Source organism: Bacillus sp. FSL M8-0350 (assembly GCF_038593345.1).
Classification (GTDB): Bacteria; Bacillota; Bacilli; order Bacillales; family Bacillaceae; genus Bacillus; species Bacillus safensis.
In genome coordinates, this window is record NZ_CP151985.1 from 2,185,789 (window position 1) to 2,413,455 (window position 227,667).

258 protein-coding genes, 1 tRNA gene, 1 pseudogene and 3 riboswitches (1 of these 263 only partly in view) are annotated in these 227,667 nt (G+C 41.4%); of the genes and pseudogenes, 41 read left to right on the top strand and 219 right to left on the bottom strand.

From position 1 onward, the window contains the following. Positions 1-63: 63 nt before the first annotated feature. From NSS80_RS11335 to NSS80_RS11485, 31 genes are all read right to left on the bottom strand, one after another. Positions 64-510 carry a YpiF family protein gene (locus NSS80_RS11335; protein ID WP_056767126.1) on the bottom strand — a complete coding sequence of 149 codons (447 nt, stop codon included), beginning with the start codon at positions 508-510 and terminating at the stop codon, positions 64-66. Between the two features lie 61 nt (positions 511-571). Further along, complete coding sequence (locus NSS80_RS11340) at positions 572-1,111, bottom strand: ReoY family proteolytic degradation factor (protein WP_008344562.1); 540 nt, start codon at positions 1,109-1,111, stop codon at positions 572-574. Between the two features lie 75 nt (positions 1,112-1,186). Continuing rightward, positions 1,187-2,458, bottom strand: a complete 1,272-nt coding sequence (locus tag NSS80_RS11345) for a tetratricopeptide repeat protein (RefSeq protein WP_024428100.1) — start codon at positions 2,456-2,458, stop codon at positions 1,187-1,189. Between the two features lie 280 nt (positions 2,459-2,738). Then, positions 2,739-4,025: a 3-phosphoshikimate 1-carboxyvinyltransferase gene (gene aroA / locus NSS80_RS11350; protein ID WP_025093063.1), complete on the bottom strand. Its 1,287-nt coding sequence runs from the start codon at positions 4,023-4,025 to the stop codon at positions 2,739-2,741. A 10-nt stretch (positions 4,026-4,035) separates the two neighbouring features. Beyond that, positions 4,036-5,151 (bottom strand): prephenate dehydrogenase, encoded by a 1,116-nt coding sequence (locus tag NSS80_RS11355; protein WP_024422796.1) that lies wholly within the window; start codon positions 5,149-5,151, stop codon positions 4,036-4,038. A gap of 114 nt (positions 5,152-5,265) precedes the next feature. Then, entirely contained in the window at positions 5,266-6,363 is a 1,098-nt protein-coding gene (hisC, locus tag NSS80_RS11360; RefSeq protein WP_034623462.1) for a histidinol-phosphate transaminase, read from the bottom strand. An 11-nt stretch (positions 6,364-6,374) separates the two neighbouring features. Further along, positions 6,375-7,178: a tryptophan synthase subunit alpha gene (trpA, locus tag NSS80_RS11365; RefSeq protein WP_041117822.1), complete on the bottom strand. Its 804-nt coding sequence runs from the start codon at positions 7,176-7,178 to the stop codon at positions 6,375-6,377. Next, positions 7,175-8,374 carry a tryptophan synthase subunit beta gene (gene trpB / locus NSS80_RS11370; protein ID WP_041117824.1) on the bottom strand — a complete coding sequence of 400 codons (1,200 nt, stop codon included), beginning with the start codon at positions 8,372-8,374 and terminating at the stop codon, positions 7,175-7,177. The genes trpA and trpB overlap by 4 nt, the downstream gene beginning before the upstream one ends. Then, positions 8,355-9,023: a phosphoribosylanthranilate isomerase gene (locus tag NSS80_RS11375; protein ID WP_041117825.1), complete on the bottom strand. Its 669-nt coding sequence runs from the start codon at positions 9,021-9,023 to the stop codon at positions 8,355-8,357. The genes trpB and NSS80_RS11375 overlap by 20 nt, the downstream gene beginning before the upstream one ends. Beyond that, entirely contained in the window at positions 9,020-9,772 is a 753-nt protein-coding gene (gene trpC / locus NSS80_RS11380; protein ID WP_025093058.1) for an indole-3-glycerol phosphate synthase TrpC, read from the bottom strand. Before trpC ends, NSS80_RS11375 begins: the two co-directional genes overlap by 4 nt. Then, positions 9,765-10,787: an anthranilate phosphoribosyltransferase gene (trpD, locus tag NSS80_RS11385; protein ID WP_342498315.1), complete on the bottom strand. Its 1,023-nt coding sequence runs from the start codon at positions 10,785-10,787 to the stop codon at positions 9,765-9,767. Before trpD ends, trpC begins: the two co-directional genes overlap by 8 nt. Next, the gene (gene trpE, locus NSS80_RS11390) at positions 10,759-12,306 is read right to left on the bottom strand and encodes an anthranilate synthase component I (protein WP_046311614.1); all 1,548 of its coding nucleotides are present in this window, start codon (positions 12,304-12,306) and stop codon (positions 10,759-10,761) included. The genes trpD and trpE overlap by 29 nt, the downstream gene beginning before the upstream one ends. Before the next feature lie 231 nt (positions 12,307-12,537). Beyond that, the gene (gene aroH / locus NSS80_RS11395) at positions 12,538-12,921 is read right to left on the bottom strand and encodes a chorismate mutase (protein WP_024422804.1); all 384 of its coding nucleotides are present in this window, start codon (positions 12,919-12,921) and stop codon (positions 12,538-12,540) included. Then, positions 12,918-14,009: a 3-dehydroquinate synthase gene (gene aroB, locus NSS80_RS11400; protein WP_342498316.1), complete on the bottom strand. Its 1,092-nt coding sequence runs from the start codon at positions 14,007-14,009 to the stop codon at positions 12,918-12,920. The genes aroH and aroB overlap by 4 nt, the downstream gene beginning before the upstream one ends. Then, entirely contained in the window at positions 14,009-15,181 is a 1,173-nt protein-coding gene (gene aroC / locus NSS80_RS11405; protein WP_024422806.1) for a chorismate synthase, read from the bottom strand. Before aroC ends, aroB begins: the two co-directional genes overlap by 1 nt. A 73-nt stretch (positions 15,182-15,254) precedes the next feature. Further along, the gene (locus NSS80_RS11410; RefSeq protein ID WP_034280426.1) at positions 15,255-16,034 is read right to left on the bottom strand and encodes a protein-glutamate O-methyltransferase CheR; all 780 of its coding nucleotides are present in this window, start codon (positions 16,032-16,034) and stop codon (positions 15,255-15,257) included. Between the two features lie 146 nt (positions 16,035-16,180). Then, positions 16,181-16,627: a nucleoside-diphosphate kinase gene (gene ndk, locus NSS80_RS11415; RefSeq protein ID WP_024422808.1), complete on the bottom strand. Its 447-nt coding sequence runs from the start codon at positions 16,625-16,627 to the stop codon at positions 16,181-16,183. Between the two features lie 129 nt (positions 16,628-16,756). Beyond that, complete coding sequence (gene hepT / locus NSS80_RS11420; protein ID WP_061109294.1) at positions 16,757-17,719, bottom strand: heptaprenyl diphosphate synthase component II; 963 nt, start codon at positions 17,717-17,719, stop codon at positions 16,757-16,759. A 24-nt stretch (positions 17,720-17,743) separates the two neighbouring features. After that, entirely contained in the window at positions 17,744-18,448 is a 705-nt protein-coding gene (locus NSS80_RS11425) for a demethylmenaquinone methyltransferase (RefSeq protein WP_024422810.1), read from the bottom strand. A gap of 3 nt (positions 18,449-18,451) precedes the next feature. Next, on the bottom strand, positions 18,452-19,219 hold the full coding sequence (locus NSS80_RS11430) for a heptaprenyl diphosphate synthase component 1 (protein ID WP_061109295.1): 768 nt from the start codon (positions 19,217-19,219) through the stop codon (positions 18,452-18,454). Between the two features lie 114 nt (positions 19,220-19,333). Further along, the gene (gene mtrB / locus NSS80_RS11435) at positions 19,334-19,564 is read right to left on the bottom strand and encodes a trp RNA-binding attenuation protein MtrB (protein WP_008344541.1); all 231 of its coding nucleotides are present in this window, start codon (positions 19,562-19,564) and stop codon (positions 19,334-19,336) included. 24 nt (positions 19,565-19,588) lie between these two features. Further along, positions 19,589-20,158, bottom strand: coding sequence for a GTP cyclohydrolase I FolE (folE, locus tag NSS80_RS11440; protein ID WP_003215789.1), 570 nt, complete (start codon positions 20,156-20,158; stop codon positions 19,589-19,591). 190 nt (positions 20,159-20,348) lie between these two features. Then, positions 20,349-20,627, bottom strand: a complete 279-nt coding sequence (gene hbs / locus NSS80_RS11445) for a non-specific DNA-binding protein Hbs (protein WP_003215863.1) — start codon at positions 20,625-20,627, stop codon at positions 20,349-20,351. A 374-nt stretch (positions 20,628-21,001) separates the two neighbouring features. Continuing rightward, the gene (gene spoIVA / locus NSS80_RS11450; protein ID WP_008344534.1) at positions 21,002-22,480 is read right to left on the bottom strand and encodes a stage IV sporulation protein A; all 1,479 of its coding nucleotides are present in this window, start codon (positions 22,478-22,480) and stop codon (positions 21,002-21,004) included. A 204-nt stretch (positions 22,481-22,684) separates the two neighbouring features. Then, the gene (locus NSS80_RS11455) at positions 22,685-23,410 is read right to left on the bottom strand and encodes a hypothetical protein (protein ID WP_024428087.1); all 726 of its coding nucleotides are present in this window, start codon (positions 23,408-23,410) and stop codon (positions 22,685-22,687) included. 18 nt (positions 23,411-23,428) lie between these two features. Further along, on the bottom strand, positions 23,429-23,632 hold the full coding sequence (locus tag NSS80_RS11460; protein WP_024422813.1) for a DUF2768 domain-containing protein: 204 nt from the start codon (positions 23,630-23,632) through the stop codon (positions 23,429-23,431). 266 nt (positions 23,633-23,898) lie between these two features. Continuing rightward, positions 23,899-24,936, bottom strand: a complete 1,038-nt coding sequence (locus NSS80_RS11465) for an NAD(P)H-dependent glycerol-3-phosphate dehydrogenase (protein WP_024428086.1) — start codon at positions 24,934-24,936, stop codon at positions 23,899-23,901. Between the two features lie 14 nt (positions 24,937-24,950). Then, positions 24,951-26,261 (bottom strand): ribosome biogenesis GTPase Der, encoded by a 1,311-nt coding sequence (der, locus tag NSS80_RS11470; protein ID WP_024422815.1) that lies wholly within the window; start codon positions 26,259-26,261, stop codon positions 24,951-24,953. A gap of 159 nt (positions 26,262-26,420) precedes the next feature. Further along, positions 26,421-26,615: a hypothetical protein gene (locus NSS80_RS11475; RefSeq protein ID WP_008344527.1), complete on the bottom strand. Its 195-nt coding sequence runs from the start codon at positions 26,613-26,615 to the stop codon at positions 26,421-26,423. A gap of 6 nt (positions 26,616-26,621) precedes the next feature. After that, complete coding sequence (locus NSS80_RS11480; protein ID WP_024422816.1) at positions 26,622-27,506, bottom strand: YIEGIA family protein; 885 nt, start codon at positions 27,504-27,506, stop codon at positions 26,622-26,624. Continuing rightward, positions 27,503-28,045 (bottom strand): hypothetical protein, encoded by a 543-nt coding sequence (locus NSS80_RS11485; RefSeq protein WP_024428085.1) that lies wholly within the window; start codon positions 28,043-28,045, stop codon positions 27,503-27,505. Before NSS80_RS11485 ends, NSS80_RS11480 begins: the two co-directional genes overlap by 4 nt. Positions 28,046-28,225: 180 nt before the next feature. Between NSS80_RS11485 and NSS80_RS11490 the strand changes: the two genes are divergently transcribed. Then, entirely contained in the window at positions 28,226-28,357 is a 132-nt protein-coding gene (locus NSS80_RS11490; protein WP_073206119.1) for a YpzI family protein, read from the top strand. A 17-nt stretch (positions 28,358-28,374) separates the two neighbouring features. On the opposite strand, the gene fni is transcribed toward NSS80_RS11490, so the two are convergent. From fni to NSS80_RS11575, 17 genes are all read right to left on the bottom strand, one after another. Beyond that, positions 28,375-29,430 carry a type 2 isopentenyl-diphosphate Delta-isomerase gene (fni, locus tag NSS80_RS11495; RefSeq protein ID WP_208946474.1) on the bottom strand — a complete coding sequence of 352 codons (1,056 nt, stop codon included), beginning with the start codon at positions 29,428-29,430 and terminating at the stop codon, positions 28,375-28,377. Positions 29,431-29,444: 14 nt separating this feature from the next. Further along, positions 29,445-30,596, bottom strand: coding sequence for a 30S ribosomal protein S1 (gene rpsA, locus NSS80_RS11500; RefSeq protein WP_024422818.1), 1,152 nt, complete (start codon positions 30,594-30,596; stop codon positions 29,445-29,447). Between the two features lie 223 nt (positions 30,597-30,819). After that, positions 30,820-31,497, bottom strand: coding sequence for a (d)CMP kinase (gene cmk, locus NSS80_RS11505; RefSeq protein ID WP_024422819.1), 678 nt, complete (start codon positions 31,495-31,497; stop codon positions 30,820-30,822). A 71-nt stretch (positions 31,498-31,568) separates the two neighbouring features. After that, positions 31,569-31,751 carry a DUF5359 family protein gene (locus NSS80_RS11510; RefSeq protein ID WP_024422820.1) on the bottom strand — a complete coding sequence of 61 codons (183 nt, stop codon included), beginning with the start codon at positions 31,749-31,751 and terminating at the stop codon, positions 31,569-31,571. A gap of 63 nt (positions 31,752-31,814) precedes the next feature. Continuing rightward, positions 31,815-32,462: a flagellar brake domain-containing protein gene (locus tag NSS80_RS11515; RefSeq protein WP_041117839.1), complete on the bottom strand. Its 648-nt coding sequence runs from the start codon at positions 32,460-32,462 to the stop codon at positions 31,815-31,817. Between the two features lie 102 nt (positions 32,463-32,564). Beyond that, on the bottom strand, positions 32,565-33,914 hold the full coding sequence (gene ypeB / locus NSS80_RS11520) for a germination protein YpeB (protein WP_024422822.1): 1,350 nt from the start codon (positions 33,912-33,914) through the stop codon (positions 32,565-32,567). 16 nt (positions 33,915-33,930) lie between these two features. After that, positions 33,931-34,842 (bottom strand): spore cortex-lytic enzyme, encoded by a 912-nt coding sequence (sleB, locus tag NSS80_RS11525; RefSeq protein ID WP_024422823.1) that lies wholly within the window; start codon positions 34,840-34,842, stop codon positions 33,931-33,933. A gap of 134 nt (positions 34,843-34,976) precedes the next feature. Next, complete coding sequence (gene prsW, locus NSS80_RS11530; RefSeq protein ID WP_024422824.1) at positions 34,977-35,633, bottom strand: glutamic-type intramembrane protease PrsW; 657 nt, start codon at positions 35,631-35,633, stop codon at positions 34,977-34,979. Between the two features lie 154 nt (positions 35,634-35,787). Next, complete coding sequence (locus NSS80_RS11535; RefSeq protein ID WP_024422825.1) at positions 35,788-36,759, bottom strand: YpdA family putative bacillithiol disulfide reductase; 972 nt, start codon at positions 36,757-36,759, stop codon at positions 35,788-35,790. 124 nt (positions 36,760-36,883) lie between these two features. Further along, positions 36,884-38,158: a Glu/Leu/Phe/Val dehydrogenase gene (locus NSS80_RS11540; RefSeq protein ID WP_007500982.1), complete on the bottom strand. Its 1,275-nt coding sequence runs from the start codon at positions 38,156-38,158 to the stop codon at positions 36,884-36,886. A 196-nt stretch (positions 38,159-38,354) separates the two neighbouring features. Next, entirely contained in the window at positions 38,355-38,933 is a 579-nt protein-coding gene (locus tag NSS80_RS11545) for a genetic competence negative regulator (protein WP_024422826.1), read from the bottom strand. A gap of 165 nt (positions 38,934-39,098) precedes the next feature. Next, positions 39,099-39,887, bottom strand: coding sequence for a metallophosphoesterase (locus NSS80_RS11550; RefSeq protein WP_025093049.1), 789 nt, complete (start codon positions 39,885-39,887; stop codon positions 39,099-39,101). Positions 39,888-39,973: 86 nt separating this feature from the next. Continuing rightward, positions 39,974-40,429, bottom strand: a complete 456-nt coding sequence (locus tag NSS80_RS11555; RefSeq protein ID WP_025093048.1) for a DUF2663 family protein — start codon at positions 40,427-40,429, stop codon at positions 39,974-39,976. Between the two features lie 64 nt (positions 40,430-40,493). Further along, the gene (locus tag NSS80_RS11560; RefSeq protein WP_041117841.1) at positions 40,494-41,276 is read right to left on the bottom strand and encodes a LysM peptidoglycan-binding domain-containing protein; all 783 of its coding nucleotides are present in this window, start codon (positions 41,274-41,276) and stop codon (positions 40,494-40,496) included. Beyond that, on the bottom strand, positions 41,221-41,862 hold the full coding sequence (locus tag NSS80_RS11565) for a CPBP family intramembrane glutamic endopeptidase (RefSeq protein ID WP_024422830.1): 642 nt from the start codon (positions 41,860-41,862) through the stop codon (positions 41,221-41,223). Before NSS80_RS11565 ends, NSS80_RS11560 begins: the two co-directional genes overlap by 56 nt. Next, positions 41,859-43,367 carry an ATP-dependent DNA helicase RecQ gene (locus NSS80_RS11570; protein ID WP_041117845.1) on the bottom strand — a complete coding sequence of 503 codons (1,509 nt, stop codon included), beginning with the start codon at positions 43,365-43,367 and terminating at the stop codon, positions 41,859-41,861. Before NSS80_RS11570 ends, NSS80_RS11565 begins: the two co-directional genes overlap by 4 nt. Beyond that, positions 43,360-44,412 (bottom strand): helix-turn-helix domain-containing protein, encoded by a 1,053-nt coding sequence (locus tag NSS80_RS11575; protein WP_041117847.1) that lies wholly within the window; start codon positions 44,410-44,412, stop codon positions 43,360-43,362. The genes NSS80_RS11570 and NSS80_RS11575 overlap by 8 nt, the downstream gene beginning before the upstream one ends. A gap of 267 nt (positions 44,413-44,679) precedes the next feature. Between NSS80_RS11575 and NSS80_RS11580 the strand changes: the two genes are divergently transcribed. Then, entirely contained in the window at positions 44,680-44,928 is a 249-nt protein-coding gene (locus NSS80_RS11580; protein WP_008361239.1) for a ferredoxin, read from the top strand. Between the two features lie 219 nt (positions 44,929-45,147). On the opposite strand, the gene NSS80_RS11585 is transcribed toward NSS80_RS11580, so the two are convergent. Continuing rightward, positions 45,148-45,729 (bottom strand): ECF transporter S component, encoded by a 582-nt coding sequence (locus tag NSS80_RS11585; protein ID WP_024428075.1) that lies wholly within the window; start codon positions 45,727-45,729, stop codon positions 45,148-45,150. A gap of 144 nt (positions 45,730-45,873) precedes the next feature. Beyond that, a riboswitch (FMN riboswitch) is annotated at positions 45,874-46,004 on the bottom strand. 287 nt (positions 46,005-46,291) lie between these two features. Here NSS80_RS11585 and serA point away from each other — a divergent pair. Continuing rightward, a complete protein-coding gene (gene serA / locus NSS80_RS11590) occupies positions 46,292-47,866 on the top strand; it encodes a phosphoglycerate dehydrogenase (RefSeq protein WP_024422834.1) in 1,575 nt (524 codons plus the stop codon). Positions 47,867-47,900: 34 nt separating this feature from the next. On the opposite strand, the gene NSS80_RS11595 is transcribed toward serA, so the two are convergent. The 15 genes from NSS80_RS11595 to NSS80_RS11665 all read right to left on the bottom strand — a co-directional run bounded on the left by NSS80_RS11595 (position 47,901) and on the right by NSS80_RS11665 (position 61,718). Next, positions 47,901-48,548 carry a M23 family metallopeptidase gene (locus NSS80_RS11595; protein ID WP_041117849.1) on the bottom strand — a complete coding sequence of 216 codons (648 nt, stop codon included), beginning with the start codon at positions 48,546-48,548 and terminating at the stop codon, positions 47,901-47,903. A 104-nt stretch (positions 48,549-48,652) separates the two neighbouring features. Beyond that, positions 48,653-49,759 (bottom strand): sigma X negative regulator, encoded by a 1,107-nt coding sequence (locus tag NSS80_RS11600; protein WP_317221963.1) that lies wholly within the window; start codon positions 49,757-49,759, stop codon positions 48,653-48,655. Further along, positions 49,671-50,279, bottom strand: a complete 609-nt coding sequence (sigX, locus tag NSS80_RS11605) for an RNA polymerase sigma factor SigX (protein WP_024422837.1) — start codon at positions 50,277-50,279, stop codon at positions 49,671-49,673. The genes NSS80_RS11600 and sigX overlap by 89 nt, the downstream gene beginning before the upstream one ends. A 203-nt stretch (positions 50,280-50,482) precedes the next feature. Further along, the gene (locus NSS80_RS11610; protein ID WP_034623436.1) at positions 50,483-52,264 is read right to left on the bottom strand and encodes an ATP-binding protein; all 1,782 of its coding nucleotides are present in this window, start codon (positions 52,262-52,264) and stop codon (positions 50,483-50,485) included. Continuing rightward, complete coding sequence (locus tag NSS80_RS11615; protein ID WP_003215596.1) at positions 52,261-52,983, bottom strand: response regulator transcription factor; 723 nt, start codon at positions 52,981-52,983, stop codon at positions 52,261-52,263. The genes NSS80_RS11610 and NSS80_RS11615 overlap by 4 nt, the downstream gene beginning before the upstream one ends. Before the next feature lie 85 nt (positions 52,984-53,068). Next, positions 53,069-54,247: a c-type cytochrome biogenesis protein CcsB gene (gene ccsB, locus NSS80_RS11620; RefSeq protein WP_024428071.1), complete on the bottom strand. Its 1,179-nt coding sequence runs from the start codon at positions 54,245-54,247 to the stop codon at positions 53,069-53,071. Continuing rightward, a complete protein-coding gene (locus NSS80_RS11625) occupies positions 54,231-55,910 on the bottom strand; it encodes a cytochrome c biogenesis protein ResB (protein WP_317221962.1) in 1,680 nt (559 codons plus the stop codon). The genes ccsB and NSS80_RS11625 overlap by 17 nt, the downstream gene beginning before the upstream one ends. A gap of 1 nt (position 55,911) precedes the next feature. Beyond that, positions 55,912-56,442: a thiol-disulfide oxidoreductase ResA gene (locus tag NSS80_RS11630; protein WP_095408914.1), complete on the bottom strand. Its 531-nt coding sequence runs from the start codon at positions 56,440-56,442 to the stop codon at positions 55,912-55,914. A 90-nt stretch (positions 56,443-56,532) separates the two neighbouring features. Next, a complete protein-coding gene (gene rluB / locus NSS80_RS11635; RefSeq protein ID WP_024422842.1) occupies positions 56,533-57,267 on the bottom strand; it encodes a 23S rRNA pseudouridine(2605) synthase RluB in 735 nt (244 codons plus the stop codon). 135 nt (positions 57,268-57,402) lie between these two features. After that, a complete protein-coding gene (locus NSS80_RS11640; RefSeq protein ID WP_024422843.1) occupies positions 57,403-57,939 on the bottom strand; it encodes a spore maturation protein in 537 nt (178 codons plus the stop codon). A 4-nt stretch (positions 57,940-57,943) separates the two neighbouring features. Beyond that, positions 57,944-58,531, bottom strand: a complete 588-nt coding sequence (locus tag NSS80_RS11645) for a nucleoside recognition domain-containing protein (RefSeq protein WP_024422844.1) — start codon at positions 58,529-58,531, stop codon at positions 57,944-57,946. Beyond that, on the bottom strand, positions 58,519-59,670 hold the full coding sequence (locus NSS80_RS11650; RefSeq protein WP_024428069.1) for a D-alanyl-D-alanine carboxypeptidase family protein: 1,152 nt from the start codon (positions 59,668-59,670) through the stop codon (positions 58,519-58,521). The genes NSS80_RS11645 and NSS80_RS11650 overlap by 13 nt, the downstream gene beginning before the upstream one ends. A gap of 113 nt (positions 59,671-59,783) precedes the next feature. Then, positions 59,784-60,263: a YpuI family protein gene (locus NSS80_RS11655; RefSeq protein ID WP_024422846.1), complete on the bottom strand. Its 480-nt coding sequence runs from the start codon at positions 60,261-60,263 to the stop codon at positions 59,784-59,786. Between the two features lie 113 nt (positions 60,264-60,376). After that, positions 60,377-60,970, bottom strand: coding sequence for an SMC-Scp complex subunit ScpB (gene scpB, locus NSS80_RS11660; RefSeq protein WP_024422847.1), 594 nt, complete (start codon positions 60,968-60,970; stop codon positions 60,377-60,379). Beyond that, positions 60,960-61,718: a segregation/condensation protein A gene (locus NSS80_RS11665; RefSeq protein WP_024422848.1), complete on the bottom strand. Its 759-nt coding sequence runs from the start codon at positions 61,716-61,718 to the stop codon at positions 60,960-60,962. Before NSS80_RS11665 ends, scpB begins: the two co-directional genes overlap by 11 nt. A gap of 209 nt (positions 61,719-61,927) precedes the next feature. Between NSS80_RS11665 and NSS80_RS11670 the strand changes: the two genes are divergently transcribed. Both NSS80_RS11670 and NSS80_RS11675 read left to right on the top strand, forming a co-directional pair. Next, positions 61,928-62,020 (top strand): YjcZ family sporulation protein, encoded by a 93-nt coding sequence (locus NSS80_RS11670; RefSeq protein WP_012010430.1) that lies wholly within the window; start codon positions 61,928-61,930, stop codon positions 62,018-62,020. A gap of 90 nt (positions 62,021-62,110) precedes the next feature. Further along, positions 62,111-62,635, top strand: coding sequence for a DUF309 domain-containing protein (locus NSS80_RS11675; protein ID WP_024422849.1), 525 nt, complete (start codon positions 62,111-62,113; stop codon positions 62,633-62,635). A gap of 24 nt (positions 62,636-62,659) precedes the next feature. On the opposite strand, the gene NSS80_RS11680 is transcribed toward NSS80_RS11675, so the two are convergent. From NSS80_RS11680 to NSS80_RS11710, 7 genes are all read right to left on the bottom strand, one after another. Beyond that, a complete protein-coding gene (locus NSS80_RS11680; protein WP_024422850.1) occupies positions 62,660-63,013 on the bottom strand; it encodes a GNAT family N-acetyltransferase in 354 nt (117 codons plus the stop codon). Positions 63,014-63,126: 113 nt separating this feature from the next. Next, positions 63,127-63,591 carry a 6,7-dimethyl-8-ribityllumazine synthase gene (gene ribE, locus NSS80_RS11685; RefSeq protein ID WP_029706184.1) on the bottom strand — a complete coding sequence of 155 codons (465 nt, stop codon included), beginning with the start codon at positions 63,589-63,591 and terminating at the stop codon, positions 63,127-63,129. A 26-nt stretch (positions 63,592-63,617) separates the two neighbouring features. Continuing rightward, on the bottom strand, positions 63,618-64,244 hold the full coding sequence (ribB, locus tag NSS80_RS11690) for a 3,4-dihydroxy-2-butanone-4-phosphate synthase (protein WP_328699568.1): 627 nt from the start codon (positions 64,242-64,244) through the stop codon (positions 63,618-63,620). An 11-nt stretch (positions 64,245-64,255) separates the two neighbouring features. Then, positions 64,256-64,906 carry a riboflavin synthase gene (gene ribE, locus NSS80_RS11695; RefSeq protein WP_317221959.1) on the bottom strand — a complete coding sequence of 217 codons (651 nt, stop codon included), beginning with the start codon at positions 64,904-64,906 and terminating at the stop codon, positions 64,256-64,258. Between the two features lie 253 nt (positions 64,907-65,159). Next, a riboswitch (FMN riboswitch) is annotated at positions 65,160-65,301 on the bottom strand. A gap of 108 nt (positions 65,302-65,409) precedes the next feature. Then, the gene (locus NSS80_RS11700) at positions 65,410-65,754 is read right to left on the bottom strand and encodes a hypothetical protein (protein ID WP_008344451.1); all 345 of its coding nucleotides are present in this window, start codon (positions 65,752-65,754) and stop codon (positions 65,410-65,412) included. 229 nt (positions 65,755-65,983) lie between these two features. Continuing rightward, positions 65,984-66,220 carry a DUF2164 domain-containing protein gene (locus NSS80_RS11705; protein ID WP_024422853.1) on the bottom strand — a complete coding sequence of 79 codons (237 nt, stop codon included), beginning with the start codon at positions 66,218-66,220 and terminating at the stop codon, positions 65,984-65,986. Positions 66,221-66,432: 212 nt separating this feature from the next. After that, entirely contained in the window at positions 66,433-67,014 is a 582-nt protein-coding gene (locus tag NSS80_RS11710) for a TetR/AcrR family transcriptional regulator (RefSeq protein WP_247721550.1), read from the bottom strand. 272 nt (positions 67,015-67,286) lie between these two features. Here NSS80_RS11710 and NSS80_RS11715 point away from each other — a divergent pair, with 272 nt between their 5' ends. Beyond that, the gene (locus NSS80_RS11715) at positions 67,287-68,540 is read left to right on the top strand and encodes an MFS transporter (RefSeq protein WP_317221958.1); all 1,254 of its coding nucleotides are present in this window, start codon (positions 67,287-67,289) and stop codon (positions 68,538-68,540) included. 228 nt (positions 68,541-68,768) lie between these two features. Here the strand turns inward: NSS80_RS11715 and NSS80_RS11720 are convergent, their stop codons facing one another. Then, positions 68,769-69,206 (bottom strand): peptidylprolyl isomerase, encoded by a 438-nt coding sequence (locus NSS80_RS11720; protein ID WP_008359679.1) that lies wholly within the window; start codon positions 69,204-69,206, stop codon positions 68,769-68,771. Positions 69,207-69,528: 322 nt separating this feature from the next. Between NSS80_RS11720 and NSS80_RS11725 the strand changes: the two genes are divergently transcribed. Continuing rightward, positions 69,529-70,413 (top strand): DUF1002 domain-containing protein, encoded by an 885-nt coding sequence (locus tag NSS80_RS11725; RefSeq protein WP_024422856.1) that lies wholly within the window; start codon positions 69,529-69,531, stop codon positions 70,411-70,413. 39 nt (positions 70,414-70,452) lie between these two features. Here the strand turns inward: NSS80_RS11725 and lysA are convergent, their stop codons facing one another. The 23 genes from lysA to NSS80_RS11840 form a co-directional block, all read right to left on the bottom strand. Then, the gene (gene lysA / locus NSS80_RS11730; RefSeq protein ID WP_034280367.1) at positions 70,453-71,778 is read right to left on the bottom strand and encodes a diaminopimelate decarboxylase; all 1,326 of its coding nucleotides are present in this window, start codon (positions 71,776-71,778) and stop codon (positions 70,453-70,455) included. A 115-nt stretch (positions 71,779-71,893) separates the two neighbouring features. Then, entirely contained in the window at positions 71,894-73,375 is a 1,482-nt protein-coding gene (locus tag NSS80_RS11735; protein ID WP_024428063.1) for a spore germination protein, read from the bottom strand. Beyond that, the gene (locus NSS80_RS11740; protein ID WP_024422859.1) at positions 73,320-73,928 is read right to left on the bottom strand and encodes a stage V sporulation protein AE; all 609 of its coding nucleotides are present in this window, start codon (positions 73,926-73,928) and stop codon (positions 73,320-73,322) included. Before NSS80_RS11740 ends, NSS80_RS11735 begins: the two co-directional genes overlap by 56 nt. Positions 73,929-73,934: 6 nt before the next feature. Further along, positions 73,935-74,285, bottom strand: a complete 351-nt coding sequence (gene spoVAE / locus NSS80_RS11745; RefSeq protein WP_007501045.1) for a stage V sporulation protein AE — start codon at positions 74,283-74,285, stop codon at positions 73,935-73,937. Further along, positions 74,285-75,301, bottom strand: a complete 1,017-nt coding sequence (gene spoVAD, locus NSS80_RS11750) for a stage V sporulation protein AD (protein WP_024428061.1) — start codon at positions 75,299-75,301, stop codon at positions 74,285-74,287. Before spoVAD ends, spoVAE begins: the two co-directional genes overlap by 1 nt. A gap of 12 nt (positions 75,302-75,313) precedes the next feature. Further along, complete coding sequence (gene spoVAC, locus NSS80_RS11755; RefSeq protein WP_024422861.1) at positions 75,314-75,766, bottom strand: stage V sporulation protein AC; 453 nt, start codon at positions 75,764-75,766, stop codon at positions 75,314-75,316. 21 nt (positions 75,767-75,787) lie between these two features. Next, the gene (locus NSS80_RS11760) at positions 75,788-76,204 is read right to left on the bottom strand and encodes a stage V sporulation protein AB (RefSeq protein WP_024422862.1); all 417 of its coding nucleotides are present in this window, start codon (positions 76,202-76,204) and stop codon (positions 75,788-75,790) included. Next, positions 76,194-76,814 (bottom strand): stage V sporulation protein AA, encoded by a 621-nt coding sequence (locus tag NSS80_RS11765; RefSeq protein WP_024422863.1) that lies wholly within the window; start codon positions 76,812-76,814, stop codon positions 76,194-76,196. Before NSS80_RS11765 ends, NSS80_RS11760 begins: the two co-directional genes overlap by 11 nt. 114 nt (positions 76,815-76,928) lie before the next feature. Beyond that, positions 76,929-77,696, bottom strand: a complete 768-nt coding sequence (gene sigF, locus NSS80_RS11770; protein ID WP_024422864.1) for an RNA polymerase sporulation sigma factor SigF — start codon at positions 77,694-77,696, stop codon at positions 76,929-76,931. A gap of 13 nt (positions 77,697-77,709) precedes the next feature. Next, complete coding sequence (gene spoIIAB / locus NSS80_RS11775) at positions 77,710-78,150, bottom strand: anti-sigma F factor (RefSeq protein WP_024422865.1); 441 nt, start codon at positions 78,148-78,150, stop codon at positions 77,710-77,712. After that, positions 78,147-78,500: an anti-sigma F factor antagonist gene (gene spoIIAA, locus NSS80_RS11780; RefSeq protein WP_024422866.1), complete on the bottom strand. Its 354-nt coding sequence runs from the start codon at positions 78,498-78,500 to the stop codon at positions 78,147-78,149. Before spoIIAA ends, spoIIAB begins: the two co-directional genes overlap by 4 nt. A gap of 160 nt (positions 78,501-78,660) precedes the next feature. Further along, the gene (locus NSS80_RS11785; protein WP_317221957.1) at positions 78,661-79,848 is read right to left on the bottom strand and encodes a D-alanyl-D-alanine carboxypeptidase family protein; all 1,188 of its coding nucleotides are present in this window, start codon (positions 79,846-79,848) and stop codon (positions 78,661-78,663) included. Between the two features lie 125 nt (positions 79,849-79,973). Beyond that, positions 79,974-80,786 (bottom strand): purine-nucleoside phosphorylase, encoded by an 813-nt coding sequence (locus tag NSS80_RS11790; RefSeq protein ID WP_056767204.1) that lies wholly within the window; start codon positions 80,784-80,786, stop codon positions 79,974-79,976. An 11-nt stretch (positions 80,787-80,797) separates the two neighbouring features. Next, on the bottom strand, positions 80,798-81,982 hold the full coding sequence (gene deoB, locus NSS80_RS11795; RefSeq protein ID WP_041086009.1) for a phosphopentomutase: 1,185 nt from the start codon (positions 81,980-81,982) through the stop codon (positions 80,798-80,800). 153 nt (positions 81,983-82,135) lie between these two features. Further along, positions 82,136-83,026 (bottom strand): site-specific tyrosine recombinase XerD, encoded by an 891-nt coding sequence (gene xerD / locus NSS80_RS11800; RefSeq protein WP_024422870.1) that lies wholly within the window; start codon positions 83,024-83,026, stop codon positions 82,136-82,138. 6 nt (positions 83,027-83,032) lie between these two features. Beyond that, on the bottom strand, positions 83,033-83,260 hold the full coding sequence (locus NSS80_RS11805; protein ID WP_024428058.1) for a YqzK family protein: 228 nt from the start codon (positions 83,258-83,260) through the stop codon (positions 83,033-83,035). 117 nt (positions 83,261-83,377) lie between these two features. Further along, positions 83,378-83,830: a ferric iron uptake transcriptional regulator gene (gene fur / locus NSS80_RS11810; protein WP_003215577.1), complete on the bottom strand. Its 453-nt coding sequence runs from the start codon at positions 83,828-83,830 to the stop codon at positions 83,378-83,380. A gap of 110 nt (positions 83,831-83,940) precedes the next feature. Beyond that, positions 83,941-84,585, bottom strand: coding sequence for a stage II sporulation protein M (gene spoIIM, locus NSS80_RS11815; RefSeq protein WP_317221956.1), 645 nt, complete (start codon positions 84,583-84,585; stop codon positions 83,941-83,943). Between the two features lie 116 nt (positions 84,586-84,701). Beyond that, entirely contained in the window at positions 84,702-85,832 is a 1,131-nt protein-coding gene (locus NSS80_RS11820) for a S8 family peptidase (RefSeq protein WP_080708052.1), read from the bottom strand. 111 nt (positions 85,833-85,943) lie between these two features. Further along, on the bottom strand, positions 85,944-86,165 hold the full coding sequence (locus NSS80_RS11825; protein WP_041117875.1) for a hypothetical protein: 222 nt from the start codon (positions 86,163-86,165) through the stop codon (positions 85,944-85,946). A gap of 41 nt (positions 86,166-86,206) precedes the next feature. After that, a complete protein-coding gene (locus NSS80_RS11830) occupies positions 86,207-86,686 on the bottom strand; it encodes a GNAT family N-acetyltransferase (RefSeq protein ID WP_041117877.1) in 480 nt (159 codons plus the stop codon). After that, positions 86,673-87,854, bottom strand: coding sequence for a TIGR00375 family protein (locus tag NSS80_RS11835; protein ID WP_041117879.1), 1,182 nt, complete (start codon positions 87,852-87,854; stop codon positions 86,673-86,675). The genes NSS80_RS11830 and NSS80_RS11835 overlap by 14 nt, the downstream gene beginning before the upstream one ends. Continuing rightward, positions 87,851-88,408, bottom strand: coding sequence for an NUDIX hydrolase (locus tag NSS80_RS11840; RefSeq protein WP_024422878.1), 558 nt, complete (start codon positions 88,406-88,408; stop codon positions 87,851-87,853). The genes NSS80_RS11835 and NSS80_RS11840 overlap by 4 nt, the downstream gene beginning before the upstream one ends. A gap of 168 nt (positions 88,409-88,576) precedes the next feature. Here NSS80_RS11840 and NSS80_RS11845 point away from each other — a divergent pair, with 168 nt between their 5' ends. Continuing rightward, positions 88,577-89,500, top strand: coding sequence for an aldo/keto reductase (locus tag NSS80_RS11845; RefSeq protein ID WP_024422879.1), 924 nt, complete (start codon positions 88,577-88,579; stop codon positions 89,498-89,500). A gap of 225 nt (positions 89,501-89,725) precedes the next feature. Here NSS80_RS11845 and NSS80_RS11850 read toward each other — a convergent pair whose 3' ends face one another. Together NSS80_RS11850 and NSS80_RS11855 are read right to left on the bottom strand one after the other, a co-directional pair. Continuing rightward, the gene (locus NSS80_RS11850; protein WP_317221955.1) at positions 89,726-90,136 is read right to left on the bottom strand and encodes an antimicrobial peptide LCI; all 411 of its coding nucleotides are present in this window, start codon (positions 90,134-90,136) and stop codon (positions 89,726-89,728) included. 184 nt (positions 90,137-90,320) lie between these two features. Then, entirely contained in the window at positions 90,321-90,545 is a 225-nt protein-coding gene (locus NSS80_RS11855) for a YqkE family protein (protein WP_024422881.1), read from the bottom strand. 123 nt (positions 90,546-90,668) lie between these two features. Between NSS80_RS11855 and NSS80_RS11860 the strand changes: the two genes are divergently transcribed. Beyond that, the gene (locus NSS80_RS11860) at positions 90,669-91,595 is read left to right on the top strand and encodes an alpha/beta hydrolase (protein WP_034280338.1); all 927 of its coding nucleotides are present in this window, start codon (positions 90,669-90,671) and stop codon (positions 91,593-91,595) included. A gap of 26 nt (positions 91,596-91,621) precedes the next feature. Here the strand turns inward: NSS80_RS11860 and NSS80_RS11865 are convergent, their stop codons facing one another. From NSS80_RS11865 to NSS80_RS11885, 5 genes are all read right to left on the bottom strand, one after another. Then, positions 91,622-92,884, bottom strand: coding sequence for a tetratricopeptide repeat protein (locus NSS80_RS11865; RefSeq protein WP_046311682.1), 1,263 nt, complete (start codon positions 92,882-92,884; stop codon positions 91,622-91,624). A 302-nt stretch (positions 92,885-93,186) separates the two neighbouring features. Next, positions 93,187-93,426 carry a YqkC family protein gene (locus tag NSS80_RS11870; RefSeq protein ID WP_061109315.1) on the bottom strand — a complete coding sequence of 80 codons (240 nt, stop codon included), beginning with the start codon at positions 93,424-93,426 and terminating at the stop codon, positions 93,187-93,189. Positions 93,427-93,438: 12 nt separating this feature from the next. Beyond that, entirely contained in the window at positions 93,439-93,765 is a 327-nt protein-coding gene (locus NSS80_RS11875; RefSeq protein WP_024428050.1) for an iron-sulfur cluster biosynthesis family protein, read from the bottom strand. 79 nt (positions 93,766-93,844) lie between these two features. After that, entirely contained in the window at positions 93,845-94,819 is a 975-nt protein-coding gene (locus NSS80_RS11880) for a GNAT family N-acetyltransferase (protein ID WP_034280332.1), read from the bottom strand. Further along, on the bottom strand, positions 94,816-95,295 hold the full coding sequence (locus NSS80_RS11885) for a GNAT family N-acetyltransferase (protein ID WP_024428048.1): 480 nt from the start codon (positions 95,293-95,295) through the stop codon (positions 94,816-94,818). The genes NSS80_RS11880 and NSS80_RS11885 overlap by 4 nt, the downstream gene beginning before the upstream one ends. Positions 95,296-95,575: 280 nt before the next feature. Between NSS80_RS11885 and NSS80_RS11890 the strand changes: the two genes are divergently transcribed. From NSS80_RS11890 to NSS80_RS11905, 4 genes are all read left to right on the top strand, one after another. Beyond that, positions 95,576-96,025, top strand: coding sequence for a YfmQ family protein (locus NSS80_RS11890; protein WP_101676898.1), 450 nt, complete (start codon positions 95,576-95,578; stop codon positions 96,023-96,025). Positions 96,026-96,177: 152 nt separating this feature from the next. Beyond that, entirely contained in the window at positions 96,178-97,410 is a 1,233-nt protein-coding gene (locus tag NSS80_RS11895) for a DNA polymerase IV (RefSeq protein WP_317221954.1), read from the top strand. Between the two features lie 15 nt (positions 97,411-97,425). Then, entirely contained in the window at positions 97,426-97,770 is a 345-nt protein-coding gene (locus NSS80_RS11900; RefSeq protein ID WP_317221953.1) for a YolD-like family protein, read from the top strand. Between the two features lie 173 nt (positions 97,771-97,943). After that, entirely contained in the window at positions 97,944-99,179 is a 1,236-nt protein-coding gene (locus tag NSS80_RS11905) for an MFS transporter (protein ID WP_024428045.1), read from the top strand. Positions 99,180-99,212: 33 nt separating this feature from the next. Here the strand turns inward: NSS80_RS11905 and coaA are convergent, their stop codons facing one another. Next, positions 99,213-100,172 (bottom strand): type I pantothenate kinase, encoded by a 960-nt coding sequence (gene coaA / locus NSS80_RS11910; RefSeq protein WP_024428044.1) that lies wholly within the window; start codon positions 100,170-100,172, stop codon positions 99,213-99,215. Positions 100,173-100,360: 188 nt separating this feature from the next. Between coaA and NSS80_RS11915 the strand changes: the two genes are divergently transcribed. Beyond that, positions 100,361-101,689, top strand: a complete 1,329-nt coding sequence (locus NSS80_RS11915; RefSeq protein WP_317221952.1) for a CoA-disulfide reductase — start codon at positions 100,361-100,363, stop codon at positions 101,687-101,689. 63 nt (positions 101,690-101,752) lie between these two features. Here the strand turns inward: NSS80_RS11915 and NSS80_RS11920 are convergent, their stop codons facing one another. Both NSS80_RS11920 and NSS80_RS11925 read right to left on the bottom strand, forming a co-directional pair. Next, positions 101,753-102,529: an SDR family oxidoreductase gene (locus tag NSS80_RS11920; protein WP_317221951.1), complete on the bottom strand. Its 777-nt coding sequence runs from the start codon at positions 102,527-102,529 to the stop codon at positions 101,753-101,755. A 12-nt stretch (positions 102,530-102,541) separates the two neighbouring features. Continuing rightward, positions 102,542-103,492: an MBL fold metallo-hydrolase gene (locus tag NSS80_RS11925; RefSeq protein ID WP_317221950.1), complete on the bottom strand. Its 951-nt coding sequence runs from the start codon at positions 103,490-103,492 to the stop codon at positions 102,542-102,544. A gap of 422 nt (positions 103,493-103,914) precedes the next feature. On the opposite strand from NSS80_RS11925, the gene proC reads away from it, so the two are divergent. Continuing rightward, positions 103,915-104,742, top strand: coding sequence for a pyrroline-5-carboxylate reductase (proC, locus tag NSS80_RS11930; RefSeq protein ID WP_317221949.1), 828 nt, complete (start codon positions 103,915-103,917; stop codon positions 104,740-104,742). Between the two features lie 50 nt (positions 104,743-104,792). Here the strand turns inward: proC and NSS80_RS11935 are convergent, their stop codons facing one another. From NSS80_RS11935 to NSS80_RS11955, 5 genes are all read right to left on the bottom strand, one after another. Next, positions 104,793-104,936, bottom strand: coding sequence for a hypothetical protein (locus NSS80_RS11935; RefSeq protein ID WP_155267113.1), 144 nt, complete (start codon positions 104,934-104,936; stop codon positions 104,793-104,795). A 12-nt stretch (positions 104,937-104,948) separates the two neighbouring features. Next, a complete protein-coding gene (locus NSS80_RS11940) occupies positions 104,949-105,437 on the bottom strand; it encodes a DinB family protein (RefSeq protein WP_317221948.1) in 489 nt (162 codons plus the stop codon). A 19-nt stretch (positions 105,438-105,456) separates the two neighbouring features. After that, the gene (locus tag NSS80_RS11945) at positions 105,457-106,713 is read right to left on the bottom strand and encodes an MFS transporter (RefSeq protein ID WP_041109711.1); all 1,257 of its coding nucleotides are present in this window, start codon (positions 106,711-106,713) and stop codon (positions 105,457-105,459) included. Then, entirely contained in the window at positions 106,713-108,062 is a 1,350-nt protein-coding gene (locus NSS80_RS11950) for a radical SAM protein (RefSeq protein ID WP_211043266.1), read from the bottom strand. Before NSS80_RS11950 ends, NSS80_RS11945 begins: the two co-directional genes overlap by 1 nt. A 364-nt stretch (positions 108,063-108,426) precedes the next feature. Beyond that, entirely contained in the window at positions 108,427-110,043 is a 1,617-nt protein-coding gene (locus NSS80_RS11955; protein WP_317221947.1) for a M20/M25/M40 family metallo-hydrolase, read from the bottom strand. 140 nt (positions 110,044-110,183) lie between these two features. Here NSS80_RS11955 and namA point away from each other — a divergent pair, with 140 nt between their 5' ends. Together namA and NSS80_RS11965 are read left to right on the top strand one after the other, a co-directional pair. After that, on the top strand, positions 110,184-111,200 hold the full coding sequence (gene namA, locus NSS80_RS11960) for an NADPH dehydrogenase NamA (RefSeq protein ID WP_317221946.1): 1,017 nt from the start codon (positions 110,184-110,186) through the stop codon (positions 111,198-111,200). Positions 111,201-111,320: 120 nt separating this feature from the next. After that, positions 111,321-112,085, top strand: a complete 765-nt coding sequence (locus tag NSS80_RS11965) for an alpha/beta hydrolase (RefSeq protein ID WP_342498317.1) — start codon at positions 111,321-111,323, stop codon at positions 112,083-112,085. Between the two features lie 46 nt (positions 112,086-112,131). Here the strand turns inward: NSS80_RS11965 and NSS80_RS11970 are convergent, their stop codons facing one another. Continuing rightward, complete coding sequence (locus NSS80_RS11970) at positions 112,132-113,439, bottom strand: aminotransferase class I/II-fold pyridoxal phosphate-dependent enzyme (RefSeq protein WP_034280307.1); 1,308 nt, start codon at positions 113,437-113,439, stop codon at positions 112,132-112,134. 139 nt (positions 113,440-113,578) lie between these two features. After that, on the bottom strand, positions 113,579-114,508 hold the full coding sequence (rnz, locus tag NSS80_RS11975) for a ribonuclease Z (RefSeq protein ID WP_342498318.1): 930 nt from the start codon (positions 114,506-114,508) through the stop codon (positions 113,579-113,581). 221 nt (positions 114,509-114,729) lie between these two features. Here rnz and zwf point away from each other — a divergent pair, with 221 nt between their 5' ends. Continuing rightward, complete coding sequence (gene zwf, locus NSS80_RS11980) at positions 114,730-116,205, top strand: glucose-6-phosphate dehydrogenase (RefSeq protein WP_024428033.1); 1,476 nt, start codon at positions 114,730-114,732, stop codon at positions 116,203-116,205. A gap of 47 nt (positions 116,206-116,252) precedes the next feature. Here the strand turns inward: zwf and NSS80_RS11985 are convergent, their stop codons facing one another. The 10 genes from NSS80_RS11985 to NSS80_RS12030 all read right to left on the bottom strand — a co-directional run bounded on the left by NSS80_RS11985 (position 116,253) and on the right by NSS80_RS12030 (position 126,697). Next, positions 116,253-116,975: a GntR family transcriptional regulator gene (locus NSS80_RS11985; RefSeq protein WP_024422902.1), complete on the bottom strand. Its 723-nt coding sequence runs from the start codon at positions 116,973-116,975 to the stop codon at positions 116,253-116,255. Between the two features lie 189 nt (positions 116,976-117,164). After that, complete coding sequence (locus NSS80_RS11990; RefSeq protein ID WP_034280300.1) at positions 117,165-118,571, bottom strand: glycoside hydrolase family 1 protein; 1,407 nt, start codon at positions 118,569-118,571, stop codon at positions 117,165-117,167. Beyond that, on the bottom strand, positions 118,555-119,901 hold the full coding sequence (gene celB / locus NSS80_RS11995) for a PTS cellobiose transporter subunit IIC (protein ID WP_342498319.1): 1,347 nt from the start codon (positions 119,899-119,901) through the stop codon (positions 118,555-118,557). The genes NSS80_RS11990 and celB overlap by 17 nt, the downstream gene beginning before the upstream one ends. Positions 119,902-119,926: 25 nt before the next feature. Then, positions 119,927-120,259, bottom strand: a complete 333-nt coding sequence (locus NSS80_RS12000; protein ID WP_041109730.1) for a PTS lactose/cellobiose transporter subunit IIA — start codon at positions 120,257-120,259, stop codon at positions 119,927-119,929. Between the two features lie 3 nt (positions 120,260-120,262). Continuing rightward, positions 120,263-120,574, bottom strand: coding sequence for a PTS sugar transporter subunit IIB (locus tag NSS80_RS12005; protein ID WP_024422905.1), 312 nt, complete (start codon positions 120,572-120,574; stop codon positions 120,263-120,265). Positions 120,575-120,892: 318 nt separating this feature from the next. Further along, on the bottom strand, positions 120,893-121,678 hold the full coding sequence (locus tag NSS80_RS12010; protein WP_034280292.1) for an SDR family oxidoreductase: 786 nt from the start codon (positions 121,676-121,678) through the stop codon (positions 120,893-120,895). Between the two features lie 12 nt (positions 121,679-121,690). After that, the gene (locus NSS80_RS12015) at positions 121,691-122,539 is read right to left on the bottom strand and encodes a GRP family sugar transporter (protein WP_034280777.1); all 849 of its coding nucleotides are present in this window, start codon (positions 122,537-122,539) and stop codon (positions 121,691-121,693) included. 116 nt (positions 122,540-122,655) lie between these two features. After that, entirely contained in the window at positions 122,656-124,065 is a 1,410-nt protein-coding gene (gene gndA / locus NSS80_RS12020; RefSeq protein ID WP_034280291.1) for an NADP-dependent phosphogluconate dehydrogenase, read from the bottom strand. Between the two features lie 98 nt (positions 124,066-124,163). Next, a complete protein-coding gene (locus NSS80_RS12025) occupies positions 124,164-125,408 on the bottom strand; it encodes a DNA polymerase IV (protein ID WP_034280775.1) in 1,245 nt (414 codons plus the stop codon). Positions 125,409-125,704: 296 nt separating this feature from the next. Then, positions 125,705-126,697 (bottom strand): carbon-nitrogen hydrolase family protein, encoded by a 993-nt coding sequence (locus tag NSS80_RS12030; protein WP_034280773.1) that lies wholly within the window; start codon positions 126,695-126,697, stop codon positions 125,705-125,707. 180 nt (positions 126,698-126,877) lie between these two features. Here NSS80_RS12030 and NSS80_RS12035 point away from each other — a divergent pair, with 180 nt between their 5' ends. Further along, positions 126,878-127,159, top strand: coding sequence for a hypothetical protein (locus NSS80_RS12035; protein WP_024422910.1), 282 nt, complete (start codon positions 126,878-126,880; stop codon positions 127,157-127,159). Positions 127,160-127,225: 66 nt separating this feature from the next. Next, positions 127,226-128,005, top strand: coding sequence for a membrane protein insertase YidC (locus NSS80_RS12040; protein ID WP_229137119.1), 780 nt, complete (start codon positions 127,226-127,228; stop codon positions 128,003-128,005). A 241-nt stretch (positions 128,006-128,246) separates the two neighbouring features. Here the strand turns inward: NSS80_RS12040 and NSS80_RS12045 are convergent, their stop codons facing one another. From NSS80_RS12045 to mce, 4 genes are read right to left on the bottom strand one after another with little or no spacing between them, the layout of a single operon-like run. After that, complete coding sequence (locus NSS80_RS12045; RefSeq protein ID WP_024422912.1) at positions 128,247-128,711, bottom strand: chemotaxis protein CheW; 465 nt, start codon at positions 128,709-128,711, stop codon at positions 128,247-128,249. A 14-nt stretch (positions 128,712-128,725) separates the two neighbouring features. Continuing rightward, positions 128,726-129,847 carry a tripeptidase T gene (locus NSS80_RS12050; RefSeq protein WP_041117918.1) on the bottom strand — a complete coding sequence of 374 codons (1,122 nt, stop codon included), beginning with the start codon at positions 129,845-129,847 and terminating at the stop codon, positions 128,726-128,728. A gap of 16 nt (positions 129,848-129,863) precedes the next feature. Continuing rightward, positions 129,864-131,327 (bottom strand): acyl-CoA carboxylase subunit beta, encoded by a 1,464-nt coding sequence (locus NSS80_RS12055; protein ID WP_317221944.1) that lies wholly within the window; start codon positions 131,325-131,327, stop codon positions 129,864-129,866. Then, a complete protein-coding gene (gene mce / locus NSS80_RS12060) occupies positions 131,320-131,742 on the bottom strand; it encodes a methylmalonyl-CoA epimerase (RefSeq protein WP_197172679.1) in 423 nt (140 codons plus the stop codon). The genes NSS80_RS12055 and mce overlap by 8 nt, the downstream gene beginning before the upstream one ends. A 101-nt stretch (positions 131,743-131,843) precedes the next feature. On the opposite strand from mce, the gene prli42 reads away from it, so the two are divergent. Continuing rightward, positions 131,844-131,936, top strand: a complete 93-nt coding sequence (gene prli42 / locus NSS80_RS12065; RefSeq protein WP_149126490.1) for a stressosome-associated protein Prli42 — start codon at positions 131,844-131,846, stop codon at positions 131,934-131,936. Between the two features lie 38 nt (positions 131,937-131,974). Here the strand turns inward: prli42 and NSS80_RS12070 are convergent, their stop codons facing one another. The 6 genes from NSS80_RS12070 to NSS80_RS12095 all read right to left on the bottom strand — a co-directional run bounded on the left by NSS80_RS12070 (position 131,975) and on the right by NSS80_RS12095 (position 136,494). After that, a complete protein-coding gene (locus NSS80_RS12070) occupies positions 131,975-132,484 on the bottom strand; it encodes a L,D-transpeptidase (RefSeq protein WP_224426715.1) in 510 nt (169 codons plus the stop codon). A 52-nt stretch (positions 132,485-132,536) separates the two neighbouring features. After that, positions 132,537-133,490: an aromatic acid exporter family protein gene (locus NSS80_RS12075; RefSeq protein WP_075623462.1), complete on the bottom strand. Its 954-nt coding sequence runs from the start codon at positions 133,488-133,490 to the stop codon at positions 132,537-132,539. A gap of 120 nt (positions 133,491-133,610) precedes the next feature. Next, on the bottom strand, positions 133,611-134,333 hold the full coding sequence (locus tag NSS80_RS12080) for an amino acid ABC transporter ATP-binding protein (RefSeq protein WP_224426716.1): 723 nt from the start codon (positions 134,331-134,333) through the stop codon (positions 133,611-133,613). Continuing rightward, positions 134,326-134,982 carry an amino acid ABC transporter permease gene (locus NSS80_RS12085; RefSeq protein ID WP_024422919.1) on the bottom strand — a complete coding sequence of 219 codons (657 nt, stop codon included), beginning with the start codon at positions 134,980-134,982 and terminating at the stop codon, positions 134,326-134,328. Before NSS80_RS12085 ends, NSS80_RS12080 begins: the two co-directional genes overlap by 8 nt. Positions 134,983-135,096: 114 nt before the next feature. Next, positions 135,097-135,861, bottom strand: a complete 765-nt coding sequence (locus tag NSS80_RS12090; protein ID WP_024422920.1) for a transporter substrate-binding domain-containing protein — start codon at positions 135,859-135,861, stop codon at positions 135,097-135,099. A gap of 195 nt (positions 135,862-136,056) precedes the next feature. Then, the gene (locus NSS80_RS12095) at positions 136,057-136,494 is read right to left on the bottom strand and encodes a BrxA/BrxB family bacilliredoxin (protein WP_024428021.1); all 438 of its coding nucleotides are present in this window, start codon (positions 136,492-136,494) and stop codon (positions 136,057-136,059) included. Between the two features lie 169 nt (positions 136,495-136,663). Here NSS80_RS12095 and NSS80_RS12100 point away from each other — a divergent pair, with 169 nt between their 5' ends. Beyond that, positions 136,664-137,557: a YegS/Rv2252/BmrU family lipid kinase gene (locus NSS80_RS12100; RefSeq protein ID WP_217008808.1), complete on the top strand. Its 894-nt coding sequence runs from the start codon at positions 136,664-136,666 to the stop codon at positions 137,555-137,557. Positions 137,558-137,571: 14 nt separating this feature from the next. Here NSS80_RS12100 and NSS80_RS12105 read toward each other — a convergent pair whose 3' ends face one another. The 9 genes from NSS80_RS12105 to NSS80_RS12145 all read right to left on the bottom strand — a co-directional run bounded on the left by NSS80_RS12105 (position 137,572) and on the right by NSS80_RS12145 (position 147,993). After that, positions 137,572-137,865 (bottom strand): YesK-like family protein, encoded by a 294-nt coding sequence (locus NSS80_RS12105; RefSeq protein WP_024428019.1) that lies wholly within the window; start codon positions 137,863-137,865, stop codon positions 137,572-137,574. A 65-nt stretch (positions 137,866-137,930) separates the two neighbouring features. Continuing rightward, the gene (locus NSS80_RS12110) at positions 137,931-139,187 is read right to left on the bottom strand and encodes a dihydrolipoamide acetyltransferase family protein (protein WP_217008807.1); all 1,257 of its coding nucleotides are present in this window, start codon (positions 139,185-139,187) and stop codon (positions 137,931-137,933) included. Positions 139,188-139,206: 19 nt separating this feature from the next. Beyond that, positions 139,207-140,190 carry an alpha-ketoacid dehydrogenase subunit beta gene (locus tag NSS80_RS12115; RefSeq protein WP_024422925.1) on the bottom strand — a complete coding sequence of 328 codons (984 nt, stop codon included), beginning with the start codon at positions 140,188-140,190 and terminating at the stop codon, positions 139,207-139,209. Between the two features lie 12 nt (positions 140,191-140,202). Next, entirely contained in the window at positions 140,203-141,195 is a 993-nt protein-coding gene (locus NSS80_RS12120) for a thiamine pyrophosphate-dependent dehydrogenase E1 component subunit alpha (RefSeq protein WP_034280276.1), read from the bottom strand. 17 nt (positions 141,196-141,212) lie between these two features. Beyond that, positions 141,213-142,637 (bottom strand): dihydrolipoyl dehydrogenase, encoded by a 1,425-nt coding sequence (lpdA, locus tag NSS80_RS12125; RefSeq protein ID WP_317221943.1) that lies wholly within the window; start codon positions 142,635-142,637, stop codon positions 141,213-141,215. After that, complete coding sequence (gene buk, locus NSS80_RS12130; RefSeq protein WP_252049568.1) at positions 142,627-143,754, bottom strand: butyrate kinase; 1,128 nt, start codon at positions 143,752-143,754, stop codon at positions 142,627-142,629. The genes lpdA and buk overlap by 11 nt, the downstream gene beginning before the upstream one ends. A 27-nt stretch (positions 143,755-143,781) precedes the next feature. Then, the gene (gene bcd, locus NSS80_RS12135; protein WP_252049569.1) at positions 143,782-144,876 is read right to left on the bottom strand and encodes a branched-chain amino acid dehydrogenase; all 1,095 of its coding nucleotides are present in this window, start codon (positions 144,874-144,876) and stop codon (positions 143,782-143,784) included. Positions 144,877-144,902: 26 nt separating this feature from the next. Further along, positions 144,903-145,796, bottom strand: a complete 894-nt coding sequence (gene yqiS / locus NSS80_RS12140; RefSeq protein WP_268428075.1) for a phosphate butyryltransferase — start codon at positions 145,794-145,796, stop codon at positions 144,903-144,905. A 124-nt stretch (positions 145,797-145,920) separates the two neighbouring features. Further along, positions 145,921-147,993: a sigma-54-dependent Fis family transcriptional regulator gene (locus NSS80_RS12145; protein WP_284385764.1), complete on the bottom strand. Its 2,073-nt coding sequence runs from the start codon at positions 147,991-147,993 to the stop codon at positions 145,921-145,923. A 149-nt stretch (positions 147,994-148,142) separates the two neighbouring features. On the opposite strand from NSS80_RS12145, the gene NSS80_RS12150 reads away from it, so the two are divergent. Next, positions 148,143-148,379 (top strand): DUF2627 domain-containing protein, encoded by a 237-nt coding sequence (locus NSS80_RS12150; protein ID WP_024422931.1) that lies wholly within the window; start codon positions 148,143-148,145, stop codon positions 148,377-148,379. 36 nt (positions 148,380-148,415) lie between these two features. On the opposite strand, the gene NSS80_RS12155 is transcribed toward NSS80_RS12150, so the two are convergent. From NSS80_RS12155 to NSS80_RS12295, 29 genes are all read right to left on the bottom strand, one after another. After that, on the bottom strand, positions 148,416-149,153 hold the full coding sequence (locus NSS80_RS12155; RefSeq protein WP_041117937.1) for a glycerophosphodiester phosphodiesterase: 738 nt from the start codon (positions 149,151-149,153) through the stop codon (positions 148,416-148,418). 227 nt (positions 149,154-149,380) lie between these two features. Then, on the bottom strand, positions 149,381-150,481 hold the full coding sequence (locus NSS80_RS12160) for a Rap family tetratricopeptide repeat protein (RefSeq protein WP_252056267.1): 1,101 nt from the start codon (positions 150,479-150,481) through the stop codon (positions 149,381-149,383). A gap of 457 nt (positions 150,482-150,938) precedes the next feature. Next, entirely contained in the window at positions 150,939-151,742 is an 804-nt protein-coding gene (gene spo0A, locus NSS80_RS12165) for a sporulation transcription factor Spo0A (protein ID WP_024422935.1), read from the bottom strand. A gap of 285 nt (positions 151,743-152,027) precedes the next feature. Beyond that, positions 152,028-153,305, bottom strand: coding sequence for a SpoIVB peptidase (spoIVB, locus tag NSS80_RS12170; protein WP_046311727.1), 1,278 nt, complete (start codon positions 153,303-153,305; stop codon positions 152,028-152,030). Positions 153,306-153,504: 199 nt separating this feature from the next. Then, positions 153,505-155,238 (bottom strand): DNA repair protein RecN, encoded by a 1,734-nt coding sequence (recN, locus tag NSS80_RS12175; protein ID WP_041117941.1) that lies wholly within the window; start codon positions 155,236-155,238, stop codon positions 153,505-153,507. A gap of 33 nt (positions 155,239-155,271) precedes the next feature. Then, positions 155,272-155,721 (bottom strand): transcriptional regulator ArgR, encoded by a 450-nt coding sequence (gene argR, locus NSS80_RS12180; protein ID WP_024422938.1) that lies wholly within the window; start codon positions 155,719-155,721, stop codon positions 155,272-155,274. A 163-nt stretch (positions 155,722-155,884) separates the two neighbouring features. Continuing rightward, entirely contained in the window at positions 155,885-156,739 is an 855-nt protein-coding gene (locus tag NSS80_RS12185; RefSeq protein ID WP_041117943.1) for a TlyA family RNA methyltransferase, read from the bottom strand. Continuing rightward, complete coding sequence (dxs, locus tag NSS80_RS12190) at positions 156,736-158,637, bottom strand: 1-deoxy-D-xylulose-5-phosphate synthase (protein WP_342498320.1); 1,902 nt, start codon at positions 158,635-158,637, stop codon at positions 156,736-156,738. Before dxs ends, NSS80_RS12185 begins: the two co-directional genes overlap by 4 nt. A gap of 150 nt (positions 158,638-158,787) precedes the next feature. Further along, positions 158,788-159,678, bottom strand: coding sequence for a polyprenyl synthetase family protein (locus tag NSS80_RS12195; protein WP_342498321.1), 891 nt, complete (start codon positions 159,676-159,678; stop codon positions 158,788-158,790). Further along, on the bottom strand, positions 159,668-159,928 hold the full coding sequence (locus tag NSS80_RS12200; RefSeq protein ID WP_003215880.1) for an exodeoxyribonuclease VII small subunit: 261 nt from the start codon (positions 159,926-159,928) through the stop codon (positions 159,668-159,670). The genes NSS80_RS12195 and NSS80_RS12200 overlap by 11 nt, the downstream gene beginning before the upstream one ends. After that, complete coding sequence (xseA, locus tag NSS80_RS12205; protein WP_061109342.1) at positions 159,925-161,271, bottom strand: exodeoxyribonuclease VII large subunit; 1,347 nt, start codon at positions 161,269-161,271, stop codon at positions 159,925-159,927. Before xseA ends, NSS80_RS12200 begins: the two co-directional genes overlap by 4 nt. Before the next feature lie 70 nt (positions 161,272-161,341). Then, on the bottom strand, positions 161,342-162,193 hold the full coding sequence (gene folD / locus NSS80_RS12210) for a bifunctional methylenetetrahydrofolate dehydrogenase/methenyltetrahydrofolate cyclohydrolase FolD (RefSeq protein WP_024422943.1): 852 nt from the start codon (positions 162,191-162,193) through the stop codon (positions 161,342-161,344). An 11-nt stretch (positions 162,194-162,204) separates the two neighbouring features. Continuing rightward, positions 162,205-162,600 (bottom strand): transcription antitermination factor NusB, encoded by a 396-nt coding sequence (nusB, locus tag NSS80_RS12215; protein ID WP_012010530.1) that lies wholly within the window; start codon positions 162,598-162,600, stop codon positions 162,205-162,207. Between the two features lie 210 nt (positions 162,601-162,810). Beyond that, complete coding sequence (locus NSS80_RS12220) at positions 162,811-163,218, bottom strand: Asp23/Gls24 family envelope stress response protein (RefSeq protein WP_024422944.1); 408 nt, start codon at positions 163,216-163,218, stop codon at positions 162,811-162,813. A gap of 25 nt (positions 163,219-163,243) precedes the next feature. Beyond that, positions 163,244-164,593, bottom strand: a complete 1,350-nt coding sequence (gene accC, locus NSS80_RS12225; RefSeq protein ID WP_317221942.1) for an acetyl-CoA carboxylase biotin carboxylase subunit — start codon at positions 164,591-164,593, stop codon at positions 163,244-163,246. Between the two features lie 11 nt (positions 164,594-164,604). Next, on the bottom strand, positions 164,605-165,087 hold the full coding sequence (accB, locus tag NSS80_RS12230; protein WP_034280261.1) for an acetyl-CoA carboxylase biotin carboxyl carrier protein: 483 nt from the start codon (positions 165,085-165,087) through the stop codon (positions 164,605-164,607). A gap of 194 nt (positions 165,088-165,281) precedes the next feature. Then, positions 165,282-165,914 carry a SpoIIIAH-like family protein gene (locus tag NSS80_RS12235; protein WP_034280770.1) on the bottom strand — a complete coding sequence of 211 codons (633 nt, stop codon included), beginning with the start codon at positions 165,912-165,914 and terminating at the stop codon, positions 165,282-165,284. Continuing rightward, positions 165,914-166,585 (bottom strand): stage III sporulation protein AG, encoded by a 672-nt coding sequence (gene spoIIIAG / locus NSS80_RS12240; RefSeq protein ID WP_034280258.1) that lies wholly within the window; start codon positions 166,583-166,585, stop codon positions 165,914-165,916. The genes NSS80_RS12235 and spoIIIAG overlap by 1 nt, the downstream gene beginning before the upstream one ends. Continuing rightward, positions 166,578-167,210 carry a stage III sporulation protein AF gene (gene spoIIIAF, locus NSS80_RS12245; protein ID WP_034280256.1) on the bottom strand — a complete coding sequence of 211 codons (633 nt, stop codon included), beginning with the start codon at positions 167,208-167,210 and terminating at the stop codon, positions 166,578-166,580. The genes spoIIIAG and spoIIIAF overlap by 8 nt, the downstream gene beginning before the upstream one ends. 14 nt (positions 167,211-167,224) lie before the next feature. Next, complete coding sequence (gene spoIIIAE, locus NSS80_RS12250; protein ID WP_041117953.1) at positions 167,225-168,418, bottom strand: stage III sporulation protein AE; 1,194 nt, start codon at positions 168,416-168,418, stop codon at positions 167,225-167,227. Positions 168,419-168,437: 19 nt separating this feature from the next. Then, entirely contained in the window at positions 168,438-168,851 is a 414-nt protein-coding gene (spoIIIAD, locus tag NSS80_RS12255) for a stage III sporulation protein AD (RefSeq protein ID WP_087978339.1), read from the bottom strand. Continuing rightward, positions 168,848-169,054, bottom strand: a complete 207-nt coding sequence (gene spoIIIAC, locus NSS80_RS12260) for a stage III sporulation protein AC (RefSeq protein ID WP_003153142.1) — start codon at positions 169,052-169,054, stop codon at positions 168,848-168,850. Before spoIIIAC ends, spoIIIAD begins: the two co-directional genes overlap by 4 nt. A 19-nt stretch (positions 169,055-169,073) precedes the next feature. Next, positions 169,074-169,589: a stage III sporulation protein SpoIIIAB gene (gene spoIIIAB / locus NSS80_RS12265; protein WP_024428003.1), complete on the bottom strand. Its 516-nt coding sequence runs from the start codon at positions 169,587-169,589 to the stop codon at positions 169,074-169,076. After that, positions 169,583-170,506 carry a stage III sporulation protein AA gene (gene spoIIIAA / locus NSS80_RS12270; RefSeq protein WP_034280251.1) on the bottom strand — a complete coding sequence of 308 codons (924 nt, stop codon included), beginning with the start codon at positions 170,504-170,506 and terminating at the stop codon, positions 169,583-169,585. The genes spoIIIAB and spoIIIAA overlap by 7 nt, the downstream gene beginning before the upstream one ends. Positions 170,507-170,572: 66 nt before the next feature. Then, positions 170,573-170,854, bottom strand: coding sequence for a YqhV family protein (locus NSS80_RS12275; RefSeq protein ID WP_024422953.1), 282 nt, complete (start codon positions 170,852-170,854; stop codon positions 170,573-170,575). Positions 170,855-171,024: 170 nt separating this feature from the next. Continuing rightward, positions 171,025-171,582: an elongation factor P gene (efp, locus tag NSS80_RS12280; RefSeq protein ID WP_024422954.1), complete on the bottom strand. Its 558-nt coding sequence runs from the start codon at positions 171,580-171,582 to the stop codon at positions 171,025-171,027. Positions 171,583-171,607: 25 nt separating this feature from the next. Continuing rightward, positions 171,608-172,669: a Xaa-Pro peptidase family protein gene (locus NSS80_RS12285; protein WP_041117955.1), complete on the bottom strand. Its 1,062-nt coding sequence runs from the start codon at positions 172,667-172,669 to the stop codon at positions 171,608-171,610. Continuing rightward, entirely contained in the window at positions 172,666-173,109 is a 444-nt protein-coding gene (gene aroQ, locus NSS80_RS12290) for a type II 3-dehydroquinate dehydratase (protein ID WP_024422956.1), read from the bottom strand. The genes NSS80_RS12285 and aroQ overlap by 4 nt, the downstream gene beginning before the upstream one ends. 108 nt (positions 173,110-173,217) lie before the next feature. Beyond that, on the bottom strand, positions 173,218-173,745 hold the full coding sequence (locus NSS80_RS12295; RefSeq protein WP_248350790.1) for a YqhR family membrane protein: 528 nt from the start codon (positions 173,743-173,745) through the stop codon (positions 173,218-173,220). A gap of 223 nt (positions 173,746-173,968) precedes the next feature. On the opposite strand from NSS80_RS12295, the gene NSS80_RS12300 reads away from it, so the two are divergent. Next, positions 173,969-174,925 (top strand): DUF1385 domain-containing protein, encoded by a 957-nt coding sequence (locus tag NSS80_RS12300; protein ID WP_317221941.1) that lies wholly within the window; start codon positions 173,969-173,971, stop codon positions 174,923-174,925. Positions 174,926-174,963: 38 nt separating this feature from the next. After that, entirely contained in the window at positions 174,964-175,359 is a 396-nt protein-coding gene (locus NSS80_RS12305; protein ID WP_024422959.1) for an SA1362 family protein, read from the top strand. Here the strand turns inward: NSS80_RS12305 and NSS80_RS12310 are convergent. The 3 genes from NSS80_RS12310 to NSS80_RS12320 form a co-directional block, all read right to left on the bottom strand. Then, positions 175,356-176,231: a patatin-like phospholipase family protein gene (locus tag NSS80_RS12310; RefSeq protein ID WP_144496217.1), complete on the bottom strand. Its 876-nt coding sequence runs from the start codon at positions 176,229-176,231 to the stop codon at positions 175,356-175,358. The two genes, NSS80_RS12305 and NSS80_RS12310, sit on opposite strands and share 4 nt — an antisense overlap. A gap of 104 nt (positions 176,232-176,335) precedes the next feature. Further along, positions 176,336-176,770: a transcriptional regulator MntR gene (gene mntR / locus NSS80_RS12315; RefSeq protein ID WP_024422961.1), complete on the bottom strand. Its 435-nt coding sequence runs from the start codon at positions 176,768-176,770 to the stop codon at positions 176,336-176,338. 85 nt (positions 176,771-176,855) lie between these two features. Then, complete coding sequence (locus NSS80_RS12320) at positions 176,856-177,692, bottom strand: biotin/lipoate A/B protein ligase family protein (protein WP_024422962.1); 837 nt, start codon at positions 177,690-177,692, stop codon at positions 176,856-176,858. 219 nt (positions 177,693-177,911) lie between these two features. Here NSS80_RS12320 and NSS80_RS12325 point away from each other — a divergent pair, with 219 nt between their 5' ends. Then, entirely contained in the window at positions 177,912-178,292 is a 381-nt protein-coding gene (locus tag NSS80_RS12325; RefSeq protein WP_087978357.1) for a rhodanese-like domain-containing protein, read from the top strand. A 44-nt stretch (positions 178,293-178,336) separates the two neighbouring features. Here NSS80_RS12325 and gcvPB read toward each other — a convergent pair whose 3' ends face one another. Genes gcvPB through gcvT form a run of 3 tightly spaced genes read right to left on the bottom strand, consistent with a single transcriptional unit; the run spans position 178,337 to position 182,250 of the window. Next, on the bottom strand, positions 178,337-179,797 hold the full coding sequence (gene gcvPB, locus NSS80_RS12330; RefSeq protein WP_135032088.1) for an aminomethyl-transferring glycine dehydrogenase subunit GcvPB: 1,461 nt from the start codon (positions 179,795-179,797) through the stop codon (positions 178,337-178,339). Next, positions 179,790-181,136, bottom strand: coding sequence for an aminomethyl-transferring glycine dehydrogenase subunit GcvPA (gene gcvPA, locus NSS80_RS12335; RefSeq protein ID WP_317221940.1), 1,347 nt, complete (start codon positions 181,134-181,136; stop codon positions 179,790-179,792). Before gcvPA ends, gcvPB begins: the two co-directional genes overlap by 8 nt. A gap of 16 nt (positions 181,137-181,152) precedes the next feature. Further along, positions 181,153-182,250 (bottom strand): glycine cleavage system aminomethyltransferase GcvT, encoded by a 1,098-nt coding sequence (gene gcvT, locus NSS80_RS12340; protein WP_024427995.1) that lies wholly within the window; start codon positions 182,248-182,250, stop codon positions 181,153-181,155. Positions 182,251-182,451: 201 nt separating this feature from the next. Further along, positions 182,452-182,558: riboswitch (glycine riboswitch) on the bottom strand. A gap of 253 nt (positions 182,559-182,811) precedes the next feature. Here gcvT and NSS80_RS12345 point away from each other — a divergent pair. From NSS80_RS12345 to sinR, 4 genes are all read left to right on the top strand, one after another. After that, positions 182,812-184,482: an SNF2-related protein gene (locus NSS80_RS12345; protein WP_317221939.1), complete on the top strand. Its 1,671-nt coding sequence runs from the start codon at positions 182,812-182,814 to the stop codon at positions 184,480-184,482. Positions 184,483-184,496: 14 nt separating this feature from the next. Beyond that, on the top strand, positions 184,497-185,294 hold the full coding sequence (locus NSS80_RS12350) for a YqhG family protein (RefSeq protein WP_024427993.1): 798 nt from the start codon (positions 184,497-184,499) through the stop codon (positions 185,292-185,294). 181 nt (positions 185,295-185,475) lie between these two features. Continuing rightward, positions 185,476-185,640, top strand: a complete 165-nt coding sequence (locus NSS80_RS12355; RefSeq protein WP_317221938.1) for an anti-repressor SinI family protein — start codon at positions 185,476-185,478, stop codon at positions 185,638-185,640. A 33-nt stretch (positions 185,641-185,673) separates the two neighbouring features. After that, positions 185,674-186,009: a transcriptional regulator SinR gene (gene sinR / locus NSS80_RS12360; RefSeq protein ID WP_024422969.1), complete on the top strand. Its 336-nt coding sequence runs from the start codon at positions 185,674-185,676 to the stop codon at positions 186,007-186,009. Positions 186,010-186,076: 67 nt separating this feature from the next. On the opposite strand, the gene NSS80_RS12365 is transcribed toward sinR, so the two are convergent. From NSS80_RS12365 to tapA, 3 genes are read right to left on the bottom strand one after another with little or no spacing between them, the layout of a single operon-like run. After that, a complete protein-coding gene (locus tag NSS80_RS12365) occupies positions 186,077-186,877 on the bottom strand; it encodes a TasA family protein (RefSeq protein WP_024422970.1) in 801 nt (266 codons plus the stop codon). A gap of 54 nt (positions 186,878-186,931) precedes the next feature. After that, entirely contained in the window at positions 186,932-187,504 is a 573-nt protein-coding gene (locus tag NSS80_RS12370) for a signal peptidase I (RefSeq protein WP_024422971.1), read from the bottom strand. Positions 187,505-187,556: 52 nt separating this feature from the next. Further along, the gene (tapA, locus tag NSS80_RS12375) at positions 187,557-188,084 is read right to left on the bottom strand and encodes an amyloid fiber anchoring/assembly protein TapA (protein ID WP_234107214.1); all 528 of its coding nucleotides are present in this window, start codon (positions 188,082-188,084) and stop codon (positions 187,557-187,559) included. Between the two features lie 299 nt (positions 188,085-188,383). On the opposite strand from tapA, the gene NSS80_RS12380 reads away from it, so the two are divergent. Next, positions 188,384-188,662, top strand: a complete 279-nt coding sequence (locus NSS80_RS12380; protein ID WP_171464609.1) for a DUF3889 domain-containing protein — start codon at positions 188,384-188,386, stop codon at positions 188,660-188,662. A 34-nt stretch (positions 188,663-188,696) separates the two neighbouring features. Here the strand turns inward: NSS80_RS12380 and NSS80_RS12385 are convergent, their stop codons facing one another. The 9 genes from NSS80_RS12385 to NSS80_RS12425 all read right to left on the bottom strand — a co-directional run bounded on the left by NSS80_RS12385 (position 188,697) and on the right by NSS80_RS12425 (position 193,961). After that, complete coding sequence (locus NSS80_RS12385) at positions 188,697-188,891, bottom strand: YqzE family protein (protein ID WP_056767455.1); 195 nt, start codon at positions 188,889-188,891, stop codon at positions 188,697-188,699. 59 nt (positions 188,892-188,950) lie between these two features. Beyond that, positions 188,951-189,334, bottom strand: a complete 384-nt coding sequence (gene comGG, locus NSS80_RS12390; RefSeq protein WP_268415633.1) for a competence type IV pilus minor pilin ComGG — start codon at positions 189,332-189,334, stop codon at positions 188,951-188,953. After that, positions 189,331-189,783, bottom strand: a complete 453-nt coding sequence (comGF, locus tag NSS80_RS12395) for a competence type IV pilus minor pilin ComGF (protein ID WP_025092975.1) — start codon at positions 189,781-189,783, stop codon at positions 189,331-189,333. Before comGF ends, comGG begins: the two co-directional genes overlap by 4 nt. Next, positions 189,770-190,084, bottom strand: coding sequence for a competence type IV pilus minor pilin ComGE (comGE, locus tag NSS80_RS12400; protein ID WP_087978326.1), 315 nt, complete (start codon positions 190,082-190,084; stop codon positions 189,770-189,772). The genes comGF and comGE overlap by 14 nt, the downstream gene beginning before the upstream one ends. Continuing rightward, positions 190,068-190,514 carry a competence type IV pilus minor pilin ComGD gene (gene comGD / locus NSS80_RS12405; protein WP_268437366.1) on the bottom strand — a complete coding sequence of 149 codons (447 nt, stop codon included), beginning with the start codon at positions 190,512-190,514 and terminating at the stop codon, positions 190,068-190,070. The genes comGE and comGD overlap by 17 nt, the downstream gene beginning before the upstream one ends. Then, positions 190,507-190,800, bottom strand: coding sequence for a competence type IV pilus major pilin ComGC (gene comGC / locus NSS80_RS12410; protein ID WP_024422977.1), 294 nt, complete (start codon positions 190,798-190,800; stop codon positions 190,507-190,509). Before comGC ends, comGD begins: the two co-directional genes overlap by 8 nt. 16 nt (positions 190,801-190,816) lie before the next feature. Then, entirely contained in the window at positions 190,817-191,857 is a 1,041-nt protein-coding gene (gene comGB, locus NSS80_RS12415; protein WP_024427986.1) for a competence type IV pilus assembly protein ComGB, read from the bottom strand. Beyond that, on the bottom strand, positions 191,838-192,908 hold the full coding sequence (gene comGA / locus NSS80_RS12420; protein ID WP_025092972.1) for a competence type IV pilus ATPase ComGA: 1,071 nt from the start codon (positions 192,906-192,908) through the stop codon (positions 191,838-191,840). The genes comGB and comGA overlap by 20 nt, the downstream gene beginning before the upstream one ends. 177 nt (positions 192,909-193,085) lie before the next feature. Next, complete coding sequence (locus tag NSS80_RS12425) at positions 193,086-193,961, bottom strand: STAS domain-containing protein (RefSeq protein ID WP_317221936.1); 876 nt, start codon at positions 193,959-193,961, stop codon at positions 193,086-193,088. Positions 193,962-194,059: 98 nt separating this feature from the next. Between NSS80_RS12425 and NSS80_RS12430 the strand changes: the two genes are divergently transcribed. Next, positions 194,060-194,130 (top strand) — tRNA-Gln (locus NSS80_RS12430). A gap of 55 nt (positions 194,131-194,185) precedes the next feature. Here the strand turns inward: NSS80_RS12430 and NSS80_RS12435 are convergent. After that, entirely contained in the window at positions 194,186-194,566 is a 381-nt protein-coding gene (locus tag NSS80_RS12435) for a Spx/MgsR family RNA polymerase-binding regulatory protein (protein ID WP_007501232.1), read from the bottom strand. Positions 194,567-194,779: 213 nt separating this feature from the next. Here NSS80_RS12435 and NSS80_RS12440 point away from each other — a divergent pair, with 213 nt between their 5' ends. After that, the gene (locus NSS80_RS12440; RefSeq protein ID WP_003217440.1) at positions 194,780-195,022 is read left to right on the top strand and encodes a DUF2626 domain-containing protein; all 243 of its coding nucleotides are present in this window, start codon (positions 194,780-194,782) and stop codon (positions 195,020-195,022) included. 47 nt (positions 195,023-195,069) lie between these two features. On the opposite strand, the gene NSS80_RS12445 is transcribed toward NSS80_RS12440, so the two are convergent. Continuing rightward, entirely contained in the window at positions 195,070-195,708 is a 639-nt protein-coding gene (locus NSS80_RS12445) for an MBL fold metallo-hydrolase (RefSeq protein WP_024422981.1), read from the bottom strand. Between the two features lie 157 nt (positions 195,709-195,865). On the opposite strand from NSS80_RS12445, the gene NSS80_RS12450 reads away from it, so the two are divergent. Then, positions 195,866-196,039 carry a DUF2759 domain-containing protein gene (locus tag NSS80_RS12450; RefSeq protein WP_003217333.1) on the top strand — a complete coding sequence of 58 codons (174 nt, stop codon included), beginning with the start codon at positions 195,866-195,868 and terminating at the stop codon, positions 196,037-196,039. 224 nt (positions 196,040-196,263) lie between these two features. Here NSS80_RS12450 and NSS80_RS12455 read toward each other — a convergent pair whose 3' ends face one another. The 11 genes from NSS80_RS12455 to rpmG all read right to left on the bottom strand — a co-directional run bounded on the left by NSS80_RS12455 (position 196,264) and on the right by rpmG (position 205,844). After that, the gene (locus NSS80_RS12455) at positions 196,264-196,578 is read right to left on the bottom strand and encodes an MTH1187 family thiamine-binding protein (protein ID WP_024427984.1); all 315 of its coding nucleotides are present in this window, start codon (positions 196,576-196,578) and stop codon (positions 196,264-196,266) included. Positions 196,579-196,654: 76 nt separating this feature from the next. Then, positions 196,655-197,908: an MFS transporter gene (locus NSS80_RS12460; RefSeq protein WP_041117981.1), complete on the bottom strand. Its 1,254-nt coding sequence runs from the start codon at positions 197,906-197,908 to the stop codon at positions 196,655-196,657. Between the two features lie 154 nt (positions 197,909-198,062). After that, complete coding sequence (locus tag NSS80_RS12465; protein ID WP_034621596.1) at positions 198,063-199,187, bottom strand: M14 family metallocarboxypeptidase; 1,125 nt, start codon at positions 199,185-199,187, stop codon at positions 198,063-198,065. Between the two features lie 85 nt (positions 199,188-199,272). Then, complete coding sequence (locus tag NSS80_RS12470) at positions 199,273-201,192, bottom strand: LTA synthase family protein (protein WP_041117983.1); 1,920 nt, start codon at positions 201,190-201,192, stop codon at positions 199,273-199,275. 213 nt (positions 201,193-201,405) lie between these two features. Next, on the bottom strand, positions 201,406-202,359 hold the full coding sequence (locus NSS80_RS12475; RefSeq protein ID WP_025092968.1) for an ROK family glucokinase: 954 nt from the start codon (positions 202,357-202,359) through the stop codon (positions 201,406-201,408). 13 nt (positions 202,360-202,372) lie between these two features. Then, positions 202,373-202,576, bottom strand: coding sequence for a YqgQ family protein (locus NSS80_RS12480; RefSeq protein ID WP_008342322.1), 204 nt, complete (start codon positions 202,574-202,576; stop codon positions 202,373-202,375). Positions 202,577-202,646: 70 nt separating this feature from the next. Next, positions 202,647-204,185 carry a rhomboid family intramembrane serine protease gene (locus tag NSS80_RS12485; RefSeq protein WP_342498322.1) on the bottom strand — a complete coding sequence of 513 codons (1,539 nt, stop codon included), beginning with the start codon at positions 204,183-204,185 and terminating at the stop codon, positions 202,647-202,649. A gap of 86 nt (positions 204,186-204,271) precedes the next feature. Then, positions 204,272-204,445 (bottom strand): hypothetical protein, encoded by a 174-nt coding sequence (locus NSS80_RS12490; RefSeq protein ID WP_162176177.1) that lies wholly within the window; start codon positions 204,443-204,445, stop codon positions 204,272-204,274. 71 nt (positions 204,446-204,516) lie between these two features. Continuing rightward, positions 204,517-204,954: a hypothetical protein gene (locus NSS80_RS12495; RefSeq protein ID WP_317221934.1), complete on the bottom strand. Its 438-nt coding sequence runs from the start codon at positions 204,952-204,954 to the stop codon at positions 204,517-204,519. Positions 204,955-205,085: 131 nt separating this feature from the next. Continuing rightward, the gene (locus tag NSS80_RS12500; protein WP_041117989.1) at positions 205,086-205,646 is read right to left on the bottom strand and encodes a 5-formyltetrahydrofolate cyclo-ligase; all 561 of its coding nucleotides are present in this window, start codon (positions 205,644-205,646) and stop codon (positions 205,086-205,088) included. A 48-nt stretch (positions 205,647-205,694) separates the two neighbouring features. After that, positions 205,695-205,844: a 50S ribosomal protein L33 gene (gene rpmG, locus NSS80_RS12505; protein WP_008360061.1), complete on the bottom strand. Its 150-nt coding sequence runs from the start codon at positions 205,842-205,844 to the stop codon at positions 205,695-205,697. A gap of 413 nt (positions 205,845-206,257) precedes the next feature. Here rpmG and NSS80_RS12510 point away from each other — a divergent pair, with 413 nt between their 5' ends. Both NSS80_RS12510 and NSS80_RS12515 read left to right on the top strand, forming a co-directional pair. Then, a complete protein-coding gene (locus tag NSS80_RS12510) occupies positions 206,258-206,605 on the top strand; it encodes a hypothetical protein (RefSeq protein ID WP_024422989.1) in 348 nt (115 codons plus the stop codon). Further along, a complete protein-coding gene (locus NSS80_RS12515) occupies positions 206,602-207,102 on the top strand; it encodes an endolytic transglycosylase MltG (protein WP_024422990.1) in 501 nt (166 codons plus the stop codon). Before NSS80_RS12510 ends, NSS80_RS12515 begins: the two co-directional genes overlap by 4 nt. A 41-nt stretch (positions 207,103-207,143) precedes the next feature. Here NSS80_RS12515 and pstB (NSS80_RS12520) read toward each other — a convergent pair whose 3' ends face one another. The 9 genes from pstB (NSS80_RS12520) to NSS80_RS12560 all read right to left on the bottom strand — a co-directional run bounded on the left by pstB (NSS80_RS12520) (position 207,144) and on the right by NSS80_RS12560 (position 216,743). Next, on the bottom strand, positions 207,144-207,926 hold the full coding sequence (gene pstB, locus NSS80_RS12520) for a phosphate ABC transporter ATP-binding protein PstB (RefSeq protein WP_024422991.1): 783 nt from the start codon (positions 207,924-207,926) through the stop codon (positions 207,144-207,146). Positions 207,927-207,941: 15 nt separating this feature from the next. After that, positions 207,942-208,745: a phosphate ABC transporter ATP-binding protein PstB gene (pstB, locus tag NSS80_RS12525; protein ID WP_169510668.1), complete on the bottom strand. Its 804-nt coding sequence runs from the start codon at positions 208,743-208,745 to the stop codon at positions 207,942-207,944. A gap of 32 nt (positions 208,746-208,777) precedes the next feature. Next, positions 208,778-209,662, bottom strand: a complete 885-nt coding sequence (gene pstA / locus NSS80_RS12530) for a phosphate ABC transporter permease PstA (RefSeq protein ID WP_025092964.1) — start codon at positions 209,660-209,662, stop codon at positions 208,778-208,780. Beyond that, the gene (gene pstC / locus NSS80_RS12535; RefSeq protein ID WP_024422994.1) at positions 209,662-210,588 is read right to left on the bottom strand and encodes a phosphate ABC transporter permease subunit PstC; all 927 of its coding nucleotides are present in this window, start codon (positions 210,586-210,588) and stop codon (positions 209,662-209,664) included. Before pstC ends, pstA begins: the two co-directional genes overlap by 1 nt. Before the next feature lie 79 nt (positions 210,589-210,667). Beyond that, the gene (locus NSS80_RS12540) at positions 210,668-211,585 is read right to left on the bottom strand and encodes a phosphate ABC transporter substrate-binding protein (protein WP_046311780.1); all 918 of its coding nucleotides are present in this window, start codon (positions 211,583-211,585) and stop codon (positions 210,668-210,670) included. 214 nt (positions 211,586-211,799) lie between these two features. Then, positions 211,800-213,935 carry a penicillin-binding protein 2 gene (locus NSS80_RS12545; protein WP_046311781.1) on the bottom strand — a complete coding sequence of 712 codons (2,136 nt, stop codon included), beginning with the start codon at positions 213,933-213,935 and terminating at the stop codon, positions 211,800-211,802. A 122-nt stretch (positions 213,936-214,057) separates the two neighbouring features. Next, positions 214,058-215,344 carry an MFS transporter gene (locus tag NSS80_RS12550; protein WP_034280166.1) on the bottom strand — a complete coding sequence of 429 codons (1,287 nt, stop codon included), beginning with the start codon at positions 215,342-215,344 and terminating at the stop codon, positions 214,058-214,060. Between the two features lie 122 nt (positions 215,345-215,466). Beyond that, on the bottom strand, positions 215,467-216,075 hold the full coding sequence (gene sodA, locus NSS80_RS12555) for a superoxide dismutase SodA (RefSeq protein ID WP_007501264.1): 609 nt from the start codon (positions 216,073-216,075) through the stop codon (positions 215,467-215,469). Positions 216,076-216,257: 182 nt separating this feature from the next. Beyond that, entirely contained in the window at positions 216,258-216,743 is a 486-nt protein-coding gene (locus NSS80_RS12560) for a DUF456 domain-containing protein (RefSeq protein ID WP_041117991.1), read from the bottom strand. Positions 216,744-216,887: 144 nt separating this feature from the next. Here NSS80_RS12560 and NSS80_RS12565 point away from each other — a divergent pair, with 144 nt between their 5' ends. After that, positions 216,888-217,646 (top strand): DUF1189 domain-containing protein, encoded by a 759-nt coding sequence (locus NSS80_RS12565; RefSeq protein WP_025092961.1) that lies wholly within the window; start codon positions 216,888-216,890, stop codon positions 217,644-217,646. A 74-nt stretch (positions 217,647-217,720) separates the two neighbouring features. Here NSS80_RS12565 and NSS80_RS12570 read toward each other — a convergent pair. After that, positions 217,721-218,265 (bottom strand): annotated as a pseudogene (locus NSS80_RS12570) (GNAT family protein). A 197-nt stretch (positions 218,266-218,462) separates the two neighbouring features. Between NSS80_RS12570 and NSS80_RS12575 the strand changes: the two are divergent. Further along, positions 218,463-218,765, top strand: coding sequence for a hypothetical protein (locus NSS80_RS12575; protein WP_317221933.1), 303 nt, complete (start codon positions 218,463-218,465; stop codon positions 218,763-218,765). Positions 218,766-218,870: 105 nt separating this feature from the next. Then, entirely contained in the window at positions 218,871-219,986 is a 1,116-nt protein-coding gene (ispG, locus tag NSS80_RS12580) for a flavodoxin-dependent (E)-4-hydroxy-3-methylbut-2-enyl-diphosphate synthase (RefSeq protein WP_024423001.1), read from the top strand. Positions 219,987-220,029: 43 nt separating this feature from the next. Here the strand turns inward: ispG and NSS80_RS12585 are convergent, their stop codons facing one another. Beyond that, positions 220,030-220,392 carry a DUF308 domain-containing protein gene (locus tag NSS80_RS12585; RefSeq protein ID WP_024423002.1) on the bottom strand — a complete coding sequence of 121 codons (363 nt, stop codon included), beginning with the start codon at positions 220,390-220,392 and terminating at the stop codon, positions 220,030-220,032. Positions 220,393-220,531: 139 nt separating this feature from the next. On the opposite strand from NSS80_RS12585, the gene NSS80_RS12590 reads away from it, so the two are divergent. Next, positions 220,532-221,110: a hypothetical protein gene (locus tag NSS80_RS12590; RefSeq protein ID WP_342498323.1), complete on the top strand. Its 579-nt coding sequence runs from the start codon at positions 220,532-220,534 to the stop codon at positions 221,108-221,110. A 66-nt stretch (positions 221,111-221,176) separates the two neighbouring features. Here the strand turns inward: NSS80_RS12590 and NSS80_RS12595 are convergent, their stop codons facing one another. The 5 genes from NSS80_RS12595 to NSS80_RS12615 all read right to left on the bottom strand — a co-directional run bounded on the left by NSS80_RS12595 (position 221,177) and on the right by NSS80_RS12615 (position 225,273). Further along, a complete protein-coding gene (locus tag NSS80_RS12595) occupies positions 221,177-222,094 on the bottom strand; it encodes an ROK family protein (protein ID WP_024427969.1) in 918 nt (305 codons plus the stop codon). A gap of 119 nt (positions 222,095-222,213) precedes the next feature. Beyond that, the gene (locus NSS80_RS12600) at positions 222,214-222,642 is read right to left on the bottom strand and encodes a Fur family transcriptional regulator (RefSeq protein WP_003217433.1); all 429 of its coding nucleotides are present in this window, start codon (positions 222,640-222,642) and stop codon (positions 222,214-222,216) included. Continuing rightward, positions 222,620-223,480, bottom strand: a complete 861-nt coding sequence (locus tag NSS80_RS12605) for a metal ABC transporter permease (protein WP_024427968.1) — start codon at positions 223,478-223,480, stop codon at positions 222,620-222,622. The genes NSS80_RS12600 and NSS80_RS12605 overlap by 23 nt, the downstream gene beginning before the upstream one ends. Beyond that, entirely contained in the window at positions 223,480-224,256 is a 777-nt protein-coding gene (locus NSS80_RS12610; protein WP_025092955.1) for a metal ABC transporter ATP-binding protein, read from the bottom strand. The genes NSS80_RS12605 and NSS80_RS12610 overlap by 1 nt, the downstream gene beginning before the upstream one ends. Positions 224,257-224,391: 135 nt before the next feature. Further along, positions 224,392-225,273 carry a YitT family protein gene (locus NSS80_RS12615; protein WP_024427967.1) on the bottom strand — a complete coding sequence of 294 codons (882 nt, stop codon included), beginning with the start codon at positions 225,271-225,273 and terminating at the stop codon, positions 224,392-224,394. 140 nt (positions 225,274-225,413) lie between these two features. Here NSS80_RS12615 and NSS80_RS12620 point away from each other — a divergent pair, with 140 nt between their 5' ends. Then, complete coding sequence (locus NSS80_RS12620; protein WP_034621575.1) at positions 225,414-225,668, top strand: DUF2624 domain-containing protein; 255 nt, start codon at positions 225,414-225,416, stop codon at positions 225,666-225,668. Positions 225,669-225,716: 48 nt separating this feature from the next. Here the strand turns inward: NSS80_RS12620 and NSS80_RS12625 are convergent, their stop codons facing one another. After that, complete coding sequence (locus NSS80_RS12625; RefSeq protein WP_024427965.1) at positions 225,717-226,610, bottom strand: deoxyribonuclease IV; 894 nt, start codon at positions 226,608-226,610, stop codon at positions 225,717-225,719. 9 nt (positions 226,611-226,619) lie between these two features. Then, a protein-coding gene (locus tag NSS80_RS12630; RefSeq protein WP_024423009.1) for a DEAD/DEAH box helicase crosses the window boundary here: on the bottom strand, positions 226,620-227,667 show its 3' portion. The gene runs 272 nt beyond the window's last position; the window shows 1,048 of its 1,320 coding nt (coding positions 273-1,320); its start codon lies beyond the right edge, outside the window; its stop codon occupies positions 226,620-226,622.

Consider the following 227,667-nt stretch of genomic DNA (forward strand, 5'->3'; position numbering starts at 1 on the left):
ATATCAATCTATTCACAAGGTCAACATCCTAAAAAGCTATGTACAATGCAAATGTAAGGGTTTTTATGAAGGGTTCCATTTTTGTAACAAAAAGTTCAAAATTTGTTCTACACTGTCTTGAATGACTTTTTGCTTTAATTCAACCTTCAAATGCTCCAGCGGAACCGGCTTGAGCAAAAATAGCGATTCACTGATCTCAGTATGCTCTTTCCACTGGTGATCAGATGTGATCAATACGACATGCTGAAAATGATCCTTGAGCGACTGCTTCATTATGAGTATATCTTCTTGTTTCCGGTCACTCACTTCCAAATATGTATGTGGCGGAAAAAGAAAAACCCGCCCTTTTAACTGTCTTTCAAGTTCATCTGCTACAAGAATAGTAAACTCTCCTAAAGACACGGTTTGTTTCATTTGATCCGCATCAATCCCAACTAATGGAATGATAGCGGTATCAATGTAAGCTTTAGATTGCAAAAAGCGATCCGCGTCCTCTGATTGAAACCTCATCAATTTCCCCTCTTTCATGACATAAGCCCTGCCTGTGTAGGGCAAGGCTTATTCGTTCAGTTTATGACAATAGGCTTAATTCTTTTGCCAGCTTATTAAATGTTTCTTGATCATGACGGTCAAGTGCTTCATCTATCTCTTTCATGAGCCGTTCTTTTTGGAAAGTTGCGATTGAATGCTCAAGCACTTTCTCAGCAAGATCCTTATCTTTTTCGTTCTCATAAAGATCCTTTGGAATATGAGGATTTGTTTCAAGAACAGCTGCATATTCCGGCGAACGATAAGCAGAACGGAAATTCAATTGAATAAACAAATCCTGCTGTTTATTCAAACGAATATCATGAAATGACTTTTCAGCATCTGTCGTCATGATGTTTTCTTTATAAAATCTAAAGGGAACTTCATCCACACAGTGTGTTGACATGATGATTCCCCTTGGGCAAAATTCTGCTTGCTCTACAAAATGAACCTTTTCCATCAAAGAGTCGTGACTCATTAAATAATTTAATATCCAAACACACTCTCTTCGCTTTAGCTGATAATGGTTTAAGAACCACCGGATAAATTCCTTTTTTTCATTGACAGAAACAGGGGTCTGCATGTTATTCCCTCCTCTATCGTAAATTAAATTGCTATACATGAATTATTCAACAAACCAGTTCTTCATTCCTGCAAACTATAAGGAAATTTCGTCTTCAATTCTTAAAATCGTTTCTTCAATTTCTTCATTCGTGCCATCTTTCTCTAGAACTTTGCGTAATAACGGCAATGCTTCTTTTTGTCTGCCCTCTTCTAAAAGGAACGAAGCGTATTCATATAAAAAGTCACGCTCCTCATCAAAATCAGGCAGGGCAAGCTTGAAATACTCGGCAGCTTCTTTGTATTCTTCTCGCCCGACAGAAGCAGATGCAGCATACCAATTCCATTTTGGATCATCTTCCCCAAAGCTTTTAACCTCTTTAATAACATCCAGAATTTCATCAAACAACTCTTCATTTAAATAGATCGCCAGCAATGTTTGAACTGCTTCAATATAACCCGGATCGAGAGCAAGTGCTTCTTGAAGCAGTTTTTTCGCATCTTCTGAATCCCCATTTTTCAAATCAATCTTGGCACCATATAAATATAATTCTTTGTTATACTCATCAACTTTAATACCCTCTTTTACTACTTCTAAAGCCTCGTGATATAGTCCTTCTTCCTCATAACTTTTCGCTAAAGGCATATAAAGTGACGAATAGGACGGATCAATATCTTTCAGTTCTGTAAGCTGCTGAATGGCTGTTTTCGTTCTGCCAGCCCTCATTGCTGTAAATCCGTAGCCAAAAAGAGTATTTGGGTCTGCTTGATCTTTTACTGCCTTTTCGTACCATTCAAGTGCATCCTCAAATTCTCCAGCTGTGCTGAGCGATTCAGCGAGCCGCTGATACACATTGACACCGCCAACCTCATGCTGCTGATCTGCCACTTTGTAGAAATAATCGGCCGCTTTTTTTGAAAGGCCTTGAGAAAAATACAACTCACCTAATGCAAAATCGATGATGGCTTCATTCGGAAGTAGTTCTTTCGCTTTTAAAAGCTTTTGTTCACTGACTTCAAATAGTCCTTGCATTTGATACAAATCTGCCATTAACAATAAACTCTCTGGGTACGCATCATCATCTTCAGGAATCGTTTCTAATACTGAAATCGCCTTCTCTTCTTCATCAGAGTCAATCAACAGCTCTGCATAAAAACACGTTAAACCTGTTTCCTCTGGATATAAATCATGTAAATCACTGATGAGATTCCGTGCTTTATCGATATCTCCCCAATCATAATATAATTGAGCCGCTTGCGCCTTTTCTTCATCATGCAAATGCTTCTCTGCTTGAGCAAGTGTTTGGAGTCCTTTTTCAGTCTCACCCGCCTCAACTAATTTTATGGCTTCTTGTAATGAACTATTCAAATCAAACCGTTCCTTTCTGTTTCCAAAAACCTAAACTATTGTTACTTCATATCATAATCGACAGGTACACATCCAGCAAATATGTTGCTCTTTTAAAATGAACCCATTTTTGTGTTTTAAAGACTGTTTTTCATTTCATCCTATACGAAACTGATGATTTGTAAACTGCAGACACTATTTTTATCGGACAAAATGTTTTTTTTCAAGGTTTCACCTTGAGACAAGCTATGCTATATTTCTGACAAATATGCCAAAGGAAAGAAAAAGCCTGAGGACCTCCTCAGACTGTTTTCGTTAAATATTCAATGTGTTCAAAGAAATTCGGGTATGAGACACGAACAGCATCTGTATCTTCAATCTCAATTGCTTGCTTTGTCACACATGCGGCAATTCCCAGCATCATACCGATACGGTGATCTCCGTAGCTTGAGACGACTGCGCCGCCTTGAAGCGTAGTTTTACCATGAATCTTCATACCATCATCTGTTGCTTCAATATCAGCACCGAGTTTTTTAAGTTCTGATACGACTGTATCAATTCGATTGGTTTCTTTAACTTTTAACTCAGCAGCATCTTTAATGATCGTTGTTCCTTCTGCTTGGGTCGCAAGAAGCGCAATAATCGGGATTTCATCGATGAGTCTTGAAATCATGTCACCAGAAATTTCAATCCCTTTTAATGATGAAGTAGAAATCGTTAAATCACCATACGGTTCTCCGCCTTTGGCATCTACTTCATTGATCTCAAGGTTTGCACCCATAAGTTTCAGCACATCAATAATACCTGTTCTTGTTTTGTTTAGCCCGACATTTTTTAAGACAATCCGGCTGTTAGGAACGATTGATCCAGCTACAAGGAAAAATGCAGCTGAAGAGATGTCTCCAGGAACAAATATATCTGTTGCTGTTAATGTCTGGCCGCCTTCAATGGAAACACTTTGTTCATCTTCATCTAGTTTTACACCAAACATAGAGAGCATTCTTTCTGTATGATCTCTTGATTTATGTGGTTCAGTTAATGTTGTTGTACCCTCTGCTTGCAGCCCAGCTAAAAGGACAGCCGACTTAATTTGTGCACTTGCCACCGGAGACTCATAAGAGATGCCTTTTAAATGTCCGCCACGAATAGACAGTGGTGTATACTCGCCATTTGCTCTGCCGTCTATTTTGGCTCCTAGTTGTTTCAGCGGACCCGTCACACGTTTCATTGGTCTTTTGGCAATACTCTCATCACCAATTAGTGTACTGTGAAACTCACAACCAGCTAATATTCCCATCATTAATCGAATGGTTGTACCAGAATTGCCAACATCAAGAATGTCAGACGGCTCCTTGAGCTCTTTCAGTCCTTTACCATGAATGACAACATCTGTCCCTTGTTGTTCAATTTCAACGCCCATCTTTCTAAAGCAATCAATCGTACTTAAACAGTCAGCTCCAGGAAGAAAGTTTTTCACTACTGTGGTCCCTTCAGCAATTGCACCAAACATCACTGATCTATGTGAAATAGATTTATCACCTGGGATATGAATTTCTCCATTCATAGGAGCATTTTTATGAATTTTCATGTTTGTCACCTCAGTCAGCATAAAATGTATCGTAATTCGCTCTATTTTTTATACAGATTTCTGCACGCTTGCGGTCGTCGTCTGTTTGAAAACTAATGCGTAAAATCCCATTAATGTCTTCCCGCGTCTCAATAATACGGATATTAGTAATACTAATGTTTTCACTTGCTAGATGCCCTGTAATCTCCGAAATGACCCCAGGGTGATCCGGAACATCGACATACAGATCATAAAAAGCAGGAATGGCTCCTTTTTTCCTTAGAGGCAGTCCATCACGATATTCCTTTGCATCTTGAAAATAAGAGAACAATCCTTCAGCATCTTCTTGCTCTACGAAGGTTTCAATGCGGTTAATCTCTTTTTTCCATTCATGAAAACGGTCTAAAATCTTGTGTTTATTGTGCAGCAGGATATCCCTCCACATTGCAGGATTGCTTGAAGCAATTCGTGTGATATCACGAAAGCCTCCAGCAGCAAACCGTTTAACAAGTGGGAATTGTTCTTCAAAATGATGTGCTTGATGCACAAGACTGGCTGCAACAATATGAGGAAAATGGCTAATTACACTTGTCACAGCATCATGTTCTTCTGGTGTCATCTCGATGAAATGAGCATTTGTCCCCTTTAACAAATCCATCAACCGATCAACAGCTTGGCGGTTTGTTTCCTTTGCAGGCGTTAAAATGTAGAACGCATTTTCAAATAAGAAGTCTTTTGCTGCAATAACACCTGACTTATGAGAGCCTGCCATTGGATGTCCACCAATAAATTGGTACTGCTCAGGCAGCGCTTTTTCAGCAAAATGGACGACCTTTTGCTTTGTGCTGCCGACATCAGTGATTGTGAGCTCTCTTTCAATTCCAGAGTCTGCAATATCACTAAGCATCTTTACTGTTTGCTGGACAGGTGTTGCCAAAATAATGGTCGAAGATTCTTCTAAACCAGCCAGAAACGAATCAGCTGTTGCATCAATAATTCCCAGCTTTGTTGCAGCAACCATTTGCTCTTTGGAAACATCAAATCCTACAATTTTTTTATGAGGATACTCTTTTTTAATCGAGAGTGCAATGGATCCCCCAATTAAACCGAGTCCAGCGATTAATATTGTTTCGTTTGCATCATTCATATTCATCACCTGATTTTTCGCGAAAATTAAACAACCTATTTCAACAGCTTATATGTATTGAGGTTGGTACAATGAAAGCCATATCCTGCCTTAGGATATGACTTTATGGTTATGCTACGCACGAATGCCTTGCAGTAAATCGGCAAGTGTACTTAGAATGTCTTCATTTTGCTCTTCTGTTCCGACGGTAATACGTAAAGAAGTCGGAAAACCAAGTGCTTTTCCGGAACGAACAATGTAACCTTTTTTCAATAATGCATTGAACAATTCATCTGCATCTCTTTTAAAATCAATCAGCACAAAGTTTGTTTGAGATGGATAGATATATAGTCCAAAACGGTCTGCAAAATCTTGATATTGCTTGAGACCTGCTTCGTTTTTTTGTCTGCATGATTGTATGAAATCTTGATCTTTGATCGCTGCACGAGCAGCTGCCTGAGCGATACGGCTGGTATTAAACGGCTCTCTCGCTGGTTCAATGGCAGTAATCAGCTCTTCTGATGCAATTCCGTAGCCTACTCGAAGCGCTGCAAGTCCATATGCTTTAGAAAACGTTCGAAGGACAATGACATTTTGATAATTGTGTAATAAAGATAAACTGTTTGGAAAATCTTCCGCACGAACGTATTCAAAATACGCTTCATCTAGAACAACAAGCACGTGAGCTGGCACTTCATCTAAAAACGCCACAATCTCAGATTCTGACAAATGATTTCCTGTCGGGTTATTTGGATTACATACCCAGACAACCTTCGTGTTTTCATCGATCGCATCCAGCATGCCCTTCAGATCGTGAGCTCCTCCTTCTAAAAGAGGCACTTCTCGAATTTCAGCATGTTCAATCACTGCATTGTGACGGTATTGCGGAAAAGATGGAGATGGGATGACGGTATTTGTATGTTGGTCAAGGAAAGCTCTCGCAATAATTTGCACAAGTTCATCTGAGCCGTTCCCGAAAATTAATTGTTTTTCACTTACTTGAAGAAACTCAGCAAGCTCCGTTCTTAAACTTGCGCTGTACCCATCAGGATAAATCGCTAAATGTTCGAGTTCAGCTTGTATTGCCTCTCTTGCATGTACAGAACATCCAAAAGGGTTTTCATTTGAAGCCAATTTCACAATTTTGTCTAATTGATATTCTTTTTTGACCTCTTCAATTGGTTTCCCAGGTTGATACGGTTTTAGCTGTTTTAATTGATCTTTGATTTGCAAAATGTTTCACCTCATTTGAATGAATAGAGGGGACTAAATGTTTTTGCATATGTTTCAAATTCTCTTAAAGCCTCTTGACGTGTATCACTTGCCAGCAATTGTTCATGAAGCTCTTCAATTTTTTTCACAAGTGCACTTCCGACAACAACACCGTCACTCAGTTTATTCATTGAGTCTACCTGCTCTCTTGTTGAGATGCCAAAACCGACCGCAACCGGTATGTGACTCAGCTGTTTCACTTGTTGAATAAAATCTGTAATTGACGCGTCAAAGTATTGTCTGACACCTGTTACACCAAGAGATGAAACACAATACACAAAACCTTCTGCCTGCTCTACAATGTTTACTAATCGTTCCTTGCTTGTTGGTGCAACGAGTGAAATATATGAAATGTCATGTGTTTGACAGTTCTTTTGCAGCTCGCTGCTCTCTTCAAACGGCAAGTCGGGTGTTAAGAGTCCCGAAATATGATTTTTGCGCAGTAAAGCGAAAAAGTATTCTGTGTCTAATTGTAACACAGGATTATAATACGTAAATAGAATTACAGGAATTTTTACACCGTTTTTTTTCATCTTCCCTGCTAATTCTATCGCTTTTACGATATTCATGCCATGATTTAGAGCTCTTTTGGAGGCTCTTTGAATGACAGGACCGTCTGCTAATGGATCGGAATAAGGAACACCGAGTTCAATCGCATGTGCACCGGCAGCTTGAAGGGAGATAGCTAAATCAATCGTGATGTCTTCTGACGGATCTCCAGCTGTGATAAATGGGATAAATAATTTTTCGCCTTGCTCTAATTGAAATCTAATCATTTTGTTTTCCCCTCACTTTCGAGCACGTTCATTAATGTATGCACATCCTTATCGCCTCTTCCTGACAGGCAGACAAGGACGATTTCGTCTTCATTCATCGTCTTGCTTACCTCAAACGCTTTGGCTAGCGCATGTGCAGATTCAATTGCTGGCAGAATTCCTTCTTTTTCAGTCAGCAGCTTTAGTGCATCTAGTGCTTCTTGATCTGTCGCACTCACATATTCAACCCGTCCGCTCGCATGTAAATATGCGTGTTCTGGTCCAATTCCCGGATAATCTAAACCAGCAGAAATAGAATATGGCTCAATAATTTGGCCAAATTCATCTTGAATTAAATATGTCAAAGACCCGTGGATCACACCTTTGGTTCCTTTCGTGATGGTTGCAGCATGGAGCGGCGTATCGATTCCTTTTCCAGCTGCCTCTACACCAATGATATCTACCTCTTCATCTAAAAATGCCCGGTACATTCCAATGGCATTACTTCCGCCGCCAACACAGGCAATGACTTTATGAGGAAGCCTTCCTTCTTTTTCAAGCAGCTGCTCTTTTGCTTCATCACCAATCATCCGCTGGAACTCGCTGACGATTTGAGGATACGGATGAGGGCCTACAACGGAGCCAATCATATAAAAATGATCACTGCAGTGCTGAACCCAATAGCGGATGGCTTCGTTGGTTGCATCTTTTAGTGTGCCATTTCCGCTTGTGACAGGTATGACTTCAGCGCCCAGCAGTTTCATTCGGAAGACATTGAGTGATTGTCTTTCCACATCTTCTTTTCCCATAAATACCGTGCAGGATAACCCGAACTTTGCGGCCACCGTTGCAGCAGCTACTCCGTGCTGGCCCGCGCCTGTTTCTGCGATGATGTTTGATTTCCCCATTTTTTTCGCAAGCAGGGCTTGACCAAGCGCATTGTTAATTTTATGAGCACCCGTGTGGTTTAAATCTTCTCTTTTTAAATAGATTTTTGCGCCGCCGAGGTATGCTGATAATTGGTCAGCATATGTAAGCGCAGTTGGTCTGCCTGAATAGTTTCGAAGTAGTGATACATATTCTGCTTGAAAAGCAGGGTCTTCTTTTAATTCACGAAATGCCTGCTCGATTTCTGCAAGTGGCTGCATGAGCGTTTCCGGGACAAATTTCCCTCCGAATTCTCCGTATCTGCCAATCTCATTTGGATATGCGTACATCATTTAACATCCTTTCTTCGAGCGCTTCGATCTTAGCGCTGCTTTTCTTTCCGTTTTCTTCTATTCCGCTTGAAAGATCGATCGCTTCTGAACCATAGGCAAGGAGCTCTGCTATCGTTTCTGGTGTGATGCCGCCTGCAATTATGCAAGTTTTCTCCAGCCGTTTTGCATGCTGAACGTATGCAGGCACCGCCTCCCAAGCAAAAGCTGTTCCAGAGCCGCCTCTCATCCCTTTTACTTTCGCATCAATAAGGAAGCCATCGACAACAGGCGCAAATGCCGTCATTTTTTCAAGCGTGTTTGTGATATTGGATTCGTGGTGGAACACTTTCCAAACGTCAGCCCCTGTTTGTTGTTTGATTTCTTTAGCGTCATCCTGCGTTTCATCTCCATGAAGCTGTACGATATCTAAAGGTATATGTTTTGTGATCTCACACACTTTTTCGATCTTTTCATTTACAAATACACCGGCAATTTTTTTCTCACACTTTGTTTGGATGAGCCATTGTTTCACTTGATCTGGCTGGACTTGTCTTTTACTTGGAGCAAAAATAAATCCAATGGCATCTGCGTGAGATTGCGCAATACATTCCACATCATCTTGTGATACTGCCCCGCAATATTTTACATAAGGCTTCACCCTGTTCATTCTCCAAACAATGTCTGAACAGCTTTTTCTTGTGATTGTTCTCTCATTAATGATTCTCCTACAAGAACTGCACCCGCTCCATGTTTCTTCACAAAGGCCAGATCATCAAATGTTTGAATACCGCTCTCACTCACTAGTAAAACATCTTTTGGAACAAGGGGTGCGATCTCTTTTGTTTGTTCGACTGTTGTTGTAAATGTATTTAAATTCCGGTTGTTCACTCCAATGATTTCAGGAGTGAACAACTTTAAAATATTTTCCAGTGTATCTGCTGCATGTACTTCGACAAGGACATCAAGGCCTTTCTCTTTCGCTTCAGCATAGAGCTCTTGCAGCTTTTGCGGCTCAAGTACTTCTCCAATTAATAAAATGGCATCTGCCCCTATACGTCTTGACTCTTCTACCTGTATGGAGTCAATGATGAAATCTTTTCTTAAAATTGGACGATCTACGTGTTTTTTAATGAGGGATAAGTATTCGTTTTTCCCTTGAAAGAACGGTTCATCCGTTAAAACAGATAAGCAATCAGCGTTTGATTTTTCGTAAGCTTTTGCTGTTTGTAAAGGATCAAAATTCGGTTGAATGATTCCTTTGGAAGGAGACGCTTTTTTCACCTCCGCAATGAGACCAATTGAGCGATGAGGATTCATGAGTGCTTCTTTAAATGATCGTCTTTCAAAGTGTCCATCTACTGGTAACTGCAATGTTTGGATATGTTCTTTTTTGCGGGCAATGATTTGATTAAGCATAGATCTCTTCCTCTCTCGTTTTTTGTTTTAATCGAGCCAATTGTTCTTTGGCTGCGCCGTTTTTAATCGTTTCAATCGCTTTTAATGTCCCGGCCATGAGGCTTTCTGACTTCCCTGCGACATATAAAGCGGCGCCAGCATTCAGGGCTGTAATATGAAGCGGCGCCCCTTCTGTTTGATGATTCAATATATTCTGAATCAATTTAGCACTCTCTTCCGGTGATTGGACCTGAATTTCTGATAAATATCCTTTTTGCAGCCCAAAGTCTTCTGGGTTTAGTGTATATTCTGTCATGACATCTTTTTTGAGTTCAATCACATATGAATTTGCTGTAATCGTTAATTCATCCAGTCCATCTTCTCCGCAAACAAACAGCACATGTTCTGGCTCTAACGGTGCAAGGGCTTCTGCCATTAATTTTGCCTTTTCCTTTGAGTAGACACCGATGATTTGCTTTTTGGCTTGCATTGGGTGGCAAAGCGGGCCTAAGAGATTAAATACCGTCCGGAAGCCGAGCTGCTTGCGGACTGCGGCTACTTGTTTCATAGATGAATGATACAATGGTGCAAATAAAAAGCCCATGTTTTTCTCTTGTATTTGTCTTCTTGTTTCTTCTGGTGTGGATTGAATATGAATCCCAAGACACTCTAGTACGTCGGCACTCCCGCTTTTAGAAGAAACTGATCGATTTCCGTGTTTGGCGATTTTGGCTCCAGCAGCGGAAGCGACAATGGCAGCGGCAGTTGATATATTAAAGGTGGAGAGTCCATCGCCTCCTGTGCCGCAAGTATCTACTACATCAAGCGCTCGTTCCATTGGTGCTGCATTTTGCCGCATAGCTTTCACAAAACCCGTCATTTCTTCAGCGGTTTCTCCTCTATGCGCTAAAATCGAGAGACTCGCAGCGACTTCAGCATCTGTTAAAAAGCCGCTCATCATATCATGCATGAGTTTAATTGCTTCATTTTCTGATAGAAAGCCTCCATTAACAAGAGCTGATAGTCGGTGATTCATCCTGCACACTCTCCTTTTCTGAGAAAATATGTTCCGCAAGCTGAATGGCTTTCAAAAGTGCTCCTGCCTTGTTACAAGTCTCTTCCCATTCATTTTCTGGGACAGAATCAGCCACAATGCCGGCGCCTGCTTGTATAGAAGCGGTCTGATTTTTGACGCTCATCGTACGAATGGTAATACAGGAGTCGATATTGCCGTCGAATCCAATATAGGCAATACAGCCGCCATACGTTTCTCTTGGCTCAGGCTCCATTTCATTTAATAATTGCATCGCTCTTATTTTCGGGGCACCTGTTAATGTGCCTGCAGGGAATGCGGACATGAGCGCATCGACTGGATGTGTATCCCGCTTTAGCTTTCCTGTCACAATGGAGATGATGTGCATGACATGTGAAAAATTCACTACTTTTGTAAAGGTAGGTACGGATACACTGCCGTATTCTGCCACACGGCCCACATCGTTTCTGGCAAGATCCACTAGCATGTAATGCTCGGCTTTTTCCTTTTCATCTTCAAGCAGCTCTTTTGCTAGCTCAGCATCCTCTTCTATCGTTCTTCCTCGTTTTCTTGTGCCAGCAATAGGATGAATTTCTAAATGCCCATTTTTGGCATGGATTAATCGTTCTGGCGAGCTGCCGACTAAATCACGATCTTTTAATTTCATAAAATACATATAAGGAGATGGATTCACAATCCGAAGCACGCGGTATAATTCAAATGAACTCACTGACACAGGGATATCAAAGCGCTGCGAGAGTACGCCTTGAAAAATGTCACCCGCTCGAATGTATTCTTTTATTTTTTCAACATCTTTTAGAAATTGCGCTTTTTCATAGGTTGACGTCACATGTTCAAAGGACGGCGGCTCATTCATATTCCCTGATAAAATCAGTTCTTTCATATCAACCTTTGAATGAAGCTTGTGAATCATCTGTTCAAGCTGTTTTTGATTTTCTTTGTAAGCGCGTATTTTTTCGTCTTCTGTTTCATGTCCGGTTAGCTGGGTGTACTGGATAAAATGAACATGATTTGTTTCATGATCAAAAGCAATCATCGTTTGGCAGACAAATAATGTGCAATTTTCTGCCAGCGATGCGCTGCGGTGAGGCCTGACAGAAGGTTCAATGTTTGGGATTAGATCGTAGCTTAAGTACCCAACAGCCCCGCCTGTAAATGGGATATCAATATCTGGCGTTTTGATTTGATATTGCTCTTTCATCCAATCCAGCAGTTTTTTCAGCTCTTGCTTTTGCATGACTTCCTGCCCCGCAGCATCACGTGCAACGTATTTGTTTTGGTCATCATGTAAGGTTAAAAACGGATGCAATCCAATGAAGGAATATCTCGACCAGCTGGAAGACTCATCTTTGCTTTCTAGCAAATACACAATATCTTGTTTGAGCTTTTCAACAATTTGAATCGGTGAGAGCGTATCGACTGTAATGGTTTCAACAATTGGGATCGTTTTGTAGGACTCACTATCCTTTAAAAATTGGGTCAGGTTTGATTGGGAATTCATAAGCACACTCCTTAAATGGGATTAAGGAGAATGAGGGGACATATAGAGGGTTTGTATGAGTATACAAAATAAGCCTAAAAGAGGGTTACTCTTTTAGGCAGTATGATTAAATAGAAGTATCGTATCTCTGCTCAACTCTACTCATCTCAACTACCCTAGTCTCATTCTCATCTTCTCTAAGCTTGCAATGCCGTTTACACCTGTGTGTAAACTTCGGCTGTTCATATCGTATTACAATTCCTTGTTTTTTGTCAACTGTAAATCAGGGCGAAGCGTCACAGCTTCTTCCAAGTATACATGCTGTATGTCTTCCTGCTTTGTATCTGTCTGGACAGTCATTAAGACACGAATACATTGCTTTAAACCGCCATCAATGTCCAGTTCCTGCATACAAGTAACCGGTACATATGTCCATCCTTCAAATTGACGAAGTGCTTTTGCCGGAAAAACGGAGTGAATATCTTGTGTAGCTGAAATCAAGATCTGCACGACACGTTCTGGATCTACTTGGTTTCTTGAAATGATCGCTTCTAGCAGCTGTTTCGTTTTATTTAACACTTCTGTTTCTGTATCTTCTATCACAGTTGTAGCCCCACGTATCCCGCGAAACATCATAGACATCCCTCCTCCCGTTTCCATTCTTCGAGCCAGTAGTGCAGCTCATCTTTTGTGAAAGACTGTAAGGTGACGTCTCCAACCTGTTTTAATAAAACAAATTGAACACTGCCGCCTCTTGCTTTTTTATCACCAATCATCCGGTCAACAAATGTTTTCGTGGAAATATCTTTTGTGACTTTGACCGGGAAACCGAGCTCTTTCATCCACTCTTTTAGTTCCAAACGATTAAGGCTGAGCCCCAGCTGCTTTTCGCTCACATACAGCGCAAACTGCATGCCGATTGCAATGGCATCTCCGTGCGTGATGACGCCATATCCATACTCTGCTTCAATGGCATGCCCTAGTGTATGGCCTAAATTCAAAAATGCACGCACACCTTGTTCTTTTTCATCTTCTTGAACGATTGACGCTTTGACTTGAATGCCTTGATACAGCATATGTGCCAGCTCGCTTTTTGATAAATCCGTCAAAGAACGAATGGACATGAGTTCTGATAAAAATTCTTCACTTGAAATCAGTGCATGTTTGATGACTTCTGCAAAGCCTGATCTTCGTTCAATTTGAGAGAGAGTCTCAAGCATACTAGTATCATAGATCACAGCTTTCGGCTGATGAAACGCACCGATTAAATTTTTACCGAGCGGATGGTTGATCCCTGTTTTCCCGCCAACTGCACTATCATGTGCCAGCAGCGTCGTCGGCACTTGGATAAAATCAATGCCTCTCATATAAGTGGCAGCAGCAAAGCCAGCCAAATCTCCAATCACGCCTCCTCCCAGCGCAATGATGCAGGAGGAACGATCAAGCTGAAATTGAATGGCTTTCGTATGAATATGCTCAAATTCGGCAAAGGATTTTGACTGCTCTCCGCTTGGCACAACCACTTTGTTCACAGGCCACTTCTGCTGAAGTAAGCGAACCATCTCATCCCCATAAATGGCATCAACAGCTGCATCTGTGACGATTAAGAGCTTCGTATAGGAATGCCCAGTGGAAGTTATCAAGTCGACGATATTGCGTTTAATCCCATCACCGATAAATACAGGATAAGTGGCTGAAGACGTCTTAACTTCCAGTGTTTTCATTAAAATTCCCTCTGAAGCTGGCGCATTTTCTCAACATTTTCTTTAATGCGGTCGATTTGGTCAAGGCCAAACTGCTCCACAACTGCATTGGCAATTTCCCATGCAACGACTGCTTCTGCAACAACACTTGCAGCAGGAACAGCACAGCTGTCAGATCGTTCAATACTTGCAGAGAAAGGTTCTTTTGTTTCAATGTCAACGCTTTGAAGCGGCTTATAAAGCGTTGGGATTGGTTTCATAACCCCTCTTACGACAATTGGCATACCGGTTGACATTCCGCCTTCAAGACCACCTAGGCGATTTGTTTTTCTCGTATAGCCCTTTTCTTCATCCCAGATGATTTCATCATGGACCTCACTGCCGTTTTTAGAGGCTGCCTCGAAGCCAATACCGAATTCAACCCCTTTAAAAGCGTTGATACTAAGTACAGCGCCCGCAAGCTTGCTGTCCAATTTACGATCGTAATGAACATAGCTGCCAACCCCAACCGGCATCCCTTCAACGATGACTTCAACAATTCCGCCAATTGAATCGCCGTTTTTCTTCGCTTCATCAATTGCATCCATCATTTTCTGACCTGCTTCACTGTCATAGCAGCGAACAGGTGATTCTTCTGTTACCTTCTGTAAATCTTCAATAGACTCATATGCTGTATGAGCTGCTTTCACTCCGCCAATTTCAAGAACGTGGCCAGCTACTTTAATCCCTAGATGCGCCAAGATTTGTTTGGCAACTGCGCCTGCTGCTACTCGAACAGTTGTTTCGCGGGCTGATGAGCGCTCTAATACGTTTCTCATATCACGGTGTCCATATTTGATCGCCCCATTTAAATCCGCATGTCCTGGTCTTGGACGGGAGATTTGACGCTTCATTTCACTTTCTTCTTCTTCCGTGATCGGCTCTGCCCCCATCACCTTTGTCCAATGCTTCCAGTCGTTGTTTTCAACAACAAGTGCGATTGGTGAACCTAATGTTCTCCCGTGGCGAACACCACTTAACACTTTCGCCTGGTCTTTTTCAATCTGCATTCTTCTTCCGCGGCCATGACCTTTTTGTCTTCTAGCCAATTCATAATTGATGTCATCCTGCTCTATGTAAAGTCCCGCTGGAACTCCTTCAATAATTGTGGTCAGTTGTGGACCATGTGATTCACCTGCTGTTAAGTACCTCATGACTCAATCTCCCTTCATCGCATTAACGCTTTTAAGTAAAAATATAATAACACACTTGCTACTAAAAAGTCAGCTACATACCCTTCTTTTGATAAAAGAAAGTATCAGCAGATGTCAGTCCAAACTTTTCTGGGTGAAAAATTTGCTCTGTAGAACCAACAAATAATACGCCATTTTGTTTTAAACTGCTGCTCATTTTTAAGTAAATTTCTTCTTTTGCCTCTTCAGTAAAGTAAATCAGTACATTTCGGCAGACGATGAGGTCAAGCTGTTTTTCATATGGATCTGCTAAAAGGTTGTGCTTCTTAAATTGAATATGCTTTCGAACCTCATCCTTCACAGTGTAAAATGAAGAATCTTCTTTTGTGAAATATTTTTGCTTGATATGATCTGGCACCTCTTGCAGAGAGCGTTCATGATATCTGCCTTTTTGAGCTGACTGCAGAACTTTATCATCAATATCAGTTGCAATAATTTGGAAGTCTTTCACAAGAGGATGGCTTGACAGCAGCATGGAGAGTGTATATGGCTCCTCTCCTGTCGAACATGCTGCACTCCAAATCTTTAAGGTGCCGCCATTTTTCGAAAGCAGCGGCAGAATTTTTTGATCAAGTACTTCCCAGCGCTGATAGTTTCGGTAAAATTCTGACACATTTATCGTCATGCGGTCCATCGTCTCATCTAATAATGCTCTGTCCTTTTCAAGCGCGGCCGCGAATGCTTCAAAATTTTTATATCCTTTTTTATCATAAAGTGAGGTTAATCTCCGTTTCATTTGTGCTTCTTTATATAAATTTAGATCAACCCCGGTTAGTTTTTTCCATTTTCCAACAAAAACTTGATATGGATCCATCAATGTCCTCTCCTGTCTCATCTATCTTTGTCCTAGTATAGCTGTTTTTATCGAAAATTTGTATCTTCTCATGCGAAATTTCGTGCAGAAAGTTCAATATAAAAAAAAGCCAAAGTGCCCATTAGATGAACACCTTGGCTTGAATCTTAATAAATCCAGCTTGAGATGGTTTGATCCCAGCTTGTGAGTTCTTCTTGTTTGAAGAATAAGTTAATTTCTCTTTCAGCACTTTCTGGTGAGTCAGACCCATGGATAATGTTTTTCCCAACAGTCAATCCATAATCTCCTCTTATTGTTCCTGGAAGCGCTTCCTTTGGATTTGTTTTGCCGATAATCTGTCTTGTTACGTCTACTACCTGTTCACCTTGCCATACCATTGCAAATACAGGTCCTGACGTAATAAAGTCAACCAATTCCCCGAAAAATGGTTTTTCTTTATGCTCTCCGTAATGTGTTTCTGCTACTTCCTTTGGTATACTCATTAGTTTTGCACCAACAAGCTGAAGCCCCTTTTTTTCGAATCTTGACACAATGTCACCGATTAATTGTCTTTCCACACCATCAGGTTTGACCATAAGAAATGTTTTGTCCATATACGTTTTCCACCCCGTCGTTATGTATGTATAGGCTTACATTGTTACAAAGTGATCGTATCATTTTTTTTTATAATAATCAATTTTTGACAAAAAATTTCACAAAAAAACCAATCAACATCACGTTGATTAGAATTTTCGTTTCCCAATATATTTTGCAATGGAGGCGAGGGACGTTCTCGCTCGTCCTCGAGGAAGTTTGTCGAGCTGTTCAAAAGCTTTTTTCAAATACATTTCACTCACTCGAATCGAGCGGTCAATCGCATCTGTTTGTTTGAGGCTTTCAATGACAGGCTTCAGCTGCTTCTCCGTCGTTTCACTATTGATCAGCTTCAATTGGCCTTCTAGTGTCGGATTTTTCAGTGCATATAAGACTGGGAGTGTGACATTCCCTTGTAAAAGGTCTCCTCCGACAGGCTTGCCCAGCTCTTCTTCAGTTGATGTGAAATCAAGGACATCATCAATGATTTGATAGGACATGCCGACATAGTATCCAAACCAATAGAGGGCTTTATGTGTTTTTTCATCTGTTCCTGCTGCAATGGCGCCTAATTGACAGCTGCCTGCAATAAGCAAGGCTGTTTTTCGTTTGATTCTTCTTAAATATGTACGCAGGTTTTGATCCATATTATATTTATCTTTCACTTGCTCTATCTCACCAAGACAAAGCTCAACAACCATTTTTGACAAAATTTCATGTGCCATTGGGTGATTGATTTTTGTCATGTATTCAAGTGATCTCGCAAACATATAATCCCCTGTGTACATGGCAATTCTGTTATCCCATTTTGCCTTTATGGTTGGTTTGCCTCTTCTCAGCTCTGCATCATCAATGACATCATCGTGAACAAGTGATGCCATATGAATCAGCTCAAGGGCAACGGCAACATATTTAATTTTATTAATGTCATAGTCACCAAACATGCCTGAAAGGAGAACAAAAACGGGGCGGATTCGTTTTCCGCCCGCTTGCAGCAAATGAAGACCTGCTTCACTTAATAATGCATAATCAGAGCGAACGGTTTGTTCAAGCTCTTTTTCAATTATATCGATATCATGATTTAAAAAAGAGATCATTGCTTTTAGTTTCATTATCTTCACCCAAATATCGTTTATTCAAAGCTTCTTTCCGATATGTGTTGCTGCTACACCGCCTGTAAATGGATGATACGAGACATCAGACAACCCGGCCTCTTCGAACAGAGCCGCCAGCTCTTTCATGCCAGGGAACGTTTTGGCTGATTCTTGAAGCCATGAATACTCCTGATAACTTTTGGCAAACAGTTTACCAAAGAGCGGCATAATGTATTTGAAATAGATGTAGTAGCCCTGTTTAAAACCGATCATCTCAGGCTGTGATGTCTCAAGACAGACAACCATTCCGCCAGGCTTCACTACTCTTGTCATTTCCTTTAGCACCGTTAAATAATCAGGAACGTTTCTAAGTCCAAAACCGATGGTGACATAATCAAATGAGTTGTCCTCAAAAGGAAGCTCCATCGCATTGCCATGAAGCAATTCAATTTGTTTGTAGCCCCCAGTCTTCACCTTCGTTTCTCCAACACTCAGCATATTTTTGCTAAAATCAAGGCCTTTGACCTCACCTTTTTCTCCAACAGCATCTGCAAGCGCAATTGTCCAATCGGCTGTTCCGCAGCATACATCTAATGCTTTAGAGCCTTTTTGCACATTCATAAGTTTCATTGTTTTATCGCGCCATTTCTTATGCTGTTTAAAGCTGATGACAGAGTTCATTTGATCGTAGTTTTTATAAATTTTTTCAAATACACCGTGTACTCGCTGTTCTTTTGATTGCTGCATGACTTACCCTTCTTCCACTTTCTGATGGTACGCAGGCTCATTTTTCATATGATCCAAGCGATTTAATAGCTCTTTTTGAACGACCGGAGATGACACAAGATGCTCCTTGATCGGTCGTTTGGCCTTTTCATAGCCTTCATTCTCAAAATTGTCAAAACACGAATAGGCGTCCGTATAACGATCGTTCAAAAAAAGTTTTAAATGTTTGTCATTTTCTGCTTGTTTCATAAAGCGTTTATAAACAAGAAAACGACTTGCAATCTCATTCCAATGCGTTAATTGAAAGTGCTCAGAAATCCTTTGGAAAAGCGCAGATTCAACTGTAGCTACACTTTTGTAAAAGTGCGCTGCATCTTGAATGGACCGGTCATACAGTCTAATTTTATGTTCATTGATCTCTTTGATCGCCGTAGCGAGCGTGCGGATCATATAAATGTCTTTCATGTCAGAGAGAAGAGAATAATAGAGACCGCTGAAATAGTCTCCTGCCAGGATGGTCAGCTGACGATTTTTGAATTCGTCTTGCTTGATGGCTGCAGCAGTTGTGACTTCGTCATGGGTATCAAGGGCAATTTGCACAAGCATCGCCGTTAAAATATAATTTTCTTTTTTCTCTGCATCAATTTGAGCTTCTTCAAACATTGCATGAAAAAGAAGGAGCTTATCTTCATCGATGAGTGGTGCGCGTAAATGCTTCGCCAAATAAGGATGAGAAAGCTTTTTATTTAATTTTATATTTAGATTAGATAAAATTCCGTAGATGTCTTGCAAAGATATCACCCTTGTCCCAAAAATTACAGTTTCATATGTAGACCTGCACATTGTATAGAGATTTATTATACCATATCAGCTCTCACTTTTATGCTATCAAGTGCTACAAGTTCTTTATTTCTTTGCTTCGCTTTGAATTTCGCCAAAGCTTGTTTGAATGACAGCATCGCCTCTTACTTTGATCGCTGACGTATGCTCAGTAAATTGTGCAATGATCACTTCACCTTTATCGAGTTTCTCGGAATGGTGAAATCTTGTATCAGAGCCTCTTGTTAGGCCGATGACGTTTACACCATTATCAATGGCTTTAATCACCACAAAATCAGATGCTTTATTTTCACTCATTTTGTTCACCTTCCATCTATTGAATTAGTCGTTTTTAATAAAGGAAAGCACTTCTGCTCTTGCGGCTGCATCATTTGCAAATGTGCCGCGGACTGCTGATGTGACTGTTTTAGCGCCTGGCTTTTTCACTCCGCGCATCGTCATACACATATGCTCTGCTTCAACGACAATCATCACGCCATGCGGATTAAGTGTTTCCACCATACTATCTGCAATGGTTGATGTAATGCGTTCCTGAAGCTGCGGGCGTTTAGCCACGGCTTCTACAGCTCTTGCCAGCTTACTAAGTCCCGTTACTTTTCCTCCGCGCGGAATATAAGCGACATGGGCTTTCCCGTAGAAAGGCACAAGGTGGTGTTCACACATTGAATGGAAAGCAATATCTTTTACAAGGACGAGTTCTTCGTGGTCTTCGCCAAAAATGGTTTTAAAATGTTCTTTTGGATCTTCATTTAATCCCGAGAACACTTCTTCATACATTTTTGCGACTCGTTTTGGGGTATCAAGAAGTCCTTCACGATCCGGATCTTCTCCGATTGCTTTTAATATATCGCGTACTGCGTGTTCGATTAATTCTTTATTTATTTCACTCATGTATTATATCCTCCAAAGGCGATTACATTTCATTCAGATTCTAGCACACTTCAGATCCTAAAAGCAAAGGAGAGCGTTCTAAACGAACCTTTTGATTCAAAAGGAAAAGCCCCTTATGAAAGGGGCTTTTCTAGACCAGTGTGAAACTGTATATGTATAACTCCTTCAACAGGATCATTACACATAACGATTATTTACCTGCCACCGCGTCTTTAAGTGCTTTACCTGGTTTGAAAGCAGGTACTTTGCTTGCAGGGATTTCGATCTCTGCACCAGTTTGTGGGTTACGTCCTTTACGAGCTGAACGCTCACGTACTTCAAAGTTACCAAAACCAATAAGTTGGATTTTGTCACCATTTTTAAGTGCATCTAAAATTGTATCAAAAACAGAATCAACTGCTTTTGTCGCGTCTTTTTTAGATAACTCGCTTGCTTCAGCAACCGCGTTAATAAGTTCTGTCTTGTTCATGCCTTTCACCTCCTCCCAAAAATATGCATTCAGTAGATTGTTATCATTTCTTCACAATTCATCTTCTTTCTATACCCTTTTTCAGAAAAAAAGAGCGTCTAGAAAGCGTTATACATGGCTTTTCATTAGAAAACATCTCTTTGAAGGAATGTTTGTCCAACAAAGTGAAGATTTTCTGTAAGTAGATTAACACATATGAAATACCATATCAAGCATTTTAAAGGGAAGAATCCTTATTCGTCAAGGATTAAGGGCACTTTTGCGAACGAATATTCCTAATTTCAGCCTGAATCTGACTAATCTTTATACAATTGTCTTTTTATGACTCATTCTACACGCAAAAAAAAGACCCCATCAATGAGAGGTCTCACTTGCTATAAAATAATCGCGATCAAACCGCCTGATCCTTCGTTAATGATTCTTTCAAGCGTTTCCTTCAGCTTATATCTTGCGTTTTCCGGCATGAGAGACAGCTTTGCTTGAATGCCTTCTCTGACAAGGGAGCTGAGGGAACGGCCAAATATATCTGAATTCCAGATCGAAAGCGGATCATCTTCAAAGTCTTGCATTAAGTAGCGGACGAGCTCTTCACTTTGTTTTTCTGTTCCGATAATCGGTGCAAATTCGCTCTCTACATCTACTTTGATCATATGAATAGATGGAGCGACCGCTTTTAATCTCACGCCGAATCTTGATCCCTGCCTAATGATTTCTGGCTCATCTAAACTCATATCTGATAACGCTGGCGCTGCAATCCCGTAACCAGTCTGCTTCACCATTTTTAATGCGTCTGATACTTGATCATATTCTGTCTTAGCATGAGCAAAGTCTTGCATGAGCTCTAGAAGATGGTCTTTTCCTCTAATTTCTACACCAACCACTTCTTTTAAAATATGATCATATAGATCATCTGGCGCATACAGGTCAATCTCCGCAATCCCCTGACCCATTTCAATTCCTGCTAAACCCGCTCTTTCGATAAAATCAAATTCACTGAATTGACCAACGACACGGTCGACATCTCTTAATCTTTTAATATCCTTTACAGTTTCCTTTACTGAATCCTGATAGCTCTCTCTCAGCCAGTGATCTTCTTTTAGCACCATCACCCAGCTTGGCAGGTTCACATTCACCTCTAGAACTGGGAATTCATATAATGCTTCACGAAGAACGCTGAGTACGTCTTGCTCTCTCATACTTTCTACGCTCATGGCGAGTACTGGAATATCATACTTTTGGCTAAGTTCCTGCCGGAGCGCTTCTGTTTCAGGATGATATGGCCTCACAGAGTTAATGACCATAATAAACGGCTTTCCAACCTCTTTGAGTTCATCAATTACACGTTCTTCAGATTCAATATAATCATGTCTTGGAATTTCTCCTATGGAACCATCTGTTGTAATGACTACACCTATTGTTGAATGCTCTTGAATGACCTTGCGTGTACCAATTTCCGCTGCTTCATGAAACGGGATTGGCTCTTCATACCACGGCGTATTGATCATTCTTGGGCCATTTTCATCTTCATACCCGCGCGCACCAGGGACAGTGTATCCCACACAATCGACAAGTCTGATGTTGACATCAAGGCCGTCACTCACGTGAATTGATGCTGCTTGATTCGGTACAAATTTTGGCTCTGTGGTCATAATGGTTTTTCCTGCTGCGCTTTGCGGCAATTCATCCTGTGCTCTTGCACGATCTGCCTCATTATTGATATTCGGGAGCACCACGAGCTCCATAAACTTTTTAATAAACGTAGATTTCCCTGTACGAACAGCGCCAACGACTCCTAAATATATATCGCCTCCTGTTCGTTCAGCGATATCCTTGAAAATATCGACTTTTTCCAAGTGATCCCCTCCCGGACTTGCTATCCTCGTTTTCAAATTAAATACTCTATTCTTCAATCAAACTGTGCTTGAAAGGTGTCTGGACAATATATGTGTATGACGTTGTCCTATTTGAATATGACACCTTTTTGTTTTGAGAGTAAGTTTAGCCATAAAAAAACCTTTCTCCTCATTTATATGCAGAGGAAAAAGGTTCATTCTTGTTTATGACGTCTTTTTTTCTAAAAAGGCAGGCTCACCTTTTTTGTTGATGGTATATGGGACAGAAAACGCGGGTACAAACGGGGTTTCCTGCCAATATACATCTTGAATGTTTTCACCTGGTTTCAGCTTTTGCTTCGTATTCTTCAAAATGTGAGCAAAATCACTGCGGTAGTCCACATAGATGTCACCGTTTGATGAAATCAGTAGTGGGAGGGAATTCCCTGTCACAGGACTTATCACCGCAGGCGGCGATTTTAATCCTAGTTTTTTTTCATTTAACGTATATAAATTGGCTGATACGACTTTGCCGTATGGCGGATATGTATGTTCATCTTGATACATCTTGATTCTAAGCCGTAATTCATTGATGGTCTGTGTCATTTTGACATCAAGCAGTTTCACAGTGGGTTTCTTTTCGACGTCTGTGAGGACATAAATATATTCGCCCCCGCCTTCATAAGATGTAGACGGTACATCGTGTAAATATCTTGGTGACAAGCGCTTAAAGTCGATGACATATTTCTGATAAACCGGCGTGTCTGCTTCTTTCGTTTCTATAGGCAAAAGACCATTTGTTGCTTTTTGAAATTCCTCAATCGCTGTCTGTACACTTTGCAGCTGCTCTTCGTATGGCACCCGGTTCTCAGCTTTGCGATTTTCTGGATACAGACATCCTGTTAATAAAATAAGTGCTAACAGTGTGACACTGACTTTTGCTTTGATCATCACATTCTTCCTTTTTCTTTATTCATTGACCGGTCCGCTAAAGACAACTAAAAACACAATGATACCTGATATCAGCATCAAGCTGTATGCAACGGTCGAGGCCGTTATTTTAAGAAATTTGCTTTTCAGCTTAAACCTGCTGAGATAAATGGTTACTACGGCTAAAAACATGAGCCCCATTGAACCAAGCGCAAACCACATCTTGATTAAAGCAAAACTCATCGTGCCTGTCCCCCTTCAAAACGAACGAATTGTAAGCGTTTATATTTCATTTTAAACCAAAAATAAGGTAAATATCAATCATTTTTCCAATCATTCAGAAAAAAGCGCATAAAAAAACTGAAGCAAAGAGGGGGACTCTGCTTCAGTCATTGGATCGACTATTTTCCTCATTCTGTAGAGGCAAAGCTCTATTCAAACTTCATTGCTATGTTATGCAAGTCTTCCCCTTCTTGCATCCTCTACATGCCTAAGTTCAGTCTTTCCTTTTATTTTGTTTGGTTTTCAAACATGTTCACAAGGTCTTCCATCTCATGTGTTTTCACACGTGCCATCAATGATTCTACAGCATCGTCCACCTTTTTCCCTTCAAACAGGACGCCGTAAAGAGCCTCTGTGATCGGCATGCTGACCTTGTATTCTTTGGAGAGCTGATAAGCGCCTTTTGTTGTGCGGACGCCTTCGACAACCATGCCCATTTTTTCAAGCACTTCTTCGAGCTTATATCCTTTACCGAGTAAATTCCCGCAGCGCCAGTTACGCGAATGAACACTTGTACATGTCACGATCAAATCGCCAACGCCTGTTAATCCAGCAAATGTAAGGGGATTCCCTCCCATTTTTGTGCCAAGACGTGCGATTTCAGCAAGTCCTCTTGTGATAAGCGCCGCTTTTGCATTGTCACCATATCCAAGTCCGTCTGTGATACCAGCGGCTAGAGCAATGATATTTTTCAATGCGCCGCCAATTTCCACCCCAATCACATCAGGGTTGGTGTACACTCTAAAATGATTGTTCATGAACAAATCTTGAACAAATTGAGCTGCTTCAATGTTTTCTGACGAGACAGTGACAGTTGTCGGATGACGCAGACCTACTTCTTCTGCATGACTCGGTCCTGATAGGACAACGACAGCCTCTCTTTTCTCAGATGGGACTTCTTGTTCAATCATTTGAGAAATTCTAAGAAGTGTATCTGGTTCAATTCCCTTACTGACATGGACAAATGGCACCTTCGATGAGATCAGCTCATTTGCCTGCTTCAATACCTCACGAATGGCCTTTGTTGGCACAGCGACAATAACCGCCTCTGTCCCCTCTAAAGCCTGCTTCATATCGGTTGTCGCCTGAATAGACGCTGGCAGTTCGACATTTGGCAAGTAATCATGATTTTCATGTTTCTCATTGATTTGATCAATGAGCTCTTGTCTATGTCCCCACATGTGTACATCATGATGATTATCAGCTAATACAAGCGCAAGTGCTGTTCCCCAGCTGCCTGCTCCAAGTACTGAAATTTTCTTCATCCTGCTCACCCTTTTTATTTTCTCGCTCTCGCAAATATTTTAATTGGTGTTCCTTCAAAACCAAATGCATCTCGAATGCGGTTTTCTAGGAAACGCTCATAAGAAAAGTGCATAAGCTCTGGATCGTTGACAAACACAACGAAGGAAGGAGGCTTAATGGCCACCTGTGTTGCATAGTAAATCTTTAGGCGCTGTCCGTTATGGGTCGGCGTTGGATTCATCGCCACCGCATCCATGATGATATCATTTAAAATATTGGTTTGAACGCGCATTGCATGGTTTTCGCTTGCTGTGATAATGGACGGCATTAATGTATGAATTCTCTTTTTCGTAAGAGCAGACATAAACAAGACAGGTGCATAATCAAGGAATTGAAAATGCTCGCGGATGTTTTGCTCAAATTCCTTCATCGTGCGCTCATCTTTTTCAACAGCATCCCATTTGTTCACAATGATGACAACAGCTTTACCAGCTTCGTGTGCATATCCAGCAATTCGTTTATCCTGCTCAATAATGCCTTCCTCGCCGTCAAGTACAACTGCGACAACATCAGAGCGGTCAATGGCTTTTAATGCACGAAGTACACTGTATTTCTCTGTTGTTTCATATACTTTCCCTTTTTTCCTCATACCTGCTGTATCAACAATGACAAAGTCACGCTGATTGTACGTAAACATCGTATCGACAGCATCTCTTGTTGTACCAGCGATGTTGCTGACAATAACGCGGTCTTCTCCGAGCATCGCATTCACTAAAGAAGATTTCCCTACATTCGGACGGCCAATTAAGCAGAACTGGACAACTTCTTCATCATATTGCGTATCCGGTAAATTCTTAAAATGTTCTGCCACTGCATCAAGCAGATCACCAAGACCTAATCCGTGTGTTCCAGAAATCGGATACGGCTCGCCAAATCCGAGTGCATAAAAGTCATACACGTCGCTTCTCATTTCAGGGTTGTCCAGTTTATTGACAGCAAGTACAACTGGCTTTTTCGTGCGATATAAAATTTTTGCGACTTCTTCATCCGCAGATGTCACACCATCTCGGCCATTCACCATAAAGATAATGACATCCGCTTCGTCCATTGCGATTTCTGCCTGATGGCGAATTTGCGCCAAGAATGGCTCATCTCCAATATCAATTCCACCAGTATCTATTAAATTAAAGTCATAATTTAACCATTCAGCAGAGCTATAGATTCGATCTCTTGTTACACCAGGTGTGTCTTCTACAATCGATATTCTTTCGCCTGCGATTCGATTAAAAATTGTAGATTTTCCAACGTTGGGCCTTCCAACAATGGCTACGACAGGTTTACCCATAGTACCCTTCCTTTCAATCCAGCCGCGATTCAATATGTTCATCATCATGTTTCAACCGGGATTTATAATTTTCATTCAGTTTTATGAAATAAACCCTTCAAACATGAAGGGTTCAACTTATATATTATATCAATTTTTAATCAGACCACAATGAATAACTTAAAAATGTTTGACAATCAAGTAAAGATCTTCTCCAATGCCGTGTGCAATTCCATCTAAAATGGCCTCTAAATTCATGGCATACATGTCGAGCTCTTCTTTATTTTCACAGAAAAAAACCGCTGTTCCGCCAATGACCCGCTCTTTATTAGTTGTTGCCACAGCCAATATAAATTGTTCAATGGTGTTCGCCATGCCCTATTACCTCACTTTCTTTTTAATGAAATCTGTCGGCATTCTTATGGCATTTTCTAAAATAGGCACCTCTTCTAATACACGGACAGCCAAATCTTCACGCTGCCATTGCGGTAAAATGAACACACCAAGTGTACCGGTATTCAGATCACGTTTTGCGAGTGGACAGAGCGATGGTTCACCAGAATCGCGGTACACGCCAAGCACGTTCGATAAATCAAATAAAATGGCTTGCCGCTGTCCAAGGTTAGCAATCGTTGTAGCAGAGTTGAAATTTTTCGGCGTCAAAATAAAACCCATCCCATGCTCTAAAATGAGCTTTTGCTTTTCAGGCAGTCCGATATTCATAATGTATATATCATTCACATAAAGCCCTGCCCCATCAAAGCGAAGTTCCCCTTTTTGAATGCTGACGATATCCTTTAATTGACTGCCTGACATTAATAGCTTTGCCATGAAAAAACAAAGAATACCGACTACTGTTCCAACAACAAGCGAGAAGAAAATACAGGCTGTCGTTGTAATAAGTGCAGTGAGAATCGCAATATAATTTCGACTTTCAAAGGCAATGGCAATGCCTTCTATATATGTACTGCCTCGTGAGACAAGCTCATACGAATCCATTTGGGTTAACGTATTTCTTTCCATATTTCGGACATCTCGAAATTGCGTGGCTGCCAAAGTGAGAAAGGTAATCGCTGTAAATTCCTCCTGAATTAGTGCAGGCATAATGATCGCACCTAATCCTGACGCAATAAAACCAAGTGCAATGTGAATCACTTGTCCATGAATATACGTAGGGTATTGCCGGTAATCCGTTCTTAACATGTAAAGTCTGGCCGCCATCCCAAAGATGACACCAATAATCACAGGAAACGTATAATCTGTCATGTTGATTTTGCAGCCCCTTTTACTGATTTTCTTGATGAACGGGCGTTCAAGAGCTTTTCAAACTGATCGACACCTAATAGGAAGACGGCTCCTTGTACCACGAAGGAAAGAAAAGAGAGATCCCCTATGACAATTGATGATGTGAGGCGGTGAATCGTCAGCGCATAAAGGGCTTCGCCAAGACATACTGACATCATCCATAAGGTGATTCTTTCCGTTAACGGCTGTCCATATGTCATACACATTAAGATCAGCAGGGCAAATACGACCCAATCCACCTTTATTATCGTGAACCAAACAGGGTCATATAATGCAAATATCATAAAAAAGGCATACGCACTCACCATCGAGCCCAATTGCATGATTCTCATCATTCGGTAACTAGGCCTGAATATGACGAAAGCAGCACATGCATATAAAAAAGTCATCAAGAAACCCGCATTGATGCTTATATCTAAAACGGATATCATGACATGACTGAATATAATATGGACAAGTACACAGAAGCCCAGCACGGTGCGCCACAAACTTTTTTCCATGATAAATGTCACCATAATCCAAACGAACCATATAGACCAATAATAGTACAAAGCCTCCAACGCCTCATCACCTCAATTACATTATGGGAAAATCTCCAATTTTTAAACATGCGGATCGTTACCGGCTTTGTATGAAATAAGCAAGAGGTGACACCCTAATAACCTGAGGAGGGATACATGATGGGAAAAGATAGACAGGAAAAGCGTTTAAAGGCGTCAAGAAGAGTGGAATCTGACCGCGATCAATCCATTCATCATAAGGGTGCAACAGCATTAGAAGGTCCAGAAAGCGCTCGAAAAAGAAATCAATAAAAAAAGGCATGTGATCATCACATGCCTCTCTTACTATAGTACGTTGTGTCAACGCCTCTTTCTTTGAGCCAATGACTTGTTTCCCCCGAGATCACAACTTGAGCCTGTCTCAGTTCTTCAATCGTCTTCACGCCAAGCACTGTCATCATCATCTTGATATCTTCTTGAAGTTCCATGATATCTGCGATGAGGCCGCTTTCTCCTCCACTGGTCAATGATTTTAAGAAAAATCCAGCTAGACCAGCAGCAGATGCGCCAAGAGCCATTGATTTGGTTACATCAAGAGCATCTTGAATACCTCCGGAGGCTAAAATCGTTTGATTCGGAAAGGCTGTATGTACTTCAGCAAGACTCGCTGCAGTTGGAATTCCCCATTGATCAAAATAACGAAGTGCTTTTTGGCGGCGGAGATTTTCAATCTTAGAAAAGTTCGTTCCACCAAATCCGCCTACATCAACGGCTGCAACCCCAGCATGGAATAACTTTTCTGCCGTCTCCTTACTCATGCCAAATCCGACTTCTTTTACAACAACAGGCACACCAACAGATTCAACGATAGCTGCAATCCGCTCAAGCGCCCCCCTGAAATCGCGATCGCCTTCAGGCATGACAATCTCTTGGATGACATTCAGATGAATTTGGAGCATATTTGCCTCGAGCATGTTGACTGCTTCTTGAGCTTGCTTCATTGTCGCTTCACTGCCTAAATTCGCAAATACAATTCCATCCGGATTGACTTTACGAACGACTTCATATGTTCGTCTTTCTTCTTTATCTTTCAGTGCAGCCATTTGTGATCCAACTGCTACTGGGATATTGGTCTCCTTCGCTGCGATCGATAAAGAGCGGTTGATCTCATAGGTGGATTCCCCGCCTCCGCCAGTCATTGCATTGATAAAAATTGGCGAACCGAAAGTCAGTCCGCCAATTGTCGTATGTGTATCAATTTGTGATGTCGCAAGATCTGGTAAACTGGCGTGAACGAAGGAAACATCATCTAAACCTGTTGCTGCATGCTGGCCAGTGGACAGCGCATGCTCAATATGCTGCTTCTTTCTTTCTGCTCGCGTCAATTTTGATCACCAAATTATTTTAGTTTATTGAGTTTATCGCCGATCAGGTCACCAAGCTGGAATCCGCTTGTGTTTTCTTCTTTCGCCTGATATTGACGATAATCCTCTTCGATTTGTTTTTCAGGATTTTCTTCTAAATCACGGATGCTTAGTGAAATGCGCTCTTCGTCTTCATTCACATCAAGCACTTTCACTTTCACAGTCTGCCCTTCTTCAAGGACTTCTTGCGGCGTGCCGATATGTTTATGAGAGATTTGGGAAATATGCACAAGCCCTTCTACACCTGGCAGAATTTCAACAAATGCACCAAAGCTCACAAGACGTTGAACGGTTCCTTCAAGCACATCACCTTGTTTTACCTTTTCACCAATTTGGCTCCAAGGTCCTGGTAATGTTTCTTTAATAGATAGTGAGATACGTTCGTTATCACGATCAACAGCAAGTACTTTGACCTTGACTTCCTGTCCTTCTTCTACTACGTCAGATGGCTTTTCAACATGCGCATGGGATAGTTGAGAAATGTGAACTAATCCATCAATGCCGCCAATGTCAACAAATGCACCAAAATCAGTAAGCCTCTGCACTTTACCATCAATCACACTGCCTACTTCAAGCTTTTGCAGGAAGTCTTGCTTTTTGTCTAATTGCTCTTGCTCAACGACTGCACGGTGCGAGAGAATCACGCGATTTTTTTCGCGGTCAAGTTCTACCACGACAAGTGAGAGTGTTTTCCCTTTGTAATCTGTGAAGTCTTCTACATAGTGTGCTTCTACAAGAGATGCAGGAATAAATCCGCGCACACCAATGTCAACGACAAGACCACCTTTTACAACGTCTTTTACTTCAGCTTCAAATACCTCTTTTGTTTCAAACTTTTTCTCTAGGTCTTCCCAAGCGCGGTCTGCATCAACAGCACGTTTAGATAAAATCAAAGCATCGTCTTCGACCTTTGTTACTTTAAGCTCTAACTCGTCGCCATCTTTCACGACATCTGATGCTTTTTCAACGTGAAGACTTGATAATTCACTGATTGGGATGATACCAGGTTGTTTCACATTGACGATATCTACATTGACATGCTTGTCCTCAACTTTAGAAACAATCCCTTTCACTACATCTCCAACCTCTGGTACCTGAACATCGATTTGATTCATTTCCTCTGTCATTTCGATAACCTCCTTGGTCCAAACCTACACAGCTTAGTTAAAACGACTGGGCGAATATGTGTCTTAAGCATGATGATTGCCAGCCGAATATGTATTATAGAAACATTCAAATCAATATAATTGCTTGAATGATCAATAAAAATAGTATTAGTATAAACTTCTAATAAAAGACCTTGTTTGTCAAGAGATAAACCTCTAACTTATAAAAGTTTTCTAAAATTTCTTACTGTTTCTCCACGCGGTCTGCTGCATCTAAAATTTTCCCTGCCACCTCTTGAATAGAAAGGGAAGTGGTGTCAATCTCAATGGCGCCATCTGCTTTCTTCAAAGGTGAAACTTCGCGCTCAGAATCAAGCTTATCGCGTCTTGCAATCTCTTCGATCAGCTGATCGTAATTGACATCGTAGCCTTTTTTCTGATTCTCTTCAAAGCGGCGTTTTGCTCTTTCTTCTACTGATGCAAGCAAGAAAATTTTCACTTCAGCATCTGGAAGTACATGAGTGCCTATGTCTCTTCCGTCCATAACGACGCCGCCTCGTTTGCCAAGCTCTTGCTGCCTGCGGACCATTTCTTCCCGAACAGCTCTGTGCTTTGCAACAACCGATACTTGGTTGCTTACGCGGTCTGTGCGAATATCCTCTGTGACATCCGTATTGTTTAGATGGACTTTTTGACCCTCGTCTGTTGTGACTAGTTCAATGACCGTTTTTTTCAGTAATGAATCAAGTGCCTGTTCGTCTTCAAGATCTACACCTTGATTGAGTGCCGCAAGTGTAATCGCGCGGTACATAGCACCTGTATCAATATAAATATATGATTTTTTGGCTGCGACAATTTTTGCCACAGTGCTTTTGCCTGCTGCTGCAGGACCGTCAATTGCAATAGATAATTTCTTTTTCATAATACCTCTCCTTGATTGAATCTCCCTTATGAATTGTAACACGATCACCGCTCAAACGGGGGAATTTTCTATCAATCCTTCTGCTTAAACGTTTCAATCCATTCTTCAATGCTCATGTTGTTCACACCCTCATACTGCACGACTTTTGACAAAAAAAGTTCTCCTTTCGTCAAATGAAGTGTGATCTGAACAGTGAGCAATAAAACAAGCTGAATGAGCACCACTTTCAATAACCATCTTTCCATTGTCTTCATACAAAAAGCCTCCACGCTAGATTCTTTCCTCTCTAGTATGGAAGCTTTTTACACCCTTTATTCTTATGCTTTTTTCACACGTGTTAAAAGCTGCTGCTGGAAGCAGTATTTCATGATGTGCTGCTGGTGGTCATTTGTGATCTCTGAAAACTCCATGATCGCTCTTTTTTTGCCAGACTGTTCATCTTCATATACTCGATTCATCTCTGCAACCGCTTTTATTTTCACGGGCTCTTTTAGGGGAAGTTCAAACTCTGTGACCACTTCTCCATATTCTTTCAATGACACGCCCTCAGGAACAGAGATTGCTACGCCGCCAGCACTCATATTTACAATAAACGTCTCAAAGGCCTCTTCGTCCGTTTGCATGATAGTAGCTTTGACCATCGTATCCACTCTCAGATATTCTCTACGCTGAAGGCGAATCATTTCTTCTTTTGGCGGAATGGAAATGACAATCATCGGAATATCTTCTTTTCTTTTTCCGATGACTTCGCTTGTACATTTGTATGGAATTTGGTTTTCGTCAAAAAAGAAGACGGTGATTTCTGTTTGCTGGTTTAAGTAGATGGTGCGTCCCGTTTCTTTATCAGCTGGATAATTAATGCAAATATCATCGTTATTATTTTCCAAAACCTTCGATTTTGCTGTTTTCACTTCTTTGTTCTCATTGACATATTCAATTGTGATTGCATCCCCTATTTGTAACATTCCTCATCACTCTTTTCATCTGTGAAATCGTATCCTCTCCTATATTAAACCATGTCTAAAACAAAAGGAAAAGACTTATTAGCCTTTTCCTCGTTTCCTTTTTTATAGGTCTTTATATATAGGTTCTGCGTTTTTTAGTTTATCTACTCGCTCTTCTTTTCCAGTATCTGCATTAATGAACATGCGATACGTATCGTTTTTTATCGTTCCGAGGAACTCATAGCACAGAACTTCCTCTGACATATCATTTTGCACAATCGCTAAATGAGTATCTTCGATCTTTACATGCTGATTTAATGTTTTCTTCGCTTCTTTTTGCGAGATTTTAGGTGCTTTAATGTCTCGTGTTTTATGATTCGTTAAGTAATCCTTCGCTGAAAACCCAACAACCTCACCATCGTCCAATGCGACTTTCATGCGTATACTATCTGGATAAAGCAGAACATTTTTCTGAAGAGGAACATAGGTAAATACACCGATATTATCAAATTGTGCACTTTCATCTAAATGGAACGATTCTGTGTCAAACCCTTGCTTCTTTAGGAAGCTGAGTGCTTTTTCTGATGCCTCATTCAAACTGATTTTCTGTTTTTTCACGTCACGATTCTGAAGTAGGTAGACTGGGTGTCCTCCTTTTTCAGTTAAATCTAGATAAAAGTTTGCATGGCTGTCTGGATCAGACATCGATAAGCTGTACACGTCGCGATTGGTTTTGCTGCCGCTTTTTCTCACTTTAAAATGTTGATTATGGTCTGGTGTGAATTGCTGTGCAATGCGGATCGCTTCTTTTTTTGAAATCTTATCGCCTTTTAAATGATTGTAGCCTTGTGTTTCTTTTTCTGTGGACACATTTGTAGGCCCAAGATCGACATCTGCAAATGCATCTGCATTTCTCTCGACTGTTTTCAGCCCGTCAATGATGGTGTTGTCGTTCTTTCGATCGCCGTCAGCGAGCGCCATTTCAACATCCATCCATTTTAAGTTTTTATTAAGTACGAGGTGCTGCACTTGTCTAAGTTCGTTTTGGATATCTGACGCTTGATTATATAGAGCTGTAATGGTTTTGTGCGTATCTTTATTTAATGGTTCATCTGATAAAGATTTGACTGATGATTTGTAGCTAAAATCTCCGACATTCGCCAGGAATTCTTCCGTTTTATTAAAAGGCATCAATGTAAGCGGGAGCTGGCTGACATTGTTATGCGCTTCTGATGACATTCTCCATACATCAGCAAGTGCTGGTGAGATGGATGTTTGGCTGTTCATCGCAAGTGTTGCGCCCAGTTTGTCATGCAGCTGATCCACCTGATACGTTAAATCATGGAATGCTCTTTGGTAGTTGTTCTCAGCATGAAGCAGTACGGCGTCTTTTTCTTGATGTTCTTTATAGCCCCAATAACCTGTTGAGATGACAGCAATTCCTAAAATAGCAATCAATATTCCTCTGATCATTTATTTACACCTCTTTTTATTCGCAGAATATATGTTTCCCGATTCGTTTAATTTGTGGTCTTCCCCAAATCCATGGACTTGTTGCTGTATCAGGATTAAAGTAATAGATGGCGCTCTCAGATGGATCCCAGCCATTGATTGCATCAAATACAGCTTTTTTTGCCGTTTCATCTGGCGTCATATAAAATTGCCCATCTGCTACAGCAGTAAACGCAAGCGGTTCAAAAATGACTCCTGCGATCGTATTTGGAAAGGTCGGATTGTTCAAACGGTTTAAGATAACGGCCGCGATGGCCACCTGTCCTTCATACGGCTCACCTCTTGCTTCACTGTACACAGCTTGCGACAAGAGCTGAATGTCATTACTAGAAAAACCACCAGGCATGTTGGCTGCTGTTTGTTTTGGTGTTTGATTTCCCTGCTGGCTGCCTGACTGATTGCCAGACTTCCCAGATGATCCACTTTGACTTTTTTGATTTTCGTTTGTACCTTGGGCTGTCTTTTTTTGCGAACTTCTTTGCGCAGGAGCCTTTGTTTGCTGATCAAGAGGCTTCCCGCCATAATGGGTAAACTGGTTCCCTTCCTGCAGCTGCTTTTGAACAAACTCTTTGTAGTATTTCGTCTTTTGAACTAATAAGCTTTTTGTTTTCTCACCTACAAGTCCATCGACCTTCTTCATGCCAAATTGGCTTTGAAAGTTGCGAACGGCCCAGTACGTTCCCCAGCCATAGACGCCATCGATTTTGCCATTGTAAAAACCATTGTATTGGAGCCGCGCTTGCAGCTCGACTACATCTTCTCCTGTTGCCCCGCGCTGGATGACTTGGGCGGTGAAGGCTTCACTTTTACTGGCTGTCAAAAGTGAAGACGCAAGAAGAACGATTGAGAAGATAAGAACAATTTGTTTCATGAAACGAGCTTTATCCATATTTGATCCTCCTGTACTTTTGATGTTTGAATATATGTTTCTTCCGATCCCTATTTTTATACATTCAACACAGGAGAGAATTGGATGGAAAAGACAAAAAAACGCCCTATAAACAAATAGGACGTTTTCCAAAATTAAATTTGCACCATTTTTACCGCACGGGCTTTTTTTGCTTTCCTTAAACCAAACCACCATAAAAAAATCATGAACGGCACCATGATATATCCCCAGTTTTTCATCCCTAATAGAATGAAATCATACAGGCCGTGAAACAACACAGGGAGCGTTAAAGAAAGGATCAGCCATTTGCGCTGCTCTTTTTTATCAGAGAAGCGGGCTTTTCCGATATAAAAACCCATCACAACACCAAATAATGCGTGACTTGATACAGGTAATAAAGCACGGGTAAACGCATATTCGACCCCGTGACCGACTAAGTAAAGGATATTTTCAAGTGTTGCAAAACCAAGTGAGACACTCGTTCCATACACAATTCCGTCATAGTGTTCGTCAAACTGGGCATGTGCATAAACGCTGACCATTAAAATAAACCATTTTAATGATTCCTCTAAAAAGCCCGACGTCACAAATGAAATCAAGATAGGGTTTGTTGCGATATTTTCCTCTTGAAGGACATATTGAATAAACATGGTTGGAAACACAAGTATGACACCTAGCATAAAAGATCTGATGACCATGTGAACCGGCTCATTGTCGTACTGATCTTTCAAATAAAAATAACTTAAAAGTGCGATGCCGGGAGCTAAACCTGCTGAGATGATTGCGATCATAACCAGACCTCTTTCCCTACATTATCCTTCATTATCGTACCATGATTTACCCTTTTTTTATATGACTCGAGCCCATTTTTCTAAAATATCTTTCTATATAATCCCAATTTATATAAAAAAGAACCGAACCCCTTTGAAGGATTCAGTTCTTTTTTTATCCGTTGATTCTTTTGTTGATTTCTTCTGCAATGAGGCCGCCATGAAATCTTCCATTTTCAATGAAAATTTCATTGGCATTATTTCCAGCAGCAATGACTCCCGCAATGAAAATACCTTCAACATTCGTTTCCATCGTCTGTTCATCAAATGCTGGACGGCCTGATTCTGGATCAATCGTGACACCCATTTTTTCTAAGAAAGAATGATCTGGGTGATAGCCAGTCATAGCAAATACATAGTCACTTTTCACTCGATCCGTTTGATTTTGCTGGTTTGTAAAGATCACATCTTCTTCTGTGATTTCTTTCACCTGCGCACCAAACTCCATTCGAATGGTTCCATTACGGACAAGCGCTTCAAACTCTGGTAGTATCCAAGGCTTGATGCTGGATGAATATTCGGTTCCTCTATACAGCACAGTGACTCTGCTTCCGCATTTCACAAGTTCTAGCGCAGCATCCACACTGGAGTTCTTTCCGCCGATCACCGTCACATCTTTATCAAAATATGGATGTCCTTCTTTAAAATAGTGATATACGTGAGGAAGGTCTTCTCCTTTGACGTTCATATAGTTTGGATGATCATAGTAGCCAGTCGCAATGACGACGTAATCACATGAATAGTTGTCTTTTGATGTATTTACCGTAAAACGGCCATCTTGTTTCGTCACGGCGTTTACTTTTTCAAAAGCATGTACACGCAGTTTTTTTCGTCTGACGACCTCTCGGTAATAAGAAAGTGCCTGAATACGAACGGGCTTACGGTTCTCAGTAATAAAAGCGACATCACCGATTTCAAGCTTTTCACTTGTACTAAAAAAGGTTTGATGTGTTGGGTAATGATAAATACTGTTCACGACATTCCCCTTTTCAATCACAAGTGCATCAATCCCAATTTGCTTGAATGCGATGGCAGCTGATAACCCGCATGGGCCGCCTCCTATTATGATCGCTTTTTCTTGTTTCATTTGTTCCACTCCTGTCATTTCACTGCAATAACAATTGCTGGGCTGTTTGATTCTTTGTTCCATTCCATAAAAAAATCTCCTATTTAAGGATAGGAGATTTTAAGGCGCGATGCAAATCAGCCGCTTAAATCCAGCCTCTGAATCGAGAAGCTTCAGCCATTTTACGTACACCGACCATATATGCAGCAAGACGCATATCAATTCGGCGGTTTTGCGCCATTTCATAAATATTATTAAATGATTTCACCATCATATCTTCTAAACGAGTTTCAACTTCTTCTTCTGTCCAGTAAAACCCTTGGTTATTCTGAACCCATTCAAAGTAAGAAACAGTTACACCACCCGCGCTCGCAAGCACGTCTGGAACAAGCAGTACACCACGATCTGAAAGAATTTTGGTTCCTTCCAGTGTCGTTGGACCGTTTGCTGCTTCTACGACAATTTTGGCTTTAATGTTTGCCGCATTATCTTCTGTGATTTGGTTTTCAATGGCTGCAGGTACTAAGATATCACAATCCAGCTCAAGCAGCTCTTGGTTTGTAATTGTATCGTTAAATAGTTTAGTGACGGTTCCAAAGCTGTCACGTCGGTCAAGCAAGTAGTCAATGTCTAGACCATCTTCATCGTATAATCCGCCGTATGCATCTGAAATCCCTACGATTTTTGCTCCAGCATCATACATGAATTTAGCTAAGTAGCTTCCTGCATTTCCGAATCCCTGTACGACAACACGAGCTCCGTTAATGTCAATTCCTTTTTTCTTCGCCGCTTCTTTGATGCAGATCGTCACACCTTTTGCTGTTGCAGTATCACGTCCGTGTGATCCTCCAAGAACAATTGGCTTCCCTGTAATAAATCCTGGCGAGTTAAATTCATCAATTCTAGAATATTCATCCATCATCCATGCCATAATTTGAGAGTTCGTAAACACGTCTGGTGCTGGAACATCTTTTGTTGGTCCAACAATTTGACTGATGGCGCGAACATAGCCGCGGCTTAGTTTTTCAAGCTCTCTGAATGACATTTCTCTTGGATCACAGATAATACCGCCTTTTCCTCCGCCATAAGGAAGATCCACAATTCCACATTTTAAACTCATCCAAATTGAAAGCGCTTTTACTTCTTTTTCCGTAACGTTCGGGTGGAAACGGATTCCGCCTTTTGTTGGACCGACAGCATCATTGTGCTGTGCACGGTAACCAGTGAAAATTTTCACCGATCCATCGTCCATACGTACTGGAATTTTGACCGTTAATAGACGAATTGGCTCCTTCAGCAATTCATACACTTCCTGCGGATACCCTAATTTGTCTAGCGCTTTATGTATGACGGTTTGAGTTGACTTTAAAACATCTAGCTTATCTTCTGCGTTATGAGCGGCGTTTTGATCGGCTGCCATTAAAATAAACCCCCTAGAAATCTTTCATGATCTACTGCTCCCTTTCAAGCAATAGTATACACCTTCGTACTGGTAAAGCAAAGGTAAAAAGCGTTTTTTATTAAAATAAAATATCAGCGTTTATAAATATAAAAAAGGATATAAAAAAATACTGTTGTTTCATCACAACAGTATTAAATATAATAGATAAAAGTGATTAAAAATACATTTGAATCGTTTTCACAGCATCGTCTTGCATGATCACTTTTCCATATTCTTTTAGCCGGTGGATGGTGAGTGTCGTAGGTGAACCAAACTCTGCTAAAATCGAAATGACTGTATCAGCAGATAATTCTCCAACATCATCCAAGCTGAGGTAATATTGACCTTCATAATGGTAAACTGTACCCCCTAAAAGTCCAATACGACTTAAACTATGGGACAGTTGAATCACATCTTCAAACGAGGCAAATTGATAGAGCACATGCTTACTCTCGTCGAGCTTGACTTGCATCTCAATGTAATCTTCATCAAACTCATCATCAGCATCTTCCTGCTGACTCTTTGTGACAATGACGACCATCCCCTGCGCCTGAAGAGAAAATACTTCAACAGCAATCGGTCCATTCGCTTCAAAACCGAGCTCCTGATTCGCCTCGTTCATCATGTCTTTAAACAGCTGATGGACTTTGAACGAATCTTTCCAAAGGTCTTCTTTCGTAAGACCTCGGTCTGTCAGGTCATCTAGTGTGAGAAAAATTTTGATTTTATTATAATTCAGACGCTCCAGTCGCATAACGTTCCCTCCTGCCTCTTCTAAACACACATCATACTGTAGTATATGAGATGATGAGTCATAGGTTCTTAATTTTGTATTCAGTTTACACTGTGTCAAGACGGAAGACAAGCATGAAGCTATGCTTACGGTGACTTTTATGGAAAATATTGAGGGTGCCGCAAGTTAACGCGTTTTTAGAGGCATTAAATAGATCAGATGGGTTTCTGGTTCTGCTCCGAGACGCATAGGAATTTTTGTGGTCCCGTAGCCATTACTAATGAGAAAGAACGCACCTTTGACCTGGCCTGTTCTTCCTTTTTCATACGGACCAAATTTCCCAATTCGGATCTGTCCCCCATGCGTATGACCGCTCAGGACAAGGTCGATTCCCTCTTCTTCACTCATCAAATGATGCACATCTGGATTGTGTGATAAGAGAATATTGACATCATCTTTCACAAACTCAGGCCGTATGGCTTCATAATCTGCTTTTTCAAGCCGAATATCATCAATTCCTCCGATTTTGATTCGCTGGCCTTCGAAATTCCATACAGCCGTTTCATTTTGCAAAGTCGTGACATCGTATGCATGAAGAATTTCTTTAAACCTTTGCTGGTGCAGCTCATGATCATTATTTCCCCAAACAAAATAAACCGGCGCAATTCTTGATAAACGTTTCACATTTTCTTCAATCCTTGCGTAGGGCACACCTTTTTCTGCTAAATCTCCACCAATCATAATCACATCTGGCTCTTCCTGTCTGATTTCTGCTAATAAAGTGTCACTGATGAGACGTCTGTGTGTATCAGAAATAAAGAAAATGACAGCAGGCCGGTCTGATTGAAGTGCTTCTATTGTAAAATAATGCTTTTTGATGTTGTTTTGTTTTGCCGTTTTCACCATTTTTGCCGTTACACACACACCTGTTGTAACAGCCGCAATGGCGGCAGTAAATCCGATGGCATATTTCATCACAAATGGCTCCCTTACGTATCTTTCTTTCATAAGACGCTTGAAAGAAAAAAGACGTTTCAACTGTTAAACGTCTTTTTTCTCATTTATTTACTTTCATAATAGAGATTAATGTCATACTGCTTCTGCATATAGTGAAAAACCGTCTCGCGCTCTTTCCACTGATTTGACTGCGGCCATAAATCTGTGCTTTTTTGTATAATTTCACATCGAAGCCGATGATATTCATCCTCAGCCTTTTCTTCTTTTTTCTTATAGTAATAAGATGCGTAAAAAGCAAAGACCTCGGCCATGATCCAAAACAGAAATACTTCATGCCCAAGCAGTGTGGCAATCATGGCTTCCGGCTGAAGCGAGCCGCCTCCCGCATTTGCCGTGATCACAAAATAAAACAAAAGAATGGCCAGCGATAGAAGGGCTGTCCATTGCCATCTTTTGCACTGCTTGGCAAAACCCTCATATTTATGCTTTCTTTTGATCAATGTTTCCATCATCTTCTGCGTCGGCTGATCCATATATCGGCTGATTGCGTGTAATGTCATCACATACACCCTGTCCCTTTTTTCTACATATGTATGTGCGTGCTTCTTCATTCATGTCAGGTGATTAGTTTTCTAGTGGAATATTCAGCACTTGACCACTATACACGCTGTTACCTTTTAAGTGATTATAGGCTCTAATTTTCTCTTCACCCGAACGGTTTTTGTAATACTTCATTGAAATTCGATACAGGTTTTCCTCTGGACCAACAGTGTGCTGCACGACACGGACTGGCTTTTCTTCCTGCTTCTTTTTCTCTTCGGCTTCTTTTCTTTTTTTCTCTTCCTGCTGCTTTTGCAAGGCTAGTTGCTGCTGTTCACGCTTTTTGGCAGCTTCAGCTCTCGCGCGTTCTTTTTCTTTCGCTGCTTGTTCACGCTCTTCTTTCTCTTTAGCAGCTTTTTCTTTTTTCTTCTGTTCAGCTTTTTCTTTCGATCGCTGTTTTTCTTCCTCTTTCTTTTGCTTCTCATCATCAGACGCATCCGCTTTATCAGCGCTTGAGTCATTTTTTGTTTCGGCAAGTGCTGACGGGACTGGGTCTGTGTCAGCACTTGATGTAGAATCAATATTATATACATCTTGATTATTATTATGGTTGATTTCCTTTGATGTGTAGTAGATCAAAAGGAAGAACACCGTGACGACAATAATAGGAAAGATAATAGCCAGTGTTGTAAACAATGGATTGCGCACCTTTTTCGTGCGCTGCTTTTTATATTCATGGAAATCTTCTCGTGTAGGAAAGTGAGAGTCATCTGAAGGCTCTACTTCTTCTTCAAAAATTTCCTCTACATCGTCATGGATGTTTGTCAGCTGCTCCTTCTTTCTCTTCATTCTCGACATTTCTTCCATGTTCATCCCTCCCCCTATATTTCAAACGAATTTGACAAGCAAAGACTAAGTCAATGACAAAATGGGTCATGACAGGAACAAATAAATTCCCCGTCCACTCGTATAAAAGTCCTAAAAAAATACTAATAGAAACCACAAGGATAAACAAGAGTATTTTTGATAAGTAGCGAAAGTGAAGGAGCGCAAACACAATACTGGCAATTTCCAGTCCAAATTGCTGCTGGACGATCCCTCGGAATAGAATTTCCTCTGAAAAGGCGATGAGCAGTGTTAACCAAACAATATGCGGGATGCTGCGGTTTTTGAACATTTTTTCATTTAATCCGCCATCATCATACATATGAGCAGGAAACACCTTCATGACAATCGCATCCACAATAATCACAACCGCAGCGCCGCCAATTCCATAGGTCAGTATCCGCGCATCTTGGATCTCCCAAAGAGATGTGAAATCTGTCCAATGATCGAACATAAATATACCTAGTAAAAAGGAAATGACCAGCATCAGCAGCTGCGTGAAATACAGCTGTTCTACCACTTGTCGATCGGTTAATTTTTCGATGATCCGGCGATGTTGTTCAATCAATGCTGCGCCTCTTTTGTCAGATGAAACATACGATCCAGCACGGTCTTCCAGTGTTTCATTTCATTCAGCTCCAATGGTTGATCTTTTTTTTCATAATCAGACAGGTCAAGTCCGCAAGAAGAGCAGCAGCTGCCAGAGAATGCGCTCTCTGGTTGATCAAGCTGTTCGTAAAAGTATGATAACAGAGATTGTCTAAAGCAGCCATGATCTGTGATCCGCTCCTTAAATTGCCACACTTTTCTCAGTTTTTCTGTTTGTCTGTCCTGCAATTTCTCTTTCAGTTTCATCAGCAGCACACGCGGCTCGTCAGACTGATACATCCTGTAATAATGAATCAGCATTCTTGCACGTGTCTCCTGAAGCCCTGATTCCATCAATTGTTCACGTAATTTCTTTTCATCATTTGTCTGCATTTGTGTCAGCCTGGCTAAGAAGAAATCAATTTCTGGCTCATCAAAGCCCTCTGCTTGTATTAAATGCTGTTGAATGTCCGCATCCTCTTCTGTATATAAAAGAATGCTGACACTCTTTTTCCCGTCCCGTCCTGCTCTTCCAATTTCCTGCATAAATGCTTCAATTGACTGCGGCGGGCTCATATGAATAACAAATCGTATATTTGCTTTATCAATTCCCATTCCAAAAGCACTTGTACAACAAATAAGATCAAGCTGTCCGCTGATAAATTGCTGCTGAATAAGCATACGGTCTCCTGCATCCATCCCGCCATGGTAATACTCTACACGCTGATGGGTTTTTTGTTTCATAATGAGCGCCATATCTTCTGTCATTTGCCGGGTTGGACAATAAATCAGACCGGGGCCTTGCAGATATTCAACAAGCTCAATAGCCCGTTTTTCTTTTGCTTCTTTCGTTTCGTGCGCTTCTTTGACCAATGCGATGTTTGGCCGGTTGACAGAATGGATATGAAAGTCTGGATGCTGCAATCTTAACGTTTGTACGGTATCTTTTAGCGTTTGTTTTGTTGCAGTTGCCGTCAGTGCTAAGGCGACAGGATGACCTAACGCTTCTCTCCATTCTCCCAGCTTGGAATATTCCGGACGGAAATCATGCCCCCATTCGGATATACAATGGGCTTCATCGACGACGAACAGACCAATATGCATCGATTTGAGCTGTTCTAGCAGCACCTCTGACATTAATGCCTCAGGGGCGACGAATAAAAATTTATATGATGGCAAATGCCGAATGATATGTCGTCTCTCCTGAAAAGATAATGTGCTGTTCAGTGCCGCCACTCGTTTTTCTCCGCGCATTTTCATTCGTTCGACTTGATCCTCCATAAGCGATAACAGCGGCGAAATAATGAGAACTAATCCATCTGTCATATAGCCGGGAATTTGATAGCAGATGGATTTCCCGCCGCCAGTAGGCAGCATGGCCACCGTATCCTTTTGATTCAGTACACTTTGAATAATGTCCTTTTGACCCGTTTTAAATGAGTCGTAACCAAAATATCGCATGAGCGTCTGATGAAGCTTATCCATTTGCTTTCACCATCCTTGTCAGAGCCAATCGTATTTGAAAATAAGTAAATGGATGTTCGAGTTTTTCTTTAATCAGCTTCATCTTATTTGTTTGAAGCTCTCTAGCTACTGCATGAATGGCCTGCTGCTGTTCTTCGCTCACATACGGCTCTATTGAGAAGCTCGGTTCATGTATGGAAAGCTCGACAATATGGTCTTCGATCGTTGCCTTTTTTAAAGAGCGAATGTGAGCAATTTGATCAATATCAAAGCCTTTTTGCACAAGCTCGAGCGTTTTGTGAGTAGAGGTTGTCAGCACGCGTTTGAATTCAAGGTCACCTACGAGCTTTTGCATGAGCTGCGCCTCACCTTTTTGGGCAGCATGAATAAAATAATGGAGGACATTCCAAAAAAGCAGGTACACATACCACACATCTTCTTTTAGCCACTCTGCCATTTGCTGATACGTACGCCCAATTCTTTCATTTGAGGTCAATGAATAAACAAATATCAACGCCTCTTGATCACTTATACGGCTAAGGAGCTTTTCGAGTTCATGATGCAGCTCTTCCGAAAGCATATTCTTCTCGTGATGCTGTTTTAAGAAGGATTTCGTCCAGCTTTGTACAGATACATCTCTTTGTATTGGGACATATTGATGCGATCCAGCCAGATGGTGAGACAGCACTTGTACAAGTAACGAGAGCCTCATCCATAACACCTTTGCTTTATCATGATATTTGGCACCATGAAAATAAGCGGGCATCGGTTTTTCTGAGAAATGCTGGTTTAGCATTTGTTGTCCTGCATCTGTAACAATGAATGTCTCCCCTGTTTTTTTGATGTAGTGCTTTTCGTCAAGCTTTATAGTAGAGCGATTCAGCTGATCCCTCGTAAACCCCGGGTAACAGCCGAAATACTTTGAAAGCTGAAACAAACTGGCATCCTGTATGGTTTGTGATGATTTTTTTCCTTTAAAAAGATGGTAGACAGCACTTATGGAGCGTTCGCCGTTCAATTTATATACGCTGTCCATTAACATGACATCCAAGTAATGAAGAGTCATTCGCCAAAGCACCTGTCTTCCTGACAAAATTCGAATATTTTCTCCCTTTATTTTAACAGATTTCATAGAAGAAGAAATGTTTAAACTCAATTTGTGGGGGAAAGTTATGAACAAACCCTTATGTGATAAGCATTCTCAATCACTTTACAGTTGAAATGTGAAATTAAAATCATTACAATAAGGTTTGAGGAAATTGTTTTTTATCGGTGAAACTAAAAAGGTTAGACCATTTGTTCCATCGAACAATCTGGGAGGTATTTTTTTAACATGGCAAAATATACAATTGTAGACAAAGACACATGTATTGCTTGCGGCGCATGCGGTGCAGCTGCTCCAGACATTTATGATTATGATGATGAAGGCATTGCATTTGTTACGCTTGATGACAACCAAGGGACTGTAGAAGTTCCAGAAGTACTTGAAGAAGATATGCTTGATGCATTTGAAGGATGTCCAACAGATTCAATCAAAGTTGCGGACGAATCTTTCGATGGTGACCCGCTTAAGCATGAATAGTATAAAAGCCCCTTATGCAGGGGCTTTCAGCATGTAAACAAACCCTCGCATTCGGTGTCAGGTCTGCGCTCCAGTGCTCAGCTCCGCTCCGGTACTCGTCCTTCCTAGGGCTGCAAAGGTTTTCTATCACGCTGAAAAGAAGACAAAGAGCTAAAATAAAGATCATTTTAGCTCTTTGTCAACAGTCTAAAAGCCCCTTATACAGGGGCTTTTTTTATATTAACTATTTTGAAGTCGGCGTTTATTTTCAAACCATGGACGCATTTTCACAAAAATGAGGCTAAACACGATGGTAATGATGATGCCTTTAATAAGATTAAAAGGCAATATACCTGCTGTTATCGTCGCCTTGAGCATATTATCCGAAAGTTGAGGTGCATTTAAAAACCATGTGTAAGCCGGCAGAAACAGGAAGTAATTTAAAATACTCATCATCACAGTCATAAGCACTGTGCCCAAGAACATAGACCATACAATTCCCTTTGCCGATTTGATTTTTTTGAAAATGAAGGCCACTGGTAAAATGAACAATACGCCTGCTGTAAAGTTCGCTACTTGATCAACAGGAACACCAGACATACTGCCATGAATGAGGTAATGCAGTACATTTTTTAACGCCTCAACAGCAATACCTGCACCCGGCCCATAAATTAAAATCGCAATAATCGCTGGAATATCGCTGAAATCAATTTTCAAATATCCTGGAAGCCCAGGGAACGGGAAGTTTAATAACATTAAAACAAATGAAATACTGCTAAGCATACTGATTACGACTAAACGCTTTACTTTACTTTGATTCAATATTCTCTCTCCTTTTCGATCAAATCTTTCGAAAAGAGGATTGTTCCATTTTAGCCACAAAAAAACCGCCCTTGAAAACAGGAGCGGGGAAATTGGGCTAGACAAATAAACGTGTGAACATCAATGTTTTCAACGTTTATGAACCTCCATCTTCTCCCATCCAGACTATACTGTCGGCTTCGGAATCACACCGAATCCTGCCAAAAAGGCTCGCGGGCTTAGAGACTATGCTCATCACCGCCGGTAGGGAATTGCACCCTGCCCCGAAGATTGATCATTATTCAATTCGACATCATTATATATGATATATGAGCATTTGTACAGATAAAAATCCTGAGCAAATTCATCAGTTTTAAGAAATCGTAAAAAACACAAAAATTCTAATGACAAATGCGCAAAAATTGGTTATCTTTTGTTTAAAGGTGTTCATTCTTTATAAAGACACAAAGAAATGTTCGTGTTTTCTTTTTCACTTTACTGCTTTAATTTGATTGACACAGTGAAAAGGAATATGGTAAATTATCAGATATTTATGACGTTTATTTTAGGAGGAAATCTTACGATGTTTCGAGTATTAGTCTCAGATAAGATGAGCAATGATGGTCTTCTACCACTTTTAGAATCAGATTTTGTTGAAATTGTCCAAAAAAATGTAGCAGAAGCAGAAGATGAATTACACACGTTTGATGCCTTACTTGTCAGAAGTGCCACAAAAGTAACGAAAGAGCTTTATGAAAAAATGACTTCATTAAAAATTGTCGGCCGTGCCGGTGTGGGAGTAGACAATATTGACATTGATGAAGCGACCAAGCATGGCGTCATTGTAATCAATGCACCAAACGGTAATACGATCTCGACAGCTGAGCATACGTTTGCTATGATTTCATCACTTATGCGTCATATTCCGCAGGCCAATATTTCTGTCAAATCAAAAGAATGGAACAGAGGTGCATATGTTGGTGCTGAGCTTTACGGAAAATCTCTTGGGATTGTCGGTTTAGGCAGAATCGGAAGTGAAATCGCCCAGCGTGCAAGAGCATTTGGCATGACAGTCAACGTGTTTGACCCATTTCTCACAAAAGAACGTGCAGAAAAAATTGGCGTCAATGCGAAATCACTTGATGAAGTACTCGAAGTATCAGATATTATTACTGTACATACGCCATTAACAAAAGAAACAAGAGGACTTCTCAATAAAGAAACGATTGCAAAAACGAAAAAAGGTGTTCGCCTTGTAAACTGTGCGCGCGGCGGCATTATTGACGAAGCTGACCTTCTTGAGGCACTTGAAAGCGGCCATGTCGCAGGAGCTGCACTCGATGTATTCGAGGTAGAACCTCCAACTGATAATCCGCTTGTGGATCATCCACACGTCATTGCAACTCCGCATCTTGGTGCCTCTACAAAAGAAGCACAATTAAATGTAGCGGCGCAAGTATCTGAAGAAGTCCTTCAATTTGCAAAAGGCCTTCCTGTCATGTCATCTATTAATCTACCAGCGATGACAAAAGACGAGTTCAAAAAGATTCAGCCTTATCATCAATTTGCAGGGAAACTTGGACGTCTTGTCTCTCAATCCATGAGAGAACCTGTAAAAGAAGTAGGCATTTCTTATGAAGGCTCTATTTCAAAACTCGAAACATCATTTATCACAAAGAGTCTCCTGTCAGGCTTTTTAAAAGAGCGTGTTGATTCGACTGTGAATGAAGTAAATGCTGGAATGGTCGCAAAAGAACGAGGCATTAGCTTTAGTGAAAAAATTTCTTCCAGCGAATCTGGTTACGAGAACAGTATTTCTATTGAAGTCAAAGGTGATCTTTCAACCTTTACTCTTAAAGCGACTTACATTCCGCATTTAGGGGAACGCGTCGTTTCTATTAATGGCTTTAATATTGATTTTTACCCAGATGGACACCTTGTCTACATCCAGCATACAGATGCACCTGGTGTGATTGGAAAGGTTGGACAGATTTTAGGCGACCATGATGTCAACATCGCAACAATGCAGGTGGGACGTAAAGAAAAAGGCGGCGAAGCCATTATGATGCTTTCTTTCGACAAGCATCTAGAGGACGAAATTGTGAAAAAATTAACTGAAGTGCAGGATATTCTTTCTGTCCGCCTGATTGACCTATAAAAAACAGTGATAAACCTCATGCTTTGCATGAGGTTTATTTAGTTGAAACCATTAAACGGTCCCCTGTTCGAATGAGGTGAGTGGTCAGCTCATTAATCTTTTTCAATTGTTCTACAGTCATTTCATGCGCCTTTGCTATCGACCAAAGGGTATCCCCTTGTTTAATGACATATGTATTTTTTTCATGTCCATTTACATGAAGAGCCGGCTCTTGGAAACGTTCCACAGCAATCATTTTGAGCGGATCTACCGCATCCTTTTTGCTGACTGACCAATTGCCACGATGTACTTCAAAATGCAAATGAGTGCCTCTGGAGGCTCCTGTGTTGCCAATTATGCCAATAGGCTGTCCCGCTTGTACATGGTCACCCTTTTTCACAAAACGCTCGTGTAAATGAGCATAGACGGTTTCGTATCCATTTGGATGCTGAATAAATATAACTTCTCCATATGTAGCCGATACATACGAACGCGTGACCACACCTTCACTTGCAGCAAAAATGGATTCTCCTTCTGGCGCAGCTATATCTAATCCCTTATGCGAGCCGCCCCTTTTCCCAAACAAGTCAGTGACTTCTCCTTTCACTGGTTCCACCCATTCGTTTGTCTTCTGCGCATGGGCAGATGGCGCTAAGATCAAGAGCAAAAAACAGCTGGCACCTATGAAGCAATACCTTTTCATCAGTGACTCCCCTTTTTTGAGGTTCTTTTCATGACAGCTTAGTATACAGCAAGAAGACCCTTTTCTATACATCAAAAAAGAACGCAATGAAATGCTTGCGTCCTTTAACGTTCTTTGATGACAACTGGATTCGGCAGAGCCGGCACCTCTATTGGTTCATTTAATTCATATGGTCCTACTTGATCTGTTCCTGCATATTGAATGGTGACATCTGTAAAACCAAAATCTTTCGCTGTGAGCAGCAGACCTTCAATGAGTAGAGTATGATCAATTGAGTCCGATAATTGCGCTGATGCTCCAAACGTGATGGTTACATGCTTCCCTTTTGATGTCACTTCTTTAATGGGTTCTTCTTTAATTAATGGTTCAAGTCCAGAATCACTCGTGCGTTTCATGGCCTCTACCGCATCTTCATAAGTAGAATAATGTGTTTTTGAGGGCACCAAAAAAGTCCCGCTCTTATTTTCTAACACGTAATAAGCTTTCTTCGTTTGTTTATCAATTGATATCGTGCCAAAGCTGCTAGTCCCTAATTGAAGATGAGAACCTTTAACTGACCTGACCTCCACTTGTTTATACCTGCTCCATTTGAGCGTTTCTTTTACCATATCTTTAAATCGATTGGCTTCCTTTATCGTATCAAGGGACAAATCATTTTTTAACTGAAAAACAAGTGTATTCCCATTTTCACGAAGGTCCACCATCTCAAGATAAGATTGAAGTGGCTTTGTCATTTCAGGCAGCTGCACCTGTTCATATGTGTTCATCATTTCCTGCAAATGGTCATGTTCATTCTCTTTTTCAATACTAATGGGAACCACTTGAGATGTTGATTCATCTATGTATGCAACCGTCATATACTTTTGCTTGTCTTCATGAGAAACAACGTGTGTGGTACCATTTGCCTGTTTGACCGGCTCTAATGTGGCATTTGCCTGTCCTTTGTCAGCACTTGAGTCCATTTTTATCTGTTTATGCTGTTCTTGAGCAGCCGGCTGAAATAAATGAGGAGAAATTAAAAACGCCATAAATAAAACCACAACGGTTGCCACCGCTGGACCGATCCATTTGACACTTTTCTTTTTCTTCCCGCTTGCCATCAGCACCTGCTGGTATATCTGCTTAGATGAACGGTTGTCCTCCACCTTTGGAAGCTGACTTAGTAACACCTTGATTCGTTCTTCGCTCCAATCGGACCTGTTCGTTTTCATTCACTAGCTCCTCCTTCAAAAGCTCCATATGTTTTCGGAGCACTTTCAGGCCTCGGTGCTGCGTTGTTTTGACTTTGCTTTCCGAGAACTTTAGCGCCTTTGCCGTCTCCATGATTGAGTAGCCCTGGATAAACCTTAAAATGATGACAGCTCTTTGATCAATCGTGCAGTGATCAAGCGCGGCATAAATTTCTTTAGTATTTTCATCCTGTACAGCCAGTTCGTCTGGGAGCAAGTCTGGGTCTTTTACATCCTGCTTATCCCAATCAAACGTGCCGAGTACCCGTTGTCTAATGGTTTGCTGCTTGCGAAACCAGTCAATCGCTACATGCCTTGCAATTGAAAACAGCCATGTTTTCTCGCTGCTTCTTCCTTCAAAAGTTTTATATGAGTGAAGTACCCGAATGTAAACCTCCTGTACGAGATCCTCTGCCTGATTTTTATCTTTAACCATGTAAAATAAAAACTGGTACAAATCTTGATGGTACGAATCATATATTTTTTGAAAGGTTTCATGCATAGGAAACCCCTCCGTTCACTTATTTTTGTCGAGTGACTCTTATAAAACGTTACATTACAACTTTATGACAAATATATTACAAGTTCGACAGTTTGGAAAGGGCTTTTTGTTTAACTTCTCCTTAAAAATTTGAAAATAGAAAAAACACTTCATTTTCTTTACGAAAAGAAGTGTTTCTCATGTAACAAGATTCTTCGTCAAGATTAGACGAGTTCCTGCTTTTTTCTCGGAATATAGAATGTGAAGTGTGTACCTGCACCCGCTTTGCTGTGAGCATGTATAGAGCCTTGATGTGCCTCGACAATGTTCTTCACAATCGCAAGGCCAAGTCCAGTACCAGAACGTCCTCTTGTCCTTGCTTTATCGGCTTTATAGAAGCGTTCGAAAATAAAGGGCAGATCCTCTTCCGGAATTCCGCTCCCCGAATCTTTCACATCCATTTTCAGCCCGTTCTCCACCGATTGAACCGAGAAGTGAACCTCGCCGCCCTCTGGTGTATGACGAATGGCATTATCAATGAGATTCGTAAACACTTGCTCAATCTTATCTGGATCGAATACAAAGTTCGGTTCATCCACTTGAATATCATACGTAAGGTCGATTTGTTTTTCTTTCGCAATCCCGAGAAACTTGCGGTAGATCTTCTCAGTCAGCTCTTCCGTATCTGTTGATTCAAGATTCAGTGTAATGTGACCTGCTTCCATTCTCGCTAGATCTAGAAGATCATTCACGAGACGTCCCATTCGAAGTGATTCATCATAGATAATTTGCGCAATCTCTTTCTTTTCTTCTTCTGATCCTGCAATATCATCTACAATTGCCTCGCTGTACCCTTGCAGCATGGCAATTGGCGTACGAAGCTCATGACTGACATTGGCAATGAAGTCTTTTCTCAGTTTATCAAGTCTTCGTTCCTCCGTCATATCACGAAGGACTGCAACTGCTCCCCTGACATCCTGCTGATTATACAGCGGAGACATGAGAAGAACCCAGGTACGCCCTTGCAGCGTAACTTCGATCATTTGCTCTTTTTCTGTGCTGACAGCTGTATGAAATAGCTCGCGCGCTTCTGGCGGCAGTTCATCTCCATCTTTGATCTTCATATTTTGCTCGTAATACCATGCCTGTAAAAATCGTTCTGCTGGAGGATTTGTCATCAAGATCGTTCCATCAATATTGATGGTGATGACGCCATCAGCCATACTGCTTAAAATATTAGATAAATGTTCTTTTTCTTGATTTAAGGCTGTGATATGGAATTTAAGCTGCTTCCCCATTTGATTAAAGGCGATCGCCAGTTCTCCAATTTCATCTTGCGTTAAAATAGGAATCTTTGTATCAAATTTCCCTTTCGCCAAATCTTGTGCACCCTCTCTCATCTTTCTGAGAGGATAGGTGACACGTGTTGACAAGAAGAAAGCGAATATAGTGGTCAGTACAATCGCAATTCCGGCTGCTAAAAAGATGTAGCGTGTCGTATGTTTCGTTGTTTGTTCTACAGCGAGGAGTGACTGAGAAAGAAAGACCATACCTTTTTTTCCGTTCGCCTCATATGGAACACCGACTACAATCCGTTCATCTTTTTGATTGCCTGCATCAGGTTCTGCACGTTTACTGATTTTTTTACGATCTTTCAGCGCTTGATTTAAATCGCTGTCTGCTTCAATTTGTTTCTTTGTAATCGCAGGAAGCTTCCCGTCTTTTTCAGACGAATACCACTCTAGCCCGTCCTCTTGGATGATCGCAATACTTGTCAATTTGTCAGCGAGTTCTGATGTAATCGACCTCGCAAGCGATTGATCCTCATGGCTTTCTAAAATGACCGCTACTTTGTTTGCCATTTGTGTTAAATCAGATTTTGCTTCTTCTACATGATAATTCTCAATGAACTCTAAAAGAAGCACAGTTAAAATAGATAAAACGATCAAGACGAGGAAAAGAATGGTTAACCATAGCTTTCCTACAACACTTTTCCACAGTTTCATTCAGCGCCGACCTCAAATTTGTACCCGACACCCCATACAGTTACGATTTTTTTCGCTGCTTCTGGTGACACTTTATTCAGTTTTTCACGAAGTCGTTTGACATGAGTATCAACTGTTCGTAAGTCTCCAAAGAATTCATATTGCCATACTTCTTTTAGCAGCTTTTCTCTGTCATAGACCTTATCTGGTGTTTTTGCAAGGAAATATAAAAGCTCATATTCCTTCGGCGTGAGGCTGACTTCTTTGCCATCAGCCGTCACTCTATGTGCATCATGGTCAATAGAAAGATGAGAAAACACAAGAACATCCTTTGTTGTTGTCCCAGTATTCAAATAAGACGTTTGAGACGATCTTCTGAGCAATGCCTTTACGCGTAAAACCACTTCACGCGGGCTGAAAGGTTTGACGATGTAGTCATCCGTTCCTGCCTCAAATCCTTGAACACGGTTGGCTTCTTCTCCTTTTGCCGTCAGCATAATGATTGGAGTCGCTTTTTTATCTCGAATTTGATTACACACTTCGATTCCATCTGTACCAGGCATCATTAAATCGAGCAAAATGAGGTCGTAATCGGTTTGAAGCCCTTTTTGAATCGCTTCATCTCCATTTTCCGCTTCATCGATTTCATAATTTTCACGTTCTAAATACATTTTTAAAAGGCGGCGAATTCTTGCCTCATCATCTACGACTAATATTTTCGTTTGAGTTGTGTGTTCCATTAGACAGTCCTCCTGCTTTCTCCGTTGTTACATTCATTTTAACAAAAAGCCGAATTGAATCATAAAAGTTGGCTTTTCCTTGTGATTATGCGTAAGAATGAAGCCCCGCAATGACAAGGTTAACAAAGATGAGATTAAACATAATAATGGCGAAGCCGATCACAGCAAGCCATGCGGACTTTTCACCATGCCAGCCTCGCGACAAGCGAAGATGAAGATAGGCAGCATAAAAGAGAAACGTAATCAATGCCCATACTTCCTTCGGGTCCCAGCCCCAAAACCTAGTCCATGCAATTTGCGCCCAGATCATGGCAAAGATCAGCCCGCCTAACGCAAATACAGGGAAACCAATCGAAACAGCCCTATACCCAATTTCATCGACTAAATCTAGGTTCACCTGTTTCACTAACGGTTGAAGCAGTGCGCTCAGTCGTTTGCGAATGATCAATCGAATGAGTCCGTATATAATCAGCCCTACGCCAAATGACCATAACACTGTATTGACCTTTCTACCTGAAAAAACAGGCGGCAGCTCAACAAACGGTTCCAAACGATCTTCCGTCACAAGCTCCCCTTTATGAGGTCCGACAAGAGCTGGGAGCTCATAGACCATCTCACTTTTTTCTTTATTTTTATCAATCCAATTAAATGTTGCTTCATATCCTGTCATTCTAAAGATAGACGTAACAGCGATAAATGCAAGTGTGACCACAATCATAAACATGACAAGCTCTAAACCAAACGTCTTCTTCCCTGGCTTTGTTTGATCCACATGCTTTAGTAGAAAGATGACACCTGCCACAAAGCTGATGGCTAAAATGGCTTGGCCAAGTGCTGCTGTTGTCACGTGAATATAAAGCCAATTACTTTGAAGTGAAGGAATCAGCGGTGAAATATCTGATGGGAACATACTTGCATAGGCAATAATCAATAAAGCGATTGGAAGTGTGAATAAACCAAGTACAGATACTTGATACACAAAATATAAAATGATGAATGCAAGCACCAGCATCATGCCAAAAGCCGTTGTGAACTCAAACAAATTACTGACTGGTGCATGGCCAGATGCGATCCATCTTGAAATAAAATAGCCCAACTGGCTCAAAAAACCGATGATGGTAAGCGTAATGCCAATGAGTGCCGCCTTATTCCTGCGCGGTCCTTCCTCTTTCTTTTTTCCCTTAATGGCACCACCAAAAAAAGGAACTGCCGCTAAATAAAATAGAAAAGCTGCAAATAACAGATTTTCACTGACTGCCGCCATCTAATCCTTCCCCCTTGCTTTTGCTGATACTTGTTGTATCAGGCAGTTCTTTTTGATCAACTGGCTGTTTGATGCCACTGCCGTTCAGTAACACTCCAATATCGGACTTTAAGCCGAACCAATTTTTGTTTGTATGTCCTGCCACAAATACTTTTCCATCCTTTGCCGACAGCCAGATTCTTCTATGCTGCCAATACATCCCCTGCACGACACCAATCATGAAGATGATTCCGCCTACTATGAGCACGCCAAGTGTTAAATCCTTTCTAACTGTTAACCCTGTGACGTTTTTCGTTTCAACCCGATCAAACTTCATTTTATATAAATTATTATCAGAACCCTCTACTGTCTCTTGAATGGCGACAAAGCTTTTTTCACCTTTAGGTTTTTCAGGAGAAATCATTTCAAACACGAAAGCAGGATTATTCGGATTCCTTGTTTTCGTACTCGGCGTTCCATCATCGTCAAAATAAAAATCAGGCAGATAGCTCATCACCTTGACTTTGTAACCGCTACCAAGATCATATTCTGACTTAGGCTCCAGCAGATTAATCTTCACTGTACCGAAAGATTTTTCTGTATCTTTACGAATCAGCTGAAAGACCATTTGATCGAGTTCATTTTGCTTAAAATCTACTTGATATAATGAGAAATTGTCAAACTTTAGCGGTTCATTCACTTTGATATCGTGTTCTGTTACCTGCTTCAGCTTGGGCTTTTCACCAAATACAACTTCTCCTTCACGTTTGTATAAAATAGCATCCGTTTTATAGCTTTTCACCACTTGACCGTCGCCAGCTTTTTCAATGGCATTCTCAAACACTTCTTTTTCATTTCCAGTTTCATAGCGATCAATTGAAAACGCATTATTTTTCAAGAAGTATTGACCATCCGTACCTGGAATTGGTGCAGTTTCCCCTTCTCTGACCCAAAGCGTTTCATCCACGTACATGCCCGGGACAAACCGGAGCATCGCTCCAATGAGAAAGATGATTAGTCCAATGTGATTGACGTAAGGTCCCCAGCGTGAAAAACGTCCTTTTTCGGCTAAAATATGCCCATTTTCTTCTCGCACGCGGTAACGCTTTTGTTTCATTGCTCTTATGATGCCTTCATATGTATGCTGATCTAATGTTTTGTCTGTCTCGCTAAACAGACGCTGTCTTCTCATAAAGCCTTCTTTTTTGATAACCCCTTGGTTTTTGAGTGCTCGATAAAGAGGAATAACGCGGTCGAGACTGCAAATGACAAGGGAGATTCCGATTGATGCGACAAGGGCTAAAAACCACCAAGAATTATAAAGATCATGGAATCCTAGTGTGTAATACAGCTTGCCAAACGATCCATATTGCTCTTCATAATACGTGGAAGCAGATGCACCTGGCGGAATAAATCGCTCCTGCGGAAAAATCGTTCCAAGCGAAGAAGCGAGCAGTGTAATGACAATCAGCCACACACCCACTTTAACGGAAGAAAAAAAGTTCCATACTTTATCAACAATCGTTTTGTTGTATGTTTGCGAGCGTCTTGCACTGCCGTCATATCTCATATCAAGCAGCTTTGAAGAGTTTTTCTCTTTAGCCGCAATGGGATTCCCGCATGATTCACATAGAACAGTACCGATTGGATTAATATGTCCACACTCGCACTTTACCTCTTTCATTCTATGACCCCTTTGGTTTAATCAAATTCATATATTCATGGACATTACGTTCTGTCATCGTTCCCTTTATGACTTTGATTACCTTGCCTTCAGGATTAATTAAAAATGTGGTTGGCAGCGGCGTAATATCATATGCCTCTGTCACTTGACGATCTTTGTCCATGGCAACAGGAAAATTCACGCCATAGGATTCCATAAAATTTTTCACGGCAATCTTGGATTCCGCAACATTGACTGCGACAATTTCCACACCGCGATCCTTGAACACTTCATATTGATTCGCCATATAAGGAAATTCTTGTTTACACGGACCACACCATGTACCCCAAAAATTAAGAAAGACACCTTTGCCTTTTAAGTCCTTTAACTCAATCCGATCCCCATCCACAGATTGAAGGACAAAGTTTGGCGCAATAGATCCTTCTTTGACTCGATCCTGTTTGGCAAATACTGAGTTATACATTGTATAACATAGTGCAGCAAGCATCACGAGGAGAATGCCCGTCCGTATGAAAAACCGTCTTTTTTTCATCTGAAGTACCCCTTCCCCATAGACATTCAGGTAAATTATAGCATTCTCCTTCTTTTGATGCTTCTTCATTTTTTGAAGTTTATGTGAAAATTAAAAAGCGCTTTTTCCATGATCCGCAATTGCTCGCAGGCGCTTTACTTCGTGTGGAGACAATTCTCTTCGGTCTCCTGGTCTCATACCTTCAATATGAAGGAACGAATATTGCTCTCTTTTTAGCTTTAACACATCGTGTCCAATTGCTTCAAACATGCGGCGTACCTGTCTGTTTCTGCCTTCATGAATGGTTAATTGAACAATACAAGTTTGCTTTCGTTTATCAATAGAAAGCATTTTCGCACGAGCAGGTGCTGTTTTTTTATGATCTAACATGATCCCTTTTTCTAGCTTTCTAAGCAGTTCCTTTGATGGAATGCCTTTTAGCTTCGCTGCATACGTTTTATCAATTTCGTATTTCGGGTGCATGAGTTTATGGGCAAATTCCCCATCATTTGTAATCAAAATCAAACCGCTCGTATCATAATCTAACCGCCCGATTGGATAAAGGCGCTGCGGGACATCATCAAAGAAATCTGTGACGACCTTACGTCCTTTATCATCCTCGGCAGCAGAAATGACGCCACGCGGTTTATAAAGCATAAAGTAAACGGGTTCTTCTCTTTCAAGCTTTAATCCATTGACTTCAATTTTATCTGAAGAGCCCACCTTCACTCCGAGCTCTGTCACTGTTTGACCATTAACGGTAACTCGTCCTTCTTTAATTAATTCTTCAGCCTTTCGTCTTGAAGCGACGCCGGCATGTGCAATTACTTTCTGTAAACGTTCCATTTGTCTTTCACCTCATGTACTATCTTACTTGCTTGACTTAAAACAAACAAGCATTCGTGAAAAAATAAGCGTTTCGTCTGTCTAATTTCAGCTAAAAAGCGATTTTCCATCCATGAAATACAAAAAAGCGCCTGATTAGGCGCCGCTAAATAACAAACTGACGATAATCACAGAGGCAATGACACCAATGAGATCTGCTAGCAAACCTACTTTCAGCGCATCTCCCATTTTTTTAATCCCAACTGCTCCAAAATAGACCGTTAAAATGTAAAGGGTGGTGTCTGTTGACCCTTGCATGACAGCTGCAAGCTGGCCAATAAAAGAATCTGGGCCATACGTCGCTATTAAGTCTGATGTCATTCCAAGTGCAGCCGTTCCTGATATCGGGCGAATAAACGCAAGCGGCACGACTTCTGGCGGGAAACCAATCGCTGTAAAGACTGGTTTTAATAGTCCCATAACAAAATCAAGCGCACCTGATGCACGGAATATCGTAATGGCTACAAGCATACCGACTAAATAGGGAATGATTGAAAAGGCAATTTGAATGCCCTCTTTTCCTCCCTCCACAAATGTTTCATAGGTTGGTACCTTTTTAATGGTTCCAGCAATCAAAATTCCTGCGATGATTAGTGGAATCAAAGCAAGTGACAGCCAGTTAATAAATGCCACAAGATCACCCCCGCCTGCTTCTGCGATAGTGGAAATAACGATCGATGATAATTGCACCGATTCCTGAAATGAGTGTTGCTAAAATGGTTGGCCCTACAATGTCTGTTGGCTGATCTGCCCCATAGGTCATTCTTATTGCTATGACGGTTGTTGGCACAAGTGTGATAGAGGATGTGTTGACCGCTAGAAATGTAATCATAGAACGGCTTGCCTCATTTTTTCCGCCGTTTAATGCTTTCATCTGCTCCATCGCCTTAATCCCAAGCGGTGTAGCGGCATTCCCGAGACCAAAGAAATTCGCCATGAGATTGGACAAAATATACCCCATTGCAGGATGATTAGGCGGAATATCCGGGAATAGCTTTGAAATAAAAGGCCGGCACAATTTACTAAAGAAATTTAACAGCCCTGCCTCTTCGGCAATCTTCATGAGCCCGAGCCAAAAAACGAGGACACTAATCAAACCAATTGAAATAGTAACCGCTTCTTTTGAGCCTTTAAATACAGCCTCGTTTACTTCCTGCATCGTTCCATTAAACATCGCATAGACAAGACCGATGACAGTGAGAAATACCCAAATTAGATTGACCATGAAGATCCGCCTATAGATGTCTGAAAGACAGACTTAAACATTTCTTGAAAGCTTTTTTGAGGCATGCGGTTTCGTTTATTTTCATAAAAAATCGGTAATTGCTCGATCACCTGTCCATCTAACAAAATCGTCATTTTTCCTACAACATCTGGGATGGCTTCGGCGTTTTTTTTCCACTTCTTTTCAGGGGTGAGCATTTCCGTTTCAATTTTGACAAGTTTTTTCTCATCTTCATTTAAAAAATAGTCCACATCACGCTTGATAAACGCTTTTTTTTCGTAAAAGGTCCCTTTTAACGAAGCAAGCCTTCCTTTTTCAGCAAGCACATACGTTTTATAGTGATCAAATGCATATTCAAACATAGAAATATGATCCTTCCAGTCGTCAGGTGCATTAATGGTCACAGCGATCAGCTGAGCATCACCCTTTGCAGCGGTGGAGACAAGTGTTCGTTTTGCAAGTTTTGTATATCCTGTTTTCCCTCCAGTGGAATATTCGTATAAACCGGTGAGCAGCTTGTTTTTATTTTTCCAATAGCCTTCCATTGTCTTCGCTTTATAGAAAGTTGTACCGGCAATTTTTTGATATTGTTTATGTTTCATCGCGTATTTTGTTAGGATCGCCATGTCATAGGCTGATGAATAATGATTTTTATGATCATCGAGTCCGTGCGGATTTTGAAAATTCGTATTTTCCATTCCTAGTTCAGCCGCCTTTTGATTCATCATAAAGATAAATCCTTCTAAGCTGCCGCCAACATGCTCTGCAATGGCAACAGCTGCATCATTTCCAGAACGCAGCATGAGCCCGTATGTCAAATCTTCTAAGCTCACCTTCTGCCCTTCCTTTAAATAAATGGATGAACCCTCCGCCTGAATCGCACGTTTTGATACTTTGACGGTATCTTTCATTTTTCCTGATTCAATGGCTAATACAGCCGTCATAATTTTTGTAATACTGGCGATTCTTCTTTTTTCGTGCTCGTCCTTTCCAAATAGGACTCTGCCTGACTGTCCATCTATTAAAATGGCGCTTCTTGCACTCACTGATAATGAAATGTCTGCTTTGGCATGTGAGGAAAAAGGCAGTAAGAGTGTAAATAGAAGAAGGACTGCTGTTCCAATTTTTAAATAGGGCATGTTCATTCACGTCCTTGTCCGTTTTGTACAAGTGTATGCTCAGCTGAAAAAGTTATGATGCCCCGTCCATAAAAAAAAGCGCCTCTACATATAGAGGCGCTTCTTCAAATTGCTTATACCATTTTCACTTGCTGATGAGAAGTCGTATATTCCAGCTCTTCTCTCATCGCTAAAAAGTCTTTTTCTAATGAAGAAAATAATTGTTTCATATCAGCGGATACTTCATGGTGAAAAACAATGCTGCTTTTTCCTGTATAGGCCGAACGGCTGTCTTCATACCATGTATCCTTTTTAGGCGTGAAAAATTCTTCAATACATTGATGATAAATACGGTGGAGCATCTGCTGTGCGGCTTGCTGCGGGAATGTCTGCTGCTGGCCCATTTTCCTGCAAACTGCTGCTGCATCCTCGCTGTACACTGCAAGCTTCCGTAATGTACTCAATATGTCACAATAATAGGCTTCCGCTTCGGGGTTTAATCGTTTCAAGCTTGATAAGGTGGTTTCGTTCAGAAAACCATTCATTTCAATTGCAACCTTTGATAAAAAGACGCCTGCTTGATCAACTTGAGCCTTTACATTCATATGTGCCATTTGTTTCGTGTTTACCTTCCCCTCATGGCTTTGTCACCATTTTATCTGTCATCAAAAGATTTTAGACCTAAAATCTTTTTTATATTTTATCATACATTTTTCATTCTTTTGAACTATTTTATGTCTTCAAATGTTTGATTGAAGTTTTCAAAAAATAGATCGGCCTCTTCTTGTACTCCATCTGCTTCTACATTCTCTGGAAGCGGCGGTAATTCATCTAAAGCCTTTAAGCCAAATTGCTCTAAAAAGGTAGGGGTTGTCCCATACAGAATCGCTCGTCCCGGACCATCGGCACGTCCTACTTCACAGAGCAGTGCTTTGGCTACTAAGCTATGAAGTACCCGCTCTGATTTGACTCCTCTGATCTCCTCTACCTCACTGCGTGTAATCGGCTGTTTATAAGAAACAATGGCAAGCACCTCCAGCGCTGCCTGCGACAAACCCTTGGATGGTGTCTCGACTAATTTTTTTAAATACATGCTGTATTCTTTTTTCGTCAGCAGCATATATGAATCTGCATATTCAATGAGCTCAATCCCTCGTTCTTGTTTTTGATATTCTTCCTTTACGGAAGACATAATGTCGAGTAATACCGACTCATCTACTTCAAGAACAGACATGAGCTGTTTTCTTGTTAAGCCTTCGTCACCTGCTGCATACAGCAGCGCTTCTAAGATGGCTTTCCAATTCACGATATCAAGCGTCATGAATCGTTTCACTCCCTATGATATAAATGTCTTCAAAGTTCCCTTCCTGCTCTAGCATGATTTGATGACTTTTCATCAATTCGAGAACAGCAAGAAACGTCACGACAAGGTGTTCCTTTTGATCATGTTGAAATAGAGTCATGAAATTGGTCCGCTTTTTTGTTTTTCTTAAATGGTTCATAATCTCATTCATTTTGTCTTCAATCGGGATTTCTTGTCTTGTAATCTTTGATGGTGCTGGTTTCGTTATTTTCTTTCGATTTAATACCTTTTGGAACGCACCTAACATATCATACACCGTTACGTGTAAATTTGTGTCCTTCGCTTCTGATTCTTTTGCAAATTCGCTTAAATCACTCGGTGGTTTTGTAAAGGCATTTTGCCTTTCTTCTTCGCGTTCCTTTAGTTCTTGTGCTGCATTTTTATACTTGCGGTATTCAATCAATTTGCCAATCAGCTCTTCTCGAGGGTCTTCTTCCTCTTCGAGCAGGTCTTCATCAAACAGCTCTTCCTCTTGTTTCGGAAGAAGCATTCTGCTTTTAATACTCAGGAGGGTTGCAGCCATGACCAAATATTCACTCGCAACATCGAGCTCAAGCTCCCTCATCGTGTGGACATATAATAAATACTGCTCCGTAATTTTAGCGACGGGAATATCATAAATATCAATTTCCAACCGGTTAATTAAATGTAAAAGCAAGTCCAAAGGACCCTCGAACGAATCTATTTTCACCTGATATTCCAGCATCTTTTTCTCACCATTTCTACTGTCTTCTAAGTACCGTTTCACCGGCTAACCTTTAGTATAAGACAGGATAAAGCTCTCGTCCAATATAATTTCGGCCATGATGCCTTAGGCAAATCGAGAAAAACTGTGGATCCGCCCATACCAATAAGGGCATTTATACATAGAATACCATTGTAATCAGAACTGATGAAAAAGGAGGCCGTATCATTATGGGAGATGGCTATAACTTCGGCGGAGGATTCGCGCTAATTGTCGTGCTTTTCATCTTGCTGATCATCGTTGGCGCGGCTTGGGTTTATTAAAGAAACAGAGCGTCCTTTTCACTAAAGGGACGCTCTTTCTTCTTTTCTTTTCGATATGTTAGACTGAGAGTGGAAAAGGAGATGACCGCTGTGTATCCTGAAGCGTACGTGGCTTTTTTACACGAATTTCATACGACAAGAGATTATTTTGAGTGTCATGAAATTTTAGAGGAATATTGGAAAGAAGATCCCCCTGAGCAGCGCAAAGAATATTGGGTCGGGCTCATCCAGCTCGCTGTTGCCTTGTATCATCAAAGGCGGGGAAATGGAAAAGGAGCAAAACGGCTCATTTCTAACAGTCTTCATTTGTTAGAAGCAAACCGTTCAGTATTATCGAATCTCGGTCTGGATGATGAGGCATTTCTGATGCTTCTGAGAACGCTGAAAAAGAAAATGGATGAAGATATGCCCTATGAAAGTGTGATGCTGCCAATCAAAGATGAAGCACTTCTTTCTTTATGCCAAGAAATGGCCCAAAAAGAAGGACTGCTCTTTGGACAGGAAAGCAACTTATCCCATACATTTTTAATCGAAAAACATAGACTCCGTGACCGGACAGAAGTTTTGCTGGAACGAAAAAAGCAGATTGAACGTAAAAAAAGCAGAGGACTGTAGCCTCTGCTTTTACATGTGTGATATTTAATTTGATTCGCTGTGACACTTATGAAAGAAGCCTTGCGTTAATTCATTTGGAATGAGTGTTTTGGTTTTAAATATTTCTTCCACGGCTAAAACCATTTCCTTGCCGATTCCTTGATCACGATGGGATGGATTCACACTAATATGCTCAATTTGTACTTGGTCGTCTGTTTTGAGCACACCAATAGCACCTACAATATCCTCGCCATCTTTCCATAGGAACAGCTGCCGATCTTCATCCATTTCATATGACTTCATCGTCTGCTGAAGCTGTTTGACGTCTTTCTCACCCGGCATAAAGGACAGAAGTCCCATGGCAATTTTTTCAAAAGACCTCTTGTAACGAATTAACATATATACCCCTCAATATTCAAATTATCCTAATTTCCAGCAAATGTCTTATGATTCATTTGCTCATCACACATTATAAACATTTTTATACCGTTTTTAAACTCTTTTTCACTAAATTAAGAGAACGTTCGATTGAGATTCGCCATTTCAATAGCAGCTGCAGCCGATTCGCTGCCTTTATTTCCTGCTTTTGTACCAGCTCTTTCAATGGCTTGTTCAATAGATTCTGTTGTGAGTACACCAAAGATAATCGGTACCCCTGTTGACATAGCACTCTGAGCAATTCCTTTAGCAGCTTCATTACAAACGTAATCATAGTGAGTCGTTGCGCCTCTGATCACGGTTCCAAGTGTGATGACTGCATCATATTTTTTGGTTTCTGCTAATTTTTTTGCCATGTACGGGATTTCAAAAGCGCCTGGTACCCACACAACATCGATATCATCACCATTTGCTCCGTGTCTGAGTAATGTATCTTCTGCTCCATCTAACAGTTTACTTGTAATAAAATCATTGAATCTCGCTACAACGATTGCAAATTTTAGTCCTTCTGCTACTACATGGCCTTGTATTGTATTCATATGTTGATCATCCTTTTTTGTGATTTTTATTTTGTTTCAATAGCGGCTGTTCGATTGTTGTTTAAATATGACTGTAATGCTTCGATTGTCAGCATCTTTAAATCATGCTGTTTTTGGATCTCCTTTAGTTCAGGGACGCGCGCCATTGATCCATCTGCATTCATAATTTCACATATGACACCCGCTGGCTCTGAGCCTGCCAGTTTAGCAAGATCAACCGCCGCCTCTGTATGACCTGGTCTTTCTAGTACGCCGCCCTCTTTTGCAATAAGCGGAAAAACATGACCTGGTCGGGCAAACTCTTCTGGTTTTGCGTCTTTATTTAACATGGCCAGCATGGTCGTGGAGCGCTCAAAAGCACTAATACCAGTCGTCGTTGTCACATGGTCGATGCTTACTGTAAACGCTGTATGGTGTGCATCCGTATTATGTTCAACCATTGGATGCAAATTCAGGTGTTTGGCGATCGACGCATGGACTGGCGTACAAATGAGGCCTCTTCCATGTAAAGCCATGAAGTTAATCACCTCAGGTGTGGCATGCTCAGCGAGTGCCACAAAGTCTCCTTCATTTTCTCTGTCTTCATCATCCACTACGATAATGATTTCTCCTTGTTTAAGGGCATTTACTGCCTCATCAACGGAATGATACATACAATCGCCTCCTAGAATCCGTGCTCTTTTAGAAATGATGGGGTCAATCGAGATGGCTGTTTTTCGCTCTGCTCTTTTGTTAAAAAGCGATAAATGTATTTACCGATCATGTCACACTCTATATTCACGATATCCCCCATAGATTTAGTCGGGAAAATAGTTCCTTCAAGCGTGTGAGGAATAATAGAGACTGTGACATGTGAATCTCGCAAATCGAAAATGGTCAAGCTGACACCATCTATTGCGATCGAACCCTTTTGGGTGAGCATATCTGTGAGGGTTTTGTTCATCTTTAAATCATAGTAAATGGCATTACTCTTCTTTTCTATCCGGGTAATGACAGCCGTTCCATCAACATGGCCTGAGACAAAGTGGCCGCCAAATCGTCCATTTGAGGACATGGCTCGCTCTAAATTCACTGGACTGCCTTTTGTCAGCTGATCCAGCGATGTCGCTTTGACCGTCTCTGGCATCACATCTGCCGCGAACTGTTCTTTTGTGAAGCTAGTGACTGTGAGACATACTCCATTAATGGCGATACTGTCTCCGAGGTGAACATCTTCCAGCACACGGCTGCATGTAATGACAATTCCCATGGCATCTGCTGACTTTTTACTTAATGACTGAACGGTGCCAACTTCTTCAATTATCCCCGTAAACATGTGATCCTCCCTTTCGTTTCATTTGTATTTCTCACTTTTAAAAAAAGCGATGTTAGGGACATGTGATCGATTGAGCACCTTCGTCGCTTTTTATGGTCCATACAAGGTAGATGAGGGATCACCTAATAAACACTGCATGCAGTCTATTAACGACAAAATCATACAGAAAGCCCCGGAAAAAATTCCGGGGCTGTGGTTTTTTTGCATCAGAAATAAGACTATGATCAACAAATATTTTTCGTTCATAGCTTTCTTTATCCTTCTCCCATCCAGACTTTCACTGTCGGCTTCAGCTTTTCACTGAATCAACCGTTAATAAATTAACGGGTCACGGGCTGTAAAGCATTTGCTTTATTACCGTCGGTCGGGATTTTCACCCTGCCCCGAAGGATACAATCGATATTTAGCTGTCCTTAGGGGCTATTATAGCGATCCTTGTTGTCAAATGCAACAATCAAGATTTCTTCACACAAAAAAAGCCTCCTTATAGGAAAGGAGACATGTTAATTTACGACTTTTACTACCTTTATCAGTCCATCTATTCTTTTTTCATTACTAAAGTAGGCTTTAATACGATCGCCTTTTTTCAGATCAGCCACATCATCTTCAAATTTCTTACCATTAAAAATGATTTTTGTGCCATTCTTCGCTTGACCGTAATATTCATCTCCATCAATTTTCGTAATGGTATATTCATAGATGGTGTAATCTTTATCATTATTTGTTAAGCTTTCGCCAATAGCTGTTGGCACATCTTCAATTTTCATGCCATTCATGTATAAATAACCTGCGCCTAAACAAAGCAGTAAAACAAATAAGATCGCAATTTTTAATTTAATTTTCCCCATATTTAGAACCTCCATCATCTGCACTTCGCCTATTTGTATGTTTTATTCCTTCTTTTATTGAAATAAAACCAAAAAAGCTGATTTTCATTAATGGTTACTTATATAACGATTCAGATGGCCCTTTGGTTCCACCTCTTAATCATTACATATGATACGAATATGCGTTCTTTATTAAGGGGGTCTTTTTCCTATTTATTAGTTCGTAACACACCATACTGCAAGCTTTTCATTATATTCTTTTTTCGAGTGCAAATAAGTCTTCCTCTAACAATTGTGACCGCTGAACAGCGATGCTGCGGCTGTCGCGAACCCCTTGATTATAGTAGTAGCTTCCAAGGTTTTTTGTGATAAATTCTAGTATATTAATGGCTGCTAATTCACCAATCTCTTCTTCTCGTTCTTCGGCAAAATAACGCTGAATGGCCATCGTCATTTGATTTTTCTCTTCTTTTGTGAGTGGTTTCAAAGTATCCCCTTCTTTCTTTCCGATTTCTTCATTTGCATCTGATGTGCTGGCACCCCGCAAATACGAATATTTGTTCTCCTATCATATCATAAAAATACATTCTTCGCATGAATGCCCTATAAGAAAAAGCGTATTTTGATGTAATGGATCAAATACGCTTTCACTATGCTGTATGATTTTTTCATGGAAGCTGTCATAGCGTGTTGTCCATTTTATTTTAAAATGGATAGGATCGTCGCTACAGAATGATCTACAAATGAACGCTCTGGACGTGACTTCATGAGGACGGTAAGCCCGATGAAAGAAACGACCAGTGTCTGTGCTAAGGCTTTAGCATTCAAGCTGCTTTCAAGCTCACCCGAGCGAATACCTTGCACAATCTTTTCTTCAAATATGACCGAAAGATACATCTGATGCTCTCTTGTCAGAATTTCAAATTTCTCTTCGTGTGGAGCAAGTTCCACTATCGTATTAATGCAAAAACAGCCTTTACTCGGGCCATCTCTATATTCCTCTTCCACTACATCTGTAAATAAAGTATGAAATGCTTTCTTTACAGATTGATTGTTTTGAAGTTTTGTTCGAATACGGGCTGCATGCTGCTTTGTATATTTACGTAATGCAGCCTCAAATAACTCCTCTTTATCTCCAAAGGCTGAGTATAAGCTTGGCCGCTGTATTCCCATTTTTGCAGTCAAATCGCTTAACGTTGTAGCTCTATACCCCTTTTCCCAAAAAAGCACCATTGCATCATCCAATGCTTTTTGCTCATCAAACTCACGCTGTCGAACCATCCTCAATTCCTCTTTTCAACAATAAAATCATTTCACCAAAACAATTATTCATTTATTTGTAAGGATATCATTTTTTATTACTAATCAGTACATTATAATTTTATTTTATTCATGTAAAATTGTCAAACTGTCTTTCTTTAATCAAGATCAACTTAGAATAACTGGATTAAACTCTTGACTTTAAAACATTTTGTTGGTTATCCTTAACAGGAATCATTTTATACCGATCGATATATTATACTTTTTAGTACAAAAAGGAGAGGATGCAATGAATGGTTAAAGATAAAATGACTCCAAGAGATCATCCTAATATGAATTTTCGATTAAAACCTGAATCAAAGATGAGTCACTATATGGCACTACTTTTTGCAGCAGCGTGCGGGATGGCTGTTGCAAACATATACTTCGCACAACCGTTACTAAATTCACTGGCAGACGAGTTCGGTATCACGTATTCATCCATTGGTATTGTCATTACGATTACTCAGCTTTGTTATGCGGCGGGGCTGCTACTGATAGTACCGCTTGGTGATCTGTTGAATCGACGACGGCTCATTATCGGTCAGATGCTTTTATCTGTGCTTGCCCTCATTCTAGTCGGCATCGCTCCTATCGTCACCGTCCTATTTCTAGGATTAGCAGTGGTCGGACTGCTCGCTGTAGTCACTCAGGTACTCGTTGCGTTTGCAGCAAGTTGGGCTGCTCCAGAAGAACGCGGCCGTATAGTCGGCTTGGTGCAAAGTGGAATCGTAACCGGCATTCTTCTCGCTCGAACCTTTGCTGGTGTATTAACCGATTTTGCTGGCTGGAGGTCTGTTTATCTTGTTTCTGCCGTCATCATGCTTATCCTAACTGGCGTATTGTTCCGAGTGCTCCCGCGTGATGACAGCAAAAGAGAGTCATTATCCTATGTTCATCTGCTTCGTTCAATGTTTATATTGTTCATACAAGAACGAATCCTGCGCATCCGGGGGATTTTGGCTCTTCTGATTTTTATCGTCTTTGGTACGTTATGGACTTCACTCGTACTGCCTCTCAGTACTGCGCCATACTCTCTTTCACATACTGCAATTGGCGCATTTGGTCTTGCTGGAGCAGCCGGAGCGTTAGGGGCTGCTCGGGCTGGCAGCCTTGCTGATCGAGGTTTTGGACAGTTCACTACTGGTATATCCCTTGTCCTATTATTCATTTCATGGTTTTTCATCAGTTTGACTGAACATTCACTTATTGCATTAGTCATTGGCATTATCATTCTTGACCTATCTGTGCAGGCAGTTCATGTGACCAATCAGAATATGATTTTTACAGTACGGGCTGAGGCGAGAAGCCGGCTTACTGCGGCTTACATGATTTTTTACTCCATCGGCAGTGCGACCGGTTCAATTGTTTCAACCAGTATATACGCGACCTACGGCTGGAGCGGAGTATGTCTCTTTGGTGCCTCTATCAGCGCTTTCGCCATTTTGTATTGGTTCATCACCTACCGCCTAACGAAACAAATCACAGTCGTCTCACAAACAAAATAAAAAAACACCGCGATGAAGCGGTGTTTTTTATTGTTGACAAGGGCTAAAATGAACTTGATTTTAGCCCTTTGTCTTCTTTTCAGCGTGTTTGAAAACCTTTGAAGTCTAGGAAGGGCGAGCACTGGAACGGAGCGAATTTAACATTCGTGAGTACCGGAGCGCAGACCTGACACCGAATGCAAGGGTTTGTCTACACGCTGAAACACCGCGATTAAGCGGTGTTTTAGATTAAGCATCTACAACTTCAACTTTTTCCATGCCTTGCCCTTGCTCCATATCAAGTACAGCCTCGATACCAGATGTTACCTTGCCAAAAACAGTGTGAACACCGTTTAAGTGCGGCTGCGGGTCATGTACGATAAAGAATTGGCTGCCGCCTGTGTCTTTACCAGCATGTGCCATTGATAATGAACCTCTTTCGTGCTGATGTGGATTTCCTTCTGTTTCACATTTAATTGTGTAACCAGGACCACCCGTTCCATTACCGTTTGGGTCGCCGCCTTGGCTGACGAAGCCTGGGATCACGCGGTGGAATTTTAATCCATCGTAGAAGCCTTCATTCGCTAATTTTTCAAAGTTTGCTACTGTACCTGGAGCAGCCTCTGGGTAAAGTTCAAACTCAATTTTCTTTCCATTCGTTAATTGTATGTATCCTTTTTTCGCCATTTTTCACATTCTCCTTTCAGGTTAAACAACGCTCATTATAGCACATTTTCGGTGATGTTAAACATCCCCTGCTCTTCGATTGTCATTTACCTCTTAGCTGATGATTGATAAAATAGGGTTGCTTGATTCTTTTTTCCTAATAAAATGATATTTGACTAAATGACATGTCTTCATTTATCGGAACAGGAACACATCTTAAAAAGAAAATTGAAACGTCAAGCCAATTTGTTACGTCTATATGATGGAGTGCACTACTTTACGTGTACTCAAAAGCTAAAGTTTCTCTTGAAAGGGGAACGCTTTCGACTTGAAGGAGGTCAACATGTTTAAAAAAATGATGCTTGGTATGATGGCAGCGCTCCTTTTCCTAATTGGTGCGCCAAAAGTCAGCTTAGCGGATGCAGCTGTCGGCGATGTCATCGTCACACTCGGGCAAGACTTAACACCGGCTGATCGCCAGAAGGTGCTTGACGAGTTGAATCCACCTGAAAATGCGACAAAAATTGAAGTAACCAATAAAGAAGAGCACGAATATTTAGGAAAATACATCCCTCGTTCTTCTATCGGGACGAGAGCATTATCATCTTCATCGATCACCATTGAAAAATCAGGTACAGGTCTCACTGTGGATACACACAACATCAAGACCATTACAGATGAGATGTATTTAAATGCTTTAATGACAGCAGGTGTCAAAGATGCCAAGGTTGTCGTGACTGCTCCATTTGAAGTATCTGGTACAGCCGCACTGACGGGCTTACTAAAAGCGTATGAGGTGTCAAGCGACAAAGCCATTCCAGAAGATGTGAAGCAGGTGGCAAACGAAGAGCTTGTGACAACTTCTAAATTGGGTGACTCTATCGGGAAAGATAACGCTTCTGCCCTTATTGCAAAAATCAAAGATGACATTGCAAAAAACGGTGTCCCTAAAACCACAAAAGAAGTAGAAGAAAAAGTGGATCAGGCTGCTTCTGATTTGAACTTAAATCTGACGCAGGATCAAAAAGATCAGCTTGTCTCGCTATTTGATAAAATGAAAAACATCAATATCGATTGGAATCAAGTAGGATCTCAAATTGATAAAGCAAAAGACAAGATTACTAAATTCATAGAATCGGATGAAGGGAAAAACCTTCTTCAAAAGATTTGGGATTTCTTTGTCTCCATTTGGAATGCGATCGTTTCTGTATTCACTGGAGGAAAATAATTCATGAAAAAAAGCTGCCTGAACTCCAGGTGGCTTTTTTTAAGTAGATGATTTCACTTTTGATTGATACGGTAAATCAAGTTTCACAATGTCCTCATATGTTTCACGCTCAACCACAAGCTGCGCTTCCCCGTCTTCTACAAACACAACAGCTGGGCGCGGGATACGGTTATAGTTGTTTGACATACTATAGCCGTAAGCTCCGGTACAAAAGACAGCTAATAAATCCCCTTGTGATAATTCTGGCAGATCGATATCCCAAATGAGCATATCTCCGCTTTCACAGCATTTCCCGGCAATTGAAACCGTTTGATCATGCGTTTGGCTCATTTTGTTGGCACTTGCGGCTTCATATTTCGCTTGATATAAAGCTGGACGAATGTTATCACTCATTCCGCCATCTATCGCTACATAATCACGGATGCCAGGTACATGTTTTGATGATCCGATCGTATAAAGAGTCGTCCCTGCATCTCCAACAAGAGAACGGCCTGGTTCTATCCAAATCTCTGGCATATCAAACTCATAGCGGGCCACGTTCTCTTTCACAGCTTGGATAATTTTTTCGACATATTCTGTCGCAGGAAGTGGTTCATCCTCTTCTGTATAACGAATCCCAAAGCCGCCGCCTAAGTTTAATACTGTAGAAATAAAACCAAATGATTCTCTCCATTCATCCAGCTTCAAAAAGATTTTATCGGCTGCAAGGACAAAACCAGCCGTATCAAAAATTTGTGAACCGATATGACAATGAACACCTAAAAGCTCGATCACTTCTGACCCAAGCACTTGTTTCACCGCTTCATCTGCTTGTCCATTGTGAAGATCAAAGCCAAATTTTGAATCCTCTTGACCTGTCGTAATGTAATCATGCGTATGCGCTTCGACACCAGGCGTGATGCGGAGCAATACTTTCACTTTTTTTGACAGCTCTTGACCAAGCTGTTCAATGAGCTTCATTTCATAGAAATTATCCACAACAATACAGCCGATCCCATGCTCTAAAGCCATTTTTAATTCTTCTCTGCTTTTATTATTGCCATGGAAATGAATTTTTTCTACTGGGAATCCAGCGCAAATGGCTGTGTGAAGCTCACCGCCTGATACGACATCAAGAGATAATCCTTCTTCTTTGGCAAGCTGAAACATGGCGATGGAGGAAAATGCTTTACTCGCATATGCTACCTGTGCCGTTAATTCTTCTTCTATAAATGCTTTTTGAAAGCTTTTTGCGCGCTCCCGTATTAAAGCCACATCATATACATAAAGTGGTGTCCCATACGTTTCAGCTAAAGAAACAGCATCAACACCACCAATTTCTAAATGACCGAGTTCATTTTGTCTGCAAGTGCCGTGTAAATACAATGTCATTCCCTCTTTCTCCACTTCGGCTGAAAAAAGGCAGCTGCGTGAGCTGCCTTTTGCCGTGTCTCAAAGTTAAAAATACAATATCACAATCTTCAGCCACTTTCAATGAGCGTTAAGAATTTGGCGGAATTTTTGATCTGTTTTGAGGGTGAACGATGCTCGGCCTTACTTTTGAGCCAGGAACAGACGTCCGAATCAGCACTTGCCACAAAGCCTTTCCATTGAAAGGAATGAACGGCCACATATAAGGCGTCTGTAATGAACGAATGGATGTTAAATAAATGATTAACAACGTAAAACCAATGATGAGTCCATTCAGCTTAAAGATCGCCACTAGTGCTAGGATGATGAGTCTTACAATTTTATTGGCGACACTCAGCTCATAGCTTGGCGTTGTAAAGGTACCGATCGCTGCCAGCGAGACGTATAAGATGACCTCTGGTGTAAATAAACCGACATCAATAGCGATTTGTCCAATTAAAACAGCTGCTATCAACCCCATGGCGGTCGACAATGCGGTTGGCGTATGAATGGCTGCCATCCTTAAAAACTCCACCCCGAAATCAGCAAGAAATACTTGGAGAATGACAGGGATATGAGAAGGTTTGTTAAACCCAATATAGCTTAAATTGTCAGGCAGGAGATTTGGTTCGAGAATAAAAAGAAACCAAATCGGCAAAAGAAAGGTAGAACATAAAATGCCTAAAAAGCGTACCCATCTTAGGAACGTACCAACGGCAGGCGCCTGGCGGTATTCTTCTGCATGCTGAACGTGGTGAAAAATAGTGGTTGGTGTAATGATGACACTAGGGGATGTATCCGTAATGATGATGACATGCCCTTCTAATATGTGGTTAGCAGCGACATCCGGACGCTCGGTGTAACGCACTAGCGGAAAGGGATTATATCCTTGCTTAATTATAAATTCTTCAATCGTTTTATCAGACATCGTCAGCCCATCGACTTTGATTCCTGATACTTCTTTTTCTATAATATCTACTAAGTCAGGGTCTGCAATATCTTCAATATAGCAAACACAAACATCCGCTTTTGAACGTTCGCCTACTTTGAGCATTTTGTATCTCAGCTTTTCATCCCGCACTCTTCTTCGAATAAGTGCTGTATTCACAATAATGTTCTCAACAAAGCCGTCCCTTGCTCCCCTGACCACCTTTTCTGTATCCGGCTCCTCAGGCATTCTGCCAGGATAGCTTCTAACATCAATGATAAAGGCGTAGTTTTCACCTTCTACAACGACTGCTACAAGCCCAGACAGTACTTGATCCACTGCTTCATCCAGCGTTTCTACCTTGGAGACCTGCTGATTGACGAGGCGGTTCTCGACTACATGTGCAAGATCATCGGATTCAGGTTCGTTGTCATTGATTTCGATTAGCTCTTTTAATAAGTAGATAATATACTGTGTATCACACAATCCGTTTACATAGTAAAGCTGGATTTCCTGATCGTGTATATAAATTTTCCGAACACCAAGGTCAAAGCTGAGACCCATTCCGACATTTTCCTTGAAGTAATCTTCATTTTTCTTCGGGTCTCGGTACACGTTTACCTTGTCTTTCTTCATGGAAACCACTCCTTTCTAATATTAATTCCACTGCTTTCATCGTGATTGGAGATCCCTTGCTCAGATCATCTTTCCGTCCCATCTTGCCAATATCTCCAATACCGACAACTAACGGAAGATTGAGGGAGTCAAGACAATACACTGTATCACCGCTCATTTTATGGGGCTCCATTTCGGGAAGACCGTGTTTGTCGACACCGTATTCTGTCAGTTCACCTTCCCTGTCAATGGAGACATGGACCTTTGTCCATTCGGCTTGGTGCGTTTTGGATGCAACTGCAATCGCTCCAATGACTTCGATTTCAGGGTGGCGCGCCACATGTTTCATCGCTGTCTCGCCTGTTCCTTCACCTGTCAGTCCAGAATCATCGAACATCACAAAGACTGGATCATACGGCGTTTTTAAAATCATCTGAACAAGTTCAGGTCCTGTCCGTTTGCTTGGATTCCCTTTTGAGCTGGAAATACATCGTCCGCCAACGTTTTTAGCGGCAAGCTCAATGGTTTTGGCAGCATATATATCTCCGTCTGTCACTAAAATGACTTTCCGTCTTTGCCCCATATTCGGTTATCCTTTCGGTTTAAAGATAAGTGCGATAATAAATGAAAATAAAATCGCAGCTGATATTCCAGCAGAGGTTAATTCAAAGATACCGATACCGATGCCGATGAATCCGTGCACATCTGCCTGATGCATGGCCCCATGAAGCAAGCTATGACCAAAGCTGACAATTGGTACGGTTGCGCCCGCGCCTGCAAATTCAATAAATTTATCATAAATACCGAATCCGTCTAAAATGGTACCTGCCACAACAAAAGTAGTCATGACATGTGCAGGCGTGAGTTTGAGTACATCTAGCAAAAGCTGGCCAATGACGCAAATAAGTCCGCCTGCCACAAAAGCGATAAGATAATCCATTAGCTCTCTCCTCCTGCACGCTCAAATACGACACCGTGCGCAATGGTTGGAATGGTCTCTTTTTGCTGAACCATCATTGGGCTGAGTAACGCCCCGGTTGCCACAACGAGTACTCTTTGCAGATTCCCTGCTTTCATTTCTTGAAAAATATGACTAAATGTCACAACCGCTGAACAAGCACAGCCGCTGCCTCCAGCGAATACGTTTTGGTCGGGTGTATAGATGATTAAACCGCAATCATCGTGTTTTCGCCCAAGCTGAATGCCTTCTTCTTTCAAGAGATCCTTTAAGATTGGTGAACCAATGCCTGATAAATCTCCAGTTAAAATCAAATCGTAATCATCTACTGTTCTGCCTAAGTCTTCTAAATGCTGCTTGATGGTGTCTGCCGCTGCTGGTGCCATGGCCGATCCCATATCAAATGGATCTGTAATGCCAAGATCCATGACCCTGCCTACCGTTGCGCTCGTAATTTGAATTTGAGAGGGTTCTTGGCTGATAATAACGGCTCCGCCACCAGTTACTGTACTTGTTGCTGTATCTGGCTTTTGTCCCCCGTATTCTGTCGGATTACGAAATTGGCGTTCTGCAGTCGCATTGTGACTGCTTGTTGCTGCGATGGCTCTATTTGCAAAGCCGCCATCAATGAGTGCTGACGCAATGGCGACCGATTCCATTGAAGTCGAGCATGCCCCAAACAAGCAGAGAAACGGGATCTTCAGCTCTCTTGCCACATAGTTTGCTGTGACGTTCTGGTTGAGTAAATCTCCAGCCAGCAAAAGATCAATATCGCTTTTTTGTAAATTTGCTTTTGATAAAGCGGTTGATATCGCATCATCCATGAGTTTCCTTTCAGCCATTTCCCAGTTCTTTTGATCACAGTGCATTTCATCGTACGTTTTATCAATTAAATGACCAATCGGGCCTTCTTTTTCTTTCGGTCCTGCAGCAGTTCCTTCTGCATTGACATAAAGCTTGTGCTCAAATACCCAAGATTGTTTACCTGTTAGTTTCACCTTTCATTCCTCCTACGAAAACATCTTTTCCAAGACGTATCGAATGATCCCTACGACATATGCCGAAACGACACCAAATACAATGACGTTCCCAGCGAGTTTAAACATATTTGTGGCAACACCTAAAACAAGCCCTTCACTTTTATGCTCAAGGGCAGCACTTGTCATACTGTTAGCAAAGCCTGTCACCGGGACAGCTGATCCGGCTCCAGCAAACTGGCCGATTCTATCGTAAATACCGATACCCGTTAATAGAGAAGAAATTAAAATGAGGGTCGCCACTGTCGGGTTCCCTGCTGTCTTTTCGTTAAAATCAAAAAAGTGGATATAGAAATGTTGCAGCCCCTCCCCTATCAGACAGATTAAACCGCCAACTAAAAACGCCTTAATGCAGTTGAGGACATAAGGAGGTTTGGGCTGATACGTTTTCACCTTAGATGGATAGTTCTCTTTTAAACTCGACACGTGTTTGTTCCCTCCAATTGATTAAATATAAATAAGCCAATGAAATAGTGAACCAAATACCTTTCCTAAGACGATGGCCATGAGCAGCAAAACAATTTTCCCGTCCATTCCAATTCTTTTCGTTAATATAGGAAGTACATTTAATACTTCAGTGAGTGCAGCTGCAAGCATGCCGACGAAGATGCCTGATAAAAGACCGACCGGCATCGCCAGCCATTTGGTTAAATGAAGATGTATTTGACTTAAGGTGGCCCAGCCGCCAACAACCGCCCCGCTAATAACAGCCGCCTCGTACCCTTGTATGAAGCGCTGCGTTTTGGTTAATTGCATTAAGCGGGGAATGATGCCAAGCACTGTAAGAAAAGCCACAAATCCTGCTCCGACCGTTAAACCGCCGCCAAGTCCAACGAGTACGACAAAAAGCCACTTACCGATCATGGATATCCTTCAATGTTTCTTTATTTTCATTGAGTGCGACATAATGATCGAGATCGAGCTGATATTTAAACATTTCCACTTCGAGCGGACTTGGTTCTTCATTTAAACGCTTTTTAAATACATGATTGAAAAACAAAATCATGCCAAAACCGAGTCCAAAGCTATATGGAATTTGTAATAAATACGGATGCTCAACCGTTTTCCCTGTGATCATTTCATATAGGCGGATATGAACGAGACGCATACTGACATCCTCGTGGAAATTCATAATGGCAAGCGCCGCTCCAACAAATAATAGGAGCCATACAAACACAAATAAAACGGGAGAAAGCTGGCGTTTGCCTGTATCAATTTCAACAATGGCCTCAGAGCCGCCAACGGTTTGAATGTCGATATCTGGCCACGTTTTTTTGATCGTTTTGACGACATGCATGATATCAAGAACGGCGATGTGACGATCCTTTTTGCTGACATGATACACCGGCATTTTACTAAGCTTTTGCACAGCAAACTCATCACCAGTGATTTGGGCGATATCCTCTAAATAAATGAGCTGATCAATACCGGTCTTGATTCGATGGCGCAGCCGAATAAAGATTTGTCCGTCCATCCAAGTCACTTCCTATACGATGGGTTAAAAATAGTATGTGGTGAAAAATGGTTCTCATACTGATAGAACTTGATTTACCGGTAATTACCACAAAAAAAAAGCCAGCCGAATTGGCTAGCTGTCTTTTTGATCCATTTGCATTTGGATTTGTTTTAAAATTTTCTTTTCAAGCCGTGAGACTTGTACTTGTGAAATGCCAAGTCTCTCTGCAACCTCAGATTGTGTCTGGTCTTTATAATACCTTAAATACACAATAAGTTTTTCCCGTTCTTCTAATTCCTTGATCGCTTCTTTCAGTGCGATTTTGTCAAACCATCTTTCCTCAGAATGATCGGCAATTTGATCAAGCAATGTAATCGGATCCCCATCATTTTCATACACCGTTTCATGAATGGATGATGGCGAGCGCACTGCTTCTTGGGCGAGAACAACATCCTCTGGTGTGATATCAAGGTATTCGGCAATTTCCTGAACGGTCGGCATTCTTCCATGAGACTTAGACAATTCATCCCTTGCCCGCCGAATTTTATTTCCGAGTTCCTTTAATGAACGGCTGACTTTGACCGTTCCATCATCCCGAATGAATCGCTGAATTTCTCCAATGATCATAGGGACGGCGTACGTTGAAAACTTTACATCATATGACAAATCAAATTTATCAACAGATTTCAGCAGTCCAATACAGCCAATCTGAAATAGATCATCTGGTTCATATCCCCTATTTAAAAAGCGCTGAACAACGGACCAAACAAGACGCATGTTTTTTTCTACGAGGAGGTCTCTTGCTTGCTGATCACCGTCTTGGCTTTTTTTGATGAGCTCTTTGACTTCATCATTTGACAGCTGGGCTTTTTTAGCTTGCTTTTTTACCTCCACATCCATATGAGCAGCTCCTTTAATTACAAAGCGCTTTGCTTTTTGATAGATGCTTTGTTAAACGGATGGTCGTGCCCATTTCTGGAGATGAGTCCACCATGACATCATCCATAAAATTCTCCATGATGGTAAAGCCCATGCCAGAGCGCTCTAAGTCTGGTTTTGTGGTGAAAAGCGGCTGTCTTGCTTCCTCAAGATCGGTAATACCCATACCTTCATCACGGATGGTGAGGTAAACGACATGATCATCTAATGTGACATGGATATGCACCTTGCCATCTGGATTCCCATCATAGCCATGGATGATGGAGTTTGTCACTGCCTCAGATACGACGGTCTTGATTTCTGTTAATTCATCTAAAGTCGGATCAAGCTGAGCGATAAATGCCGCGACTGTCACCCTCGCAAACGATTCATTTTGGCTTAATGCCGAAAAAGTCAGGTTCATTTCATTTCTCATGATGCCACCCCCAATGTTTGCAAAGCCGTTTGTTCTGAAGGCTCCATCCGAATGATTTTAAACAAGCCAGACATATCAAATAACCGGTTCACCGCTGGCGAGATGGCACAGACGACCATTTCCCCGCCAAGCTGCTTAATTTCCTTATATCTTCCTAAAATCACTCCGAGTCCAGAGCTGTCCATAAACGATAAATCAGCTAGATTCAGCACAATGTGGCGAATGTCCTCTGTTTCCAAATAATTCGTCACCTTTTGTCTCAATGTTTCTGCGGAGTGATGATCGAGCTCTCCTGTTAACCGAATGCAAAGTACGCTCTCTTTTACTTGAAAATCAATACCAAGGCTCATTTTTTATTCCTCCTTGCTCTAATTTCGGATAAAGAGTGTTTCTCTTTTATATAAAGTAAATCCTTCACCATGACAAAACTAGTGACCATTCGTCACATTTAGATGTTCTTTTCTTTTCCTCATAGCAAAAAGACTGCCAATTACAGCAGCCTTTCGCCTTTTATTTCCATTTTATGAAATCAGCCATCGCCCGTTTGAAGAAAGTCCAAACGCTTGCCTTTTCCATTCCTTCTTTTGCTTCTACAGGGCTTTCATGCAGCACTTTTCCATCTTTTTTCAAGACGATCGTACCAAGTTCCGTTCCTTTTGAAAATGGAGCCTTGACATCATGAGACAATTTGATTTCTTTTTTGATCTGATCCACATTTTCGCCTTTTTTCGTTAAAAGGGAGATCGGTTCAGAAGTAACGAGCTGAATGTTTTTCTTTTTCCCTTTGCTCACTTTGACCTCCGCCACATCTTGCCCTCTTTTGTAAAGCGGATGAGTCGTATATTGACTAAATGCGTAATCTAACATTTTGACTACCTGAGCGTTTCTGTCTTTCGGCGTGCTTGCGCCAAAGACAACCGCAATGACGCGCATGTTACCTTTTTTAGCAGATGCAGTTAAACAGTATTTCGCTTCACCTGTAAAACCTGTTTTCACCCCATCGACCCCTGGATAAAATTTAATTAGACGGTTTGTGTTGACAAGCCAGAATTTTTTATCTGTGTTTTGCCGGAGATAGTCTTCGTAGACACCTGTGAATTTGGTGATTTGTTCGTATTTCAACAGCTCTTTTGCCATTATTGCCATATCATGAGCTGTGCTGTAATGGTCTTTTTCAGGAAGTCCTGTTGGGTTTTGAAAGACTGTTGAGGTGAGGCCAAGCTCTTTCGCTCTTTTGTTCATCTGCTCTACGAACTGTTCTTCAGATCCTGCAATATGCTCTGCCATGGCAACTGAAGCATCATTTCCTGAAGCAATCGCAATGCCTTTCAGCATTTCTTTCACGGTCATTTCTTCTCCTGGTTCAAGGAAGATTTGCGACCCTCCCATGGACGCTGCATAGTCGCTCGTTCTGACCTTGTCTGTCATTTTCAGTTTACCCTGATCAATAGCTTCCATGATAAGAAGCATCGTCATGATTTTGGTCATACTTGCGGGTGCAAGCTTTTCATCGCTGTTTTTGTTGTAAAGCACCTTTCCCGTGTCACGTTCTATTAAGATCGCTGATTTGGCTTCGTGTGCCAATTCTGATGTTTGTTTTTCTCCTGGTTTTTCAATCTTTTCTTTTGCTATTGCTGATGGTGAAACCATTGAGATAAGGATCATTAAAATAAACAATGCACATATATGACGTTTCAAGTGGCAGACCTCCATTATCGTAATCCTTTCTATTTTTTCCTCATACAGGCTGTTTTATTCAGAGATCGTATGATTACAAATAAAAAAGCCTTCTGCTTGGGTAGCAGAAGGCTTCTGGACACATGCTATGAAAGTTGTTTGACAATGTCTTTTACTAAATCAAGAAAACTCGCTTTCACTTTTTCCGTTACTTCGATCACTTCATCATGAGACAGCGGCTGATCCAAAATACCAGATGCCGCATTGGAAATGCATGAAATGCCAAGCACTTTCATTCCTGCATGACGCGCAACAATAACTTCTGGAACAGTCGACATGCCAACAGCATCTGCTCCAAGTGTTCTTAAGAAACGAACTTCAGCAGGTGTTTCATATGAAGGGCCTGTCATCCCTGCATAAACCCCTTGCTGTACAGATATGCCTAAACGCTGGGCTGTTTCTTCTGCAAGTGCCAGCAATTCTTTATCGTACGGTGCAGACATATCAGGGAAACGAACGCCTTGACTGTCATTTGGGCCAATTAATGGATTGGTTCCCATCATATTGATATGATCTGTGATCAGCATGAGATCTCCTGGACGGAATGACGTATTCACACCGCCGGCTGCATTTGTGACAATGCATGTGTCAATGCCAATTTCTTTCATCACACGGACAGGAAACGTCACTTGCTTCATATCATATCCTTCATAGAAATGAAAACGTCCTTGCATCGCGCAAACGACAGTGCCTTTCAGCGTTCCGATCACGAGCTGCCCTGCATGTCCCTCTACTGTTGAAACAGGGAATCCAGGAATATCTTCATATTTTATTTTGATTGGATTTTCAATCTCATCTGCTAAAATGCCAAGCCCTGATCCTAAAATCAATCCAACTGTTGGTACATATGTCGATGCTTGTTTAATGTATGCCGCCGCTTCTGAAAACTGTGCTCCCACGAGATTTCCCCCTATTTAAGTTTAGATAAAAAGCTTGTTCCATATTTTGGCATCGTTATTTTGAAATTATCTGCAACGGTTGCCCCAAGATCAGCAAACGTTTTTGCTGTTGGCAGTTCATTTGCTTCCTGATGCTTTTTGCTGTAAGCAATGAGCGGAACATATTCTCTTGTATGATCTGTTCCGTGATGAACTGGGTCATTACCATGATCTGCTGTGATCACAAGAAGATCATCCTCTTTCAACAGGTCAAATACTTCAGGAAGACGTGCGTCAAATTCCTCTAATGCTTTTCCATAACCCTCTGGATCTCTTCTATGTCCGTAAAGAGCGTCAAAATCAACAAGGTTTAAAAAGCTGAGTCCTGTAAAGTCTGTTTTAAGTGTATCGACCAGCTTGTCCATTCCATCCATGTTTGATTTTGTTCTAAGAGATGATGTGATCCCCTCGCCGTCATAAATATCAGAGATTTTTCCGATCGCAATGACATCGAGTCCATCATCTTTCAGTTCATTCATGACTGTACGGTCAAATGGTTTTAACGCATAGTCATGACGGTTTGGCGTTCTAACAAATGCGCCAGGCTCTCCGACAAACGGACGAGCGATAATCCGTCCAACCATATATTTTTCATCTAATGTAAGTTCACGGGCAATTTCACAAATACGGTAAAGCTCATCTAATGGCACAACTTCTTCGTGCGCAGCAATTTGCAGCACAGAATCCGCAGATGTATAAACGATTAAATCGCCTGTTTTCATATGCTCTTCGCCAAGCTCATCTAAAATTTCCGTACCAGACGCAGGTTTATTTCCAATAATACCTCGGCCAGTTTTTTCTTTTAGTTCATTTAATAGTTCATCTGGGAATCCTTCTGGAAAGACTTTGAACGGTGTGTCTATGTAAAGACCCATGATTTCCCAGTGTCCTGTCATTGTGTCTTTACCGTTTGATGCTTCTTGCATTTTTCCATAGTACGCAAGCGGTTTTTCATCCGCTGGAATTCCTTTGATTTCTTTAATATGACTCAGCCCAAGCTTCGCCATATTCGGCATATGAAGCCCGTTCATTTTTTCAGCAATATGTCCAAGTGTATCTGCACCTACATCATTAAAATCAGCAGCATCTGGTGCTTCCCCAATTCCTACTGAATCCATGACGACGAGGAAAATACGTTTATACTGATAATCAGGCATTAAAAAGCGCCTCCTTCAATATTCTTGTCTTTTGACCTTACAAACAGTGAGAGGTCAGACATCTCAAGTATAAACCGTTTACAAGCCAGTTGACAACCATAAACGGTGTAAACATAAAAAAGCATGACACCCGTTCACTGTGTCATGCTTTACTTATGCCCTTGGATGGAATTTGTGATACACATCTTTCAGTCTTGTTTTCGTCACATGTGTATAAATTTGTGTTGTCGAGATATCGGCATGTCCGAGCATCTCCTGTACAGCTCTTAAGTCCGCACCGTTTTCAAGCAGGTGTGTAGCAAATGAATGCCTGAGCGTATGAGGCGTTAGTTCCTTTTGAATCCCTGCTTCGATGGCTCGTTTTTTTAAGTTCTTCCAGAAGCCCTGGCGCGACATTTTTTTCCCGTGATGATTGAGAAATAGGGCATCGGACGGCTGTTTTTTTAACAGCTTGCTTCTTCCCTTTTCGAGATATTCTTCAATCGCGCTTGCAGCAGCTTCACCGATTGGCACAATACGCTCTTTTCTTCCTTTTCCAAAACAGCGGACAAAGCCCATTGTGAGGTGTACATCGGCAAGGGTCAGATCCAGCATTTCACTGACGCGAATGCCTGTTGCATATAAGAGCTCAAGCATCGCTTTGTCTCGGTAGTCAAAGGGAGTGTGCTGATTTGGTGTATCAAGCAGCTTTTCGACCTCTCCTAATGATAGAACTTTCGGTAAAGTCCGCTCTGTTTTTTGCGTTTCAATGTTCCATGACGGGTCATCCGTTGTCACTTTTTCCCGAAGTAGAAATTGATGAAAGGAACGAATCGATGATAGATGCCGTACAGACGTTTTACTCGATTTCCCTTCCTCTTTTAGCTGCTTTAAATAATGAATGATATGCAGACGCGTGACATCGCGAATATCCGTCAGCTGTTCATGTGTCATTAAAAAAGACAAGTAGTTTTGTAAATCTCTTTTATAAGAAACAATAGTATTTTCAGAGAGTCCTCTCTCTACGGTCATAAAATGAATAAAGTCGGATAATTGATCGTTCAATGATTTCTACTCCCCGTTTTGATAAAAATAAATCAATCGATCTTGCCAATTGTCTTGATTCGGCTGATCCATTTCCATCACTTTAATTGCTGCACCCTCTGGTTTATCATAACGATGGTAGCTTTCATATTCTGAATTTATCCATATCATAGCATAATAGAACAGGACGGTAAAACCAGTGAACAAGATAAATACTTTGATCACTTCACCTGTTGTTTTGAGCCATTTTCGCATGATCTTCAAGTCCTTTCTCACCTTCTCATTACTTCAGCATATGCCAGGTGGGACAAGGAATATACAACGAAAATGCAAAAAACCTCTTCATCTTAAATGAAAAGGTCCCAATTCGGATTATTTGCCGGATTCATCATCATGACACCGGTGGCAAATACCATGGAATGTCAATCTATGATCCTTAATTTTAAATTTCCAGTCACGTTCAATAATCTCTTCGACATCTTCTAATAAATCATCTTCTATCTCATCGACTGTTCCGCATTCCATGCAGACAAGATGATGATGGAAGTGAGCGGCTCCTTCTTTGCGAAGATCATATCGCGAAACGCCGTCTCCAAAGTTAATTTTATCAACAACTTTCAGTTCAGTGAGCAATTCTAACGTCCGATAAACAGTAGCAAGACCAATTTCAGGAGACTTCTCTTTTACGAGGAGGTATACATCTTCTGCACTTAAATGGTCTTCTTCATTCTCAAGCAGTACTCTTACTGTGGCTTCACGCTGTGGCGTGAGCTTGTAGCTGGAAGAATGAAGCTGTTTCTTAATTCGATCAATCCTATTTTCCATTGACTTTCCCTCCTACGCCACATTACTTGATCATTATATCAAATGATGTGCTGAGAGCCAACTATAATCATTTTAAATTGATAAATAAATTGATTATTAATTAATAACAATTATAAAATAACACCTGCCAGCTTTTTCATCAGCATGAATGATATGTACGATTCAAAAAAAGACGAAAGTGCAGCAAGCGCTAAAATCATCAGCAGAACTGATGCATACCGGCCAAACCACTGGACGGGTGCTTGACTGATGGTTTTTTTCATGAAGAGCTGTCCAATGAGACGGATGGAAAACGCAATCGCACAAGTGCCAATTACTAAATAGGCTGGAATGAGCAAAATGTTTTGCGGAAGCACCGATACGAACGAGAGAAAAAATCCACTCAGCCCCATTTGATTCACGAGAAAACCAACAGTAAACCCCACAACAATTCCTTTTAAAAAGATCATAAGAAAGATAAGCGGCAGACCAACGATGGAGATTCCCAGAATCCACATAAGGCCTAAATATTTCATATGATGCAGGAAGCTTTGTAAAAACATTTCTTTTGATTCTGCTGCTTTCTCATTTATCAGTTGACCAAAAAATTGATTTAAATAATAGAATAAATCCTCTTTCTGGCTGAATGTCATGCTATTGACAATGATGGCCCCGAAGATCACACCCATTAAAAAGAGTACAGAGACAAATAAATAAATCGAGAGATGATCTTTTACGTGCTGAAGAAGATGCTCCTTCCAAGACTTTTTCCGCATGTGTCTTCCTCCCAAATAGTAAGGTTACTAGATTCTATGAGAGAGATTACGAAACATGACAGTTTTATCGAAAGAAAAAAGAGAAAGCAGCCTGCTCACTGCTTTCTCTTTTTCATTTATCGTGCGGCTTTTTGTACATTCACAAGCCCGGCACCATAATAAAAAGGTTCTCCAAGCTTTGTCGCCGTTTTTGACAATCTCTCGCGTACTTCATCGTTTGTCAGATTCGGATGTTTTGATAGAATGACAGCCGCAGCGCCCGCTACATGCGGTGATGCCATTGATGTTCCGCTCATGTAGCCGTATTCGTTATGAGGAATGGTGCTCAGCGTTGAAACGCCTGGTGCTGAGACTTCGATTTCCTCGCCAACAGATGAATCAAAGGCTCTTTGCTTTTTTTGGTCAACAGAGGCAACCGCCATCACTGAGCTGTATTTAGCCGGATAGTCAATTGTATTGAGAGAGCCATAGCTTCCTTCATTACCTGCTGAAGCCACAATGAGAATCCCTTTATCATACGCTCGATCTACCGCTTCTTTCAGCGCCTCAGATTCACTTGCTCCCCCCATACTAATATTGATGACATCCATGTCATTCTCAATGGCCCATTCAATCCCTTTTATGATCCAGCTATAGTAGCCGTCACCATTTTCATCTGCCACCTTGACAGCATAGATAGAAGCTTTTGGCGCAACACCAACGACTCCTACCTTATTATCTAATGCGGCAATTGTGCCTGCCACATGCGTTCCATGTTCATGCGGATCAACAAGCGGATCAGACTCTGCCGGTACAAAGCTCACCCCGCCGGTGACATGTAAATCCTCATGTTTACCGTCGATGCCGCTGTCAAGAACGGCTACTTTGACATTCTGTCCAGCGTATCCTTGTTTATGTACCTTTTGTGCTTTGATGCTTTTGATGCCGTATGGAACAGTTTGACCGCTAGTTTTTGCTTTTTGGTCTTCCTCGATGAAGGTCACTTCTTTTGCTTCATTCAGTTTCTTTTTCGAAGTCTCATTCAATGACACTTTCATCATATCTATTTGCTCTATGGATTCTTTCACATGCCCGCCAGCTTCTTCTACAAGCTGTTTTTGGGTTTTGTCTTGAACGGAAGAAGAAAAGCCGATCATGTACTCTTTTTTTGCTTGCTCCTTTGCAGAAATATCTGACGCGCCAAACATGACCGATGCCACAAGCACACTTGCCATACAAAGCCCTGCTCCAAATGACTTGACGTTCACGATACTCACTCTCCCTTTCGTTTCTTTTTGTCATTTAACTACATTTTTAGACAAAAAGAAACGACCGTTTGTCCTATTTTTTAAAATTTTTCCATTTATTTGATCTAGTTGTCACAAAAAAGCAAAATAAAAATGCTTATGATCCTCTTGATAGTGATCATAAGCATTTCGTCCTTTATGTTTTTTCATCATATGCTGCAAGGCTTCTTGTTTTGTTTTTGTCTTCCTTTCGTGTGTGCTAAAATGCGGCATGTTTCCTCTCGACAGTTCTGGATTTTGGCTGTGCTGCCTTTGGATATGCTCTCGTTTTTTCTTTGCTTTGCTTTTTCCCATTTGGCAAAACCCCTTTCGTTGACGTTATGATACACGATGTTTCATAAAAAAGATAGACGTATACACGTCGATCTTTCTGTTTTCACCATATCAAGATGCGGAATCCCATCTTCATCATAAACATCTGAGACGGCCTTGAAACCAAATGATTCGTAAAATGACTTCAGGTAGGCTTGCGCCTGTATTTTGACAGTTGTTTCACCTAATTCACTAAGCTTTTCTAAAGCCTTGATGAGCAGCAGCTTTCCATAGCCTTTTTTCCGGCCCGCCTGCGTCACAAGAACGCGGCCGATGGACGCCTCTTTGTACATGATCCCGTTTTGGAAAATTCGGCAATACGCCACAATGACGCCGTTCTCTTTTGCGATGAGATGAAGCGCTTCTTGGTCCCTGTGATCAATTTCAGGGTAAGGGCATGTTTGTTCTACAACAAACACGTTGACTCTTTCCATGAGAATTAAGTAAAGATCCTCTTTTGACAATTGTTCAAATGTGTGACATGTCCATTTAATGTGACTCATGATTGATATCCACCTTACCGTACACTCCGCCTCCACCAGCGATGAGTCCGACTTCGCCCTTCCTTGCTTTGATGATGTAGCCCGCTGTCTTTTCTGGCAGAACGGCTTTTAGTTCTTGTTCTGTTGCTTGATGTAAAATATTCATCTCTGTGTGAAACACGGCTTTTAGCTTCTCCAGTGTTTTAGGTCCAACTCCCGGAATAAACTGAAGCGGAAGCTGATGAACATAAGGAGGTCTCATTCTTTTTTCACTTTCTTGGTCAGCAAGCTCTTCTAAACGTTCACTTACTCCTTTTGTCATCCGTGTATGTCCGCATACATGGCACTCTTTTTGATCTGGTGCGTGAGGTCTAACCCCGCATTTCTCGCAGGTCGTATGATAATACTTCCCAAGCCGCGGAGCAAGTCCATAATTTCCTGTGACAGCTCTGCCATCTTTTTCTTCAAGGGCTAGCTTGAATTCGGCAAAAGAGGCATGATCCATTTTGATTTTTGTATATTCCCGCGCGATTTTCCCTAAAGAATGAGCATCTGAATTCGTTAAAAAGGGATACCGGTTCAGCTCACTCAACTGGGACGCCATTGACGTATCACAGCTAAGACCAAGCTCAACAGCATCAATAAGGTCAGGATCAAATACTTCCGTTAAAGAAGTGTTGACCCCTTTGCCGTATAGACTTTTATGCGGCGTAAAAATATGAGCAGGAATAAACAAACCTCCCAGCTCCTTAACCTTACGCTGAAGTGTTTTCCCATCAACATAGAGGCGCTGTGAACTCAAATGCACATTTTTCATATGAAGCGAAAGCCATGCGGAAAACTCAGACATTTTGTGTAGTGTGGGCATAAATGCCAGCACATGAATCGGTCCCTTTGAATGGTCATCATTGATTTCTAATTCACTGCCTAAAAGCAGCACTGTCTCTCCAAATGATAGACCGCCGTCATTTAGTTCAGTGTACCTGCCTTCCTCTACACCTTCTATTAATTCTTCTAGGACTTCTGGAGATTGTGCATCAATCACACCAATCATCCCCATCCCTTTACTTTCTGCTGCTTCAATAAGAATTTGATCAATTGTCAGTGACCTTGCACCTGTAATTTTGACAGCTCTGCCTGTTCTTGTTCTGCCAATATGGATATGGATGTCTGCAAAAAATTCCTTCATTTTGTTGACTCAAGTACCTCTTGCAGTTGTAAGTACTGAATGGCATAGGCTGTTTTTGCATCATAAATATGCTGCTCTTCAATGAGGTGCAAGGCTTCTTCTAATGAAACTTCCATTACTTCGACAAATTCATCTTCATCCAGCTCTCTTTTTTCTTCAAGCGGAACTAGCTGATCTGCTAGATAGATGTGAACAATTTCATCTGCAAAACCAGGTGATGTATAAAAGGCCGTCAGCTTTTGAAGCTGCTGAGTTGTATATCCTGTTTCTTCTTCTAATTCTCTTAATGCTGTATGTGCCGGCTCTTCCCCTTTTTCTAGTTTTCCGGCCGGAATTTCAACGATGGCTCTCTCTAGTGCTTTACGGTATTGTTTGACCAAGATGATTTTATTTTCATCTGTACGTGCAATGACGGCTACTGCACCAGGATGTTTAATGATTTCGCGTTTGCCTTGTTTTCCATTAGGCAATTCTACATCTTCAAGAACCAAATCAATGATTTTTCCGTTGTATAATTCTTTAGACGATAATGTTTTTTCTTCAAAGTCCTTCAATTTTGTCAGCTCCTCGTTCTACTTTCACTTTTTACTTCATTTATTTTAACATAGATGATTTAAGAGAAGCGAAAAGCGAAACGCTTGCTTCAATGCGCCATTTGAAATCACCTAGCTTGAATTCCTGATTTTTTTCACTTAATGTGAAAGGATAGGAGTGTGATGGAATTGAAAAAAAGACGAATTGGCACCTCAGATCTCTTAGTGAGCGAGGCGGCACTAGGATGCATGTCTCTTGGGACGGAAAAAGAAAAAGCGCTCTCTTTATTAGATGAGGCCATTGATCTCGGAATTAACTATTTGGATACAGCCGATTTATATGATTTTGGGACAAATGAGGAAATTGTCGGGGAAGCCATTAAAAACAGACGGCAGGATTTGATTTTGGCGACAAAAGGCGGCAACCGCTTTGAAAAAGGCAAACCAGGCTGGGACTGGGATCCTTCAAAAGCGTACATAAAGGAAGCAGTAAAACAAAGCCTCAAGCGGCTTCAAACAGATTATATTGATTTATATCAATTGCACGGAGGCACGATTGATGACCCCATTGATGAAACGATTGAGGCTTTTGAAGAGTTAGTAGAGGAAGGCGTAATTCGCTATTATGGCATTTCATCTATCCGTCCAAATGTCATTAAAGAATATGCCAAAAAGTCCAATATCGTAAGCGTGATGATGCAATATAGTTTACTCGACCGCCGCCCAGAAGAATGGTTCTCTCTACTTGAAGAACAAAGCATTAGTGTCGTCGCAAGAGGCCCTTTAGCGAAAGGATTATTAACTGAAAAGCCACTTTCTCAAGCAAGTGCAGCGATTCAAAAAAACGGCTATCTTCAATATTCATTTGAAGAGCTTCAGCAGATCATTCCTTCTTTAAAGAAAGTCGCTTATGACCTATCACTCACTGAACTGTCCATTCAGTATATACTGAAACATTCTGCGGTCAGTTCCGTTGTATTTGGTGCAAGCTCAGTGGATCAGTTAAAAGAAAATATAGCAGCAGCAAATGCACGTTCATTAAGTGACCAAGAAGTCAAAGCATTAACTTACTATACAAAACCATCTGTGTATGAAACGCACCGGTTTAAATAATATAAAAAGAGATCACATGGTGTGATCTCTCAGATTGTAGAAAAACTCATGTTTTTCTACAATTTTTTATTTTAGTGTATGTATGATGAATGAACGTTTTCATGTTCTCATATGCAGATGAGAGAAGAACTTGGCACTTACATTTTATTTTCTCCTCAACCAGAGGAACAAAAATGCGATCTTGTTTTCTCTCAGTATGAGGGGCTAAGAGCCCCCGTTGTCTTATTAACTTTTATTTTTACTTTCATAAAATGCATAATTTCCAGATTTGCCTTTAAGATAAAATGTAGTACCAAATTGGTTGAAACTATTTGCAAAAACGCCATTATCTGAAAACATACATAATCTATTATCTTCTTTTTTAAAAGGAGTTTTGGAACAATCTACAATTGAAGTAGCCTTTGTACTCACATCCGCATTCGTTAAATCATTTGTAGCAAGAGCTTGTCCAGAAACAGGTAAAAGCAATCCTAAAGATAAAGCGACTCCAGCCATTGTTTTTCTCAATTTCATGTGAATCATCTCCATTCCCAAATTTTGTAATACACCTTCATTATAAGGAGAATGATCCTCTATCAAAAGGGTCTTAATAACCGTATTTTCAATAAAAAGGAATTTAAATAATTCAATACTCACCTTTTTACTTCTATCTTAAACTTAAGTTATGGGATTTCGTTTCGTTTGACTGTAAATATCATACTGTCACGATTCTGAAATGAAGCGATGTGAAGGGGGAAGAAGTGCTTTTCTTTTTAAACACTTCTATGTTTCTGCTGTGGATCTATCTTAAGAAAAAAAGAGAGCATCATCGCCCTCTTTTTTAGCTTTTATACTTTCTCCAGTCTAAATGGCTTTCATCTAGCAGCTCTGAAAAACTTTTGTTTTTTTCTTTTTCTTTCTGCTGCCGAAGGAGGTCTTGTCGTTTTTGTTCTTCTCTTTTTTCTGTCTCGACGGCAAGGTTCTGCTTCATTTGAAGAAGCTGCTGTTTGACATCATCGTTTATGCCGTCCTTTAATTTCGCTTGATCTTGTTTGGTCTTTTTCATTGTGCCTCTCTCCTTTTGACTTAGTGTATCATCCGTTTTATTTTCTGAGCAAGAGGCACGCCAATCTCCCAAGATGTGGTATGATCGTCATAGAAAAAACCCCGGAAAGGAAGAATCGGCTAGATGAAGAAATGGATCGCTATATTTGCCTTCATATTATGTCCACTCGCTGCAATTGGTATTTTTTTCACCAATAAAATGATGTATATTCGAAAATTAACGGATGAAGAGCTCATCAAACGAGAATCAGATGGAGGCCATTATCACCACGAGGAATTTCAACAGCTCAAAAAAGAGAAAGTGTGTATTCCTTCAGCATTTGGTTATGATCTCCATGGCTATTTTGTGCCGTATCCCCATACAACACGAACAATCGTCCTTTGCCACGGTGTTACAGTCAGTTTGATTAACTCCGTTAAGTATATGAAATTATTCCAAAAGCTCGGATGGAATGTGATGCTTTATGATCATAGAAGACATGGAATGAGCGGCGGGAAAACCACAAGTTATGGATATTATGAAAAAGAAGATCTAGCAAAGATCGTAAAGTGGCTCAGACAAAAACTCGGAGAAAGTGCCATCATTGGGATACACGGAGAATCAATGGGCGCAGTCACGACCTTGTTATATGCCGCAAAGCCGGAAGCAAACGCCAATTTTTACATAGCAGACTGCCCTTTTGCTTCTTTTGAGGACCAGCTTCTGTATCGATTAAAAACAGATTTTCGCCTTTCAGGAAAATGGATTCTTCCACTAAGTGATCAAGTGTTAAAATGGCGGGACGGATACCGCATCCGGCAAGTTTCCCCTCTTGATGTGATCGATCAGGTGAAAGAACCTGTACTTTTTATTCATAGCCGCCATGACGACTATATCCCCTGTGAGCAAAGTCAGCAGTTATATACACGAAAAAAGGGTGACAAACAGTTATTTATTGCGCCACACGGTGCGCATGCAATGTCTTTTAGCGAAAATAAGGAAGCTTATGAGCAAGAAATTCAAGCATTTCTTCAAAGATTTGAATTGAATGAAAATAAAAGAGGAGAATGAACAGCAGTTCGTCCCCTCTTTTTGAGCTAACTTATGCGATAGTCACCACTGTTGTATGGTGTCTGCCCGCAAGCTCCATATGGCTCTCTTCCGATTGCTGCTGACTCATGACCGATAATCCTGCAGTTGCTGCCAATAAAAGAACTATCAAACTCGTTTTCATATAAATGACCCCCATTTTGGATTTTTGATATGGCTTGAATTTTCCTTTCGTAAAACCGGGTAGATACTTCAAACAGTCCAAGCTCATTGTAATAATGAGCCGCATCAAGTGCCAATTCCTCAATATCTGGGTATAAGCGCTTGTCCTCGAGCAGGTCTAATGTATCGTCTATGATTGTTATGTCTGCATCAACGTACAATGCTTTTAAGAATTGAAATTTGCAGATGTAAATTTCATCTTCTAATTCACAGGCCTTCATAATACCTTGTTGATAGAGGGTTAATGACTCTTCTATTTGTTTTTGTTTAAACAGGATTTGTGTCAGCATAAATAGTGGGTCTAGAGAGCGATTAAGATGGGTTAAATTCTCCTTTTCAAACACTTCAATAGAGTCTTTCAGATAACGCCTTGCTTCCGCAAGATCGTTCATTTGATAATAACAGTTACCTAAGTTGAAAAGGGCCGAACCTATGACTCGAGGGTTTCCAATTGAGCGTGCTCGCTTTAGAGCATTTTTAAAGTAGGGCAATGCATGTTCATAGCATTTCAAATCATCATAGTTTGCACCAATGACAAATTCACAGTGGATGATTCTCAGCGTGTACGTTCTGTAGGCAGAATACGTATCTAACGCTTGCAAGGCATAGTGCATCGAAAAGTGGGTTTGTTTCATGTGGTAGTAAATTTCTGCTAATTTAAAGTAAAATTCTGCTCTTTCTATATCATCTGATATGAGATTGAGCTTTTTTTCTGCTGAGCGGTAATAAGCAATGGCACTTAAATAGTTTCTCTGTTCAAATTCAAACATTCCTGTGAAAAAATGAACATAGTATTCAAGCATATCCGTTAATTTCGTTTGTGAATGTTCAATCGTTTCTAGCAAATTCTTAATCTCTTCATCATTCGAGGCTTTCTTTGCCGGTTCAAAATATTCAAGCATCACCTTGTGGCGAAAATCCATCAGCTGGTAAAACAATAATAAGTTTTGATCCTGCTCCATCTCCAGGATTTCCTGCTCGATCTCCGCCTTCAGCTTCTCTGCTTTCATCACATGAAATCCGCAAATCTGCCTATACCATTCGTTTATTTTGATTCCAACCTGAGGCGATGACAGCTTGAGCTTCAATTCACTTTAGCACCTCCCTTCTCATATACGATACATGTTGTATTCTATCACATTTCCTCGAATGGAAGAAATATGAAAAGTCATTTTTCGCAAAGTTTTCGGTATCCCGCAATAAACGCTGCAAATGCCTATTTTTCGGCATTTACAGCCATTATTTTTTTATTTCCAGCTTGCTCATTTTGTCGAATTGTTTGTTGAAAAACGGGTTTTTCCGTTCCCAAAAGCTCATTTTCCGGATTAGACAGCCATGCGGTGTGATGAGATGATGAACGCACGAAAAAAACCCTTTCGAAAAAGGGCTTTTATAATACATCTGTTACTTGGTCCATATTCTCTTTGATCCAATTGACAGCTAAATCGAGCGTTGGAAATTCTTCTGTTTCAAATGTGACTTCATCTTGAAGAAGCCAAACGTCCTTTTTCACCGAATCCATTCCACCTATTGACCAGTGCAAAAGGCTATAGGGATGATTGTTATTTAAAAACGACACCCATGTTTTATTTTGTGCCGTATTTTGTATTGCTTTTAGCTTTTGATCCACTACATTTCCACCTTACTTTACAAGTATACCCATTCTCGGGCTGAGTATTTGTTGAGGACTTTTCAACATGAGTGTGTTGGCTTTTTCGTTAAAATCAATCGTCATTTCCTCGTCAAAAAAGACCTTTTGTGCTGTGTGTATGTACAGCTTAAAGAGCTGATTATGCTTGAGTTCTTCCCATTCGCCTGTTCTTTCGCCTGTGAGCCAAATCATTGGGACACCGCTTACCGCACAGCCGCACCCATCTGAATCATATCGAAGGAGCAGTTCTTTTGTTTCATGCCCTGCTTGTTGTTTTGTAAGGAACGCTGCTGCTGGTTCTGTTATATGAATATACATACCGAACATCCTTTTTTCGTTGATTGTTACATTGTAACATATCAGTCATCAATTAAACATGTTCACGCCCTGTCAGCTCTTATGTCTGATCATTTGTCTTTAACTGGTCTGACCAATTGTACGCTTCTTGTTCAATTTCTTTAATGAGCTCATCTTTTCCTTTGATATAACTTGCCATATCTTCAGGATAGGCTTTTGCCAATTGACGCTTTTTATCTGCATAGACTTTGGCACGGTCAGGTGCAGCTTTTAAATAATCTCGGAACACCAAATGCCTTTTTACATCATCATGTCCGGCTTCATAGGCGTGAACGTGATGTGTTCGGTTCAAGCCGCCTTTTCTAAAAAAACGTCTTCCCTTGAGTCCATTTTCTCCGAGCGGTTCATATCCAAGCTGGCGAAACAGATGGTTACACTCATCTAAGCTGCTGATATGCTTCACCTCTAGCAAGATATCAATAATTGGCTTAGCCGCCATTCCTATGACTGACGTACTGCCAATATGGTGGCCATATACCCAGTTGTCGCCAACTATCTTTTTCAGCTTGTCATGCTCATCTTGAAATTGTTTTGGCCAGCTCGATTGGTATTCAATCACTTCCACCTTTCGAAGCATCAAACGTTCCATCTTTGTTAACATCAGATTGTTTTCCACCTGCAAACGGGCCTTCTGTTTAAACCCTAATTTTTCATAAAGCTTGATTGCTGGTGTATTTGCCTCTGCTGTTGTGAGCTCGATTGTTTTTTGATGCTGGATAATGGATTGCAGGAGCGCTGTCCCGATTCCTTGATTGACATGATGTGGGTGCACAGCTAACCGGCTGAGGATGATCCGATCGTCATGTAGTTCATATGAAGCGATCCCTAACAAATGCCCCTCTTTTTCAAATCCTATGAAAATCTCATCTGTTTCTATTATGTCTTTAACCGTTTCTTTTAAGGGCGGTAAATCTTGATAGCCAATTTGTTCTGCCTCCCGCTGATATGCGGCTAATTGTATATGTAACAGCTCTTTTGCTATTTCTTTATTTTTTTGATCCAGTCTGATGATCATGCTTTCGCCTCCAGCTTTTTCACAAATAGCACCCGGTCTTCATGAATGCCGTCGTAATCTGAAAAAACTGAAATGCCATCCACTGTTTTATCTCCCTTTTCTATCTGAAAACCGAGCTTTGTATGGTAAGCAATCGAGACTTTATTGACAGGAGCTGTGATGGCCTTAATCGTCGTTCTTCCTTCCTTTTCAGCCGCTTCATAAAACGCTTGATAGAGAATTTTACCAATCTTTAATTTCCGGTGGTCTGGATGTACCCCGACAAAGTGAATATACGCTTCATCTGAATGTGATTGCGATAAAAAACCGACTAAAAAGCCGATCAGTTCACCTTTTTCAACAACAACAAAACTTGTTTGCTGAAAATGTTCGAAAAATAGCTTTGGCAATTTTGCGCGCAAATCTCTGCCTCCCCACCAGCTTTGAATGACGGATGTGACCGCATAAAAATCTGACGGTTTTACTTGACGTATCATGATGACCTCGCCCCTTTTCATTTTTAGCTGTACCGCTCTTTTTTCACAAAAAATCAACTGTTTCAATAGTCTACCTGTCTGATCAATTGTTTGTAAAGGTGATGTATCAGCCTTTTTTCCTTTTCAGCTTTGTTGGTTCTTCGTTCTTTCGCTGTCATCTCCTTTTAAATCTTCACACTTATTTCAAAAAGTTCACTTTTTGTGCGAAAGTTTTATTCTTTTGTTATGTTAAGATGGATCATATAGGAAATGGAACAAACGTTTATTGGAGATGATGATATTGGTTTGGATTGTTACTTCACTTGTTGTGTTTAGTCTTTTAAAGCTGCTTGTCACTTCGCTGCCTTCGGGTGTTGTTGAACGCCTTTTTAGTCGTTATGCGGTGCATGCAAAAGTAACAAGTGATCAAACAACGATGACGTTTCAAGGACGTCCACTCGATGATCAGCAAACATCTGAAATTATTCAACATTTTAATGATGCGATCTTTATTGAACGCTACTATATTTACCCTGGTGACGAAGAGCGTTTTCTTCATCCACAGGAAGGACCGGCGCCGCTTACCATGCAAACAAAGCTTGGCAAGCATGATGTAACCCTTTATCTGTTTCATTACGATGACCACGTGGATGTGGTGCGGCAGTTTACCCATAAGCCTAAGAAAAAACTAACGGCCTATCGTTTGCGTTCTGAGCCGCTCCAAACATCCAACAACTTGGCACATGCTTAAAATGACTCATTTTACCCAGATGAGACGAAGTGGAGACACTTCGTCTTTTTTGTATGGATTTACACTCTTCTCTTTGAATGATTTACCAGTATCAATTTCACCTTCTGGCGGTTAAAATGTATACAGAACATACGTTCTAAGAGGTGAAAATCATGAATGAACGAGCCATTCTGCTTGTGGATATGCAGTCGTTTTATGCGTCAGTCGAAAAAGTGGAGGCTCCCCATTTGAAGGATGTGCCGCTCATCGTTTCAGGAGATCCCGAGCGGCGGAGCGGGGTCGTACTTGCGGCCTGCCCGCTCGCTAAAAAACGGGGCGTACAAAATGCATCAAGATTATGGGAAGCAAAGGAGAAATGCCCTGAAGCCGTCGTTGTACGTCCACGTATGCAGCGCTACCTTGATGTCTCTGTCATGATGACAGAACTGCTGGAACAATACACAGATCTTGTCGAACCCTATTCAATTGATGAACAGTTTCTCGATATTACGGGGAGTGTGACACTACTCGGTTCACCCCGCGAGATCGCTCAAAATATACAAACGACCATTATGAACCAGACGGGCATTTACGCACGTGTTGGTATTGGTCCTAATAAAGTGCTCGCTAAAATGGCCTGTGACCATTTTGCTAAAAAAAACACATCTGGCATCTATGAACTTCGTGCAGACCGGGTTGCGGCTGATTTATGGCCGCTTCCGATTGGAAAATTATTTGGTGTCGGCAAACGGATGGAGCACCACTTAAAACGAATGGGCATCAGTACCATCGGGACACTTGCTGCTTATCCGTTAGACCGGCTAAAAAAACGCTGGGGAATCAACGGGGAGCTTCTGCAGCGAACTGCTTTAGGACACGACCCTTCCCCGGTCACTCTTCACACACATGATCAGCAAAAAGCGGTTGGGCATCATATGACCCTTCCCCATGATTATGCGTCCTTTGAGGACATCAAAGTCGCCCTTCTTGAATTGAGTGAAGAAGTGGCAAGACGTGCGCGCTTTAAGCATTATGTTGGGCAAACGGTGTCTGTTGGCGTAAGAGGCGCTGATTTTTCTCATCCGACTGGATTTCATCGACAAATCAAGCTCCATTCACCCACACAGTACGGGACAGATATTGCAGAAGCAGCTATTCAGCTATGCCAGCAGCACTGGGACGGCCAGCCCATTCGCAGTGTAGGTATTACTCTCTCGCAGCTGCAGCCTGACAGCCAATATCAGCTGAGTTTATTTGATCACCATTTAAAAAAAGACAGACTCAGCAAAGTATTTGATGCCATCCATATGAAGTATGGACCTGCTGCACTCTTGCACGCCTCGTCACTAACAAGCGCAGGGCAGGCGTATCACCGCGCCGAAAAAATTGGTGGACATTACAAATAACGGAGGCGAACAGCCATGAATCCCAATAAATTAACACCTGGATACAACATCATGTGGGAATCAAGCCGAATGATGCTCCCAGAGCACCGTGAACAGCTGCTTGCTCAAAAACGAAAGAAAAAAGAATACATGCCTCCTCCGCTGAGCACTGATCAGCTAGAGGAAATGAATTTTTTGATCACACAGTCGATTACAGAGGACCAAGCGATTTGCGTGACATATGCTGCAGCAGGTATGAAACAGCAGTTTTGGGGCTGGGTGAAAGCCATTCATTATGAAACCCGGCGCATAAAAATCGTCAATGATGAAGATGTTCTCCACCTGTCCTTGCAGCAAATTGTCGCGATTGATCTTGATTAAATTGTCTTTAAGTGATCGTACGAATCAGCATACTAAAAGACATAGAAGCACCGGGAGAAAAAAACAAGACTCCTCTGTCCTATGGCGGATGTCTCCTCCATCAAATTGTGTATTTAATTTGCACAATTTTTCATGTATGATTGGAACATCTTAACACTCAGGGGAGAAACATCATGAAAAATAACTTACGTACTTTACATCCACTTAGTTGGACGATCATCATCGGCACCATATTCGGCCGAATGGCGACGTCCATGAGCATTCCTTTTTTAGCCGTTTATTTGACACAAGTCAAAGGGGCTTCAGCTTCTTCAGCTGGGTTAATCATTGCCGTCAGCTCCCTTATTGGGATCGTGGCGAGTTTTTACGGCGGCTATGTTTCTGACCGAATCGGCAGGAAAAAGGTCATGCTTCTATCCATCTTCGGCTGGACACTTGTCTTTGTTGGCTTTGCGTTTGCAGATGCCATTTGGGTCTTCTTTCTCATGAACGCTTTAAATGGACTGTGCCGGGCACTGTTTGAACCGACGTCTAAGGCACTCTTATCCGATGTCACCCCATCAAGTATTCGGTTGTTTGTTTTTAATTTACGGTATACGGCCATTAATATCGGGGTGATCTTCGGCCCGCTGCTTGGCTTATATCTAGGATCATCGAAAACAACATTTCCATTTCTTGTCGCTGCCTTCATTTATTTGTTATATGGATTAACACTGGCCTGGCAATTTCAAAAGCATCCAGTTGCTGCTCCAGAAAGTACGAAACAAATCAGCGTCAAAAAAGCCCTTTCCATTATCCAAAAAGATACGGTCTTTAGCATCATCCTCATTGGCGTTACCTTATGTTCGTTCGGGTATTCGCATTTAAGCTCAACGCTGCCTCAATACTTATCAGCGTCACCTATGATTGAGGATGGTCCTAAACTGTTTGGATATCTTTTATCTTTAAATGCAGTGGTTGTCATTGTCGTACAATATCCGCTCATCATGATTGCAAAGCGCTACTCCACCATTTTGTCGCTGACCACCGGGAATATTCTTCTTGCCGGCAGTTTGTTTGCCATTGCTTTTTCACAAAGTCTCGGCATGCTTGCTTTCATCATTGTCGTGTTTACGATTGGGGAGGTTCTGCTGTTTGCGATGATGGATCTTTTTGTAGACAATATTGCAAAGCCTGAAGTGAAGGGATCGTACTTTGGGGCGATGGGATTTTCTCAGCTTGGCAGCGTCATCGGACCATTTGTCGGCGGACTGTGCATTGACTATTTTGGCGCAGCCCATCCCCTCTCCATTTTTACGGTCTTGTCAATGATCACCATCGCAGGCGTTCCATTTTTACTCATTGGATATTACCGTCTAAAAAAGCGATCGGCAGCAGCCATAGCTGTTAAAGTAAGTGGAGATCATTAAAAAAACCGCTCTTTCGTTTGAGCGGTTTTTTCTTTATACCCGGCGGATGGCGATCTCTTCCACCTTGTGCTGATCCCCTTTTTTCAAAATGAGATCAGCTCGATATTTTGTCGGTAAAATATTTTGATATAAATTTGGGCGGTTCACGGTATTCCAAATCGTGCTTGCCATTTGATCTGCCTCTTCATCCGTCAAATCTTTATATTGATGAAAGAAGGATTCAGGGTCTTGGAAGGCTGTTTCCCTGAGCAAACGAAATCGTTCTTTATACCATGATTGAATTTGCGTTTCAGCGGCGTCTACATAAATCGAAAAATCAAAGAAATCTGATACAAACACACGCGGTTCATCCTTCAGATCATCCAGCGCTGGTGATTGGAGCACATTGATTCCTTCAATAATGACAATATCCGCATCCTCTACTGTTTCATACACCCCTTCTAGCCGGTCATAGGTCAGATGCGAATATACCGGGGCATGCACAGTTTGTTTACCTGATTTTAATTCATTCAAAAAAGACAGCAGGGCTTTGACATCATAGCTTTCCGGGAAGCCCTTCTTTTCCATCAGCCCTCGATCCTTTAATTCTTTTTGAGGATATAAAAAGCCATCTGTTGTCACAAGACTCACCTTCAGCCCATCTCCAAGCCTCGATAAAAGCGTTTCAATGATACGAGCCGTTGTGCTTTTCCCGACAGCTACACTTCCAGCAATCCCAATTAAAAAGGGAATTTTGGCATGGTGCGGGTAGTTTAAAAAGGCATTCACATGCTGGTTTTTTTGTTTTTCTGCAAAGACATGTAATGTCAAAAAACGAATAAGCGGTATGTAAATATCTCGAACTTCTTCCAGCGATAAATAGTCATTTAACCCTTGCAGCGCTCTCGCTTCCTCTTCTGAAACAGATACCGGCATATATTCTCCAAGAGCTGCCCAAGCCTCTCTCGTATGGCGCGTGTATAGCGTATTAAAATCTAGTCTCGTGTCACTCAAAGTCTTTCCCACCAATCTTCACTAAACTCGTAACCCAAAAAGACGATAATCCGATTGTAGCTTAAAATGAAGGCGCTGTCTTTATTTTTCAACGAAAGTTTACTTCTTTTGCAAAAAAAAGCATTAAAAAAAGGCATATGAGGGTAAATAAGAGTATTCAGTACGATAGATAGAAGGGAGCAAACCAAATGAAATATGTGATGATTGGCGGAGACGCAGCAGGAATGAGCTGCGCTATGCAAATATATAGAGAGGATCCAGATGCACACATTGTTGCTTTTGAAAAAGGAGAGATTTTCTCATATGGACAGTGCGGACTCCCCTATTTGATCGGCGGTCTCATTGATCATCACAGAAAGCTGATCGCACGCAGTGCTGAAACCTTTCGCGAGAAATATGGAATTGACGCCAGATGCTTACACGAAGTGACCTCTATTGACCCAGAGCAAAAAACAGTGTCGGGTCATCATACGAAAACAAAAGAACCCTTTACAGAAAGCTATGACCGCCTCTTAATTGCGACAGGAGCAAGCCCTGTCACACTGGATTTAGACAGTCAGCCATTAGAAGGCGTACACGTATTAAAAACCATCCCGCATGCGCTGTCCATTTTAGACCATTTAAAAAAGGACGTCACACATGTCACGATCATTGGCGGTGGATATATCGGTCTTGAAATGGCTGAAAATTTAAAAGCGCTCGGAAAAAACGTACATATCATTCAGCGGGGAGCAGCACTCGGCCCGGGCTTTGACTCCGATATGGCAAAACACCTTAAAGAAGAGGCTGACGCCAAGGGCATTCACGTATCGCTCGGAGAAACGGTACAGCAATTAGAAGGCAAGTCACATGTCACAGCTGTTATCACAGACAAACAAACCATTCAAACAGATATGGTCATCATGGCCATCGGTGTCACTCCGCAAACCTCCTTTTTACATCATACCGGAATCAAGCGTCTTCAAAATGGCGCTATTGCAGTAAATGAATACATGCAAACCAATATAAAAGACATTTATGCTGCCGGTGATTGCGCAGCAACCTATCACCGCATCAAAAAATCACTGGATTATATTCCGCTTGGCACAACTGCGAATAAACAAGGGAGAATCGCAGGATTTCATATGACAGGAACAAACCGGGCATTTCAAGGCGTGACTGGAACAGCCGTCATGAAATTTATGGACGTGACAGCGGGACGAACAGGCTTATCAGAAAAAGAAGCAAAAGAGGCAGACATTCCTTTCTCCGTCATCACCATTGATAGTACAGATCACGCGAAGTATTACCCAGAAGCGCAGAAAATGAAAGTGAAACTGATTTACAGAAGCGATGACCATACCTTGCTTGGTGCCCAAATCATCGGCAGAAACGGTGTAGATAAACGGATCGATATCGTGGCGGCTGCCCTTTACCAAGATCTGACCATAACAGATCTTGAAGATTTAGATATTAGCTATGCACCGCCTTTTAACAGTGTATGGGACCCGCTTCAGCAAGCGGCAAGACGGATATAGAAAGTGTCACAATGAAGCCTTACCTCAAAAAAAGAAACCAGTTCAAAACCGGTTTCTTTTTTGTTATTTTTTCATCATCGCTTTTCGTGCTGCTTTTTCAAATAAAAATGGGAATAACTGATACAATTTGCTGCCGGCGTTCATCCAGCCGGGCAGATTAATCTCTCTCTTTTTCGTCATCATGGCAGATACGACCTTCCCTGCCACCTTGTCCGCACTCAGCATCATAAAATCAACGTTCTTCACATATTCACCGCTGCGGTCAGCGATGGTAAAGAAGTCTGTGGCGATCGGTCCGGGATTGACCGTTGTCACGTGAATGCCTGAGTCTGCCAGCTCCATTCTGAGGCTGTTTGAAAATCCAAGAACGGCATGCTTTGATGCGGAATAAATAGCAGATTTGGGAGTCGCAATCTTTCCTGCCTGAGATGCAATATTGATAATATGTCCCTGCCCTCTTTGCTTCATCTCAGGGATGACCTTTTTCGTGCAGGCGATTAAGCCAAACACATTCACCTCAAACATCGACACCATTTCCTCTATGGAGGCATCTTCGACGAGATCGAATACGCCAAAGCCGGCATTGTTGACCAAAATATCGACCGGCCCCACTTCTTCATACGCGCGATCAATGTCCTCAAGCTGGCTGACATCAAGCCGAGCGATGTGACACACCCCGCCAGCACTCATAATTTTTTCTTTCACACTAGTAAGCTTTTCCACTCGTCTTGCTGAAATAATGACCTCTGCGCCTTCTTCTGCTGCCAAGTACGCCATTTTTTCACCAATGCCCCCAGATGCGCCAGTAATCCAAATCCTTTTTCCTGTCAATCGCCCCATGTGTCTCACTCCTTAGTTTGCTCTGTAATAGACGATTCCGTCTTTTTGCATTTCTTCAATTCGCCCAGCCTCTAAGAGCACATCCAGCTGCCCGACTGTCTCAGACATCGTTAAAAACAAGGCCTCTTCATACATCACAGGAAATAGCTTGCGGCAAAGATGAAAGGCCGTCATTTCTTTTTGTTTAAGCAGCTGATACATCGTATTTGCTCGTTTCTCTTGTTTCTTAAATCTTTCTTCAATCAATTCATGGTGGGACGTGATGAGCTGACCGTGTCCTGGATAAATCGTCTTGATTGGCAGACGCAATAACCGATTGAGTGATGCTTTATATTGAAGCAGTGATTTTTGACGTTCCTCGCCCTCATACGGTGCTTCCATTAACGGATTTGAAGAAATGGTCGTCAAAAGCAGGTCGCCGCCAATAAAATTCCCCGTTCTTTCATCTAAAAAGGAAAGATGAGACTGTGCGTGTCCGGGTGTTTCCATCACAAAGAAGTGTTCATGCCCGCTTAAACGATCACCTTCTTTTATGATCTCATCTACATGTGAAGTACAAGAATATGTATAAGATTGCTTCACCATTTTTTCACACTCATTTTGCCGAAGCGGGACACCTAACTGCTGAAAAAAAGGAATCATAAAGTCCACTTGGCGCTGCTTAAAGACTGGATCCTGACTAATATACGGCTCATTTAGCTGGTGTCCGATCACACGGACATGAGGTTTCATCAGATTTAACAGACCGACATGATCTGCATGATGATGGGTCAGCACCACTTGATCAATATCGTCTATCGATAAACGATGTTCCTTTAATTGCGTGACAAAAGCATGCTCTGCCTCTTCTGTCATCGGACCGCAATCTACTAAGGTGACGGCCTCTCCTTTTAATACATATGCATGCACATCCCCAACGGCAAACGGCGTCGGGATGGATAATTGAATGAGGTTTTCTTTCACTTTTATACGTCATCTCCTGCTTTTTGACTCATGATTGTGGGTACTTAAGCCTTCATACTTCATTGTATCTTGCAAAAGGCAGACTGTCATGCGGTTTAGATGGGCAATTTTTTAAACTGCCCTATTGACATAAACTTGTCCATCGTTGCATAATGAACAACAAATATATGATGCGCGGGTGATAAGGATTAGTAAGCAAAATAATGATGCAAGAGAGTGAGGTCCGCCGGCTGAAAGACTTCACCATCCTCTTATTTGCTGAACCTGCCCTTTGAGCTGTTAGGCAAACCTAAACGTTTCCCGCGTTAAGGGACTAGAGCTGAGTATGCAGGTTTGCATGCTAATTGAGGGTGGTACCGCGAAAAACCTTTCGTCCTTTTCAGGCGAGAGGTTTTTTTATTTTCTACAAGGAGGAGCAGCTTATGAGTAAAATTGGATTTATCGGTGCAGGCTCAATGGCAGAGTCTATGATCAAAGGTTTATTAAAAAGCGGAATGATGTCGAATGAAGATATCATTGTTACAAACAAAACGAATGAAAAACGATTAGAAGAATTACAGGTACGTTATGGGGTCAAAACGGATTTCGCTCGGTCCTTTATTTATGAAGAAGCGGATATTCTCGTTTTTGCCTTAAAACCGAAGGATGCAGAAAGCGGAATTTCTGAAGTCCGTCCTCATTTACATGGACAGCTGATCATTTCTATTTTAGCTGGTATTTCCATTGAAACGATTCAACACTATGCTGGCGGAAAGACAGCAGTCGTTCGTGCGATGCCAAATACATCAGCGGCGATTCAGCAGTCAGCAACAGGTATTGCCGTAAGTCATGAAGTGACAGAGGAGCAAAAGAAAACAGCCGTCGAGCTGTTTGAAACAATCGGGCATGTCACAGTATTAGATGAATCGCAGCTAAATGCTGTGACAGCCATCGCAGGCAGCGGCCCAGCCTTCATTTATCATTTGATTGAAGGAATGGAGCGAGGAGCTTCGGAACTTGGAATGGACCAAGCAACTGCGAAATTACTCATTTGCCAAATGATTGCAGGCGCCGCCAATATGCTTCAAGACAGCGGAAAAGAGCCTGCCCAACTGCGCAAAGAAATTACAAGTGAAGGCGGTACAACAGAAGCCGGCCTGAACACACTGGCTGCCTATCAATTTGAAGAAGCCGTTGTCGATTGTGTCAAAACAGCTACTAAACGCGCAGCAGAATTAAACGAAATGTTTTCAGCAAGCACGTATAAATGAAATTGAAAAGCACCTGTTTTGATGACAGGTGCTTTTTCACATATGACCCTCTATTTTTTCTCGCTGGCCACTGGGTGTGAATTGCGTGATTCACACTTCGGTTCTTTCTGTTCTTTACTAGAAATGGCTTGTTCTAATAAAGAATCACGTGCCTGATAAAAATTCACATCAACTAATAATTCTTGATGCTTCACTTTAGCACCTCCTCATGTAGGTGATTCACTCATTGACATGATGGCTTTGATTTGATCCAGATGATGTTGTTCATGTAAAGCGATAGTTTCAGCTAATATTTGGACGGTCATCACTCCTTCTTCCGGATGCAGGCCTGATTGTTCCCAAATATCTTTTTCTAATAGCCGAAGCGTGTTGTTTCTTCTCTCTTTCATCCGTTTGATCAATGCTTTAATCTCGTCAGCGTTATACCATTCATACGCTCTTTCTTTCACGTATATTTCAGGATCATACGATTGAAAGGGCGTGTGATCATCTGATATCGCTTGCTCTATCCGCTCTGACCAGACTTCTTCTGTGTCATACAAATGCCCGGCAAGCTGCTTGATTGACCACTTCCCCTCCCCCAAAGATTGATCCAATGTGTAATCATCACAAGCCTTCACTATCTTCTCTAGTTCACTCATACTTTCCTGAAGCGATGTGATGATGTCTGTTCTTGTTAATTTCCCAGTTTCCATTACGCAATCAACGTCTCCTTTACAGTGAATGCATTTCTACTTTTGATTTATCTTGATGCTTTCCTTTTAGTAGCAGTAAGCTGTTCATCAAACCTGCTACTATCACAAGCCCTGCCATCCCTATAGCGATGACATGTATAGGAATCAAATCTCCGATAAATGCCATGAGGATAAACCCACTAATATAAAATATGCGTGATAATGCAAGACCTGCTGAAAACACACGGGCTCTTAAATGACTGCTTGCATATGTCATAATATTAGTAGAATACAAAACTTCGATTGGGCTATATAATAGATTGGCTAATAAAACAACAATCAAAAATCCAATAAAAGTCGTTTGTTGATACGACAATGCATGTAATATCGCAAGCAATATAACCGCTAATGTAGACCACCTTTTATAAAATTGAAAGGAGAATTTCACTTTTTTGAAGTACGCTGCAAGTGTAAGTCCACCGATAATTTGCCCTAGTCCACTAATTGTATGACCAAGCCCCAAGCCAAAATTCCCTTCTCTTGCCACTTCTAAAATATACAGACTAAATAAAACATAAACGATGCTTAAAGCAAACTCTCTTGACATCAATATCCATATGGCGCTTTGAATTTTGGGTGATCCCTTGATTTCTTTAATTCCTTCTTTAAAACTTTGAACATATGACACATACTCTTTTTTTTCAGATGCTTCTTTCGCTTTAATTGGAATTAATAGCATAGCTGATAATAAAAATGTCAGCGCATCTACTAAATAAATTGTGGAAATTGACCAAATTTCTGTCACCAACCCGCCTAATCCTGTCGCAATGAGCATCGATGCGCTAAAAGATGTGGCCAGTATACTATTCCCCTTAGAAAGCTGCTCCTTATCAAGGATTTCAGGTATCATAGATGAACGAGCAGGCAGATATATACCAGAGAAAGCACCATTTAACGCTAATAATAAATAAAGGATAAACGGTGTAACATTCATTGTGACAACTAAAACAAACCCCAGTCCAATGATAAAACGTGCCACATCTGCGAATATCACAACTTTTTTGTAAGAAAACTTATCTATAATTGGGCTCAAAAGCATAGATGTTAAAATGAGAGGGAGCATGGAACAAATAAATAGAATGCTTAGATGGGTCGCTTTCCCAGTAAGCTCATAAATTAAACCAATCGTCGCTATCGTTCTAAACCAATCTCCAAAAGCAGATAAGTTTTGCCCAATAAAGAAACAGACAAAATTTTGATCTTTGAAAAGAGATGTCGTTTCTTTCTTTGAAACCATTAGAGGAGCACCTCAGTCGACTCGTACCAGCCTAACTCTTTTTGCATAAACTCCACGGCTTGATCATAATTTTCTCTCTCTTTTTCTGGTATAAGATCAACTAAGATCGCCGGATACCATGGCTTCGCTTCTTCTTTGATTACAAAATATTGCTCCGCTTCTTCAACTACTCCTTTCATTATGAGCAGTTGTAGTTTACGATAGATTTCCTCGCGCTTTGGCATTCGATTGAGATATGTTTTTTCTATTTTCATTGTTTTAGGGAAGAAGACGAGTCTTCTATCAAAAGCATGATATTCTCTAGATTTAACAATAGGTAATTCTTGATTCGTCAGGCTTTCGATATACTTTTGCGTATTTCCTTCATTTGACCATATCATGCCTTGCATGTAGGAGATCGCTCCTGTTCCCAAACCAATATATTGATCTTCATATCCCCCGTAAATCACTTCGCCATATTGAAAACGTTTATTCTGATGCTCTGGAGCCATAAACGTATACACATAATTTTGATGCCAGCCATTCGTTTTTAAATGACGATATAATGTATCACTAAACTCAAATTTTTCTTTAGGATTTGGCGGCATTGGCACCTTGCCTTTGTTAATTTTTGATAACCACCCCTTCGAACAAGCAATATATTCTAGTGGATACGTATCAATACTTGTGCTTCCTAATGACATCACTCCATTTATGTCCTCTATCATCTCTTCTTTCGTTTGTCCAGGCAGCTGATAAAGCAAATCAATGTTATAAGATTGGAAATGACGTTTCATTAAGTCCACAGTCTGAGAGATTTGATCAAAACTAGCCGTTAAGTTGAACATTTTCCGATAGTATTCATTTAATGTTTGGACACCAAAGCTCCCTCTGTTGGCTCCACCTTCAGCCATAGCAGCCACTCTTTCTGGTGTAGCTGTTTTTGCTTCACATTCAAATGTCCATTCATAATCAGCAGATAATGAGAAATTTTCTTTTATAGCGGTCGAAAGTCGATAGATTAGTTCTGGGGGCATTATGGAAGGAGTACCTCCACCAACGAACACCACATCAAACGTCATTTTTTGGATATTAGGGGATTGGGATAAGATACGCATCTCATTGATTAAAGCATCTATATACTTTCCGATAATGGGCTCATATTTCGTAGATTTAATAAAAGGACAAAACGAACAGATCGTATCGCAGAAAGGGATATGTAAATATAAAGCGTTTTTCCCTTTTTGAAATGTTCGTTCTTTCTGAATGAATTCTGTCACACGAGATTGTGCTCCTTCTTGGCTCGCTTGGCCAAAAAAAGGATAAAGAAAATTCCATAAAGACGGATGCTCATCATAATAACTTTTCATATTTGACAATTCTCTCACCCAACTCTCGTCTATTTTTATCCCACATACAAATTCACAGAGAAGCTAAGAAAATCACTTCTCTGCGAAACACTCTTTTCAGTAAGTATTGATTCCATTCATTAGATTGCAATCCACTCGTTACGCTTCATTTTCATCACCTCCTTTTAATTAGATAAATTGTAACTTAATTACATAATTGATTATAATAGACTTTTCTGAATATTTCAATCATTTTCACTATTTTTTGTAAGGACTATTGTTTTATATACAATTTACGTATGAAACTTTTGGTATAACCATGAAAATATAGACTGATCATTCACAACCAAAAGCCCTATCATTAAGATAGGGCTCTTCATTACATCTACTTACTTTTCTCTAATAAAGCATGAATCGTTGATTCTAATAATTCTGGCAAAATGCCAAAAGAGAACGGGACGTGCAGCCGCTCTGTCCATTTGTGCGGGTCCTTTCCTAGTGGACCTACGTTGATGACTGGAACGTAAAGGGCTTCCTTTTCTCCTTGCGGTAAAGAATAGCCTTTTTGGTAAAGCGGCATATTGGTTGTATAATGACCTACTTCCTGCTTTTCGAGCTGTAAGTAACTTAAATCAGACAATCCCGGGAAATATTTCACTTCCTCTACTTCAAGTCCATATACCTCTTTTGCCTCTTTTTGAATCTTCTTGAATGTCTTCTGAATATGCGTATCTTCTGTTGAGGACACCGAAGGGTAAAATGGCGGACTATAAAATAGAACAATCAGCGGTCCTTCTTCCTTACATAGTGTCGTCAGCTCCGAGACAATTTTCGTTGAAAAATCACGATCTCCAAGTTCACCTCGGTTGGCGAATGCATAGTTGACAATGCGCTCGACTTCCTGTTCACCAGATCGATCTGCGGCTTTTTGATACAGCTCGTGATATGTGAGAACCGTCACCTGAGTGTCTATTGGTGTAAAGTGTTTAAAGCGCTGAAAGTCAGCTGTTTTCTGCCGAAGATTTGCCTCGATTTGGTCTGCTGCTTGTTTCGCAGTTTCATAGAGAAGTCCGTGCAGTTCTTCACTTGAACGTTTCATCATGAGCACATTAAATAAAGATACGGCTGTGTGAGGTGTTTGAACGGAATAGGCTTCTTTCAAGTCCTTTTGCATTAAGTTCGTTGGAGGCGGCGTTACTTCACCATCTACTTCCTCACAATAGTCACTATTGAGCTCTAACAGCCGGTTTAGTTCAGATACCATAAAATTCGCATTTAAGCCTGAGAAAGGCTCTCCTACATGCGTTTCGATCCCTTTACAGAAAAATCCGGCTAATACCTTTCCTATACTGCCTGTATACATATAATGATGTTCATCCCCTGGATACTTTTCAAACATCGGCTCACTGTTTAAACACGCGGTATAGTCAAGATCATGTTTTTCTTTAAGCTCTTTTAATTTCGGCACAGCCTCAAGCATTCCTTGTGAATTTACTTCCTCATCAGGAACTGTGACGAGCAGGACATTTCCATCAAATGTTTCTGTCATCGCTCTTTCCAGCATAGAAAGCTGTACGGTGAGACCTGCTTTCATATCCATGGCCCCTCTTCCAAACAGCCAGTCGCCTGAAGCAAGGTCCTCTCTTGCCCTCTTTGGAAGAAGCTCACTTTTTTGCGAAAAGGAAGTCATTAACTCTTCAGGCTTGCATGCCATGTTTTGAAATTCGCCGTAATCTTCTGTATCGACTACATCAAAGTGACTAAGAAGCAGCACGGTACGCTGCAGCGTACTTCGCTTCACAAGTGCCGTTAAATAATACCGGCCATCTTTCATCGGATGCAAAGCCAAATGATCAGGGTTCTGCTCAAAATAAGGCCGCTCCCTCAGCAAATAATATAAATATTCCGCTAACGCGACTTCTCCTGTTGTACCTGATATACTTTCATACTGCATAAGAGCTGTCAGGAGCTCCTTTCGTTCACTCTCTGTTTGCCATTTCATCCGTTCTCCCCCTTTGATGTCTCTATCTCTCCATTATACAAAAACGTGTATAAAAGCTATATTCTTTGAGCACCTTTTATGACGAAAGTTTGAATGGCTGTTATAATCGGCTATACAATTCCATGAGGAGGCGAAGGTATTTGGAAACAAAACTCTTTTCACCTTGGACATTAAAAGGTGTTAAACTGAAAAACCGCATCGTGATGTCCCCGATGTGTATGTATTCATCCTATGACCGTGATGGGAAATTACAGCCTTTCCACTTCACACATTATATTTCCCGTGCACAAGGTCAGGCTGGCCTCATCATGGTGGAAGCTAGTGCTGTATCTCCCGAGGGAAGAATTAGTGATCAAGACCTCGGTATTTGGAGCGATGAGCACATTGAAGGTTTCGCTTCATTAAACGAACAAATCAAAGCATACGGAACGAAGACAGCCATCCAGCTAGCCCATGCAGGACGTAAGGCTGAACTTGATGGAGACATTCTTGCACCATCAAGCATCCCATTTGATGAAACATCTAAAACCCCTGTCGAGATGTCTGTTGACCAAATCAAAGATACCGTTCAGGCGTTTCAGGATGCAGCTGTACGGGCAAAAAAAGCGGGTTTTGACATCATTGAAATTCATGGTGCACATGGCTATTTGATCAATGAATTTCTTTCACCGCTGGCGAACCACCGAACAGACGACTATGGCGGTTCACCAGAGAACCGTTATCGTTTCTTAAGAGAAGTCGTAGATGCAGTCAATACCGTATGGGACGGACCTTTATTTGTCCGTGTGTCGGCTTCTGATTACACGACAAAAGGACTTGATATTGCAGATTATATTGGGATTGCCACTTGGCTCAAAGAGCAAGGTGTCGACTTAATCGATGTCAGCTCAGGTGCTGTCGTACAGGCGAAAATCAATACATTCCCCGGCTACCAAGTCACATTCGCAGAGAAAATAAAAGAAGGTGCCGGCATTCAAACAGCTGCTGTCGGTCTCATCACATCTGGTGTACAGGCAGAGGAGATTTTACAAAATCAGCGTGCGGATTTGATCTTTATTGGCAGAGAGTTTTTACGGGATCCATACTTCCCAAAAACAGCTGCTCAAGAACTCCGTACATCCATCGAAAGCCCGCGTCAATATGATCGCGCTTGGTAAAAGCTCTTAGGAAAAAAGGTGTCTATTTTTCGAAATAGGCATCTTTTTTGTTTTTAAGAGAAACATATCTGCCTTTTGTGCCGTCTTTTAGCTAAAGAACTGCTTAGAGGAGATGGAAGAATGAATTCGGTAATGATTGAAAAAATGTATCATATAGATGGACACCACTTTTATACAAAACATCGTCAAGGCAAAAGGCAAGCCACGATTATCTTTGAAGCAGGCTACGGCATTTCTAGTGATACGTGGTCGAATATGGCACGTGATATTGACCCAGAGCTTGGGGTTTTCTTATACGACCGTTTAGGAAATGGAAAGAGCAGTGAGAGCGGTGAAGGAAGAACCTTGCATGACCTCGCTGATGATTTAGATGCGCTGCTGAAAGAAGCCAATATTCAGCCGCCATTTCTTATTGTCGCTCACTCATTTGGCTCTCTTGTCAGCCGGTTATGGGCAAGCCGCAGAGGAGATGATGTCATTGGCATGGTGCTGTTAGACCCAGCAAGTGAGGAGCAAGAGCAGGTGATCCTGCCGCTTTTATCAAAGGAAGAACGCACTTCATTTATGGCGCAGTTTACAGCAGAATGTACGCATGAGGACTTTCAGCAAATGCTAAGCACAATGAAAGAGGAGCAAACTCATTATGGAATGATGCCGCTTCTTGTCATTTCATCAGGTAAGAGCCGATTGTTTCACCCAGCTCATGAAGCTTGGCTCAGACTTCATAAACGCATGCTGTCTTTGTCATCCCAAAGCGGATGGATTCAGGCGCAAAACAGCTCGCACTATATTCATCATGATGAACCGCATATTGTACAGCTTGCTATCTATGATGTATGGTGCGCAGCCAAACAACCTGTCTCCTATTACCAAACTGCTAATTAAAATAAAAAACTCCTTGACCCGTTATGAGTCAAGGAGTTTCTTCTATTTATGCCGTTGGAGCAGATTGACTTTTTTCAGAAAGCAGCTTTTCAATGCTGACAAGCTGAACACATAATGTAAAGATGTCAATCGCTTGCTCTAGTTCTTCAAGAGCCGGGAATGTTGGTGCAATGCGAATGTTGCGATCAAGCGGATCTTTTCCATATGGATATGTTGCACCTGCACCTGTCATTGTGACACCTGCTTCTTTTGCTTTTTGCACAACAGCTTTTGCACAATGATCAAGTGTATTTAAACTAATGAAATATCCGCCATTTGGCTTGTGCCATTCAGCGATGTCTTTCCCGCCAAGTTTTTCGTCAAGAATGGAAAGAACGAGGTCAAATTTTGGCTTAATGATCGCCGCATGCTTTTTCATATGTTCCTTCAAACCTTCTGGATTTTGGAAGAAACGAAGATGTCTTAGTTGATTGATTTTGTCTGGTCCGATCGTTTGAATCGATAATTGCTTTTGAGTGAAGCTCACATTGTCAGGGCTAGACGCCATCAGTGCAACACCTGAGCCTGGGAATGTAATTTTAGACGTAGACGCAAACATAAACACACGGTTCGGGTATCCTGCCTCTTCAATTGCTTGAAAAATATCTTTTAACGTATCAGGTGTATCCGTTAGATGGTGGACTGCATATGCATCATCCCAAAAAATGCGGAAGTCGTCTGCTTTTGTTTTCATTGAAGCTAGGCGGTCAACGACTTCATCTGAATACGTAATGCCGTCTGGATTGCTATATTTCGGTACACACCAAATGCCTTTAATCGCTTCATCTTCTGCGACCAATTTTTCTACCTGATCCATATCAGGTCCATCAGCCTTCATATCGACCGTGATCATCTCTATGTTAAATAGCTCACAAATGGCAAAATGACGGTCATACCCTGGGCTTGGTGCAAGGAATTTTACCTTTGGCAGCTCTCCCCAAGGAGTTTTGCTGTCACATACGCCGTGAGTCATCGCACGTGCAATGGTATCATGCATCATATTCAGGCTAGAATTACCGCCGATGATGATTTGTTCTGGCTTTAAATTGAGTACTTCTGCAAAAAATGTCTTCGTTTCAGGAAGGCCTGTCAAGCCGCCATAGTTTCGCACATCTGTGCCATCTTCAGCTGTCATTGCATCCTTTGATGTCACAACATCGAGCATGCCCATAGACAAATCGAGCTGTTTTGGTGAAGGCTTCCCTCTAGACATGTCTAAGTGCAAGTTTTTACTTTTGTAAGTTTCATACTCATTTTGTAGTGCCACATATAGGTCATTCAATTCTGCTTCACTTAATGCTGTAAAACCGCTCATCTTTGATTGTGCCTCCCGTATTCTTCATAGTTTAATTCGTCATTTGTTTTTTCTTCACCATTTTACCACTACCTGAAAAAGAGCGTCATCATAAATATCAAAAAAATCACACAACTTTTTTTGACGATTCATCCAATTTTTACAGGGTGCGTTCAATGGGGAAAGAAGAGAAATCATGTGCAGCTTCTGTCAGCGGGAATATATCGCGGGCTTCTTTCAACAGTTGTTTCAGTGCCTCTTCTCCTTGGTAACGTGCACTTATATGGGTCAAAATGAGCCTTTTTGCGCCCGCTTCCTGTGCTGTTTTCGCTGCTTGTTCTGTTGTACTGTGATAATAATTGTAGGCTAAATCTGCATCTTCTTTACCGAATGTTGCTTCATGGACTAACACGTCCGCATTTTTGGCAAGCCTTGTTATATTCTCGCACAAACGGGTATCTCCTGAAAATGCAACGATTCTCCCTTTTTTAGGGGGTTCCAAATAATCGGTTCCATCAATGGTTCTTCCATCTTCGAGTGTCACGGTTTCCCCATTTTTCAACTTCTGATACAAAGGTCCAGGTTTTACACCGATTTCTTTTAGGTCTTCGGCTTTTAATGAACCAGGCATATCTTTTTCCACAACCCGATAGCCGTAAGCTGGAATCCCGTGAGAGACTCTTCTTGCTTCTACTTGAAAGGTATCATCTTCAAAGACGATCCCTTCATCTATTTCTATGATATGCAGCGGATATGTCAAATGCGTTTGCGAGGCTGAAAGTGCTGCATTCACAAAGGCCTTGATGCCCTTTGGTCCATAGATCGTCAATTCATCCTCCCCGCCTTGAAAGGATCTGCTGCCAAGGAGTCCCGGAAGGCCATATACATGATCACCGTGCATATGTGTGATAAATATTTTCTCGATCTTTCTCGGTTTAATCGTTGTATGTAAGATTTGGTGCTGCGTTGCTTCTCCGCAATCAAAAAGCCACACTGCATTTCTTTCTTCTAAAAGCTTTAGCGCTGTGCAAGTGACGTTTCTTGTTTTTGCAGGAATGCCTGCACCTGTTCCTAAAAAGAGCAGTTCCATTACTTTTCCTCCTAAAGCCGGTATACAATATCTTCATTCATATAGAATACATGAAGACAAGGTAAATGTGAATTCAGCGGAATTTTTGAAAAAAGTGAAACGAGAGCAGAAAAAGTCGAATCAAATGTTTGCTTTACGAACAATGAAGCTTTAAAATAAAGAAAATGTACATACATTCTCGGTTTTTACAACAATGCTACGAATAAAGTGAGGTACTTCTCGTGAATACAGAAACTAACAACCCTAAAGCAGTCATTGTCATTTTTGGCGCAACAGGAGACCTTGCCAAACGCAAGCTCTACCCTTCTATACATAGACTTTATCATAGCGGAAAGCTAGGTGATCAATTCGCTGTTGTCGGAGTTGGACGCCGTCCATGGTCTCATGAGGACCTCAGAGCTGTGGTAAAGGAATCTGTTTCTTCTGATGATGCAGAAGCGAAAACAGAAGAATTCATTTCACATTTCTATTATCACGATTTTGACGTATCAAGCCCTGCTTCCTATCAATCGCTTAACACGCTTCTAACAGGTCTTGAAGATACGTACAGTATTCCAAATAACCGCATGTTCTATTTAGCTATGGCACCGGAATTCTTCGGAACGATTGCGAAGTTCCTAAAAAGTGAGGGCGTATCAGAAACAACCGGCTGGTCACGACTTGTCATTGAAAAGCCATTTGGGCATGATCTGCCAAGTGCCAAAACATTAAATGAAGAAATTCGTGATGCATTCACAGAAGATCAAATTTATCGTATTGACCACTACCTTGGTAAACAAATGGTTCAAAACATTGAGGTCATCCGCTTTGCGAATGCCATCTTTGAACCGCTTTGGACAAACCGCTATATCTCAAACATTCAAATTACATCCAGTGAATCATTAGGGGTTGAAGACCGGGCTCGATATTATGAAAATTCTGGTGCACTAAGAGATATGGTCCAAAACCATATGCTTCAAATGGTTGCCCTTTTAGCAATGGAGCCGCCAATTAAACTCAATACTGAGGAAATCCGCAGCGAAAAACGGAAAGTATTGCGCGCTCTTCGTCCTTTTTCTAAAGATGAGGTCGATCAATTCTTTGTCCGCGGACAGTATGATACTGGTACGATTGATGGCAGCGAGGTTCCTTCTTATCTGAAAGAGCAAAATGTTGACCCGAACTCAAACACAGAAACATTTGTGGCAGGGAAACTGCTGATTGATAACTTTAGATGGGCCGGGGTGCCATTTTACATTCGGACAGGAAAACGGTTAGAAAAGAAATCTACTCAAATCGTAGTTCAATTTAAAGACATTCCAATGAACCTATACTATGGAAACGGAAATGCCATGCATCCAAACTTACTCGTCATTCATATTCAGCCAGATGAAGGCATCACCCTTCACCTGAATGCTCGCAAGCTCGATGGCGGCACGTATGCGAAACCGATTAAGCTTGACTACCAAACAAACTATAACGACATCATGAATACCCCAGAAGCATATGAAAAGCTGATTCATGACTGCTTGCTAGGCGATGCAACAAACTTTGCTCACTGGGACGAGGTGGCACTTTCTTGGAACTTCGTTGATCCGATTTCTGAGAAATGGGCAGAAAGCAAAACATTAAAACCAAACTATCCTGCTGGTTCTATGGGACCGAAAGAAGCTGATGAGCTTCTAGAAAAAGATGGATACCATTGGTGGAATATATAAAATCAAATGAAAAAAGAGCAGTCTCCCTTGGGGGTTCTGCTCTTTTTTTAACGTCCTGTTTTCGTGATTTCAACCGTTGAAAAGTCAAATTTATCATAGCGATGATGGCTAAATGAGTATTCAAACGGCTGCCCTGCGTTTAAATAAGCAACCTGCTCGACTTCAAGCACAGGATCTGTTGGGTCACACCCTAAATACTGCTGATCCAGCTGATCTGATTTAGCCGCCCTAATTTTCTTGTGCGCACCTGCTATTTTTAAATGAAGCTGATTTGAAATGTAGCCATAGATAGAACCCAGTAGAACTTCTTCATCTATGCCCTTAATGAGATTGACAGGCATAAACGTTTTTTCTAATACGTAAGGCTCTTCATCCACAAGACGGAGCCGGATGATATCATAAACAGGTGTGGTTGAGTCAATAGATAGATGGGCTGCCACCTCTTCGCTTGGAAAATGGACATCAAAATGAATGATTTGAGTCGTGACGTTTTTATCCGCCATGACCTTTGTGAACCCTTTATTTTCATGGCCTGATACATTGATTGCCCCTTGATTGAGCGCTGCCTTTACAATAAATGTACCGTGGCCTCTTTTTCTAAAGAGCAGACCTTCTGCAACGAGAAGATCGAGCGCACGTTTCATTGTCATTCTGCTGCATTGAAATTCGGCGGCAAGCGAGTTTTCATCTGGAATGGGTTGATCTTCTGGATAATATGCTGTTCCTATTCGTTTTCTGATTTCTTCTGAAATGAGTTCATACTTCTTCATCTCACACCACCAACTGACTTGTTTTTTCATAGCGCTTTATTCTAGATGGAAATATGGCGTTTTTTAGCCTTCCTCTCATTTTACACTAAGGGATGTGAGCTTAAAAGGTGCCAGCCATTTTTGTTTCATCCACTTCCCGTCACATAAGAAAAATACCTGCTCTTTTCAAGGAAAGAGCAAGTATTTTGATTAAAAACCGTTATTCTTTGAAACGGATTGAAACCAGTATCCGCTTTTCTTAATCGTTCGTTTCCCGTCTTTTTGAAGATCGACTGAGACAAATCCATAACGATTTTTATATGCATTCGACCAGGACCAGTTGTCCATAAAGGTCCATAGATGATAGCCTTTCACATTGCTTCCTTCTTGAATGGCTCGATGAACCCATTTGAGATGCTCAGAAATAAAGTCAATGCGGTAATCGTCATGAATCATTCCTTCTTCATCCTTAAACCGCTCTTCTCCTTCGACACCCATGCCATTTTCAGAAATAAAACATTCTATATTATCATAGTCTGTTTGGACTTTTTTCAATATGTCATAAATGCCCTTTTCATAGATTTCCCAGCCTCGATACACATTCATTTTTCTTCCCGGCATCTCAAAAGAATCAAAATAATGGTTCGGCATAAATGGTGCTTGAGGGTGCGGCATATGCTCTTTCGCTTTCACTCTTCTTGGCTGATAATAGTTGATGCCAAGAAGATCAATCGTATTCTCTCGAATGAGCTCAAGGTCCCCTTCTTCCATACTTGGCATAAAGCCTTCTTTCTTTAAGACTTCTACTAGCTTTTCCGGGAAATGCCCCTTCACCGCAGGATCTAAGAAGGAACGGTTAAAGAAAGCATCGGCCATCTCTGCTGCTTCTACATCGCGCGGATGCTGGCTTCGCGGGTACGAAGGAGTCAGGTTTAGGATGATGCCAATCTTACCGCCTTGCTGCAGCTTTTTATAAGCCGCAATCGCCTTCGCATTTGATAAAAGTTCATGAAAACCGACCTGTACAGCCTTTTGGAAATCGACTTCGTTTGGATAATGAAAGCTATACATATATCCGCCTTCTACAGGCACAATCGGTTCGTTATGGGTAAACCATTTTTTCACCCGGTCACCAAATAATTGGAAGCATAATGCCGCATAGCTGACATAGTCGTCGACCACCTGTCTGTTCACCCAGCCGCCCTTCTCCTGAAGCGCCATTGGCATATCGAAATGGTATAGGTTCACAAATGGCTCGATATCATGTGCAATCAGTTCATTGATCACATCATTGTAAAAAGACACCGCTTCTTCATTGACGGCACCTGTTCCTTCAGGTAAGAGGCGTGACCATGAAATCGACAGCCGAAATGAATTGTGGCCAATTTCTTTCATGAGACGGATATCCTCTTTATATTTTCGATAAAATTGAGATGTCACGTCCGGCCCTACGCCATCAAAAAAACGAGTCGGCTCTTGTTCAAACCAATGATCCCAAATGTTCGGTCCCTTTCCATCGCCGGGGACGCTCCCTTCTGTTTGCGTCGCAGAAGCAGAAGATCCCCACCAGAAACCTTCTGGGAATGTATATGATTGCTTGTTAGTTTCCATCGACATGTATTGAGTCTCCTTCGCCTTTGATATTTGCTGCCTTCGTTTTTTCTGTTGTCGTTATTTTTTCATTTTTCACATTCATACGGTCAATAAACTTCAGGAACGGGAACCAAATGACAAACACAATCATCAGGTTAAACAGCTGAAGCAGACCGCCCGCTATTGAATTTGTTGCCATCATTCCGCTAATAAAGATCGGTACTGTCCATGGGATATTCACGCCTGTCGGCGGCGGTACAATGCCTGATGCCATCGCAAAATAAGTAATACATGTAATGACCATTGGCGCCAAAATCCACGGAATGAGAATAAGCGGATTCATGACAATCGGTAAACCGAAGATAATCGGTTCATTGACGTTAAATAATCCTGGTCCTAAGCCCAGCTTGGCTACTTGTTTTAATTGCTTACTTTTCAGGAAAATTAAAATCGTAAACACAACAGCAAGCGTCATACCGGTTCCACCCATTCCAACCGTATAAATTTCAATAAACTGCTTGCTGATGATATTAGGAACCTCACCTGTTTTTGTATAGCTTTCTAGGTTTTGTATGGACAATGTATTCCAAATCGGATCCATGACAGAGTTGATAATAATTTGGCCATGGAGCCCAAAGAACCAAAGAATTTGTATAAAGAAAACAGCGATCAACGTCGGAATGATACCGCTTCCAAGACCGACAAGCGGCGCCTGAATGGCATGATAAATCAAATCATGCATATTTGTTTTGAAGCCTTGTGTAATGATGATATTAATAAACAAAAAGGTTGTAAGTGTCAAAGTAGCCGGGATCAGTGCAGCAAAAGACTTGGAAACAGCTGGCGGAACCCCTTGCGGCATATTGATCACAAATTTCTTCTGGACAAAATAACGATAAATTTCAGCAGACAAAAAGCCTGTGATCATTCCTAGGAACATCCCCTTTGCACCTAAACGATCAACTGGGATAACGCCTGCAATCGTTGCACCGCCTTCTTGTTCTAGTAAAAATGGAGTTAGAAGCAAGAAAGAGGCTAAAGCAATCACGCCGCCAAAGACAGCTTCTACATCATAGCTTTTTGATAAATAGTAGCCGATCCCAAATACAACAAACACACTCATAATGCTGATGGTCGCACTCGGTGCGATATTCAGTGCAGACTGGACGCCTTCCAGTACGGTTTTACTCATGATTTTATCTAAAAATGGCAAATTCATCAGCACAACCATAATGGAACCAAAGATGGTGAGCGGGAACGCAAGCATAAAGGCATCACGTAAAACGCCTAAATAGCGGTTGTTGTTCAATCTCCCAGCAATCGGAACCAAAATGGCACTTATTTTATCAAACATTGGTTTCCCCCCTTGTTTACACCCTTTATTGTTTAAGCGATTGGAATATCGGCAGGAGCTCTCCCACAAGCTCCTTGATGGTAATGGTCGACATTAAGTGATCTTCAGCATGCATGAGCAGTAAGGAAAAGGATGCCCTTTCTCCGCCTGCCTCTTTCTGCACGAGTTGAAAATGGATGTCATGTGCAAGCCGTAAATCTTCTTCCGCTTCTTTCATAAGACCAAAAGCTTCTTCTTCTAGACCTTCTCGATATTGTTTAAGAGCCTGAAGCAATTTGCTGCGTGCATTCCCGCTGTGTAAGATCAATTGAAAGCTCACTTGTTCCTCCGTGAGCCCTTCGAGTGTTTTCTTTTCCATCCTTTAAGATTCCCCCATCAATGTAAGTGCCTGTTCATATGCTTTTTGTCCATCGGCAAGCCCGTATGCCTGCATATCAATGACCTCTACCTCAATCCCGTATTTTGTTGCTTCTTTTTGGAGGTCTCCTTTTAAAAAGCTCATTTGCGGTCCGATTAACACAACATCTGCATTCGCCATTTCTTTTTTTGCTTGATCTTGACCAACTGCCCAAATTTCTGCTTCGTCCCCAATTGAATCGGCATGTGCTTTCATCTTTGTCACTAGTAAACTCGTAGACATTCCCGAACTGCATGCTAATAAAATACGTTTCATTTCTCTCACCCCATTGTTGTAATAAAAGCGCTTCCAATTAATATTATATATTTTTATTTTTAAATGTCTAGACATTTAATTTCATTTGTCTGTATTTAATATAAAAAAGAGCGTATTTTACGCTCGTTCAGATTGTTGACAAAGGGCTAAAATGCTTGATTTTAGCCCTTTGTCTTCTTTTCAGCCTGATAGAAAACCTTTGCAGCCCTAGGAAGGACGAGCACAGGAGCGGAGCGAATTTGACATTCGTGAGCACCGGAGCGCAGACCTGACACCGAATGCGAGGGTTTGTCTACACGCTGATTTGTCTTCATTGTCTTATCCTTTTCCTGCCTGGAACCCAGGATACTTTGTCATGCCGCCGTCTACATATAACGTCAGGCCTGTGACATAGCTCGCCTCTTTTGATGCCAGCCAGACAGCACATGCTGCCACTTCTTCTGGCTTTCCAATATAACCGATTGGAATCAGCTCAATCACGCCTTTTTTCAATGCTGGATCATCGAATTTCTCCGCATTAATCGGGGTATCAATGGCGCCAGGTGCAATGCTGTTTACACGGATTTTTTTAGGGGCATATTCAAGCGCCAATGTTTCTGTCAAAAGCTTTGCGCCTCCTTTACTGGCTGCATAATGCACGAAATGAGGCCAAGGAATTTGCTGATGAACCGACGACATATTAATGATCGAGCCTTCTATCCCATGATCTGTCATATACTTCAGTGCATCACGGCACCCTAGAAACATGCCTGTTAAATTGGTAGACATCACTTTGTTCCAATTATCCAGCGTCATTTCGGTAGAAGGTACTTCATTTTCAATGCCTGCGTTATTGATCATCACATCAAGACTGCCAAATGTATCAACAGCTTTATCAATCATCGCCTGCATATCCTCTTCCTTTGATACGTCTCCCTTGATTTTCACAGCCTGTCCGCCATGTTTTTGAATATCTGCAATGGTTTCATCCGGATTTTCTTTATCGGAGAAGTAATTGATCACCACATTGGCTTTTTCTTGTCCAAATCGGCGGGCCATCGCTTGACCAATCCCTGTACCTGCACCTGTAATCAGAACTGTTTTTCCTTCTAAATCTGGATACATTCGTGTAACCTCCTATTTTGTAAAGCCTAGCAGCACACCGCCTGCAATAATCATCAAGCAGCCTGCAATGACAAAGCTTGTTCTAGATGCTTTCTCTTTTAATAAGTAAATGCCGCCTAGTGTTGAGATAACAATCCCTGTTTGTGACATCGAAAAGCTTACGGCTACGCCGATTAATGGAATGGCCAAAAGCAGACCAAGATTTCCTGTTGACCAAACAAGACCGGCAATGATATTTCTAAACGTATATTTACTAAATGGATCCTGCTTTAAACTAATCGCTAAGGATGAAAGCAGCATGCCGACGGATTGCGGGACAAGTGCAGACCAGCCATCAATATCAAACCATCTTAAAATGACGACATATCCGACGTAGCCAACGGTTGAGATGAGCAGAATAATAATCCCTTTTTTAAAATTGCCTCTGCCATCCCCGCCGCCATTCTTTTTTTGACCGAGCGATGTCATCACAACACCTGCAATGATCAGTAAAATGGCGCAAGAACCAATGAGTATGACCGTCATCGTCTGCCATTCTTTGAAGACCATGACACCAAATAGCGTTGTGCTCACAAGCTGCATGCCCGTTGATAAAGGAACCGCTTTAGATACACCGAGAAAAGCAACACTTGAAAGCTGATTCATTTGTCCAATACTCCAGAAGATGCCTGAAATGACGGAAACCGCAAAAATAAGCGGTGTCAGCTCTGGCATTTTGATGAAAAACGCTGCAATCGAAAATAAAAATGCGCCGAGCGTAATGCCGAGGGTTTGCTGATACGCATTCCCGCCTAGTTTGACACTGATGAGAACAATACTTCCCCAAAATATCGCTGGGAGAAGTGCATATAAAATGCCCACTTCTATCCCTACTTTCTTGTCTTTTTTACATAGCATCCCTCTTTTTCACATTTTTAGCCGAAAAGATGTAAACAAAAAAACCTTACCAAAGGTAAGGTTTTTCAGTCGTTCTCTATTTATTTCATCCATTCAGTATGGAATACGCCTTCTTTATCTGTGCGCTCATAAGTATGTGCACCGAAATAGTCACGCTGTGCTTGAATTAAATTCGCTGGAAGGACAGCTGTGCGATAGCTATCAAAGTAAGCAAGTGCACTTGAGAATGAAGGAACAGGAACTCCTTGTTCCACTGCAAGTGAAATGACTTTACGAAGTGATGATTGATAGTTTTGAGCAATATCCTTAAAGTATGGATCAAGCAATAGGTTTTTCAGTTCAGGATTACGGTCATATGCTTCTTTAATTTGTTGTAAGAAGGCTGCACGAATGATACATCCGCCGCGGAAGATCATCGCAATTTCACCGTATTTTAAATCCCAGTTATATTCATCAGACGCTGCTTTCATTTGCGCAAAGCCTTGTGCGTAAGAGCAGATTTTACTCATGAATAGGGCTTTTCTAACCGCTTCGATCAGCTCTTGTTTATTCTCAGCTGATTGCGCTGGCTCAGGACCTTCGATCAATTGACTTGCTTCCACACGCTCATCTTTCATTGCAGAAATGTAGCGCGCAAAAACAGACTCAGTAATGATTGGAAGCGGGACACCTAGATCAAGTGAGCTTTTGCTTGTCCATTTTCCAGTTCCTTTTTGACCAGCTTTATCTAAGATCACATCCACAAGCGGCTGGTTTGTTTCTTCATCCACTTTTGTGAAAATGTCAGCTGTAATTTCGATTAAATAGCTGTCAAGCTCGCCTTTATTCCACTCTGAGAATACTTCATGAAGCTCCGCTGCTGACAAACCAGCAACATGCTTCAAGATAAAGTATGATTCAGAGATCAATTGCATATCTCCGTACTCGATACCGTTATGAACCATTTTGACATAATGTCCTGCTCCATCTGGGCCGATATACGTTGTACAAGGCTCGCCATCTACTTTCGCAGAGATCGCTTCTAAGATTGGTTTCACTAGCTCATGCGCTTCTTTTTGACCGCCTGGCATGATGGAAGGGCCTTTTAGCGCGCCTTCTTCACCGCCGGAAACACCTGTACCAATGAAGTGAATACCACTCTCTGCAAGCTCTTGGTTACGTCTTTGTGTATCCTTGTAATATGTATTTCCACCATCAATTAAAATGTCACCTTTCTCTAGGTGAGGAAGTAATGATTGAATGGTTGCATCTGTTGCTGCACCAGCTTTTACCATTAAAAGAATTTTACGCGGTGTTTCAAGCGACTGAACAAATTCTTCGATGCTGTATGTGCCAACAACGTTTTTTCCTTCTGCTTCTTGAAGAAACTCTTCTGTTTTGCTGCTAGATCTGTTATAAACGGATACGGAGAAACCGCGGCTTTCAATATTGAGGGCAAGGTTTTTCCCCATAACGGCTAGTCCAACCACACCGATTTGTTGTTTTGACATAATTCTGACGTCCCTTCTAACACACTATATTGATTACTGCTGAAATGATGTACCCTTTGAAATTACCACAACATCACCTCTTTTATCAAGTTTTCAGGCTAGTCATTTCCTCTTTCGTCCTGAAAAAAATCTTTATTAAAACTTGTCCCGCTTGTTTTGCTCTCTTTTTCCTTAATGGTGATCCCTCTTTGCACCAATGACTTTCCATATTTTTCTTTCAGTCCATCTAAAATGGTTTGGAGGGGCTCTTCTTTTGCATCTTCTGTATATGAAAATAAATCAAGCTGTTTAACAGCTGCTTTTCGTTCGACAAGGTCTGTCCCCGTCACACCTAAGAGCCTCACTGGCTGGTCATTCCAATGTTTAAGGAATAACTGCTTTGCCGCTTCAAATATATCTTCCTTTCGATCCGTTGGATTCGTAAGCATGACACTTCGCGTGATATTTTTCCAGCTTGCATACCGAATCATGATGAGCAGCCGATTCGCCATCACTTCTTTTCTTCTTAACCTTGCACTCACAGATTGTGACAGCTTATCAATTAACGTGACAAGTTCATCTGAATCATCCGAATCATGAGGCAGAGTGGATGAATTGCCGACGGATTTAAATTCGTATATTCTTTCTGGATCCACGATGCCGTCATGTTCACCATTCGCCTTTTGCTTTAATCTCGGTCCATTAATGCCAAGCAATTCTTTTAGCGTATACTCATTCGCTTTCGCTAAGTCTTCAATAGTATGAATTCCGATTTTCTTTAATTTATCTGCCGTTTTTTGTCCAACCCCGTGCATGTCACCAGCAGGGAGCGGCCAGAGCATGTTCGGAACATCTCGTTTACGCAATATGGTGATGCCCATTGGCTTTTTCCAATTAGACGCCATTTTCGCTAAAAATTTATTCGGTGCAATGCCGATACTTGAAGGTAGCATCAGCTCCTCTACAAGCCTTGTTTGAATATCATGAGCCGTTTTTACCGCATGCTCGGCATATGGTGTATGCGTTAAATCAATATAGCCCTCATCAATCGATACAGGTTCGACTAAATCACTGTATTCTCTAAGTATTGTAAACATCTCTTGTGAAGAGCTGCGGTATCGGTCAAAGTTCGGTGTGCGGACAATGAGTCCCGGACATAGCCGCTTCGCCTCCCATAAGGGCATCGGGGGCTTCACACCTAGTGCTCTTGCCTCGTAGCTGCAAGTCACAACAATCCCTTTACGCTCTTTTGCATTTCCGCTGATGGCTAAAGGTTTCCCCCGCAAAGAAGGATCATACGCCATTTCTACATTGGCATAAAAAGCATTCATGTCTATATGAAAAATAATATTTGACATTGGCATAACCCCATTTTCTTGTCTACCTGTATTTTGATCAGCTGTTTCCTCATATAACAAACATGATGGATCTCTTTTATGCTCAATTATACATTGATTTATTTCATCTTTCCTCAAAAAAACCTTCTCTAAAAAAGAGAAGGTCCAGATTGTTGACAAAGGGCTAAAATGATCTTGATTTTAGCCCTTTGTCTTCTTTTCAGCGTGATCAAAAACCTGGCAGCCCTAGGAAGGACGAGCATCGGAGCGCAGGACTGACACCGAATGCGAGGGTTTGTCTGCGCGCTGGGTTCCACGTTCATTTACACTTTTTCTTCAAGTATACCATGTTGATATTGAATGTCCTCATATGTGAATACTTCATTTTTTTGAGGATATAATTGTTTCACAACCGGAGTGGGCTGTTGATTAAAATTCATACTCAAACTTTGATTGGAGTAGTGTCCAGCCGGATCAATATAAAACTTGTAATCAATGACTCTTTCTACATCAATTTCAGCGTACGCAATTCCCTCTGTTTCAGCTGGAACCATATCACTGATCGGTTCCCCATCCGGCCCGTAAATGCACGTATGCCCGCTCTTAAATGTTTCAAAGTAATCTCTTTGCTCCTGCGTTAAGCAAATCATCTCTTTCATTTCTTCCGTATATATAGATGAAGTCATCAGCACAAATGTCTGTGTCGCGATGGCATAATATCTGCTTGAAATTTCATCGTCAAAATAACCTGGCCAAGAGGCTACATGTACCTGCTCATTTTGGGCATTCATCGCCATAAGATCAAGTGGAACTTGATGCTCCCAGCACATCAATCCGCCAAGGTTTCCAATGTCAGTTTGAAACACCGGCATCATACTTCCACTTCCGTCCCCCCAAATGAGTCTTTCTGCTACAGAAGCTCTCATTTTCCGGTGTTTTCCAATTAAATCCCCATTCGGATTAAACCAAAGCTGAGCTAAATAGAGAGAGCCGCCATCTTTTTCACTGCATGATATACAAACGTACGTTTCATTTCTTTTTGCTGCCTCACTGATTTTTTGAATGGCTAAGCTAGGGATTTCAACTGCATTTTTATATAATTCATGATAGAACTTTCTCGTGTATTCTGGATGACCAATAAAAGCAAACCAAGGATAACCAGGTAAAAATGCTTCTGGGAATGCCACAAGCTTTGCACCATTTGAAGCTGCCTCGTCGATCAGTTCACATGATTTCTCAACGGTTGCTTCCAAATTTAAGTAGACAGGTGCTGCTTGTACCGCAGCTGCTCGAAACTTTGGGTAAATACTTGTCATATTCAAAACCTCCATTTCTTTTCATCCCCCTCATTATAGGATAGGAAATATGAAGTTTGGATGACATTTACTATTTTATACAAAATAAGGGATTTTATTTAATAGAGAAAACACGTGGTTGTGTTAGACATTTAACCATGTGTATAGTACACTGTGAGTAATGAAATGGATGTGATAATCATGATTATTGATACATTCAATGAAGTCTTTTTCCTTGTTGAATTCTTTACGATTATTCTTCCAGCGCTGACGGCCATCGGCATTGCGTTTTTACTAAAAGACTGCCGTATGAACGAACACCTTGGTGGACATCGTTTGGAAGAGTTGGACGCATCTTGCTTGAATCGAACAGACTTTCTGTTTATCATATACGATCGCATTACAACTTGGATTAGTAAAGTCATTCGAATGAAAAGATCATCAAATGATGATGAAGACCATTCGCTTCCTCTCACTAATTAAATTTTTTAATCATGAGGAGGAAACGAATTGAAACGTTTATTGACTGTTTTTACGACTTTATGTTTGATGATGATTGCGTCACCTGCATTTGCAGCGAGTGCGCAAACGAATACGAGCTCTGATGGGTTTTTCCATCATTATTTTATTCAGCCTTTTTCTGAGCTGATCATTTGGCTTGCGAACTTTTTCCATGATGATTATGGTTTATCCATTATGTTCGTCACCTTGATTGTCCGCCTGCTGATTTTCCCGCTTTTTGCGAACCAATTTAAGAAGCAACGAGTCATGCAGGAAAAAATGGCACTGGTGAAACCTCAGATTGACCAAATACAAAGCAAACTGAAGAAAACAAAAGATCCTGAAAAACAAAAAGAACTGCAAATGGAAATGATGAAAGTATATAAAGAGAACAATGTGAACCCGCTGGCAATGGGCTGTCTGCCTATGCTGATTCAAATTCCAATTGTTCTTGGCTTTTACTCAGCGATCCGCTCAACACCTGAGATCGCAACTCATTCGTTCTTATGGTTTAACTTGGGACAAACCGATTTATTGGTGGCAGTCTTTGCAGGGGCTATGTATTTCTTGCAATTTTATGTCACACAAAAATATGCGAAGCAATCAGGCACCCAGACAGAGGCTGCGCTGAAGCAAGCGAAAGTAATGGGCATGATTTTCCCAATCATGATGCTGTTTCTTTCAATTAATGCACCCGCTGCTCTTCCTTTATACTGGATGACAAGCGGACTACTACTCACGATTCAAACGATTATTTTAAATGTCATGTACCAAAAATCAAAAACGAAAGCTGCGGCTAACGAACAAGCCAAACCAGCTGCTGAATAAAAATAAACCCCTTATCTTTAGATAAGGGGTTTTCAAATTGTTGGCAAATGGCTAAAATGATTTTTATTTTAGCCATTTGTCTTCTTTCAGCGTGATAGAAAACCTTTGCAGCTCTAGGAAGGACGAGTACCGGAGCGGAGCGAATGTGACATTCGTGAGCACCGGCACGCAGACCTGACACCGAATGCGAGGGTTTGCCTACACGCTAAAAGCCCCTTATCTTTAGATAAGGGGCTTTTCATTATGCCAACTCTTCTTTCAACCGGTCTGGCAATTGATCGAGGTCCTCAATTTTCCCAAGGAACTTATTTGGGTCCACTTGTAAAATCATTTTGTTTTCTCTCTCCACAACGCCGAAGAAATATTCAGAGGCCTTCGTGTTCATATGAAATGGCTTGATCTCGCTTTGCTCGATATCAATGATATCTTTTGCATCTGAGACAAGACAGCCAATCATTTGATCGTTTACTTCAAATAGCAGCACCTTGGACTGCTCGTTCACATCAAGAGGCTTTCCGTGAAGCATCACGCCTGTGTCACTGACAGGAATGACCTCTCCTCTTAATGACATCAGTCCTTTAATTTCTTTTGGAAGGTTCGATACCTCTTGTAAGTAAGGGACCTTTTCAATCGAACGAATATGCTCTACACTGATGCCAAACTCCTCTTGCCCCACCTGAAAAATAATAATCTTTTGCGTGCTCACAGAGTCTCCTGCCTTTACGATGGATTTGTCGTTTCTTCGATAATGGCGAGAACCATTTCAGCTGTTTTGACTAATTCTTCAATCGGCATTTTCTCATTTTTCGTATGAATATCTTCATATCCAACAGCTAGGTTGACAGTTGGGACGCCGTTGCCTGCAATGACGTTTGCATCACTGCCTCCGCCGCTCGTCTGCAGTTCTGAAGGACGGCCAATTTTTGCTGCCGCTTTTTTCGCCACTTCTACGACTTGATCGCCGTGTGAGAATTTGAAGCCTGGATACATGATGTCAATTTGTACATCGGCACTTCCGCCCATTTCTTTAGCGGTTTTTTCAAAGGCTTCTTTCATCTTCGCTACTTGAGCTTCCATTTTTGCTGGTTCTAAAGAGCGTGCTTCCGCCAAAATATCGACTTGATCGCACACAATATTCGTTTGTGTTCCGCCTTCAAAACGGCCGATATTCGCCGTTGTTTCTTCATCAATCCGGCCAAGCGGCATGCTGGCAATTGCTTTTGATGCAATGGTAATCGCAGACACACCTTTTTCTGGCGCGACACCTGCGTGAGCAGTTTTTCCGTAAATCGTTGCGCGTACTTTCGCCTGTGTTGGTGCAGCTACGATAATCGTACCAACCTTGCCATCTGAATCAAGGGCATAGCCGTATTTCGCTGTCATCAAATTCGGATCTAACGCTTTTGCTCCAACAAGTCCTGATTCTTCACCTGCTGTGATCACAAATTCAATTGTTCCATGCGGTAAATTTTTCTCTTTCAGCACGCGGATCGCCTCAAACATAGCAGCAAGTCCTGTTTTATCGTCAGCGCCAAGAATCGTTGTTCCATCTGTTTTCACATAGCCGTCCTCAATGACTGGTTTTACGCCATTCCCCGGTACAACTGTATCCATATGAGAAGTGAAATAAATCGTATCTGCCTCTTGATTTCCTTCTAATGTGCAGACAAGGTTGCCTGCGCCGTGGCCTGTTACCGCTTTTGAATCGTCTTCAACCACTTTTAGACCAAGCTGCGAGAATTTTTCTTTTAGGACTTCAACAATTTTCTCTTCGTGTTTTGTTTCTGAATCAATCTGAACTAATTCTAAAAATTCATCTAGTAAGCGTTTTTCATTGATCATAATGATGCTCCTCCTCTTATAGCGGCATGTTGCCATGCTTTTTTAACGGTCTATCTTCTTCCTTACTGCGAAGCACATCAAATGAGCGGATCAATCGCTCTCTCGTTTCAGCCGGCATGAAAATATCGTCTATCAGACCTGCCTGAGCCGCTTTCCATACACTTGGTTTGTTCTCAGTCTCGCGCGAAGCAGGATGAACGATTTCGTCTGCGAACGTTTTCCCCATGACATCAATTTCGGCTTCTGGCCATGCATAAACAAAGTCAGCTCCTAAGCCCTTGCTATTCATCGCGACATATGCACCGCCAAACGCCTTTCTTAAAATCACAGTGATTTTTGGAACAGTTGCTTCAGCGTACGCATATAAAAGCTTTGCCCCATGGCGGATAATTCCCGCATGCTCGGCTTTTTCTCCTGGTAAAAAACCAGGAACGTCCACAAGGGTTAAGATCGGAATATGAAACGCATCGCAAAATCGAATAAACCTGGCCGCTTTATCGGCAGCGTCAAGATCAAGGCTGCCTGCCAGCACCTTTGGCTGATTGGCAACAACACCAATGGAGGCTCCTTGTAATCTGGCAAAACCTGTGACAATATTTTTTGAGAAACAAGGCTGCGTTTCAAAGAATGAGTCTGGATCGGTTATCGCTGTCACCACTTGTTTGACATCATAAGTTCGTGAGGGATCCTTTGGCAAGATGCTGCCTGGATCGGCGGTATCATGCTTTCGCGTCCCAGCGCGTGTGACAGCCTGCTGTTTCGTTTGTATGTACGTTAAAAGAGTTCGAACCGCTTCTAACACGTCCTTCTCATCTTTCCCAGTATAGTGCACATTCCCGCTCGTCTGATGCTGAACACTTGCACCGCCAAGACGGTCAGGACAGACCGTTTCTCCTGTTGCCTTTTCTATTACTTTCGGACCAGTTAAAAACATATGAGCTGTTTGCTCTGTCATAAAGACAAAATCAGTCAATGCAGGAGAATAAACTGCACCTCCAGCACATGAACCTAAAATAACTGATATTTGCGGGATTCGACCAGAGTACAGCACATTCCGTTTAAAAATCTGTCCGTATCCTTCTAATGATACCACACCCTCTTGAATTCTCGCACCACCTGAGTCTTTTAGACCGATGACCGGCATCTGATTTTTAGCTGCCAGATCCATTAAAGAGGCAATTTTTTTCGCATGCATTTCGCCTAATGAGCCCCCATATACGGTTGCATCTTGTGCATAAACACAGACAGGCTTACCGTGAATGAGTCCCGTTCCAATGACGACGCCGTCACCAACATGCTCTGACAGACCGCCTGTTGCAAATGACTGAATTTCCATCAAGCTGCCCTCGTCAAGAAGTTCATGCAGCCGCTCTCGAACCGTCAGCTTTCCTTTGCTTCTGTGAGCCGCTGCTCGTTTTTCGCCGCCGCCCATTAACGCTTTATTCCGCCATTCAGACAAGTCATTGAACGATTCATTCATCGCAATATTTCTCTCCTTTCAAGGACCCGCACAATTCAAATAACACACCTGACGTTTCTTTAGGTGAAATAAAGGCAATCTGCTTTCCGCTGGCGCCCATCTGTGCTGTTTTTTGGAGAAGCTGCACGCCAAGGTGATCGAGACGGCTAAGATCCGTTTGAATGTCATCTGACTTTAACGCAATATGATGAAGGCCCTCTCCTCTTTTTGTTAAAAAGGTATGTAGTTTACTGCGGGCTGAGATGGGCTCAATTAATTCAATGTGCAGATCATCAAGTGAAGCGAAGGACGCTTTAATCTCCTGCTCAGGAATCTCTTGTATGTCTGAAAAATGCCAGTTAAATAGCTGATGAAGCGTTTGAGATGTTTCTTTAATAGAAAAGACGGCAATGGCAATATGATCGATTTGATTCATCCGTTCACTTCCTTTGCTGATCACTTGTCGCATATGAAAAAACCAGATAAAATAAGGACAAGTGCGCTTGTCGCAAAAATCTTCGGTTATAGGGGTGCGATATGTCTCAAAAATTCATGAAATTTATGGTATTGCTTATGATTAGCCTGCTGTTAGTTTCTTCACTTTTAGCAGGAGCAGCAGCCTTTTTATAAGGTTTGAATAAAAGCAGACAAACAGGTTATTCGCGATATCAACGAATGGCCTGTTTGTCTTTGGCAAGCTTTTCAAAGGAAGCACTTGATTTTGTAATCCATACCTTGGTGCCAATTGGAAGCTGATCAAACAAAAGCTCTACATCTTGATTATGAAGTCTCACACAGCCTGCTGTGATAAATTTCCCAATCGATGTTTCGTCACTCGTTCCGTGAATTCCGTAGGTTCTGCCATCTGTTCCTCGTGCATCAAATCCAATCCATCTTCGCCCAAGAGGGTTATTCTTTGCACCCCCTTCAATATTCTTTCTTCTATAATAGGGATCTTTCGCTTTGATCATAATCGTAAATTCACCTTCTGGCGTTAAATCGGTTGTTTTTCCTGTTGAAGCAGGATATACTTTTTGAATTTTCCCTTGATCAATAAAGGCAAGTTCATTCGTTTGTTTATTAATAATGACAAACGGGTCACCTGGAAGCGGGTTTTGTCCAAGCGGCCAGATAGGTGAAAGGGACATGGTCAGTACGGTATAAAATAAAAGACGCATAGGCTCCTCCTTTTTCATTAGATTGACCAATGAAGGAGGAACTCATGCGTCTCTATTCTTTCATCCCTTTAAAATAGCTTTTCAGTACTAAATATTGTTCCATTTCACCAAGGAAATGAAAGAGTGCCGCTCTTGCCTCAAATTCTTCTCTTGTTTGCGGGAGCGGAAGTGCCTCGAACTCTTCTTTCATATCAATGAGACGTCTTAAAAACTTATGCGCTGTGTTCCCTGGGTGAATATGTTCGCGTAAGTCTCTAATGTATTCTGCAATGATTTGTCCATGCTCCGTTGTGACGGAAATCGACGTAATTTTGGGCAGCACACGCTCAATGATTTCAAATTGCTTTTGTCTCATGTTGAAATAATGGTAATATAGGTTTTCATGTCTTAATACATGGTTTTCAACATCACGATATGCAAGAGCTTTCGCTTCTTTGATCAATTGATGTGTCTCTGGTATTTCTTTTCCTGTCCAGTCTTGTTTCCCTGTCATTAAGTATTGCTCGATTTCCTCAAAGATTTTAGCAAAGTTGGCTTCAATCTGTTCGCTGTAGCGTTTAAGTTTTTTATCAACACTTGGCATATAGAGGTTCATAATCAGCGCTACCCCAACACCAATGGTAATCAGCAGCAGTTCATTCCAGATGAGGTGCAGGGTAATCCCGCCAGACATGTATAAATGGAGAATGATGACTGAACTTGTGACAATCCCTTCTTTAATTCGAAGCAAAACCGTTGTCGGAATAAAGACAAGCAGCATCAAACCGATCACAAAAGGATGATACCCAATCAGATCGAAAAATAAATAAGAAAATAAAATAGCAAGACTGCATGCTGCAAAGCGGGCTCCCGATGCTAAGAGGGATCTTTTCTTTGTCACCTGAATACACAGGATCGTAATAATCCCGGCAGCTGAATAATTTTGCAAGCCAAGCAATTGTGCAATATAAATAGCGATCGCTGTTCCTAATGCTGTTTTCAGCGTTCGGTAGCCGATTTTAAACATGATGTGATTCACTCTTTTCTGTCTTGTTTCCATTCACTTTTGTGAAATGATGAACTTTTTTTACTTTCCCCATTATAATCAAAAAAAGAAGGAGATGTTAAGTCTCCTTCTCTTATTTCTTTATAATATTTTTTGTAAAAAGTCTTTTGCGCGCTGTGAAGACGGTGATTCAAAAAATTGCACAGGGTTTGCATCCTCTACAATTTTCCCATCATTCATAAAGATCACGCGGTCAGCCACTTCTTTTGCAAAGCCCATTTCATGTGTGACGATGACAAGTGTCATTCCAGATTGAGCCAGCTCTTTCATGACCTCTAATACTTCCTTGACCATTTCTGGATCTAGAGCAGACGTTGGTTCGTCAAACAGCATAATGTCTGGTGTCATCGCAAGCGCACGCGCAATCGCTACACGCTGCTTTTGACCGCCTGACAGACGGTTCGGGAAATCATCTTTTTTCTCTAAAAGCCCTACCTTTTTGAGCAGGTCTTCAGCTTGTTTGATGCTGTCTTCCTTCGATTGATTCTTCACATTCATTGGCGCATACGTGATATTTTCCAGCACCGTTTTATGCGGGAAGAGATGGAAATGCTGAAACACCATTCCGATGTTCTCACGCACTTTTAGTGCATTCGTTTTTGGATTGGTGATTTCGGTGTCCTTAATCGTAATGACACCAGAAGTCGGCTTTTCAAGTAAATTCATGCAGCGGAGGAACGTCGATTTTCCTGAACCAGATGGTCCAATAACCGCAACAACTTCCCCTTCTTTAATGGTGGTGTCGATCCCCTTTAAAACTTCGTTTTTACCAAAAGATTTTGTGAGTTTCTCTATTTTAATCATTTGATTTTAACTTCCTTTCCACCGATTTGCCGACAAAGGTGAGAACAAGCACGATGACATAATAGATAAGACCCGCAAAAATAAGCGGTTCAAGATAATTATACGTGACGGCCCCTGCTTGATAGGCTCGTCTCATGACATCACCCAGTCCGATGACTGTTACAATCGCTGATTCTTTTGTCAGTGTAATCGTCTCATTCACAAGTGCAGGTGAAATATTTTTAAACGCCTGCGGAAGCAATAAGTCCTTCATCATTTTAGCATAAGGGATGCCTAAAGCAACGGCTGCTTCTTTTTGACCTTTATCAATGGCATTAATACCCGCACGAATAATTTCAGATACGTATGCCGCCGAGTTGAGTGAAAATGCCGCTACAGCAGCCCAGTATTGGTCGATTTGAAACCCAAGAAGCTGAGGCAGACCAAAATAAATAATGAGCAATTGAAGCACAAGCGGTGTGCCTCGGAAAATTGACGTATAAAAATCTGCAAGCCAAATGAGCGGTTTAAACACACTAATTTTACAAAGCGTTAATAAAATTCCTAAGATAAATCCAAGTAAAAGGGATACCACTACTATAGAAAGCGTGACCTTAAGTCCTTCTAGAATAAAGGGCATCTGAGGTATTACATCTTTAAAATCAAACATGACATTCTCCTTTTTTCTGCCTTCATACAAAACAGGAAAAAAGTTCAACATGAGTTGAACTTTTCAGCGCTTTTCTACTTGATTTTCTGGAATGACGCTGATCCTTTTCCTGACTTACTTTTCATCAGCAAACCATTTTTTAATTAATTTATCAAGTTCGCCATTATCTTTCATTTCTTTTAATGATTTATTAAATTTCGCTGTTAAGTCGCTGTTTTTCTTGAATGCAATGGCTGAACCTTCGTTTGAGCTGTTCAACCCAAATGCTTGGAAGTCTTTTTCCTTTTTCAAGTAACCAGCAGCTACTTTATCTTCAATAATTGCTGCATCAAAACGGCCTGCTTTAATCTCTTGAATGATATCAGAAATTTTATTACGGTCTTCAACTGTTAGGTTATATTTCTTTTGCAGTCCATTTGCTTCATCCTGTTGAATGGAACCTAATTGAACGCCGACTGTTTTGTCTTTTAAATCTTTCTCTGCCTTAATACCGCTAGATTTCTTTGATACAACCAAGTTTTTAGCATTGTAATAAACATCAGAGAAATCAACTTGCTTTTTACGTTTTTCTGTAGGTGTCATTCCTGCAAGGACAATATCAGCTTTGTTTGTTTTGAGGGCTGATACAAGGCTAGCAAAGTCCATATCTTGAATTTCTAGCTTGTAGCCGTTCTTTTTCGCTAGTGCTGTTGCAAGATCTACATCAAAACCGACAATTTTATCTCCGTCTTTTGATTCAAATGGCGGATAATCTGCTGATGTCGCCATCACGAGTGTCTTGTCATCTCCTGATGCGTTTGAATTATTAGAAGAAGTTCCGCATGCCGCGAGTGCAGCTGCAAGACCAGCTGTCATAAGTAATAATAACCACTTTTTCATATGATGATGCCTCCCAGTATTTAAAATCATGTATTGATTTGAATATTTATTCACTATAATGTATTTTAAACACTTTCTTTTTAAGATGCAATAGTATTTTGCTAAAATTATTTTGATTCTATTGTCTTATAAAACAAAAAGCAGACCGATCTAAAGACCGGACTGCTTTATATTTATTCATTCAAACGTCATATGTTAGATTTCTTCGCAATGCTCATCAAAAGCGGCTTGTAGTTTTGACACGACTTCCATTGGCTCATGCCCTTCAATTTCATGACGCTCGACCATTTTGATAATTTTTCCATCTTTTAATAAAGCAAAGGATGGTGAAGATGGCGGGAAGCCTTCAAAGTATTCACGAGCTCTTGCTGTTGCCTCTTTGTCCTGCCCAGCAAACACTGTCAGCAATTGATCTGGACGCTTATCGTAATGAACAGAATAGCCGGCAGCTGGTCTTGCAATACCGCCTGCACAGCCGCATACTGAATTCACCATGACAAGTGCCGTCCCTTTTTTAGTCAGTGCTTCGTCTACTTCTTCAGCTGACGTGAGCTCAGTGTAGCCTGCCTGCTTAATTTCTTCTCTCGCTTGTTTTACAATATCATTCATAAATAAATTAAAATCAATATTCATGTCCGTCCACTCCTTTTGCGTACCATAACCATTTTAACTCCATCATATCAAGGAAAACGCCTGCGGGCAAATGTGTTGTCTTATCCGCCGCCTCTTTTTCCGAACCTCGTTTATGAGCTGTCAAATTGGGGAAAAGTGATGATAAAGAGATGAAAGGGAGAACTGCGTGATGGCACAATTCAAAAAAGCGATGCTCATTTATAATGGAAATGCTGGACAAAAAAACATGGAAAAAACACTCGGTCAAACAGTGCCTCTTCTTTCACTACATATTGATGAACTCATTTTGAAACCAACAAAACAGCCAAATGATGCTTATGATTTCTGCCGTCATATTGATGAGACGGTGGAATTGCTCATCATATTAGGCGGAGATGGTACCGTGCATGAATGTATGAACGGTATTGGCGGCTTAGAAAAAAGGCCCGCTGTAGCGATATTACCAGGCGGGACATGCAATGATTTTTCTAGAACACTAGGTATTCCTCAACAAATGCAAAAAGCCGCTCAAATGATTGTAGACGGCAAAGAGAAAAAGGTCGACTTAATCAAAGCAGAAGATCGATACGTGTTAAACTTTTGGGGAATTGGGCTGATCGCAGACACGTCCAACAATATTAATGACAAGGAAAAAGCCGTACTTGGCAAAATCAGCTACTTCACAAGTGCCCTGCGCACCCTGCAGCAAACAGATCCTTTTCACGTACGCATTGAGACCGAAGAGGAAAGCTGGGTAGAGGAAGCTGTCATCGTTCTTGTCATGAATGGACATTTTATCGGTACAAATAAAATTGATTTGCCTCATGCAGCCATTGATGATGGAAAAGCTGAAATCTTAATTTGCAGAAATACGAGTTTCTCTGCTTTAAAAGAAATCTTCTCAATGAACCGGGAAGAGCTGGAGGATTTCACCGGCGATCTGTCTCTCATTCAAGCGTCCAGTATTCGTATCCACACAAAAGAGGAAATGGATGCTGATACGGATGGTGAGGTTTATATGACGGCTCCCTCTTCTTTAGAAGTGTTAAAACACCATTTGACCTTTATTGTTCCAGCAGAATAAAAAAACGCCCGATATCATTTTGATTCGGGCGTTTTTTTGATATAGCGTCTGTATAAATATTCAAGTGCATATCCGAGCAGCGTCCCGGCGAGAAGTGATATTCCTAAAAAGCTATTGGCTGCTCCTTTAAACCCGCCGACAATCAGCAGACAGTACACGATTTGAATAATTGAAACGATCGATATGATAAGCAGTAATCGTTCAGGATGATTGCGCGATTTAGAAATGTACCGCAGAAAAGCGAAGGCAATCGCTGTGATAAACATGAGACCAATCGTGAGAAAAGCAAAAAAATCTAGTCCAGACATATCATCGCTCCTTTCTCCTAGATGTGGAAATCCCCCTCTCATGCCGGGAGGGGGAAAATAATGTTTTAATAAACAGATGTCTGCTCGTCGATACCTTCAAGGATTTGTTTAATTCGTTGAAGAAATCTACCGCATACAAGACCATCTAGTACTCTGTGATCTAATGAGAGACAAAGATTGACCATGTCTCTTGCCGCAATCATTCCGTTTACGATCATTGGACGCTTCACGATCGATTCTACTTGTAAAATCGCCGCTTGCGGATAATTAATGATTCCCATAGATTGTACCGAACCAAATGATCCCGTGTTGTTGACAGTGAAAGTACCGCCTTCCATATCACTTTGCTTGAGCGTTCCTTGTCTCACCTTAAACGCAAGCTCATGAATTTCTTTGGCAATGCCCTTAATGGTCTTTTCATCCGCATCCTTAATGACTGGAACAAAAAGCGCGTCATCTGTAGCGACAGCAATCGAAACATTGATTGCTTTCTTCTGCACAATCTTATCTCCGGCCCACATACTGTTCATTTCAGGGAATTCCTTTAAGGCCTGAGCCACTGCTTTGACAAAGAACGCAAAGAACGTCAAGTTAAAGCCTTCTTTTGCTTTAAACTGATCCTTCAGCTGATTTCTTCTTGTCACTAGATTTGTCACATCGACTTCCATCATTGTCCATGCATGCGGAATTTCATGTTTGCTTCTCAGCATATTGGCGGCAATTGCCTGACGGATCGGCGTGACTGGCAGCTCAACATCACCAGGCATAGAAGGGACAGCAGGCGCCGCTTTTGCTTTAGATGACTGCGCAGGCTCCGGTTGAACGGCACGTTCATTGACAGGTGCTGTCTTCTCTTTGACGCCGCCGTTTTCAATAAGCTGTAGCAAATCTTTTCTAGTAATTCGCCCGCCTGCTCCCGTACCTTGAACAGCCGCTAAATCAATGCCATGCTCATCTGCTAAACGAAGAACGGCTGGAGAATAACGTTTCTTTTGACTTTGATTCTCATTTGTTTGATCTGCTTCAGGCGATTCACTTTGCTCAGGTGCTTCTTCTTCTTTCACGCTCTGCTGCTCGCTTCCTTCGACTTCAATTTCACAGAACACTTCTCCTACTTGCAGCGTTTCGCCTTCCTCAGCCGATAGCTTTGTAATCGTTCCTGTAAAAGATGACGGGACTTCTGCGTTCACTTTATCCGTCATGACTTCCGCAATCGGATCGTATTTATTCACATGATCGCCAGGTGAAACGAGCCATTTGCTAATGGTTCCTTCTGTTACACTTTCACCTAGCTGAGGCATTTTCATTTGTTCAATTGCCACTTTGAAACCCTCCTCTTTCTTAAAACGCCGCCAGCTCTCTCATTTCAGCTTCTACCTTATCCGGGTTGACCATGAAGAATTTCTCCATTGTCGGCGCATAAGGCATTGCCGGAATATCTGGTCCTGCCAGGCGTTTGATTGGTGCGTCTAAATCAAATAAGCAATGCTCCGAAATGATCGCCGCAACCTCACTCATGATGCTGCCTTCTTTTGTATCTTCCGTTAACAGAAGCACTTTCCCTGTTTTAGAAGCCGCTTCTATAATCGCTTCCTGATCAAGCGGGTACACTGTTCTCAAATCGAGAATATGAGCGGAAATGCCGTCTTTTGCAAGGCGGTCTGCTGCTTGCAGCGCAAAATGGACACAAAGGCCATATGTAATGACCGTGATATCATCGCCTTCACGTTTCACATCTGCTTTTCCAATCGGAAGAGTGTAATCCTCTTCAGGCACTTCTCCTTTAATCAGGCGGTATGCACGTTTATGTTCAAAGAACAATACAGGATCTGGATCACGCACTGCAGCCTTTAGAAGACCTTTGACATCATAAGGTGTAGAAGGCATCACAATCTTCAAACCAGGCTGGTTAGCAAAAATGGCTTCGACCGATTGTGAATGATAAAGCGCCCCGTGTACTCCGCCCCCATAAGGTGCGCGGATGACCATTGGACAGCTCCAATCATTATTTGAACGGTATCTAATTTTTGCAGCCTCTGAAATGATTTGGTTGATTGCAGGCATAATGAAATCCGCAAATTGCATTTCTGCAATTGGGCGCATTCCATACATCGCTGCCCCAATACCTACACCCGCAATGGCTGATTCTGCAAGAGGTGTATCCATGACGCGCGCTTCTCCAAATTGCTCGTAAAGACCCGCTGTCGCTTTAAATACGCCGCCTTTTTTCCCGACATCCTCTCCGAGCACAAACACTTTCGGATCTCGCTCCATTTCTTCTTTCATCGCCAGTGTAATGGCGTCTATATATGACATAACAGGCATTTTTCTTCCCCCTTACTCCGCATACACGTAACGAAGTGCGCTTTCTGCCTCAGCATAAGCTGCGTTTTCCGCTTCATCAGTAGCTTCGTTTACGATTTGCATAATTTCTTTTGTCATCTCTTCTTTCATTTCAGAAGTCATGACCTTTCCTTCGATTAAATACGTTTCATATTGGATGAGCGGATCTTTCTTTCTTGCTTCGAGCACTTCTTCTTTTTCTCGATAGCTTGAATCATCGTCATCACTTGAATGCGCAGTTAAACGGTAAGAGATTGTTTCAATCAATGTCGGACCTTCACCTCTAGCCGCACGGTCTCTCGCTTCTTTGACAGCGGCATATACTTCAAGCGGATCATTTCCATCAACAGTTACGCCAGGCATCCCATATCCAACCGCACGATCTGAAATGCGTTCACAGGCTACTTGTTTGTCATATGGCACGGAAATCGCATACTTATTGTTTTCACACATGAAAATAACAGGCAGTTTATGCACAGCAGCAAAGTTTGCGCCTTCATGGAAATCACCTTGGTTTGATGAGCCTTCACCGAACGTGACAAAGCTGACAAAGTTTTTCTGCTCTAATCGTCCAGCAAGGGCAATTCCCACCGCGTGAGGAACCTGCGTTGTGACAGGTGACGACCCAGTCACAATTCGATTTGCTCTTTGCCCAAAATGCCCTGGCATTTGTCTTCCGCCTGAGTTTGGATCGTCTTGTTTTGCGAAACCAGACATCATTAAATCTTTTGCTGTCATCCCAAAAGCAAGGACAACCCCCATATCACGATAGTAAGGTAAGACGTAATCTTCTTCTCTATTAAGAGCAAATGCAGCGCCGACTTGCTGCGCTTCCTGCCCTTGACAAGAAATGACGAATGGAATTTTCCCGGAACGGTTTAAAAGCCACATCCGTTCATCGATTTTTCTTGCTAGAAGCATTGTTCTGTATATATCAATTGCTTGTTCATCTGATAATCCTAATTCCTGATGACGCATGTTACTCATCATGTTTCCCTCCTTGATTAAAAATGGATCGCCTTCCCGTCAACAGCAAGGGCTGCCTCGCCAATCGCCTCTGATAAAGTCGGATGCGGGTGTATCGTCTGCCCCACTTCCCACGGGGTTGCATCAAGTACTTTGGCTAATCCAGCTTCAGATATCATATCTGTTACATGAGGACCAATCATATGAATTCCTAAAATATCATCTGTCTTTTGATCGGCAATGATTTTGACGAATCCATCAGACTCCCCGTACACAAGCGCTTTTCCAATCGCCATAAATGGAAATTTCCCTATTTTGACTTCAAAGCCCTGCTCTTTTGCCGCCTGTTCAGTGAGTCCAACACTAGCGGTTTCTGGGTGAGAGTAAACACATTTAGATACGAGCGTTTCATCGAGCGGCTTTGGATCTTTCCCAGCCATATGTTCTACAGCAATCATACCTTCGTGAGAAGCGACATGTGCCAGCTGAAGTCCGCCAATGACATCTCCTATTGCGTAAATATGCGATTCTTTCGTTTGATAATGTTCATTCACGACAATGCCTTGTTTTTCGGTTTGGATGTCCGTGTTTTCAAGACCTATGCCTTCGATATTAGGTACTCTGCCGACTGAAAGAAGGAGTTTTTCCGCTTCAAACGTCTGAATGTCTCCATCCTTTTCCGCTTGAATTGTCACGAGATTTTCCTGCTTTTCTACGCTATCTGGCAGTACCTTCGCATTTGTCACAAAAGTGATGCCTTTTTTAGATAACAGTTTTTCCATTTCTTTAGAAATGTCATGATCCTCTGTAGGCAAAATGCGGTCTGCAAACTCAATCACAGTGACGTTCACACCAAAATCATTGAGCATAGACGCCCACTCGATTCCGATCACTCCGCCCCCCACAATCAGCATCGACTGCGGAAGCTCTGGCAGTTCAAGTGCATCATCTGAAGTGAGGATGTGTGTTCCATCTGCTTCAAGCCCTGGCAGCACACGCGGTCTTGATCCTGTCGCGATGATAACCTGCTTTGGAATGAGCATTTCATTTTCCTCTCCATTTGCCATTTCTACGGAGATGGTTCCTGGCATTGGCGAAAAGATAGATGGGCCAAGAATACGGCCGATCCCTTCATATACATCAATTTTTCCTTGTTTCATTAAATGTTTGACGCCGCCTGCTAGTTTTTCGACGATCTCTGTTTTTCTTTTCTGCACATTGGCAAATTGCAAGGCAACGCCGCCTGCCTCAACACCAAAATCAGCTGCGCGTTTGACGGTTTGATAAACTTCTGCACTTCTGAGCAGCGCTTTAGACGGGATGCAGCCTTTATGAAGACATGTTCCGCCGAGCTTTTCTTTTTCTACAACTGCTGTTTTCAATCCAAGCTGTGAGGCACGGATGGCCGCTACATAGCCGCCTGTGCCTCCACCAAGAATGACGAGGTCATATTCAGTTGCCATGACTTGTCACTCCTTTCTTTTCCTGTTGATCATTTGGGTATTCTTTCGGTGATTCTTCTTCTTTTAAAATACGAAGCGCACCTTCTGCTAACGATTGCAGCTCATTTTCACCTGGAAACACGACAACATCTGAAATCCAGTCAATATAGCCGCGAATACTTGACGTAATTTGTTTGCTGTACGCAAGGCCGCCTGTTAATACAATGACGTCAACTGCTCCTTTTAAGACAGCGCTAGCCGCACCGATTTCCTTGGCAATCTGATAGCACATTGCTTCATAAATGAGCGCTGCCCGCTCATCACCCGCTTCAATCATGCGTTCCACTTTCACAGCGTCTGTCGTGCCAAGATAGCCCGCAAGCCCGCCTTCACCAATAATGCGTTTGAGCATTTCTTCTTGGGTATACTCCCCCGAAAAACAAAGATTCACAAGATCACCTGTCGGCAGGGTTCCCGCACGCTCTGGGCTGAAAGGACCTTCGCCATGCAGACCGTTATTCACATCGATGACTTTTCCTTTTTCATGAACACCAATGGTGATACCGCCGCCCATATGAGTAATAATCATGTTCAAATCTTTGTAACTTTTTCCAAAAGAAGCCGCTGTTTTTCTTGCGACTGCTTTTTGATTTAATGCATGAAAGATGCTTTTTCTTTCAATCGTTGGCAGCCCTGAAATACGAGCAATTGGCTTTAGTTCATCCACTACAACTGGATCGACAATAAAGGCTGGGATATTCAGGCCAAGTGCAATTTCCCTCGCGATGATTCCACCGAGATTGGATGCGTGCTGGCCGGCATATCCTTCTTTTAGGTCTTCCACCATTTGCTCATTGACTTCATATGTGCCTCCTTCAATCGGACGAAGGAGGCCGCCGCGCGCGCAAACTGCATCAAACTTTGAGATGTTCATCCCCTGTTCATGCAGTGTTTTCAAAATGGTTTCTTTACGGAATGAAAATTGATCAATGATATGAGGAAACTGCTTTAATTCTTCATCTGTATGTCTTAGTGTCGTTTCAAAAATAGAACGTTCATTATGAAACACACCGATTTTTGTTGAAGTAGAGCCAGGATTAATCGTGAGAATACGCCATTCATTTGTCAGCAAAAACAAAACCTCCGTTTCAACTCATTCTTCAATTTAGCGACGGCTTAAAATATGTTGACCATTTTGCAAGAATTGACTTCTTGATTTGCGCATTCTTTCAATTCTCTCTTCAGCCAATCTGTCTGCCGCTTTATAAGTTGGAATGGCATCACGGTTTGAAATTTCAATTACACGTTCAATATTTTGATAAATGCCTTCGACTTTTTTCATCGCACGATCTGCATTATAGCCATAAAGCTCATCAGCAACGTTAATCACACCGCCTGCATTGATCACATAATCAGGAGCATATACAATCCCCATTTCATGGATAAGGTCACCGTGATGCGTTTCTCTTAGCTGGTTATTTGCAGCACCTGCAATCACCTTTGCTTTTAACTTAGGAATGGTCAAATCGTTAATGGTTGCACCAAGTGCGCACGGTGCATAAATATCACATGCTTGATCATAAATATCGTCAGGGTCGACTGCTTTTGCGCCGAAGTCTTCAACAGCTCGCTTGACAGAGTCTTTGTTGATATCTGTGACAATGAGCTGCGCGCCTTCTTCATGCAGATGTTTACACAGGTTGTAAGCGACATTTCCAACACCTTGGACGGCAATTGTTTTTCCTTCTAATGAATCGGTCCCAAATGCAGCTTTGGCAGCGGCTTTCATCCCTTTGTATACACCGTAAGCAGTGACGGGAGACGGATTTCCAGAAGAACCAAATGCAGGAGAAATCCCTGTGACAAAATCGGTTTCTTCATGAATGAGATCCATGTCTTCTACCGTTGTACCGACATCTTCTGCCGTAATATAGCGGCCATTCAGCCCTTGAATGTAACGTCCAAATGCACGGAACATTTCTTCGTTTTTGTCTTTTCTCGGATCGCCGATGATGACCGTTTTTCCGCCGCCAAGATTAAGTCCTGCTGCCGCGTTTTTATAAGTCATTCCTCTTGCTAGACGCAGTGCATCCTCAATGGCTGCTTCTTCGTTTTCATACGTCCACATTCTCGTTCCGCCTAGTGCCGGCCCTAGTGTTGTATCATGAATCGCAATAATCGCTTTTAAACCAGACTGCTCATCCTGACAAAATACAAGCTGTTCATAATCGTATCGTTCCATATATTTAAAAAGTTCCATCGTGTTATTCCTCCTATTACTTCCGCTTAATTTGATGTACAGATGGCAAGCGCAATTGAATAAAGCTTACTTTCGGCTGAATCAGACCGGCTTGTTAAAGCAATCGGTGCCTTCGCTCCTGCCACCACAGCTCCCACTTTTGCATGTGCAAAGTAGATGAGAGATTTATAAAGAATGTTTCCTGCCTCAATTGTTGGCACAAGCAAAATATCTGCATGGCCGGCTACATCACTCGTAATATTTTTATGAGAAGCTGCCGTTTGAGAAATGGCATTATCTAAAGCAAGAGGCCCATCAATCACGCAGCCAGAAATCTGCCCCCGCCGGTTCATTTGCGCAAGACTTGCCGCAGTCAAAGTTGAATCCATTGCCGGATTCACGACCTCCACCGCAGAGAGCACTGCAACCTTTGGCATGTCGTTTCCGACAGCTTGTGCTACTTGAACTGAATTGATCGTAATCTCTCTCAGCATATTTAAATCGGGCGCGATGTTCATCGCAGAATCCGTGACATAAATAAAGCGGTCAAATCCCGGCACTTCGAATGCCGCAACATGTGATAGGACACTTGCCGTCCTGAGCCCATATTCTTTATTCAGTACCGCTTTTAAAAGAACGGCTGTCGGGACATGCCCCTTCATCAAAATATCTGCATGCTTCTCGCTCACTGCCTGCACGGCGATTTTGGCCGATTCTTCAGGAGAATCTGAATGTATAATATCAATCCAGTCCTCATTGATTTCATGCTGCTTCACTAGCTCCTTCAGGTTGCGTTTGTTCCCAACCAGGAGAAAGCGAGCGACCTTTCGTTCAATTGCCATCTTGATGGCATGAAGCACTTCTTCGTCTTCTGCATGAGCCACAGCCGCTGTTTTATTCTGCAGCTGGGCGGCTTTCATAATCAGATCGTCAAGCTTCATATATGCCCACCTTTCCTTGTGCTCGGTTCATGTTTTATTATGCAAGTTCCGTGCCAGTTTGAAATGCAATGAAATGAGGCAGTTCGCATGACATCCATGCAATCTTTTGCAGTTTACATGCATTTTATTGCATGCTATCTTTTGCAAGTTGATATTTATCCATTTTATAGTAAAGGTTCCGAATACTGATCCCTAACGTTTTCGCTGTTTTCGTGCGATTGAATTGGTGCTTTTCAAGGGTTTGTTTAATGAGCTGCGCTTCAAATGCCTCAACAGCATCCGATAGCGTCTCTCCCTCAAATTGACTGACAGCCAGTTCCTGCTGCTCTTTTTCTTCCTGATCTTCTGACTCCATGAACGAAATATGCCCCTCATCAATCCATTCTTCTTGCGGGTTCAAAAAGATCATGGCTCGTCCAAGTACATTTTCAAGCTCTCTTACGTTTCCAGGCCACTTATATGACCGCAGTCTATTAAGTGCCTGTTCTGTTAACCCGCTCACGTTCCGTCCATAGTCTAAATTGATCTTTTGGATGAGACGTTTGCTTAACGAGTCAATATCTTCAAGACGCTGCCTTAGCGGCGGGATGGAGATCGGATATCTGTTCATTCGATAATATAAGTCCTCTCTGAACTTTCCTTCCGCCATCGCTTTTTCAATATTGACATTCGTTGCCGTGATGACACGAACATCGACCGGTATAGCCTTTGTTCCGCCTACTCTTACAATTTCTTTTTCCTGCATGACGCGCAGCAGCTTCGCCTGTGTACTTGGCGTCATTTCACCAATTTCATCTAAAAAAATGCTGCCTTGGTTCGCCTCTTCAAACAGCCCTTTTTTCCCGCCGCGCCTTGCACCAGAAAACGCTCCTTCTTCATAACCAAAAAGCTCTGATTCTAAAAGGGTCTCAGATAAAGCTGCACAGTTGACCCGTACAAAGCGATTATATTTCCGGTCACTTTCATTGTGGATGGCGTGCGCAAACAGCTCTTTTCCAGTACCTGATTCTCCCCGGAGTAAAATCGTTGCTGGCGTTTTCGCGCCTAGCTTTGCCTGCTCAAGTGCCACAAGCATTTGTTCACTTTCTCCAATGATGTCTTCAAAAGTGTACTTTGCTTCAAGTGTTCGGATGAGCTGTCTTGCTTTATTTAATTCATTCGTGAGTGATTGAATTTCTGATACGTCATGAATGACGCCGACACTGCCTTTTAAGATGCCATCAACGATGACTGGCGCTACGTTGACGATCACATCCTTTTTATTCGGCCCGACTTTCATTCTGACGCCTCGAACTGGCCTTCTTGTTTCAAGTACCTTAAGATGCATACTTTCTCCTTCAGAAATATCTGCACCTGCTGGTTTCCCCACAACTTCTTTATCTGTTAATCCAGTCATTTTCGTATAAGCTCGGTTGATTAATATCCCTTTTCCCTGCTCATCAACAACTGATATGGCTTCATCCGACGATTGAATGATCGCCTCCAGCATCGTTCGCACTTCTTTAAGGTTGGTCACTTCCTCCGCAAGCTCAACGGCATCTGTAATATCTTTAAAGATGGATAAAGCGCCTAGCATTCTCCCCGCGTCATCAATAATTGGCAAACGCGTTGTGACAATTTGTATTTGCTGATTCAGAAATTGCTTTTGATTAAATTCTGGCTCTCTCGATCTTAAAATGTCAGGAAGCTTTGTATTTGGGATTACTTCTCGTATGTGGCGGCCAATCGCATCTTTTTGCGAACATCCAACCATTTTGGCCGCTGATCGATTAAATAGGACGACTTCTTCATCCATGTTTATAAAAATCATCCCGTCGTTCGTTGCATTAAAAATGCGGTCATGCTTATAGGTTTGTTCCTTTAATATTTGAATCAGCTGCTGTTTTTCTGACATTAATTCTGATATCACGTAAGCCATCGAACTTGGCACAATAACAGCATGCTCTGGCTTTTCTTCCATCAGTTCTTTCAGCACTGCTGAACTGCCTGTTGTTTCAATGATGATATCAATGTCATCTTTTATGTATTCTTTCCAATCCGTTGTCGTATCAATTCCATTCTTTTTCGCTTCTACCATCCCCGGTGCCTCAAGATCAAGGTCGGCGATCGCAATGATTTGAATCGTATTTGTTTTCAGCAATGTTTCAAGCAATGCTGATCCACCCTGTCCTGCACCGACAATCAAGACTCTCTGCATCCCGTTACCCCTTTATATGAAAAAATTTGCACACCATATTTTTCCGTTGCAAAAAATTGCACAACTCTTATATTACCACGTTTTCCTTTCTTGACAAAATATTTTTTGAATTAGACAATGGAAGTAAATGACGTTTAAGGGGACATTTGATGGGGAGAATACTTGCACTAGTGATTATTTTAATACCTGGCGCGCTTGCAGCACTTGGGATTAAGCTGCTGCGTGACACTGTTTTCGGCATCATCATTGCACCATTTCCATATTTATGGCTGCAAGGAATTGCAGGGTTGTTATTTTTAGGGGGAGGTCTTTATGTAGTGGCTGGCTTTATTTTATATAGAGACCGTAAACGAAATAAAGTGACTGCTCGCTTTAAGCAGAGATAAAACGTGAAAAAAGACCCGCTGATTTAGAGCAGGTCTTTATTTCATTTCTTCTCTTATTTTCACGGCTCGATCAGGAAAATCAGTGAAAATGCCATCGACACCTAAGGAAAACATGTTTTTCATTTGCTTTTCACTATTTACTGTAAACGGCCTGATCACTTGCTGAGCGGCATGGAGTGCTGACACCACCTCTTTGGTCACGCCGGCACCCTTTATATTCGGATGGTAGCCTCTTGCTGGTACTGTTTTTATATACATCTCCGGCTGATGGATCACATCCATTGTAAGAACAGCTAGTTCAACATGCGGCATCAGTTTGTGAAAAAGAGCTAAACTGCCGTGATGAAACGATGAAACAAGTACACGATCTTCTATTTGAAAATGCTCGATTTGCTTTTTTACTTTCTCTTCGATACCCGGATATCGATAAATGGAGTTTTTCAGTTCAATATTGATGATGAGCGATGATTGCTGCGTCACTAGCTCTAATACTTCCTCTAAAAGAGGAATGGATACAGCACCGGTTTCTTCGTAGAAAGAATGACTCGCATCTCCTGCTTTTAATTCTTCATATGTATGGTCTTTTACTAAACCTTTCATGTTCGTTGTTCTGTTCAGTTTCTCATCGTGAATGACAGCAAGTCTTCCGTCTTTCGTCAGCTGAACATCCAGCTCAATTCCGTCAGCTCCCGAAAGAAGTGCATGCTCGAAAGCTATCATGGTGTTTTCAGGATAAATGCCTTTAAAGCCTCTGTGTGCAAAAATTTTCGTCATAGGTCACCTCTAAATATGATGCTTCCTTTCATTATGACGTGTCTTTTTTCGTTTTTCCAGTTTTGAGCGCATAAAAAAACCTCTTCCGATTCATACGAAGAGGTTGACAGATAAATTCGATCACGTAATCGCTCTGATGGCTTGCTCTGTCGTCTCTGCGTCAAGAGCAAAAAGGGAAGAAACAACTGCGACTGCTGTAACAACGGTTACACCTAACAACAACTTTTTCATAAGATAACCTCCACTTTCTTTTGAAGTATTTGTGCATCGAATTTCTTTTCAAGAAAACGAATGGCATTTTGATAATCATTTCGTTCCTTGAAGTATTTCGATATTTGTTCAGACAAATCCTCAAGCTCCACATATAATCTATTTTTTTCTATGTAGTCTAATTTTTCTGAGAATACGTCTGCTGCCCCACTATTCTCGCACATCAAATCCAAAATTTCAAATTTTACTATATATTCATTATTTTGGATATCACAACTATACAAAATACCCTCTTTAATATATTCCCTCGCCTCTTGATCTCCTAAATGAACCAAGGCATTTGCCAGAACATATAAAGATTGGATGTAATAATGGCTATTGTCACGGTGAATTTGAATGCCCATCCCTTTTTTGGCATAATGTGCGCTTTTTTCATAATCATGCTTTGCATAATTAAGAACAGCTAAATTGTGATAGCATTTCCCAATCAGCACTTCATTGTTAATGCGCTTACTTTTCTCAAGTGCTTCTTGATACTTTTCCTCTGCTTCATCGAATTGGAACAAATCAATACAATTACTTGCATGTAAAATCAAGCTGTCAATCGCCTGCGCTGTGTACTCTTCATGCGCTTTGAATGTGTCAATGGCTTTTTTAATATGATTAATGGATATGAAATTTTGTTTCAGTTCGTAATAGATCGAAGCAACCTTATGGTGAAAAGTTCCTACTTCCAGGTCTTCGTTCACACGTTTCAGCCGCTGTTCTGCAATTTTGTAAAAACTAATGGCTTCATCATACTTTTTCACATATGCAGCATATTGGCCTTTGTAAAAGTAAAAATAAAAATTAATAATGTCATCTGCCTTCTCATCAAGCGTTCCGACACTTTTCATAATTTGATTGGCTTTTTCAATATTTCCAAGTAACATTTCGTGTCTGCCGTCAACAAGCTGATAATAAAGGAGAACTTCACGGTCTTCATCTGTATTTTTTAGCAAATTCTGAATTTTCTCTTTATAGACAGCAGATTTTTCTAGGTCATTCTGAGAAATGACCCTCGTCCACTTGCTAATTTCGTTCGCTACCTCAGCAGAGTGGATTTTCAGCTTTCCCATAACCTCACCCTCTTCTTTTCATTATTATAGCATAGTAAAAGAATGTGAAAATTATTAAATTCGACAATGGGAATATTCAGTTCAAATGGCACAATCTCTAAGAAGCCAGTGACTTTAAAACGCCAACCAATCAGGTCAATAGAAATAGAACTTTCGATCTCGTTTGCTTTAATTACCAAATCCATAAGACCTTTTACTCTCATCCTTTTTCTTACGAATGAGCGTTTTCTTCTTCTATTTTGAAAACTTAATGATCGATTGGCGCAGCTGATTACCACTACTTTATGTCATTTTTATTTTATTCATGCTTTATTTTTCATTTTATTCTGAAAATAAAGATGCCCGTTTGTCCAATTTAAACATTAAGATGATTTTATCAAACCTAACCAATTTTTGACAACATCTTTCAAAAGAAAAAAACGTCTCAATGAAGAAACGTTTTTTCATGAAAAATATACTAGCTTGCTCTATGCTCTAAACGCAGACGATCAGCTACCATGGCAATAAATTCTGAATTGGTTGGTTTCGCTTTTGACATGCTGACGGTATAACCAAACAGTGAAGAAATGGAATCAATGTTTCCTCTGCTCCAAGCGACTTCAATGGCATGACGAATCGCTCGTTCTACCCTGCTGGCAGTCGTGTTAAATTTCTTTGCAATGTCTGGGTACAACACTTTAGTAATGCTTCCGAGAAGCTCAATGTCATTGTACACCATAGAAATCGCTTCTCTTAAGTATAAATAGCCTTTAATATGAGCGGGCACGCCAATCTCATGAATAATGGTCGTAATGCTCGCATCTAAGTTTTTACGTTTCGGTTCAGGTTTGTTACGAAGAACACTGTTTTGGATTGATGAAGAGCGATGGGTAACTTGTGTGCCGTTTCCACTGACTTGACGAATATGACCTACTAGGTTTTCCATATCAAATGGCTTTAAAATGAAATAGGATGCGCCCAAATCAACTGCTTTTTTCGTGACATCTTCTTGTCCAAATGCCGTTAGCATAATCACACTTGGCTGTTTTGTCATTTCATTGTTTTCACGGAGGCGTTCTAGTACAGCAAGACCGTCTAAATGAGGCATAATAATGTCTAAGAGGAGAACGTCGGGCTCTTTATCTTTAAATAATGTCAGGCATTCCTGACCATTATACGCCACGCCAAGTACTTCCATATCTTCCTGTCCCTCAATGTACTCTGTCAAAAGGCCAACAAGCTCTCGATTGTCATCAGCTACACACACTTTAATTTTCTCCACGTTCTTTCCTCCCCAATGTCGATTCCTTTAGTCTTTTGCATTTCTCTTCTGAGTGTTCAATTCGACAAAACCATGCTATCCCCTTTAAAAAACTTTAATTTTCCGAATAATAGAGCATTATCTAGCTTTTTCTACGTTTTTCTTAACGAATCGACGATTATTGCAATTTGACAACAAGCTTTTTTCCATTTTGTCGAAAAATCTCTTTTTCCTTATTTTATAACATGATGGAAGAGAAAGAAAGGGTAGAAAAAAACTGCCGGAAAATTCGCGGCAGTTTGATGATCAGCTTGCTTTTTTGTTTTTTTGATAAAGGTCGATTCCTGCTTCTGACAGCATCCATTCAATGTGTACGCCGTACCCGCTAGTCGGATCATTGACGAATACGTGTGTGACAGCTCCAATGACTTTGCCATTTTGGATGATGGGGCTTCCGCTCATTCCTTGGACGATTCCGCCCGTTTTGCTTAAGAGCCGCTCATCTGTTACCTTTAATACCATTCCTTTAGTTGCTGGGAATTTCTGCGGTGTTGTGCTGACAATTTTAATATTAAACTTCTCCACTTTATCATGATCCACAACGGTTAAAATTTCTGCTGGGCCTTCTTTTACTTCATTAGATAAAGCGACTGGAAGTGGTTTATCTGCTACATGATTTTCAAGCTTTTCGGTTAACGTACCAAAGATACCAAAAGGGCTGTTGCGGGAGATATCTCCTATTGTTTTTCTTTCGGAAGAGAATCTCGCCAATTTTTCTCCAGGATTGCCTCCTGTGCCTTTTTCAATCGATGTCACGGTTGATCTAACAATTTCACCATTGTCGACAACAATTGGTTTTTTTGTATCCATGTCAGAAATCACATGCCCAAGGGCACCATATTTTTTAGATGAAGGTTCAAAAAAGGTCATCGTGCCGATTCCTGCTGCAGAATCACGAATGTAAAGACCAATTCGATAGATGCCTTCACTTGCATCTTTTGCGGGTGTTAATGTTGTTTGAAAGGTTTTATGATCTCTCTTTATGAGCAAACGAAGCGTTTCACCCGTTTTCCCTGCTTTCTGAATAAATGGGGTGAGGTCATTCATTTTCTCCATTTTTTGACCATTGATTTCAATGATCATATCCCCTGATTGAATGCCTGCGGCTTCACCTGGTGATTTTTTGCCGTCTGCTGTTGTGATTTGATGAAAACCTACAACGAGAACTCCTACAGAGTGGAGCTTGACGCCAATGGATTGTCCTCCAGGAATGACTTTTAATTCAGGGAGAACGTCAACTTTTGTTTTCTTAATAGGAAATCCTTTAAAATCATAAACAATTTCGGCTTTTCCCGCCTTTTGTCCTGTAATATCCAGCTGATTCTTTTTCTCTGAAAAGCTAAAGGCTGGTGAAGAAGCATTGGCTGACGCTTCAATCGATGTGTCAATTGAGTGCTTTTGTTTTTCAAATACAGCAACATTTGTTGGAATGCTGATGTACTCCTTCACTATGCTCATAAACCCTGTACTTATTAAAGAAACAAGGAGAATCACACCAATGGCTTTTCTCATCTTTTCGGGCATTCATTTTTCACTCTCCTCGCTCCTTACCCACACCAGAACACTCATGTTTTGGCTACATCTTTACTTTTGCCTTCTTCGAGAGGATTTATAACCGGCAGCTTTAGAAAATGATTGGATAAATTGATAAAAGAAAAAGACGATTTTATGGGTATATACGCCGGCTTTTACACAACATAAAAAAAGGCAGCTGATGATTCAGCTACCCTGTTGTTTTGACATCATTTGCTTGGTGCAATAGTTCTTTTGCGTGCTGTTTTGTCAGCTCAGTCACTTCCACACCGGCAATCATCCGGCCAATTTCACTCACTTTTTCTTCATGACTTAATGGTTTGACACTCGTCAGTGTTCTGCCCGCTTTCGAGCGTTTAGAAATGAAGAGATGCGTGTCAGCCATTGCGGCTACTTGAGGCAGGTGTGTAATACAGAGCACTTGTGATCCAGACGCAACTTTGTAAATTTTCTCAGCAATGGCTTGTGCCACTCTGCCGCTGACACCTGTATCAACTTCATCGAAAATAATGGATGTGACGTCTTGTTTAGCTGAGAAAATACTCTTCACAGCGAGCATGACACGTGAAATTTCTCCACCTGAGGCTACTTTCGATAAAGATTTCATCGGTTCGCCTGTATTTGTAGAAATGACAAATTGTGCTTGGTCGATTCCATTTTTCCCGAGCTGGACAGGTTTTCCGTCTAATAGCGGACAATCAGTGCTGCCAAATGGCGCATATCGAACAGAAAAAGCTGTGTCAAATGATGACTTCTCCATATACAAATCCTTGAGCTCTGTTTGAATTTGCTTTGCTAGCTTTTTGGCCCATTTTTTACGCAGCTCCGAAACGTTAAGTGCTTCCAGCAGAGCATCACGGCTCATCGCATCTAATTTATTTTTGAGCGTCTGCAGATGGCTGTCTCGATTTTGGATTTGATCTATTTCTTCTTCAATCTTCGCCGCATACTCCAAAATTTCCTCAACGGTTGTGCCGTATTTTCGTTTTAACTGCTTCATTTCATTCAGCCTGGACTCAATAAAATCAAGACGAGCCGGATCAAATTCTAATTGATCCAGCATGCTTCGCATTTGGAAAGTTGAATCCTCTAATAAGTAGTAGGAGTTCGACACTTGTTCAGATAACTTTTTCAAATCATCGTTGATTTCAGACACCTGCTCAAGCTCGCTTGAGGACATACCAACCCAATCTAGTCCTCCTTGCTCATTACGCAAAGCGTTGTACGCGTTTTGGAGTGAAGAATAGATTTTTTCGTAGTTGCTGATTTGATGTCGCTCTTCCTGAAGCCTCTCATCTTCCCCCAGCTCTAATTGTGCCGCCTCAATCTCCTCTAGCTGAAATTGCAGTAAATCTAAGCGGTGCACCATTTCCTGCTCATTCTCAGACAGCTGCCTGAGCTTTTGAGCCGTCTTCATATATTGATCATATGCTTCTTGATACTGCAAGAGAGCCGGTGCAATTTCTTCTGCTCCAAATTGATCGAGCAAATGCAGATGATTTTCATCTTCCATGAGCAGCTGGTTATCGTGCTGTCCATGTATATCAAGCAAAAGCCGTCCTACTTCCCGTAAAAGTGAGATGGTGACAAGCTTTCCATTAATCCGGCAAATGCTTTTCCCGCTGTTGTTAATATCACGGCGGAGGATCATCATTTCATCTGATGCGTCAATTCCCTGCTCTTCGCATAGAGCAAATACAGGATGATCGGCTGGTACAAGAAAAAGCCCTTCCAGCTCTGCTTTTTTTTCACCGTAGCGGACAAATTCAGAGGAACCTCTTCCTCCCACGAGAAGTGAGACAGCGTCAATCATGATGGATTTTCCGGCACCTGTTTCCCCCGTTAGAACCGTTAGTCCTTTTTCAAATGAAACCGTTAACTCTTCAATGATTGCAAAGTTTTTAATGGTTAGTTCTGCTAACACTCATTTGACACCTCTTTTAGTAAACCTGATTCTTTATAGAAGCTCTAAAATTTTGCTCGAAACTGTCTCTGTATCATCTGGGGTGCGGCAAATGATTAAAATGGTATCATCCCCGCAAATCGTTCCCATAATTTCTTCCCAATCTAAATTATCCATTAAAGCACCAATCGCCTGAGCATTACCCGGCATTGTTTTAAGAACAATTAAATGACTGGCAGCATCCATTTTAATAAATGCATCCATTAGGGACCGCTTCAGCTTTGACAGCGGATTAAACCGCTGATCCGCAGGAAGACTGTATTTATATGTTCCATTGTTCGTCGGAACTTTCACTAAATGTAATTCTTTAATATCTCTAGAAACGGTCGCTTGTGTGATGTTATATCCATCGGCTTTCAAAATATCGACCAATTCATCTTGTGTTTCGATTTCTTGGCTCGCAATGATTTCTCTAATTTTAATATGCCTTTGACCTTTATTCATATTTGACCCCCCTAGGCGTTTTATTCTCAGTTTGTCTTTACGTTCTATGTTATATGATGCACAGTTCAAAAAACAAGCATTACGTGAGATACGGCCAATTCTTGTCTTTTGACCATGTAAAAAGGAATAATAGCGAGCTATTATTCCTTTTGTTTCAATGATTTCATGTGTCAGCCGGCTCAGGGCTGTTTTTCTTTTCTTTCAATACAGAATGGGCTTCCTTCACGACCTTCTCAAGTTGTGAAGCAGGAAGTGCCGCATTTTCTTCTTGATCAGGATGAAGCACTAAATGAAGCAGAAATTCAATATTTCCATCTCCACCAGTGATAGGCGAAAATGATACATCCTTTACATCATAACCTTCTTTTGCAGCAAATTGATTCATCTCTTCTAGTACACCAAGGTGGACAGAGGGCTCACGCACGATGCCTTTTTTCCCAACAAGCTCTCTGCCTGCTTCAAATTGAGGCTTGACGAGCGCAATACAGTCACCACCCGGCACAAGAATATGCTTTAAAGCCGGCAGAATGAGTTTGAGTGAGATAAAAGATACATCAATCGATGCCACTTCTGGCAACCCTTCAGTAAAATCAGCTGGGACGGAATGGCGGAAATTGGTGCGCTCCATGACGATGACCCTGTCATCCTGCCTTAATTTCCACGCAAGCTGATTGTAGCCAACGTCTACAGCATATGATTTGACTGCTCCATTTTGAAGAGCACAATCTGTAAATCCGCCTGTGGATGAGCCAATATCAATCAGCAATTTCCCTTTAACTGTCAGGTCAAATTCTTTGAGCGCTTTTTCGAGCTTTAACCCGCCGCGGCTTACGTATTTGAGAGGATTCCCTTTCACTGTGAGCGGTGTATCACGAGCAATTTTCTCTCCTGGTTTATCCAAACGGTTTTCATTTGAGTAAACGATCCCTGCCATGATGGCACGCTTTGCTTTCTCTCTTGTTTCCATTAGTCCTTGTTCGACTAATAAAACGTCAAGTCGTTCTTTCTTTGATGTCATGATCCAATTCCTTTTCTTGGTGCTGCTGGAAGCAGGTCACGTAAAGTCTCAGCAACCTGTGCTTTCGTCAGTCCAATTTCTTCAAGCAGGGCATCAACACTTCCATGCTCAATAAATTCATCTGGGATACCCATACGTTCTACTTTGATATGTGATGCTTTCTTGTCGTGTAGAAATTCTAATACGCTGCTGCCAAACCCGCCTTGAAGCACAGCTTCTTCAATCGTTAAAATCGGAATCCCTTCAGAAAGAATGTCATGTAGCATCGCTTCATCAAGCGGCTTAATAAACCGAGCGTTGACGACACGAATTGATTTCCCTTCTTTTTGAAGCTCCTCAGCTGCTTGCAGCGCCATTTTAATCGTCGTTCCGAATGTTAAGATGACGGCATCCTTCCCTGGACGAAGAACCTCCCAGGACCCAATCGGAATGGTTTTCAGCTGTTCATCCATTTTCACGCCAAGACCATTTCCACGCGGGAAACGCATGGCAATAGGACCGTCATCATACTGAATGGCTGTATTGACCATGTGCTGGCCTTCATTTTCATCCTTCGGCATCATGAGCACCATATTCGGCATATGACGCATGAAGGCAATATCAAACACACCTTGATGCGTTTCTCCATCTGCACCGACAAGACCCGCACGATCAATTCCGATAAAAACATTGAGGTTTTGGCGGCAAATATCATGCAGCACTTGATCATAAGCTCTTTGCAGGAATGTTGAATAGATTGCTAAAAATGGCTTCATATCCTGCGTCGCAAGCCCAGCTGCCATTGTGGCTGCATGCTGCTCAGCAATTCCTACATCAAACATTCGCTCTGGAAATTCCTTTGCAAAGCCTTCAAGTTTTGAGCCAACAGGCATCGCAGGCGTGATGGCCACAATTCGCTCATCTTTTCGCGCAAGCTTTCTGACTGTTTCACTGACAAGACCACTCCATGACGGTGCAGCAGCTGCTGGTTTTACAAAATCACCTGTATCAATTTTGTATGGACCTGTGCCGTGCCAAGTCCCGATTTTATCGGATTCTGCCGGCTGATAGCCTTTTCCTTTTTTCGTGATGACATGCAGCAGGACAGGACCTTTTGTTTTCTTTGCATATTCAAGGTTTTCAAAAAGATCTTCATAAGAATGTCCATCAACAGGACCTAAGTAAGTGAATCCCATTTCCTCAAAGAACATGCCAGACACTAGTAAATACTTGAGGCTGTCTTTAATACGCTCTGCTGTGGCAGCAAGCTTTCCGCCTACAGCTGGGATCCGCTTGAATAAATATTCGAGCTCGTCCTTTACCCATTGGTACTTGCCTGCTGTGCGCAGTCTGCCAAGCATGGTGTGAATTGCACCGACGTTTGGTGCAATACTCATTTCATTATCGTTTAAGATAACGATCATGTCTTTCTTTTCATCACCGATATGATTCAGAGCTTCAAGCGCCATACCTCCGGTTAATGCACCATCTCCGATAATCGGCAGGATATATTCATCTGTCCCTTTAATATCCCGCGCCGCCGCCATACCCATCGCGCCAGATAATGACGTTGAGCTGTGGCCTGTTTCCCAAACATCATGCTCACTTTCATTTCGTTTAGGAAAACCGCAAAGTCCTTTATATTGACGAAGTGTATCAAACTCCGCCCCTCTTCCAGTTAACAGCTTGTGAACATAAGACTGATGTCCAACATCCCAAAGGAATTTGTCTTTCGGGCTGTCAAATACTTTATGAAGGGCAACCGTGAGTTCAACGACACCCAGGTTTGGACCGATATGCCCGCCAGAGTTAGCCAAGGACTCAATTAAAAACATGCGAATGTCAGCACTAAGCTCCTCTAATTCTGCATTTGACATTCCTTTTAGAAACGTTGGATTTTTTATTGATAAAAGATCCAATCAGGATCAACTCGCTTTCAACAAAATTTCTATCTACATATATAATGCCTTATTCCTATGAAAACCAAGCGGGAATAAGAGTTGTCTCATCATGATAAACTGTTTACAGTTTACCACAATTGCTCGAAGACCCTCAAATCTAGGCTGTTTTTAATGATCTCTTGAGGCGATCAGATCACATAACTCATGCAGCAATTGCTGCTCTAATTCAAGATTTGAGACAATTTCTTTTGCACGTGTGATGTGCTCGTGCAGCTTTTCTTTTGCTCCTGAAAGCGTTAATAAAGAAGGATATGTCGACTTTTCATTCGCTGTATCAGAGCCGACTCGTTTTCCTATTTTTTCTTCGCTTCCTTCGAGGTCTAAAATGTCATCACGGATTTGAAAAGCAATGCCAATATGATAGCTGAATTCTCTTAGTTTTTCGATATCGTCATCTGATGCTCCTGCCAGCATTGCACCTGCTGTGACGCTGAATGTGAGAAGCTTTCCTGTTTTCCGGGCATGAATGGATTCTAGTTCAGCAAGCGGGACTTGTTTTTGCTCTGCTTCCATGTCATCAAATTGACCGCCAACCATTCCTAGTGCACCTGCTGACCGCACAAGCTCATCTACGATTCTAAGCTTTTGGTCAGAAGTGACGCTGCTAGATAGCTGCGATGTAATGAGGCGAAAGCTTTCCGTTAAAAGTGCATCACCAGCGAGAACCGCTGTTGCTTCCCCGTATACTTTATGGTTAGTCGGCTTTCCTCTGCGAAGGTCATCATCGTCCATGCAAGGAAGGTCGTCATGTATCAAAGAATACGTATGAATCATTTCTACAGCACAGCCAACCGGTATGCCATCTTCTTCGTTTTTTCCGTAAGCATGTAATAAAGCAAGAACGAGAACAGGGCGAAGTCTTTTCCCTCCAGCTTCAAGAGAGTAAAGCATCGAAGATTTTAAGTCTTCTGGAATCTTCAATTCCTGAACATATGTAAATAAATACTCTTCAATGGCCTGTTTTCGTGTTGTTAAAAAATCCTGCAAATTACTTGTCACCAGCATCTGCCTCCTTCACCGAGAAAGGAGCCAGTTCACCGTCCTCTTTTAAAATGAAATCCATCTGCTTTTCAACGTGCTGTAATTTTTCATGACAAAGCTTTGAAAGTGTCATGCCTTCTTGAAAATAATGAATGGCTTGCTCAAGTGGTACATCTCCTTCTTCGAGCTTTCCAACGATCTCCTCAAGACCTTTCATCGCTTCTTCAAATGTCATTTGTTCTTCTTTTTGTTTATTTGATTCTGTCATGATGATTGCCCCTCCTTCTCAATAACCTCACAAATCAGCCGTCCATCTTTCATGGTGATAGCCAGCTGATCTTTCGTATCGACTTGGTTTACACTTTTAATCAGTTCATCGTCTTTATAAGCTAAACTATAGCCTCTTTCCATCACTTGAAGTGGATTTAATGCATTTAGTTTACCAAGAACAGATTGGAACTGCGAATGAATTGTTTTCATTTGCACATTCATGCTGCGGATGAGCTGTTCTGTTTCATTGGCGTGACGTTTTTTCGCCTGAAGCAGCTGCTCTTTTGGATGAAGCGGCTTCAGCCTGTATGTCTGGCGGTCTAGTTGACTGCGTTTTTGTTCAATTTGTCTCGTCAGCTGTTTTTGAAAACGGTCAAATACCAAATCGAATTGCTGCTCTTTTTGCTCCTGCAAACGTTTTGGAAAACGGAAGGCATATGAGGATTGCAGCGCCACAAGACGGTCTTTCGCTTGTGATGTTCGATTCTTCACGGCCCTTGTAAGCCGAATGTCGATGGATTTGATTCGTTCTATTAAATCGGCTGTGCTTGGAACAGCGAGCTCAGCTGCTCCTGTTGGTGTGGGTGCTCTCATGTCTGCAGTGAAATCACTGATCGTAAAGTCCGTTTCATGCCCAACTGCAGAAATGATTGGAATGTCTGATGCGAAGATCGCTCTTGCGACAGCTTCTTCATTAAAGGCCCAAAGTTCTTCGATCGAACCGCCTCCTCTTCCGACAATCAAGACATCACAGATCTGTTTTTCATTTGCTTCTTTGATCCGCTCTACAATTGAACGGATGGCATTTTCACCTTGGACAAGCGCCGGAAGCACAATGATTTTCGCCTGCTGATAACGCCGGTTAATCGTTGTGATGACATCTCGAACAGCCGCTCCAGTTGGGGATGTAATGACACCAACAACCTCTGGATATTCAGGAATTGTTTTTTTATAGCGCGCATCAAATAAGCCTTCACTTGCCAGCTTTTTCTTCAGCTCTTCATAAGCGAGATGAAGAGCACCAACACCATCAGGCTGCATTTCTTTTGCATATAATTGATAGTTGCCGCTTGGTTCATATACTTGAATCCCGCCGCGTACAAACACTTTCATTCCGCTTTTTGGTGAAAAAGGCAGCTTTGCTGCGGAACGCTGGAACATGACGGCTTGCATGCGTGCGTTTTCGTCTTTTAAGGTGAAGTACACATGACCTCTTGAATGAATCTTCACATTGGATAACTCACCTTTGATCCAAATATCTTCTAAATGCGGATCAACATCAAATTTTCTTTTTATGTATTTTGTAAGGGCTGTGACCGTCACAAAGGCTTTTTCACTCATGACGTATTCCTCCTCTTCAAAAACGCACATTCATCCACCGGCAGCATGCAGGTGGATGAATGGATAAAGCTTATGCTAATGTACGTTTTGCTGATTTAACCGTATTGTGTGCAAGCATCGTAATCGTCATTGGACCGACTCCGCCAGGGACTGGCGTGATATAAGAAGCTTTTTCTTTGGCTTCTTCAAAATCAACATCCCCAACAAGCTTCCCAGTATCCAAACGATTGACTCCTACATCGATGACAATTGCGCCTTCTTTGATTTGGTCAGCTTTAATAAAGTTTGCTCGACCGACGGCAACAACTAAAATGTCCGCTTTTAACGTATGTTCTGAAATATTTGCCGTTCTTGAATGGCAGTAAGTAACCGTTGCATTTTCGTTTAACAGCAATTGTCCCACTGGTTTCCCGACAATATTGCTGCGCCCTACAACAACCACTTCTTTTCCAGAAAGACTGACACCCGTTTTGTTCAGTAATTCAACAATGCCTGCTGGTGTACAAGGTAAGAATGTATCTTCTCCAAGCAGCATTTTCCCGATATTTAATGGATGGAAACCATCTACATCTTTCTCAGGTGAAATACGTTCAATGACGGCTTTTTCAGAAATATGTTTTGGCAGTGGAAGTTGAACAAGAATCCCGTGGAATTGATCGTTCGCATTGTACTGATCAATCAGCTGAAGCAATTCTTCTTCTGTTAAAGAAGCATCTAAATGATCAAGCTGAAAGTGCATGCCCATTGCTTCTGCTGCTTTTTTCTTCCCGCGTACGTAAGAAAGTGAGGCCGGATCATCACCGATTAGAATAACGGCAAGACCAGGTGTGACTCCTTTTTGTTTTAGCTCTTCTACTTCTTTTGCTAATTGTTCACGTTTTTCTTTTGCTGTTTCTTTCCCATCGATGATTGTTGCTGTCATGTCGAATCCTCCTATTGCTGCTTTAGGTCGTTTTTAATGTTCGAAAGTACACCATTTACAAATTTCGGTGCTTTATCATCGCCGAATAATTTGGCGAGTTCAATCGCTTCATTCATTGAGACACTAACTGGGATGTCTTCTTGATACACCATCTCGTACACAGACAGCCTTAAAATGGCTCTGTCTACGTTTGCAATACGGTCGAGTTTCCAATTCACTAGATGCTGTGAGATCATGTCATCAAGCTTGTCCTTTTGTTCAAGCACACCGAAAACCAGTTCCTCGAAAAAAGGATCTGATTCTTGTTCATCCAGCGCATGTGTAATGGCCTCTTTCGGATCAATATTGCTCACATCAATTTGAAATAATGTTTGTAGCGCCTTTTCTCTTGCAGTTCTTCTTTTCATTATTTACTCCTTTAACCACTTTATCCGCTTGTCGTTAAGCCATACAGAGATCATAACATATTTTGACCGTGGTCGCACCAAGATCCATGCGAGCTGTGACGAAAAACGAATCAATCAACGTGTGACGTTATCAATATTCGGAAATTACTCAAAAATGGGCTTTAAAAAACCAAAGAGGCAATGCCTCCTTGGTTTCACTTGAACCCTATTTTACATTTCTTGATCTACTTCAGCCTCAGGTGCTTTTGTTTCAAATTGAATGCCAACGACATGAATGTTAATTTCATTAATCGTTAAGGCAGTCATGTTCAAAAGGGTTTGACGGATATTTTCTTGTACAGCAGTGGATACCTTTGGAATGGATAGGCCAAATTCAACCACACAATACACATCGATTGTGATGCCTTCATCAGAGACATCTACTTTTACACCTTTACGGTGATTTTTCTTACCAAAGCGTTCTGCTACATCAGCAGCGAAATTGCCGCGCATTTCGGCAATGCCTTCGACTTCTGAAGCGGCGATCCCAGCAATGACTTCAATCACTTCTGGTGCAATTTGCACTTTTCCCAATTGATCTTCATCAAGGTTCATTTCAAGCAAATTGTTTTCTGACACGATCATTCACCTCCGAAAGCTGTGATTATTTCATGATTTGGTATGTTTCTAAAAACTTCGTATTAAAGTTACCGCTCACAAATGTTTCATGCTCGAGCAATCTAAGGTGGAATGGAATCGTTGTGTAGACTCCTTCAATGACGAATTCTTGAAGCGCCCGTTTCATTTTTGCAATCGCTTCTTCTCTTGTCTTACCATATGTGATCACTTTTGCAATCATGCTGTCATAATATGGCGGAATCACATAGCCCGGATAAGCGGCAGAATCAACTCGTACACCTAAACCGCCTGGCGGAAGATACATTTTAATTTCACCAGCTGAAGGCATGAAGTTTTTCTCTGGGTTCTCTGCATTGATGCGGCATTCGATCGCCCAGCCTTCATATACGACATCCTCTTGTGTAAGTGAAAGCTTCTCACCTGATGCAACCTTGATCTGTTCTTTGATCAAGTCTACACCTGTGACCATTTCTGTCACAGGATGCTCTACTTGAATACGAGTATTCATTTCCATGAAGTAGAACTTCTCTTCATTATAATCATAAATGAATTCGACTGTTCCAGCACCTGTATATTCAACAGCTTCTGCTGCTTTTACGGCTGCTTCACCCATTTGCTCACGGGTGTCTGCATTTAGTGCTGGTGATGGCGTTTCTTCAAGAAGCTTTTGCATTCTTCTTTGGATCGAGCAATCACGCTCTCCTAAATGAATCGTATTGCCATGCTGATCTGCAAGCACTTGAATTTCCACATGTCTAAAGTCTTCAATGAACTTTTCTAAATAGACACCAGGGTTCCCAAAGTTTTGCGCCGCTTCCTGCTGCGTGATGGTGACTCCGTTAATAAGCTCTTCTTCTGTACGAGCCACGCGGATTCCTTTACCGCCTCCGCCTGCAGTTGCTTTAATAATCACAGGATACCCAATACTAGCTGCTGTTGAAACAGCATCATCAAGATCTTTTACAATTCCTTGAGAACCAGGGACGATCGGAACGCCTGCATTCTTCATTGTTTCTCGCGCGACATCTTTCGTTCCCATTTTGGAAATCGCTGACGCAGTTGGTCCAACAAAGATCACATTACATTCCTCGCAAAGCTCTGCAAAGTCTGCATTTTCTGCTAAAAAGCCGTATCCTGGATGGATGGCATCTGTTCCTGTTAATTTTGCTACGCTGACAATATTTGTGACATTTAAATAACTATCTTTAGAAGCAGTCGGTCCGATGCAATATGCTTCATCAGCCATTTGTACATGCAGCGAATCACGATCCGCTTCAGAAAATACCGCAACAGTTTCAATTCCAAGCTCTTTACAAGCGCGGATAATTCTAACTGCGATTTCTCCTCTGTTTGCAATTAATAGCTTTTTAATCATGATCGTACTCCTTACTCTGCTTTCACTAGAAAGAGGGGTTGTCCGAATTCTACAAGCTGACCGTTTTCAGCTAATACTTCGACGATTTCACCTTTTACTTCTGCTTCGATTTCATTAAACAGTTTCATCGCTTCCACGATACATACAACAGTGTTTTCCTTCACCTTAGAACCTGTTGTCACGTATGGATCTGCTTCTGGTGAAGAGGAAGCATAAAATGTGCCAACCATTGGGGATGTGATTTTATGCAGATTTTCAGACGCAGCTGCCTCTTGTGCAGGGGCTTCGGTCTGAGCTGGAGCTTGTGCTGTAGGAGCTTGTTGAGCTGGAGCTGCTTGGACAGGAGCCACTGGTGCTTGTGCCGCAACTTGCTGAACGACTTCTTTATTTTTCTTCAGTTTGATTTTTGCACCTTCGTTTTCGTACGTAAACTCATCGATAGTAGAGTCGTCAATTAATTTAATCAGTTCATGAATTTCTTCGATTTTTAACATGGATTTGCACCCCTATGTATGAATTTATCTTTTTATTATAGGCTAGTACTAAAAGTACATACTATAACCATCTTACAGGAGGATTTCGATGAATTCAACTACTATTGTGGCAAAGCGCCTCGCGTAAGCACCTTGGAGAGGGCGTCAAGCCGCATCAAAAAACGCCCTTTTCCGCAAAGGGCGCCAGTTCTTTTTTATTGATTAGTGGGCTCGAAAGTGACAGCTACGTTATCAAGACCTCTCATTTCTTTTGTGACCATATCAATAATATCGGCCGCTTGAGATTTTGATTTTTTATCAGAACGAACCGTGATACTCACTTTATCTCCTTCAGCACTTACGAGCGCGTCTTTATAGCCTTTTGTTTTGATCAAGGTTTCAAGCTGACGCTCAGTTCCTTCTGCTTCACTGAGCGCTGTCATTTGATCGTATGCTTCACTTTTTTCTTGGGCTGTTGCATCGTCACTGGAGACAATTTCGTTGTATTCTTCGCGCTGCTTGCTTCGTTTATCTTCAAGCTCTAGTCTGTATGTTGTAAAAAGCTCATCGTCTGTTTGCTCTGACACAGCCTTTCCTTCTTCACCGCTTGTTTCGATATCCTCTTGTTTGCCGTTTGTTTCTTTGTCAGTGGATTTCTTATCAGCACCTTTTTCCGTTCCTTTATCCGTCCCTTTTTCTGTTTCAACCTTTTTCTCTTCAGTGCCTTTTGATTTCGTATCTTCTACTGTCACTGCATTTTCACCCTGTGGAGACATGATATAGTACACACTTAATACGACAACTAAACTTAGCATCGTTAATAGCCAAACCGTTTGTTTTTTTAACATCATTCCGAATCCTCCTTGATTTTTTTAGGGGCAACAGCCACTCTATGGCTCGGTACATCAAGCACTCGTGTAACCGCTTCAATGATGGTTTTCTTTATTTGAACGTTGTCTACTCCTTGAGCAACAACGAGGACACCTCGGATTTCTGGTTTTTTCGTTTGAACAACGACTGGTGTTTCTTCATTGCCATTTTTAATGATGACGACTTCTTCTTCTTTTGTTTGATCGGTGACACTTCGCACGCCGCCTTCTTTATCTGTTTCCTCGGTCGTTGTACTTTTATTGGATTTGTTTTTTTCAAACACTTTTAAAGACGTTGCATCTACATTGACCACGATTGATACATCCTCAACGCCGATAATGGTCTCTAAAATTTCTTTCAGCTGATTTTCGTATTCTCGCTCCACGTCCTCAATTGAATTCTTTGGTTTACCTGAGGACGCCGGTTTGAATACCTCCTGCTCTTCTGAGGATGTTTTTTTAGAAGCAGGAACCGCAGCTTGTTGTTTGCTTGATGGCGGTGACAAGATCTGACTGACTAACATGAAAGATACGCCGATAATGAATACAAGCAGCAAGTAATGGTGCTTCGTTAATTTGGGTTTCCCTTCACCTTTTTCAGGCGGCTGGAAGAATGATTTCAGCTTTTGTTTCCAGTCCTTGTTATTCATGATCTGCTGCGTCACCTCCCTCAATGTTCAGCGCGATGTGCTCAGGACTCGTATTCCAAACATCAGCAAGTGTCTCTTTCACCCTCGTGATCTCTTTGCTAGAAGATCCAGCGCTTTCCTCCTTTTGCTTGGAGAGATCAATGTCCACCTTTGCCACCGTTTCTACAGCATCACCTGTGAGCGGGGAAAGAACTGCTTTGATGCGAAATTGATCCGCCTCCATATTCTGATCCAGATGCTCCTCATCAGCCAGCACTTCTACGTGTTTCATTTCATAGCTCTCCTTCTCCAGTGGCTCCTTTGCGCTTTTTTCTAGTTGGACAGCCATTTGCTTTAAAATATATGCACGCTGAGAGGCTTGTATTTCTTTTTTTTCTAAATTCATCTGATTTTTTATTTCTTCTGACTGCGCTTCTTCCTTCCCTTTCATCAATTCTGAAAAAATTTGATCAGGATCCGCTCGAAATAAAGCAAAAATCGGATTGAGCATGACCACGATGAGCAGCAGGCTGACGACCATTTTTGCATACTTTTGCATGCTCGAATTGGGAAGCAGAAGATCAATAACAATCGCAAATAAGATAAAGAGAATAATACTTGTGATCCATTCCGTGAGAAAACTCAAAAGGTGTCCCCTCCTTACTTCATCATCATGGTCAGGTTACCCGCAGTGATGATGACGGTAATGCTTAAAAAGAACATGAGCGACACAACAGCAAGTGCGGCAAATATATACAGCACACTTTTTGAAATGACATCAAGACAGCTGATGATGGGTCCGCCTCCTAACGGCTGAAGGATGGCAGCAGCAAGCTTATAGATAAGGGCTAACGAAAGTACTTTAATCGCCGGGAAAGCGGCAATTGAAATCAAAATGGCAACCCCAACTAGTCCGACTGTATTTTTGAGTAAAACAGAGGCGCTGATCACGGTATCGGTCGCATCTGTAAACATTCTGCCTAGGACAGGGATGAAGTTTCCGGTAATGAATTTGGCTGTACGAAGAGCGATTCCATCCGTAACGGCCGCAGATGCACCCTGAACGGAAATGACGCCGAGAAAAACGGTTAAAAAAACGGCAAGCCCGCCAATTGCCACATTTCTTAACAGCTGGGCAAGCTGGGTGACCTTGTATTGTTCGGTCAGCGTACTGATAATGCTCAATATTGCAGATAAAAAGATGAGCGGGAGAACGACATACTGAATGAAAACACCGCTCGTGTTCATTAAAAATAAAATAACGGGATGAAAGAATCCGGCTGAGACAAGCCCGCCTGATGAAGCAATAAGCGCTAGTAAAAGAGGAATAAGAGCAAGAATAAAACTGGTCATCGTTTGAATGGCTTCTGTGGCATAAGAAATCGCCACATGAAAGCTGTTAAGTGCAATAATAATCAGCACCATATAAACAAGAGCATATGCGACTTTGCTGACGGTGCTTTGTTCAAAGGCATTTTGTAAAAGCTGCAAAAGCGAACAAAAGATGGTGAGTAAAATCAGAGTACCTAGGAGCTTTCCGTTTGCAATAACCTCGTGAAATAAGTAATGTACAAAGGCTTTCAGCCATGTTTGGGGAGACAGCTCTTTATCGCCGTCAATCATTTCCTTCACTGTGCCCTTTTGGCTCTCTGGCAAAAAGCCGCCATACTCGTCCAAAATGGTTTCCCAAAAGTCACTGATGGAATGAAGCTCAAGTGCATCAGCCTGTCCATTCGCCACTTCCTGTGCTGCTGGCTGTTCATTAGATAAAGATTCTTTTTCTTCTGCCCCTGCATGCGGAGCAATCAGCCAAAAGAAAAGCATCAATCCCATTACAGCGGTCACCTGTTTCATTGTCATCACCTCTTTTCATTTACGTCATGGACGGGATCATTCCTAAGATCGTCTCAATGATGACTGTTAAAATTGGGACTGCCATCACCAAGATGAGAATCTTGCCGCCTAGCTCTATTTTGGATGCAATGGCGCCTTGTCCAGCATCCTTTGTCAGCTGAGCGCCAAATTCCGCAATATAGGCAATGCCAATAATCTTCAATATGGTTTCAACATACTTCATATTGACGCCGGCACTTGCTGCAATTTTTTCAATCATCGAGATAATGGCATAGATTTGATCAATTAAATAAAGAAAAATGACACATCCGGTAAACACAACAAGCATAAAGGCGAAGGTTGGCTTTTGTTCTTTGACGATTAATGCTAAAAAAGTAGCGATTAAACCAAGGCCAACAATTTGTATGATTTCGATTTGTAAGCCCTCCCCTATCCTTGAAATAGAAATACGGCTTTAATCTTTTTAAACAAATCGTCTACAATGGTTGCCACCATAAACAAAATGTAGATAAACCCAAGCAGCGTCACCCACTGAGCGTACTCTTTCTTCCCCATTTGGTCTAAAATCGTATGGAGAAAGGCCACGACGATGCCTACTCCGGCAATTTGGAAAATGACGTTTACATCAACGCCCATGCTCTCGACTCCCTTCCTCTCACATCAATAAAAGAATCAGTAGTAATCCGCTTAAAAATCCGAGGCTTCTGACCATTTTTTCATTTTTCGCTTGGGCGATTTCAGCTTCTTTCTCCTCTGATTCCAAATGGCCTAAAGCAAGCTTGATATACTTTTGCTGAGAAGTGACATCATGCTGGCCAAGTGTTTCTCCAAAGTGCTTCAACGCCTCATATTCGCCTTTTTTCAATACGGTTTTTTTCCAAACATCCTCAAGACTTTCGTTCCATGCATGGCGTGCAGAAAAGGTCCCCACTTTCAGCTTTTCTGCAAATTGTTCGAACAGCTGATTCACAGGTGGACCTACCTGCGCTGCAATTTGCTCTGCCGCCCGTGCTAAAGGGGTTTGACCATACATAATTTCAGCTTCAAGAGACTGGAGAGCAAACCGCAGCTGCCGAATTTGTTTAGGTCTGTCGCTATATCGTTTGGCAAACTCGAATCCTCCCCAAGTCGTGGCCGCGACAATGAAAATAGCGCCAATGAGCTTTAACATACGTCCACTCCCCGCCTCCATTTCATCTCTTGGCCGTCCCCGCCGTACATCCGCCCGATCGTGCCAGGCCCATTGTTTCGATTTAATTCAACATATCGTTCAAACACACGAAGCTCCCATAACGGTTTAAATGAAGGTCGTTTATATACATCTTCAAGTGAATATCCATGAGCTGAGACGATGATGCTGACTCCGGCATGAATCGCTTCTAAAAGTGCCTCTACATCCTCACTTTTTCCGATTTCATCGACAATCATGACCTCTGGGCTCATAGACCGAATCATCATCATCAATCCTTCAGCCTTTGGGCACGCATCGAGTACATCAATCCGGTGGCCAAAATGGTGCTGCGGCACCCCTCTGATACATCCGGCGATTTCAGAACGCTCATCAATAATGCCTGTTTTTCTAGGAGGAATGGTTTTTGTGCCTGTACTAGCAAGACGTGCTATATCCCGGAGCAATGTGGTTTTTCCCGTTTGCGGGGGACCAATGATGAGTGTATTGTGCCAGTGCTCTTCATATAAATAAGGAAGAAAAGGAAGCGCAATCCCGATTTTTTCTTTGGCAATGCGAATATTAAATGAAGAGATATCTCTTAACCCTTTGACGAATCCGTTTTCAACGATCACCTTTCCTGCAAGTCCCACCCGATGTCCGCCAGATATGGTGATATAGCCCTGTTTTAGCTCTTCCTCAAGTGTGTACATGCTGTAATTGCTCAGCCTGCCTAATAGCTGAGACGCATCTTCCCAGGTGGTGTGATAAGAAAGGAAACGTGGTTTTCCTCCCTGCATTAATTCAATAGGACGATCCGTGCGAATGCGGATTTCTTCTATTTGCGCCCATTCTGCCTCTTTTAGCAGCCTGAGTTCTTGTCCAATCGAGTGCGGGAGAATATCCAACAAACTCCGCAACGAATTCCCCTCCTTTTTTTCTTCTCTAAAATGTATGATGTGAGCCGTTAATTATGCCAAGCTGTTTCACTTATAGATCCCAACAAGAATAAACACGACGCCAATGAAAATGAACACGAGCTTTGCATAGGATAGCTGCCCGGCAATTTGATAGATTCCAATCGTCATCGTGATAATAAAAATGAGCGGCCCGATGATTGCCAATATACTATTGATGACTACCGCTTTCCGTACATCATTTGTGATTAAAATAAGGATGGCTGCCGTCAGTTCAATGGCGGCGGATAAGAATCTCATGCCTGCCATTGCAGCGACTGACGGGTGTAGACCTGGGAGAAATTGTTTCATATAGAACCTCCAGCTTTTTTTACACTATATGCTTGACCAGCTGGAAGTAGTCTTGTTTTTCAGGAAGGAAGAGAGATGAATGAGAGAATTGAGAGAAGGCCTGCCTTGAGGAGTCATTTTTCCAATAAAAAAAGACTGTAAACACGAGGTTTACAGTCTTTTTTCGTTCATTACGCTCTTGAAACGTATGAGCCGTCTGATGTATTAATCACTAGTTTATCTCCTTGGTTCACAAAGAAAGGAACGTTGACGATTAAACCAGTTTCAGTTTTTGCAGGTTTTGAGCCGCCTGATGTTGTGTCACCTTTAATACCAGGCTCTGTTTCTACTACTTCTAGTTCTACTGTGTTTGGAAGTTCTACTCCAAGTGTTTCAGCACCGTACATCACGATTTGAACAGACATATTTTCAAGCAAATATTTCAGCTCATCTTTAATTTGTGCTTCACTTAGTTCAAGCTGTTCATAAGAACTTGTATCCATGAAGACGTGCTGATCGCCATTTGCATACAAGTATTGCATTGTTTTTGTTTCGATTTGTGCTTTCGCTACTTTTTCGCCTGCGCGGAATGTTTTTTCTTGAATGGCACCTGTACGCAGGTTACGCAGTTTCGAACGAACAAACGCTGCGCCTTTCCCTGGTTTTACGTGCTGAAAATCCACTACTCGCCAAATACCGCCGTCCACTTCAATTGTCAGGCCAGTACGAAAATCGTTTACTGAAATCATTTTGTCATCCTCCTACATTTCACCATCATAATATGATAAGTTCTTTCGGTGAGTGGGTCAATCGTTTATTGCCGTCAGCTGTCAGGACAATATCATCCTCAATTCTCACGCCGCCGACATCTGGCAAGTAAATCCCCGGCTCAACTGTGACGACCATTCCCTCTTCTAAGACGACCTCTGATCGTGAGGAAAGGCCTGGCGCTTCATGTACTTCCATACCTAGCCCGTGCCCGGTTGAATGCCCGAAGTATTGACCATAGCCATACTTTTCAATGATGTCTCGTGTGATGCGATCAGCTTCTTTTCCTGTTAAGCCTGGCTTGATTCTATCCACACCAGCGTTTTCTGCTTCTAATACGATATGATAAATTTCCTTTAGCTTGTCGCTTGGTGTTCCGACTGCAATCGTTCTTGTCATATCAGAACAATAGCCTTTATAGTAAGCACCGAAATCGAGTGTCACTAAATCACCAGATTCAATCACCTTTTCACTCGCTCTTCCGTGAGGCAGGCTTGATCGAACACCTGAGGCCACTATCATATCGAATGAAGATCCTTCAGCACCTTCTTTTCTCATGAAAAATTCAAGCTCGTTCATGACAGCAATTTCCGTCAGGCCCGGCTTGATGTAAGTGAGAATATGATCAAAGGCGTGATCTGCAATCTTCGCAGCTTCCTCTAATATCTTAATCTCTTCACTAGACTTAATCAAGCGCAACTTTTCAACTGATTCAGAGACTGGAACAAGCTCTATACCGCCTGCTTTGGCTGCGTACTGCTGGTACGTGGCAAATGTCATATGGTTTTGTTCGAACCCAAGGCGTTTCACTCCAAATTCCTTTGCCGTTTGAGCAGCCGTTTCCACAATGTTTCCTTTATGTTCAATGATGTCATAGCCTTTGACTTGGTCCTTCGCTTGCTCTGTATAGCGGAAGTCCGTGATAAAAGCTGCCCGGTCCTTTGAAACGACAGCAAGACCGGCTGATCCGGTAAAACTGGTCATATACTGTAAATTAAAACTGCTTGTAATGACAAGGCCATCGATCTCTAATTCACTTAAAAGTGTTCTTAGTTTTTCAAGTTTCATGATACTGCTCCCCCTTCACTGACTAAATAACGAATCGCCAATTTATACCCTTCTAAGCCAAGCCCAACGATTTGCCCTTGGCATACTGGAGCAAGTACAGAATGATGGCGGAATTCCTCTCTCTTATGAACATTTGTGATATGTACTTCAATGACTGATAAAGAAATACTTGCAATGGCATCTCTCAGCGCATAGCTGTAGTGGGTAAATGCACCCGGGTTAAACACGACACCATCGTATTGATCTTCTGCTTCATGGAGCGCATCAATCAAATCCCCTTCGTGATTTGATTGAAAGAACGTTAATTGGATGTTTGCTCGTTCTGCGAACTGGAACAAATCCGTCTCTAAATCTGTCAGCGTCTTACTTCCATAAACAGCAGGCTCTCTTTTGCCAAGCCTATTTAAATTGGGTCCATTCAGTACAAGAAAATGCGGCATATGACCACTCCTTCACCCTAATTCAATCTATATCGAGATCTGTTTCTTTTTCCTTAGAAACCTTTCGTTTCCAAAAATATTTTATCATATGAATAGGCGATTTACACTTTATTCTGTCTTTTTCCCGAGTGCCCTCGCAAGCTTTTGACTCGTCAATTCATTATATTCAAACGAAATGCTGTACCCGACAAACATGCCATATAAAATATATAGGCAAAATGTCGTGACAACGGTGCTTTGCTGCAACTCTTGTACTTGCTTTACATCTGGGAAAATGGGATTAAATACGTAAAAAACGAGCAGCCATAAAAGCCCGCCATATACTAAACCCATCCAAAAGCCTTTGATCCTTTTTAAAAGCCCAAAATAAATAAAGGCGGCTCCAATCGATAAAATTCCTAACAGCACAATACTGATAAAAGTACCAAGTCCTCCCTTTTTCCATTCTCCAAGCACAAATGGCTGAAGCAGCATATTGGGACTCACCTCTGAAAAATGAAACACATGGGTCAGAAACCCGATAAAGCCCCAAAAAACACCGCCGACAAAGCCTGTAGCAGCCGCTCTTGCCACAAGTGATGTCGTTTGCACGGACTGATTTTTTTCTTCTTGGTTTTTCTTTTCATCACGTTTCATTTGTGAACACCTCCAGCAAGTAGTATGTCCAAAATGTCATGAAAAAAAAGGATTTCCATGCGTGAGTGTAAAATTTTTAAAACAGGGTATACTGGCTAAAAAGAGGTAGATAGAATTCTAGTAGATAATCGACCTGTAAGCTAGTGATTTCCCCTCATTTCCTGTACAATAAAGGTATAAGGAAATGCATGTAAATTACAGGAAACAGGCAGGTTGATGAAATATGTCCAATCAAACAAAACCTCCAGCTTATGGAGGGCAGGCAGTTGTCGAAGGTGTCATGTTCGGAGGTAAGAAGAACTATGTGACAGCGATTCGGCGAAAGGACCAGTCCATTGAGTTTTTGAAGCTTCCCCGGACCTCCAATAAACGAACCGCCTTTCTCAAGAAAATCCCCTTTGTCAGGGGTGTTGCTGCACTTGTTGAAGCAAGCGCAAACGGCAGTAAGCACTTAAACTTCTCCAGTGAGCGGTATGACTTAGATCCTTCTGAAGATCTTACTCTTGAAAAAGAACAAAAAAGCTCGAAATTATCCATGATCTTCGGCATTGCTGTGATCGGAGTTCTCTCTCTACTCTTTAGTAAATTTGTCTTTACCCTGGTACCTGTCTTTTTAGCAGAGCTTGTGCGTCCCATCTTTTCAGGGAATTTCGCACAAATCGCAGTGGAAACATTCTTCAAATTGGTCCTTTTATTAGGCTATATTTACTTTATTTCCATGACCCCTTTAATTAAAAGAGTATTTCAATATCATGGGGCAGAACATAAAGTCATAAACTGCTATGAACAGAACCTTGACATCACAGTGGAAAATGTCCAAAAGCAATCTCGTCTGCATTATCGATGCGGCAGCAGCTTTATTTTATTCACTGTCATTGTCGGGATGTTCGTCTATTTACTCGTACCGACAGATCCTTTATGGGTGAGAGTTCTGAACCGCTTGGCACTTATTCCGGTTGTTCTGGGCATTTCATTTGAAGTGCTTCAATTCACGAACAAACTCCGAGAAGTGCCTGTGCTTAAAGCGCTTGGCTATCCTGGCCTTTGGCTGCAATTGCTCACAACAAAAGAACCTTCTGACGATCAAGTCGAGGTAGCCATTGCAAGTTTTAATGAACTTCTTCGTTTAGAGGAAGTATCTCTGAAACAAGCGTCAGATTCTGCTCATCAAGTGATCTAACTTATAAATCCGGTAAATTCCTTCGGAGGTGGACAGTTATGAATCGCCGAGTACATCCTGCTTTTACCATTATTTTCGCTTTAGGTGTTTTGGGATTTGTGTACTTACTCACAACGAACCCAGGCAGACTTTTTACCATGCTGCTGTCTGTTGTGATCATTGGAGCGGTTTTGTTTTTCCTATTTAGATGGCTGATGAATCGAAGAACTGGAACAGAGGGCAATCTTTATCGTAAAGCAGTCAAACAATCAAAACGTCGCTACCAGCAGCCTAAACCAAAAACGAAAAGCCAGATGAAAAATCGGGTCACTCATTTGCGAAGCGTGCCGACTGACCACAAGTCTAAGCCCGTCCTTCTCAAAAAGAAAAGCCAAACACATTTGACTGTGATTGAAGGCAAGAAAAACAAAAAGAAGAATCGCGCCTTATTTTAAAATGTCCAGCTTTTTAAAAATTGCTCGGCCTTCTGTCTGCCTAGATCGACGAGCGCCTTTTTCTTTTCTGTCATGAGTTGAAAATCAGTGGCAATGACGTGTTCTACAGGAATAAAAATAATATGACGTTCGTGTTTTGTGGCGATATGTCTTTCGTCATGAGCACCACGCATCGTTTCAAAAAGAGCGCCAAACAGTTCAAACGCATTGCGGATGGAGTGTTGAGGGCGTTCTTTTTCGTTTGGCGTTAATGTGACACCGACGAACGGTCTTTTTTTCTCTTCAGCAAACAGCCAAATTGGAAAATTGCTCAGCACTCCTCCATCTACAATGGTACAAACGCCTTTTGATGACTTCAGTTTGACAGGTTCGAAAAAATACGGCAGGCTGCAGCTCATTCGAATGGCCCTCGCCACGGAAAACCGTTCTGGATTTAATCCATATGAAGGAAGGTCGTCTGGCAGAACAAGGATTTTTCCATTCGTTAAATCGGACGCAACGATTTTCAGCGAATCTTTTTTGAGGTCTCCAAACACGGTGACCCCTTTTCGTTTTAGCACATCAGTCAGCCATTTTTCCAGCCGGTCTCCTTTATAAAGACCGAGACGCCAGTAAATGGATACCCACCTGAGCATTTTAAAGGGGATGAATTGACATCTCCTATCAAGCAATTGATGCTCATCCATTTCATCTAAAAGCGTGCGAATTTCCTGGCTTGTAAAACCTGCTGCGATGAGTGAAGCAATGATTGCTCCAGCACTTGTACCAGCAAGACGGACAAATTGAAATCCTCTCGCTTCAAGCGCTTCATAGGCACCTGCAAGCGCTGCCCCCTTAATGCCTCCACCTGAGAACACACCATCTATCTTCATCAAGGAGCCCCCTTTGATTTCACGCTAATAATAGTGTAGGAGCTTTTGCTTTCAATTAGAACTTTAATCAAAAAGGACACCCATGCTGAGGGTGTCCTTTTTGATTAAGATTCTTGATTTGTTTGTTCGTTTTTCTTTTGAATCGCTTTCAGCTGAACAGATCGCTCATCGTTTTCTTCAAAAAATTGAACGAGATCGCCGATGCGGTCAATACTGTTCCAGCTGAGATGATGTTCAATGCCTTCTACATCATCATAAATTTTCTCTTCATCTACACCAATGATTCTTAAAAATTGCTCTAGCAGTTCATGTCTGTATACGAGACGTTTTCCAATTTTTTTGCCTTTCGGGGTTAAAATTAGACCACGATACTTCTCATAAATGAGGTATTCATCTTTATCTAGCTTCTGAACCATTTTTGTTACAGAGGAGGGATGGACAGCGAGTGCTTCTGCAATATCAGAGACTCTGGCATATCCTTTATCTTCTATCAGCATATAAATTTGTTCAATGTAATCTTCCATACTAGGTGTAGTCATAAAACCCCTCCATAATGCACCTTTACTTAATAATCAACCCAATTCTACACCATCGTTCATTAAAAAACAAGGAGTGTCCTTCGGCTTAACGCTTGTAATTCCAATCATCTGAGGCATATTTCGTTTTTGCGAGATGATGGACAAACGCTAATTCTTCATCTGTCAGCTCATAAGGTTCAAGCTCAATATTTAATCCTTTTTCAAACCCTCTTTTAAACGCAGCACGCGCATCATCTATTGTACATGTTCGGTCTGAGATTTCATTGATGGCAACCGCTTTGTTTTTAAAGCTTCGCTGCATCCGCTCTCTCACCCGGTCGTTTGGATAAAGGAACAAATCGAACAATTTGTCCTCATCAAGGTCAATTAAAATAGATCCATGCTGGAGAATGACACCTTTTTGTCTCGTCTGAGCACTGCCCGCTACCTTTCTTCCTTCTACAACAAGCTCGTACCAAGAAGGGGCATCAAAGCATACAGATGATCTTGGGTTCTTTAAGCTTTCCTTTTCTTTATCTGTACGAGGAATGGCAAAATACGCATCGAGTCCCAGCTCTTTAAAGCCCTCTAAAATGCCTTCTGAAATAACGCGGTACGCCTCTGTCACCGTCGCTGGCATTTCTGGATGTTCCTCTGACACAATCACGCTGTAGGTCAGCTCCTGGTCATGAAGTACTCCCCGTCCTCCGGTTGGTCTGCGGACAAATCCAAGACCATATCGCTTGACGGCTTCTAGGTTGATTTCTTTTTCAACGTTCTGAAAATACCCAACAGATAATGTCGCCGGATTCCATCCATAAAAGCGGATAACAGGCGGAATGAGCTTCTCGCTATGCCAATAAAGCAAGGCTTCGTCCATTGCCATGTTAAAGGCAGGGTCTTGGTTTCCTGAATCAATGAAACACCATTTCTCTTTTTGCATATAAAATCCCTTCTCTTTTACGTAGTCAATGTTAGATGATGGTGGTGACCACCGGTTTTCTCTCTTCATCAGTCTATCAAATAGGGACGGAATTGAAAATAATTCTTACCATTTATGATGACAAGTTTCTTATGCTTTACTATAATAGTATTTGTCTAAAACGTACCATCAGACAGGCTACTGTGCTGATGCTCAAGAAGGAGTCGAGTTGTATTGTCAATATTCAACTATATCGTCCTCGCACTTTGTGGACTTTTCGTTCTTTATTCCATCGGCAGCTACATTTATCAGCAGCGCATTATGAAAACGCTGACGGAAGAAGAATTTATTAAAGGTTACCGCAAAGCCCAGCTCATTGATGTGAGAGAGCCAAATGAGTTTGAAGGCGGACATATTTTAGGGGCAAGAAATATCCCCCTTTCCCAACTAAAGCAGCGCAAAAATGAAATACGTCCTGACAAGCCTGTTTATCTCTATTGTCAAAATAATTTTAGAAGCGGAAAAGCAGCCCAAACTTTACGTAAAAACGGCTGCCGTGAGATTTATAATTTAAAAGGCGGCTTTAAAAAATGGGGCGGCCGCATTAAAACGAAGAACTAACTAAAAAGACTCTGGGAGCATGATTCCCCCTGAGTCTTTTTTCTTTATTTTCTTTCAAAAACGAGAACTGGATTCCGTGCGGCCTTTGTTTCATCCATACGTTTGACAACCGTTGTATGCGGCGCTTCCTGCACCACTTCAGGATTCTCTTCTGCTTCTTTCGCTATCTGAATCATTGCTTCGATGAATGCATCAAGTGTTTCTTTTGATTCTGTTTCAGTCGGTTCAATCATGATACATTCCTCTACATTGAGCGGGAAGTAGATCGTTGGCGGATGGTAGCCGAAATCAAGTAATCGTTTGGCAATATCCAGTGTCCGCACACCTAATTTTTTCTGACGTTTACCTGAAAGGACAAATTCATGCTTACAGTGACGATCAAACGGCAAATCATAATGAGCACTTAAGCGGCGCATCATATAGTTCGCATTTAACACGGCATTATCGGTTACAGCCTTTAAGCCGTCTGGCCCCATAGAGCGGATGTACGCATAAGCTCTGACGTTAATGCCAAAGTTGCCATAGAATGGCTTCACGCGCCCAATTGATTCTGGACGGTCATGATCAAAGTAAAAACGGCCTTCCTTCTTCACAAGCAACGGCTTTGGCAAATAAGGAATTAATTCCTTTTTAACGCCAACAGGACCTGAGCCAGGACCTCCGCCTCCGTGCGGGCCTGTAAAGGTTTTGTGAAGATTTAAGTGGACAACGTCAAATCCCATATCTCCTGGTCTTGCTCTGCTTAAAACAGCGTTCAAGTTGGCTCCGTCATAATAAAGCTTACCGCCAGCTTCATGAACGATTTCAGCCATTTCTAAAATATTTTCTTCAAAGAGGCCGAGTGTATTCGGGTTTGTAAGCATTAAAGCAGCTGTTTCTTCATTAACAACGCGGCGTAAATCTTCTAAATCAACAAGCCCGTTTTCGTCAGATGCGACGGTAATGGTTTCAAATCCAGCGACTGTCGCAGATGCCGGGTTCGTTCCATGAGCAGAATCAGGCACAATGACTTTTGTACGCTGATGATCTCCCCTTGCTTCATGATACGCACGGATCATCATGAGTCCCGTCCACTCGCCGTGTGCTCCTGCCGCAGGCTGTAATGTCACAGCGTCCATTCCCGTAATTTCTTCAAGATGTTCACCTAGATCGTATAGTAATTCTAATGCACCTTGCACAGTGTCTGCCTCTTGTAGCGGATGAACCTGCGAGAACCCCGCAAGGCGTGCAACCTTTTCATTAATCTTTGGATTATATTTCATCGTGCATGAGCCAAGAGGATAAAATCCGGAATCAACCCCATGATTGCGTCTTGATAATGCTGTATAATGACGCATAATATCAAGCTCAGATACTTCAGGAAGCTCAGCATCCTCATCACGGATGTACGTCTCATCAAATAAAGACGGGATCTCCTGTTCAGGTACATCTAAATCAGGCAGGCTGTACCCTATTCTTCCTTCTTTAGATAATTCAAAAATAAGCGGCTGATCTTGTTTATTCATGGCGATCCCCCATTTCCTTGATAAACGTATCAATTTCTTCTTTTGTTCTTAGCTCTGTCACGGCTACAAGCATGTGCTGCTGAAGCTCTGGGTAGTCTAGCCCCAAGTCGTAGCCGCCGATGATTCCTTTTTCAAGCAATCGTTTATTGGCTTCTTTCACAGGCTCCTGTAACTTGATCACAAATTCATTAAAATGAGCCCCTTCTACATCCGCCTGCAGTCCATATTTTTCTGCCTGCGTCTTGGCATAATGGGCTTTTTGCACGTTTTGATAGGCGATATCTTTTATGCCTGTTTTCCCTAGTGCCGTCATGGCAACAGAAGCAGCTAATGCATTTAATGCTTGGTTTGAGCAAATATTTGACGTCGCTTTATCTCTTCGAATGTGCTGCTCACGCGCTTGAAGGGTCAGAACAAATCCACGAACACCATTTTCATCTTCTGTCTGCCCGACTAAACGACCTGGCACTTTTCTCATCAACTTTTTCGTCACAGCAAAATATCCGCAGTGAGGTCCGCCAAATGCAGCCGGGATGCCAAACGGCTGCGCATCACCAACGACAATATCTGCCCCGAGTTTTCCAGGCGGCGTCAATAGTCCGAGTGCGAGGGGATTGCTAGAGACAATGAATAGGCTTTTTCCTTTATGTGCAATGGGTTCAATGTCTTTTAACGGCTCGACTACACCAAAAAAGTTTGGATATTGCACGAGAACTGCTGCTGTATCATCGCAGACCGCTTTTTCCAATGCAGCTAGATCTGTCTGCCCTTTTTTCGCAGGCACTTCAACAACTTCAATGTTTTGTCCTTTGGCGTATGTTTTCAGCACCGCTCTTGATTCAGGGTGAACCGTTTCAGAAACAACCACTTTTTTCTTCTTTGTGTGTCCCGCAGCGAGCATTGCCGCTTCAGCCAGTGCCGTCCCGCCATCATACATCGAGGAGTTGGCAAGATCCATACCAGTCAGCTCAGCAATCATTGTTTGAAATTCAAAGATCGCTTGCAATTCACCTTGCGAAATCTCCGGCTGATAAGGTGTATACGCTGTATAAAATTCAGAGCGTGAGATCACATGATCGACAATGACAGGCTGGTAATGATCATATACACCTGCACCAAGAAACGATGCATAGGAAACTGTATCCTTATTCTTTGCAGCTAGTCGGGATAATTCCCTGACAAGCGCTGTTTCAGATGCGGCTTCTTTGATGTTGTATGCTCCTTTGAATCTAACTTTCTCTGGGATATCTGAAAAAAGCTCATCAATCGACTGAACGCCGATGACATCCAGCATTTCTTTTTGATCTTGCTCTGTTTGCGGCAAATACCTGTGCTTCATCCTCTATTCCCCCTCGTTATTTGGCTCTTTTATAAAATGGTGTTGCGACGATTTTGGCTTTTAGACGTTTTTTGCGAACTTGTACTTCCACCTCTGATCCAAGCTCCGCCTCTGAGGTTTCGATCAAAGCAAGCCCGACATTTTTCTTTAATGTTGGGGATTGAGTGCCCGTTGTGACAATCCCAACCTGCTTTTCTCCTGAAAAGACTGGATAATCTGTACGCGGAATCCCTTTATCAATCATTTCAATGCCGACAAGCTTTCGCTTCAGTCCCTCTTCTTTTTGTTTTTTAAGTGCTGCTTTTCCGATAAAATCAGCTTCTTTATCCGTTTTGACAGCAAAACCAATGCCGCCTTCTAATGGAGAGATATCCTTTGTCAGCTCCTGGCCATAAAGCGGAAGTCTTGCTTCAAATCTTAAGGTGTCACGTGCACCGAGTCCGCATGGAATGAGTCCTTTCGGCTGCCCCGCTTCTAATAAAGCGGACCAAAGGTGGACCGCATCTTCTGACTGGCAGTAGATTTCAAAGCCATCTTCCCCTGTGTAGCCTGTTCTGGAAACGAGCACTTCTTTATTTGCGACCTCAGCTTTTGATAAAAATGTAAATGGCTTAAGCGATGTCACCTCTTCACCCGCCACCTCTTTGATGATGTCAGCTGCAAGAGGTCCTTGAAGCGCTAGCAAGGCGGTTTGATCAGACATATTTTTGATCAATACATCATCCTTCTCTTGGTGCTTCAAAAGCCAATCCACGTCTTTATCGATATTTGATGCATTGATGACAAGCAAATAGTGATTCTTTTCTTTTTGGTAGACGAGCAGGTCATCTACCGTTCCGCCATCTTCATAACACATGGCTGTATATAGTGCTTTACCGTCTGTCAGCTTAGACACATCATTGGTTAATAACCTTTGTAAAAATGGAAGGGCATCTTGACCTTTGACGTCCACCTCACCCATGTGAGACACATCAAAAAGCCCTGCTTTTGTTCGAACAGCTTCATGTTCTTCTTTAATGGAAGAAAATTGGACAGGTAATTCCCAGCCCCCGAAGTCAATGGTTTTTGCGCCAAACGTTTCATACGCATGAAAAAGCGGTGTTCGTTTCAACATCAATCGTTTCCCCCTTTTTTCTCACAGTGCAAATGCAAGCTGAATTTTCAGAAAAAAATCACAGCAAAAAAGGACAGAGCGCTCCCTTTTATCAAAAAGAAGTCTCTGTCCTTGCACCTGAAAGTTTACAGCACAATATCATTGTGCGTTTTCCCCTTTGGTGGTTTGCTAAAACCCTTAAGCAAACACTCTCCAGAGTTGCGTCCGGTAAGAGTACTTTTGCCTGAGAGATTCACTGAATCATTCAGCTTGCTCCTTCGGCGCCTGCCAGTGCAAAATAACCGCCAAGTCTCTCCCCATACCATCATCCGCTCATATTTTTCACATTTATTGGACATACTATCAAAATGGGTGACTTATTTTCTAGATCACTTATCAACATCCTACCATTAGAAATGGATGAAGAGCAACAGAAAAATCATTAACATTTTTAAAATAACCCTTCGATATCGTTCGCTTTTATTCATATATCTAGTCTTTTAGAGACCTCCAAAAAAATGAAGCGTTTAAAAACAGAACAATTTTATCAGATCCTACTAGAAAGAAAGGCAGGCGACCACATTGAATATTCAAACGATTTTTGATCAGGAATGGGCAAATGAATTTCAGCAGCGGCTTTCAGCAGACGGCCCTTGGGCAAACTGGGATATGTATCGTTTAGCGACGCAGGTTCAAAAAGTCACAGCCATTGATTCATTCGAGGGACTGCAAGCTCCCGCGCACCTGCCTGCATTCACACCTTTAAAGCACCAGCTCGAAGTAGCCAGAAGAGTCGTAGAAGAAATGAATGGGAAAGCCATTCTAGCAGATGAAGTGGGACTTGGAAAAACCGTAGAAGCAGGACTCATTATCAAAGAATACATGATTCGTGGACTTGCCAAAAAGATTCTCATTCTCGTCCCCGCCTCCCTTGTGTCTCAGTGGGTACAGGAGCTGCGGACGAAATTTTATATTGATGCTGTTGAACAAAAAAAGAGCTATGTGTGGGAGCAGTGTGACGTTGTCGTTTCCTCTATTGACACAGCCAAAAGACAGCCGCATCGAGACACGATTTTATCGATTGCCTACGATATGGTCATTATCGATGAAGCACACAAACTGAAAAACAATAAAACGAAAAACTATGAATTTGTGAGAAACCTGAATAAGAAGTTCTGCCTGCTGCTGACAGCCACTCCTATTCAAAACCGGATTGGAGAAATATTTAATCTTGTTTCCCTTCTGAAGCCAGGCCACCTAGGAAATGAACATCAATTTAAAGATATCTTTGCCAAAAAAGACTTGCAGCTTGAAGACCATGACCGATTAAAACAGCTCGTCAATAAAGTGATGATTCGAAACCGAAGACAAGACACAGGCATCGAGTGGACAAAACGGCATGTCAAAACGATTTCCATTGATTTCTCTCCGACAGAACAAGCCTTGTATAATGAAATCTGCAAGCTGAAAGAGAATCCTTCTTATACAAAGCATATGTTTTCCATTATGACCTTGGAACGAGAATGCTGTTCAAGCCGTGAAGCAGTTTATATGACGATTAAAAAAATGCAGGAAGAAGAAAAGCATATTCTCGGATCTTCTGCTATAACGCAAATCATGGAGAAAATCAATCAAGTGGAGCAAAACTCAAAGGCGCTTGAAGTGGTCAAACTCATTCAGCAGTTAAATGAGAAGGTCATTATTTTCACCGAATACCGCGCGACACAAATTTATTTACAATGGTTTCTACAGCAAAATGGCATCAGCTCCGTGCCATTTCGGGGCGGCTTTAAGCGGGGCAAAAAAGATTGGATGAAAGATTTATTCAGAGAACGGGCGCAAGTGTTAATTGCGACAGAAGCTGGCGGCGAAGGGATCAACCTTCAGTTTTGTAACCAAATCATTAACTACGACCTCCCGTGGAACCCGATGCGTTTAGAACAGAGAATTGGACGTATCCACCGCCTTGGCCAAGAGCGAGATGTCCACATTTACAATATGGCAACGAGCGGAACAGTTGAAGAGCATATTTTAAAGCTTTTATATGAAAAAATTCAGCTGTTTGAAAACGTCATAGGCGATTTAGATGATATTTTAACAAGAATTGATATTAAAGATGTCGAAACAGAATTGCATCAAATCCTCTTCCAGCATGAACCAGGCGGAGACATGAAAAAGAAATTAACCCAGTTTGCTTCTTATTTAACTGAAGCACAAACACCACTTTTAGAAAAAAGACAGCAAGGCTCATAAAGGAGAGTTGATCAATGGAGCAGCATGACATTCACACCTTTCTTCTCCGTTTTTTCAAGGCGAATCAATGCAGCATATTAGAAGAAAGTGCAGGACATATGACCGTACAGCTGACAATTGAAATGGATAAATTGATTATGAACCGTCCTTTTTATTGGCACTGGCTTGAAAAAACTGGCGGTGTACCTGAACCGCGGCAATTGACTTTGATCACAGATCAAAAAAAAGCGGGTGATACGATCAGTGGTGAATTTATCCATTTCGGCTCCCCCCGGTTATTTCAAATATTTGAGGCGGTCAAAGAGCAGGGCCGTTTTATCCGGCTTTATGAACGAGTTAGCCCGCTCACGAACAACCAGATCGCCCTGGAGCCATGGCTTGGTCTCAATGTAAAAATTTCTTACCTTGCAGACCGGAAGAAGGATAAGCTTTTATCATTAGGCCTTCATCTCATTCGCGGAGAAGTCATTGAACAATTTCAAGAGAAGCTGGAAGCTCGTGAGCTGTCGTCTCAAATTCCCGATTATTGCTTTACGATGAGCACAATGATTAAGCCAGAGAGCGGAATCAAACGGCTCTACAGCCTTATGGAGCATTATGCCCATGAGGAGCCGGACGACTGGGCAGTGCGCGCCGTTCAAAAATGGAAGGAAGACTTCGAACTTTTAAACCAATTTTATGAAGGGACTTCAGACACATCTGTAGAATATGAAATAGAAAGACAAGCACTCAAAACTTTATACGAACCAAAAATCAGTCTTACGATTGAAAATGGCGGACTTTTTTACTTACAGCAAAAAAGAGGAGGTTGACTCATGGTCCCCTCCCTTTTATGTGACATACGATTTTCGATCAGTCTAAAGCTAAGTTTGTCTGTTTGTATTGGGCGGAAACATGACGCAAGCAAACTATGAGGTCTTACCACCTATGTCTTTCCATTTCATGCGTTAAGTGCCTGAAATACATGATTCAGTATTTTAGGAGGGTATTTGTATGGAAAAGAAAACGAACAAATTAGACAGTGAATGGGTTCAATTATTACGCGAAGCTCGCAAGGCAGGACTAACAGCTGAAGAAGTCCGTCATTTCCTCAAATCAAATGAAAAGTCCTCTGAGTCTCCCCCTCTGGTAAGAAGTCATTCTATCAAACCTTTCTGAATGTGCTATAATATCGAAAGGAAGGTGATGACATTGATTGGCCAGCGTATTAAACAATACCGCAATGAAAAAGGCTACTCACTATCAGAACTGGCCGAAAAGGCTGGGGTAGCGAAGTCTTATTTAAGCTCAATAGAAAGAAACTTGCAAACAAACCCCTCCATTCAATTTCTTGAAAAAGTCTCCGCTGTTCTGGACGTCTCGGTTCATACACTTTTAAACGAAAAAGATGAAACCGAATACGATGGTCAATTAGATAGTGAATGGGAAAAACTAGTTCGAGATGCAATGACATCAGGGGTTTCGAAAAAGCAATTTCGTGAATTTTTAGATTATCAAATCTGGAGAAAAAAGCAAGAAGAGGAGTAAAGCGCACGTTTTAGCGCATACTCCTCCAATTGCTATGCAGACCTTGATATCAGCCTAAAGACTGGCTTTATTTTTTATCTTCGCTGTGTGCTTTTTCGTTTTCTTTCACGTAGCCTTTTTCATCCGTATGCTTTTTTGGATTGATCGTTAAACCATTCCACTGAGTCGCTTCGAAGGAAAGATCAATTTGAATCGCATCGCCTTGGTATTTATTTTGGATATAGTGACCAGCTTTATCCTTCGTCTGGTCATTGATAAATTCAATGATCATTTCCATTTTATCGTAATCAAACGGATTCTTTGGAATGCCGTCATACTCTGGAGCCACTGTTCCATCAACAGTTGCTACATTAATTTTCCCACTTTCATGTAAAAACTTCTCATCGACGGCATGACGAAGCTTTTCAAATGCGGTCTGATCCTGTTTTGACGTTAATTGATGCAAGTCAAGCAGGTTTGCATGGTCTAAAATAATATTTTTCGGATAACCATTTCCACCTTCGGCTCCAACCGTAAGAACACTCACCTGAAACTGGCTGAGAAATTCTTCAGCTGTATTTTTACCGCCATTCTTCGCGGAAGATCCATCTGTAAACTGGCTGTAATCAAGACTCATCAGCACTTGGTTTATCGCTAGTGATCCCTTATTATCAAAATGAAATTCTTTCTTGATCCGATCACCAGGTTTTAAGTTCGAAAGGTTGATGGCGCCGGAGTTCTCTTTAGCAGATAAATCCAGCTCTCCTGTCGAGTAGACCGCGTTTGCCTTTTCAATATCATTAAACGCCGCCCATGTTCCCCCGCCAATTAATGCAAGACCTAAAGCCCCTGATAATACACCTAAACGAATTGATTTCTTCATTGCCATGAATAAACCCCCTAATATATTGTTTTATTGAAACCTGATTAGGTTACAAACGATTTAAGCTTGTTCCTCTGAGATATGTACATCAGCCGTGTGTCTACGATGTTTTGCTGCGCCCACAAAATGAATGGTTGAATAAACGAGCAGCATGACACCTGGTATAATAAGGAGCAAAGCAGTTCCAGCTGATGTCCCTGCATACGAAAGAAGCTTTCCTGCATAAGGAATGTTCACTCCCATATACTGCGCAGTTACCTGATCCGCTTTTACCAGCGTACCGTCCTGATACATATTATTGTCACCCTTCGTCTCAAACGCTTTATTTGCACCCTTTCCCTTCACCCCAACAATTCGGTGGGTCACAAAGGACTGATCCTGCTTTGTTTGAAACGTAATAATATCTCCTTTTTTGAGCGTCTCAGGTGAGGCGACCTGTTTTACAACAATCAGTGACCCAGCTGAAAATTCTGGTTCCATCGAACCTGATAATACTTGCTTCAATTGATAACCGAAAATCTGAGGTTCTCCTCCTGTTGTTCTTGATGACAACACGACAATAATAGAGGCTATCATCACCGTGAACACCATCACATAAAGAATACTCCCAGACATTTTCATCCATTTTTTCATAACCCCTTCTCCCCTTCGCCTATCATTTTTTCACTTTAAAAGACAGCTCCATTTAGGACGCCTTTTCTTGACACTTTGAGAGCACCATCGGTTTAGACCAAAAGTACGCCTGATCAGATGCGCCAAACCCTTTAGGATAATAGATTTTAAATGCATAGCTTCCATTTGTTTTTGCTTTATCTGTCGTGACAGTCGCTGTTTCTTGCGACAACAGGGACTTTATGGAGCCCTTTTCAAGAATATGACCATCTTGTAATGGCTTCTGACCATTTCCTATTTTATGTAATTCCCACTTCCATTCAGAGTACGCAATAGGCTGTCCACTATTTTTTAGTGTCATGCTCAGCTTTTGAGGTGCGCAGACTGTTCCTTCGATCATCGTTTGATCGATAAGCTCCAATTGACTTTCATCCCATTTTTTAGGCTGACAATGCTGATCTGTCTGTTCAAAATTTTCACATGTTTTCATGACAAAGTTTTTGTGCTCAACATCGTTAAAAGAAGCATTCGTTGGTGTCATGATGGAAGACGTCAAAATCAAACAAATGGCACAAAAGAGTACAAAGAGCGACTGTTTCATTCATTCCTTCAACTCCTTGAACAACTGTTCTTTAAAAAGAACGATTATATACAGTATAAGGAAATACCTATAAAACCCAAAACGTCAAATTAGTCCATTTTGTTCTTAAACAAGAACCATTACGAGAAAATTCTCCCATTTTCTCATTTTTTCACCATATTCAATATTTTTTTGTGTGACATTTGTACTTCTTAAAACTTACATAAAAATGTAGGATTTGGTCAGGATATGAAGAGGTGAGGTGATGTTAAGTGAAATATGGAAAAATCATAATCATGCTCAGTTTACTGCTGAGTTCTATGATTCTAGAGGTCAAACCCGTTGATGCGAGAGGTTTGACTGCCGCCGCAGATCAATGGGAAACGCGGGCAGTCAAAGAAGCAAAAAAAAGATACCCGCTAACGCAAGTATTATTTAAACAAAAAGTATGGGACCGCCACCGGGATAAGGAATCTGTGAAACAGTATCATATTACGTTAAAAGACCATACAAAGGAATTTGGGGTATTCGTCACCATTTCCTATAACCCTTACTCAAACAAGGTGAATAAAGTGATTGTTGTGGAGGAATACAGCTAAAGTGGCATAAAAAAACCGCCTGCTGGGCGGCTTTTTACTTTCGTCGATGGCGCTGGCGTTCTTTAAGCATCATGGATAAGCCAAACGGCAGAACCCCAAATAAACGCTGTGAAAACGGCGGTTTCGTTTCTATTTTTTCTTGTTTGTGTTCCTTCCGTTCGTCACGTGGTGTATTCATATATTTAATGATTTCCTGCGTCATATATTTTACATAGTCATTTGTTTTCAAGCACATTCACCTCTTCTTCCTTCAAGTCTTTCCAGGAAGAGGATGATTTTATACACTGGCTAATCAGGATTTGCCCATCTCATGATTTCACCGGTCTTCCAATCCAGCATCAGTTCACGCTCATCGGATAAACCATCTTTTGTTTTCACCTTCACCAAAACAAGGACAAGTTTTTTCTTATGATCGCATTTCATCCGCTTCAGTGTCACACGGCCTTCTTCAGTATCAATATGGGTTTTCTGTTTCGCACAAATACGTTCTACTGTGCTGGCAGCTTCACTCACACCCACCCTAAAAAGCTGCTGTTTTTTATAAAAGGAAATCGTCAGCTCTGCACTTTTCAGTTCTTTTTGAAACCCCATCGTTATCGCCCCTAGGATCAAGAGAAAAAATAAAATCGCCGCAAGTACATGCGGATAGATAAAACCTTCCTCTCTTTTCACGATTTACGAACCACTCCTTTATATGTGAAAAAAACGGCTTCATACACTTTACCAGATCCATCTGTGACTTTCAGGATGGCTCTATGCTGACTCGTTCTCACGTGAAATTGTTTCACCTTATGCAATAAAGGAAGATGCCCAGCTTGATCCGTTCGTTTTCGAAGCATCTCTTGATATGGCTCAATTGTTACCACTCGCCCCTGATCAGAAATATACTCTAACGCTTTTCCACCTTTCACCGATTTGACAGCATCTGCACGACTTAATTCCTCATCTAATTGCAGGACAGTCTGTTTCCACTCCATTTGGGAAAATCCGTTGATGTCTTCAAATGGACGAGCTTTCTCCGCTGCTGAAAAGATCAGTCCACAGCCAAAAGAAAGAAATAGAAAGAGCTGCAACTGCCACAAAGCTTGTAAAAGGGTAAAAGCTTTGTCATCGCTCCACATGCTGAAAGCATATGGTCTCTTTTTTTTGTACTTTGTATGAAACACATCCCTTCTGTTTACGCCAATTGAAAACATATGTGATCTCGCCTCTCTTCTTTTTGATGGAAGATGTTGTCCCATTTATGAACGCTTCATTCATCTGTTCATGTAAAACCTGATAAGCTTCAAGCTTGGCTCTCACTTCCTTTTTCCCCATCATGAGTTTTTCATAGGCTGGCATGAGCACTAGAGCAGCAAATAGAAAGAGATGACAGGCAAACAGTGTTTCAAACGTACTAAATCCTCTATTGTTTTTGAACATGGATTCGCCCGCTTCCTAAATAAATCGTCAGTTTATACGATTGACTGCCAAATTCGACAATGAAAGATCCACCGCTGCTTGGATGTCCGTTTGCATTAAAATAGATACCTTGCGAGAATGTAGAAGTTTTGATGCTGCCCTTTTTATGTTGATATGAAGCAATGACTTCGTTACTCTTTTGATCTATTACCTGATAAGATACATGCGACGGATGGATCCCAACATGTACACGTGTTTTTTTGATAAATGCAGTATATGATGCCAATTGAAGATCTTGTTTCATGATGTTTACTTGTCTTTTGGCTTCAGCGCTCTCTATTATATTTGGGATTTTCCCTCCCACGATCGACAATAAAATTGATAAAACAAGTAAAATCAACAGCTGTTCAATCAGGGTAAAACCCTTCTCATGTAAAAATAATTTATTCATGCTTCACGTTGCCGTTTTGAATGACAATCGCTTTTCCATTAGGACAAGTTAATCCCTTTTTGACATAACCTTCTTTTTCTAATTCAGCTAAAGATGGCGTCTTCCCATCATGCTCCAATTCATATGCCATCACTTGTGTGCTGACCATTGATTTAAGCCCTTCACAGCCCTTTGCCTGAATAGCTTGGTGATGACGTGTGATATTCGGTATGGTAATGAGTAAAAGAATGGATATTACGAGCATAACTATTAACATTTCTAACAGGGTAAATCCTTTATCATTCATATCTCTGTCCTCCTTCTTACACTTGCTCCATTAGTTGATACATTGGTAAAAGAATAGATAAATACACGATGAGTATAAGAAGTGCTGTTACCCCATAAATAACTGGCTGCAGCCAAGAAATCCATTTTTCAATTTTTAGCTCTGCATTCTCTAATAGAAATTGGCTGTAAGTGTACATTTCTCTCGCAAGCATTCCGCTGGCTTCACCATGCTTGATAATGGCTGCAAAATGTTTTTCGAAAAAAGGAGACACGCTTACTTGATGGGCCATGCTTTCTCCTTTTCTTAACTCTTCCATCATTTGTTCACCTATTTCTTGAAGAAAAGGCAGGTAGCTTTGCTGTTTAAAAGCTTGCAAACCTTCGTACATCGATAATCCAGCTTGAAGCAGTCCGCTGAGCTGAAGAGAAAAAAGGTACGTATGCATCAGCTGCATCCCTTTATATAAAAAAGGCAGCTTACTCATCACCCTCAATTTCTCAAGGGTCGACTTTTTCCTAAAAAAAACAGCATAATATCCAATAAGACAGATACACAGACAACTAGTGATGAGCAGAAAAGCATGAAGGAATTGAAATAGTCCAAACATCCCTTGAATCAGCCAAGACATGCGGGTATCCATTGATGAGTACAAAACAGAAAATTGAGGAATGATCATTTGCTGAACGAGTACCAGCACGACCAAAACCGTGAAGATAAGGAAAAGCGGGTAACGTAACATACGTTTAAACGTATCTAACTGTTTGATTTTTTTCTCTAAAAAACTGGCGCTTTGTTCTAAAGCACGGGCTAGACTGCCATGCTTCTCAGAAAAACATAGTATAGCGATGACTTCCCGCTGAAAATGGAGTCTCTCCAGCACTACATAAAAAGGCTCGCCTTCGTGAAGCCACTGAATACCTAGTTTTAATTGCTGCCGCTGTTGTTTTGATAACTGAATATTCACCATCACTAATGCCTCAATCAATGTATATCCAGCCTGAATCAACTGAGCTAGTTTTGATAGGCATTCAGCTTGGTCCTTTTTAGACCATACTTTAGAGACTCGCTTCTTCATAAACCCAGCGATGATAAGTGTTTTTTGATAAATAGCCGAGTGCCACTCCTTTACGAATTAATCTTTGCAGTGTTTCATATGACGAGTGAGCATATTCTCCTTTAGCCTCCTTGATACACTCACCAAGCTCTTTTCCGAACAGCAGTTCAAATACATTTGTTCGTCTGATCGGTCGATTTAATTTACAGTAAAGCTGACATCTTTCTCCGCAAAAAGGACAGGTGAGCTCGATTAATCGCTGCGCAGCAATCGCAACCATCGTTTGCTCAAGTTCATTCATCGTGACACCAAATTCAAGCATGCGGTAAAGGGCTCCTTTTGCATTTTTTGCATGGAGCGTACTCAATACTAAATGGCCTGTCAGTGCTGCTCTAATCGCCGTTCTGGCCGTTTCAGCATCTCTTATTTCTCCTAGCACAATCACATCTGGATCATGTCTTAATATAGCGCGTAATCCAGCGGCATACGTGATGCCGGCTTTTTCATTCACTTGAACCTGCAGCACTTCTTCATTCCTTGTTTCGACAGGATCTTCAAGGGTAATAATATTTCGGTTAAAATTCTTTTTTGCAAACTGGATCAGTGAATATAGTGTTGTTGTTTTCCCTGAATTGGTTGGCCCAGTAAATAAAATGAGTCCATGCGAGTGGTTTAAAAAGGATAATAATCTGGCTGAGGCTTTCGGAAATAATGATAGATGTTTTATTTTCGGAACATGATCCTGCGGTAAAATTCTAATCACCAAGCTCTCATCATTCACTGTCGGCAAGGTAGACATCCGAATAAATACTTGACCTTTTCTTAGCATCACAGCTAGTGAGCCATTTTGCGGCCTCCTTTTTTCCCCGATATCCATAGAAGATAAAAACTTAAAATGTGCAATAAGCCGCTCTCCGCTTTTTTTATCAATCGTTCGCTGCTGGATTAAATCTGAATCAACACGAAATGACACCGAAGCTTCCTTTTCTTTTGGCACAATATGCACATCAGAAGCCCTCATGCGGCATGCTTCTTCTAGCAGCTCTTGTCTTAAATATTCAATCCCATACAAGTGGATCACTCCTTTCTCTGATCACATTGTAGAATGGCGGAACGTGAATGACAAAAGAGAAATTTATGATTTTCATGACTAATAAATGATGAAAACCCTCAACTCACGATGCATTACATCATTTTTTAGAAAAGAGCATATAAAAAAACCTGACTTTTACAAGTACAGGTTTTTTGGTCATGATGTGGCTTCTTGCGGCTGCTCTTCAAAGATACGAAATCCTCTTTTTTCTAAAGCTTTTGCAAGGCTGTGTTCTGTATTTACTTTTGAGAAATCAATGCCGAGTTTCACTACAGTTTGAGCGATCTCTGGGCGGATGCCTGAAATAATCGTCTCAATTCCTAGCAGCTTCGCACTATCGACCACTTTAAACAGCTGATAGGCCACCATCGTATCAACAACGGGAACACCAGAAATATCAATAAATAAATGCGTTAGACGCAGTCTTGAAGCCTGTTCTAGTACGGATTCCAGAATGATTTTGGCCCGGTACGTATCGATTTCTCCGATCAGTGGCAAAATCCCGATTTCCTTTGATACTGGAATAACAGGGGCACTCAGTTCTTGAATCATCTCTCTTTGTGCATTGAGCTGACTGAGTGTCACCCGGTCATATTCTTCTGATAAACGCTCAATCATATCATCAAATGTGGCGTGAAAGTGCTGATTCCACTGACACACATCTTGCAGCGTCACTTCAAGCTCTGTTACTTGGGTGAATGTCTCAATCCTCGAACAGAAAATGTGGCGGAAGATCTTAAATTGTCCAATGATTTCATATAACGGCACCTCGTGCACTGCTCGATCACGAGCAATATCAACAGACCACTTTTTCAAATGGTTTTCTACTTTGTCTGACAGTGTCACAAGTGTTGCTGCAATGGTTTGAATAAACGCTGTGTTCTGTTCCTTCAGCTTCTTTTCCGTTTCCTCTGAAGCATGTTTAGAATATAATGAGCCTTCTTCTGTTCTTGTCTTTAGCCATTCTTCGGTCATGACAGGGGCTTCTTTTAGGATAAATTCGTATAATTGCTTTGATTTTTCATTTTTCATTTACTTCTTTCGCTCCTTTTTCACTTCAAACTCGTGACATACAACTTTTATGTATAAATGACCGTAGATGGTGAACAATATCATTACACGTTTGATATTGGGCTATAGCCAAGTGGTAAGGCAATGGACTTTGACTCCGTGATCGTTGGTTCGAACCCAGCTAGCCCAGTTCAGCACAAAAACGAAGACGGCTGAAGCTTGTTTCAGCTGATCTTCGTTTTTTATTAGGAAACCGATTGATGAATCGCCTTCTTTTTTGATATTTTCATGAGTTCTCCGGGATTATAGCCGACCACTAATTTATTCCCATCAATGATGATTGGTCTCCGTAGTAGTTTTGGTTTTTCAATGAGAAGCTGCAAAACCTCGTTTACTTTTAAGTCATTAATATTTAAATTTAAGCTTTTAAAAGCCTGACTTCGTGTGGCTAAAATTTCATCCATTCCTTCTGTTGTTAAAGAAAGAATCTTTTTTAATTCATCTAGAGTTGGCGTTTCTCTGAAAAGGTGACGCTCTTTAAAATCAATTTGATTCGCCTTTAACCAATGTTTTGTTTTGCGGCAAGACGTGCAGCTCGGGTATGAATAAAAAGTAATGTCACTCATTAGTCTTCCTCCTTAGGTCGTTAACCTTTTCTCTTATGGAGTAAGTACCCTCATGTATTTCGCCATAAACACTTTTTCTTCACTTTTTCAAAAAAATTTTTTCTACATTCGAAATAAATTGTTCACACGTTGTCAAAAATGTAAATGTTTACATAACAAGTGGTGATCAGCTATAATATGAATCAAAGGGGTTTTTTAAGGGGAGGGAAAGAAATGAATCGCATGTTCCGCGTGCTTGGCTTTTGGACGGGTATTTTTGCTGTCATGTTCTATTTAGGACATATGAAAGATGCATCGCTGCTGTTCTTCGGTCAAACCGTTCTTTTTGTATTTTTATCCTACTTGAATTTATCCGAAAGAATGTATATTTACATTTTCGGAGCGTACTTGACGATTTTCTTTGCCGGATTTACATATTATTCGATTTTCATCATGGTTCCCGGTACCGGACATTAATTGAAAAAAGCATCTCTTTTAAAGAGATGCTTTTTTCATGCCTGCAATTAAAGAGAAAAACCATTAATAAATGGATTTTGCTCCTGCTCCGTCAGCACAGTCGTTTCCCCGCCATGTCCGCTTAAAACAAGAGTTGATTCTGGCAATGACAATAATTTTTGATGGATTGATTGTAGCAGCACTTCCTGACTGCCGCCTACTAAATCTGTTCTCCCGATGCCGCCTTCAAATAGCGTGTCACCAGAAATAACAAAGCCCTCTTCCGCCGAATAGTAAGACACACTGCCTGGTGAATGCCCTGGTGTATGGAACATTTCTAATGTAAACGATCCAATTTGAAGCGTTCCTTCTGACGTAATCAATTTTTCAGCTTCTTTGACCGTAATTCCATTCCCAATCAATCGAGCTGAACCGTTTAATTCAGCGTTCGTGAGCCATTCTTTTTCATTTTCGTGTACATACAGCGGCACTCCCCACTCTTCGCGCACCTCATCTGCCGCGCCAATATGATCAAAGTGAGCATGTGTCAATAAGACAGCAAGTGGTGTAAGCTGTTTTTCTTTTACATAGGAAATCAGCTTTTGCGCTTCACCGCCTGGATCAAAAATTAAGCATTCTCCCTGCTCATTTTTCCAAATATATGCGTTCGCTTGTACATAGCCTAGTGGCATTCTTCTCCAATTCATTTTCATCACCTACTTTATTCATTCTTTTTTATTATGAAGGCTATTCAATAAAAATTCAAACAATCGTCAACTGGAATCTACTCGACAAGCTTTATGAAAACGGTTAAAATGAAAAGAAAGGAAATCAAGGGGATTGATGACAAAGGGGGACTTTCACATGATGCTCGTCATTATTTTTGGTCTAGTCACGATTTTAGCTGCGCTCGGTATCTATCGCTCACTAAAAAAAGTGAATGTACTTGCCATCGCTTTTGCAGGCGCTACATTTTTGGTTTTTGGATGGTTCACTGTCATGACCATCATCTATAGCGGTTATCCAACTGCACATTAAAAAGCCTGCATATAGCAGGCTTTCAGACTGTTGACAAAGGGCTAAAATGATCTTGATTTTAGCCCTTTGTCTTCTTTTCAGCGTGATAGAAAGCCCTTGCAGCCCTAGGAAGAACGAGTAACGGAGCGGAGCGAATATGACATTCGTGAGCACCGGAACGAAGGACTGACAAAGAATGCGAAGGTTTGTCTACACGCTAAAAGCCTGCATTTAGCAGGCTTTTTTTATTGATTTAAATGCTTATTCACGCTTTCTAATTTGCTTGTAAGTGTTGTGGTTTGATCCCGTCTGTCATCGATGCGAATATTGGTCGCTACTCGGTGCAATCCCTTTTCAAAAGGGGCTTCATGAATGCGCTGAATGACCTCAAATAAAACGGATAATTCGCCTTCAATTAACGTATTCATCGGTGTTAATTGATATTTGATTTTTCCTTCTTGTTGAAAGCCTTCTAAAATTCTTTGTACATCTGCTACATAAGCACTGACACTTGGTGTTTCAGTGCCTATCGGAATGATGGTGACGTCTGCTATAGCCATCGTTTTTCCCCTTTCCATTAAATTCTCATGTTTTCTCGTCCTCATTGTAACCTATCCTCATTCAATCATGCCATGCTTACGTTGCGTTTACGGCAGATTTGTCTCGTTCTATCGTCAACTCCGCTCTCTCTACCTTCCCGATCTTTGTAAACAGAAGCAGGCATATACCTGAAACAGCTTCAATGATGCCGCCAGCCGCAATGACATACCCAGATCCAAACAGGGTTGCCATATAACCGCCAATGAGGGCGCCTAACGGAATCATCAAGTAGGAAATCATGTTGATGATCGCATACACTTGCGGCTGATCCTCTGCCTTTACTGACAATTGAATCATCGTATGTTCGGGTACGTTAACTGCACTAATGGCTGCTCCTAAAGCAAAAGCTGATATAAACACAAGTGGTAACAATGCGTTCATACCTGTGATGAAGAAGGCGATTCCATCAACAATCCCAGCACCTATAAACAGCAATCCATACCGATTCACTTTTATCTTTGTCAAAACAAACCCCATCAAAAATGCGCCTAGTGCGGTTGTGACTTTGATGAATGAATAGACGACAGGTCCACTATGTAAGTCTTCCGTTAAATAAATAACAGACAATGCTTCCCATGGTGCCGCAGCAAAGTTTGAACAGACACAAAAAATCGCTAATGGAAACAAAATATGATGGCTTCTCACAAGTGAAAAACCTCGAATTAATCTTTTGCCGTAAGATAACCCTTTTTTGGCTTTATCGATGATGACTTCTGTTTGATATGAAATCATGACCACCAATAAAGCGGACAAAAGGTAAAGAGGAATGATCACAAGCATTGTATAACCTACGCCTACAAATGCAATCATGACACCACAAATCGTGACCGTCACAAGTCTTACTACATGACTTGCTGATTGGATCGTTGCATTCGCTTTTTGTATGAGGTCCTCATGAACAAGCTTTGGGATAATCGATACAGATGCCGGTTCATAGGAGCCTCCTGTCGCCGAATGCAGCAGCATACAGCCAATGATGAGGAATAATGGTGTGAAACCATAAAAGTAACTAACCACGATCACAAGGATAATCGCTCCTCGTGTTAAATCAGCAAAACACATCCAAAATTTCAATTGATGCGGCTTCATCATAGGCGTAATAAATGGTCCAACAATCGCTTGAGGAACAAAGCTGACTGCAATAAAAAAAGCTGTCCCTATGGCCCCTTTCCCTCCTAGTACTAAAAGCCACAAGATGGTGTTGAAAGATAAACTATCAGCCGTAATTTTGCACATTTTAGAAACAAATAAATAAGTAAAATTTCTTTTCCACAGGCTTTGAGCACTCAATAGTCGACATCTCCCTAAATCATATCCTTTTTTTTACATCCATATCTTTCACAATAGCTTACTAGGAAGCCTTCGTCAATTGCTTCAACATTGTTTTTATTGACCATAAGCAATTGATTTTCTCAAAATATGAAAAAGCACCAGACAGGTGCTTTTAACATTTACACGCTTCCCACAAAAGCCGCTTTGTTTTTTCATAGATCGAATCAAATTGATCCATGGAAAGAGGATTTTTCCCTAGACCAAGCTCGACTGTATAGCCCTCACTATGAAATTGATAAATAAACCAATCACGATAGCCTGCATAGCTGTCGAGATATTGGATCGGTTTGTAGCCGCTCACGAGTTCGAAGCGTTTGACCGTTTCTTTTGAGATGGCTGGCTCATGGCCAAGAAACCCCCAATAGATCTCTTCTCCTTGTGTATGAAGGGCGATCAGCCGGTCAAATCGTTTTCGCAACGCAAGATTGGCCATCGCTTTCGCTTCTGGTTCTGTTAATGGCTCGCGCCCAGGATAATCCCGGTAGGACGGTGCCTTCGACTGATGACGATAGTACTCGATCTCCCAATAAGCAGGGAATTGATTGTTTAAATCCACCCCTCGAATATTTGCTTTCCATTCCCGGTAATCGGAATATCCCTCGTTTAGCAGTGTGAATTCTTCACGATGAAGACCTAGTGACTCCGGTCCATTACGAACCAAATCCACTCCATCTGGATTGACCATTGGCACGATGGATAAAGCGGTGGTCTGCAGGATATGAACCGCTTCATAATGTCTTGCCTGAACCGGATCTGACGCTGCTAAGCAAAGCGATTTCAACCATTTTAATAAAACAGACGTCGTGATCCATTCATTTGCATGAAAAGAGGCATTGAGATGAATAGAATGTAAATGCTGAACAGGCTCTGTTCGGATCTCATAAATAGGTGTATCAAGCACTGAATGGCCAATAACACTGATATGAAGAAAAGGAAATACGGCTTTCAAGCGGCTCAGCTCTTCTTCTAATCGAGCGCTATCATATTCAAATGTTCCATTAATCCAATCATCTGATTGCTGCAGTCTGTAAGGTGCAATAAATCTCTGCACATCACCTATCGATTCAAATACATGGACTCCTTCTGGAAGTCTATATCCCGGTAAAAGAAGGTTATCAGTGCTTGATTGATTAGATAAATGAAAAGCTGCTTTGCCAATACCAAGCTGCTTTGCCACAGCATCCCTCCCTGCTTCATCCAGCTGCCATTCAATTTTTCCAAACGACGTTGTCTTCATTTACATCCCTCCTCTCATACTATATGAGCCGTCAGACAAAAAAAGAAAACCTCTGCTTCTAAAATAGCAGAGGTTTTTTCATCTATTAGGACGCCTTTTTCAGCTCCGTTTCACCTTCTTTTTTGGATGGTGAATGGTCCGGGCTGTTTCGATCATAAAATCTAAGGAGATCTCCGTAGATGATTTGATCAGAGAATTGAAGCTCCTGCTTCGCTTTCTCTTCATAAGACTGACACACATTTTTATCATCTGCTGGCTCGCCTGTCTCTTTATTGTAGCAAACACCATCTGTAAAAATGCTGTCCTTCGTAATAAAGCTTCCATCACGGAGTACTGTAAAGTCATTCGTATCTTTTGATAAAAGGTCATGACCAAATTGAATTTGTTTACTTGTATCAATCCCTAGAAGATTGAGTACAGTTGGACGGATATCGACCTGACCGCCTACCGTATCAATTTCTTTTGGATGTTGATCCGTTACCCCTGGAATGTGTACAACAAACGGGACTTTTTGAAGCTGCACTTCTTCAAATGGCGTAATCTCTTTATTTAAGAATTGTCCCATGGCTTCGTTATGGTTTTCAGAAATTCCGTAGTGATCCCCATACAAAACAAAAATGGAGTTATCGTATAACCCAGCTTCCTTCATCTTTTTAAAGAAAAGCTTAAGGGCTTCATCTTGATAACGCACTGTAGGGAAGTACTTGTTCAGTGTTTTGCTCTTTGAATCATATTCATCAATGAGCTTATCTTCCTCATCTAAATCAAAAGGGAAATGGTTCGTTAATGTAATCAATCTCGTATAGAAAGGCTGCGGGATCGATTTCATTAATTCAGCGGACTGCTCAAAGAACGGACCATCTTTCAATCCCCAGCCAACTGAGTTTTCTTCATTCACATCAAATGATTTAATATCAAAGAACTTATCGTAGCCAAAGCTATCGTAGATAAGGTCACGGTTCCAGAAGCTTTTGTTATTCGCATGAATAACAGAAGAGTGGTAGCCCTCATCCTTTAACAGCTCAGGTGTCGCTGTAAACTCATTACTTGGATTTGTGAAGAACACAGCCCCTCTTCCAAGTGGATAAAGAGAATTATCTACAATAAACTCTGAATCAGATGTTTTCCCTTGACCTGTTTGGTGATAAAAATTAGTAAAGTTATAGCTCTTCTTGATCAATTTGTTTAAAAACGGAGTAATTTCTTTCCCGTTTAATTTTTCATTGATCACGAAACTCTGTGTCGATTCAAGTGATACAAGAATGACATTTCGTCCTTTTGCTTGACCAAATGTCTTTTCATTTCGGTCCGTTTGATTTGCGCTTACATAGTTTTCAATTTCAGTTAAGCTATTGCTGTCAGCAAGAGCTCGCTGGGCGGACTGCTTCGATTGCAATACCCCATCATAAATATGGAAGTTATATAAGCTGATATTTTTCACCAGCATCTCACGGTCAAATGAGCGAGTAAGCAGTTCTGGTCTTTCTGTTTCAGCTAAACCAAGGTTAAAGAAAAATGTAGCTACCACAAATAAGTAATATGCTGCTCGTTCTTTTCGTGAAACGGTGACATCTGTTCTAAAGGAAGGCTGTTTTTTATAGAGCCAAATTAAAATGATGATATCAACAAACATCAGTAAATCGACTGGTTCAATTAAAGAGGTAATACTGGACCCGAGGTCACCCATATTGTTTGTTTGAAATAGGACGGGGATGGTTAGAAAATCACTATAGAATCGATAAAACACAATGTTGGCTAACAAAACGAATGTTAGGATAAAGCTTGTCACGATGATATATCGATTGCGATTTTTTTCTTTGAAAAATAAACCGATACCGAAGATAAACAAGAGAAAGCTAAGCGGATTAATAAACAGGATAAACTCCTGCATGAAATTTTCAATTTTAATATTGAAGCTAGATTTATAGATAACATAGGTTTTGACCCACATCAGCAATGTCGCAATCAGTAAAAATGAAATCGCCTTTAATCTATTCTTTCGCATTGTAACCTCCTTATGCTAAGCGCGCACCCAGGCTCTGGATATACCCTAATTATTGGTGCTTCTAGAAAAATAACTAAAGTATATCTTATCCTGTATATGATGGAAAATCAATGTCTTTTTCCTCATGACAAACTTATGAATATGCTAAACATCCAATTTCATGCCTATCTATCGCTTTTTTTAATAAAAATGACATCATTATGACTTTTTTGTTCAAGACAGCCATTTGGTTTTTGCCATCCATGCCCCGCCGATAACACCCGCATCGTTTCCGAGGGATGCAATTACCACTTCAACATCGTCAGCGCAAGGCGGGAAAGCATGTTGTTTCACAATGCGCTCTACTTTACTGCGAAGAAGCTCACCTGCTTTTGAAACACCGCCGCCAATTACAATTTTTGTTGGGTTTAAAGCACTAGCAAGATTCGCTAGGACAAGTCCAAGATGTGTCGTCACTTCTTCTACAACACGCATTGCAAGATCATCTCCGTTTTCTGCCGCTTCAAATACATTCTTTGCCGATAGCGAAGCGAGCTTGCCAAGTGAAGATGTATGCTGCTCGGTTTCTAATTTATCCTTTGCAATCCGGACGATGCCAGTTGCAGATGCGATCGTTTCAATACAGCCTGTTCTTCCGCAGTTACACGGTGCACCTTGAAATGGAACAGCACAAATATGGCCAATTTCTCCGCCAGCTCCTGTTTCCCCTTGAACAACTTCACCGTTGACGATGATGCCGCCGCCAACCCCTGTTCCAAGTGTGACCATCAGGATATTTTTTGCGCCATCGCCTGCCCCCTTCCACATTTCACCGAGTGCAGCAATATTCGCATCATTTTCAATGACAGATGGAAGTCCCGTCTCTGCCTCTAGGTGATCTTTCAAGGGGTAGTTTGTCCAGCCCAGATTCGTTGTTTTATAGACGATGCCAGATACCTTATCTACAGGTCCAGGTGCACCCATTCCGATCCCAATAAGTGCTGATTTCGGCATACTGATCTCAACCAGTTTATGGTCAATTGATTTGGCAATATCGACTGTGATCGTCTGCCCGGATTTATCCGTAGGAATCTCCCACTTATGCTGAATTTCACCATATAGATTAATGAACGCAAGCTTAATTGTCGTACCGCCAAGATCAATACCTACAAACCAATCCCCTGTCATATGCCCTCCACCTTCACATTGTTTTTCGATTTAATTTGGCTAGCTCCATTTGAAGAATCGTCATTGCGTTTGACCATTCGGTCCGGTCAATGATGCCTGATGTATACATTTCCTTCAATTCGTCTGCCATAAATTCTAATTCTACTTCACGATCTCCGAAATACACATAATTTCCAAATCTCATGAGCAGCTGCTGTACATCATATAACGTTTTCATTGTTTCCACCATTTCTTCTCATCAACAGTTAGGATAAGCGTATTCATAAATGCGCTTTCAGTCAAGTCATTCAACGTGTTTGACTATTTTCGATATATTGTTTCAGCTTTAAAAATTGATCATTTTGAGGATCTTGTTTTAACGCTTTCGCTAATAGATCCTCTGCTTTCGCTGTCTCTCCTTTTTCTACGTATAAAAGCGATAAATGATACAGTTTATTTGGATCATCTGGATCTTTTTCAAGCGACTTTTGTAAAAATTGAATAGCCTTATCAAGTCGGCCCTGCTGCGCTTCCGATAGTGCATAGATATGAAGTGCCTCAGCTGATGCATCTTTATCGTGCACATATTCCTCTAGTCGTTCACTTGCTTCGCTGTACTTTTTCTCATCAAATAAACTCGCTGCCTCACTTGCTGCCGCTGCTTGCTTTTGATCGTCAGAATGAAACCCTGTATACAATCCAAAACCGCCAATAAAGAGCAAAGCAGCACTCGCAAGAAGCATTTTGACAGGCTGGATCTGTTTAGGCAGACGGACAGCTAATGCGGTGAAAAAACCGCCAACCAGGCCGCCAAGATGCCCTGCATTATCAATACCTGATACAGTGAAGCCTATTCCTAGGTTAATGAGGATAATGACAATAATATTTGTCCCCATCGTCCGAAAGAAAAGCTTTCGGTTTGAGATGGCTAAATATAACAGTGCGCCTAAGCAGCCAAAGATCACGCCAGAAGCGCCTGCTGCAATTGCCGTATTAAACACAAAGCTCGCTATAGAGCCAAAAATGCCGGAAATCAAATAGATGAGCAAAAATCTTCCCGACCCATAAATTCTCTCAACAGCCGCTCCAACGGACCAAAGAGCAAAAGTATTAAAGAGTAAGTGCGTCAAGCCAATATGTAAAAACATTGGTGTCATCAGGCGCCACCATTCACCATCTAAAATCAGCACATTATTTTTAGCACCAAATGCTGTTAAAGTTGCGGTATTGGTACTTCCGCCAGACAGCTCAAGTAAAAGAAACATCACCACTTGAACAGCAATCAGCAAGTAGGTAAAAATGGGTCTGCCATTTTGAAACACGGCCCGTTCTCGTTCTCGCTGCTTTTCCTGATCATCAAATGCCTGAAGCACGTTCCTTTTCAGCTGCATTGCATCCTCAGCTGTATCTTCCTTCGCGTCTTCTACATCTACTGCAAGCGATGTATTCAGCCATTTTTGCAGTTCGTTTACATCGTTTTGAAGCGTGTCTGCATTGAGTAATACAGGAGTAACTGTCACCTTATTCTCTTTTTGCGGCTGACCGTTTAGGTCTTCCCAATCATCTACTGGAACATCAGTTGTAAATTGCAGCTGCAGGAGATGAAGAGATCGTTTACGCATAGCTTCTCTCAGCTGATTGATCCGATATGTTTGCTCCTCGATATCTCGAACGATCTCCTGCCTGAAATTCACATCTTTTCTATATAGACGGATAAGATCATAACCTGAGTTTCGTGGTGCTTCAAAAAATATTTCATCTTCTGGGTACGGACTTTGAATCATCTCGTATCCTTTTTGTCTAAGTTCATCAACAACTCGCCAAAATAAACTATCTATGACATTCATACATTCGCGCTCCATTTTTTACATTATTATAGCAAGAATCGTTCTTATCCGCATTTCTAAACAAAAAAATCCCGGCTTTTGCGGGATTAGAATGCTTGGCGAATAAATTTCGTCCGAAAATATGGGATTTTCATCAGCCATTTAATCAAAAAGTGCCGGACTTGATTTTGCCCTAAAACCAAATTCATGAGCCGATAACGATTTTGCACGAGAACGAATGCAAACAGTGTGAACACAATGCTCCAAATCATTTTATTCATCATATTCCCTCCTATGTTCGTATCGTGGCTTAAATAGGATTTGTTTATGCATGAACCATCGTTTTTATCGCTTAAAAGGTTCCTTTCATATCCGCACTCTGATTGATCATAAGAAACGTCAAATTGAGAAGGTCGATTAAATCCTTGAAAGTATAAGGCAGCCTACAATTTCGCTCTAACTCCTCCACCTTGTGCGGGAAGTAACTGTCGTATGGATTTGGTGTATGAACATATACAGCGTCTAAACCAAGGTCATGTTCGTGAATACAAATCCAAGTTTGGTATGGCTTTTCAAAGCTTTCAAGCTGTTTTAGCCGCCTATGATATAATGCGATATGAGCTTTGATATGCTCTCTTCTTATTTTTAAGCTATTTTCCCCGACTCCAAAAAAATCAAGGTGCGTATGCCAAAAATAAAACCATGAATCACGATCAAGTTTTAAGTCACAAGTATTTACTTCCTCCCACATATGACGGAAGTACCTTTTCTTTTCACGAAATTTTTTCAAAACATATCCCCTGTCAGCTAAAATGCCTTTTAATGAAGAATGTTGATCGCTATCGTGTATGTGACTTTTGATCATAAGCAAGCACCTTCGCTCAACACAAAAAGCCCGTTCATCTATATAAGCAGCGGACTTTATTTTAGATATATGGTACCTTTCTCACTGACCATGATTGAGACCGGGATGTCGTGCGTTTCAGCCGGAATATGCTCGGTTTGCTGTACTGTCAAACAAAGGGCAAGCGTTTCGCCGTGATAGTCAGCTAAGTAGCGGTCATAATAGCCGCCCCCATATCCGATACGGTAGCCTTGTCGATCGAAGCACACACCAGGCACAATGATCAAATCGATTGATTCTTTAGATGCAGCAGCCGACGCCAGAGGATCTGGCTCCAATAGCCCAAAGTAGCGGGAGATCATTTTCGTTTCTGGTGTATATTCATAAAACGTCATCTCTTTTGTTTCCGGAAAACAGGTGGGTACACATACTGTTTTCCCCTCCCGCCATGCTTTTTCAATGAGAGGCATTGTCGGTACCTCTTTTCCTCTAGACATGGTAAGTGCAACCGTATTCGCTTGTTTCCATGCTGGCAGTTGAAACAAGCGCTCATGAAGTAAAGCGGTGCTTCGCTTGAATTCTTCGGCACTCATCTGGTCCAGCTTGGCTAATGTTTGAAGGCGAAGTTCCTTTTTCACAAAGATCATCTCCCATCATAAAAAAACAGCAGGAAAATTCCCTGCTGCTTACTTTGTTTCACGATGTAAAGTTTGTTTTTTATCACGTGAGCAATACTTTTTGAATTCAACGCGATCTGGATTGTTTCGCTTATTCTTTTTAGTAATATAGTTACGCTCACCGCATTCAGTGCAAGCTAGAGTAATATTTACGCGCATGTTTTTCCCTCCAAACTAAAATCAATTCACATTCAGACCTAACTATAATACCACTTCTAGCTTAGGAATGCTAGAATGTTTTTTCACCAATTTGATTTTCAGTGCAATCCATCCGCGTTCTGATCCATATCGCACGGTCATTTCATGAAAAATAGCCTGCTCCCCTATAAAACCTCAATCTTTGTCGTACTGTATACATGAGAAACCCTCTTTTATTTTGACAGCGAGCAAGATTTTCATACTCGTTTTTCATATAAAAAGAAAAAAGATGAAAAAAAGGTGATTTTTTCAGCAATTCCTTTTGAAACTAGCTTTTTTATGGTATAAAAAAGAAGGGTCGAAAACTGTCTGAAACAATCATGAAAGCCTTTTATGGCTTTCAGCATTAAAATATGAATAAAAGGTGATGAAACATGGAAATTGCAATTATCGGATTGCTTGTTGTCAGTATCGTACTGATCGCATTCTCATATTTTCAAAGAGAGCCGATTAAAGAAGTCGAGCAGGAACTTGAAACACTTCAACTATCTGCAATGCAAGAAATCTATAAACTGAAAAAGAAAATGAAGGTTCTTGAAGAAGAATTGCTTGAAACAAACATTGTCGTCCGCAAACATTCAGAAATTGATCCATCTATCGCAAGACAAATCATTTCAAAGCATCAAAATGGCATGTCTCCTGAGGCCATTGCGCGCGCTGAGCATGTATCTGTAGATGAGGTCAACATGATCATTAAAGACAATGAGAAGGTGCTTGTATGACGAAAAAAAGCATCCAAACGTTTGCGGCAGGTATGATTCTTGCAACTGGTGTTCTGGCGATCGTTTTTTTCCTCACTGGAAAAGATGAAGCGGCGGCTGATACAACCACAAAAGAAACGCTCGCAGCGAAAGTAACAGACACCGATGTGAAAAACTATTTAGACTCTAAAAAAGAAGTCTCTGTCAGCCGTGAAACATATCAGCAGCTTCTTGATTATAAAGAAAAAGCACTGAAAGCAAATGAAGACGGCGATTCTAAAAATGATAAAGAAACATCGGACAAGCCTAAAGGCAAATCGGTCAAATTTGTTATTAAAAACGGGATGAGCACAAGTGATGTTTCAGACATGCTTGAAAAGGACGGAATCATCAACTCGTCTAAAGATTTTAATGATTACGTGATTGACGCCGGCTACCATAAAGAAATTCGTGCAGGCAAGTTCAATTTAAAAACAGGGATGACGTTCAAACAAATCGTCAAAGCCTTAACAAAATAACAACAATACCCCCTGGCGGCGCTGACCTCCAGGGGGTTTTATTATCCAAATCGACCAGATATATAATCATTTGTTCTTTGATCATTTGGCTCTGAGAACATCACATTCGTATCATTGACCTCAACAAGCTCTCCCATTAAAAAGAAGGCTGTTCTATCTGATACCCTCGCCGCTTGCTGCATGTTATGCGTCACAATGGCAATCGTGTATTTCTCTTTTAATTTCATAATCAATTCTTCAATCTTTAATGTTGAGACAGGATCAAGCGCTGATGTTGGTTCATCCATTAGTAAAATGTCTGGGCTCGTAGCAATAGCTCTTGCGATACAAAGACGCTGCTGCTGACCGCCGGAAAGACCTAATGCTGGTGCATTTAATCGATCTTTCACTTCATCCCAAAGGGCAACATCACGAAGCGCTTTTTCAGCGATTTCTTTCAATTGCTGCTTGCTCTTCACGCCGTGAATTCTTGGTCCGTAGACGACATTATCAAAGATAGACTGAGGGAATGGGTTTCCTTTTTGAAAGACCATCCCGACGTTTTTACGCAGTTCCACTAGATCAACGCGGCCTTTTAAAATATTGTCGCCGTTATACATCATATCCCCGGTGATTTTCACACCTGGCACTGTTTTGACCATAAGATTTAAGGTCTTGATAAACGTTGACTTTCCGCAGCCTGACGGACCGATAATTGCTGTGACTTCATGCTCTTTAATGTCTAAATCAATATGCTTCAGTGCGTGATGCTGTCCGTACCAAAGGTTCATATCATTCACACGAAACACTTCTTTTTTTGCTGTTTCAGTTGCTACTGCATTCATCAAAATCCACCCGCCTTATCCAAATCGACCATTGATATAGTCTTCTGTTTTTTGCTGCGCAGGACGTGTAAAGATACGTTCAGTGGCATCATATTCTACTAGATCACCGTTCAGGAAAAAGGCCGTATGATCAGATACACGTAACGCTTGCTGCATGTTGTGTGTCACAATGACGATCGAATAATCATTTTTCAAATCTGATAATAGCTCTTCAATTTTTGCATTTGAGATCGGGTCTAGGGCAGATGCTGGTTCATCTAATAAAAGAACGCTGGGCTTCATCGCAAGTGTACGCGCAATACAAAGGCGCTGCTGCTGACCGCCGGATAGTGACAAAGCCGAGCGGTGCAGACGATCTTTGACTTCATCCCACAGCGCTGCTTTTGTTAAGCTTTCCTCTACTGCATCATCAAGTACTGATTTTCTTTTTTCACCCGCATACTTTAACGCATGGGTAATGTTATTGTAGATCGATTTAGGAAATGGGTTTGGTTTTTGGAAAACCATGCCGATTTCTCTTCTTAAATTCACCACATTAATGCGGTCATCCAAAATATTGAGTCCTTCGTACATGATCGCACCTTCACTTCTCGCACCTGGGATCAAGTCGTTCATGCGGTTAATGCTGCGTAAAAAGGTTGATTTCCCGCAGCCAGATGGGCCGATTAATGCGGTAATTGCGTTCTTCTCAATTTCAAATGAAATGTGATTGACCGCTCTTTTTTCACCATAATAAATGCTTAAATCCTGCACCTGTAAAATCTGTTCCGCTTGAAGTGGAGCCTTTTTTGCTGCAATCTCTTTTTTTTCTGCTAGCATTTGAACCATATCCCCTTCACACCTCTCTCACATTATTTTGACGTAAGCTTTTTATGAATAAATGAACCAAGCCATCTAGCTGCTAAGTTAAATACTAAAACTGAAAGCACAAGTACGGCTGATGCACCATTTGCAATGGCCTCTGCATCTGGAATGATTCCTTGTGTATTGACGTTCCATATATGAACGGCTAATGTTTCTGCCGGTCTAAAAATATTCAGCGGTGACGTATCAGAAAATGGACTCCAGTTTGTAAAATCAAGACGCGGTGTGGTGAGACCTGCTGTGAAAAGAAGCGCTGCTGCCTCCCCAAAGACTCTTCCTGATGCTAAAATCGCACCGGTAATAATAGAAGGAATCGCACCTGGAATCAGGACTGTCTTCACTGTATGCCATTTCGTCACACCGAGCGCAAGTGATGCTTCCTTTTGATCCTTCGGTACAGAGCGAAGCGCGTCTTCTGTCACCCTGACCATCACTGGCAAGTTAAACACCGTGAGCGCAAGAGCTCCTCCGATGATCGTATAGCCCCAGCCTGTTAAATTGACAAACATGAGTAAACCAAACATACCAATGACAATAGAAGGAAGTGAAGACAACACTTCGATACATGTGCGAATAAAATCAGTGACTTTGTTTTGAGGCGCATATTCAGCCATGTACACTCCACCGCCGACACCAAGTGGTACTGTGATCAGCATTGTAATAAACAAAATGTAAAACGAGTTAAACAGCTGATCCCTAATACCGCCGCCAGAGCCAATTGCACTTGAGCGGGTTGTCAAAAAGTCGAAATTTAATTCTTTTGCACCGTTGAAGATGATATAAGAAAACAAACCAACTAGGATCGCCGTAATAATGGCAGCACATAATCCAAAAACAAACGTGGCAAAACGATCGGTCATTTTGCTATTCATTAAATCTTCCTCCTAGACGACAAGTATCTGATAATGAGTATGAACATAAACGATACAACTAGAAGGACAAGCCCCATTGACCAAAGTGTATTGTTTTCAACACTTCCATACGTTGTGTGACCCATGTTTAACGTAATAATGGTTGTTAATGTACCAGCTGTATCCATAATGCTCTCTGGTAAATTACGCGTGTTTCCAATGACCATCTGAACGGCAAGGGCTTCTCCAAATGCTCTTGCCATCCCAAGAACGACTGCTGTCATTAATGTTGGAAGAGCTGCTGGTACAAGTACACGTCTAATCGTTTGCCATCTTGTAGCGCCAAGTGCATACGATCCCTCACGTAAGCTTTTTGGAAGGGAAGCCATAGCATCAGTTGCAATGGATGTAACGGTTGGCAGAATCATAATAGACAGGACAATCGTTCCTGCTAACACGCTATGCCCTGAGCCGCTTGACTTGAAATGTCCGATAAACGGCACCAATACTGTAAGACCTATGAATCCGTAAACAACGGATGGAATCCCTACAAGCAATTCAATGACTGGCTGGAGAATTTTCCGGCCCCATGCAGGTGCAATTTCTGTCATAAAGATCGCTCCTGCGATGCCTAGCGGCGCTGCAATAAGTGCCGATAGAAGCGTGACGGCGATCGATCCAAAAATAAAAGGAAATGCGCCGTACTCCGGGTTTTCTGCTGTTGGGTTCCAATTGATACTGGTTAAGAACTCAATTGGGCTTACACCATTTACGATGAAAGATTGTAAACCCTTAATGCCAAGGAAGATGGTGATGGCGATGGATACTGCAATCATTAAGAATGCGCAGAATTTCACCAAAATACTTCCTCTTACTTCATCCATTTGCCTATTTTTCTTCGAGCTGATCAGCCGATCGCTCGCTTCTGTATGTTCTATCTGCTTCATCTTTTTCTACACTCCTATGAATGTCATAAAAGGAAAAGTGAAATGCTCCACTTTTCCTTCATCAGCAATTCAAGACCTCTTACTTATCTGATTGTTTGCCTGTTGCGTCTCTTTCTACTTTCATATTAGAGACTGAGATGTAGCCTTGGTCTTTGACGATTTCTTTTTGTACTTCGTCACTCATAAGGTAATCTAAGAATTGTTTTGTTAGACCTTCCGGCTCACCTTTTGTATAAGAGTGCTCGTATGCCCAAATTGTATATTTACCGCTTTCTACATTGCTTTCTTCTGGTTTCACACCATCAATGCTAAGCGGTGTAATTTTGTCATCTGTTAAATAAGAGAATGCTAGGTATCCAATCGCACCTGGTGTTTCTGCAATCAGCTTTTTCACTGTGTTTGAAGAATCTTCTGTGATTCCTTCTGCAGGTGTTGCGCCGTCAAGTGCATATTTCACAAATGTGGCACGAGTTCCTGAAGAATCAGGTCTGTTGACAAGCGTGATTTTTTGGTCTTTCCCGCCAAGCTCTTTCCAGTTTTTGATTTTACCAGTGAAGATTTTTTTCAATTCGTCCTTTGTGATGTCTTTGACACCCACTTCAGGGTTTACAGCTGCGGCCATTCCAACAACTGCTACTTTGTGGTCTTTTAAAGCTTTTGCGTCGATTCCGTCTTTCTCTTCAGCGAATACATCTGAGTTCCCAATTTGCACAGATCCTTCTGAAACTTGAGAAAGTCCTGTTCCTGAACCGCCGGCTTGTACTTGAATATCGGCTTTTGGATGTTTATCCATGAATTTTTCTGCTGCCGCAAGAACTAAAGGCTGCATCGCAGATGATCCTGAGATGGTAATGGAACCTGATGCCTCATCTTTGTTTGAAGCATTTCCTTTACTGTCTTTTGAATCTCCGCTTGAGCTGCTGTTTCCGCATGCTGTGACGAATGCTAACAATGCGATAGTAAGGAAAGTAAGCAGCCATAATTTGTTCTTTTTCATTTCAAGAATACCCCCTGAATAATTTGTCCTACGAGTAATACATTAAAGGTTCTTTATTAATTTCGTTTAAATGGAATGTTAAGGTTTTGTAAATGTCGAAGTTTTGTAGAGAAATTGCGGCGTTTTTTATGAATTTTGTCAATTTATATCGAAATTTTTGAAGAAAACGTAAAAAAACGCCCACAAAAAGTGAGCGTTTTTACCTATGAAAGGTCTAGTTATTTGTTTCTGCTTCATTTTCAATTTTGTTTTTGTTTTTCGCCTGTGTATCATTGCTTTCCTGTTTTGATTTCAGTTCAAAGTACTTATCTAATACTTGTTCACCAATATCATTTGTAATTGGATAGCGCTGGTTGTAGTCTTGATACACCCATGGCACGACAACGGAAATGGCCACTTCTGGATTATCAGCAGGCGCATACGCAACAAGAGTTGTGTTATACGTCGGTGTACCGCGCTTGCTTTTAATTGGACCGTCATAGAATGATTGAGCGGTTCCTGTTTTGCCAGCTGGATTATACTTTTTGTTGCCAAAGTTTGAATAGGCTGTCCCTCTTGGGTTCTGCATCACAAGCTTGAAGCCTTGCTGGACACGCTTGATTTCATCACTTGTCATGTCTAGCTTATTCAATACATCCGGTTTGACGGATTCCGTTACAGCTCCAATGCCTCGCTGCGGATCTGGCTCTCTCACTTCTTTAACAAGCTGCGGACGTAAACGGTACCCGCCATTTGCAATGGTTGAAACGTATTGCGCCATTTGCAGCGGTGTAAACGTATCATACTGTCCAATCGCATAGTCAAGTAAGAGCCCCGATTGTGTAGACGTTCCTCTGTAGCCCGTTGCTTCGTTTGGCAGGTCAATACCTGTTTTGACGCCAAGGCCAAATTTACTAAAATTGTAGCGGAACGTATCAAATGCTTTCGGATCAATTGGGAGCGGCTGATTCTTACGATATTCGCTTTTCCCAATGGCGATCGCTGTTTTGAACATATACACGTTTGATGAACGCTCTAGTGCTGTTAAATCATTAATGAGTCCCATATTTTGATAGGATTTCTTTGGCGGTGACTGGGCGATATAGAGAGGTTCATCGTATTGGGTACTTCCAATATGAATAGCGCCTGTTTTATATCCAGTCAGTACAGTGGCCCCTTTTACGGCTGATCCCATCGCATATGAGGATGTCATCGTTCCTAATGAGTAGTCATCGAATTTGTATTTTCCGTTTTTGTTTGAAATCTGCTTACCCGCAACAGAGAGAACCTCTCCATTTCTCGGGTCCATCATGACAACAAATGCGCGGTCAAGAAGCTCAGTTCCCCCTCTTTGTTTCGCACTTCTCAAGTTCTTTTCAATAATTTTTTCAACTGCTTTTTGCAGCTGAATATCAATTGTAAGCACAAGGTCTTTCCCGCTCTTACCTTCTGTTAACACTTTAGAGCTTGTGACATTGCCCTGTTTATCAGTTGTACTCTGTTCTTTTTCCTTTTGGCCCTGCAGGACATCTTCATATTGATATTCGAGATAGCTTTTTCCTACACGGTCATTTCGGCTGTAGCCGAGTGATAGATAATGCTCAAGAAGTGACTGCGGAAGACCTTCATCACTCGAAGACACACTGCCGAGCATACTGCGGAGCAGTCCTTTATACGGGTAGCTGCGTGACCAGTCTGTCGTCACATCAACACCTGGCAGCTCGTCCAAATGCTCAGAGACGTAAGCAATTTCTCTTGGCTTTACATCTTCATTTTTAATAAATTGAGGCGTAAGTGCATAGCCTCCATCCATCTGCCTTTTAATGGCAAGCACTTGTAAATCTTTTTTCGTCAGTTGATTTAATTCCTTGTCTGTGATGCGTTTTAGCTGAAGCTCATATAGTTTATCATCAGAGACCTTATCGTCACCCTTTAATTCTGATTCTTTTTGAACAAGCTTTTTCGCTTCATTCGGATGCGTTAAGATCCAGAAATCTTTTTTGTCACGATCTGTGATTTTTTTCGTACTCACATGAATCATATCCGCTAATTTTGATGCCACTTTGAGCCGCTCTTCTTGTGAAGTCGTCGAGGTTCTCGTATATGTAATGGCATTCAGCGCTTTATTGCTGACAATCGTATTGTAGTTTCGATCATAAATTTTTCCGCGCGGAGCAGATGAGCTGACATTCACATCCTCTTGTTTTTCTGCCTGCTTTTTATAATCTTCTCCATTGACAATTTGCACAAACCCGAGTCTAACGACAACGCCGGTAAAAATAATAAAGGCAGCTAAAAATAATAAATTCAGCCGGATCGGAAGTGTTTTGCGCCCTTCCTTCGCGTCTTTTTTGTTTTTCTTGTTTCTCATCACATCACCTTTTCTATCAAGAAAGAAATGGCACCCCTTTTTGTGTATAAAAGGTGCCATCATCATTTTAGCGGTTTTTCTATCATTTATCTAGAAATTTGATGTTCCATTGGTAAGAAATTTTACCTTTCTCCCTTAATAAGGTTCGTTTGAGAAACTGGCTTTTGACCGTCAGCCTCTTTCATATCAGCTGTTTTTTCTTTCAAATGAATATCTTTTACAAAGTAATAAATGAGGGTGTGCCCCGCTCCGAGCACAACAAGTGATGCAGGGATTCCGAGCTCATCACCTAGTAAGGTGACAGACAGCAGGAACAAAACAATCGAACAAATACGGCCGGCATTTAAAAATAGCTCTCTGACCACAATATATTCAATTCGGGCCTTTCTGGCGTACCTTGCATGGCCGATGACATCATATGTTAAGGATACATAAGGAACAAGCAGGAGCGGATATCCTATTGCAATGGCTACCGCATACATCAGAAGTGATACATAGGACAAGTGGAAAACGATTAAAAACAAGGCGCCGTATAAAATCAGCCCGCCAAGCATGATGGCCTTCTTCCGCCACTTTTTCTTAATCAAACGTGTAGCGAAGAAATAAGTAAAAAAGGCAACACCTGAATTCACTAAACCAAACGTCCCGAGAGCAAGCTCACTGTTTGTTGCAATAAACACAAAGACACTGATTAAGAAGACAAAGACCCCTTCACGAAGCCCTTGAAAAAAGTGAGCTGTTGTAATCCTACGCCAATTCTCATCTGCATGACGTTCTTTCCAAATTTGTTTGATCATAAATTTGCCTTTTGACTGCCTTCTTTTGAGGAAAAAGCTCATCACAACCGCTAGTGAAAACAAAAAGAGCGATAATGTGAAAATGACGGTGTAGCCTGTATCATCCGTTAACTGAGAAATGACAATCCCCGCAATGAGCGGACCGATCATGCCGGCAGTTGAGGAAAGCACCCCAAGAAATCCATTAAAGAAATCTCTTGTTTCAGGCTCAGTGATCTCAAAGGTGAGTACGTTAAAAGCAAGCCAGTAAAAACCATAGCCGATCCCAAGGACACTTCCCAATAAAACTAGCCGTGCGGCCGCTTGTTCTCCTGCCATTAAGACAATTAAATAAAAAGCGGCTAAAAAGATGACACCGAAACGAAGGACAAACGCCCGGTCTATTTTTTTTGCGAGCCGGCCAGCGAATAAAAATGTTATGGGCTGAAGCACAACAATGGCCAAATTATAAATCGCAAGATCTGTGAATTTCCCAGACTGTTTCCATAAGTACACATTTACAAACGTATTCGAAAGCGCAATGGCAAGTGCGTATAACCCGCCAATCGTGAGGAGGAGCAATAAATCTTTTGTAACATCCATGTCCCCGAACATTTTCTTTAATCTGCTCATACCATTCATTCTCCTTTTCTACACAATAGTCTGTCTCATCAAAAGGCAGATATGTAAAAAAAGGAGGGAAAATATAAAAAGACCTGCTTCTCTAAAGAGCAGGTCTTTTCAAATCAAATGATTTATTTAGCTTCGCTGTAAAGGCGAGCTACTTCATCCCAGTTCACAACATTCCAGAATGCTGAAATGTAATCAGGACGACGGTTTTGGTAGTTTAGGTAGTAAGCATGCTCCCAAACGTCTAGTCCTAGAATTGGCGTTTTTCCTTCAGTTAAAGGAGAATCTTGGTTTGGCGTGCTTGTGATTTCAAGTTTTCCGTTGTTCACAACAAGCCATGCCCAACCAGAACCAAAGCGTCCTGCAGCTGCTGCAGCGAAATCAGATTTGAATTTTTCAAATCCGCCTAATTCTTTTTCGATTGCATCTGCAAGTTCACCAGTTGGTGCGCCGCCACCGTTTGGTGAAAGAAGCGTCCAGAATAATGAGTGGTTCGCATGTCCTCCGCCATTGTTACGTACAGCTGTACGAATGTTTTCAGGCACTGAGTTTAAGTTAGCCACTAGCTCTTCAATTGATTGATCTTCAAGAGCTGATACACCTTCGATTGCTTTGTTTAAGTTTGTTACGTATGTGTTGTGGTGTTTAGTGTGGTGAATCGTCATTGTTTCCTTGTCGATATGTGGTTCTAATGCATCGTAAGCATATGGTAATTCTGGAAGTTTAAAAGCCATGGTTAAATTCCTCCTTAAAATGTATGTACTGAAATGCTTCCTTTGTAAGTCAGCAATTCACCCTACTCAAAGAGTATCAAAAGAAACAGCTTGTTTCAACGTTATTGCTCATGTTCTGAAACATTTCAGTGTTTATTTTGTATTTAGCCCTTTTGAAAAAGTTTTAAACACTCTTTTTCAACTTAACGAAGGACATAAAATAAAAAGATGCCAAGCATCAGCGCTTGAATCAATCCTTTTGCAAAAACACCTGATACAAATCCAATTAATGAGCCTAATCCGACTTTCACACTCGTCTTCAGATCTTTTTGATGAACAAGGAGCTCTGCAACGACACTCCCGAGAAATGGACCAATAATAATTCCTGCAATCGGTATCACAAAAGGACCAGCTAATAACCCAATGGTGCTTCCCCAAATAGCTGCCTTGCTGCCGCCAAAGCGCTTTACCCCAATCAGGTTTGAGACATAATCTGCCGCAAATAAGACGGCAGTAAACATGGCTTGAATAAGCCAGAACGTCAGTGTAAGCGGCTCGAAGCTAAAGAAGAAACCATATAGAATAAATCCGAGAACCATAAAGACTACACTCGGGATAATTGGATAAACCAGTCCAACAAACGCAATGATAAATGCACAGCCAATCAGTATCCAATACAAAATGTCCAAGACCCTGCCGCCTCCTTTTATATGCTGTATACATTATGCCTCATTCCTTCTATCTTAACCAGTGATGAAGGCCATACTTGTACTTGATGGATAGACATTGATACAATATGAGAAATAGAAAAGAATGTAGGAAGTGAATGGGTATTGAACGTATTTAATCTATTGTTAAAAGGAATTTATTCACCAAAAGATATTGCTAAAGCACGCTTTACAGGGATCGGTAAAGCAATTTTATTCATTTTTATCCTTTCAATCATCGCAGCAGTTCCTCAGGGCTATCATATGAGCCAAGAGATCTCGAATGCGATGTCAGGATTTCAGCATGTGATCAAAAAAGATTTACCCGACTTTTCAATCGAAAAAGGAAAGCTTCAAGCGGATCAAAGTGAACCAATAGAAAAAGAAGAAAACGGCATCACGATTATCTTTGATCCTGCTGAAAAAATAAAAGCAAGTGAGCTTGAATCAAAGCAAACGGCCATCGCTTTGTTAAAGGAAAAAGCAGTGATTGCCATTGATGGACAAATGACAGATATTCCATACCAGCTCCTTGGTGGAACGCTGACAAAAGATGAACTCGCCCGCGTCACAAATCAGAACCAAGCGATTATCATCCCTGTCATCTGTGTACTGCTATATTTATCAACTGCGGCTCTCATGTTTATCAGCGCAACATTCCTTGCAATGCTTGGTACATTTATTAAACGAATGCAGCAAAAAGAGCTGTCCTTCCAAATGCTTTGGAAGCTCTCCGCTTATTCACTCACATTAACAACGGTCTTTTTCGCCATTATGAGTGCATTAAACACGCCTGTTGCAAACTCATTTTTATTAAATTGGGTCATTAACTTTATCTTTTTATATCTTGTTGTGAAAGAAATTCCTGCAAAAAAAAGCAAATGATCCATCCAACAAGGATTTGTCTACACAATGAAAGGCTCCCCCGGGCTCGGAGGAGCTTTTTATGTCTATTCATGCTAGGACTCATCTGGATGGATGATCGAAAACAAATAGTGATCCTCCCACACTCCATTAATCTTTACTTTTTTACGATTTAGTCCCTCATTTTCAAAACCTGTCTTTTCAAGTACACGAATGGAACCCTTATTACTTGGCTTTACTCCAGCCTCAATACGATGGAGATTCAACTCAAAAAAGGCAAAGTCAATGATTAAACGAATGGCTTCTGTCATATATCCATTTCCGCCCTGCCTTTGATCGAGTACATACCCGAGCCAAGCTCCTTCTATCGGACCTCTTTCGACAGAGCTTAATGAGATCGTCCCAATTAAAGCACCTGTTTCATTTAAGAAAATACCATGCATGTAAGATTCATCTTGTGCAATTCTTTGCCTACTCCGCTGAATTCGTTCAATTTGACGAGGTAACGTGAAGAAATCATCTTTGACCAAAGGTGTAAATTCCTGAAAATATGAGCGATTCTCAAGCTCTAATGTTAACAGTGATTCTGCATCATTTTCTGTTAGTGTTCTCAATATATATGCTGACTAACTTTCTTCATTAAATCTCCCCCTTTTTTATTTTATCATAATCGTCATATGAGCTTGCCCTCCTATTTACACAAACGACCCAAGCAGTTTTATTACAAGACATACTAGAACGGACTAGAACCATCCTTTCCAGCTTTTCTCCTCTTTTTGGTTCTATCATTTCAGGACATGCATAGACTGAAGTAAACTCTTAAAAGCGGTGAGTAAAATGCGGCGAATTCTTTTTTTACTAATCAGTTTGTTTGTCCTCTTTATTATCTTTTTTGATTTGAAAAATGGAACCATCCCTGTTGAGGAAAACCCAGCTGTCCCAGCAAGTGCGCTTCAAACAGCTGAGAAAAAGACTTATAAGAATGTCACTGTTAAACAAGGTGACACTGTCCTCTCCATCGTACATACAAGCAAGCCACTTGATGATGTCATTAAAGATTTCGAGGAGCTGAATCAAGGTGTCAAGGCGAACGAAATCATGGCAGGCAGCACATATAAGTTTCCTGTCTATAAGAGATAAAACGTTAATTCCTTGTCATTCATACAAAGAGACTGTTACAATATGAACTGTAAAACACGACGTACATGGCAAATGATTGCTTGTACACTAAGGAGCGATTGACAAGTGAGTGAAGTCACACATCGTACTAAAACGCGTCCCGTCAAAGTGGGACCTTTAACTATAGGTGGAAATAATGAGGTTGTCATTCAAAGTATGGCAACAACCAAAACACATGATGTCGAAGCGACAGTCGCTGAAATTAAACGTTTAGAAGAGGCAGGCTGTCAAATCGTGCGTGTCGCATGTCCAGATGAGCGTGCAGCAAATGCAATTGCGGACATAAAAAAACAAATTAACATCCCGCTTGTTGTGGATATTCATTTTGACTACAAGCTTGCACTGAAAGCGATTGAAGCAGGCGCAGACAAAATCCGAATCAATCCAGGAAACATCGGAAGAAGAGAAAAAGTCGAAGCGGTTGTCAAAGCAGCAAAAGAAAAAGGCATTCCCATTCGTATTGGCGTAAACGCTGGTTCATTAGAGAAAAAAATTCTTGATAAATACGGCTATCCAACAGCAGATGGTATGGTCGAAAGTGCACTGCATCACATTAAAATTCTAGAAGACCTAGACTTTCATGACATCATCGTCAGTATGAAAGCATCTGATGTAAACCTTGCAATTGAAGCATACGAAAAAGCGGCTAAAGCCTTTGATTATCCTCTTCACCTTGGGATTACAGAATCAGGTACGTTATTTGCAGGTACAGTCAAAAGTGCAGCTGGACTAGGCGCTATTTTGAATATGGGGATTGGGAACACACTCCGTATCTCATTAAGCGCTGACCCAGTTGAGGAAGTAAAAGTAGCACGTGAATTGTTGAAATCATTTGGTCTTGCATCAAATGCAGCAACACTGATCTCCTGCCCAACTTGTGGACGAATTGAAATTGACCTCATCAGCATTGCAAATGAAGTCGAAGAATATATTTCTAAAATCAAAGCACCGATTAAAGTAGCTGTTCTCGGCTGTGCTGTTAACGGTCCAGGTGAAGCACGTGAAGCGGATATCGGTATCGCAGGCGCTAGAGGCGAAGGCTTATTGTTCCGTAAAGGTGAAATTGTTCGTAAGGTACCGGAAGAAACAATGGTCGAAGAACTGAAAAAAGAAATCGATAAAATTGCTGAAGAACATTATGCGAAAATGGAAGCTGAAAAAGAAAAACAAGCGAATGCCTAACAAAAAACGCCTGACGTCATAGTCAGGCGTTTTTCTGTTCTTGTTAAAAGAACGGGGTGATAAATATGCCTAGGATGACGGAAACAATTCCGATCCCAATTGACCACGCGCCAAGCGCATGTGCTCCTTTTCTTCTTGCAATATAACCAACGACGATTGCCGCTACCCCTAATAGCACCGGCAAGACAAATAATGAGATAATCGCAATCGCGAGTGCTGTATAGCCTATCCCTTTACTGCCTGAATCGTCACCTGCTTGGTCACGTCCTCGTCTATCTTCTCGATCTCTTGAAGCTTGATATGGCTCTGCAATTTCAGCAGCTGTTTCCTCTAAATAGCCATCATCATTACTAAAGTGTGTGTCGATTTCACGATCATTTCTTCTGAAATCCTCGTCTCTTTCCATGATCAATTCCCCCTTTTGGTTAATAGAAAGGAGCTTTTTTAGTATGAGCAAATATGTCTGTTTCATGATTGCTAAAACTTGCTGGAATTGTGAATTGATTATGTTACACTTTAAGAGTATAAAAATGAGGAGTGTGGGCATGTTACGTTTAGGAATTGATATTGATGGTACAGTGACGGCACAGGACACCTTTGTCCCCTACTTAAATGAGTCGTTCCAATGTGCCATGACACTAGATGATATGACAGAGTATGATTTGACGAAGCTTTTAAAGATTTCTCAAGAAGAATTTTGGGGCTGGATGGATCAGTACGAGCCTCTTATTTATAAACAGGCAATGCCTGCTGAGGGTGCAAAAGAGATCCTCGACGAAATGAAGCTGCAGCACAGACTGATTTATATTACAGCAAGAAGGCAGCAGCATTCGGATATCACCTACAAGTGGTTTCAAGAACATGATGTGCACTATGATGCTATTGAGCTAGTTGGCGGTCATCATAAGCTGGAAGCCGTTCAAAAGCACAGAATTGATGTATTTTTTGAAGACCATCATGGCAATGCCACAATGATTGCAAAAGAGGCTGACATCCCGGTTATACTTTTCAACTCCCCTTATAACCAGATGCCAATTGACGACAGAATTATACGCGTAAACAACTGGCAGGAAGCATCTAAGTGGATCAAACAATACGAGCAGCGTCTGCAAACTGCTTATTAATGTAACTGAGCGAGCACCGAAGCGGAACAAACCCGAGGAATAGTCTACACGCTGAAGCCGATACATTTAATGTATCGGCTTTTTCGATGGAGCAAGCTGCCCTTCTTTCATGAGGAAATGGTACAGTGCCCCCTTCATGCCTGCCTGATTCAAGTAGTAGCAAGTTTCCAGCTTCACCTGAATGTTCTTCCACGCATGCAGTGTATGTAAATGTTTTTCAATGTTTTGTAATAAATCTGATCTTGCACTTACGCCTCCGCCAATGAGGATTTTCTCCGGGTTAAGAACAGTCGCTACATTGTAAACGCCAATGGCGATTCGCTTGTACCATTGATCCACCAGCTTCTCAATGGCCGGATCATACTTCGCCTTTTCAAAAATTTCTTGACCGTCTATTTGAGCACTTTGCGGAATTCCTTGCTTTTCTTTATAGCTCCGAATTAATCCAGCCGTTGAAGCGCTGCTGTTAAGAGTTGTAAACTGGCCATTTTCCGTCTCTGTCAGCATCATGCCAAATTCACCACCGCGGAAGGATGCACCGCGCACAAGCTGACCATTAGCAAAAATACCCCCGCCGACACCCGTGCCAATTGTCATACAAATAAAGCTGTCACAATCTTTTGCATGACCGCTGTATTTTTCTGCGAGAGCTGCACAGTTCGCATCATTTTCCACTTCTACACGAATAGACGTTTTCTTTTCTAAAAGTGTTTTTACATTTTGGCCATTTAAGGCGATGATGGCGCCTGCAAATTCTGTATAACCTGATTCACTGTCCACAAAACCTGGAAGACTGATGGCAATACCGCTGACATCCTGCATCCTTTGATATTGCCTGACCACATCCGCCATGGCTTCTAAAAACGGTTCAAGCTGCCGGCAGTTCGTTTCATAGTCACCACTTGTGACAAGCTCCCCATCCTGATCCATTAATCCATGTTTTGTTCTCGTCCCGCCTACATCAAACACGACGTAATAGGCCACATTTAACCCTCCCTTTACTTAAAAAAGTAGTACCTTGATCTCATTTTAATGAAACAGCCTCCCTTTGTAAAACGTTTTCAAAAGACAAAACAAAAAAGCCAGCTCCATGGCTGGCTTTTTCATGAGTGAACTTCCTTCGGTTCGCAGGAAGGACACGTTCCATATATTTCAAATTTATGTCCGCTAATATGATAATCCTCTAAATCGGCGTCGAGCTTGTCCATAGGGCAGGCATCGATCTCTTTTGTTTTCCCGCATGTAAGACAAATAAAGTGATGGTGATGATGGGAAAATGAACATTTAAAACGGAATAATTTCTCCCCTGACAATTCTGTTGTTTCTAATATTCCAAGGTCTTCATATAGTGACAAGTTTCGATAAATCGTATCAAAGCTGAGACCCGGGTAATCTTCACTTAGTGCCGTCAGCACATTTTTAGCGGTCAAGTATTTATCAGAATCAGAAAACAATTGAAGCATATCTTCACGTTTGCTTGTATATTTGTAGCCTTTTTCCTTTAATAAATCAAGCGCTTCTTGTACGTTCATGTTGATTCCCCCTTCTGAATTTCCCAATACTAATACACCCGATTAAAATCAAGATAGACAGCATCACAATGGTTCCGCCTGGCGCTAAATCAAGATAATAGCTTAAAATCAATCCGGCCAATACAGACAATTCACCAAACAAGATCGAAAGGAAAATCGCCTGTTTGAATCCTTTGGCAATGCGGATACTTGCTGCAACAGGAAGCGTCATGAGCGCCGACACAAGCAGTGTACCGACGATCCGCATCGATGCCGCAATGACAAGTGCAACGACTAAGATAAAAATAAAATGAATCCATTTTGCTGAAATACCAGAAGCCTTTGCATGCTCTTCATCAAAAGAAAGCAGAAACAATTCTTTATATAAAAGCACAACAACTAACACAACAACGAGTGAGATCCCTACAATAAGCCAAAGATCAAGTCTTGAAACCGCACTGACACTTCCGAATAAATAACTAAACAAATCTGTATTAAAGCCATTCGCTAGTGAAATGAAGATGACGGAAATCCCAATACCACCTGATAAGATGATGGGAATGGCAAGTTCCTGATAATGCTTATACACAGAGCGCAGGCGCTCAATAAACAATGAACCGGCAACAGAAAAAGCCATCCCTAAGTAGAGCGGGCTTACCCCTGTCAAAAGACCAAACTTTTTATCAAGAAATAGACTTGCGGCAATACCGGCAAGTGATACGTGACTGAGGGCATCTGCAATAAGCGAAAGCCTTCTTACGACAATAAATACACCAAGTAAGGGCGCAATAAAACCAATCAGTAACCCTGCGATAAACGCATTTTGTAAAAATTCATAATGAAAAAATGGAAATAGCATTATTCATGTCCCCCATGATGGTGATGATCGTGATGAATCACTTGAATGTCATGCCCGTAAAATTGGGATAGCGCCTGATCATCCATTGCATCAAACGCTTCTGCATCCCCGTGGAAATGCAGTGTCTGATTTAAACAAGCCACATGGGTGACTTTATCAGAAACGGTGCCAACGTCGTGTGTGACGAGAATTAAAGACATTCCTTTTTCTTTGTTCAATGTTTCGAGCAGCTGATAAAAGCCTTCTACTGTCCGCTGGTCAACCCCAACCGTAGGCTCATCCAAAATGAGCAGCTTCGGTTGACTGACAAGCGCACGGGCAATAAATGCACGCTGCTGCTGGCCGCCAGAAAGCTCACCGATGTTTTGATGCTTTAAATCCTGTATGCCAACTGAGCGAATGGCATCTTCCACTTGCCATTTATCCTGTTTGCTCATTCGTTTAAACAAACCAATTTTTGCGGTCAGTCCGCTTGCGACGACCTCATATACAGAAGCAGGGAAACCTGTATTAAAGCTATTCGCCTTTTGAGAAACAAATCCAATTTGATCCCAGTCTCTAAATTTTGAGACAGGCGTGCCAAATAGCTTTAATTCACCCTGCTGCGGTTTAATGAGCCCAAGCAGGCATTTTAATAAGGTTGTTTTACCAGAACCATTCGGTCCAACAAGTGCTAGGAAGTTTCCTTCCTCTACTGTTAAATGAATGTGATCAATGACATTTCGCTGTCCATACGAGTACGAAATGTCCTTCATTTCAATAATTGGCTTTGCCATGAATCTTTCCACCTTTAATCAATATAAAAAGAATGATTACGATTTATACAACAAAAAGAAAATGGCTTTTGCCATTTTCTCTGTCCATACATACATTTCATTATATAAAAGAAAGATAAAAAAGTAAAATAAAAGCTAATGAATGGCTGTTTTGAACTTACCGCCTTTTGTTTCATGCGTATCCATAATCGTGATAAATGCTTGGTCATCAATTTCAAATACAATGGATTTCAGCTTTGTAATTTCAAGCCTTGTGACAACGGCGTAGATGACATCTTTTTCTTCATCTGTATAGCCGCCTTTTCCTCTCAGCTTTGTCGTTCCCCTGCCGAGTCGATGCAGAATCGCATCTGAAATTTCATCATAATAGTCTGAGACGATAATGACAGCTTTTGTTTCATCAAGCCCTTGAATGACAGCATCAATTGTTTTCATTGCCAAATAATATGTCATGACAGAATACATAGCCTGCTCTGGTCCGAAAACAAAGCCCGCCCAAATAAAAATGAACACATTGACGATCATGACAAACTCACCGACGGAGAAAGGAATTTTTTTCGTCAGAAGAATTCCCAAGATCTCTGTTCCATCCATTGAACCTCCATTACGGATGACAAGTCCAACACCAAATCCAAGTAATAGCCCGCCAAATACAGTGGCTAAGATCGGCTGTGTTGTAAATGCCTCCACATGATGAAGTGAAGATTCAATCACGGCTAAGCTGACAATCCCAATCACAGTGGAAATGAGAAAGGTTTTCCCAATATGCTTGTATCCTGATATCATAAATGGAATATTTAAAATGACAACAATCGTCGCGAAATTAATAAACGGGTTATCTGTAAAGAGATAATCCAAAATAAGCGAAATGCCGATGATGCCTCCATCAATAATATTGTTTGGCACTAAAAATAATTCAATGCTGACTGCTGCACATGCAGCTCCTACTAGAATCAGAAAAATTCTCAAAATAAAATGAGGCACCGATTCCTTTCTATGCTGTTTACTATTTGCCATACGTTCTCCCTTCTACACATGTTAAATTTTCAATGAACATTTTATCCACTTTACTATTTTATCATTTCACAGAATAAAATAAAATTTTTTGCACATTTTCCGTTTTCGCCCATACATTGTTACAGAGGGGAGGAATGGAATTGATTTTAATTCAAAAAATTGTCCTGCAGCGGCTCAATCAGATCACAGCAAATGATCTGTTAAGGTATGCGAAACAGTATGGCGTCAGTTTAACGTCTCATCAAGCTGCTGAGGTGGCCAAACTCATGAACGGGAAAAACATCAATATTTTTAATGACTCAGAGCGTCACCGGCTTCTTAAGCAAGTGGAAGCGATTACTTCTAAACAGACAGCACAGACTGTGAATGATTTGTTTAACCAGTTTACAAGTTAAGCAAAAAAGGGCCGCATTTAGCGGCACCTCAACATGTTGCATCCTTTTTTACTGACCCGTAATTTTATCTAGTAAGCCTTCATCAAATTGCTTTTCTTTCAGCATGGCAATTTCGAATTTGTAAGGTGGTTTTTTGTTCTTTTTATCTTCACCTACATAAGGCGTTTCTAGAATTTTCGGCACATCTTGAAGCTGCGGATGATGCACAATATAGCTCAGTGCATCGAAACCAATTTCACCAAAACCGATATTTTCATGTCGGTCTTTTCTTGCGCCTTGCACGTTTTTACTGTCATTAATATGAAGAACTTTGATTCGGTCAATACCAACAATTCGATCAAATTCTTCTAATACACCATCAAAGTCACTCACAATCGGATAACCAGCATCGTGCGTGTGACACGTATCAAAGCAGACAGAAAGAGCTTCGTTATGTGTCACTCCGTCGATAATTTGGGCAAGCTCTTCAAAGCTTCTTCCGCACTCTGATCCTTTTCCCGCCATTGTTTCAAGTGCAATTTGAACCTCTTGACCTTTCACAATGACTTCGTTTAAACCTTCAATGATTTTTTGAATCCCTGCCTCTGCCCCTGCTCCGACATGCGCACCCGGGTGGAGAACAATTTGTCTTGCTCCCAGCGCTTCCGTACGTTCAATCTCAGAGCGAAGGAAGTCTACACCAAGCTCAAATGTCGCTGGATTCACTGTATTTCCAATATTGATAATATACGGAGCATGCACGACGATATCCGTCATGCCATGCTCTTTCATATGCGCTTGTCCAGCTTCAATATTGAGGTCTTCAATTTTTTTACGGCGCGTATTTTGCGGTGCACCTGTATAAATCATAAACGTATTCGAACCATAAGAGGCAGCTTCCTCACTCGCTGCAAGAAGCATATGTTTTCCGCTCATGGATACATGTGAACCAATCTTTAACAATGTTTCCCCCTACTTTCCATTACGCTTTGACTTTCTACGTTCCTGTCTTTTGATTTTATCCATCTCACGTGTCATTTTCTTTTTATATCCAGGTTTGACGGCTTTCGGTTTTCTCACAAGACGTTTTGCTTTTTCTTCAATTTCATTTGGGGCTTTTTTACGTCTTTGACGCTTCAGACGGTCATCTGCATCTCGCCATTCGCCATGAACAATTGTTTTGTTTTCAAACACAACACCCATTTTCTCAATTTGAATGAGTGCATCCTCATCAGCCAGCTCATAAATGGTCATGGCAATTCCAGATGAACCCGCACGAGCTGTTCTTCCAACGCGGTGCACATAAAAATCAAGATCAGATGGAAGTTCATAGTTAATCACGTGGCTGACGCCTTTAATGTCAATCCCGCGAGCTGCAAGATCTGATGCCACAATATAAGTGAACTCCAAATCTTCAATTTGTTTCATGACTTTTTTACGTTCGCGCGGCGTCAATCCGCCATGGAGCACACCGATTTTCATTCCTTTTTCTTGTAGGAACGATGCGATTTCATCAACAGTTGTTTTTGTATTGGCAAAAATGATCCCTAAATATGGCTGTACATTCGTCACCATTTCATGGAGCAATTTTAATTTATCACGCTGTTTAGACGGAACTAAAATATGCTGAATGTTTTCAGCTGTAATCCGTCTTGGTTCAACATGCGCATACTTTGGATTGTCCATATATTTTTTCAGGAAAGGCTTTAGTTTTTCTGGGATGGTTGCAGAGAACACAAGCATTTGCAGCTGTTCTGGCATTTGTGCACCAATACGGTCCACATCTTCTAAAAATCCCATATCCAGCATTAAATCAGCTTCATCAATAACAAGAGAGGTCGCTTTGTAAACATTCAGCGCCTGCTCATGAATGAGGTCAGCAATACGTCCAGGTGTACCGACAACCAAATGCGGCTGGTTTTTTAGCTTTTGAATTGATTTCTGCTTGTCCGTTCCGCCAATGTAAAGCTTTGCTTTGATCTCTTCTTCTGGAGAAGCATTCTTTAAAATCGTTTGAGCT

Bases quoted from the DNA above. Each gene is read 5' to 3' on its own strand.
- NSS80_RS11335 (WP_056767126.1), bottom strand. From the start codon at position 510: ATGAGGTTTCAATCAGAGGACGCGGATCGCTTTTTGCAATCTAAAGCT.
- NSS80_RS11340 (WP_008344562.1), bottom strand. From the start codon at position 1,111: ATGCAGACCCCTGTTTCTGTCAATGAAAAAAAGGAATTTATCCGGTGG.
- aroA (WP_025093063.1), bottom strand. From the start codon at position 4,025: ATGAAAATTCATAAAAATGCTCCTATGAATGGAGAAATTCATATCCCA.
- NSS80_RS11355 (WP_024422796.1), bottom strand. From the start codon at position 5,151: ATGAATGATGCAAACGAAACAATATTAATCGCTGGACTCGGTTTAATT.
- trpA (WP_041117822.1), bottom strand. From the start codon at position 7,178: ATGATTAGATTTCAATTAGAGCAAGGCGAAAAATTATTTATCCCATTT.
- trpB (WP_041117824.1), bottom strand. From the start codon at position 8,374: ATGTACGCATATCCAAATGAGATTGGCAGATACGGAGAATTCGGAGGG.
- NSS80_RS11375 (WP_041117825.1), bottom strand. From the start codon at position 9,023: ATGAACAGGGTGAAGCCTTATGTAAAATATTGCGGGGCAGTATCACAA.
- trpC (WP_025093058.1), bottom strand. From the start codon at position 9,772: ATGCTTAATCAAATCATTGCCCGCAAAAAAGAACATATCCAAACATTG.
- trpD (WP_342498315.1), bottom strand. From the start codon at position 10,787: ATGAATCACCGACTATCAGCTCTTGTTAATGGAGGCTTTCTATCAGAA.
- trpE (WP_046311614.1), bottom strand. From the start codon at position 12,306: ATGAATTCCCAATCAAACCTGACCCAATTTTTAAAGGATAGTGAGTCC.
- aroH (WP_024422804.1), bottom strand. From the start codon at position 12,921: ATGATGTTTCGCGGGATACGTGGGGCTACAACTGTGATAGAAGATACA.
- aroB (WP_342498316.1), bottom strand. From the start codon at position 14,009: ATGAAAACACTGGAAGTTAAGACGTCTTCAGCCACTTATCCTGTATTT.
- aroC (WP_024422806.1), bottom strand. From the start codon at position 15,181: ATGAGGTACTTAACAGCAGGTGAATCACATGGTCCACAACTGACCACA.
- NSS80_RS11410 (WP_034280426.1), bottom strand. From the start codon at position 16,034: ATGGATCCATATCAAGTTTTTGTTGGAAAATGGAAAAAACTAACCGGG.
- ndk (WP_024422808.1), bottom strand. From the start codon at position 16,627: ATGGACAAAACATTTCTTATGGTCAAACCTGATGGTGTGGAAAGACAA.
- hepT (WP_061109294.1), bottom strand. From the start codon at position 17,719: ATGAAACTAAAAGCAATGATCTCTTTTTTAAATCATGATATCGATATA.
- NSS80_RS11425 (WP_024422810.1), bottom strand. From the start codon at position 18,448: ATGCAGCAATCAAAAGAACAGCGAGTACACGGTGTATTTGAAAAAATT.
- mtrB (WP_008344541.1), bottom strand. From the start codon at position 19,564: ATGAGTGAAAATAAAGCATCTGATTTTGTGGTGATTAAAGCCATTGAT.
- folE (WP_003215789.1), bottom strand. From the start codon at position 20,158: ATGAGTGAAATAAATAAAGAATTAATCGAACACGCAGTACGCGATATA.
- hbs (WP_003215863.1), bottom strand. From the start codon at position 20,627: ATGAACAAGACAGAACTTATTAACGCGGTTGCTGAAGCAAGCGAGTTA.
- NSS80_RS11455 (WP_024428087.1), bottom strand. From the start codon at position 23,410: ATGATCAAAGCAAAAGTCAGTGTCACACTGTTAGCACTTATTTTATTA.
- NSS80_RS11460 (WP_024422813.1), bottom strand. From the start codon at position 23,632: ATGAGTTTTGCTTTAATCAAGATGTGGTTTGCGCTTGGTTCAATGGGG.
- NSS80_RS11465 (WP_024428086.1), bottom strand. From the start codon at position 24,936: ATGAAGAAAATTTCAGTACTTGGAGCAGGCAGCTGGGGAACAGCACTT.
- der (WP_024422815.1), bottom strand. From the start codon at position 26,261: ATGGGTAAACCTGTCGTAGCCATTGTTGGAAGGCCCAACGTTGGAAAA.
- NSS80_RS11475 (WP_008344527.1), bottom strand. From the start codon at position 26,615: ATGGCGAACACCATTGAACAATTTATATTGGCTGTGGCAACAACTAAT.
- NSS80_RS11480 (WP_024422816.1), bottom strand. From the start codon at position 27,506: ATGACAGATTATACGTTTCCTGTGATTATTGGTGTCATCTTTGGGATG.
- NSS80_RS11485 (WP_024428085.1), bottom strand. From the start codon at position 28,045: ATGGAAAAAAGTTTGTGGCGCACCGTGCTGGGCTTCTGTGTACTTGTC.
- NSS80_RS11490 (WP_073206119.1), top strand. From the start codon at position 28,226: ATGGGAAAAGATAGACAGGAAAAGCGTTTAAAGGCGTCAAGAAGAGTG.
- rpsA (WP_024422818.1), bottom strand. From the start codon at position 30,596: ATGACAGAGGAAATGAATCAAATCGATGTTCAGGTACCAGAGGTTGGA.
- cmk (WP_024422819.1), bottom strand. From the start codon at position 31,497: ATGAAAAAGAAATTATCTATTGCAATTGACGGTCCTGCAGCAGCAGGC.
- NSS80_RS11510 (WP_024422820.1), bottom strand. From the start codon at position 31,751: ATGAAGACAATGGAAAGATGGTTATTGAAAGTGGTGCTCATTCAGCTT.
- NSS80_RS11515 (WP_041117839.1), bottom strand. From the start codon at position 32,462: ATGTTACAAATAGGGGATGCAATCACAATTGAATATGTCAATGAGAAC.
- ypeB (WP_024422822.1), bottom strand. From the start codon at position 33,914: ATGATCAGAGGAATATTGATTGCTATTTTAGGAATTGCTGTCATCTCA.
- sleB (WP_024422823.1), bottom strand. From the start codon at position 34,842: ATGGATAAAGCTCGTTTCATGAAACAAATTGTTCTTATCTTCTCAATC.
- prsW (WP_024422824.1), bottom strand. From the start codon at position 35,633: ATGATCGCAATCATCTCAGCAGGTTTAGCTCCCGGCATCGCACTTTTA.
- NSS80_RS11535 (WP_024422825.1), bottom strand. From the start codon at position 36,759: ATGAAACAAGAAAAAGCGATCATAATAGGAGGCGGCCCATGCGGGTTA.
- NSS80_RS11540 (WP_007500982.1), bottom strand. From the start codon at position 38,158: ATGGCAGCCGATCAAAACGCCGCTCATAACGCAGAAGATAAGCTAGAT.
- NSS80_RS11545 (WP_024422826.1), bottom strand. From the start codon at position 38,933: ATGCGACTGGAGCGTCTGAATTATAATAAAATCAAAATTTTTCTCACA.
- NSS80_RS11550 (WP_025093049.1), bottom strand. From the start codon at position 39,887: ATGAAATATGCCATCGGATTTACTGCCGCCATTGCGGCTGTTACAACA.
- NSS80_RS11555 (WP_025093048.1), bottom strand. From the start codon at position 40,429: ATGACATTACACGCAATCAGCCGATATATGGATCAGCCGACGCAGAAG.
- NSS80_RS11560 (WP_041117841.1), bottom strand. From the start codon at position 41,276: ATGGAAGAAATGTCGAGAATGAAGAGAAAGAAGGAGCAGCTGACAAAC.
- NSS80_RS11570 (WP_041117845.1), bottom strand. From the start codon at position 43,367: ATGGATAAGCTTCATCAGACGCTCATGCGATATTTTGGTTACGACTCA.
- NSS80_RS11575 (WP_041117847.1), bottom strand. From the start codon at position 44,412: ATGACTCTTCATTACTTGGATGTCATGTTAATGGACAGCGTATATAAA.
- NSS80_RS11580 (WP_008361239.1), top strand. From the start codon at position 44,680: ATGGCAAAATATACAATTGTAGACAAAGACACATGTATTGCTTGCGGC.
- serA (WP_024422834.1), top strand. From the start codon at position 46,292: ATGTTTCGAGTATTAGTCTCAGATAAGATGAGCAATGATGGTCTTCTA.
- NSS80_RS11595 (WP_041117849.1), bottom strand. From the start codon at position 48,548: ATGAAAAGGTATTGCTTCATAGGTGCCAGCTGTTTTTTGCTCTTGATC.
- NSS80_RS11600 (WP_317221963.1), bottom strand. From the start codon at position 49,759: ATGAAAACGAACAGGTCCGATTGGAGCGAAGAACGAATCAAGGTGTTA.
- sigX (WP_024422837.1), bottom strand. From the start codon at position 50,279: ATGCATGAAACCTTTCAAAAAATATATGATTCGTACCATCAAGATTTG.
- NSS80_RS11610 (WP_034623436.1), bottom strand. From the start codon at position 52,264: ATGAAACTGTGGAAAAGTGTTGTAGGAAAGCTATGGTTAACCATTCTT.
- NSS80_RS11615 (WP_003215596.1), bottom strand. From the start codon at position 52,983: ATGGAACACACAACTCAAACGAAAATATTAGTCGTAGATGATGAGGCA.
- ccsB (WP_024428071.1), bottom strand. From the start codon at position 54,247: ATGGCGGCAGTCAGTGAAAATCTGTTATTTGCAGCTTTTCTATTTTAT.
- NSS80_RS11625 (WP_317221962.1), bottom strand. From the start codon at position 55,910: ATGAAAGAGGTAAAGTGCGAGTGTGGACATATTAATCCAATCGGTACT.
- NSS80_RS11630 (WP_095408914.1), bottom strand. From the start codon at position 56,442: ATGAAAAAAAGACGGTTTTTCATACGGACGGGCATTCTCCTCGTGATG.
- rluB (WP_024422842.1), bottom strand. From the start codon at position 57,267: ATGGAACGTTTACAGAAAGTAATTGCACATGCCGGCGTCGCTTCAAGA.
- NSS80_RS11645 (WP_024422844.1), bottom strand. From the start codon at position 58,531: ATGGTCAATCTAATTTGGGTATTTCTCACTGTCATCGGTCTTGTCTAT.
- NSS80_RS11650 (WP_024428069.1), bottom strand. From the start codon at position 59,670: ATGCCCTATTTAAAAATTGGAACAGCAGTCCTTCTTCTATTTACACTC.
- NSS80_RS11655 (WP_024422846.1), bottom strand. From the start codon at position 60,263: ATGGCACATATGAATGTAAAGGCTCAAGTTGATCAAGCAGGCGTCTTT.
- scpB (WP_024422847.1), bottom strand. From the start codon at position 60,970: ATGACGCTTGATATCGTGAATTGGAAAGCCATCTTAGAAGCGCTGCTG.
- NSS80_RS11665 (WP_024422848.1), bottom strand. From the start codon at position 61,718: ATGCTGGAATATCAGGTGAAAATAGATTCGTTCGAGGGTCCTTTGGAC.
- NSS80_RS11670 (WP_012010430.1), top strand. From the start codon at position 61,928: ATGGGAGATGGCTATAACTTCGGCGGAGGATTCGCGCTAATTGTCGTG.
- NSS80_RS11680 (WP_024422850.1), bottom strand. From the start codon at position 63,013: ATGTTAATTCGTTACAAGAGGTCTTTTGAAAAAATTGCCATGGGACTT.
- ribE (WP_029706184.1), bottom strand. From the start codon at position 63,591: ATGAATACAATACAAGGCCATGTAGTAGCAGAAGGACTAAAATTTGCA.
- ribB (WP_328699568.1), bottom strand. From the start codon at position 64,244: ATGTATCATTCCGTTGATGAGGCAGTAAATGCCCTTAAACAAGGAGAA.
- ribE (WP_317221959.1), bottom strand. From the start codon at position 64,906: ATGTTTACGGGGATAATTGAAGAAGTTGGCACCGTTCAGTCATTAAGT.
- NSS80_RS11700 (WP_008344451.1), bottom strand. From the start codon at position 65,754: ATGGGGAAAATTAAATTAAAAATTGCGATCTTATTTGTTTTACTGCTT.
- NSS80_RS11710 (WP_247721550.1), bottom strand. From the start codon at position 67,014: ATGGTTCGACAGCGTGAGTTTGATGAGCAAAAAGCATTGGATGATGCA.
- NSS80_RS11715 (WP_317221958.1), top strand. From the start codon at position 67,287: ATGGTTAAAGATAAAATGACTCCAAGAGATCATCCTAATATGAATTTT.
- NSS80_RS11720 (WP_008359679.1), bottom strand. From the start codon at position 69,206: ATGGCGAAAAAAGGATACATACAATTAACGAATGGAAAGAAAATTGAG.
- NSS80_RS11725 (WP_024422856.1), top strand. From the start codon at position 69,529: ATGTTTAAAAAAATGATGCTTGGTATGATGGCAGCGCTCCTTTTCCTA.
- NSS80_RS11740 (WP_024422859.1), bottom strand. From the start codon at position 73,928: ATGGGGCAAAGACGGAAAGTCATTTTAGTGACAGACGGAGATATATAT.
- spoVAE (WP_007501045.1), bottom strand. From the start codon at position 74,285: ATGGATTATCTTATCGCTTTTGTGGCAGGCGGACTTATTTGCGTCATT.
- NSS80_RS11760 (WP_024422862.1), bottom strand. From the start codon at position 76,204: ATGATCGGTAAGTGGCTTTTTGTCGTACTCGTTGGACTTGGCGGCGGT.
- NSS80_RS11765 (WP_024422863.1), bottom strand. From the start codon at position 76,814: ATGGACGGACAAATCTTTATTCGGCTGCGCCATCGAATCAAGACCGGT.
- sigF (WP_024422864.1), bottom strand. From the start codon at position 77,696: ATGGATGTGGAGGTAAAAAAGCAAGCTAAAAAAGCCCAGCTGTCAAAT.
- spoIIAB (WP_024422865.1), bottom strand. From the start codon at position 78,150: ATGAGAAATGAAATGAACCTGACTTTTTCGGCATTAAGCCAAAATGAA.
- spoIIAA (WP_024422866.1), bottom strand. From the start codon at position 78,500: ATGAGCCTTGGTATTGATTTTCAAGTAAAAGAGAGCGTACTTTGCATT.
- deoB (WP_041086009.1), bottom strand. From the start codon at position 81,982: ATGCCTGATTATCAGTATAAACGTATTTTCCTCGTCGTCATGGATTCA.
- NSS80_RS11805 (WP_024428058.1), bottom strand. From the start codon at position 83,260: ATGCGAAAATGGCTCAAAACAACAGGTGAAGTGATCAAAGTATTTATC.
- fur (WP_003215577.1), bottom strand. From the start codon at position 83,830: ATGGAAAATAGGATTGATCGAATTAAGAAACAGCTTCATTCTTCCAGC.
- spoIIM (WP_317221956.1), bottom strand. From the start codon at position 84,585: ATGCGGAAAAAGTCTTGGAAGGAGCATCTTCTTCAGCACGTAAAAGAT.
- NSS80_RS11825 (WP_041117875.1), bottom strand. From the start codon at position 86,165: ATGGGAAAAAGCAAAGCAAAGAAAAAACGAGAGCATATCCAAAGGCAG.
- NSS80_RS11830 (WP_041117877.1), bottom strand. From the start codon at position 86,686: ATGAGTCACATTAAATGGACATGTCACACATTTGAACAATTGTCAAAA.
- NSS80_RS11835 (WP_041117879.1), bottom strand. From the start codon at position 87,854: ATGAAGGAATTTTTTGCAGACATCCATATCCATATTGGCAGAACAAGA.
- NSS80_RS11855 (WP_024422881.1), bottom strand. From the start codon at position 90,545: ATGAAAAAGACCAAACAAGATCAAGCGAAATTAAAGGACGGCATAAAC.
- NSS80_RS11860 (WP_034280338.1), top strand. From the start codon at position 90,669: ATGAAGAAATGGATCGCTATATTTGCCTTCATATTATGTCCACTCGCT.
- NSS80_RS11875 (WP_024428050.1), bottom strand. From the start codon at position 93,765: ATGTATATTCATATAACAGAACCAGCAGCAGCGTTCCTTACAAAACAA.
- NSS80_RS11880 (WP_034280332.1), bottom strand. From the start codon at position 94,819: ATGATCATCAGACTGGATCAAAAAAATAAAGAAATAGCAAAAGAGCTG.
- NSS80_RS11885 (WP_024428048.1), bottom strand. From the start codon at position 95,295: ATGATACGTCAAGTAAAACCGTCAGATTTTTATGCGGTCACATCCGTC.
- NSS80_RS11895 (WP_317221954.1), top strand. From the start codon at position 96,178: ATGAATGAACGAGCCATTCTGCTTGTGGATATGCAGTCGTTTTATGCG.
- NSS80_RS11900 (WP_317221953.1), top strand. From the start codon at position 97,426: ATGAATCCCAATAAATTAACACCTGGATACAACATCATGTGGGAATCA.
- NSS80_RS11905 (WP_024428045.1), top strand. From the start codon at position 97,944: ATGAAAAATAACTTACGTACTTTACATCCACTTAGTTGGACGATCATC.
- NSS80_RS11915 (WP_317221952.1), top strand. From the start codon at position 100,361: ATGAAATATGTGATGATTGGCGGAGACGCAGCAGGAATGAGCTGCGCT.
- NSS80_RS11920 (WP_317221951.1), bottom strand. From the start codon at position 102,529: ATGGGGCGATTGACAGGAAAAAGGATTTGGATTACTGGCGCATCTGGG.
- proC (WP_317221949.1), top strand. From the start codon at position 103,915: ATGAGTAAAATTGGATTTATCGGTGCAGGCTCAATGGCAGAGTCTATG.
- NSS80_RS11940 (WP_317221948.1), bottom strand. From the start codon at position 105,437: ATGGAAACTGGGAAATTAACAAGAACAGACATCATCACATCGCTTCAG.
- NSS80_RS11945 (WP_041109711.1), bottom strand. From the start codon at position 106,713: ATGGTTTCAAAGAAAGAAACGACATCTCTTTTCAAAGATCAAAATTTT.
- NSS80_RS11950 (WP_211043266.1), bottom strand. From the start codon at position 108,062: ATGAAAAGTTATTATGATGAGCATCCGTCTTTATGGAATTTTCTTTAT.
- NSS80_RS11955 (WP_317221947.1), bottom strand. From the start codon at position 110,043: ATGAAATGGCAAACAGAGAGTGAACGAAAGGAGCTCCTGACAGCTCTT.
- NSS80_RS11965 (WP_342498317.1), top strand. From the start codon at position 111,321: ATGAATTCGGTAATGATTGAAAAAATGTATCATATAGATGGACACCAC.
- NSS80_RS11970 (WP_034280307.1), bottom strand. From the start codon at position 113,439: ATGAGCGGTTTTACAGCATTAAGTGAAGCAGAATTGAATGACCTATAT.
- rnz (WP_342498318.1), bottom strand. From the start codon at position 114,508: ATGGAACTGCTCTTTTTAGGAACAGGTGCAGGCATTCCTGCAAAAACA.
- NSS80_RS11985 (WP_024422902.1), bottom strand. From the start codon at position 116,975: ATGAAGAAGTATGAACTCATTTCAGAAGAAATCAGAAAACGAATAGGA.
- NSS80_RS11990 (WP_034280300.1), bottom strand. From the start codon at position 118,571: ATGTCGATGGAAACTAACAAGCAATCATATACATTCCCAGAAGGTTTC.
- celB (WP_342498319.1), bottom strand. From the start codon at position 119,901: ATGTTTGATAAAATAAGTGCCATTTTGGTTCCGATTGCTGGGAGATTG.
- NSS80_RS12000 (WP_041109730.1), bottom strand. From the start codon at position 120,259: ATGGAAAAGAAAACACTCGAAGGGCTCACGGAGGAACAAGTGAGCTTT.
- NSS80_RS12005 (WP_024422905.1), bottom strand. From the start codon at position 120,574: ATGAAACGTATTTTATTAGCATGCAGTTCGGGAATGTCTACGAGTTTA.
- NSS80_RS12010 (WP_034280292.1), bottom strand. From the start codon at position 121,678: ATGTATCCAGATTTAGAAGGAAAAACAGTTCTGATTACAGGTGCAGGT.
- gndA (WP_034280291.1), bottom strand. From the start codon at position 124,065: ATGTCAAAACAACAAATCGGTGTGGTTGGACTAGCCGTTATGGGGAAA.
- NSS80_RS12025 (WP_034280775.1), bottom strand. From the start codon at position 125,408: ATGCCAATGTCAAATATTATTTTTCATATAGACATGAATGCTTTTTAT.
- NSS80_RS12030 (WP_034280773.1), bottom strand. From the start codon at position 126,697: ATGACAAGTATTTACCCAAAGTTTCGAGCAGCTGCGGTACAAGCAGCA.
- NSS80_RS12035 (WP_024422910.1), top strand. From the start codon at position 126,878: ATGATTATTGATACATTCAATGAAGTCTTTTTCCTTGTTGAATTCTTT.
- NSS80_RS12040 (WP_229137119.1), top strand. From the start codon at position 127,226: ATGATGATTGCGTCACCTGCATTTGCAGCGAGTGCGCAAACGAATACG.
- NSS80_RS12050 (WP_041117918.1), bottom strand. From the start codon at position 129,847: ATGATCAATGAAAAACGCTTACTAGATGAATTTTTAGAATTAGTTCAG.
- NSS80_RS12055 (WP_317221944.1), bottom strand. From the start codon at position 131,327: ATGAATGAATCGTTCAATGACTTGTCTGAATGGCGGAATAAAGCGTTA.
- mce (WP_197172679.1), bottom strand. From the start codon at position 131,742: ATGAATCAAATCGATCATATTGCCATTGCCGTCTTTTCTATTAAAGAA.
- prli42 (WP_149126490.1), top strand. From the start codon at position 131,844: ATGTCTCAAAAATTCATGAAATTTATGGTATTGCTTATGATTAGCCTG.
- NSS80_RS12070 (WP_224426715.1), bottom strand. From the start codon at position 132,484: ATGCGTCTTTTATTTTATACCGTACTGACCATGTCCCTTTCACCTATC.
- NSS80_RS12075 (WP_075623462.1), bottom strand. From the start codon at position 133,490: ATGTTTAAAATCGGCTACCGAACGCTGAAAACAGCATTAGGAACAGCG.
- NSS80_RS12080 (WP_224426716.1), bottom strand. From the start codon at position 134,333: ATGATTAAAATAGAGAAACTCACAAAATCTTTTGGTAAAAACGAAGTT.
- NSS80_RS12085 (WP_024422919.1), bottom strand. From the start codon at position 134,982: ATGTTTGATTTTAAAGATGTAATACCTCAGATGCCCTTTATTCTAGAA.
- NSS80_RS12090 (WP_024422920.1), bottom strand. From the start codon at position 135,861: ATGAAAAAGTGGTTATTATTACTTATGACAGCTGGTCTTGCAGCTGCA.
- NSS80_RS12095 (WP_024428021.1), bottom strand. From the start codon at position 136,494: ATGAATATTGATTTTAATTTATTTATGAATGATATTGTAAAACAAGCG.
- NSS80_RS12100 (WP_217008808.1), top strand. From the start codon at position 136,664: ATGGCACAATTCAAAAAAGCGATGCTCATTTATAATGGAAATGCTGGA.
- NSS80_RS12105 (WP_024428019.1), bottom strand. From the start codon at position 137,865: ATGTCTGGACTAGATTTTTTTGCTTTTCTCACGATTGGTCTCATGTTT.
- NSS80_RS12115 (WP_024422925.1), bottom strand. From the start codon at position 140,190: ATGCCTGTTATGTCATATATAGACGCCATTACACTGGCGATGAAAGAA.
- NSS80_RS12120 (WP_034280276.1), bottom strand. From the start codon at position 141,195: ATGAGTAACATGCGTCATCAGGAATTAGGATTATCAGATGAACAAGCA.
- lpdA (WP_317221943.1), bottom strand. From the start codon at position 142,637: ATGGCAACTGAATATGACCTCGTCATTCTTGGTGGAGGCACAGGCGGC.
- bcd (WP_252049569.1), bottom strand. From the start codon at position 144,876: ATGGAACTTTTTAAATATATGGAACGATACGATTATGAACAGCTTGTA.
- yqiS (WP_268428075.1), bottom strand. From the start codon at position 145,796: ATGAAGCTTGACGATCTGATTATGAAAGCCGCCCAGCTGCAGAATAAA.
- NSS80_RS12145 (WP_284385764.1), bottom strand. From the start codon at position 147,993: ATGCAGAGAGTCTTGATTGTCGGTGCAGGACAGGGTGGATCAGCATTG.
- NSS80_RS12150 (WP_024422931.1), top strand. From the start codon at position 148,143: ATGGGGAGAATACTTGCACTAGTGATTATTTTAATACCTGGCGCGCTT.
- NSS80_RS12155 (WP_041117937.1), bottom strand. From the start codon at position 149,153: ATGACGAAAATTTTTGCACACAGAGGCTTTAAAGGCATTTATCCTGAA.
- NSS80_RS12160 (WP_252056267.1), bottom strand. From the start codon at position 150,481: ATGGGAAAGCTGAAAATCCACTCTGCTGAGGTAGCGAACGAAATTAGC.
- spoIVB (WP_046311727.1), bottom strand. From the start codon at position 153,305: ATGCCCGAAAAGATGAGAAAAGCCATTGGTGTGATTCTCCTTGTTTCT.
- argR (WP_024422938.1), bottom strand. From the start codon at position 155,721: ATGAATAAAGGTCAAAGGCATATTAAAATTAGAGAAATCATTGCGAGC.
- NSS80_RS12185 (WP_041117943.1), bottom strand. From the start codon at position 156,739: ATGACATCAAAGAAAGAACGACTTGACGTTTTATTAGTCGAACAAGGA.
- NSS80_RS12200 (WP_003215880.1), bottom strand. From the start codon at position 159,928: ATGACAGAATCAAATAAACAAAAAGAAGAACAAATGACATTTGAAGAA.
- xseA (WP_061109342.1), bottom strand. From the start codon at position 161,271: ATGAGTGAAAAAGCCTTTGTGACGGTCACAGCCCTTACAAAATACATA.
- folD (WP_024422943.1), bottom strand. From the start codon at position 162,193: ATGACAGCAACAATCATCGATGGGAAAGAAACAGCAAAAGAAAAACGT.
- nusB (WP_012010530.1), bottom strand. From the start codon at position 162,600: ATGAAAAGAAGAACTGCAAGAGAAAAGGCGCTACAAACATTATTTCAA.
- accC (WP_317221942.1), bottom strand. From the start codon at position 164,593: ATGATTAAAAAGCTATTAATTGCAAACAGAGGAGAAATCGCAGTTAGA.
- accB (WP_034280261.1), bottom strand. From the start codon at position 165,087: ATGTTAAAAATCGAAGAAATTCATGAACTGATTAAATTAATTGACGAC.
- NSS80_RS12235 (WP_034280770.1), bottom strand. From the start codon at position 165,914: ATGTTAAAAAAACAAACGGTTTGGCTATTAACGATGCTAAGTTTAGTT.
- spoIIIAG (WP_034280258.1), bottom strand. From the start codon at position 166,585: ATGAATAACAAGGACTGGAAACAAAAGCTGAAATCATTCTTCCAGCCG.
- spoIIIAE (WP_041117953.1), bottom strand. From the start codon at position 168,418: ATGAAACAGGTGACCGCTGTAATGGGATTGATGCTTTTCTTTTGGCTG.
- spoIIIAC (WP_003153142.1), bottom strand. From the start codon at position 169,054: ATGGGCGTTGATGTAAACGTCATTTTCCAAATTGCCGGAGTAGGCATC.
- spoIIIAB (WP_024428003.1), bottom strand. From the start codon at position 169,589: ATGTTAAAGCTCATTGGCGCTATTTTCATTGTCGCGGCCACGACTTGG.
- NSS80_RS12275 (WP_024422953.1), bottom strand. From the start codon at position 170,854: ATGAAACAATTTCTCCCAGGTCTACACCCGTCAGTCGCTGCAATGGCA.
- efp (WP_024422954.1), bottom strand. From the start codon at position 171,582: ATGATTTCAGTAAACGATTTTCGTACTGGCCTGACAATTGAAGTGGAC.
- NSS80_RS12285 (WP_041117955.1), bottom strand. From the start codon at position 172,669: ATGAAACTTGAAAAACTAAGAACACTTTTAAGTGAATTAGAGATCGAT.
- aroQ (WP_024422956.1), bottom strand. From the start codon at position 173,109: ATGCCGCATTTTCTTGTACTGAATGGACCCAATTTAAATAGGCTTGGC.
- NSS80_RS12295 (WP_248350790.1), bottom strand. From the start codon at position 173,745: ATGAAACGTGATGAAAAGAAAAACCAAGAAGAAAAAAATCAGTCCGTG.
- NSS80_RS12300 (WP_317221941.1), top strand. From the start codon at position 173,969: ATGTCCAATCAAACAAAACCTCCAGCTTATGGAGGGCAGGCAGTTGTC.
- NSS80_RS12305 (WP_024422959.1), top strand. From the start codon at position 174,964: ATGAATCGCCGAGTACATCCTGCTTTTACCATTATTTTCGCTTTAGGT.
- NSS80_RS12310 (WP_144496217.1), bottom strand. From the start codon at position 176,231: ATGAAGATAGATGGTGTGTTCTCAGGTGGAGGCATTAAGGGGGCAGCG.
- mntR (WP_024422961.1), bottom strand. From the start codon at position 176,770: ATGACTACACCTAGTATGGAAGATTACATTGAACAAATTTATATGCTG.
- NSS80_RS12320 (WP_024422962.1), bottom strand. From the start codon at position 177,692: ATGCAAAAAGAGAAATGGTGTTTCATTGATTCAGGAAACCAAGACCCT.
- gcvPB (WP_135032088.1), bottom strand. From the start codon at position 179,797: ATGAATAAACAAGATCAGCCGCTTATTTTTGAATTATCTAAAGAAGGA.
- gcvPA (WP_317221940.1), bottom strand. From the start codon at position 181,136: ATGAAGCACAGGTATTTGCCGCAAACAGAGCAAGATCAAAAAGAAATG.
- gcvT (WP_024427995.1), bottom strand. From the start codon at position 182,250: ATGTTGAAACGAACACCGCTTTTTCATGCGTATGAAACGTTTGGCGCA.
- NSS80_RS12350 (WP_024427993.1), top strand. From the start codon at position 184,497: ATGGAGCAGCATGACATTCACACCTTTCTTCTCCGTTTTTTCAAGGCG.
- NSS80_RS12355 (WP_317221938.1), top strand. From the start codon at position 185,476: ATGGAAAAGAAAACGAACAAATTAGACAGTGAATGGGTTCAATTATTA.
- NSS80_RS12365 (WP_024422970.1), bottom strand. From the start codon at position 186,877: ATGGCAATGAAGAAATCAATTCGTTTAGGTGTATTATCAGGGGCTTTA.
- NSS80_RS12370 (WP_024422971.1), bottom strand. From the start codon at position 187,504: ATGAAAAAATGGATGAAAATGTCTGGGAGTATTCTTTATGTGATGGTG.
- tapA (WP_234107214.1), bottom strand. From the start codon at position 188,084: ATGAAACAGTCGCTCTTTGTACTCTTTTGTGCCATTTGTTTGATTTTG.
- NSS80_RS12380 (WP_171464609.1), top strand. From the start codon at position 188,384: ATGATTCTAGAGGTCAAACCCGTTGATGCGAGAGGTTTGACTGCCGCC.
- comGF (WP_025092975.1), bottom strand. From the start codon at position 189,783: ATGTGGAGCGATGACAAAGCTTTTACCCTTTTACAAGCTTTGTGGCAG.
- comGE (WP_087978326.1), bottom strand. From the start codon at position 190,084: ATGTTCAAAAACAATAGAGGATTTAGTACGTTTGAAACACTGTTTGCC.
- comGD (WP_268437366.1), bottom strand. From the start codon at position 190,514: ATGAATAAATTATTTTTACATGAGAAGGGTTTTACCCTGATTGAACAG.
- comGC (WP_024422977.1), bottom strand. From the start codon at position 190,800: ATGAATGATAAAGGATTTACCCTGTTAGAAATGTTAATAGTTATGCTC.
- comGB (WP_024427986.1), bottom strand. From the start codon at position 191,857: ATGAAGAAGCGAGTCTCTAAAGTATGGTCTAAAAAGGACCAAGCTGAA.
- NSS80_RS12425 (WP_317221936.1), bottom strand. From the start codon at position 193,961: ATGAAAAATGAAAAATCAAAGCAATTATACGAATTTATCCTAAAAGAA.
- NSS80_RS12435 (WP_007501232.1), bottom strand. From the start codon at position 194,566: ATGAGTGACATTACTTTTTATTCATACCCGAGCTGCACGTCTTGCCGC.
- NSS80_RS12440 (WP_003217440.1), top strand. From the start codon at position 194,780: ATGAATCGCATGTTCCGCGTGCTTGGCTTTTGGACGGGTATTTTTGCT.
- NSS80_RS12445 (WP_024422981.1), bottom strand. From the start codon at position 195,708: ATGAATTGGAGAAGAATGCCACTAGGCTATGTACAAGCGAACGCATAT.
- NSS80_RS12450 (WP_003217333.1), top strand. From the start codon at position 195,866: ATGATGCTCGTCATTATTTTTGGTCTAGTCACGATTTTAGCTGCGCTC.
- NSS80_RS12455 (WP_024427984.1), bottom strand. From the start codon at position 196,578: ATGGCTATAGCAGACGTCACCATCATTCCGATAGGCACTGAAACACCA.
- NSS80_RS12465 (WP_034621596.1), bottom strand. From the start codon at position 199,187: ATGAAGACAACGTCGTTTGGAAAAATTGAATGGCAGCTGGATGAAGCA.
- NSS80_RS12470 (WP_041117983.1), bottom strand. From the start codon at position 201,192: ATGCGAAAGAATAGATTAAAGGCGATTTCATTTTTACTGATTGCGACA.
- NSS80_RS12475 (WP_025092968.1), bottom strand. From the start codon at position 202,359: ATGACAGGGGATTGGTTTGTAGGTATTGATCTTGGCGGTACGACAATT.
- NSS80_RS12480 (WP_008342322.1), bottom strand. From the start codon at position 202,576: ATGAAAACGTTATATGATGTACAGCAGCTGCTCATGAGATTTGGAAAT.
- NSS80_RS12485 (WP_342498322.1), bottom strand. From the start codon at position 204,185: ATGAATGTCATAGATAGTTTATTTTGGCGAGTTGTTGATGAACTTAGA.
- NSS80_RS12490 (WP_162176177.1), bottom strand. From the start codon at position 204,445: ATGAATAAAATGATTTGGAGCATTGTGTTCACACTGTTTGCATTCGTT.
- rpmG (WP_008360061.1), bottom strand. From the start codon at position 205,844: ATGCGCGTAAATATTACTCTAGCTTGCACTGAATGCGGTGAGCGTAAC.
- NSS80_RS12510 (WP_024422989.1), top strand. From the start codon at position 206,258: ATGGAAATTGCAATTATCGGATTGCTTGTTGTCAGTATCGTACTGATC.
- NSS80_RS12515 (WP_024422990.1), top strand. From the start codon at position 206,602: ATGACGAAAAAAAGCATCCAAACGTTTGCGGCAGGTATGATTCTTGCA.
- pstB (WP_024422991.1), bottom strand. From the start codon at position 207,926: ATGAATGCAGTAGCAACTGAAACAGCAAAAAAAGAAGTGTTTCGTGTG.
- pstB (WP_169510668.1), bottom strand. From the start codon at position 208,745: ATGCTAGCAGAAAAAAAAGAGATTGCAGCAAAAAAGGCTCCACTTCAA.
- pstA (WP_025092964.1), bottom strand. From the start codon at position 209,662: ATGAATAGCAAAATGACCGATCGTTTTGCCACGTTTGTTTTTGGATTA.
- pstC (WP_024422994.1), bottom strand. From the start codon at position 210,588: ATGAAGCAGATAGAACATACAGAAGCGAGCGATCGGCTGATCAGCTCG.
- NSS80_RS12540 (WP_046311780.1), bottom strand. From the start codon at position 211,585: ATGAAAAAGAACAAATTATGGCTGCTTACTTTCCTTACTATCGCATTG.
- NSS80_RS12545 (WP_046311781.1), bottom strand. From the start codon at position 213,935: ATGAGAAACAAGAAAAACAAAAAAGACGCGAAGGAAGGGCGCAAAACA.
- NSS80_RS12550 (WP_034280166.1), bottom strand. From the start codon at position 215,344: ATGAGCAGATTAAAGAAAATGTTCGGGGACATGGATGTTACAAAAGAT.
- sodA (WP_007501264.1), bottom strand. From the start codon at position 216,075: ATGGCTTTTAAACTTCCAGAATTACCATATGCTTACGATGCATTAGAA.
- NSS80_RS12575 (WP_317221933.1), top strand. From the start codon at position 218,463: ATGCGGCGAATTCTTTTTTTACTAATCAGTTTGTTTGTCCTCTTTATT.
- NSS80_RS12585 (WP_024423002.1), bottom strand. From the start codon at position 220,392: ATGGAAAGAGACGAGGATTTCAGAAGAAATGATCGTGAAATCGACACA.
- NSS80_RS12590 (WP_342498323.1), top strand. From the start codon at position 220,532: ATGTTACGTTTAGGAATTGATATTGATGGTACAGTGACGGCACAGGAC.
- NSS80_RS12600 (WP_003217433.1), bottom strand. From the start codon at position 222,642: ATGAACGTACAAGAAGCGCTTGATTTATTAAAGGAAAAAGGCTACAAA.
- NSS80_RS12605 (WP_024427968.1), bottom strand. From the start codon at position 223,480: ATGCTATTTCCATTTTTTCATTATGAATTTTTACAAAATGCGTTTATC.
- NSS80_RS12610 (WP_025092955.1), bottom strand. From the start codon at position 224,256: ATGGCAAAGCCAATTATTGAAATGAAGGACATTTCGTACTCGTATGGA.
- NSS80_RS12615 (WP_024427967.1), bottom strand. From the start codon at position 225,273: ATGGCAAATAGTAAACAGCATAGAAAGGAATCGGTGCCTCATTTTATT.